Annotated in this window: 211 protein-coding genes, 2 tRNA genes, 1 pseudogene and 2 riboswitches (1 of these 216 cut by a window edge); of the genes and pseudogenes, 77 read left to right on the forward strand and 137 right to left on the reverse strand. The window is 70.2% G+C overall.

Annotation, left to right across the window (positions count from 1 at the left end; genetic code table 11):
* Nucleotides 1-370, forward strand: partial view of an alpha/beta fold hydrolase gene (locus AC3EO4_RS06765; RefSeq protein WP_431894318.1) — the 3' portion only. 155 nt of this gene lie to the left of the window's left edge; only the last 370 of its 525 coding nucleotides appear in the window; its start codon lies off the left edge, out of view; its stop codon occupies nt 368-370.
* Nucleotides 371-373: 3 nt separating this feature from the next.
* Here the strand turns inward: AC3EO4_RS06765 and AC3EO4_RS06770 are convergent, their stop codons facing one another.
* The 4 genes from AC3EO4_RS06770 to AC3EO4_RS06785 are packed head-to-tail and all read right to left on the reverse strand — an operon-like array spanning nt 374 to nt 3,248.
* Nucleotides 374-1,783, reverse strand: coding sequence for a hypothetical protein (locus tag AC3EO4_RS06770; protein WP_431894320.1), 1,410 nt, complete (start codon nt 1,781-1,783; stop codon nt 374-376).
* Between the two features lie 39 nt (nt 1,784-1,822).
* Nucleotides 1,823-2,686, reverse strand: a complete 864-nt coding sequence (locus AC3EO4_RS06775) for a haloalkane dehalogenase (protein WP_431894322.1) — start codon at nt 2,684-2,686, stop codon at nt 1,823-1,825.
* A gap of 11 nt (nt 2,687-2,697) precedes the next feature.
* Nucleotides 2,698-3,087, reverse strand: a complete 390-nt coding sequence (locus AC3EO4_RS06780; protein ID WP_431894324.1) for a pyridoxamine 5'-phosphate oxidase family protein — start codon at nt 3,085-3,087, stop codon at nt 2,698-2,700.
* Nucleotides 3,084-3,248 (reverse strand): hypothetical protein, encoded by a 165-nt coding sequence (locus AC3EO4_RS06785; RefSeq protein WP_431894325.1) that lies wholly within the window; start codon nt 3,246-3,248, stop codon nt 3,084-3,086. Before AC3EO4_RS06785 ends, AC3EO4_RS06780 begins: the two co-directional genes overlap by 4 nt.
* 180 nt (nt 3,249-3,428) lie before the next feature.
* On the opposite strand from AC3EO4_RS06785, the gene AC3EO4_RS06790 reads away from it, so the two are divergent.
* The 3 genes from AC3EO4_RS06790 to AC3EO4_RS06800 all read left to right on the forward strand — a co-directional run bounded on the left by AC3EO4_RS06790 (nt 3,429) and on the right by AC3EO4_RS06800 (nt 5,726).
* On the forward strand, nt 3,429-4,127 hold the full coding sequence (locus tag AC3EO4_RS06790) for a YqjF family protein (RefSeq protein ID WP_431894327.1): 699 nt from the start codon (nt 3,429-3,431) through the stop codon (nt 4,125-4,127).
* 151 nt (nt 4,128-4,278) lie between these two features.
* Complete coding sequence (locus AC3EO4_RS06795; protein WP_379573217.1) at nt 4,279-4,830, forward strand: RNA polymerase sigma factor; 552 nt, start codon at nt 4,279-4,281, stop codon at nt 4,828-4,830.
* A gap of 14 nt (nt 4,831-4,844) precedes the next feature.
* Nucleotides 4,845-5,726, forward strand: a complete 882-nt coding sequence (locus AC3EO4_RS06800) for a hypothetical protein (protein ID WP_431894329.1) — start codon at nt 4,845-4,847, stop codon at nt 5,724-5,726.
* Nucleotides 5,727-5,803: 77 nt separating this feature from the next.
* On the opposite strand, the gene AC3EO4_RS06805 is transcribed toward AC3EO4_RS06800, so the two are convergent.
* Together AC3EO4_RS06805 and AC3EO4_RS06810 are read right to left on the reverse strand one after the other, a co-directional pair.
* Nucleotides 5,804-6,535: a DUF427 domain-containing protein gene (locus tag AC3EO4_RS06805; protein ID WP_431894331.1), complete on the reverse strand. Its 732-nt coding sequence runs from the start codon at nt 6,533-6,535 to the stop codon at nt 5,804-5,806.
* A 36-nt stretch (nt 6,536-6,571) separates the two neighbouring features.
* A complete protein-coding gene (locus tag AC3EO4_RS06810) occupies nt 6,572-7,063 on the reverse strand; it encodes a DinB family protein (RefSeq protein ID WP_431894333.1) in 492 nt (163 codons plus the stop codon).
* A gap of 239 nt (nt 7,064-7,302) precedes the next feature.
* Here AC3EO4_RS06810 and AC3EO4_RS06815 point away from each other — a divergent pair, with 239 nt between their 5' ends.
* Both AC3EO4_RS06815 and AC3EO4_RS06820 read left to right on the forward strand, forming a co-directional pair.
* On the forward strand, nt 7,303-8,142 hold the full coding sequence (locus AC3EO4_RS06815) for a sulfurtransferase (RefSeq protein WP_431894335.1): 840 nt from the start codon (nt 7,303-7,305) through the stop codon (nt 8,140-8,142).
* Between the two features lie 213 nt (nt 8,143-8,355).
* Nucleotides 8,356-10,323, forward strand: a complete 1,968-nt coding sequence (locus AC3EO4_RS06820) for a glycosyl hydrolase family 18 protein (RefSeq protein ID WP_431894337.1) — start codon at nt 8,356-8,358, stop codon at nt 10,321-10,323.
* Nucleotides 10,324-10,489: 166 nt separating this feature from the next.
* On the opposite strand, the gene AC3EO4_RS06825 is transcribed toward AC3EO4_RS06820, so the two are convergent.
* The 7 genes from AC3EO4_RS06825 to AC3EO4_RS06855 form a co-directional block, all read right to left on the reverse strand.
* Nucleotides 10,490-11,506, reverse strand: coding sequence for a methyltransferase (locus AC3EO4_RS06825; protein WP_431894339.1), 1,017 nt, complete (start codon nt 11,504-11,506; stop codon nt 10,490-10,492).
* A 186-nt stretch (nt 11,507-11,692) separates the two neighbouring features.
* Nucleotides 11,693-13,021: an MFS transporter gene (locus AC3EO4_RS06830; protein ID WP_431894340.1), complete on the reverse strand. Its 1,329-nt coding sequence runs from the start codon at nt 13,019-13,021 to the stop codon at nt 11,693-11,695.
* Entirely contained in the window at nt 13,018-14,508 is a 1,491-nt protein-coding gene (locus AC3EO4_RS06835; protein ID WP_379574623.1) for a condensation domain-containing protein, read from the reverse strand. The genes AC3EO4_RS06830 and AC3EO4_RS06835 overlap by 4 nt, the downstream gene beginning before the upstream one ends.
* Nucleotides 14,505-15,191, reverse strand: a complete 687-nt coding sequence (locus tag AC3EO4_RS06840; protein ID WP_431894343.1) for a DUF6875 domain-containing protein — start codon at nt 15,189-15,191, stop codon at nt 14,505-14,507. Before AC3EO4_RS06840 ends, AC3EO4_RS06835 begins: the two co-directional genes overlap by 4 nt.
* A 2-nt stretch (nt 15,192-15,193) precedes the next feature.
* The gene (locus AC3EO4_RS06845; protein ID WP_431894345.1) at nt 15,194-16,513 is read right to left on the reverse strand and encodes an FAD-dependent oxidoreductase; all 1,320 of its coding nucleotides are present in this window, start codon (nt 16,511-16,513) and stop codon (nt 15,194-15,196) included.
* A complete protein-coding gene (locus tag AC3EO4_RS06850) occupies nt 16,510-16,632 on the reverse strand; it encodes a hypothetical protein (protein ID WP_379574626.1) in 123 nt (40 codons plus the stop codon). The genes AC3EO4_RS06845 and AC3EO4_RS06850 overlap by 4 nt, the downstream gene beginning before the upstream one ends.
* Nucleotides 16,625-20,899: a non-ribosomal peptide synthetase gene (locus AC3EO4_RS06855; protein ID WP_431894347.1), complete on the reverse strand. Its 4,275-nt coding sequence runs from the start codon at nt 20,897-20,899 to the stop codon at nt 16,625-16,627. The genes AC3EO4_RS06850 and AC3EO4_RS06855 overlap by 8 nt, the downstream gene beginning before the upstream one ends.
* Nucleotides 20,900-21,068: 169 nt before the next feature.
* On the opposite strand from AC3EO4_RS06855, the gene AC3EO4_RS06860 reads away from it, so the two are divergent.
* Nucleotides 21,069-22,898, forward strand: coding sequence for a glycoside hydrolase family 3 protein (locus AC3EO4_RS06860; RefSeq protein ID WP_431894349.1), 1,830 nt, complete (start codon nt 21,069-21,071; stop codon nt 22,896-22,898).
* A gap of 166 nt (nt 22,899-23,064) precedes the next feature.
* Entirely contained in the window at nt 23,065-24,747 is a 1,683-nt protein-coding gene (locus tag AC3EO4_RS06865) for a condensation domain-containing protein (protein WP_431894351.1), read from the forward strand.
* A gap of 182 nt (nt 24,748-24,929) precedes the next feature.
* On the opposite strand, the gene AC3EO4_RS06870 is transcribed toward AC3EO4_RS06865, so the two are convergent.
* The 10 genes from AC3EO4_RS06870 to AC3EO4_RS06915 all read right to left on the reverse strand — a co-directional run bounded on the left by AC3EO4_RS06870 (nt 24,930) and on the right by AC3EO4_RS06915 (nt 35,918).
* Nucleotides 24,930-25,325 (reverse strand): RidA family protein, encoded by a 396-nt coding sequence (locus AC3EO4_RS06870; protein ID WP_431894353.1) that lies wholly within the window; start codon nt 25,323-25,325, stop codon nt 24,930-24,932.
* Nucleotides 25,326-25,336: 11 nt separating this feature from the next.
* A complete protein-coding gene (locus AC3EO4_RS06875) occupies nt 25,337-26,506 on the reverse strand; it encodes an MFS transporter (protein ID WP_431894355.1) in 1,170 nt (389 codons plus the stop codon).
* Between the two features lie 106 nt (nt 26,507-26,612).
* Nucleotides 26,613-27,350, reverse strand: a complete 738-nt coding sequence (locus tag AC3EO4_RS06880) for a class I SAM-dependent methyltransferase (RefSeq protein ID WP_431894357.1) — start codon at nt 27,348-27,350, stop codon at nt 26,613-26,615.
* A gap of 93 nt (nt 27,351-27,443) precedes the next feature.
* On the reverse strand, nt 27,444-28,118 hold the full coding sequence (locus AC3EO4_RS06885) for a response regulator (RefSeq protein ID WP_379574634.1): 675 nt from the start codon (nt 28,116-28,118) through the stop codon (nt 27,444-27,446).
* On the reverse strand, nt 28,115-30,661 hold the full coding sequence (locus tag AC3EO4_RS06890; protein WP_431894360.1) for a DUF4118 domain-containing protein: 2,547 nt from the start codon (nt 30,659-30,661) through the stop codon (nt 28,115-28,117). The genes AC3EO4_RS06885 and AC3EO4_RS06890 overlap by 4 nt, the downstream gene beginning before the upstream one ends.
* A gap of 4 nt (nt 30,662-30,665) precedes the next feature.
* The gene (locus AC3EO4_RS06895; protein WP_431894362.1) at nt 30,666-31,541 is read right to left on the reverse strand and encodes a potassium-transporting ATPase subunit C; all 876 of its coding nucleotides are present in this window, start codon (nt 31,539-31,541) and stop codon (nt 30,666-30,668) included.
* Entirely contained in the window at nt 31,542-33,665 is a 2,124-nt protein-coding gene (gene kdpB, locus AC3EO4_RS06900; protein ID WP_431894364.1) for a potassium-transporting ATPase subunit KdpB, read from the reverse strand. It lies immediately after the preceding gene.
* Nucleotides 33,662-35,311 carry a potassium-transporting ATPase subunit KdpA gene (kdpA, locus tag AC3EO4_RS06905; protein WP_379574639.1) on the reverse strand — a complete coding sequence of 550 codons (1,650 nt, stop codon included), beginning with the start codon at nt 35,309-35,311 and terminating at the stop codon, nt 33,662-33,664. The genes kdpB and kdpA overlap by 4 nt, the downstream gene beginning before the upstream one ends.
* On the reverse strand, nt 35,311-35,400 hold the full coding sequence (gene kdpF, locus AC3EO4_RS06910; protein WP_379574640.1) for a K(+)-transporting ATPase subunit F: 90 nt from the start codon (nt 35,398-35,400) through the stop codon (nt 35,311-35,313). Before kdpF ends, kdpA begins: the two co-directional genes overlap by 1 nt.
* Before the next feature lie 311 nt (nt 35,401-35,711).
* Complete coding sequence (locus tag AC3EO4_RS06915) at nt 35,712-35,918, reverse strand: cold-shock protein (RefSeq protein WP_379574641.1); 207 nt, start codon at nt 35,916-35,918, stop codon at nt 35,712-35,714.
* A gap of 383 nt (nt 35,919-36,301) precedes the next feature.
* On the opposite strand from AC3EO4_RS06915, the gene AC3EO4_RS06920 reads away from it, so the two are divergent.
* Complete coding sequence (locus AC3EO4_RS06920; RefSeq protein WP_431894367.1) at nt 36,302-37,633, forward strand: DUF5994 family protein; 1,332 nt, start codon at nt 36,302-36,304, stop codon at nt 37,631-37,633.
* 86 nt (nt 37,634-37,719) lie between these two features.
* Here the strand turns inward: AC3EO4_RS06920 and AC3EO4_RS06925 are convergent, their stop codons facing one another.
* Nucleotides 37,720-39,171, reverse strand: a complete 1,452-nt coding sequence (locus AC3EO4_RS06925) for a pyridoxal phosphate-dependent decarboxylase family protein (RefSeq protein ID WP_431894369.1) — start codon at nt 39,169-39,171, stop codon at nt 37,720-37,722.
* Nucleotides 39,172-39,242: 71 nt separating this feature from the next.
* On the opposite strand from AC3EO4_RS06925, the gene AC3EO4_RS06930 reads away from it, so the two are divergent.
* The gene (locus AC3EO4_RS06930; RefSeq protein WP_431894371.1) at nt 39,243-40,271 is read left to right on the forward strand and encodes a GlxA family transcriptional regulator; all 1,029 of its coding nucleotides are present in this window, start codon (nt 39,243-39,245) and stop codon (nt 40,269-40,271) included.
* On the opposite strand, the gene thrC is transcribed toward AC3EO4_RS06930, so the two are convergent.
* Nucleotides 40,205-41,269, reverse strand: coding sequence for a threonine synthase (gene thrC, locus AC3EO4_RS06935; protein ID WP_431894373.1), 1,065 nt, complete (start codon nt 41,267-41,269; stop codon nt 40,205-40,207). The genes AC3EO4_RS06930 and thrC overlap by 67 nt on opposite strands.
* Nucleotides 41,270-41,334: 65 nt before the next feature.
* Here thrC and AC3EO4_RS06940 point away from each other — a divergent pair, with 65 nt between their 5' ends.
* A complete protein-coding gene (locus AC3EO4_RS06940; protein WP_431894375.1) occupies nt 41,335-42,150 on the forward strand; it encodes a MurR/RpiR family transcriptional regulator in 816 nt (271 codons plus the stop codon).
* 150 nt (nt 42,151-42,300) lie between these two features.
* Here the strand turns inward: AC3EO4_RS06940 and AC3EO4_RS06945 are convergent, their stop codons facing one another.
* Nucleotides 42,301-42,807 (reverse strand): DUF1269 domain-containing protein, encoded by a 507-nt coding sequence (locus AC3EO4_RS06945; protein WP_379574647.1) that lies wholly within the window; start codon nt 42,805-42,807, stop codon nt 42,301-42,303.
* A 135-nt stretch (nt 42,808-42,942) separates the two neighbouring features.
* Entirely contained in the window at nt 42,943-43,350 is a 408-nt protein-coding gene (locus AC3EO4_RS06950; RefSeq protein ID WP_379574648.1) for a DUF7144 family membrane protein, read from the reverse strand.
* Nucleotides 43,351-43,452: 102 nt separating this feature from the next.
* Here AC3EO4_RS06950 and AC3EO4_RS06955 point away from each other — a divergent pair, with 102 nt between their 5' ends.
* The 7 genes from AC3EO4_RS06955 to AC3EO4_RS06985 all read left to right on the forward strand — a co-directional run bounded on the left by AC3EO4_RS06955 (nt 43,453) and on the right by AC3EO4_RS06985 (nt 57,565).
* Nucleotides 43,453-44,328, forward strand: coding sequence for an SseB family protein (locus AC3EO4_RS06955; protein WP_488186334.1), 876 nt, complete (start codon nt 43,453-43,455; stop codon nt 44,326-44,328).
* The gene (locus tag AC3EO4_RS06960) at nt 44,325-44,714 is read left to right on the forward strand and encodes a hypothetical protein (RefSeq protein WP_379574650.1); all 390 of its coding nucleotides are present in this window, start codon (nt 44,325-44,327) and stop codon (nt 44,712-44,714) included. The genes AC3EO4_RS06955 and AC3EO4_RS06960 overlap by 4 nt, the downstream gene beginning before the upstream one ends.
* Nucleotides 44,715-44,830: 116 nt before the next feature.
* Nucleotides 44,831-45,235: a YbaB/EbfC family nucleoid-associated protein gene (locus AC3EO4_RS06965; RefSeq protein ID WP_379574651.1), complete on the forward strand. Its 405-nt coding sequence runs from the start codon at nt 44,831-44,833 to the stop codon at nt 45,233-45,235.
* Nucleotides 45,232-45,579: a hypothetical protein gene (locus AC3EO4_RS06970; RefSeq protein ID WP_431894380.1), complete on the forward strand. Its 348-nt coding sequence runs from the start codon at nt 45,232-45,234 to the stop codon at nt 45,577-45,579. The genes AC3EO4_RS06965 and AC3EO4_RS06970 overlap by 4 nt, the downstream gene beginning before the upstream one ends.
* Nucleotides 45,580-45,634: 55 nt before the next feature.
* Nucleotides 45,635-56,428, forward strand: a complete 10,794-nt coding sequence (locus AC3EO4_RS06975; RefSeq protein ID WP_431894382.1) for a WXG100-like domain-containing protein — start codon at nt 45,635-45,637, stop codon at nt 56,426-56,428.
* Nucleotides 56,429-56,454: 26 nt separating this feature from the next.
* On the forward strand, nt 56,455-56,982 hold the full coding sequence (locus tag AC3EO4_RS06980) for a hypothetical protein (protein ID WP_379574654.1): 528 nt from the start codon (nt 56,455-56,457) through the stop codon (nt 56,980-56,982).
* Nucleotides 56,975-57,565: a hypothetical protein gene (locus AC3EO4_RS06985; protein ID WP_431894384.1), complete on the forward strand. Its 591-nt coding sequence runs from the start codon at nt 56,975-56,977 to the stop codon at nt 57,563-57,565. The genes AC3EO4_RS06980 and AC3EO4_RS06985 overlap by 8 nt, the downstream gene beginning before the upstream one ends.
* 3 nt (nt 57,566-57,568) lie before the next feature.
* Here the strand turns inward: AC3EO4_RS06985 and AC3EO4_RS06990 are convergent, their stop codons facing one another.
* The 3 genes from AC3EO4_RS06990 to AC3EO4_RS07000 all read right to left on the reverse strand — a co-directional run bounded on the left by AC3EO4_RS06990 (nt 57,569) and on the right by AC3EO4_RS07000 (nt 59,543).
* A complete protein-coding gene (locus AC3EO4_RS06990; RefSeq protein ID WP_379574656.1) occupies nt 57,569-58,396 on the reverse strand; it encodes an LLM class flavin-dependent oxidoreductase in 828 nt (275 codons plus the stop codon).
* A gap of 107 nt (nt 58,397-58,503) precedes the next feature.
* Entirely contained in the window at nt 58,504-59,064 is a 561-nt protein-coding gene (locus AC3EO4_RS06995; protein ID WP_379574657.1) for an MFS transporter, read from the reverse strand.
* 47 nt (nt 59,065-59,111) lie between these two features.
* The gene (locus tag AC3EO4_RS07000; protein WP_379574658.1) at nt 59,112-59,543 is read right to left on the reverse strand and encodes an Lrp/AsnC family transcriptional regulator; all 432 of its coding nucleotides are present in this window, start codon (nt 59,541-59,543) and stop codon (nt 59,112-59,114) included.
* 112 nt (nt 59,544-59,655) lie between these two features.
* Here AC3EO4_RS07000 and AC3EO4_RS07005 point away from each other — a divergent pair, with 112 nt between their 5' ends.
* Complete coding sequence (locus AC3EO4_RS07005) at nt 59,656-60,480, forward strand: tryptophan 2,3-dioxygenase (protein WP_379574659.1); 825 nt, start codon at nt 59,656-59,658, stop codon at nt 60,478-60,480.
* Between the two features lie 80 nt (nt 60,481-60,560).
* On the opposite strand, the gene AC3EO4_RS07010 is transcribed toward AC3EO4_RS07005, so the two are convergent.
* Nucleotides 60,561-61,223 carry a hypothetical protein gene (locus AC3EO4_RS07010; protein WP_379574660.1) on the reverse strand — a complete coding sequence of 221 codons (663 nt, stop codon included), beginning with the start codon at nt 61,221-61,223 and terminating at the stop codon, nt 60,561-60,563.
* Between the two features lie 753 nt (nt 61,224-61,976).
* Between AC3EO4_RS07010 and AC3EO4_RS07015 the strand changes: the two genes are divergently transcribed.
* Complete coding sequence (locus AC3EO4_RS07015) at nt 61,977-62,216, forward strand: hypothetical protein (protein ID WP_379574661.1); 240 nt, start codon at nt 61,977-61,979, stop codon at nt 62,214-62,216.
* Nucleotides 62,217-62,501: 285 nt separating this feature from the next.
* On the opposite strand, the gene AC3EO4_RS07020 is transcribed toward AC3EO4_RS07015, so the two are convergent.
* Together AC3EO4_RS07020 and AC3EO4_RS07025 are read right to left on the reverse strand one after the other, a co-directional pair.
* Nucleotides 62,502-62,921 carry a C40 family peptidase gene (locus tag AC3EO4_RS07020; RefSeq protein ID WP_431894386.1) on the reverse strand — a complete coding sequence of 140 codons (420 nt, stop codon included), beginning with the start codon at nt 62,919-62,921 and terminating at the stop codon, nt 62,502-62,504.
* 433 nt (nt 62,922-63,354) lie between these two features.
* Nucleotides 63,355-63,870 carry a MarR family winged helix-turn-helix transcriptional regulator gene (locus AC3EO4_RS07025; protein WP_379574664.1) on the reverse strand — a complete coding sequence of 172 codons (516 nt, stop codon included), beginning with the start codon at nt 63,868-63,870 and terminating at the stop codon, nt 63,355-63,357.
* A gap of 91 nt (nt 63,871-63,961) precedes the next feature.
* Here AC3EO4_RS07025 and AC3EO4_RS07030 point away from each other — a divergent pair, with 91 nt between their 5' ends.
* The 3 genes from AC3EO4_RS07030 to AC3EO4_RS07040 all read left to right on the forward strand — a co-directional run bounded on the left by AC3EO4_RS07030 (nt 63,962) and on the right by AC3EO4_RS07040 (nt 66,382).
* Complete coding sequence (locus AC3EO4_RS07030) at nt 63,962-64,849, forward strand: EamA family transporter (RefSeq protein WP_379574665.1); 888 nt, start codon at nt 63,962-63,964, stop codon at nt 64,847-64,849.
* A complete protein-coding gene (locus tag AC3EO4_RS07035) occupies nt 64,846-66,018 on the forward strand; it encodes an MFS transporter (protein ID WP_379574666.1) in 1,173 nt (390 codons plus the stop codon). Before AC3EO4_RS07030 ends, AC3EO4_RS07035 begins: the two co-directional genes overlap by 4 nt.
* A 94-nt stretch (nt 66,019-66,112) precedes the next feature.
* Nucleotides 66,113-66,382: a hypothetical protein gene (locus tag AC3EO4_RS07040; RefSeq protein WP_431894388.1), complete on the forward strand. Its 270-nt coding sequence runs from the start codon at nt 66,113-66,115 to the stop codon at nt 66,380-66,382.
* A gap of 100 nt (nt 66,383-66,482) precedes the next feature.
* On the opposite strand, the gene AC3EO4_RS07045 is transcribed toward AC3EO4_RS07040, so the two are convergent.
* Nucleotides 66,483-67,565 (reverse strand): epoxide hydrolase family protein, encoded by a 1,083-nt coding sequence (locus AC3EO4_RS07045; RefSeq protein WP_379574668.1) that lies wholly within the window; start codon nt 67,563-67,565, stop codon nt 66,483-66,485.
* 160 nt (nt 67,566-67,725) lie between these two features.
* Here AC3EO4_RS07045 and AC3EO4_RS07050 point away from each other — a divergent pair, with 160 nt between their 5' ends.
* Nucleotides 67,726-68,262, forward strand: a complete 537-nt coding sequence (locus AC3EO4_RS07050) for an NUDIX hydrolase family protein (RefSeq protein ID WP_379574669.1) — start codon at nt 67,726-67,728, stop codon at nt 68,260-68,262.
* Between the two features lie 25 nt (nt 68,263-68,287).
* Here the strand turns inward: AC3EO4_RS07050 and AC3EO4_RS07055 are convergent, their stop codons facing one another.
* A complete protein-coding gene (locus tag AC3EO4_RS07055) occupies nt 68,288-68,857 on the reverse strand; it encodes a helix-turn-helix domain-containing protein (protein ID WP_379574670.1) in 570 nt (189 codons plus the stop codon).
* A gap of 278 nt (nt 68,858-69,135) precedes the next feature.
* Here AC3EO4_RS07055 and AC3EO4_RS07060 point away from each other — a divergent pair.
* Both AC3EO4_RS07060 and AC3EO4_RS07065 read left to right on the forward strand, forming a co-directional pair.
* Nucleotides 69,136-70,101: pseudogene (locus AC3EO4_RS07060) on the forward strand (flavin monoamine oxidase family protein); the annotation flags it as partial.
* Nucleotides 70,102-70,166: 65 nt separating this feature from the next.
* Nucleotides 70,167-70,460, forward strand: coding sequence for a flavin monoamine oxidase family protein (locus AC3EO4_RS07065; protein ID WP_431894692.1), 294 nt, complete (start codon nt 70,167-70,169; stop codon nt 70,458-70,460).
* 243 nt (nt 70,461-70,703) lie between these two features.
* Here AC3EO4_RS07065 and AC3EO4_RS07070 read toward each other — a convergent pair whose 3' ends face one another.
* Genes AC3EO4_RS07070 through AC3EO4_RS07080 form a run of 3 tightly spaced genes read right to left on the reverse strand, consistent with a single transcriptional unit; the run spans nt 70,704 to nt 75,783 of the window.
* Nucleotides 70,704-73,028 carry a hypothetical protein gene (locus AC3EO4_RS07070; protein ID WP_431894391.1) on the reverse strand — a complete coding sequence of 775 codons (2,325 nt, stop codon included), beginning with the start codon at nt 73,026-73,028 and terminating at the stop codon, nt 70,704-70,706.
* Complete coding sequence (locus tag AC3EO4_RS07075; RefSeq protein WP_431894392.1) at nt 73,025-74,593, reverse strand: peroxidase family protein; 1,569 nt, start codon at nt 74,591-74,593, stop codon at nt 73,025-73,027. Before AC3EO4_RS07075 ends, AC3EO4_RS07070 begins: the two co-directional genes overlap by 4 nt.
* On the reverse strand, nt 74,593-75,783 hold the full coding sequence (locus tag AC3EO4_RS07080; protein WP_379574675.1) for a cytochrome P450: 1,191 nt from the start codon (nt 75,781-75,783) through the stop codon (nt 74,593-74,595). Before AC3EO4_RS07080 ends, AC3EO4_RS07075 begins: the two co-directional genes overlap by 1 nt.
* 132 nt (nt 75,784-75,915) lie before the next feature.
* On the opposite strand from AC3EO4_RS07080, the gene AC3EO4_RS07085 reads away from it, so the two are divergent.
* The gene (locus AC3EO4_RS07085) at nt 75,916-76,824 is read left to right on the forward strand and encodes an acyl-CoA desaturase (RefSeq protein ID WP_431894394.1); all 909 of its coding nucleotides are present in this window, start codon (nt 75,916-75,918) and stop codon (nt 76,822-76,824) included.
* A gap of 79 nt (nt 76,825-76,903) precedes the next feature.
* On the opposite strand, the gene AC3EO4_RS07090 is transcribed toward AC3EO4_RS07085, so the two are convergent.
* Nucleotides 76,904-78,397: an MFS transporter gene (locus AC3EO4_RS07090; protein ID WP_431894396.1), complete on the reverse strand. Its 1,494-nt coding sequence runs from the start codon at nt 78,395-78,397 to the stop codon at nt 76,904-76,906.
* Between the two features lie 254 nt (nt 78,398-78,651).
* Between AC3EO4_RS07090 and AC3EO4_RS07095 the strand changes: the two genes are divergently transcribed.
* Both AC3EO4_RS07095 and AC3EO4_RS07100 read left to right on the forward strand, forming a co-directional pair.
* The gene (locus AC3EO4_RS07095) at nt 78,652-79,023 is read left to right on the forward strand and encodes a YciI family protein (RefSeq protein ID WP_379574678.1); all 372 of its coding nucleotides are present in this window, start codon (nt 78,652-78,654) and stop codon (nt 79,021-79,023) included.
* The gene (locus AC3EO4_RS07100; protein WP_431894398.1) at nt 79,020-80,231 is read left to right on the forward strand and encodes an RNA polymerase sigma factor; all 1,212 of its coding nucleotides are present in this window, start codon (nt 79,020-79,022) and stop codon (nt 80,229-80,231) included. Before AC3EO4_RS07095 ends, AC3EO4_RS07100 begins: the two co-directional genes overlap by 4 nt.
* Before the next feature lie 22 nt (nt 80,232-80,253).
* On the opposite strand, the gene AC3EO4_RS07105 is transcribed toward AC3EO4_RS07100, so the two are convergent.
* Complete coding sequence (locus AC3EO4_RS07105; RefSeq protein WP_431894400.1) at nt 80,254-80,766, reverse strand: PadR family transcriptional regulator; 513 nt, start codon at nt 80,764-80,766, stop codon at nt 80,254-80,256.
* 55 nt (nt 80,767-80,821) lie between these two features.
* Here AC3EO4_RS07105 and AC3EO4_RS07110 point away from each other — a divergent pair, with 55 nt between their 5' ends.
* Nucleotides 80,822-82,237: an MDR family MFS transporter gene (locus AC3EO4_RS07110; protein WP_431894401.1), complete on the forward strand. Its 1,416-nt coding sequence runs from the start codon at nt 80,822-80,824 to the stop codon at nt 82,235-82,237.
* On the opposite strand, the gene AC3EO4_RS07115 is transcribed toward AC3EO4_RS07110, so the two are convergent.
* Both AC3EO4_RS07115 and AC3EO4_RS07120 read right to left on the reverse strand, forming a co-directional pair.
* Nucleotides 82,234-82,677: a MarR family winged helix-turn-helix transcriptional regulator gene (locus tag AC3EO4_RS07115; RefSeq protein ID WP_431894403.1), complete on the reverse strand. Its 444-nt coding sequence runs from the start codon at nt 82,675-82,677 to the stop codon at nt 82,234-82,236. The two genes, AC3EO4_RS07110 and AC3EO4_RS07115, sit on opposite strands and share 4 nt — an antisense overlap.
* Nucleotides 82,674-83,264: a DJ-1/PfpI family protein gene (locus AC3EO4_RS07120; RefSeq protein WP_431894405.1), complete on the reverse strand. Its 591-nt coding sequence runs from the start codon at nt 83,262-83,264 to the stop codon at nt 82,674-82,676. The genes AC3EO4_RS07115 and AC3EO4_RS07120 overlap by 4 nt, the downstream gene beginning before the upstream one ends.
* Before the next feature lie 60 nt (nt 83,265-83,324).
* On the opposite strand from AC3EO4_RS07120, the gene mads6 reads away from it, so the two are divergent.
* Nucleotides 83,325-84,674, forward strand: a complete 1,350-nt coding sequence (mads6, locus tag AC3EO4_RS07125; protein WP_379574684.1) for a methylation-associated defense system protein kinase MAD6 — start codon at nt 83,325-83,327, stop codon at nt 84,672-84,674.
* Here mads6 and AC3EO4_RS07130 read toward each other — a convergent pair.
* Nucleotides 84,643-87,360: an AfsR/SARP family transcriptional regulator gene (locus AC3EO4_RS07130; RefSeq protein ID WP_431894408.1), complete on the reverse strand. Its 2,718-nt coding sequence runs from the start codon at nt 87,358-87,360 to the stop codon at nt 84,643-84,645. The genes mads6 and AC3EO4_RS07130 overlap by 32 nt on opposite strands.
* An 81-nt stretch (nt 87,361-87,441) precedes the next feature.
* Between AC3EO4_RS07130 and AC3EO4_RS07135 the strand changes: the two genes are divergently transcribed.
* The gene (locus AC3EO4_RS07135) at nt 87,442-88,356 is read left to right on the forward strand and encodes a M23 family metallopeptidase (RefSeq protein WP_379574687.1); all 915 of its coding nucleotides are present in this window, start codon (nt 87,442-87,444) and stop codon (nt 88,354-88,356) included.
* 118 nt (nt 88,357-88,474) lie between these two features.
* Here AC3EO4_RS07135 and AC3EO4_RS07140 read toward each other — a convergent pair whose 3' ends face one another.
* On the reverse strand, nt 88,475-89,293 hold the full coding sequence (locus tag AC3EO4_RS07140) for an FKBP-type peptidyl-prolyl cis-trans isomerase (RefSeq protein WP_431894410.1): 819 nt from the start codon (nt 89,291-89,293) through the stop codon (nt 88,475-88,477).
* A 350-nt stretch (nt 89,294-89,643) separates the two neighbouring features.
* The gene (locus tag AC3EO4_RS07145) at nt 89,644-90,066 is read right to left on the reverse strand and encodes a helix-turn-helix domain-containing protein (RefSeq protein ID WP_431894411.1); all 423 of its coding nucleotides are present in this window, start codon (nt 90,064-90,066) and stop codon (nt 89,644-89,646) included.
* Between the two features lie 14 nt (nt 90,067-90,080).
* On the opposite strand from AC3EO4_RS07145, the gene AC3EO4_RS07150 reads away from it, so the two are divergent.
* Together AC3EO4_RS07150 and AC3EO4_RS07155 are read left to right on the forward strand one after the other, a co-directional pair.
* Nucleotides 90,081-91,130, forward strand: a complete 1,050-nt coding sequence (locus AC3EO4_RS07150) for a DUF2293 domain-containing protein (RefSeq protein WP_379574690.1) — start codon at nt 90,081-90,083, stop codon at nt 91,128-91,130.
* On the forward strand, nt 91,127-91,519 hold the full coding sequence (locus AC3EO4_RS07155; RefSeq protein ID WP_379574691.1) for an MmcQ/YjbR family DNA-binding protein: 393 nt from the start codon (nt 91,127-91,129) through the stop codon (nt 91,517-91,519). The genes AC3EO4_RS07150 and AC3EO4_RS07155 overlap by 4 nt, the downstream gene beginning before the upstream one ends.
* On the opposite strand, the gene AC3EO4_RS07160 is transcribed toward AC3EO4_RS07155, so the two are convergent.
* The 11 genes from AC3EO4_RS07160 to AC3EO4_RS07210 all read right to left on the reverse strand — a co-directional run bounded on the left by AC3EO4_RS07160 (nt 91,481) and on the right by AC3EO4_RS07210 (nt 102,200).
* Nucleotides 91,481-92,050 carry a LysE family translocator gene (locus AC3EO4_RS07160; protein ID WP_379574692.1) on the reverse strand — a complete coding sequence of 190 codons (570 nt, stop codon included), beginning with the start codon at nt 92,048-92,050 and terminating at the stop codon, nt 91,481-91,483. The genes AC3EO4_RS07155 and AC3EO4_RS07160 overlap by 39 nt on opposite strands.
* Nucleotides 92,051-92,153: 103 nt before the next feature.
* Complete coding sequence (locus AC3EO4_RS07165; protein WP_379574693.1) at nt 92,154-93,836, reverse strand: LVIVD repeat-containing protein; 1,683 nt, start codon at nt 93,834-93,836, stop codon at nt 92,154-92,156.
* Between the two features lie 426 nt (nt 93,837-94,262).
* A complete protein-coding gene (locus AC3EO4_RS07170; RefSeq protein WP_431894415.1) occupies nt 94,263-95,441 on the reverse strand; it encodes a kynureninase in 1,179 nt (392 codons plus the stop codon).
* Entirely contained in the window at nt 95,438-96,406 is a 969-nt protein-coding gene (locus AC3EO4_RS07175) for an amidohydrolase family protein (RefSeq protein WP_431894417.1), read from the reverse strand. The genes AC3EO4_RS07170 and AC3EO4_RS07175 overlap by 4 nt, the downstream gene beginning before the upstream one ends.
* A gap of 4 nt (nt 96,407-96,410) precedes the next feature.
* Nucleotides 96,411-96,923 carry a 3-hydroxyanthranilate 3,4-dioxygenase gene (locus AC3EO4_RS07180; protein ID WP_431894419.1) on the reverse strand — a complete coding sequence of 171 codons (513 nt, stop codon included), beginning with the start codon at nt 96,921-96,923 and terminating at the stop codon, nt 96,411-96,413.
* Nucleotides 96,920-97,330 carry a RidA family protein gene (locus AC3EO4_RS07185; RefSeq protein ID WP_379574697.1) on the reverse strand — a complete coding sequence of 137 codons (411 nt, stop codon included), beginning with the start codon at nt 97,328-97,330 and terminating at the stop codon, nt 96,920-96,922. Before AC3EO4_RS07185 ends, AC3EO4_RS07180 begins: the two co-directional genes overlap by 4 nt.
* Complete coding sequence (locus AC3EO4_RS07190) at nt 97,330-98,040, reverse strand: 2-keto-4-pentenoate hydratase (RefSeq protein ID WP_379574699.1); 711 nt, start codon at nt 98,038-98,040, stop codon at nt 97,330-97,332. Before AC3EO4_RS07190 ends, AC3EO4_RS07185 begins: the two co-directional genes overlap by 1 nt.
* Complete coding sequence (gene dmpG, locus AC3EO4_RS07195; protein ID WP_379574700.1) at nt 98,037-99,041, reverse strand: 4-hydroxy-2-oxovalerate aldolase; 1,005 nt, start codon at nt 99,039-99,041, stop codon at nt 98,037-98,039. Before dmpG ends, AC3EO4_RS07190 begins: the two co-directional genes overlap by 4 nt.
* Nucleotides 99,038-100,009, reverse strand: a complete 972-nt coding sequence (locus tag AC3EO4_RS07200) for an acetaldehyde dehydrogenase (acetylating) (protein WP_431894422.1) — start codon at nt 100,007-100,009, stop codon at nt 99,038-99,040. The genes dmpG and AC3EO4_RS07200 overlap by 4 nt, the downstream gene beginning before the upstream one ends.
* Nucleotides 100,006-100,800, reverse strand: coding sequence for a 2-keto-4-pentenoate hydratase (locus AC3EO4_RS07205; protein ID WP_431894424.1), 795 nt, complete (start codon nt 100,798-100,800; stop codon nt 100,006-100,008). The genes AC3EO4_RS07200 and AC3EO4_RS07205 overlap by 4 nt, the downstream gene beginning before the upstream one ends.
* Nucleotides 100,797-102,200 carry an aldehyde dehydrogenase family protein gene (locus tag AC3EO4_RS07210; RefSeq protein ID WP_431894426.1) on the reverse strand — a complete coding sequence of 468 codons (1,404 nt, stop codon included), beginning with the start codon at nt 102,198-102,200 and terminating at the stop codon, nt 100,797-100,799. Before AC3EO4_RS07210 ends, AC3EO4_RS07205 begins: the two co-directional genes overlap by 4 nt.
* Nucleotides 102,201-102,248: 48 nt before the next feature.
* On the opposite strand from AC3EO4_RS07210, the gene AC3EO4_RS07215 reads away from it, so the two are divergent.
* The 4 genes from AC3EO4_RS07215 to AC3EO4_RS07230 all read left to right on the forward strand — a co-directional run bounded on the left by AC3EO4_RS07215 (nt 102,249) and on the right by AC3EO4_RS07230 (nt 104,920).
* Nucleotides 102,249-103,007, forward strand: coding sequence for an IclR family transcriptional regulator (locus AC3EO4_RS07215; RefSeq protein ID WP_379574704.1), 759 nt, complete (start codon nt 102,249-102,251; stop codon nt 103,005-103,007).
* Between the two features lie 210 nt (nt 103,008-103,217).
* Nucleotides 103,218-103,658: a VanZ family protein gene (locus tag AC3EO4_RS07220; RefSeq protein ID WP_379574705.1), complete on the forward strand. Its 441-nt coding sequence runs from the start codon at nt 103,218-103,220 to the stop codon at nt 103,656-103,658.
* A gap of 173 nt (nt 103,659-103,831) precedes the next feature.
* Nucleotides 103,832-104,584 (forward strand): GntR family transcriptional regulator, encoded by a 753-nt coding sequence (locus AC3EO4_RS07225; RefSeq protein ID WP_379574706.1) that lies wholly within the window; start codon nt 103,832-103,834, stop codon nt 104,582-104,584.
* Between the two features lie 120 nt (nt 104,585-104,704).
* Nucleotides 104,705-104,920, forward strand: a complete 216-nt coding sequence (locus tag AC3EO4_RS07230) for a hypothetical protein (protein WP_354909456.1) — start codon at nt 104,705-104,707, stop codon at nt 104,918-104,920.
* Nucleotides 104,921-105,097: 177 nt separating this feature from the next.
* Here the strand turns inward: AC3EO4_RS07230 and AC3EO4_RS07235 are convergent, their stop codons facing one another.
* Nucleotides 105,098-106,114, reverse strand: coding sequence for a DivIVA domain-containing protein (locus AC3EO4_RS07235; RefSeq protein ID WP_431894428.1), 1,017 nt, complete (start codon nt 106,112-106,114; stop codon nt 105,098-105,100).
* Nucleotides 106,115-106,326: 212 nt separating this feature from the next.
* On the opposite strand from AC3EO4_RS07235, the gene AC3EO4_RS07240 reads away from it, so the two are divergent.
* Nucleotides 106,327-106,848, forward strand: coding sequence for a gamma carbonic anhydrase family protein (locus tag AC3EO4_RS07240; protein ID WP_379574708.1), 522 nt, complete (start codon nt 106,327-106,329; stop codon nt 106,846-106,848).
* On the opposite strand, the gene AC3EO4_RS07245 is transcribed toward AC3EO4_RS07240, so the two are convergent.
* Entirely contained in the window at nt 106,820-107,710 is an 891-nt protein-coding gene (locus AC3EO4_RS07245) for a DUF1349 domain-containing protein (RefSeq protein ID WP_379574709.1), read from the reverse strand. The two genes, AC3EO4_RS07240 and AC3EO4_RS07245, sit on opposite strands and share 29 nt — an antisense overlap.
* Before the next feature lie 45 nt (nt 107,711-107,755).
* Between AC3EO4_RS07245 and AC3EO4_RS07250 the strand changes: the two genes are divergently transcribed.
* Both AC3EO4_RS07250 and AC3EO4_RS07255 read left to right on the forward strand, forming a co-directional pair.
* A complete protein-coding gene (locus AC3EO4_RS07250; protein ID WP_431894430.1) occupies nt 107,756-109,837 on the forward strand; it encodes a hypothetical protein in 2,082 nt (693 codons plus the stop codon).
* 195 nt (nt 109,838-110,032) lie between these two features.
* Nucleotides 110,033-110,194 carry a hypothetical protein gene (locus tag AC3EO4_RS07255; RefSeq protein ID WP_175589978.1) on the forward strand — a complete coding sequence of 54 codons (162 nt, stop codon included), beginning with the start codon at nt 110,033-110,035 and terminating at the stop codon, nt 110,192-110,194.
* Between the two features lie 86 nt (nt 110,195-110,280).
* Here AC3EO4_RS07255 and AC3EO4_RS07260 read toward each other — a convergent pair whose 3' ends face one another.
* The 7 genes from AC3EO4_RS07260 to AC3EO4_RS07290 all read right to left on the reverse strand — a co-directional run bounded on the left by AC3EO4_RS07260 (nt 110,281) and on the right by AC3EO4_RS07290 (nt 117,010).
* On the reverse strand, nt 110,281-110,562 hold the full coding sequence (locus AC3EO4_RS07260) for a metal-sensitive transcriptional regulator (RefSeq protein ID WP_379574711.1): 282 nt from the start codon (nt 110,560-110,562) through the stop codon (nt 110,281-110,283).
* 17 nt (nt 110,563-110,579) lie between these two features.
* Nucleotides 110,580-111,641, reverse strand: a complete 1,062-nt coding sequence (locus tag AC3EO4_RS07265; protein ID WP_379574712.1) for a glycosyltransferase — start codon at nt 111,639-111,641, stop codon at nt 110,580-110,582.
* Entirely contained in the window at nt 111,638-112,477 is an 840-nt protein-coding gene (locus AC3EO4_RS07270; protein ID WP_379574713.1) for a hypothetical protein, read from the reverse strand. Before AC3EO4_RS07270 ends, AC3EO4_RS07265 begins: the two co-directional genes overlap by 4 nt.
* Nucleotides 112,478-112,617: 140 nt before the next feature.
* Nucleotides 112,618-114,711, reverse strand: a complete 2,094-nt coding sequence (locus tag AC3EO4_RS07275; RefSeq protein ID WP_431894433.1) for a (Fe-S)-binding protein — start codon at nt 114,709-114,711, stop codon at nt 112,618-112,620.
* Nucleotides 114,712-114,805: 94 nt separating this feature from the next.
* Complete coding sequence (locus AC3EO4_RS07280; protein ID WP_431894435.1) at nt 114,806-115,387, reverse strand: TetR/AcrR family transcriptional regulator; 582 nt, start codon at nt 115,385-115,387, stop codon at nt 114,806-114,808.
* Nucleotides 115,384-116,175 carry a class I SAM-dependent methyltransferase gene (locus AC3EO4_RS07285; RefSeq protein ID WP_431894436.1) on the reverse strand — a complete coding sequence of 264 codons (792 nt, stop codon included), beginning with the start codon at nt 116,173-116,175 and terminating at the stop codon, nt 115,384-115,386. The genes AC3EO4_RS07280 and AC3EO4_RS07285 overlap by 4 nt, the downstream gene beginning before the upstream one ends.
* 25 nt (nt 116,176-116,200) lie before the next feature.
* Nucleotides 116,201-117,010 carry a sugar phosphate isomerase/epimerase family protein gene (locus tag AC3EO4_RS07290; protein ID WP_379574717.1) on the reverse strand — a complete coding sequence of 270 codons (810 nt, stop codon included), beginning with the start codon at nt 117,008-117,010 and terminating at the stop codon, nt 116,201-116,203.
* Between the two features lie 36 nt (nt 117,011-117,046).
* On the opposite strand from AC3EO4_RS07290, the gene AC3EO4_RS07295 reads away from it, so the two are divergent.
* The 6 genes from AC3EO4_RS07295 to disA all read left to right on the forward strand — a co-directional run bounded on the left by AC3EO4_RS07295 (nt 117,047) and on the right by disA (nt 123,096).
* Nucleotides 117,047-117,745: a class I SAM-dependent methyltransferase gene (locus AC3EO4_RS07295; RefSeq protein WP_379574718.1), complete on the forward strand. Its 699-nt coding sequence runs from the start codon at nt 117,047-117,049 to the stop codon at nt 117,743-117,745.
* Between the two features lie 199 nt (nt 117,746-117,944).
* Nucleotides 117,945-118,334, forward strand: coding sequence for a MerR family transcriptional regulator (locus tag AC3EO4_RS07300; protein WP_379574719.1), 390 nt, complete (start codon nt 117,945-117,947; stop codon nt 118,332-118,334).
* A complete protein-coding gene (gene trxA, locus AC3EO4_RS07305) occupies nt 118,315-118,620 on the forward strand; it encodes a thioredoxin (protein ID WP_379574720.1) in 306 nt (101 codons plus the stop codon). The genes AC3EO4_RS07300 and trxA overlap by 20 nt, the downstream gene beginning before the upstream one ends.
* Nucleotides 118,621-118,872: 252 nt before the next feature.
* Entirely contained in the window at nt 118,873-119,700 is an 828-nt protein-coding gene (locus AC3EO4_RS07310) for a hypothetical protein (protein ID WP_379574721.1), read from the forward strand.
* Nucleotides 119,701-119,990: 290 nt separating this feature from the next.
* On the forward strand, nt 119,991-121,403 hold the full coding sequence (gene radA, locus AC3EO4_RS07315; RefSeq protein WP_379574722.1) for a DNA repair protein RadA: 1,413 nt from the start codon (nt 119,991-119,993) through the stop codon (nt 121,401-121,403).
* 607 nt (nt 121,404-122,010) lie between these two features.
* Complete coding sequence (gene disA / locus AC3EO4_RS07320) at nt 122,011-123,096, forward strand: DNA integrity scanning diadenylate cyclase DisA (protein WP_379574723.1); 1,086 nt, start codon at nt 122,011-122,013, stop codon at nt 123,094-123,096.
* 88 nt (nt 123,097-123,184) lie between these two features.
* On the opposite strand, the gene AC3EO4_RS07325 is transcribed toward disA, so the two are convergent.
* The gene (locus AC3EO4_RS07325) at nt 123,185-123,547 is read right to left on the reverse strand and encodes a hypothetical protein (protein ID WP_379574724.1); all 363 of its coding nucleotides are present in this window, start codon (nt 123,545-123,547) and stop codon (nt 123,185-123,187) included.
* Between AC3EO4_RS07325 and AC3EO4_RS07330 the strand changes: the two genes are divergently transcribed.
* Nucleotides 123,540-123,836 (forward strand): hypothetical protein, encoded by a 297-nt coding sequence (locus AC3EO4_RS07330; protein WP_379574725.1) that lies wholly within the window; start codon nt 123,540-123,542, stop codon nt 123,834-123,836. The two genes, AC3EO4_RS07325 and AC3EO4_RS07330, sit on opposite strands and share 8 nt — an antisense overlap.
* Before the next feature lie 105 nt (nt 123,837-123,941).
* Nucleotides 123,942-124,808 carry an HhH-GPD family protein gene (locus tag AC3EO4_RS07335; protein WP_379574726.1) on the forward strand — a complete coding sequence of 289 codons (867 nt, stop codon included), beginning with the start codon at nt 123,942-123,944 and terminating at the stop codon, nt 124,806-124,808.
* Nucleotides 124,809-124,866: 58 nt separating this feature from the next.
* On the opposite strand, the gene AC3EO4_RS07340 is transcribed toward AC3EO4_RS07335, so the two are convergent.
* Nucleotides 124,867-125,760, reverse strand: a complete 894-nt coding sequence (locus tag AC3EO4_RS07340; RefSeq protein WP_379574727.1) for a TIM barrel protein — start codon at nt 125,758-125,760, stop codon at nt 124,867-124,869.
* 437 nt (nt 125,761-126,197) lie between these two features.
* Entirely contained in the window at nt 126,198-127,112 is a 915-nt protein-coding gene (locus AC3EO4_RS07345) for a LysR family transcriptional regulator (protein WP_431894440.1), read from the reverse strand.
* A gap of 124 nt (nt 127,113-127,236) precedes the next feature.
* Between AC3EO4_RS07345 and AC3EO4_RS07350 the strand changes: the two genes are divergently transcribed.
* Complete coding sequence (locus tag AC3EO4_RS07350; protein WP_431894442.1) at nt 127,237-127,587, forward strand: DoxX family protein; 351 nt, start codon at nt 127,237-127,239, stop codon at nt 127,585-127,587.
* Between the two features lie 317 nt (nt 127,588-127,904).
* Here the strand turns inward: AC3EO4_RS07350 and AC3EO4_RS07355 are convergent, their stop codons facing one another.
* The 5 genes from AC3EO4_RS07355 to AC3EO4_RS07375 form a co-directional block, all read right to left on the reverse strand.
* Entirely contained in the window at nt 127,905-130,406 is a 2,502-nt protein-coding gene (locus tag AC3EO4_RS07355) for an ATP-dependent Clp protease ATP-binding subunit (protein WP_379574730.1), read from the reverse strand.
* 312 nt (nt 130,407-130,718) lie between these two features.
* Nucleotides 130,719-131,051 (reverse strand): histone-like nucleoid-structuring protein Lsr2, encoded by a 333-nt coding sequence (locus tag AC3EO4_RS07360; protein WP_358137658.1) that lies wholly within the window; start codon nt 131,049-131,051, stop codon nt 130,719-130,721.
* Nucleotides 131,052-131,441: 390 nt separating this feature from the next.
* Nucleotides 131,442-131,939, reverse strand: a complete 498-nt coding sequence (locus AC3EO4_RS07365) for an RDD family protein (protein WP_431894444.1) — start codon at nt 131,937-131,939, stop codon at nt 131,442-131,444.
* Between the two features lie 96 nt (nt 131,940-132,035).
* Nucleotides 132,036-133,382, reverse strand: coding sequence for an RDD family protein (locus AC3EO4_RS07370; protein WP_379574733.1), 1,347 nt, complete (start codon nt 133,380-133,382; stop codon nt 132,036-132,038).
* 86 nt (nt 133,383-133,468) lie between these two features.
* A complete protein-coding gene (locus AC3EO4_RS07375; RefSeq protein ID WP_379574734.1) occupies nt 133,469-134,038 on the reverse strand; it encodes an amino-acid N-acetyltransferase in 570 nt (189 codons plus the stop codon).
* Between the two features lie 275 nt (nt 134,039-134,313).
* A riboswitch (cyclic di-AMP (ydaO/yuaA leader) is annotated at nt 134,314-134,462 on the forward strand.
* 5 nt (nt 134,463-134,467) lie between these two features.
* Between AC3EO4_RS07375 and AC3EO4_RS07380 the strand changes: the two genes are divergently transcribed.
* The gene (locus tag AC3EO4_RS07380) at nt 134,468-135,511 is read left to right on the forward strand and encodes a C40 family peptidase (protein WP_431894446.1); all 1,044 of its coding nucleotides are present in this window, start codon (nt 134,468-134,470) and stop codon (nt 135,509-135,511) included.
* Between the two features lie 62 nt (nt 135,512-135,573).
* Here the strand turns inward: AC3EO4_RS07380 and AC3EO4_RS07385 are convergent, their stop codons facing one another.
* Together AC3EO4_RS07385 and AC3EO4_RS07390 are read right to left on the reverse strand one after the other, a co-directional pair.
* Complete coding sequence (locus AC3EO4_RS07385) at nt 135,574-135,789, reverse strand: LuxR C-terminal-related transcriptional regulator (protein WP_358137671.1); 216 nt, start codon at nt 135,787-135,789, stop codon at nt 135,574-135,576.
* A 211-nt stretch (nt 135,790-136,000) separates the two neighbouring features.
* Nucleotides 136,001-136,420, reverse strand: coding sequence for a winged helix-turn-helix transcriptional regulator (locus AC3EO4_RS07390; protein WP_431894694.1), 420 nt, complete (start codon nt 136,418-136,420; stop codon nt 136,001-136,003).
* 87 nt (nt 136,421-136,507) lie between these two features.
* Between AC3EO4_RS07390 and AC3EO4_RS07395 the strand changes: the two genes are divergently transcribed.
* Nucleotides 136,508-137,437 carry an NADP-dependent oxidoreductase gene (locus tag AC3EO4_RS07395; protein WP_379574736.1) on the forward strand — a complete coding sequence of 310 codons (930 nt, stop codon included), beginning with the start codon at nt 136,508-136,510 and terminating at the stop codon, nt 137,435-137,437.
* A gap of 95 nt (nt 137,438-137,532) precedes the next feature.
* Here the strand turns inward: AC3EO4_RS07395 and lysX are convergent, their stop codons facing one another.
* Nucleotides 137,533-139,014, reverse strand: coding sequence for a bifunctional lysylphosphatidylglycerol synthetase/lysine--tRNA ligase LysX (gene lysX, locus AC3EO4_RS07400; protein WP_431894448.1), 1,482 nt, complete (start codon nt 139,012-139,014; stop codon nt 137,533-137,535).
* A gap of 145 nt (nt 139,015-139,159) precedes the next feature.
* On the opposite strand from lysX, the gene AC3EO4_RS07405 reads away from it, so the two are divergent.
* Nucleotides 139,160-139,651, forward strand: a complete 492-nt coding sequence (locus AC3EO4_RS07405; protein WP_431894450.1) for a hypothetical protein — start codon at nt 139,160-139,162, stop codon at nt 139,649-139,651.
* A gap of 42 nt (nt 139,652-139,693) precedes the next feature.
* Here AC3EO4_RS07405 and AC3EO4_RS07410 read toward each other — a convergent pair whose 3' ends face one another.
* The 6 genes from AC3EO4_RS07410 to AC3EO4_RS07435 form a co-directional block, all read right to left on the reverse strand.
* A complete protein-coding gene (locus AC3EO4_RS07410; RefSeq protein ID WP_379574739.1) occupies nt 139,694-140,476 on the reverse strand; it encodes a type III pantothenate kinase in 783 nt (260 codons plus the stop codon).
* Entirely contained in the window at nt 140,477-142,957 is a 2,481-nt protein-coding gene (locus AC3EO4_RS07415; RefSeq protein ID WP_431894452.1) for an L-aspartate oxidase, read from the reverse strand.
* A 77-nt stretch (nt 142,958-143,034) separates the two neighbouring features.
* The gene (panD, locus tag AC3EO4_RS07420; RefSeq protein WP_379574741.1) at nt 143,035-143,442 is read right to left on the reverse strand and encodes an aspartate 1-decarboxylase; all 408 of its coding nucleotides are present in this window, start codon (nt 143,440-143,442) and stop codon (nt 143,035-143,037) included.
* 10 nt (nt 143,443-143,452) lie between these two features.
* Complete coding sequence (gene panC / locus AC3EO4_RS07425; protein WP_379574742.1) at nt 143,453-144,274, reverse strand: pantoate--beta-alanine ligase; 822 nt, start codon at nt 144,272-144,274, stop codon at nt 143,453-143,455.
* A gap of 47 nt (nt 144,275-144,321) precedes the next feature.
* A complete protein-coding gene (locus tag AC3EO4_RS07430) occupies nt 144,322-145,212 on the reverse strand; it encodes a Rossmann-like and DUF2520 domain-containing protein (protein ID WP_379574743.1) in 891 nt (296 codons plus the stop codon).
* A 287-nt stretch (nt 145,213-145,499) separates the two neighbouring features.
* A complete protein-coding gene (locus AC3EO4_RS07435; protein ID WP_379574744.1) occupies nt 145,500-145,727 on the reverse strand; it encodes a chaplin family protein in 228 nt (75 codons plus the stop codon).
* 191 nt (nt 145,728-145,918) lie between these two features.
* Between AC3EO4_RS07435 and AC3EO4_RS07440 the strand changes: the two genes are divergently transcribed.
* From AC3EO4_RS07440 to AC3EO4_RS07450, 3 genes are read left to right on the forward strand one after another with little or no spacing between them, the layout of a single operon-like run.
* Nucleotides 145,919-146,881, forward strand: coding sequence for an SAM-dependent methyltransferase (locus AC3EO4_RS07440; RefSeq protein WP_431894454.1), 963 nt, complete (start codon nt 145,919-145,921; stop codon nt 146,879-146,881).
* 4 nt (nt 146,882-146,885) lie between these two features.
* A complete protein-coding gene (locus AC3EO4_RS07445) occupies nt 146,886-147,368 on the forward strand; it encodes a cation:proton antiporter regulatory subunit (protein WP_431894456.1) in 483 nt (160 codons plus the stop codon).
* Nucleotides 147,369-147,405: 37 nt separating this feature from the next.
* The gene (locus AC3EO4_RS07450; RefSeq protein ID WP_379574748.1) at nt 147,406-148,590 is read left to right on the forward strand and encodes a cation:proton antiporter; all 1,185 of its coding nucleotides are present in this window, start codon (nt 147,406-147,408) and stop codon (nt 148,588-148,590) included.
* Nucleotides 148,591-148,626: 36 nt separating this feature from the next.
* Here AC3EO4_RS07450 and AC3EO4_RS07455 read toward each other — a convergent pair whose 3' ends face one another.
* Together AC3EO4_RS07455 and AC3EO4_RS07460 are read right to left on the reverse strand one after the other, a co-directional pair.
* Nucleotides 148,627-149,817: a cytochrome P450 gene (locus AC3EO4_RS07455; RefSeq protein ID WP_431894458.1), complete on the reverse strand. Its 1,191-nt coding sequence runs from the start codon at nt 149,815-149,817 to the stop codon at nt 148,627-148,629.
* Nucleotides 149,817-150,551, reverse strand: a complete 735-nt coding sequence (locus tag AC3EO4_RS07460; protein WP_417629460.1) for a TerC family protein — start codon at nt 150,549-150,551, stop codon at nt 149,817-149,819. The genes AC3EO4_RS07455 and AC3EO4_RS07460 overlap by 1 nt, the downstream gene beginning before the upstream one ends.
* Before the next feature lie 100 nt (nt 150,552-150,651).
* A riboswitch (SAM riboswitch) is annotated at nt 150,652-150,767 on the forward strand.
* Nucleotides 150,768-150,814: 47 nt separating this feature from the next.
* Here AC3EO4_RS07460 and AC3EO4_RS07465 point away from each other — a divergent pair.
* On the forward strand, nt 150,815-152,071 hold the full coding sequence (locus AC3EO4_RS07465; RefSeq protein WP_431894460.1) for an aminotransferase class V-fold PLP-dependent enzyme: 1,257 nt from the start codon (nt 150,815-150,817) through the stop codon (nt 152,069-152,071).
* On the opposite strand, the gene AC3EO4_RS07470 is transcribed toward AC3EO4_RS07465, so the two are convergent.
* Nucleotides 152,068-152,604: a DoxX family protein gene (locus tag AC3EO4_RS07470; protein WP_379574753.1), complete on the reverse strand. Its 537-nt coding sequence runs from the start codon at nt 152,602-152,604 to the stop codon at nt 152,068-152,070. The genes AC3EO4_RS07465 and AC3EO4_RS07470 overlap by 4 nt on opposite strands.
* Before the next feature lie 91 nt (nt 152,605-152,695).
* Between AC3EO4_RS07470 and AC3EO4_RS07475 the strand changes: the two genes are divergently transcribed.
* Together AC3EO4_RS07475 and AC3EO4_RS07480 are read left to right on the forward strand one after the other, a co-directional pair.
* Nucleotides 152,696-153,841, forward strand: a complete 1,146-nt coding sequence (locus tag AC3EO4_RS07475; protein WP_379574754.1) for an NADH-quinone oxidoreductase subunit D — start codon at nt 152,696-152,698, stop codon at nt 153,839-153,841.
* Nucleotides 153,838-154,920: an acyltransferase family protein gene (locus AC3EO4_RS07480; protein WP_379574755.1), complete on the forward strand. Its 1,083-nt coding sequence runs from the start codon at nt 153,838-153,840 to the stop codon at nt 154,918-154,920. The genes AC3EO4_RS07475 and AC3EO4_RS07480 overlap by 4 nt, the downstream gene beginning before the upstream one ends.
* Nucleotides 154,921-154,926: 6 nt before the next feature.
* On the opposite strand, the gene AC3EO4_RS07485 is transcribed toward AC3EO4_RS07480, so the two are convergent.
* The 11 genes from AC3EO4_RS07485 to dacB all read right to left on the reverse strand — a co-directional run bounded on the left by AC3EO4_RS07485 (nt 154,927) and on the right by dacB (nt 165,379).
* Nucleotides 154,927-155,388 carry a DUF3180 domain-containing protein gene (locus AC3EO4_RS07485; RefSeq protein WP_431894463.1) on the reverse strand — a complete coding sequence of 154 codons (462 nt, stop codon included), beginning with the start codon at nt 155,386-155,388 and terminating at the stop codon, nt 154,927-154,929.
* Nucleotides 155,385-155,888 (reverse strand): 2-amino-4-hydroxy-6-hydroxymethyldihydropteridine diphosphokinase, encoded by a 504-nt coding sequence (gene folK / locus AC3EO4_RS07490; RefSeq protein ID WP_379574757.1) that lies wholly within the window; start codon nt 155,886-155,888, stop codon nt 155,385-155,387. The genes AC3EO4_RS07485 and folK overlap by 4 nt, the downstream gene beginning before the upstream one ends.
* Nucleotides 155,885-156,250 carry a dihydroneopterin aldolase gene (folB, locus tag AC3EO4_RS07495; RefSeq protein WP_379574758.1) on the reverse strand — a complete coding sequence of 122 codons (366 nt, stop codon included), beginning with the start codon at nt 156,248-156,250 and terminating at the stop codon, nt 155,885-155,887. The genes folK and folB overlap by 4 nt, the downstream gene beginning before the upstream one ends.
* Nucleotides 156,240-156,689 (reverse strand): nuclear transport factor 2 family protein, encoded by a 450-nt coding sequence (locus AC3EO4_RS07500; RefSeq protein ID WP_379574759.1) that lies wholly within the window; start codon nt 156,687-156,689, stop codon nt 156,240-156,242. Before AC3EO4_RS07500 ends, folB begins: the two co-directional genes overlap by 11 nt.
* Nucleotides 156,686-157,522 (reverse strand): dihydropteroate synthase, encoded by an 837-nt coding sequence (gene folP, locus AC3EO4_RS07505; RefSeq protein ID WP_431894466.1) that lies wholly within the window; start codon nt 157,520-157,522, stop codon nt 156,686-156,688. Before folP ends, AC3EO4_RS07500 begins: the two co-directional genes overlap by 4 nt.
* 205 nt (nt 157,523-157,727) lie before the next feature.
* Complete coding sequence (folE, locus tag AC3EO4_RS07510; RefSeq protein ID WP_379574761.1) at nt 157,728-158,306, reverse strand: GTP cyclohydrolase I FolE; 579 nt, start codon at nt 158,304-158,306, stop codon at nt 157,728-157,730.
* The gene (gene ftsH, locus AC3EO4_RS07515; protein ID WP_379574763.1) at nt 158,303-160,297 is read right to left on the reverse strand and encodes an ATP-dependent zinc metalloprotease FtsH; all 1,995 of its coding nucleotides are present in this window, start codon (nt 160,295-160,297) and stop codon (nt 158,303-158,305) included. The genes folE and ftsH overlap by 4 nt, the downstream gene beginning before the upstream one ends.
* A 234-nt stretch (nt 160,298-160,531) precedes the next feature.
* On the reverse strand, nt 160,532-161,086 hold the full coding sequence (gene hpt, locus AC3EO4_RS07520) for a hypoxanthine phosphoribosyltransferase (RefSeq protein ID WP_379574764.1): 555 nt from the start codon (nt 161,084-161,086) through the stop codon (nt 160,532-160,534).
* 10 nt (nt 161,087-161,096) lie between these two features.
* A complete protein-coding gene (gene tilS, locus AC3EO4_RS07525) occupies nt 161,097-162,095 on the reverse strand; it encodes a tRNA lysidine(34) synthetase TilS (protein ID WP_379574765.1) in 999 nt (332 codons plus the stop codon).
* Nucleotides 162,096-162,381: 286 nt separating this feature from the next.
* Nucleotides 162,382-163,488, reverse strand: coding sequence for a zinc-dependent metalloprotease (locus AC3EO4_RS07530; RefSeq protein ID WP_379574766.1), 1,107 nt, complete (start codon nt 163,486-163,488; stop codon nt 162,382-162,384).
* 502 nt (nt 163,489-163,990) lie between these two features.
* On the reverse strand, nt 163,991-165,379 hold the full coding sequence (gene dacB / locus AC3EO4_RS07535; RefSeq protein WP_379574767.1) for a D-alanyl-D-alanine carboxypeptidase/D-alanyl-D-alanine endopeptidase: 1,389 nt from the start codon (nt 165,377-165,379) through the stop codon (nt 163,991-163,993).
* Between the two features lie 82 nt (nt 165,380-165,461).
* Between dacB and AC3EO4_RS07540 the strand changes: the two genes are divergently transcribed.
* Nucleotides 165,462-165,959, forward strand: coding sequence for an inorganic diphosphatase (locus AC3EO4_RS07540; protein WP_358137755.1), 498 nt, complete (start codon nt 165,462-165,464; stop codon nt 165,957-165,959).
* Between the two features lie 294 nt (nt 165,960-166,253).
* Here the strand turns inward: AC3EO4_RS07540 and AC3EO4_RS07545 are convergent, their stop codons facing one another.
* The 11 genes from AC3EO4_RS07545 to AC3EO4_RS07595 form a co-directional block, all read right to left on the reverse strand.
* A complete protein-coding gene (locus tag AC3EO4_RS07545) occupies nt 166,254-167,402 on the reverse strand; it encodes a C40 family peptidase (protein WP_379574768.1) in 1,149 nt (382 codons plus the stop codon).
* An 87-nt stretch (nt 167,403-167,489) separates the two neighbouring features.
* A complete protein-coding gene (locus AC3EO4_RS07550) occupies nt 167,490-168,131 on the reverse strand; it encodes a hypothetical protein (RefSeq protein ID WP_431894470.1) in 642 nt (213 codons plus the stop codon).
* A gap of 5 nt (nt 168,132-168,136) precedes the next feature.
* Nucleotides 168,137-169,960: a sigma factor gene (locus AC3EO4_RS07555; protein ID WP_431894472.1), complete on the reverse strand. Its 1,824-nt coding sequence runs from the start codon at nt 169,958-169,960 to the stop codon at nt 168,137-168,139.
* Nucleotides 169,961-170,351: 391 nt separating this feature from the next.
* Nucleotides 170,352-171,065 (reverse strand): hypothetical protein, encoded by a 714-nt coding sequence (locus AC3EO4_RS07560; protein WP_431894474.1) that lies wholly within the window; start codon nt 171,063-171,065, stop codon nt 170,352-170,354.
* Nucleotides 171,066-171,242: 177 nt separating this feature from the next.
* Nucleotides 171,243-172,853 carry an ABC-F family ATP-binding cassette domain-containing protein gene (locus AC3EO4_RS07565; RefSeq protein WP_379574772.1) on the reverse strand — a complete coding sequence of 537 codons (1,611 nt, stop codon included), beginning with the start codon at nt 172,851-172,853 and terminating at the stop codon, nt 171,243-171,245.
* A 244-nt stretch (nt 172,854-173,097) separates the two neighbouring features.
* Complete coding sequence (locus tag AC3EO4_RS07570; protein ID WP_431894476.1) at nt 173,098-174,300, reverse strand: ABC transporter permease; 1,203 nt, start codon at nt 174,298-174,300, stop codon at nt 173,098-173,100.
* Nucleotides 174,301-174,960, reverse strand: a complete 660-nt coding sequence (locus AC3EO4_RS07575; protein WP_431894478.1) for an ABC transporter ATP-binding protein — start codon at nt 174,958-174,960, stop codon at nt 174,301-174,303.
* Nucleotides 174,957-176,051: an efflux RND transporter periplasmic adaptor subunit gene (locus tag AC3EO4_RS07580; protein WP_431894479.1), complete on the reverse strand. Its 1,095-nt coding sequence runs from the start codon at nt 176,049-176,051 to the stop codon at nt 174,957-174,959. The genes AC3EO4_RS07575 and AC3EO4_RS07580 overlap by 4 nt, the downstream gene beginning before the upstream one ends.
* On the reverse strand, nt 176,048-176,596 hold the full coding sequence (locus AC3EO4_RS07585; RefSeq protein WP_431894481.1) for a hypothetical protein: 549 nt from the start codon (nt 176,594-176,596) through the stop codon (nt 176,048-176,050). Before AC3EO4_RS07585 ends, AC3EO4_RS07580 begins: the two co-directional genes overlap by 4 nt.
* 19 nt (nt 176,597-176,615) lie before the next feature.
* Nucleotides 176,616-176,768, reverse strand: coding sequence for a hypothetical protein (locus AC3EO4_RS07590; RefSeq protein ID WP_379574775.1), 153 nt, complete (start codon nt 176,766-176,768; stop codon nt 176,616-176,618).
* Nucleotides 176,769-176,786: 18 nt separating this feature from the next.
* The gene (locus tag AC3EO4_RS07595) at nt 176,787-178,109 is read right to left on the reverse strand and encodes an alpha/beta hydrolase family protein (RefSeq protein ID WP_431894484.1); all 1,323 of its coding nucleotides are present in this window, start codon (nt 178,107-178,109) and stop codon (nt 176,787-176,789) included.
* A gap of 141 nt (nt 178,110-178,250) precedes the next feature.
* Between AC3EO4_RS07595 and AC3EO4_RS07600 the strand changes: the two genes are divergently transcribed.
* From AC3EO4_RS07600 to AC3EO4_RS07625, 6 genes are all read left to right on the forward strand, one after another.
* The gene (locus AC3EO4_RS07600; protein WP_379574777.1) at nt 178,251-178,913 is read left to right on the forward strand and encodes a response regulator transcription factor; all 663 of its coding nucleotides are present in this window, start codon (nt 178,251-178,253) and stop codon (nt 178,911-178,913) included.
* Nucleotides 178,913-180,115 carry a sensor histidine kinase gene (locus tag AC3EO4_RS07605; protein WP_379574778.1) on the forward strand — a complete coding sequence of 401 codons (1,203 nt, stop codon included), beginning with the start codon at nt 178,913-178,915 and terminating at the stop codon, nt 180,113-180,115. The genes AC3EO4_RS07600 and AC3EO4_RS07605 overlap by 1 nt, the downstream gene beginning before the upstream one ends.
* Nucleotides 180,116-180,354: 239 nt before the next feature.
* On the forward strand, nt 180,355-180,894 hold the full coding sequence (locus AC3EO4_RS07610) for a dihydrofolate reductase family protein (RefSeq protein ID WP_431894487.1): 540 nt from the start codon (nt 180,355-180,357) through the stop codon (nt 180,892-180,894).
* 181 nt (nt 180,895-181,075) lie between these two features.
* Nucleotides 181,076-182,179, forward strand: coding sequence for a DUF5005 domain-containing protein (locus tag AC3EO4_RS07615; RefSeq protein ID WP_431894490.1), 1,104 nt, complete (start codon nt 181,076-181,078; stop codon nt 182,177-182,179).
* Entirely contained in the window at nt 182,176-183,126 is a 951-nt protein-coding gene (locus AC3EO4_RS07620; protein WP_431894492.1) for a DUF4432 family protein, read from the forward strand. The genes AC3EO4_RS07615 and AC3EO4_RS07620 overlap by 4 nt, the downstream gene beginning before the upstream one ends.
* On the forward strand, nt 183,123-183,887 hold the full coding sequence (locus AC3EO4_RS07625; RefSeq protein WP_379574782.1) for an SDR family NAD(P)-dependent oxidoreductase: 765 nt from the start codon (nt 183,123-183,125) through the stop codon (nt 183,885-183,887). Before AC3EO4_RS07620 ends, AC3EO4_RS07625 begins: the two co-directional genes overlap by 4 nt.
* A 42-nt stretch (nt 183,888-183,929) precedes the next feature.
* Here AC3EO4_RS07625 and AC3EO4_RS07630 read toward each other — a convergent pair whose 3' ends face one another.
* A complete protein-coding gene (locus AC3EO4_RS07630) occupies nt 183,930-184,379 on the reverse strand; it encodes a MarR family winged helix-turn-helix transcriptional regulator (protein WP_379574783.1) in 450 nt (149 codons plus the stop codon).
* Nucleotides 184,380-184,435: 56 nt separating this feature from the next.
* Between AC3EO4_RS07630 and AC3EO4_RS07635 the strand changes: the two genes are divergently transcribed.
* Nucleotides 184,436-185,248: an alpha/beta fold hydrolase gene (locus AC3EO4_RS07635; RefSeq protein ID WP_431894495.1), complete on the forward strand. Its 813-nt coding sequence runs from the start codon at nt 184,436-184,438 to the stop codon at nt 185,246-185,248.
* Nucleotides 185,249-185,250: 2 nt separating this feature from the next.
* Here the strand turns inward: AC3EO4_RS07635 and AC3EO4_RS07640 are convergent, their stop codons facing one another.
* From AC3EO4_RS07640 to AC3EO4_RS07665, 6 genes are read right to left on the reverse strand one after another with little or no spacing between them, the layout of a single operon-like run.
* A complete protein-coding gene (locus AC3EO4_RS07640; RefSeq protein WP_379574786.1) occupies nt 185,251-186,471 on the reverse strand; it encodes an enolase C-terminal domain-like protein in 1,221 nt (406 codons plus the stop codon).
* Nucleotides 186,468-189,413, reverse strand: a complete 2,946-nt coding sequence (locus AC3EO4_RS07645) for a glycoside hydrolase family 38 N-terminal domain-containing protein (protein ID WP_431894497.1) — start codon at nt 189,411-189,413, stop codon at nt 186,468-186,470. The genes AC3EO4_RS07640 and AC3EO4_RS07645 overlap by 4 nt, the downstream gene beginning before the upstream one ends.
* On the reverse strand, nt 189,410-190,222 hold the full coding sequence (locus AC3EO4_RS07650) for a carbohydrate ABC transporter permease (RefSeq protein ID WP_379574789.1): 813 nt from the start codon (nt 190,220-190,222) through the stop codon (nt 189,410-189,412). Before AC3EO4_RS07650 ends, AC3EO4_RS07645 begins: the two co-directional genes overlap by 4 nt.
* Nucleotides 190,219-191,064, reverse strand: a complete 846-nt coding sequence (locus AC3EO4_RS07655) for a carbohydrate ABC transporter permease (protein ID WP_379574790.1) — start codon at nt 191,062-191,064, stop codon at nt 190,219-190,221. Before AC3EO4_RS07655 ends, AC3EO4_RS07650 begins: the two co-directional genes overlap by 4 nt.
* Nucleotides 191,061-192,290 (reverse strand): ABC transporter substrate-binding protein, encoded by a 1,230-nt coding sequence (locus AC3EO4_RS07660; RefSeq protein WP_379574791.1) that lies wholly within the window; start codon nt 192,288-192,290, stop codon nt 191,061-191,063. The genes AC3EO4_RS07655 and AC3EO4_RS07660 overlap by 4 nt, the downstream gene beginning before the upstream one ends.
* A gap of 15 nt (nt 192,291-192,305) precedes the next feature.
* Nucleotides 192,306-192,983, reverse strand: a complete 678-nt coding sequence (locus AC3EO4_RS07665; protein WP_379574792.1) for a FadR/GntR family transcriptional regulator — start codon at nt 192,981-192,983, stop codon at nt 192,306-192,308.
* Between the two features lie 38 nt (nt 192,984-193,021).
* On the opposite strand from AC3EO4_RS07665, the gene AC3EO4_RS07670 reads away from it, so the two are divergent.
* The gene (locus AC3EO4_RS07670) at nt 193,022-194,122 is read left to right on the forward strand and encodes an alpha/beta hydrolase (RefSeq protein ID WP_431894500.1); all 1,101 of its coding nucleotides are present in this window, start codon (nt 193,022-193,024) and stop codon (nt 194,120-194,122) included.
* A 16-nt stretch (nt 194,123-194,138) separates the two neighbouring features.
* On the opposite strand, the gene AC3EO4_RS07675 is transcribed toward AC3EO4_RS07670, so the two are convergent.
* The 3 genes from AC3EO4_RS07675 to AC3EO4_RS07685 form a co-directional block, all read right to left on the reverse strand.
* Nucleotides 194,139-194,666: a DUF305 domain-containing protein gene (locus tag AC3EO4_RS07675; protein ID WP_379574794.1), complete on the reverse strand. Its 528-nt coding sequence runs from the start codon at nt 194,664-194,666 to the stop codon at nt 194,139-194,141.
* Entirely contained in the window at nt 194,651-195,523 is an 873-nt protein-coding gene (locus AC3EO4_RS07680; protein ID WP_431894502.1) for a lytic polysaccharide monooxygenase, read from the reverse strand. Before AC3EO4_RS07680 ends, AC3EO4_RS07675 begins: the two co-directional genes overlap by 16 nt.
* Before the next feature lie 200 nt (nt 195,524-195,723).
* Nucleotides 195,724-195,906, reverse strand: a complete 183-nt coding sequence (locus tag AC3EO4_RS07685) for a hypothetical protein (protein ID WP_431894504.1) — start codon at nt 195,904-195,906, stop codon at nt 195,724-195,726.
* On the opposite strand from AC3EO4_RS07685, the gene AC3EO4_RS07690 reads away from it, so the two are divergent.
* Nucleotides 195,905-197,161, forward strand: a complete 1,257-nt coding sequence (locus tag AC3EO4_RS07690) for a sensor histidine kinase (protein ID WP_431894506.1) — start codon at nt 195,905-195,907, stop codon at nt 197,159-197,161. The two genes, AC3EO4_RS07685 and AC3EO4_RS07690, sit on opposite strands and share 2 nt — an antisense overlap.
* On the forward strand, nt 197,158-197,829 hold the full coding sequence (locus AC3EO4_RS07695; RefSeq protein ID WP_431894508.1) for a response regulator: 672 nt from the start codon (nt 197,158-197,160) through the stop codon (nt 197,827-197,829). Before AC3EO4_RS07690 ends, AC3EO4_RS07695 begins: the two co-directional genes overlap by 4 nt.
* A 28-nt stretch (nt 197,830-197,857) precedes the next feature.
* Here AC3EO4_RS07695 and AC3EO4_RS07700 read toward each other — a convergent pair whose 3' ends face one another.
* Together AC3EO4_RS07700 and AC3EO4_RS07705 are read right to left on the reverse strand one after the other, a co-directional pair.
* Nucleotides 197,858-199,171 carry a serine hydrolase domain-containing protein gene (locus tag AC3EO4_RS07700; protein WP_431894509.1) on the reverse strand — a complete coding sequence of 438 codons (1,314 nt, stop codon included), beginning with the start codon at nt 199,169-199,171 and terminating at the stop codon, nt 197,858-197,860.
* Nucleotides 199,172-199,463: 292 nt separating this feature from the next.
* A complete protein-coding gene (locus AC3EO4_RS07705) occupies nt 199,464-199,952 on the reverse strand; it encodes a GNAT family N-acetyltransferase (protein ID WP_431894511.1) in 489 nt (162 codons plus the stop codon).
* 172 nt (nt 199,953-200,124) lie between these two features.
* Between AC3EO4_RS07705 and AC3EO4_RS07710 the strand changes: the two genes are divergently transcribed.
* A complete protein-coding gene (locus AC3EO4_RS07710) occupies nt 200,125-201,846 on the forward strand; it encodes a CocE/NonD family hydrolase (RefSeq protein WP_431894513.1) in 1,722 nt (573 codons plus the stop codon).
* Nucleotides 201,843-202,403 carry a TetR/AcrR family transcriptional regulator gene (locus AC3EO4_RS07715; RefSeq protein ID WP_431894515.1) on the forward strand — a complete coding sequence of 187 codons (561 nt, stop codon included), beginning with the start codon at nt 201,843-201,845 and terminating at the stop codon, nt 202,401-202,403. The genes AC3EO4_RS07710 and AC3EO4_RS07715 overlap by 4 nt, the downstream gene beginning before the upstream one ends.
* Nucleotides 202,404-202,516: 113 nt before the next feature.
* On the opposite strand, the gene AC3EO4_RS07720 is transcribed toward AC3EO4_RS07715, so the two are convergent.
* Nucleotides 202,517-202,852, reverse strand: coding sequence for a DUF6193 family natural product biosynthesis protein (locus AC3EO4_RS07720; RefSeq protein WP_431894696.1), 336 nt, complete (start codon nt 202,850-202,852; stop codon nt 202,517-202,519).
* Nucleotides 202,853-203,239: 387 nt separating this feature from the next.
* Between AC3EO4_RS07720 and AC3EO4_RS07725 the strand changes: the two genes are divergently transcribed.
* Nucleotides 203,240-204,268 carry a hypothetical protein gene (locus AC3EO4_RS07725; protein ID WP_431894517.1) on the forward strand — a complete coding sequence of 343 codons (1,029 nt, stop codon included), beginning with the start codon at nt 203,240-203,242 and terminating at the stop codon, nt 204,266-204,268.
* Between the two features lie 151 nt (nt 204,269-204,419).
* On the opposite strand, the gene AC3EO4_RS07730 is transcribed toward AC3EO4_RS07725, so the two are convergent.
* Nucleotides 204,420-204,824 carry a hypothetical protein gene (locus AC3EO4_RS07730; protein WP_431894519.1) on the reverse strand — a complete coding sequence of 135 codons (405 nt, stop codon included), beginning with the start codon at nt 204,822-204,824 and terminating at the stop codon, nt 204,420-204,422.
* A gap of 299 nt (nt 204,825-205,123) precedes the next feature.
* Here AC3EO4_RS07730 and AC3EO4_RS07735 point away from each other — a divergent pair, with 299 nt between their 5' ends.
* A complete protein-coding gene (locus tag AC3EO4_RS07735; RefSeq protein WP_379574806.1) occupies nt 205,124-205,405 on the forward strand; it encodes a tyrosine-type recombinase/integrase in 282 nt (93 codons plus the stop codon).
* A gap of 54 nt (nt 205,406-205,459) precedes the next feature.
* On the opposite strand, the gene AC3EO4_RS07740 is transcribed toward AC3EO4_RS07735, so the two are convergent.
* The 8 genes from AC3EO4_RS07740 to topA form a co-directional block, all read right to left on the reverse strand.
* Nucleotides 205,460-205,536: transfer RNA gene (locus AC3EO4_RS07740), tRNA-Thr, on the reverse strand.
* A gap of 55 nt (nt 205,537-205,591) precedes the next feature.
* Complete coding sequence (locus AC3EO4_RS07745) at nt 205,592-207,061, reverse strand: alpha/beta hydrolase (protein WP_431894521.1); 1,470 nt, start codon at nt 207,059-207,061, stop codon at nt 205,592-205,594.
* A 120-nt stretch (nt 207,062-207,181) separates the two neighbouring features.
* On the reverse strand, nt 207,182-208,006 hold the full coding sequence (locus AC3EO4_RS07750; RefSeq protein ID WP_379573044.1) for a PSP1 domain-containing protein: 825 nt from the start codon (nt 208,004-208,006) through the stop codon (nt 207,182-207,184).
* A gap of 83 nt (nt 208,007-208,089) precedes the next feature.
* The gene (locus AC3EO4_RS07755; RefSeq protein ID WP_431894523.1) at nt 208,090-208,623 is read right to left on the reverse strand and encodes a permease-like cell division protein FtsX; all 534 of its coding nucleotides are present in this window, start codon (nt 208,621-208,623) and stop codon (nt 208,090-208,092) included.
* A 116-nt stretch (nt 208,624-208,739) separates the two neighbouring features.
* The gene (locus AC3EO4_RS07760; protein WP_431894525.1) at nt 208,740-209,213 is read right to left on the reverse strand and encodes a SigE family RNA polymerase sigma factor; all 474 of its coding nucleotides are present in this window, start codon (nt 209,211-209,213) and stop codon (nt 208,740-208,742) included.
* A gap of 130 nt (nt 209,214-209,343) precedes the next feature.
* A complete protein-coding gene (locus tag AC3EO4_RS07765; RefSeq protein WP_379573016.1) occupies nt 209,344-210,519 on the reverse strand; it encodes a DNA polymerase III subunit delta' in 1,176 nt (391 codons plus the stop codon).
* A gap of 10 nt (nt 210,520-210,529) precedes the next feature.
* Nucleotides 210,530-212,413: a dTMP kinase gene (tmk, locus tag AC3EO4_RS07770; protein ID WP_379573015.1), complete on the reverse strand. Its 1,884-nt coding sequence runs from the start codon at nt 212,411-212,413 to the stop codon at nt 210,530-210,532.
* Nucleotides 212,414-212,927: 514 nt separating this feature from the next.
* On the reverse strand, nt 212,928-215,609 hold the full coding sequence (topA, locus tag AC3EO4_RS07775) for a type I DNA topoisomerase (RefSeq protein WP_379573014.1): 2,682 nt from the start codon (nt 215,607-215,609) through the stop codon (nt 212,928-212,930).
* A 177-nt stretch (nt 215,610-215,786) separates the two neighbouring features.
* On the opposite strand from topA, the gene AC3EO4_RS07780 reads away from it, so the two are divergent.
* On the forward strand, nt 215,787-215,972 hold the full coding sequence (locus tag AC3EO4_RS07780; RefSeq protein WP_354909235.1) for a DUF5703 family protein: 186 nt from the start codon (nt 215,787-215,789) through the stop codon (nt 215,970-215,972).
* A gap of 201 nt (nt 215,973-216,173) precedes the next feature.
* Here AC3EO4_RS07780 and AC3EO4_RS07785 read toward each other — a convergent pair whose 3' ends face one another.
* From AC3EO4_RS07785 to AC3EO4_RS07795, 3 genes are all read right to left on the reverse strand, one after another.
* On the reverse strand, nt 216,174-218,132 hold the full coding sequence (locus AC3EO4_RS07785; protein ID WP_379573013.1) for a chaplin family protein: 1,959 nt from the start codon (nt 218,130-218,132) through the stop codon (nt 216,174-216,176).
* 186 nt (nt 218,133-218,318) lie between these two features.
* Nucleotides 218,319-218,843 (reverse strand): hypothetical protein, encoded by a 525-nt coding sequence (locus AC3EO4_RS07790; protein ID WP_379573012.1) that lies wholly within the window; start codon nt 218,841-218,843, stop codon nt 218,319-218,321.
* Between the two features lie 167 nt (nt 218,844-219,010).
* Nucleotides 219,011-220,288 (reverse strand): M20/M25/M40 family metallo-hydrolase, encoded by a 1,278-nt coding sequence (locus AC3EO4_RS07795; RefSeq protein WP_431894529.1) that lies wholly within the window; start codon nt 220,286-220,288, stop codon nt 219,011-219,013.
* 108 nt (nt 220,289-220,396) lie between these two features.
* On the opposite strand from AC3EO4_RS07795, the gene AC3EO4_RS07800 reads away from it, so the two are divergent.
* A tRNA-Leu gene (locus tag AC3EO4_RS07800) sits at nt 220,397-220,482 on the forward strand.
* Here AC3EO4_RS07800 and AC3EO4_RS07805 read toward each other — a convergent pair.
* The 5 genes from AC3EO4_RS07805 to AC3EO4_RS07825 form a co-directional block, all read right to left on the reverse strand.
* The gene (locus AC3EO4_RS07805; protein WP_379573010.1) at nt 220,464-220,622 is read right to left on the reverse strand and encodes a hypothetical protein; all 159 of its coding nucleotides are present in this window, start codon (nt 220,620-220,622) and stop codon (nt 220,464-220,466) included. The genes AC3EO4_RS07800 and AC3EO4_RS07805 overlap by 19 nt on opposite strands.
* A gap of 5 nt (nt 220,623-220,627) precedes the next feature.
* Complete coding sequence (locus tag AC3EO4_RS07810; protein WP_431894531.1) at nt 220,628-221,239, reverse strand: hypothetical protein; 612 nt, start codon at nt 221,237-221,239, stop codon at nt 220,628-220,630.
* A 255-nt stretch (nt 221,240-221,494) separates the two neighbouring features.
* Nucleotides 221,495-221,794: a helix-turn-helix domain-containing protein gene (locus AC3EO4_RS07815; RefSeq protein WP_379573006.1), complete on the reverse strand. Its 300-nt coding sequence runs from the start codon at nt 221,792-221,794 to the stop codon at nt 221,495-221,497.
* A gap of 5 nt (nt 221,795-221,799) precedes the next feature.
* Nucleotides 221,800-222,144: a type II toxin-antitoxin system RelE/ParE family toxin gene (locus AC3EO4_RS07820; protein WP_431894533.1), complete on the reverse strand. Its 345-nt coding sequence runs from the start codon at nt 222,142-222,144 to the stop codon at nt 221,800-221,802.
* A gap of 49 nt (nt 222,145-222,193) precedes the next feature.
* Nucleotides 222,194-222,802 (reverse strand): DUF2637 domain-containing protein, encoded by a 609-nt coding sequence (locus AC3EO4_RS07825; protein ID WP_431894535.1) that lies wholly within the window; start codon nt 222,800-222,802, stop codon nt 222,194-222,196.
* Nucleotides 222,803-223,239: 437 nt separating this feature from the next.
* Here AC3EO4_RS07825 and AC3EO4_RS07830 point away from each other — a divergent pair, with 437 nt between their 5' ends.
* A complete protein-coding gene (locus AC3EO4_RS07830) occupies nt 223,240-223,587 on the forward strand; it encodes a hypothetical protein (protein ID WP_431894537.1) in 348 nt (115 codons plus the stop codon).
* Nucleotides 223,588-223,792: the final 205 nt, after the last annotated feature.

Below are 223,792 nucleotides of genomic sequence, written 5' to 3' on the forward strand. Positions count from 1 at the left end.
CGTCCACCTGCACCGCGCGCTCGTGCGCGAGTATGTGAGCTCGGCGAGCAGCCCTGGCCTGCACCCTGCGGTCCTCGACCGCCTGGTCGATCCGTGGCTCGACGAGGCGGGCCAGCCCGCCTTCTACCGCCAGATCGCCCAGGCCGACCAGCGGTTCACCGACGAGCTGGAGGACCACCTCGGCGCGATCGGGATCCCCGTGCTGGTGTGCTGGGGAGAGGACGACGCGTGGATCCCGGTCGGCAAGGGCCACGAGCTGGCCACACGCATCCCCAGCGCCCGGCTGCGCGTGCTGCCGGGGGCAGGCCATCTGGTGCAGGAGGACACGCCTGCCGAGCTCACCGCCGCCCTGCTGGACTTCCTCGCCTGACGGCTACCTGAGGACCTCGGTCCCCCGGGACGAACCCGGGAAGATCATCACAAGGAACTGCTGGCGGGCGTCGCCGTCGTCCTTCATCGCCGCGCCGGCGCCGCGCATGTGCACGCGGACCCGGTAGCGTCCCGGGCCCTTCACCAGCGGGTTCGGAAGGTCGGCGGCGGCCTCGGCCCAGTAGGTCAGCTCGCCCTTGGGGCTGGTGTAGCCGATCTCGACGACCTTCTCCCAGCCCTTGCGCTCCACGGGCGGGCGCCTGCCGTACCCCTCGACCGTGACGCAGACGTGCATCGCCTCGTCGGCGGTGAGGATGGCGAGCTCGCCCTTGGCCGCGCCGACGAGGTCGTTGCCGAACGCCTTGTCCAGCGCTGCCGTTCCCTCCGGCTCCTCGTCCTCGATGGCGGTCACCGCGCCGTAGTCCGACCACATCGACGTCGCTCCCCTCACCGCCGCCCTGATCCGCGGCCGGTGCGGCGGGAGGCCCGCGCACCGCTTCTTCGCGGTGGCGGTGAACTCGTCGTTCTCCGCCTGCCGCCGCTTCTCCTCGGCCTGCTCGCGGGCGTCCACCTCGGGGCAGAGCAGCGCCAGCGCCTGTGTCGTCTCGACGGTATCGACGCTCACGCCGGTCTCGCCGTGAAGGCGTCCCAGTTCCTTCGGGTCGGCGCGCATGCTCGCCCCGCACAGGTTCCTGCCGAAGGCGACCAGCTCGGCGTCGGGAAGGTCGCGCAACTTCGGCGGGAGCACGTACTCCTGGCCCCGCGCCACGCAGACGAAGGCGGTCTCCCTGTCGCCACGGCCGACCGGCCTGGGGCCGTAGCGGAGGTCCCATGAGCCGCACTTCTCCCCGGCCGCCTCCGTCACCTTCCCCCTGGCCCTGTCGCCGGTCTGCAGGCCCAGCAGGAGGAGCACGGCGAAGGCGGCGGCCGCCGTTCGGGCGATCCCGCCTCGCGGGGTCGTGCGGGGCACCCTCACGGCGACGAGGATCAGGAGGGCGGGCAGCACCTCGCCCACGTGCCCCAGGATGGACGGGCCCTCCCCGAGGAACGGTGCCCACGTCTGCGCGCATCCGTCCCCCGTCAGCAGATCCGGCACGGCGAACCCGAGCTCCAGGAGCGTGGGCCACGTGATGCCCAGGACGGACAGCCATCCGGCCGCGCGGCCCCACCGCGGCATGCCCTTCCACGCCAGGAGCGCCCAGAGACCGAATCCGACGAGGACGATCACCGGCTCGGGCACCGCGTACAGCGGCAGGAGGGCCATGCTGACGTCCGCGTACCGCATGAACCCCCAGCACGACCCCATCGTCAGTGCCGCGTACGAGCCGCTCCATCCCCCCAGGAACGGGACATAGGGAAGCGCGGTCAGCGCCAGCGCCAGTGCCCACAGCACGAGTGATGATCGCCGTAACATGGGCCGTCACCCTACAACGCGGGACCGACATCGGGGCGGTCAGCGAAGTCCGTGCCGGTCCGCCCACGTGGCGACGGCGGAGGCGATCGCGAGCGGCTGGTCCTCGGGCGTGTGGTGTCCTGCGACCCCGTCGTGCCGGTCGATCTCCAGGCCCGCGATGTTCTCCGCGCACCAGTCGATCAGCTCGGGCCCCATCATCGTGCCGGGGCCCGGCTGGAAGGTGATGAGCAGTTTGGGGACGTCCGCGCTGGTCGCCAGCCACTCGTCGTAGGCCTCGATCCTGGCCACGACGTCCGCGGGCTCGCCGTCCAGCGGCATCGACCGCGGCCACCGCAGCAGCGGCAGCCTGCTCTCCCTCGTCGGGTACGGCTTGCGGTAGACGTCGAGGTCGCCCTGCCTCATCGGGACGGCGACGGTGGCGGGCAGGCCCTGCTCGAGGAAGGCGTTGTCGTCGAGGATCATGGCCTCGCCGACACCCTCCGTCTTGATCGCCTGGAACAGCGGCCGACCGCCCTCGGGGAACTCCTGCCACGTCATCGGCTTGACGATGGTCTCGGTGAACGCGATGCCGCGTACCCGCCCCGGATGGCGGGCCGCGAAGTCGAAGGCGAGCGCGCCGCCCCAGTCGTGGCCGACGAGCACCACGTCGTCCAGGGCGAGCGCGTCGAACCAGGCGGCCAGGTAGCGGGCGTGGTCGGCGAAGGTGTACTCGATGGGCGGCTTGCCTGACTCGCCCATCCCGATCAGGTCGGGAGCCAGGCGGCGGCCGGGGTCGCCGACGGCGGGCAGGACGTGCCGCCACAGGTACGACGAGGTCGGGTTGCCGTGCAGGAAGACCATGGGCGTGCCGTCGCCGAGGTCGCGGTAGGAGATCGTCGAGTCGATCACGTTCTGGATGGGCATGGAGAGTCCTTTCAGAGGTTGAGGTTCATCACGCGGTCCACCGCGATCTCGACGACCACCCGGCCGGGCGGGTCGGGCGGCGGCGACCAGTAGCGTTCGGCGTAGCGGCGCGCTCCCTCGGCCACGCGCGGCGCGTCGGTCCGGACGTGCGCGCGCCCTTCGAGCGTGACCCAGCGGAAGCCGTCGACCTGGCAGAGGGCGGCGCGGCCGCCGGGGTCGGCGAGCAGGTTCCCGACCTTGCGCGAGGAGGCCACCGTCATGACCCTGGCCAGGCCCGCGGCGCCGTCCCATGTGAAGCGCACGGCCACCACGTGGGGCGAGCCGTCGGGCCTGAGGGTGGTCAGGGTGGCCAGGTGCGGCTCGGCCAGGAAGGCCTCGACGGGCTTCGGCAGCGCGCTCATCGGAAGGCGGCGACGTTGCGCGCGGCCCAGTCGGCGAAGGACCGCGGCGGCCGGCCGAGGAGCGGCTCGACGGCGGGGCTCACCTGCCGCTCTGCGTCAGGCGGCGTGCCGAGGATGGCCAGCGTGCCTACGTTTCCCGTCGCACCGGTCACCACGATCATGATGAACTCCTTCTGAGTTAGTTGACTGACTTACTTCGGACCATAGCCGACCGACGGAACGGGTGTCCATAGTTAGTCAGGTAACTGACTCAAAGAGTGGCCGCGGTTCGGAGACGGTCCGCGAGACGCGCGTGACAGGCTCCGGGGCGTCGCGGCCGCGCCCGGGGGTAGCGGGCGGTGATGAAAGCTCCGCATGTCACCAGGCCGGTGATGTACCACCACTGGTCGACCGTGACCTTCCTGCACTGGCGGTATCCGCCTGCCGTGGTCCAGCCGCTGCTGCCCGCGTCCCTGACGGTCGAGACCTTCGACGGGAGCGCGTGGGTCGGGCTGACGCCGTTCCTGATGGAGGGGGTGCGGTCACCGGGACTGCCCGTGCTGCCCTGGCTGTCCCGCTTTCCCGAGACGAACCTGCGGACCTATGCCCGCGACGAGCGAGGCCGCGAAGGGGTCTGGTTCCTGTCCCTGGACGCGGGGCGGCTGCCCGCCGTGCTCGGCGGGCGGGCCGGCTACGGCCTGCCGTACTTCTGGTCGGACATGTCCGTAGGAGCCGGCGACGAGCTCGTGCGGTATCGGTGCCGCAGGAAGTGGCCGGAGCCGAGCGGCGTGCGGTGCGACGTCGACGTCGAGCCGGGCGCGCAGGCGGTCGAGGACGAGCTCGCGAGGTTCCTGACCGCCCGATTCCGCCTGTTCACCGTGATCGCCGACCATGTGGCCGTGGCCGAGGTCGAGCACCCGCCGTGGCCGTTGCGCCGGGCCGAGCTGGCGCGCCTCGACCAGGACCTGGTCGAGGCGGGAGGGCTTCCCGCACCCGGCCACGAACCTGTCCTGCACGCCTCTCCCGGGGTGCCGGTGCGGGTGGGCATGTGGCACTGGTGACCCGGACGCCACGTTGATCGTCCGTGACCCGGATCCGCATGATGGTCGCTCGCCCGGACAACCATCACCGGAAATAGCCCCACGTGGGTGAAACAACCCGCCCTGGCCGTACATCTCCTCTGGTGTGTCCACCAACCGGAAGGAACACCACATGGGGCCACCGGATCCCGAACAGCGCTTCGAGGAGCTGTACACGGCGCACTACCCGGCCGTCTCGGCCTATGTCAGGCGGCGCGCCGACTCGCCCGACGACATGGCCGACGTGATCGCGGAGACGTTCACGACCGCCTGGCGCAAGCTGCCCGAGGTTCCCGAAGGCGACGAGGCCAGGCTCTGGCTGTACGGCGTCGCCAGGCGCACCCTCGCCAACCACTTCCGCTCAGAGGGGCGCAGGACCGCGCTGGCCATACGGCTGCGAGAGGAACTCACGGCCTGGGCGAGCTCCGTCGTGGACGGGGACCACGACGAGGCGCGCCGGGCCTTCCTGCAGCTCTCGCCCGACGACAGGGAAGTGCTCGCGCTGGTCGGCTGGGAGGGCCTGAGCATCGGCGAGGTGGCCAAGGTGCTCGGCTGCTCCAGGGGCGCCGCGCGCCTGCGCCTGCACCGCGCCCGCAAACGGCTCGCCAGGGCGCTGGCCGCCGCCGATCTCGATCTCAGCAGGTACGGCTCACGGGCCGTCTCACTCGCGGAAGGTCACTCATGAACGGAGGGTCACTCATGAACGCCGATGTCGACCGCGTCGTCGCCCACCTCGCACCCGACCAGGGACCCGGCATGAGCGAAGGGGCGCGGCAGCTCATGCGCGAGATCATGGAGGGCGACCCGGCGCCGCTCGCCAGACCCGCCGCCAGGCGCGGAGCCTTGGGCCGGTGGCCGAAGCTCGCGGTCATCGGCGTGCTGGCCGCCACCGCCGTGGGGGTGAGCTGGGTGGGGCCGTCCGGCCTCGGCCTCGGGCCCGCCCCTGTCGCGGCGCTCGACATCAAGCAGGAGGACGGCTACTACGTCATCACGGTGAAGGACCTCTACGCCGACCCCGACAGGTACGCGGCACAGCTGGAGGCTGTCGGCCTCGACGTCTCGATCAGGGTGGAGCCGGTTACCGCCGCCTTCGAAGGGCAGGTCTTCCCCACATCCGGCGAAAGGTACGTGACGGAGTTCAAGTCCATCGAGGCGCCCGGTACCTGCGACAAGACCGGCGGCTGCCCGGTCGGGCTGAAGATCCCCATCGACTTCGAGGGTTCGGCCGACGTCCGCCTCGGCCGCCCGGCCCAGCCCGGCGAGAAGTACCGGTCGATCACGTCGTGGGACGCACGCGGCGAGCCGATGCACTGCGCCCCCTACATGAACAAGCCGGTCTCCGAGGTGCGGGAGCTACTGCGGCAACGCGGGATCTCCATCGAGGAGTTCACGGTCTCCGACCCCAACGACGAGAAGGTGACAGGAGACCACGAGATGAAAGACTCCGTGCCGGACTCCTACCTCGTCCACGGCGGCACGCTGACCGAGCCGGGCAAGGCGATGGTCGACGTGTGGACGGCGCCCATGAAGGAAGAGTACGTGAAGAACGTGGCGGAGGCCAACGGCTGCCCTGTCTCCTGACGGCCGGCTCGGGGTGGGCGACCACGCGCCCCGGGTCGCGGGTCGCCCCGTCGAGTGCCGCGCCGGAGACGGCGGATCTAGCTGAACTTGGTCGTGGGGCGCTCCTCCAGCACCTCGTCGACGTAGATGTCGAGCTTCTCGTTGTAGAAGGCGATCAACCCGGCGATCCGCTCGCTCTCGCGCAGCGGCGTGCGGTAGGACCAGGCCAGGTCCTGGTGGCCGTTGACCGACCAGTACTCCGCCGTCCCCTTGTAGGGGCACTGGGAGGAGGTGTCGGTCGGCGCCAACAGGTGCATGCGGACGTCCGTCTTCGGCAGGTAGTAGCGCGCCGGCAGACCGGTCTCGAACAGGATCACCGGGCGGGTGGAGTCGGCCACCGTGACGCCGTCGACCTCGACCCTGACCCTGCGTGAGCTGGGCAGGACGTCGACGCGGGTGTAGGGGCTTCGGGGATGGACGTAGACCTCCTCGTCCTCCTCGAACCAGGAGTCCATCGCCGCCCATTCGAAGCGGACGTGCTCCCTCAACTCCTCGATCGGGGAGTCGGGATAGATCAGAGCGGCGTCGTCCGCCTCCTTGCCGCCCGCTGTGACGGTGTGGACGACGCCCTCCCCTCGGCTGGGCGAGTGCGCGGTCGCGCCGGTCGGCTTGAGCGCCGCCTGGTCGACGTCGGCGAGGGGCAGATAATAGGTCGGATAGTAGGGGCTCTCCCAGACCAGGAGCGCCTTCGTCGTGTCGGCGATCTGGTGGCCACCGAAATAGGTGCGCACGCGCTTGGCCGTCGGTTCGACCTTCAAACGGCTCTTCATGGGGGCGGAAACCGTCCGCGTGGCCGGGGTATTCCGTCAACCCGGCGGGTGATCCCCTGTCGCTCCGTCGATGAGCTCGCGCAGGATGTCCATGTGACCCGCGTGCCGTACGGTGTCCTCGATCATGTGGATCAGCACCCAGCGCATCGACACGGTGGTGCCGTTCCACGAGGTGCCGAGGTCGTCGAGCCCGATCTCCTCGATCGCCCTGTCGGCCGTGGCCCTCGCCCGGCCGTAGAAGGCCACGATGTCGGCGGTGCTCTCGTCAGGCGTCGTCGACATGTCCTCGGTGACATCGAACCAGAGCGGCTCGATCGCGCGCCCGAACGTCGTGCAGAACCACCCGTACTCGACTGTCGCCAGGTGTTTCACCAGGCCGAGCAGGTTCGTCCCCGACGGGGTCATGGGGCGGCGCAGTGCCTCGTCGTCGAGGCCGTGGAGCTTCCACAGCACCGCGTCGCGGTGCCGGTCGAGGCTGACGTGGAGGCTTTCCTTCTCACCACCGGTGTACGGCACGCGTCGCATCATGCGCCGACCCTACAGACCCGCCTCCGGCCGGACCTCCGGAGGTCGTGCGGAGTGGACACGATCCGAAGGCCGCGCTCGATCCGGCGTGTCCGAGCCGGCCGCCGCGTCCCCGCCGCCGCTCGCCGGACAGCGCGACGACACGATCACCCGGCGCTACCGCTACGACGGCGGTCGGCGTGCGAGCCTGTCAGTGGGCGGGCCATCGGCTCGTCCGCCAACTCTGACCAGGAGGTTCACCGATGAGTCGTTCCGCCGCCCTGGTGGACGCCGACTGGGTCGAGGCCAACCTCGACTCCCCGGGTGTCGTGCTCGTCGAGGTCGACGAGGACACCAGCGCCTACACCAGAAGCCATATCCGTAACGCTGTCAGGATCGACTGGCAGGCCGATCTGCAGGACCCCGTCCGTCGTGACTTCGTCGACAAGGCGGGTTTCGAGGCGCTGCTGTCGGAGCGCGGTATCGCCAACGACGACCTCGTGGTGCTCTACGGGGGTAACAACAACTGGTTCGCGGCCTACGCGTACTGGTACTTCAAGCTCTACGGTCACTCCAACGTCAAGCTGCTGGACGGCGGTCGCAAGAAGTGGGAGCTGGACTCGCGTGAGCTGGTGACCGAGGTTCCCGAGCGTCCGGCGACCACGTACGCGGCGCAGGAGCAGGACACCGCCATCCGGGCCTTCCGTGACGACGTCCTCTCCTCGATCGGCCAGCTCAACCTCGTCGACGTCCGCTCGCCCGACGAGTTCACCGGCAGGTTGAAGGCCCCCGCGCATCTTCCGCAGGAGCAGGCGCAGCGGGCGGGACACATCCCGACGGCTCGCAACATCCCGTGGTCGAAGGCGGCCAACGACGACGGCACGTTCAGGTCCGACACGGAGCTGAAGGACCTGTATTCGGGTGCGGGCGTCGACTTCGGCAAGGACACGATCGCCTACTGCAGGATCGGGGAGCGCTCGGCGCACACGTGGTTCGTGCTGCACGAGATCCTCGACCAGGCCAACGTGAAGAACTACGACGGTTCGTGGACCGAGTACGGCTCGATGGTGGGCGTGCCGATCGAACTCGGCGAGGCCCGCTGACCGGCCAGGTGCCGCTGCTCCCCCTGCCCGGATGACCGGCCGAGCGGGGGGATCGCCGTACACGCTTGGGTGAGTGCGCAGAAGTGTATTGACGCTGCCGCAGGTAGAGGTTAACGTCATCTCAAAATTAAAAGGAAACCTTACTAATAGTTTCCTTGAAACGCCTCCCATCCCACACCCCAACTCACCCCCCAACCGGATGTCGGAGCATCGATGAAACACACCCTGAGCAAGGTCCTCGCAGTCCTCGCGGCGTTACTGATGCCGCTCACCGCGGCAGTCGTCGCCCCCTCCAGCGCGTACGGCGCGGCCACGTCCAGCACCTCGGCGGCCGTCTTCGCCGCGTGGGCCCCGTGGACCGCCTACACGGCGGGCACCCGCGTCACCTACAACGGCGTCGAGTACGAGTGCGTCCAGAGCCACACCTCGCAGCCGGGCTGGGAACCGCCCAACGTGCCCGCACTGTGGAAGACCACAGGCGGCGGGGGCGGCGACACCAGCGCGCCGTCCGTACCCGGCAACCTCCGCTCGACCGGCGTCACCGCCAACAGCGTCTCCCTCGCCTGGAACGCCTCCACCGACAACGTCGGCGTCACCGGCTACGAGATCTACCGCGGCGGCACCCTCATCACCACCGTCACCGGCACCACCCACACCGACACCGGCCTGACCGCCAACACCGCCTACACCTACACCGTCCGCGCCCGCGACGCCGCCGGCAACCAGTCCGCCCACAGCACCGGCGTCACCGCCACCACCACAGGCGGCGGCGGAGGCGACACCAGCCCGCCGTCCGTACCCGGCAACCTCCGCTCGACCGGCGTCACCGCCAACAGCGTCTCCCTCGCCTGGAACGCCTCCACCGACAACGTCGGCGTCACCGGCTACGAGATCTACCGCGGCGGCACCCTCATCACCACCGTCACCGGCACCACCCACACCGACACCGGCCTGACCGCCAACACCGCCTACACCTACACCGTCCGCGCCCGCGACGCCGCCGGCAACCAGTCCGCCCACAGCACCGGCGTCACCGCCACCACCACAGGCGGCGGCGGAGGCGGCGGCAACAAGGTCCTCGGCTACTTCGTCCAGTGGGGCGTCTACCAGCGCGCCTACCACGTCAAGAACATCGACACCAGCGGCTCGGCAGCCAAGCTGACCCACATCAACTACGCCTTCGGCAACGTGCAGAACGGCCAGTGCACGATCGGCGACAGCTACGCAGACTACGACCGCTTCTACCAGGCGGGCGAGAGCGTCGACGGCGTCGCCGACACGTGGGACGCGGGCGCGCTGCGCGGCAACTTCAACCAGCTGCGCAAGCTCAAGAAGAAGTACCCCAACATCAAGGTGCTGTTCTCCTTCGGCGGCTGGACCTGGTCCGGCGGCTTCGGCCAGGCCGCGCAGAACCCGACCGCCTTCGCCGAGTCCTGCTACCGCCTGGTGGAGGACCCGCGCTGGGCGGACGTCTTCGACGGCATCGACATCGACTGGGAGTACCCGAACGCCTGCGGCCTCACCTGCGACACCAGCGGGCCCGCCGCGTTCAAGAACCTGATGTCGGCCCTGCGCACCCGCTTCGGCTCGAGCAACCTCGTCACCGCGGCCATCACCGCCGACGGCAACAACGGCGGCAAGATCGACGCGGCCGACTACGGCGGCGCCGCGCAGTACGTCGACTGGTACAACGTCATGACGTACGACTTCTTCGGCGCATGGGCGGCCCAGGGCCCGACCGCCCCGCACTCGCCGCTCACCAACTACAGCGGCATCCCGACTCCCGGCTTCTACTCCGACAACGCCATCCAGAAGCTCAAGAGCAAGGGCGTCCCCGCGAGCAAGCTCCTGCTCGGCATCGGCTTCTACGGCCGCGGCTGGACCGGCGTCACCCAGTCCGCGCCGGGCGGTACGGCCACAGGGCCCGCGCCCGGAACCTACGAGCAGGGCATCGAGGACTACAAGGTCCTCAAGACCCGCTGCCCCGCCACGGGCACCATCGCGGGAACGGCCTACGCCTACTGCGGCAACCAGTGGTGGAGCTACGACACGCCGAGCACGATCGGCGGCAAGATGAGCTACTCGAAGAACCAGGGCCTGGGTGGCGCGTTCTTCTGGGAGCTCAGCGGTGACACCACGAACGGTGAGCTGATCACCGCCATGAAGAGCGGCCTGGGGTGATCCCCGGCTAACCCGTCAGGGCCGGTCCCCTCACACAGGGGACCGGCCCCTCGACTCTCCGCGAGAGCGCGGCTGATTTCCGGGAGCGCGGGACTGGTTTGTGGCAGCGCGGGGGCTGGTTTTCCGGGCGCCCCGGGAGGTGGCCTGGGTGGTCGGGCGGCGGGGTTCAGCGGGTGCCGACGAACAGCGAGTGGGTGGCCGAGCGGCTCAGGTCGTGGCGCTTGATCTGGCCGAGCCCGGCGTCCGCCAGCCAGCCATCCACGGTGCGGGTGCTCGGCACGCCACCGCCCTGGGTGTGCCACAGGTTGAGGCCGAACCCCGCGGTGAAGGCTCCCTCCGCCACGCCCGCCCGGTGCTCGGCGATCGTCTCCAGGACCAGCACCTGTCCACCGGGCCTGGTGGCGTCCGCCGCCTTGGCGACGATCTCCGCGGCCTGAGCGGCGGGAAAGCCGTGCAGGACGTTGCACAGCAGCACCATGTCGTGCTTCCCCTCGATCGGGTCGCGGGTGAGGTCGGCCGCCACCCATCGGATGCGCTCGTGGTCGCCGTCGCCGAGCGCGCCTGGCAGGTCCACGACCGTGGCCGACAGCTGCGGATGCGTCCGGCAGAACGCCGCGCTGTAGGTGCCGTGCCCGCCGCCCAGGTCGAGCAGCCGGACCTCACCGTCGGGCGGCGGGGCGAGCGCGACCACCTCTTCGGCGAGCCATCCGGCAAGGCCGCGTTGGAGATCCTGGAACCTGGCCGACAGCTCAGGGCGTTCGGCGAGCCAGAGGTAGAAGTCGCCGCGGGGCCGTCCGGTCTGTACGGCGGTGGGCAGGTCCGCCCACAGGTCGCCGAGGATGGACTGCCAGACCAGCAGGACCTGGCCGTAGGACGACGGCGAGGCCGAGCACAGCCAGGCCGTGGCGGTCGGGCTGTTGGCGTAGCGCCCGTCGTGGAGCTCCACGTAGCCGGTGGCACGGAGCAGGTCGAGGAGCCTGGCCAGGCCTTCGGTGCCCGCACCGAGCCTGGCGGCCAGGTCGGCCGGGGTGCACGGTCCCTCGGCCAGCGCGTCGAACACGCCCGTCCGCAACCCGGCGGCGACCGCGTGCGTGGCCATCGCGCCGACCAGGTCGAGCAGGGGCGCGGGCGCCTGGCCTGTGGCGAAGGCGCGCACCTCGTCGGGCGGCAGGTCGAGCGGCATGCGGGATCCCTTCTACGATGATCGTCGGCTGCGGAAATCGCTGCGGAGGCGCGGGCGGGTGCCGCCCCCGGAGACGGGTCGGATGTCAGCGGGCGGGGACGGGGTCGGATGTCGGCCCCGGAGACGGGTCGGATGTCGGCGGGTGGAGGCGCGGGTAGGTGCGGGCGCGCGGAGACGGGTCGGACGTCAGGGCGCGGGGACGGGGGCAGGCGCGTCGTCGGGCACGGCGTCGGGGAGGGTGGTCTCCAGCCTGCGCAGGCCGGGCGTGAACGCGGTGATGGCGGCCAGCGCCGCGAGCAGTACCGCGTCCAGGAGCAGCACGAACGCGATGCCGCGCCCCTCCCCCACCCCGATGAGCGGGCCGAAGCTGCCGGCGAGTCCGCCGCCCGGCATCAGCAGCGGTCCTGTGACGAACTCGGCGACCGGCGCGGCCAGCAGGTACGCCACGGGCGTCGCCGCGGTGCCGAGCGAGTGGGCGGTGCCGAGCACCCTGCCGAGGACCTCCCGTTCGATCTTGGTCTGCATCACGGCCTGCGCGCAGCCGCCCACGACGGGCAGCGTGAACAGGAAGGCCGCGGCGGCCACGCCGACGAGCAGCGGCGAGGGCCGCAGGGTGTGCAGGAACAGGGCCACGCCACCGGCGGCCATGAGCACCGCCATCCCGCGCACTCGCCCCTTCGGCCCGCCCCAGACCCCCATGAGCAGGCTCCCGCAGAACATGCCTGCGCCTCCGGCCAGCATGAGCACGCCGAGGACGTCCGCCGTGGCGAACGACAGGATCAACGGTTGCACCAGGACGCCCGCCGTGGCGAACACGAAGTTGAACCCCGTCTGCACGAACACCAGACCCAGCAGTTGCGGCCGCCGGCGCAGGTAGCGCCACCCGACGACCAGGTCGGTCCGCAGGTCGGGCGCCCCGGCCGTTCCGGCGGGCCGCAGGACGGCCGCGGGCAGCCGTACGAGCAGGAGGGTCAGCACCGCGACGGCGAACGTCGCGAGGTCGACGACCAGCACCCCCGTCGTCCCCACCGCGACCAGCAGGGTGCCGGCCAGCACGGGGGCGGCGATCTGCGTGGCCCAGGTGATCTGCATGAGCCCGTTGGCCCTGCCCAGGTGCCGCTTCGGGATCAGCAGCGGGGTCATCGCCTGGTAGGTGGTGGCGTGGAAGGTCCCGCAGGCCGCGGTGATCGCCGACGCCAGGTACAGGTGCCAGACCGCGAGCCGGTCGCCCTGGATCAGGAACACGATGGCGAGGGTGGGCAGCGCGGCCAGGCAGTCGGTGACGATCAGTACCCGGCGACGGTCGAAGCGGTCCACCACGATCCCGGCGAACGGGCCGATCAGGATGCCGGGCAGCAACCCGCAGAGCATGACCAGCGCGAACTGGGTGGGCGAGCCCGTCACCTGGTACACCCAGACGCCGAGGACGAACCCGGTGAGGCTGGAGCCGACGCCCGACAGCAGCGAGGCGATCCAGACGGCGGCGAAACGCAGGATGTCCGCCCTGGCCCTCACCGCCGGATCACCGCCACGACGCCCGCGATGGTCGGGTTGTCGAAGAAGTCGTCCAGCGGGACCTCTACGCCGAGCCGCTTGCGCATGCGGGCGATGATCTGTGTGATCGTCAGGGAGTGACCGCCGAGGTCGAAGATGTCGTCGTCCTGCTCGATGGGGGAGATCTGCAGCACTTCCTCCCAGATCTCCCGGATCTGTACGGCCAGCGCGTCCCCCGTTCCCCCGTCGTGCTGGTCCGAATGAGCCGAAGGCGTGGACGCCCCGGACACCGCGATGGACACGGAAGGCGTGGCGGGAGCATCGGTGAGAGCGGGCGCGATCAGCCGGCTCAACGGCCGACCAGGATCGTCGGCCACGGCGTCGAGGACGGCCCGCAGGTCGGCGGCGAAGCCGGGCGCGTCGACCGGCTCCTCCGGGTCGTACCGGAGGCTGGCCTCGACCCCCGACGGCCCGTCGGCGAGCTGGAGCTGAAGGGCGCCCCGCACGCCGTGGTTGAACGCCAGCCACTCCACCTCGCCCAGCCGCGGCTTCTCGCCCACGCGGCGGTAGCTGATGGAGACGGGCGCGAGCGCGGCGTGCGGTTTGATCCCCGGCACCGCTCTGGCCAGCGGAACCTCGCGGAACCGGTAGAGCCGCCTGAGCTCGGCCCGCACCTCCGCGGCGAAGTCGGCGAACAGCGCGTCAGGCGAGGGGCCGGTGAACAGCGGCAGCTCGTTGACGTGGCATCCGACGCGGTCCTCCTCGGCGGGTGTCCTGGTGGACAGGTCGAGCGCGGTGACGACGCCGGCGTTGCCGTACGACCGCAGCAGCGCGTGGACCGCGGCGACCAGCACCTCGAACCTGGTGAGGCCGGGCAGGTCGGGCACCTCGCAGGGGAACTCGACGACAGCGCCCGCCGAGGCGCGGCGAGAGCGCAGCCCGCCGCCGCGCACGACGATCTCGCCTGGCTCCCGCCACCGGGGCGTCCAGAACGCGCCGGCCTCCTCCAGCAGGCTCTCGACGCGCTCCCGCTGCTCGGCGGCGACATCCGTATGGCGTGCTGCGGCGTCGACGCCGGGCACGGGCAGGGACTCACCCTCGAGCAGGGCGGTGAGGTCGGCGACGAGCACGTCCTTGGACCGCCCGTCGAAGACCACGTGGTGGGCGACGACCAGCAGCGTGTCGCCGAGCAGGGAGAAGCGGATCAGCGGTCCCCGTTCCAGGTCGAACGGCCGGACGACCTCCGCCCTGACCGCCTCCTCCCCTCCTTCCCCGACGCGGAGCGCGGGCGGGCAGGCGGCGGGGACCAGGTGGAGCACGCCGTCCCTGTCCTCCAGCGCGCACCCCAGCAGCGGGTGCCGGTCCACCACGCCCCTGCACGCCTTGGCCAGCGCGTCACGGTCGGCTCCGCCGTTCAGCCTGATCGGGATCGGCAGGTGGTAGACGGTGCCCGCGCCCGTCAGCTCGGTGATCCACATGCCGTGCTGGGTGAAGGAGACCTGGCTCATGTGAGCACCTCTCGGGTGGGTGGCTCGTCGGGGATCCGCCGGGCGGCGGCGATCGCCTCGCGCAGCGGGGCGGGCGGCCGGTCGCCGAATCGTTCGAGGTAGGCCCGCACGTGGCTGGGCACCTCCTGCAGGAAGGGGAAGTCGCTGGCGACCATCTGCCGGATCGCGAGCAACGGCACGGGGCTGTTCAGCGGCAGGAAGTCGGGGTTCCATAGACCGGACTTGGGCGGGGGGCCTGGATGGAACTCGCCGATCATGAGTCCGGCCTCCACGTACGCCGACTTGAGCTCGAGCTGGGCCGCGTCGACGACGGCGGCGGCCCGCGCGTCCGGCAGGTCGGGGAACAGCACGAGGATGGTGCGGAACTGCGGCGAGACACCCGGCGGCGCCGCCAGCCGCTGGAACCAGTCGCGATAGCCGGCGAGCACCCTGGAGATGTCCAGGACCGTCGGCTCGCCCTGGCAGACGGCCAGGTAGAACGTGCCCCTGTCGAGCGCGGTCTGGGCGTAGGGGCAGACGGCGCCCTTCCTGCCGAGGTCGGGGTGGGGGTTGCACAGGTACTCCCGTGCCCAGGTCACGATGCGGCGCAGCGGCTCGCCGTACCGCTTGACCAGCTCGTCTTCTCCGTCGAGGTCGCTCAGCTCGATCAGCGTGCGGGAGGGGTCGGCGGGATCGATGAGCATGGTCAGTGTCCCTTCCTGACGATCTTTCTCATCGCGGCCAGCGCGGTGGCGCCCGCGGCTGTCACGGCGGCCCAGCGCAGGATCGCGTCCTGGCGGCGGGCCTTGGCGAGTGCGTCCGCGTACGGCATCGTGGTGTGGGAGATCATCGTGTAGAGCGGGACCCAGCGGCCTGGGAACGTCCTGGCCAGCAGCAGGTCGGCCTGCCTGCGCAGATGGTGGAACGGCGAGCGGACGCGGTCGCGCAGCTCGACGAAGTTCTGCCTGGACAGCTCGTCCAGGACGTCGGTGTGCGGCCTGCGCGCCTGCTCGAACGCGGCGAACGCGCGCTCGGGATCGCCGGGATGCTCGCCCAGGCACCGGTCGAGGACGAGGCAGTCCTCCAGAGCCGAGTTCATGCCCTGGCCGTAGAAGGGGTAGACGGCGTGGCAGGCGTCTCCCACGAGCACGACCCCGCCCCGGTGGTGCCACGGCGCGGTGCGGATCGAGACCAGATGCCCGACGGGGTTGCCGGCGTACTCCTTGGCCAGGTCGGGCATGAGCGGGAGCGCGTCGGGGAAGCGCTCGGCGAAGAAGGCCTCCGGATCGGTGATCTCGGCGAACCCGCCGGGCCCCTCATGAGGAAGGAACAGGGTGGCGGTGAGCGAGTTGTCCATGTTGGGGTGTGCCACGATGAGCCCGTCGCCGCCGGGCCACACGTGCAGCGCCTCCAGCCGCACGCGGGCGGAGCCGTCGTCCGCGGCGGGGATCGTCAGCTCCTTGTAACCCCAGTCGAGGACCTCCTGATGGAGGTCGGCGCGCAGCCCGCGGTGAAGCTGCGTCCTGATGGCGGAGAACGCGCCGTCCGCGCCCACGATCACATCGGCCGTGACCCTGCTGCTCTCGCCGCTCTCCTCCTCCACCACCTGGACGGCGGGCGCCTCCCTGTCCAGCTCGACCACCCTGTGTCCGAAGTGGAAGCTCACCTCCGGCCGGGCGTCGGCGTGGTCGATCAAGAGGGACACCAGGTCCCTGCGCAGCACCGAGTGAAGGATCTCGTCGTCGCGGGCGCCGTACGGATGGAAGGTCGTCTGGCCGCCAGGCACGTGCACGGCCCTGCCGCGCATCGGCACCGTGAGCGGCCACACCCGGTCCATCAGCCCGATGCCGCCCAGCGCGCGCACGCCGCGGGCGGAGAGGCCAAGGTTGATCGACCTCCCTTCGGCATCGGCCTTGCCACGCGGATCGGGGCGCCGCTCGTAGACGGCGACCTGATGCCCGCGTCCGGCCAGGTAGCACGCCAGCAACGTGCCCGCGGGCCCGGCGCCCGCGATCAGGAACCTCATCCGCGCTCCTGTGCGGTCCACGCGGCCGGCAGGATCACGCGTCCTCGCGCGATCTCGTGTTCCGCCTCCAGCGCTTCGTCGTCCTGCAGTGGTTCGGGTGACAGAAGGGGTTCACTCATGGCTCTCCTTGGAAGCGGCGGCCCCGACCAGGACGCCGGCTGCGATGAGGTGATCGAGATGACCGTCGAGCAGCGCCGACGCCGGCGGGCAGGTAAGCCCGGCCGTGGCCAGCGTGCGTTCTGTCGCCGCGCAGTCGAAGACGGGGCCCTTGGCGTCGCCGTACTCGGCGAAGAAGCGCGGGAAGGCGGCGACGGGGAGCGGCTCGCCCGCCGCCAGGCGCCTGCGTACCTCCGCCCGCCACCGCGAGCCCTGGACGAGGCGCACGGGAAAGCCCTTCGCGCGCAGCCCCTCGACGAGCTCGGCCGAGCTCAGCGTGCGGGGGTTGTGGTAGTGGAAGTCACCGGTCGTCCGCGTGCGCGCCAGGTGCCCGATGGCGGCCGCCACGTGGTCGACGGGGGCCAGGTCCAGGTTCTCGCCGTCGGGGACGCCGCCCATGGCGACGCAGGTGGCGAAGAATCTGCCGAGGAAGTCGTCGGGCGGGCACGCGCCGGTGCGGCTGTCGCCCGCGATCCTGGCGGGCCGGTGGATCGCGACCGGCACTCCCGCCTCGCGCGCCGACGCCGCCAGCCGGTCGGCGACCCATTTGCTCTGGTCGTAGCCGGGATGCAGCAGTTCGGGGTCGGGCAGCGGGTCGCACTCGCGCACGATGCGCTCGCCCGGCGTCAGGTGCACGCCGAGAGTCGAGACGACGTGCACGGGCGTGGTGAGCGCGCCGCGGCCGGCCAGGCGCAGGATCTCCAGGGTGCCGCCGACGTTCGCGGGCCGCAGCCTGCCGTACGGCCTGGCGAAGTCGACCAGGCCACCGCTGTGCACGATCAGGTCGAGGGTGTCGGCCAGGTCGTCGAGCCGCCCGGCCGGAAGGCCGAGCCCCCGCGCGGCCAGGTCGCCCTGCTCGGGGACGATCCTGGCCAGGTAGGCGTCGCTCCAGAGCCCGTACCGCTCCAGGTTGCGCCGCACGCGCTTGACCGGGGACTCGCCCCTGACCAGGCAGTGCACGACCGTGTCCGGGTCGCCGAGCAGGTCGGCGAGCAGGTAGGCGCCGAGGAAGCCCGTGGCCCCTGTCATCAGCACCCGCCGAGGTGGGGCGGCGGGCACGGGTCCGGCCGGCGGCGGGAAGTCGGCGGGAAGCGTGGCGTCGGCCATGAGGTCGGGCTTCTCCGCTGCGACGTCGTGCCCGTCGATGCGGGCGGCCAGCTCCGCCAGGTCCGCGGCGGCGAAGAAAGCGCCCAGTTCGACGGCGACGCCGGTGCGCGCGGCGATGCGGTTGACGGTCTTGGGCGTGAGCAGCGAGTGGCCGCCGAGGTCGAAGAAGTTGTCGCGCCGCCCCGCGCGTACGCCGAGCGTCTCCTCCCAGGCGGCGGCGACGGCGCGCTCGGTCGGGGTGCGCGGGCTCTCGTACGGCACGGCCTCCGCGTCGGGTGCGGGAAGCGCGCGGTGGTCGACCTTCCCGTGCGGGGTCAGCGGCAGCCCGTCGAGCATGACGACGGCCTGCGGCACCATGGCGGCGGGCAGCCGTTCCGCCAGGAATCCGCGCAGCTCGGCCCTGGAGACGGGCGCGCCGGCCAGGTAGGCGACCAGCCGCCCTTCGACGGCGGTGACCACGGCCTCGCGCACGGCGGGGTGGGCCAGGCAGGCGGCCTCCACCTCGGCGGGCTCGATGCGCACGCCGTTGATCTTGAGTTGCCTGTCGACCCTGCCGAGGAACTCCAGCCGGCCGTCGAGGCGACGCCTGGCCAGGTCGCCCGTGGCGTACATCCTGGCTCCCGGGGCGAACGGGTCGGGCGGGAACCTCTCGGCGGTCAGCTCGGTGCGGCCCAGGTAGCCGCGTGCCAGGCAGGGCCCGCCCAGGTGGAGCTGACCGGGGACGCCTATCGGGGCGAGCCCGCCGACGTCGTCGAGCACGTAGGCCCGCACGTGCGGCAGCGGCGAGCCGATCGGCAGGTGCGTTCGCTCGCCGAGCTCGGAGCCGTCGACCGTGCGGTAGACGGTCGCGCAGACGGTGGCCTCGGTGGGGCCGTAGTGGTTGAAGAAGGCGAGGCGTCCGCCGGTGAGGCGGGCCCAGGTGCGCAGCCGGTCCACCGGGACGCTCTCGCCGCCGACCATGACCGTGGCCAGTGGGCCGGGGTCGACCGCGTCGAGGCCGGACAGGTCGTCGACCCACTGCTGCCAGAGCGCGGAGGGGGCGTCCACCATGGTGATCGCGTGGTCGGCGCAGAGCCGTAACAGCTCGTGGCCGGTGAGCGCGACAGGATCAGGGTGCAGCACGATCGCCGCGCCGCTGACGAGGGCGGGGTAGAGGTCGCCCGCCGAGGCGTCGAAGCTCAGCGGCGGGACCATCAGGACCCGCTGGCCGGGCCCGAACCCGTGCAGGTCGACGAAGGCCCGCGCGAGCCGCGCCACTGTGTCGTGCCCGACCACCACCCCTTTGGGCGCCCCTGTCGAGCCGGAGGTGTAGATCACGTACGCGGGGGCGTCGCCTTCCGCTCTCAGGCTCGGGGCGTCGGCGGGGGCGAGGAGTTCGTCGACGCGAGCGGTGGGCGTGCCTGCCACGCGGAGTCCTTCAGCCACGATGGCCAGGGCCGCTTCGCAGTCGGTCAGCAGCGCGGCCAGCCGTTCGGCCGGCTGCGACGGGTCGAGCGGAACGTAGGTCGCCCCCGCCTTGAGCGTGCCGAGCACCGCGACGATCGCCTCGGGGCCGGCCGTGGCGCAGACGGCCACCCGCTGTCCCGGCCGCACTCCGCGAGCGGCCAGCCCTCTCGCCAGCGCCTCCGCCTGGGTGTCGAGCTCCAGGTAGGTCATGGTCCGTTCGGGCGTGACGACGGCGGGCGCTCCAGGTTCGCGGTGCGCCTGCTCGGCGAACAACTCCTCGAGGCGTACGGACGGGGCGGCGGCGGGCGGCGGGCCGTCAGGCAGCAGCACCGCGATCTCCTCGGGCGGCAGCATCGCCAGCTCGCTCAGTCGCGCCTCGGGCCGTGCCGGCATCTCCCGCAGCAGCCGCTCCAGATGACCCGCCATGCGCCGCACCGTGGCGGCCTCGAACACCTCGGTGCTGTAGGTGAACAGGAACTGCAGGGCGTCCGGGTACACCACGACATCGAGCGCCAGGTCGAACCGGGCGGAGGCGAGACCGGAAAGGACGGGCTCGCCCTCCATCCCGCCCAGCCTGAGCGGTTCCCCGTCGGGGTTGCCGAGCATGAGCATCGTCTGGAAGACCGGCGGGATCGCCGGGTCCCTTCCCGTCCCCAGCTCGCCGACGACCCGCTCGAACGGCACCGCGGCCCTGCCGAACCCGCGCAGCAGGCGCCTGCGCACGCGCTTGAACAGCTCCCTGACAGACGGGTCACCGGTCAGGTCCGCGCGCACGGCCAGCGTGTTGACGAAGAGCCCGAAGACCGCCTCGAGGTCCTCCTCGTCCCTGCCCGCGACCGGGGTGCCGACGCAGAAGTCGTCCTGGCCGCTGTGCCGCCGGAGCAGCACCTGGTAGGCGGCCATCAACACCATGAACGGCGTGCAGCGCTCGGCCCTCGCCAGCTCCGTGACGCGCTCCCACACCTCGATGGGCATCCGGTGGATGGCCATGGCGCCGTTCCCGCTCCTCACGGCGGGCCTCGGCCGGTCGATCGGCAGCTCGAGCGGCGGCACCCCGGCCAGTTCCTCCCGCCAGAAGGCCAGCTCTCCCGCGTGGTCCACGGCGCGCTGCGCCACCGCGTGGCTCCGGTACGGCGTGGCAGGCCGCGAAGGCGCGACGCCGCCCGAGGCGAAAGCCGTGTAGAGCTCGTCGAGCTGGGGGAACATGATCCGCTCGACCGACCAGGCGTCGCCGATGATGTGGTGCATCACCATGACGAGCACGTGATGGTCGACGCCGAGACGCACCAGGGTGACCTTGAGGAGCGGGCCCTCGGCGAGGTCGAAGGAGGTGTTGGTGCGCGCGGCCACGAGCGCCGCCAGCCGTTCCTCCGTCTCGTCCTGGGCCTCGACCAGCTCGACGACGACGGGGGCGGCCGGCCGTACGGACGCGACGGGGGTGCCGTCGATCTCCGGGAACACCGTTCGCAGCGACTCGTGGCGGGCGACGAACTCGGTCAGCGCCCTGGCCAGCGCGGACTGGTCGAGCAGGCCCCGCAACCGCACGCTGACGACCATGTTGTAGCTGGAGTCCCCGCCTGCCAGACGGTCCAGGAACCACATGCGCTCCTGGCCGTGGGACAGCACGGTGGTGAACTGATCTCTCGGGTTCTGACCTCGCGCCACAGGCAAGGACATCCTGACCGTCTCCCTCAGTGGGTGAGCCTGGTTTCTGACCTGAGACTTGACAAAATAATTCTTAGGAAAGTTTCCTATTAATTAACCGACCTGATGCTACACACTGGGACCGGAGGCGGACAAGCGCCTGCGGCCCATCGGCCATTCCACCTGCGCGATGGAGGAAACAATGGCGAGCCAGGGTGCCAGGAGAGGCGAGAGCCCCGTCCTGGCCGCACTTGCCGACGCCGTGCTTCAGCCGGGATTCGTCGGCACCACGCTGCCCGAATGGGTGCGACGGCGACTTTCCAGCGGCCTCGGCGGAATAGCCCTCTATTCACGAAATATCGTGACAAACGAGCAGGTCATGGACCTTACTGCGGCCATCAGGGCCGAGAATCCGCACGTCGTCATCGCCACCGACGAGGAGGGCGGTGACGTGACCCGCCTGGAGGCCAGGACGGGCAGCTCCCGTCCGGGCAACCTCGCCCTCGGCGCGGCCGACGATCCCCGGCTCACCGGACGCGTGGCCAGAGGACTGGGCCTGGAACTCGCGCGAGCCGGCGTGAACCTCACCTACGCCCCTGTCGTGGACATCGAAGGCGACCTGGACAACCCGGTGGTGGGCACCCGCGCGTTCGGCTCCGATCCCGCGCTGGCGGCCCGCCACGCCGCCGCGTGGGTCACCGGCGTCCAGTCGGCGGGGGTCGCGGCGTGCGCCAAGCACTTCCCCGGGCACGGGGCCACGTCCGCCGACTCCCACGACGAGCTGCCCACCATCACCTATTCCGCGGAGGACCTGGCCCGCCTCGCCCTGCCACCGTTCAGGGCGGCCATCGACGCGGGGGTCAGGGCGGTCATGACAGGACACCTCCTCGTGCCCGCCTACGACCGGGACTCCCCCGCCACGATGAGCAGCCGCCTGCTGGTCGAACTGCTTCGAGGGGAGCTCGGCTTCGACGGGCTGATCGTGACCGACGGGATCGAGATGGCACCCGTGTCAGGGCGGTACGGCCTCGGCGGCGCGGCCGTCAAGGCGCTCGCGGCGGGCGCCGACGCCATCTGCGTCGGCGGCGAGAACGCCTCCGCCGGAGTGGTGGGCCTGATCCGCAACACCATCATGGCCGCGGTGATGGACGGCACCCTGCCGGAGGAACGCCTGGCCGACGCCGCCGCCAGGGTCCGCCTGCTGGCCGACTGGGCCCACGAACACCGCCGAACCACCACCCCTGACTCCGGCACCGCTACCGACACATGGACCGCCACCGGAATCGGGACCGAGGCCAGGACCGGGACCGGGGCCGGGGTTGGAACGGGGGCAGAGTCGGAGGCGGCCCGGCGGGCGTTGCGCGTCACCGTGAACCGGCGACCCAGACCCGGCGCCCCGCCGCACGTCATCGAGCTGGCCTCCCCCACGAACCTCGCCGTCGACCCGATCACCCCGTGGGGCATGGCCGACGCGCTGACCTCACGCCTCCCCGCCACCACGGTGACGCGGCTCGCCGAACCGGACGGCCACGAACTCCTGAGAGCCGTGGAGGCGGCCGGAGCACGGCTGCTCGTCGTGACCGTCCGCACCGCACACCGGCACGCCTGGGTGCCTGCCGCGCTGGACCAGATTCTGGCCAGGCGCCCCGACGCCGTGGTGGTCGAGATGGGCACACCCAGCACGGCCACACCCGGCGCGATCCACATCGCGACGCACGGCGCGACCAGGGTCTGCGCGCGGGCCGCGGCGGAGGCCCTCGCCGACCTCGGCCTGCTCGACCCGGACAACCTGCTCGACCCACCCGCCGGGCTCGACCCGCCCCGCTCGCTGGATCCGCCCACCCCGCTCGGCCCGACCCCCACGCTCCACCCGCCCACCCCGCGCGAGCCGACCCAACCAGCCCAACCGATCCAGCCGCGCGAGCCGATCGAGCCGATCGGCACGGTCGATTCGGGCCGCACGGCAGATTCGGCCCGCCCTCTGGATCCGGCGGTCCCGGCGGTCGACCCGCCCCGCTCGTTCGGCTCGTGAAGGCCGAAGCGATTGCCGGCGCCGGGGCGTGGAGCTCGGCGGGGGATCTTGCGTCCCGCCGAGCCCTGTGATTCCGTGCAGAAATGTAAAGGTTCTTTCCAGTTTCCTCCGCGGCCCACACCGTCCGGAGGCGAGCCGAGGCGAGGACGTCATCACCACGCTCACCGTGTGCTTCGAGGGACAGACCGACCGCCGCGGCCCGCTGACCATGGGCCAGGCCAACATGGCACGTTGCGTGCGGAGGGACCCGCCTCCGCACATGAACTTCCTGGTGGTCAAACGGCTGCCGAAGCGGGCCACGCTGGACCGCGTCGAGGTGGCCACGCGCGCGCTGCTCTGCCGGCACGAGGGCCTGCGCACGACCTTCACCGACGATGGCCAGCACGCGCACGGCGCTGGCGAGCTGGCCGTCCCCGTCCATGACGCCGACGGCGAAGCCAGGCTCGCGGCGGAGGAGGTGGGCGCGGGCCTGCGGGCGGCGAGGTTCGATCTGGCGGCCGAGCTGCCGGTCCGCATGGCCGTGGTGCGAGAAGGGGGGACGCCGCGTTTCGTGGTCTTCGTCCTGCCGCACACCGCGGTCGACGCGATCAGCCTGGCCCAGGTCGTCAGCGAATGGGAGGGCCTGCTGCTCACCGCGCACCCCACGGACCCGCCACCCGCGCAACGGGCCGAACCGGCGGACCCGCCACCGGCACAGCAGGCCGAACCGGCGAGCCCGCCACCGACGCAGCGGGCCGACCCGGCGAGCGCGCCGCTGGTGCAGCCGATCGATCTGGCCGCCGCCGAGCGTACTCCGCAGGCGTCGCGCAGGGCCGCCTCCACGTTGCGCCACTGGCGTTCCGGCCTGGCCAGGGCGCCGCAGTCGATGTTCCCCGTGGCCTACGACGTCGAGCACGCTCTGCTCCCCCGGCTGCGCATCCGTTCGGCCGCCGTGGCCACTTCGCTGGAACGTGCTACCAGGCGGACGGGAGCGAGCCGTTCGGTCCTCGTGATGGCCGCGCTCGGCGTCCTGCTCGGCCGCCGCACCGCCCAGCCCACCTGCCTGCTGGCGTCGCTGTCGAGCAACAGGACCCATCCCCGGCTGCGTGGGCACGTCGGCCCGCTGGCCCAGGACGCGCTGATCGTGGCGGATCTCGACGCGGCCACGTTCGACGATCTGGTCGGCCGCTTCAGGGTCGCCGCGCTGAGCGGCTACCAGCACAGCAGGTTCGACGCGGCGGAGCTGTGGGAGACCATCCATGCCCTCGACGCCGAACGCGGCACCAGGTACGCCAGGGACTGCGTCTACAACGACATGAGCCTGCAGGCCGTACCGGCCGGGGAGCCGAGGCCCGCCTCGGACGTGGAGCTGAGCTGGTTGCCCGCGGCGTCGCTGCCGGCCAACCTGTCGCTCTGGGTGAACCGCCTGGACGACGAGCTCGACCTGGTGCTGTGGGCCAACCCGGAGGCCCTGCCCGCGCGGGAGGCGGAGCGGTTCGGGACCGGGCTGGTCCGGCTGCTGGTGGCGGCGGGTGAGGGCGCGGTGGACCTGGCCTCGCTGGAGGAGGTCACGGGTGTGGCGTCCGTGTCGTACGGGCCCGGGTGGGTGCGGAGCGGCGGGTCATGGGTGCGGCTCGAGTCCGTCGGCCGGCTGGTCGAGGCCGCCGCGCCCGGATTCCTGCCGCGGATCACCGCCCAGCCCGACGGCACCCTGACCTGCGACCTCGTCGCGCGCGACGCGTCGCGCAGAGCCGACGCGCCCACGCCCGAGCAGGTCCGCCGCGCCTGCATCGACCTCCTGCCCGGCCGCGCCGACGCGATAGCCCCGCATCACGTCGTCGTCCACGCGGGCGACCTTCTCCCCCAGTGAACGCCGGCCCCTCACCCCCGGTGCCTCCAACGCCGGGCCCCCCAGAGCTCCCCACTACCGGAGCCCTCCGCCGAACCACCGGGCCGCGGTGACATCCTCGCGGGAGGACGCGGCGGTGACCCCCGGGGCGCGGCACGGACCGCGGGCGCGGGCGGCCCGTGCCGCCCGCTCCGCGCGGGGCCTCAGGGGCGGACGGCCGTGGCGTCGATCTCGAACAGCATGCCCGGCAGGGCGAGGGAGGCCACGCCGATCAGCGTCTGGGTGGGCGGTCTGTCCCCCCAGATCTTCCCGATCGCCGCCGCGACGACGGCCAGCTTGTCGAGGTCGTGGTCCACCACGAACGTGCGGATCCCCGCGACGTCCTCGAAGGACAGACCGGCCGCCGCCAGGGCGGTGCCCAGGTTCGACAGGGACTGTTCGACCTGCTCGGCGAAGTCCGGAGAGGTGACGTGTCCTTCGAGGTCCGAGGCGTACTGCCCGGCGACCAGGACCAGTTCGCCGGAGACCGCGGCGACGTGGCTGTAGCCGAAGGAGACGGGGTCGTGCAGGGTGGCCGGGTTGATGATGGTGACCGACATGTCGCGTTTCCTTATCTGGTGCGGGTGGTGATGGCGAAGGCGGAAAGCAGGAGTGCGGCGGCGAGCCACAGGGCGCCGGCCGTGCCGAGCCCGTCGACGACCAGGCCGCCGAGCAACGCGCCGAGCGCGATGGACAGGTTGAAGGTGGCGACGAACAGCGACGTGGCGGCCTCGGTCGCCTGGGGCGCGGCCTTGAGCATCCAGGTCTGCAGGCTCACCGACACGCCGCCGTAGGCGAGGCCCCACACGACCAGCAGGACGATCCCCTTCGCGGGCGTCCCGCCGTACGCGGCCATCAGGGCGGTGGCGGCGGTCAGCGCGAGCGTGATGGTCAGGAGCGTGCCCCGCGGGTGGCGGGCGGCGCGCGCGCCCGCGAGGAAGTTGCCCGCGATGCCCGCCACGCCGTATCCGAGCAGGAGGAGGCTGATGAGGTCAGGATCGACGCCCGCGACCGTCTGCAGGATCGGGCGGACGAAGGTGTAAGCGGCGAAGTGCCCGGTGATCAGCAGGAGGGTCAGGATCACGCCGGTCCGTACGGCAGGCGCCCGCAGCACCCGCGGCAGCTCACCGAAGGTGATCGTCTGCCTGGACGGCAGCGCGGGCAGGAGGAGGACCAGGCCCGCCAGAGCGACCAGCCCCAGGACCCCCACGGCACCGAACGCGACCCGCCAGCCGCCGAGCTCCCCCGCGAGCGTCCCGGCGGGCACGCCGACGACGGAGGCGGTCGACACCCCGCCGAAGATCACCGCGGTCGCGCGGGCCACGTGGGCCTCGGGCACCAGGCGGAGGGCGAGCCCGCCTGCGATGGCCCAGAACCCGCCGACGCTCACACCGACCGCGATCCTGGCCGCGAGGACGACGGCGAAGCTGGATCCCACGGCTCCGGCCAGGTTCGCCGCGCTCATGAGGCCGATGAGCGCGATCAGCATGACGCGCCGGTCGATCCGTCCTCCGACGACGGTGAGCAGGGGCGCGGAGAGCGCGGCCACCAGTCCCGGCACGGTCATCATCAGCCCGGCGACCCCTTCGGAGACACCGAGGCCGGTGCCGATCGGGGTCAGCAACCCGACGGGGAGCAGTTCGGAGGTCATCAGAGAGAAGATTCCCAAGGTCACGGCCGCCACGGCCGCCCATCCCCTGGCGGCCGCTCGCCCCGGCGCCGCATTCAAGACATCAGACATCCAGAATCACCTCCGACAGAGCCCGGTCAGGGCATTCGAATATTCTGGATGTTAAACGTCTAGAATCTTCCAGGCAAACTCGGGGGTGGATGAGGCCGGCCGAGCGCTACGCCGTCCGGCGGGCGATCGTGATGATCTCAGGGCTCGCGTCGGTCAGCGGGCCCGAAGCCCAGTCGCCGAACTGCTCCTCGACCAGCAGGCCCGCCGCCGCCAGGAAGGAGGACAGACCCGCCACGTCGAGGAAGCGCAGCGTGCTGCGGCTCACCTCTGGCCGGTCCCACGCGGGACTGGTGAAGGTGTGCGTGAACGACACAAGGCCATCCTCGACCGGGGTCTCGACCTCGCGTTCCATGCGCACGACCGCGCCCGAGGCGCCGATGATCTCGACCGGGTGGCCCGTCGTCCACTGCTCCCACGCCCGGGCCGGCGGATTGCGGGTCTCGAACACGAAGCGGCCGTCCTCGGTCAGCGCCGAGCGGATCGCGGCCAGCGCGACCCTCAGCTCCTCGTCCCCGAGCAACACCTGGAACGCGTGACCCGTCATCACGACCAGGTCGAACCCCTCGTCCCAGGAGACGGACGACAGGTCACCGAGCACCCACTCGATGTCCGGCCGCGCCCGTGCCACGTCGAGCATCGCCTCGGCGGGGTCGAGCCCGCACAGCCGCCCCGTGTGGCCCGCCTCCCTGGCCAGGCGCAGCAGCTCGCCCGTGCCGCAACCGACATCGAGGACGGCCCGGGCCGACATCACCAGGGGCAGGTAGAACGCGAAGTCCTCCCTCCCCGCGGTCATCGGGTCGTACAGCTCGGCGAGGCTCGCTTCGGAGAACAGACGATCGACCATCGCGCCTGTCTACCAGCCACCCCTCCGCGACCGCCATCGCATGACCGCCCGCGATCGGCGGGCCGCCCGCCGCTGCCCCGTCGATGCCGCCTCTCATGCGAGCGGTACGAAGCGGTACCCCATGCCCGGTTCCGTGATCAGGTGGGCGGGCCGCGCGGGGTCGCGTTCCAGTTTGCGGCGCAGCTGGGCCATGTACTGGCGCAGGTAGTGCGACTCCTTGAGGTACTTCTCGCCCCAGACCTCGTTCAGCAGGTACCGCTGGCTGACCAGCTTGCCCGGGTTGCGCAGCAGGATCTCCAGGATGTGCCACTCGGTGGGCGTCAGCCGTACCCCGTCGGAGACCGTCTTGTCGGTCAGGTCGATCACCCGGTCCCCCACCTGGACGCGGGCGAGCTCGGCCTCCTGCATGCCGGTCCTGCGGGTGACGGCCCGCATGCGCGCCAGCAGTTCCTCGATGTTGAACGGTTTGGTGACGTAGTCGTCCGCGCCCGCGTCCAGCGCCTCGATCTTGTCGTGGTTGCCCGTCCTGCCGGACAGTACGAGGATGGGCGCCGACGTCCACCCGCGCAGGCCGTGGATGACGTCGACGCCGTCGAGGTCGGGCAGCCCGAGGTCGAGGAGGATGAGGTCGGGGTGCTGTTCGGCCGCCTCCCTGAGCGCGGAGCCTCCGTCGGCGGCCACCGCCACGTCGTAGTGGCGCGCGACCAGGTTGATGCGCAGCGCCCGCAGGATCTGCGGTTCGTCGTCGACGACGAGGACGCGGGTCATGCGACCACCGTCCGCGAGGTGATGGCGAACGTGAGGGTCATGGTGAGACCTCCCCCTGGTGTCTCGTCGGGGACGAGGGTGCCGCCCATGGCCTCGGCCAACCCTCTCGACAGCGCGAGTCCCAGGCCGACACCCGTGTGGTTGTCGCGGTCGCCCAGGCGCTGGAACGGCAGGAAGATGCGGTCGTGGGCGTCGGCGGGGACGCCGGGGCCTCTGTCGATCACGCGGATCTCGACGTGGTCGCCGTGCCGGCTCGCGGTGATGAGCACCTTCTGGTGCTGCGGGCTGTAGCGCACCGCGTTGGCCATCAGGTTGACCAGCACGCGTTCGAGCAGCGTGGGATCGGCGACGATCTCGGGCAGCTCGACGGAGATGTCGCCCTCGACCCTGTCGCGCAGCGGGCCGAGGTCGTCGATCGCGCGGGGCACGACCTCCTCCAGCGCCACCGGCTGGTGGTCCACTCCGAGGACGCCCGCCTGCAGGCGGCTCATGTCCAGCAGGTTCGCGACCAGGCGGTCCAGCTTGGCCAGCGACTCGTCGGCGGTGGCGAGCAACTCGCGGCGGTCCTCCTCGCTCCATTCGATCGCCGTGTTGCTGAGGCTCTCCACGGCGGCCTTGGCGGAGGCGAGCGGGGTGCGCAGGTCGTGGCTGACGGCGGCCAGCAGCGCGGTGCGCATCCTGTCCGCCTCGGCCAGCGGCTTGGCCCGCTCCGCCGCCTCCTCCAGCCGCTGCTGGCGGAGCGCGACGGCGGTCTCGGCGGCGAACGCCTCGAGCACCCTGCGGTCCGCCGCGTCGAGCAGCCGTCCACGGGCGGCGAGGACCAGGTTCTCGTCGATGACCACGTCGGTGTCGGCGGTGGAAGGGGAGGTGCACGGCGCGCCGCCGGTGGTGGCGATGATCCGCCAGGCGTCGGGGTCGGTGTGGTCGTCCGGCATGCCGCCGGTGTCGGGCCGCCGTTCCAGCAGCGTGACGGAGGTCAGCCCGAACGTCTCCCGCAGCCTGGCCAGCAGCGAGGGCAGCGCGGCTTCGCCGCGCAGCACGTGCCCCGCCAGCGTGGCGAGGATCTCGGCGTCCGCGCCCGCTCGGGCCGCCTCCCTGGTACGGCGGGCGGCCACGTCGACGATCGTGCTCACCATGGCGGCGACCACGACGAACACGACGAGCGCGAACAGGTTCTCCGGATCGGAGATCGTGAACTCGCCGACCGGCGGGGTGAAGAAGTAGTTGAGCAGCAGCGAGCCGCCGACCGCTGCGGTGATGGCCGGCCACATGCCGCCGATCAGGGCGACGCCGACCACCGTGACCAGGTAGAAGAGGATCTCGGTCGGCAGCGACAGGTCGTTCCTGAACGGGACCAGCGCCGCCGTCAGCGCGAGCATGCCGGCGATGGCGACCGCCCATCCGGCCAGCCGCCGCTTCGCGGTCAGCGCCGCGTGGGCGCGTTCGGGACGCCGCCGGCCCCTCTTCGCCTCGGCGTGCGTGATCATGTGCACGTCGATGCTGCCGGACAGCGCCGTGGTCTCCACGCCGACGCCGCGGGAGAAGACCTGGGCGAACCTGCCCCGCCTGGACGCGCCGAGCACGAGCTGGGTGGCGTTGACGCCGCGGGCGAAGTCGAGCAGCGCGCGAGGGATGTCGTCGCCGACCACCTGGTGGTAGGTGCCGCCCATGCTCTCCACCAGCGTGCGCTGCCTGGCCAGGTTGGCCGGGTCGCCGCCGGACAGGCCGTCGGCGCTGGTGACGTGGACGGCCAGCAGGTCGGCGCCTTTGGTCCTGGCCGCGACGCGGGCGGCCCGCCGTACCAGGGTGTCGCCCTCGGGCCCGCCGGTGAGGGCGACCACGACGCGTTCGCGCGCCTCCCACGTGGTGGCGATCCCGTGGTCGGCGCGGTAGCGGTCGAGCTGCTCGTCCACCTTGCCCGCGACCCAGAGCAGGGCGAGCTCGCGCAGGGCGGTCAGGTTGCCGACCCTGAAGTAGTGGGACAAGGCGGCGTTCACCTTCTCCGGTGCGTAGACGTTGCCGTGGGCCATCCGCCTCCTGAGCGCCTCGGGCGACATGTCGACCAGCTCGATCTGGTCGGCGCGCCGTACCACCTCGTCGGGGACGGTCTCACGCTGGGGGATGGTGGTGATCTGCTGGACGACGTCGTTGAGCGACTCCAGGTGCTGGATGTTGACCGTGGAGATGACGTCGATGCCGGCGTCGAGGATCTCCTCGATGTCCTGCCAGCGTTTCGCGTTCCTCGATCCCGGCACGTTCGAGTGCGCCAGCTCGTCGATCAGCGCGATCTTCGGTTCGCGTTCGATGACGGCGTCCACGTCAAGCTCGGTGAAGGTGGCGCCCCGGTAGCGGATCGTCCTGCGCGGGATGACCTCCATGCCGTCGAGGAGCTCGGTGGTGCGGGGACGGTTGTGGTTCTCGGCGAGACCCACGACGACGTCCCTGCCACGCTCCAGTCCCCTGCGGCCCTCGCAGAGCATCGCGAAGGTCTTCCCCACTCCGGGCGCCGCGCCCAGGTAGACCCTCAACCGCCCGCGTGCCATCCCGCTACCCCTTGTCGAGGGCCAGGTTGAGCTCGAGCACGTTGACCGCGGGCTCGCCCATGAACCCGAGCGGCCTGCCGGCGGTGTGCTCCTTGATGAGCTCGTTCACCTTCGCCACGTCGATGCCGCGCTCCTTGGCGACGCGGGGTGCCTGCAGCTCGGCGTAGGCGAGCGAGATGTGCGGGTCGAGCCCCGAGCCGCTGGCGGTGACCGCGTCCGCCGGCACCGCGGGCGGTCCCGCCGTGCCGCGCACGGGCACGGTACGGCCGGCCGCGTAGTCCTCGCCCGGCTTGCCGCACTCGACCGTGACGCCCTCGTAGGTGGCGACGAAGGGCCGCGCGGGGCAGGCCTGGTTGACGCTGACGGCCCTGGTCGGCGGGCCGACCGCGGGGAACACCTTCAGCACCGCGCCCACGCCGTCGGCCGTGCAGTACGGCCTGGCGCCGCTGACGCCGTCCAGCTCGCCGATCGCCTTGGACCGGGCGCAGACCTGGGTGAGCAGCGACTGCCGGCCCTCGTCGGGATCGCCCTGGTCGTCCTTGGCACCGGGCACGGGCAGGGTGTCGACGACGTCCTCGGGACCGAGGTTGCTCGCCGCCGTGGACAGCATGTCGTACCCGTCACCGGCCGCGGACGGCCGGCTCTGGAAGTACTTCCTGACGGGGTTGCCGTCCTTGTCGGTGAAGAGCTGGCCGACGATGGCGCTCCCCACGGTCTTGCCGCCGCTCTCCACGGGGGAGCCGTTGGCCTGGTCGTTGAACACGGCCTGGGCGACTCCGGTGACGGCGAGCGGGTAGATCCCGCCGAGGATCACGGTCAGAACGATGACCGCGCGCACGGCGGCGAGATGCTGGCGGATCCAGCTGGGCAGGCGTTCCATTTACGACATCCCCGGAAGGAACTGGATGAGAAGGTCGATCAGCTTGATGCCGATGAAGGGCGCGACGATGCCGCCCAGACCGTAGATGTAGAGGTTGCGGCTGAGCAGCTTCGAGGCGCTCGAAGGCCGGTAGCGGACGCCGCGGAGGGCGAGCGGGATCAGCGCGATGATCACCAGCGCGTTGAAGACGACCGCGGACAGGATGGCCGACTGCGGGCTGGCCAGGCGCATGATGTTGAGCGCGTCCAGGCCCGGGTACACCGCGGCGAACATCGCGGGAATGATCGCGAAGTACTTGGCGATGTCGTTGGCGATCGAGAACGTGGTCAGCGCGCCGCGCGTGATCAGCAACTGCTTGCCGATCTCGACGATCTCGATGAGCTTGGTCGGATTGGAGTCGAGGTCCACCATGTTGCCCGCCTCCTTGGCGGCGCTGGTGCCCGTGTTCATGGCCACGCCGACGTCCGACTGCGCGAGCGCGGGGGCGTCGTTGGTGCCGTCGCCCGTCATGGCGACCAGGCGGCCGCCCTCCTGCTCCTTCCTGATCAGGGCGAGCTTGTCCTCGGGTGTGGCCTCGGCGAGGAAGTCGTCCACGCCTGCCTCGTCGGCGATCGCCCTGGCGGTGAGCGGGTTGTCGCCGGTGATCATGACGGTGCGGATGCCCATGCGGCGCATCTCGTCGAACCGCTCGCGCATGCCCTGCTTGACGACGTCCTTGAGGTGGATGACGCCGAGCACGCGGCCCTTCTCCGCGACGACCAGCGGGGTGCCGCCCGAGCCCGAGATCCCGTCCACGATGTGGCCGATCTCGTCGGTCGGGTGGCCGCCCTGGTCGCGGACCCACTTCATGACGGCGGTGGCGGCGCCCTTGCGGACCTGCCTGCCGTCGAGGTCCACGCCCGACATGCGGGTCTGCGCGGTGAACGGCACCCAGTCGGCGTGGGCCAGCTCGCCGGGCTCGCGCTCCCGCAGGCCGTACGCCGTCTTGGCGTACACCACGATCGAGCGGCCCTCGGGCGTCTCGTCGGCCAGGCTGGACAGCTGCGCCGCCCGCGCCAGCTCCATCTCGGGCACGCCGTCGACCGGCACGAACTCCGACGCCTGCCGGTTGCCCAGCGTGATGGTGCCGGTCTTGTCCAGCAGCAGCGTGCTCACGTCGCCCGCCGCCTCGACCGCGCGGCCCGACATGGCCAGCACGTTGCGCTGGACCAGCCGGTCCATGCCCGCGATGCCGATCGCCGACAGCAGCGCGCCGATCGTGGTCGGGATGAGGCAGACCAGCAGCGAGACCAGCACCACGCCCGTCACGCCGTCACCGGTCAGCGCCAGCGAGTCGGGGATGCCGGGGTTCACGTTCTTGGAGTAGATCGCGAACGGCTGCATGGTGACGGTGGCGACCAGGAAGATGATGGTGAGCGCGGCCAGCAGGATGTTGAGCGCGATCTCGTTCGGCGTCTTCTGCCTGTTGGCGCCCTCGACCAGAGAGATCATCCGGTCGATGAAGCTCTCGCCGGGCTTCTGCGTGATCTGGACGATGATCTTGTCGGAGAGCACCTTGGTGCCACCGGTCACCGCGGACCTGTCACCGCCTGACTCCCTGATCACCGGCGCGGACTCGCCCGTGATCGCGGACTCGTCGACGCTCGCGATGCCCTCGACGACGTCGCCGTCACCGGGGATCGTCTCCCCTGCTTCGACGACCACGAAGTCGCCCTGCTTCAACTCGGCCGCGCCCACGGTGTCCCACTCCGTGGAGGCGCGACCCTTGAGACGGCGGGCCGTGGTGTCGCGTTTGGCCGCGCGCAGCGTCGCCGCCTGCGCCTTGCCCCTGCCCTCGGCGACCGCCTCGGCCAGGTTGGCGAAGACGACGGTCAGCCACAGCCAGACCACGATCGCCCACGCGAAGAACGAGGGTTCGAGGACCGCCAGGACGGTGGTGAACACCGCGCCGATCTCCACGATCAGCATCACGGGGTTGCGCCAGAGCGTGACGGGGTTCAGCTTCACGAGCGCGTCGGGCAGCGATCTGACGAGCTGTTTCGGGTCGAGTAGGCCGCCGCCGACCTTGCCGTTCCTCTTGGGCGAAGGAGCGTTCTCCGACGCCTCGACCAGGTGGGTCGTCATGAAAGGAGTCCTTCTGCGAGCGGTCCGAGCGCCAGGGCGGGGAGGAAGGTCAGCGCGACCAGGATGATGGTCACGCCGACGACCATGCCGACGAACTGCGGCCTGTGGGTCGGCAGCGTGCCCGCCGACGCCGGCACCGGCGTCTGCCTGGCCAGCGAGCCGGCGAGGCCCAGGACGAAGACGATCGGCAGGAACCTGCCGAGCACCATGCACAGGCCGAGCGCCACGTCGTACCACGGGGTGTTCACGGTGACGCCGGCGAAGGCCGAGCCGTTGTTGTTCGACGCGCTGGTGAAGGCGTAGAGGATCTCGGAGAATCCGTGGGGCCCGGTGTTGAGCATGGCCGCGAGCCCCGCCTCGTTGCCCATGGCGACGGCCGTGCCGACCAGCACCAGGACCGGGGTGACCAGGAAGTACATCGAGGCCAGCTTGATCTCGCGGGCACCGATCTTCTTGCCCAGGTACTCGGGGGTCCTGCCGACCATGAGGCCCGCGACGAACACGGTGATCATGGCCAGGACGAGCATGCCGTACAGGCCGGCTCCGACGCCACCGGGCGCCACCTCGCCCAGCATCATGTTGAACATCGTCATCATGCCGCCGAACGGCGTGTAGGAGTCGTGGAAGGAGTTCACGGCGCCGGTGCTGGTGAGCGTGGTCGAAGCGGCGAAGGTCGCGGAGTTGGCGACGCCGAAGCGCACGTCCTTGCCCTCCATGGCGGCGCCGATCGCCTGCGGGACGGTGGCCGCGCCCTGCAGCTCGAACACGTTGGTGAGCACGACGCTGACGAGGGCGATCGTGGCCATCACGGCGAGGATCGCGTAACCCTGGCGGACCTGGCCGACCATCCTGCCGAAGGTTCGGGTCAGGCTGAACGGGATGACGAGGATCAGGAAGATCTCGAACCAGTTGGTCCACGGGGTGGCGTTCTCGAACGGGTGGGCCGAGTTGGTGTTGTAGAAGCCGCCGCCGTTGGTGCCGAGTTCCTTGATGACCTCCTGGCTGGCCACGGGACCGCCGGTCATGTTCTGCGTGCCGCCGGCCAGTGTGGCGATCTCGTGCGGGCCCGTGAAGTTCTGCACCACTCCGCCGGCCACCAGCACCAGCGCGCCGATGAAAGCGATCGGCAGCAGGATCCGGACGGTGCCGCGCACCAGGTCCACCCAGAAGTTGCCGATGGTGTCGGCGCCCCTGCGGGCGAAGCCCCGGACCAGCGCGATCGCCACGGCCATGCCGACCGCCGCCGACACGAAGTTCTGTACGGCGAGCGCCGCCATCTGGACCAGGTGGCCCATGGTGCTCTCGCCCGAGTAGGCCTGCCAGTTCGTGTTGGTGACGAAGCTGATCGCGGTGTTCCACGCGATGTGGTCGGTCACGGGCGGGAAGCCGAGAGACAGCCACAGCTTGTCCTGCAGGCGCTGCAGGCCGTACACGACCAGGATCGAGACGACCGAGAAGGCCAGCACGCTACGGGCGTAGACGCCCCAGCGCTGCTCGGAGTCAGGACGCACGCCGAGCAGGCGGTAGATGCCGCGCTCGACGATGTTGTGCTTGACGCCGGTGTAGGCCCGGTACATGTGGTCGCCGAGCGGCTTGTACACCACGGCCAGCGCGACGACCAAGGAGGCGATGAAGATCCAGCCCATCAGAAACGCTCCGGGAAGAGCAGGGCTGCGATCATGAAGATCACCAGGCCGGCGGCCACTATCAGGCCGGTGGCGTTGACGGCGCTCACAGGCGCTCCACCGCCTTCACGACAAGCCCGAAGATCACGAAAATCGCGATCGTCAGGGCGACGAAGATGACGTCAGCCATCCCCACTCCTCAGGTCCGGATATTGCTTTCATGGCCAGCAAACCGGGTGATTTGGGGAGTTTTGCCGTTCTTGACGGGTTGTATACGGCGGAAAGCCGAGTATTGACACGATCCGTACGGGACCGCGCCCTCGGCGACGCCGCCGAGGGCGTCTATCCGCTCAAAAACGCGCGAGCCGGGACCCGGTCCCTTGACAGGACCGGACCCCGGCTCGTTTCGCCGCGAAAGACGTCAGACGACGGGAACGATGTTCTCCGCCTGCGGGCCCTTCTGGCCCTGCGTGACGTCGAAGCTGACCTTCTGCCCCTCGTGGAGCTCACGGTAGCCCTGGGAGGCGATGTTGGAGTAGTGGGCGAACACGTCGGCGCCGCCGCCGTCCTGCGCGATGAAGCCGAAGCCCTTTTCCGCGTTGAACCACTTCACGATGCCAGTCGCCATGTCGATCTCCTTCGATAGGCGCAGAAATGAAACCCGTACGTCACGAGCCCCACGTCGCCGCGCTGACCCATCCGGAAATGACCGGCCAAAACAGAAATGCGCCTGGGGGTTACATCCCGTCAGGCGCACACAACGTTCATGGGTACCAGAACTGCAACACCTCAAAGTTATCACGTACCACGGCTGCTGTAACCCGCGTGCGCGGGTCGGTTCCTCCTTCGGCAGGATCCGGCCAAGGGAGTCCCTGCCGACGAGCGAGGGATGATTCGCGCTGGGAGGCGTAAGCTGGGCTCACCTGGGACATCTCGAATGTCGGCAGCCGTGTCGGCGTCGTCGCCTCAGACACACTCGGCGCTGAGCGCCGGAGACGGGCGGCACGTCTCATGCCGAATCATGACCTGCACATCGTACGCACGCCGCTTCCGCCCCAGCGGACGCCCACCGCCCGGATCCATCTCGAGCCGACCCTCACGAGGGACGGCAGGCTCGACGGAGCGTGGTGGCCACGCTCGACGGATCCGCGCCTCGAGCTCCCCGCGCTCGTCAGCGCGCTCGACACTCTGCTCGGCCCCGTGCTGCGCGTCAGGCTCGACCTGGACGCCTGGGACGACGTTCCCGCCGACCTCCTGGTAGACGGCCGATTCCTGCGGGTCAGCGGCTTCCCAGGGACGACCGACACGGTCAGGCTGATCCGCGGCGACCAGGACGGCTTCGAGCTGCTGGTGGTACCGCCGGACACCGCGCCGCCGACGGCCGCGGCCGCCATGAAGACCGCCGCGCGCACCGGCAACACCCTGTCCGCGACGGAGATCCTCGCACACTGCCGTCCACCCCACGAGGGATCGACTCTCGACATCGCGTTGCGTCCCTACAGGCCCTCCGACCAGGCGGCCGTGCTGGCACTGGTCGAGGCGGACCACCTGCCGGGCCAGCCCATCTGCTCGCCCGAGGTTCTCGACGAGGCCATCGAGGGAACCTGCCGCCGCGATCCAGGCCCCTGGGCCCTGTTCCACACGCCCAGGACCGAGGTGATGGTGGACGAGGACGACCAGGTGCTCGGCGCCGTGTCCTACGCGGTTCGCCGGGACGACGGCGAAGGACTGATCCTGTGGCTGCACGGCCGTGAGATCCTCGTCGTCGTCGAGGCCCTCGTCTCCCACGCCCTTGAGGAACTGAGCGGCAGGCGGGCCGTCCACGCCTTCGCCTCCACGCTGGGCCTCGGCCCTTCTGCCCTTCCTTGCGGGCGCCGGCCCGTGACGCGCAAGGTGCTGGAGCATGCCGGGTTCTCCGGCCGGAACTCGTGGAGGTACCTGCGTCGCGCCACGCCGGGGCCCTGTCTCTCCGCGGCCCCCTGCCCGCTCGTCGAGGTGGTCCGCAGCATGGCCCCGCCCGGCTGGTGGCTGAGGAGCCGCGACGACGACCTCGCCGCCGAAGTGGTCGCCCAGACGCCGGCGGACCATGTCGGCGCCCTCTGGTGGTTCGGCGCGGACGCCCTCCACACGGACGAGACGTTCGAGCGCGCGATGCTGCGCGAGGCGATCACGCTCCTGCGCGGGCACGGCGCGTCGGAGACGGTGCTGTACGCCGACGACGAACAGGCCGAAGGACGCCCTACCTGGACGGTGTTCGCCGATGCCGGTTTCGTGGAGATCGACCGTCTCGTCTCGTACGCCAAGAGAGGCGGCGGCACGGTCACCATCGGCGGCGAGGCCTGAAGAGAGGCGAGGCCTGAGCGTCGTCCACCTGCCCGGCGTCATCGACATCTTCTCCAGCGACGCCCTGCGCCGCGCAGCAGCAGGCGTCACGGGCCCGCGCGATGGTTCCTCTTCCTGGCGTCGCCGAGGGCCCGCACCACGGTCTCGATGTCCTCGGCCCGCGTGCGGTGGCTGGTCACGCACAACCGGATGGCGGGCCGTCCCGCCAGGCTCACGGTGCTGACCCACGCCTGCCCGCCGCCGACCACGTCGCCGGCGACGGCGGCGTGCCACGCCGCGCTGCTCTCGGGGCCGTCCGCCTCCGCCTCAGGGGCGGCCACGCAGACGACCGGCAGCGGTGTGTCGTTGACCCGCCGCCAGCCCTCCTCCTCCAGGCGGCGCGCCAGCAGCTCTCCGAGCCGCACGTCCCGCTCGATCTGCGCGGCGTAGGCGGGCCTGCCCGCGATCGCCAGCGCGAGGAACACCTTGAGACCTGCGAAACGACGTGACCACTGCACGCTGGTGGCGTAGGGGTCGGGCGCGTCGTCGGTCTCGGCGGGCATGTAGGAGGTGGTCGCGCGGAAGCTCTCCGCCAGCGCCTCCGCGTGGGGGGTGAGGAGCATGCCCGCGCCCATGGGCGCCGACATCCACTTGTGCGCGTCCACCGTGACGCTGTCGGCCTGCTCCACTCCCTTCAGCAGCGGGCGCAGCGTGTCCGACAGCGCGACCGCGCCCGCCCACGCGGCGTCGACGTGGAAGTGCATGCCCCACTCCCGAGCCAGGGCGGCCAGCTCGGGCAGCGGATCCAGCGCGCCGCCCGCCGTGGTCCCCGCGGTCGCGGCCAGCATGAACGGCGCGAACCCTGCGGCGAGGTCGGCCTCGCGCAGCTCGCGCAGCCTGCCGGTGTCCATGCGGTGCGCGGCGTCGACGGGCACGAGACGGACGGCGTCGCGCCCGATGCCCGTCATGTGCGCGATCTTGAGCCAGGCCAGATGGCTCTCGGCGGAGGCGTAGAGCGCGGGCCGCCGCGGCAGGCCGTACGTGCCCGCGTCCGCGTAGGACGGGAACATCCTGGTCAGAGCTATGATCACCGCGGTGAGGTTCGCCTCGGCGCCGCCCACCGTGAAGCTGCCCACCGTGCCGGCGGGCAGCCCGAGACGGCCGGCCATGAAGCGCAGCACGTGGCGTTCCATCTCGACGGCGGCGGGGGCGTGGCTGTAGGCGGCGAGCTGCGGGTTGACCGCCGCCGCGAGGAGTTCGCCCACCACGCCCCACCAGGTCGGCGTGGGGTTGAACAGCCCGAAGTAGCGCGGGTGCGTCGTGTGCACGCCCCATCGGCGCAGGGCCGCCATGACCTCGGGCAGCGTGCGCTCCGGCTCCCCCGCCGCCTCGAAGTCCTGTCCTGCCAGCCAGTCGCGCAGCTGGGCGGTGCCGGGCCGCGCCGGTGCGACGGGCCCGTCGGCCACCTCCCTCGCGTGCCGTACGACCAGGTCCACGGCGGCGGTCAGCAGCCGGGCCCCTTCCTCCGCGCCGACGTCGAGCGGTCCTCTTTCGTCCATGGACACCACTGTCGCGGGGCGGGTGCCAGGCCACTAGTGGCATGAATGTCGTGTTCCACTAGATTTGCGCCATGGCCAGGATCAGCGTGGTCGTCCCCGTCCTGGACGACTGCCCGCTCTTCGAGCTCGCCGTACCGTGCGAGGTCTTCGGCAGGAACCGGCTCGACCTGACACCTGACTGGTACGACCTGACCCTCTGCGGGACCGCCGACCGCGAGCAGGAATCGCTCAGCGGGCTGTGGCTGCGCGCGCCCCACGGCCTGGAGGCGATGCGCTCGGCCGACCTGGTCGTGGTCCCCGCCTGCGCGGACGGCTCCTACCGGCCGCCGGAGGCGCTGCTGGCCGCTCTGGTCGAGGCGCACGAGAGGGGCGCGCGGATCGCCGCCCTGTGCTCGGGCACGTTCGTCCTGGCCGCGGCGGGGCTGCTCGACGGGCGTGAGGCCGCCACCCACTGGATGCACGCCGACGAGCTGCGCAGGCGCTATCCGCGGGTGAGCGTCAACCGGCGGGCCCTCTACGTCGACGACGGCGACATCCTCACCAGCGCGGGCACCGCGGCGGGCATCGACCTGTGCCTGCACATCGTCAGGGGCGACTTCGGCGCGGCCGTCGCCGCGGAGGTCGGCCGCCGGATGGTGATCGCGCCGCAGCGGGAGGGGGACCAGACGCAGTACGTGTCACCCGCCGTGCCGATCCCCGCGCCCGACAAGGGCCTCGCCCCGGTGCTGGCCTGGGCGCTCGAGCGGCTGCACGAGCCGCTCACCGTTCCCCTGCTGGCCGAGCGGGGAGCGATGAGCACCAGGACCTTCATCCGCCGCTTCCACCAGGAGACGGGCCTCACCCCCATCAGATGGCTCACCCAGCAGCGCCTCGGCAGGGCGCGCGAACTGCTGGAGACCACGCGCCTGCCCGTGGACGTGGTGGCCGAGCGCTCGGGTTTCAGCACCGGCAACGGCCTGCGGCAGCACTTCACCAAGGTCCTCGGCACCACGCCCTCCGCCTACCGGCGCACCTTCCAGGGATCGGGCGCGGCTCAGCCCACCGCCAGGAGCGCGCGGGCCACGTCGGCGGTGACAGAGGAGGTCTCGGTCGAGGCGTAGCCGTCGCGCAGCGAGGACTCCAGGTCCTTGAGCCCGTTGCCACTCAACGTGATCACGATCCTGCTTCCTGGCTCCAGCCTGCCCTTCGCGTGCAGGTCGAGCAGACCCGCGATCCCGGCCGCCGAGGCGGGCTCGGCGAAGACGCCGTCGCGCCGGGCGAGCTCCCGGTAGGCCTCGAAGATCTGCTCGTCGGTCACGGCGGCGATCAGTCCGCCTGACTCGTCGCGGGCGGCGACGGCGCCGTCCCACGTCGCGGGGTTGCCGACGCGGATCGCGCTCGCCTCGGTCTCCGGGGCCGCGACCGGCGCGCCGTGCACGAGCGGGGCGGCGCCCGCTGCCTGGAACCCCCACATGCGCGGGAGCCGGGTGGCGAGGCCCGCGGCCCTGTAGGTCTGGTAGCCGCGCCAGGTGGCGGTGATGTTGCCGCCGTTGCCCACCGGCAGGCAGTGGATGTCGGGCGCGTCCCCGAGCGCGTCGACGATCTCGTAGGCGACGGTCCGCTGCCCCGCGAGGCGCCACTCGTTGTCGACGGAGTTGACCAGGGCGACGGGGTGGTGCGCGGCCAGCTCACGGGCGACGCGGAGGCAGTCGTCGAAGCCTCCGTCGATCTCGATGATCCGCGCGCCATGCCGTACGGCCTGGCCGAGCTTGCCGAGCGCGATCCGCCCCTTGGGCACGAGCACGGCGGCCGTCATCCCCGCACGCGCGGCGTAGGCGGCCGCCGAGGCGCTGGTGTTGCCGGTGGAGGCGCAGATGACGAGCTCGGCGCCGGCTTCGGCGGCCCTGCTGATGGCCACGGTCATCCCCCGGTCCTTGAACGATCCCGTGGGGTTGGCGCCCTCGACCTTCAGCCAGACGTCGCTCTCCGTGACGGCCGACAGGTGCGCCGAGCGCAGCAGCGGGGTGTTGCCCTCGTTGAGGGAGACGGACGGGGTGTCGCCGGTGACCGGAAGCCAGCGCCGGTAGTCGCTGTCCAGCAGACCATGCCAGGTACTCATGGCCGTCACCGTAACATTCGTTTCACATCTCTTCCATATATGCCATTGGTGTAACATTCGTCAGCGTGGATGCCATCGTGAGCCGTCTGGGCGAGGTCTACGCCGAACTGCCGCGCGGCGAGCGGGCGATCGTCAGGGTGCTCCTCGACGACTACCCGTTCGCCGCCCTCGGTTCGCTGCGCGCGCTGGCCGACCGCGCGGGCGTCAGCCCGCCGACGGCCTCACGCCTGTTCGACCGGCTCGGCTACGACGGCTTCGCCGCCTTCCAGTCGGCCGTCAGGGCCGAGGCCCGCGAGCACGACAGGTCGCGACTCCACGAGTTCGTCACGCGTACCCCCGACACGCACAGGGCGGCGGAGGACCTCCGCTCCGGCCTCGACGGCGCCCTCGACGCCGTGACCGAGCCCCAGCTCACGGCGGTGGCCGAGCTCCTGGCCGAGGCGCGTGGCGTCTGGGCCGTCGGCGGGCCGCTCAGCGAGTTGGCCGCCGAATACCTGGTCCGCCAGCTCGCGAGCCTGCGCCCCGGCGCGCGGCGCGTGCCCGAGTCCGCCTCCGAACGCGCCCGCGCCCTGCTCGACCTGGGCGCTTCCGACGTCGTCGTCGCCTACGACTTCCGCCGCTACTCCACCCGTACCGCCACGTTCGTCGAGGCGGCCAGGGCCAGGAACGCCCGCCTGGTGCTCGTCACCGACGCGTGGGAGTCACCGCTGGCGGCCCACGCGGACGTGCTGATCCGCCTCCCGCGGGAGGCGGCGGGCCCGATCGCGCCGCTGACACACGAGATCGCGGTCACCGAGCTCGTCCTCGTGGCCACGGCCGCCCGCCTCTCCCCCGCCGCGCGGCTGGCGGAGCTCGAGCAGCTCACGCAGGTGCTGCGGTGAACCCTGGCAACAGCCGGGTGAACGTCCTGCGGCGTTTGACGAGCGGCTCGCGCACCACCGCGACCGACCCGAACCCGGCTTCCCTGGCGATCCGCTCGATCCGCAGGTCGGTCGTCTCCAGCAGTTCCTCAGGGCGGCCTTCGGGCGGTGTCAGGCGGGGACGCTGCCGCTCGTGGCGGCCTTGACGCTCTCGCGCAGCTGCTCCTCCTGCTCGTGGCTGAGCGAGGTCTGCAGGATGTGTCCGCCGTACTGGGCGATCTGGGGGATGACCTTGTCCGGCGTGCTCTCCACGACCAGCAGGAACAGGGCGGCCGTGCCGGGCTCCAGCTTGGCGCCGAGCTCGCGCATGAACTTGTCGTCGACGCCCACGTCGGTCATCGCGCCACCGGCCGCGCCGCCCGCCGCGCCGAGCGCCATGCCGAGCAACGGATTGAGGAACAGCAGCCCGATCAGGCCGCCCCACAGCGCGCCGCTGGCGGCCCCCATGCCGACCAGGCTGTGGGCCTGGTGCAGCTTGATCTTCCCGTCGGCCTTGCGCTCGACGACGGCCGCGTCCGCGAGCTTGATGAGGTTCTGCTTCTGCAGTTCGATCAGCTTGTCGCGGACCGTGGTGGCGGTTTGGACGTCCGGGTAGGAGATGGCGATGAGGTGACTCATGACGGTCCTGTCTTCCTGTCGTGCTCGGCGTTCCCGGCCCCGGCCATGCGGAGGTCGGCCATGAGTTCGTCTTTCCCGATGCCGGTTATACAGAAGTTCGCAAAACTCCCAAAACCCGCATACATCCGAGAGGTGTCACTCGGCGAGCGACTTCGCTTCGCGGCCGTGGACGATGAGCGCGTACAGGACCAGCACGTCGACGGCGATGACGGCCAGCGACCACCAGGGGTTGACGGCGATCCACGTGAGCTGCGTGATCGCGTTGATCATGAGGAGGACGACCGCGGCCACGCGCGCCCAGTCCTTGCCGACGCTCACGGCCACACCGGTGATGGTGAGCAGGATGCCCCAGACCAGGTGGATCCAGCCCCATCCGGTCAGGTCGAACAACAGCAGTCTCGTGAACGTCTGCACGTAGACCTCGTCGTTGATGATGGCGTTCAGTCCGGTGATGATGTTGAAGATCCCCGACATGATCATCAACATGCCGCCGAACCAGATCCAGCCGACCCATCCGGTCACGCGTTGGGTGTGGAGAGCCATAGGTCGAACCTCCCCCGAAGTTGCGAACCCTCTGTGGCGGGTGTTCCCAGGTCACACACCAGGCATGCGAATTCGGGACGACCTTTGATTAGGGTGATCAACGTGCAGAACCCGTCCAGTCCTTTCGAGGAACAGCTCTGGGCGGCGTTCGAGGCAGGCAGGACGGCCCTGTGCCTGAGCATGCTGAAGGACGCCGACTTCGCGCTGCCGATGTCAAGAGCCGCCGCCGAGGGGACCGAGCGGGTCGCGTGGCCCACCGTCTCGGACGGCGAGCGCACGTGGATGCCGGCCTACACCTCGGCCGAGGCGATGCTCTCCGCCGGCGCGGGATTCACCGAGCACCACAGGATCGTCTCGATGGTGGAGCTGGCCGCGGGCTGGCCCGACCCGCGCTGGGGACTGGCCGTCAACGCGGGACTACCTGTGAGCTTCCTACTCGAATCCGGCACGGTCGCCAGGCTCGCCGTCCCCACGCTGGCACAGGACCTCGCCCTCGACCCCGAGGCGGGCGTGCCGGTGGTGCAGAAGCTGCTGCGCCCCTCCGACCTCCACGATCTGTTCTCCGGCGGCGAGCCCAGGATCTCCGGCTACTGCCACCACGCCCTCGACGTCTCGCACATCGCCACGCCCTCCGTTCTGGCCGAGGCGCTCGGGCAGCCCGACTACCTCACCCCCGAAGGGGGGCTCAACCTGCTGCGCTGGCGTCCCGTCGGGCTCGACCTCTACCGCACGCCGTACGGGGGTCTCGACGACGAGCGGCGTGACGCGGTCGCCGGATGGGTGGTGGAGGAGCCGCCGTTCGTCGGGCTCGGCCTGGTGCCCAACGTCGACCAGGTCATCCGCGAGTACAAGGTGTACGGCGTCGGCCTCACCCATGGCGCGGAGATCTGGGAGCTGACCTATCAGGGCACCGAGCACAGGCGCGCCTTCTACCACGGCGACCTGCGGCGATGGCTCCTGGTGGGGCGGCGCTCGTGACCCGGTCCCCGTACCGCGCCCGATGGCGGGGCGCCGACTATCCCGCGAGCCCCGACGCGTCCGCGCTGGAGGTCTGGCTGCGGCTGCGCCGCGACGATCCCGCAGAGGGTTTCACCGAGGTCGAGGACGGTTGCCACGTCAGGACCGTCCCCGCCGCCGAGTGCGAGTCCGTGTGGTTCGTGACCACGGTGTGCACATGGCGCGGCATGGAGTTCCTGGTCCACGACGAGCGTGCGGGCGAGGTGCTGCTGGAGTACGCCGGCGGCTCGGCGCCCGAGGCGGTCGCACTCGGCCTGGAACGGATCGAGCGCGGAGTCTACCGCCTCTGGGTACCCCGATCGGACGTGGGTGAACTCCAGGAGCGTGCCATCTCACTGGACCTGTGAGGCCTTGCGATAGATAAGCAATTCGCGGGACTTTCTTGTCGAATGATGTTCATGTGCCGGAAACTAGCCAGTAACACATGCGATGCAGGAGCGCATGATGGGGCCAGGGAGGTGACATGGAGTCCTTCGGCGAAAGGGACACCGCGGGTCTGCAGGCCTATGCGGACGAGCTGCGCGCGACCTTCATGCGACTCCGGGAGGAAGGAGCCGAGCTTCACGCCAAGGCCAGGGCCGTACAGGTGACGGAGAAGTCGCGTGACGGCCTGGTGACGGTCACGGTCGGATCGCGCGGCGAGCTCGTACGGCTCGACCTCGACCCTCGCATCTACCGGCATCCCGACGCCAGAGGCCTGGCCGACACGATCGCCGAGACAGTCCAGCGGGCCGCCGCCAAGGCGCAGGAGCAGATCATCGATGTCTTCGCCCCGCTGGTCCCCGCCGAGCAGATGCAGGCGCACCTCGACGGCGACCTAGAAACCGTGATGAACCAGCTCGCCGACCAGATGGGTGGGAAGCGATGAACGGCGCCTTTCCCGGTGTGATGATCTCCAGGACCGAGCTCCATCGCGGGCTGTCCGAGTGGAACGTCAACGCCTCCGACATGGAAACCGCGTACGAGAAGCTGGCGGCGAGGATCAAGGAGCTCAACGCCGCGGCGCCGTGGGGCGGCGGCACGGAAGGCCGCTCGTTCCAGGCGTCCTACATGCAGAACGACGCCCCGAACACGCTGCTCACCAACGGCGACGACCTCGTCCACCAGATCGCCGACCTCGGGCCCACGGTGTTCAAGGGCTCGGAGAACGTGTTCGGCACGGACAAGGCCATCGAGGACGGCGTGCGACGGGGCGCCACGCAGGAGGTCTGAGCGCCGCCGGCGGCGTCCACACGGTAGGAACCAGGTCAGGTCAGAACGGGGCTGCGTGACCACGAACTCCATTGGCACGGACACGATAGGGCAGGGCGGTCAGGCCAGCCGCCAAGGCGCGGTCAAGATCGACAGGGACGTCACTCCCGCGTGGGAGACCGACGCCCTGCCCGACTGGGTGGTCTACGTGGTGATCCCGCTGCTGTCGGCGGGTCAGAAGTGGCCCGAGGCCAGCGAGAGCAAGCTGTCGGAGCTCGCCCAGGCGTGGGACGCGCTCGGCGACGGCATGCAGCCGTACACCGAACCGGCGGGCAAGGCGGTCCGTGCCATCGTCTCGGGCTACCAGGCGCCTTCCACCGCCACGTTCACGCAGTGGGCCAGGACCCTGTTCGGCTCGCAGTCCGGCGTGGCGGGCGTGCGCAGGAACTCGGCCGCGTACTCGGCCAAGACCAGCGACTTCGCCGTCGAGACGCAGTACTCCAAGCTGTCCATCAACGTGGCCTTCTGGGTCACGGTCGTCGCCATCGCCATCTGGCTGTTCACCGCCTTCTTCACCGCGGGCTCGACCGCCCCGCTGGTCGGCCCCTACGCCGCGGCGGCCCGTGCGGCCATCAGCCGTATCCTCGTCCGGCTCGCCACCCTGGCGGGCAGGGAGGTGGGCGCGGTCAACCTGGCCAGGGTCACCGCGCTGAGCGGCGCGACGGGCCGCGGTCTCATCACCCGCGTCCTGGGCTCGCCGGTCGGCAAGGAGCTCGTCGAGGAGATGGGCGAGGAGGGCTTCATCGACGGCTGGGCCCAGCACCAGCAGATCCAGATGGGCACCAGAGAGGAGTGGGACTGGCAGAAGTCGCGGGCCGCGCTGATCGGCGCGGGTACCGGCGCCGTCGTCGGCATGGGCGTCGCGGGGCCGGTCTCCCGCATCACCAGCGGCGTGCCCGGCTTCGCGGGACGGGCGCTGAACACGGGCCTCACCAACATGGTGGCCTCGCCCGCGGGCAGCTTCGTGGCGAACGGGGTGGTCTACGGCCAGTGGACCAACCCGTTCAGCGAGGAGGCGCTGCAGGGCGCGTTCTGGGGCGGCGTCGGACGTACCACGTCGATCAGCCCCTTCAACCCTGAGGTCTTCACCGCGCTGGCCCACCCCACCACCTCGCTCGCCACCGCCTACGATCTGGCCGCCGCGTCCGACGCGGCACGCGCGGGCATGACCGGACCGTACGGCGGGTCTCCGCCCCCCGGCTCGCCCATGCCCAACGGCCCGGACGGCGGCCCCAACGGACCCGGCCCGACCGCCGGGACCGCCCCCGTTCCCACCGCGCCCTCGCCGGTGAACACCACCTCCACGAGCACCAGGCCCAGCCAGCCGGTCGGCGCGGGGAGCCCGCACGCGGGGCAGGCGAGCCAGGACCCGGGGGACGCGGGCAGGCGGGCAACGCCTCAAGGCGACCTGGACCCTTCGGGTTCGCGGCGCACGACGGACCCCGACCGTGCGACGGACCCCGACCGCCAGACGGCTCCCGCTCCCGACGAGCGGGAGGAGCAGGACGAGCGGGACGAGCGGTCGCGGCCCACCGGCACCCCCTCGGCGGCGACCACCTCCGAACCTGCCGTCATGTCCGACCCGGCGTCCCCCGCGGCGGCCACCGGCGAGTCCGCCACCGACCCCGCGCCCCTCTCGCCGCAGGCGGGGGACGGCACCGGCGCGCAGCAGGCGGGCGAACCGGCGGCCGGCGAGACGACGGGCGACACCGGTGGCGACACCTCGGCGGACACCGACGTCAGCGCCGACACCGCACCCGAGACCGGATCCGACGGCGTGCCCGACACCGCGCCCGACGGCGTGCCCGACACCGATGCCCAGAACGCTCCGGACACCGCCACCGCACCCGCGGGGCAAGACACGTCTCCGTCCACCGACGGCAGGAACGGCACCCGGGATCAGGACACCCAGCTCGCCCAGGGCGGTGTGCTGCACGCCGCCAGAGCCAGGGACGCGGTGACCAGCACGCTCATCGACAACTACCCGAACACCGTCATGCTCCCGGACGGCAGCCTCATCGTCCCCATGGGCGACACCGACGTCGTCCTGCCCGCCGCCGCCGTCAACCGCCTCACCAACAGGCTCCAGGAACGCGCGCGGCAGGTCGGCGACACCCAGCTGCGCGCCGACGCCAAGATCATGCTGGACGCCCAGCTGGCCGACGCCGCGCAGGACGAGTTCTCCCCTCTCCTGGCCGCCGCGCAGCCCGCGGGACTGCGCGCCCACGGCGCCATGCGGTACGCCGTGAGCAGCCTCGCCCCCGCCGCCGTCGAACTGGCCGACGGCAGCCTGGTGGTGTCCGACGCCCGGGGCGACTACGTGATCAGCGGTGACCTGCTCGCCCGCCTCCGCTTCACCCTGGAAGCCTCGGCCCACGCCCACAGCTCTCCCGCCATGCTGCGGACCCAGGCACTGGCGGCGCTGACCGAGGTCATGGAGTTCAGCGCGGTCGCCTCCCCCGCCCCCGCGCCCGTCGCCAGCCGCCCCGGCACGGTCACCGCCCGTCCCGTCGCGGGCACGAGGTTCGTCACCAACGCCAGGCCCGACGGGTCACGGCTGTCCCTCGACAGGATCCACGCCGCCATCGACGAACTCCTGGCGTCCGACTTCCAGAACGAGGGCGTGCTGGGCTGGGAGTGGAACGGCCTGACGCTGATCGTCACCACCCAGTCGCACGGCAAGCAGCACTTCCGCCCCCGGCTGTTCAACATCGACCCCGGCCTCATGGCCGAGACGACGGTCAGTGCGGACTCCTCGACGACGCCGCACATGGTCACGTTCAACGAGACGGTCGCCGACGACCAGGTCGCCAGGATCTGGCTGCACGAGATCACCGACACCCTGCACAGGCTGGCCGCCCCCGCCTCGCAGAAGCAGGGCGTCGTCCGCAGGATGCTCCCCGGCGGCGGCAGGAAGGAGACCGTCGACGAGTGCGTGCCCGCGCGGCTCAACGAGCACGCCTTCCTGGCCCGCCAGTGGCTCGCCACCCCCCAGTCGCCGGAGCGCCAGAGGATCCGGCTCGACCTGGACGGCGTCGCCCGCGAATTACGCGCCCATGGACACGTGCCGCCCACTCCGCCGTGGACCCCCACCACCGTCGACCGGTCCGTCCACACGCCCAACACGTTGACGGGCGCCGCCACCGACGAGGCGTTACGAGAGGTGATCGACGCCCTTGTGAGGGCGGAGGCCGAGCTCGCCACGCAGATCAAGAGCAAGCAGGACAGCGCGGAGAAGGCAGGCGAGGACGCCAAAGCGGCCACGAAGGAGGCCGAGAAGCAGTCCAAGATGAAGGACAGGGCCAAGGACGCGCGGGCCCGCAAGGAGGAGAAGGAGAGCGAGAAGCACCTCGCCAAGCAGGAGCGGGACCTGCGGATCGCCCAGGCGTACGAGCAGGCGCTGGCCAAGGCGAAGCAGACGCGCGCGGCCTACGAGAAGGCGCTCGGCGCCACGGTCCTGTCCGAGCGGTCCTCCGGCCAGGAGAAGGTCCTGGCCGCGGCCACCGCACGTGACGCGCTTCGTACGGCGGGCGAGCTGCACACGCAGTACAAGGCGGCGGTGGACAAGGCGCTCCCGCTGGCGGTCACGCTGTCCTCGGCGCTTCCGACGGCCAGGCTGCCGCACCTGACCAAGCTGACCGACGAGCTCAACGAGCTGCTGAAGACGAAGGGCGTGAACCAGCGGTTCACGCCCAGCGAGCTCGAGCACATCATCCGCGCCGACTTCCGGGTCATCGTCTCGAACGACGGACTGGTCATGCGGGTGGGCGACGGCGAGCAGTCGGCCGAGATCAAGATCAAGCTCGACCTCGCCGACATGGTCGAGATCCTCAACCCCGAGGTCAAGGCATCCGAGATCATGCTCGGCACGCTGCCTCAGGGCGGCAGGACCATCAAAGCCACCGAAGCGGGCAGCACCGGCTTCAACGGGGGGATCAAGCTCGCCCAGTTCGCGCCCGAAGGCGGGTGGGCCAAGGCCCTCCTCGACATCACCGACCCGTCCGTCGGTGCCGCGGCCGGACGCGGATGGTCGCGCGGCCCCAGCTCGGCCGAGTACTTCCTGGGCGGAACGGTCGAGGACAACAGGGGCGAGTCGATGCTGTTCGACGCCGCCGCCACCTGGACCGTCCAGATCAGGTCCGCCAAGACCAACGGCTGGGAGGACGGCATCACGGTCGCCTCCGGTCATCCGGATGACGCGAACTCCATGCGGTTCTGGGTCGCGCACACCTACGCCGACCAGGCCCCTGGCAGCCCGGAATACATCGACCCCGCCAAGCGGGTGAACGTGCTGCCCGAGTCCGTCGTCAGCAACATGTCCGGGCTGAACAAGCTGGCCGACGACGTCCTGGCCGAGTTCGACGACGAGCACACGGCGTTCGGGAGCGTCGTCCGCGACCAGGTCCGCATCATGATGACCGAGGATCTGCCGAGCAATCTCGGCGAGGCGGTCAACAGCAAGCTGGGCATGATCCGCGACATCACCGACGACACCGGCAGACCCATCGCGACCGTGACGGTGAAGTCCCGGGTCGTCGTGGAATCGGCGGTCATGGTGGGCGGGCGAAGCCGCGACCACTGGATGGAGCGGCTGCGCGTCGGCTTCTCCGTCGCCGCCGGCGGCGGCGGTGTCAGCGGTTTCATGAACGCGTTCCTCTCGGGAGGGCTCGGGTTCTCCGAGCTGGAGAACGTCGACGGGCCGGGCGAGTACACCCCGACGATCGGACCGGGCTGGAAGGGCTCGCGGTCGGTCTCCAGGTCCCAGTCCGCCTTCGTGAACGACCAGGCCATCCACCCGAGCGTCCAGCGCATCACCGGCCACACCCAGGGCTACCAGGTGCGGGTCGTGCACGAGGTGTCGGTCCAGCACCTGACGGGGGCGCAGGCGAGACGCCCCGTCCGCGGCGACAGCCGGGCACTGATCAGGATGCCCGAGGCCGACGCCTACCGCTACGGCCTGCCGGTCAGCCGCGACGCGCTGATGAGGGACAAGGGCAAGCCCATCCTCGGCGACGACGGCGTTCCCGTGCTCGTCGACGACCCGAAGAAGGACCCGCCCAAGGGCAGGCTGGGCCAGCCCCCGTCATGGCTGGGAGATGGTCCTGGCCAGCTGAGAGGCGCGGGACCCGCCCTGGTGCAGAAGCTGGAGGGAGTGGACGAATTCGCGCTCGAGCTGCTGAAGAAGCTCAGCGTGCACGGCGTGGTCCCGAAGGTCAACGACGACGGCACCCTGGAGTACTCGGGCAACCGGCTCGAGCAGGCCAGTCAGCGGGCCAACCTGCGCGAGGTCCTCCGCCAGGTCAACCCGCAGCGGCTCGAGGCCGGCTACGACCAGGCGGCCCAGGACGGCATCCCGATCGACCTGGTCCACTACGGGTTCAACCGCGCGCCCGAGCACTACACGGTGAACGTCAAGCTCAAGCAGAAGTTCAAGGATCCGCGGACGCGGTACGTCGGCCGTACCGAGGGCCTGGCCGTGGTCAACCTCGACATCGGTTCCGACACCGCGGGCCGCGCCAGCGGCAGGGGATGGAACATGGGGGCCGAAGGCTCCCTGGGCTTCGGCGACGGTCCCGAGGAGGGCCAGGACGGGCTGACGCACAAGGTCGGCGGCTCCGCGAACGCCGCCTACTCCCGCAACATCGGCTCGAGCGCGGCGACCACGTACAACCGCGTGGGGCTCGGTGAGAGCGACGGCGAGGTGGCGCTCATCAACATGGAGCACGAGCTGTCCGCCGACATCTTCCGCAACGGCACGAAGGTGGACTCGGTCGATGCGGTGGACGGCAGGGCCCAGCTGGTCTTCGCCGCCGACCTGCTGCCATCCGCGAAGCCACGGCACACGCACACGATCAGCCAGGAGGCGCTCGCCGATCTGATGCCCCACGCGATGGTGGCGCACATGGACACGACGGGCATGGAGCAGGCCCTGAAGGAGGTGCTGTCGACCGGGATGCGGCCCGATTCGCCCGCCTTCCACTATCTCGCCGCGGCCGCCAACGTGCGCAGCCTCATCGCGCATCCCGAGTGGTACCTCGGCCAGTACGGCGCAGGCCTCGGCGTCAGACCCCAGGGGGCGCTGCCGACGCAGGCGGGCTTCACCATCTCGGGCGACATGACCGGCGGCACCGTCCTGGAGCCGATCGCGTTCGTGATGGGCGACATCGGCCTCTCGCTGGGCAGCGCGGGGATCTCGTGGGGCGGCAGCCTGGGCTACGGCACCGGCTCGTCGCTCAGCATGTCCGACCTCGACGACCACGGGGCTTCCAGGGACGGCGGCTCGGGCAACCACTCCCGCTCCGCCGGACGGTCGAGGGGCAAGTCCATTCTCGACATCTTCGGCGTCGAGGTGCTGACCATCCTGCTGGGCAACCACATCCCGATCATCGCCGAGGTCGACCTCGCGATCACCGGAACCGAGGGGAAGGCCAACCCGGCGGAGCTGGGCGGCAACATGCCGGGCACGCCCAAGTCCACGCACCGGCGCGCGAAGGTGCTCATGTTCGTTCCCGAGTACCACATGCTGCTCTCCTACGCCGACGGGAAGGACAGCATGTCCCTCCAGGACGTGGGCGACGCCGTGGAGAGGTTCATCAACGGCACACTGACGCTGGACAGGTCCCTGGCCACCTCACTCCTCCCGAGGTATCTCGCCGCCGTGCAGGAGGCACGCGCGAGGAACGAGGACGTCTCCTTCGCCGACGAGCACACGCCCGAGGCCCTGATGAAGGCGCTGGCCAAGGTCGATGGCCTGGCCCCCGCCATGGCCGACCCCGACGCCCAGGGCAAGACCCCGGAGGAGCTGCTGGACGGCGCGCTGAGCCGCGCGATCGCCCTGACGGAGGAGCTGAGCAACGTCCAGGTGGCGCCCCAGTACGCGGGGGTGATGGGCCTGAGCGGGGTGGAGTCCTTCACCATGACGAACCCCGACACGAAACAGCCCGTCGGCATGCTCGACGCGGTCACGGCGGCCGTCGACCAGGTCGCGCCGGGAGCGCTCGCGAACGACCCGACCTTCGCCCGCAGTCTCAGCGGCGACCTGGCGATCGACCGGTCCGAGGGCTACCTCGACGCCATGCTCAGCGATCGCGGGTTCGTCAAGGGCTACCCGACCGTGGTCAACACGACCTCGGGCCGATCCGAGCTGGTCACCGTACGGGCGAAGCTGGTGCCCAAGGGGGAGGCGGACAAGGGCAAGCTCATCGGGCACAACCCGCACGCCGGCCTCATCAGGCAGCTCTACGGATATCTGGAGACCGGCGTGTCCCGGGGCTACAACGCCTCCAACGGCTTCGGCCTGGAAGAGTCGAGCGGCGACAAGGTCGACGGCGACAGCCTCGGGCTGTCGACCGACAGGGGCCGGTCGTTCTCGGCCAACGTGAGCGAGCAGCGCACCAAGATGCAGCGGTTCGCCCAGTTCGGCGGCCTGGACCGGCTCATGCAGGAGTACACCCTCGAGATCACCGTGGAAGTCGCCCCGATGCGTCGGGGACCCTTCAGGACGAGAACGCGGAAGGCGGTCGACTGGGTCACGCGCAAGACCAGGAAAGCCGGCCCGATCAGGCTCGACGCCCAGCTCGTCCGCCTGCTGCCGAAGGGCATGACCAGGCCGGCGAGCACCTCAGAGAACACGAAGAGAGTGGTCGACACCCGACGCTTCCACATCCCTCCGAAGTTCATGGTGTCCTCGATCCAGGACGCTCCGAACAAGCCGACCCTGTTCGACGTGATCGTCGCCGAGCTGTCGAAGAGGGGCGAGCGGCTGTCGCAGAAGGACCTGATCGAGCTGGAGGCCAGGACCTCGCCCGTGTCGCTGGCCAGCCGGTTCGGTCAGCTGGCCGGCGAGGGCGGGTACCCGCTGATCCGCAACGTGCGCAAGGGCTTCCGCAACCAGGGCACCAACGTCCAGGTCGAGGGGCACCTGTCGGACCTGGAGGTGCTGACCGAGCCATTCGAGGCCGAGCTCGGCGAGGTCGACCGCGAGATGCGCACCTCCAACCTGGGAACCGGGCGCAGCCGCGTGCTGCCCGTCGCCGGCAGCATGGGCGACTCGAACGAAGGCAGCGGCACCTCGAGCGGCATCTCCGCAGGCGAGCAGGCCTCGGAAGGCGTCAGCGAGGTCAACGGGCGTCGTGTGGAGGCCAGCGAGTTCATGAAGGGCAAGGTGGTGCTCATCCGTGCCCGCGTGGACTGGGACCTGACCTTCCAGGACATGGCTCGCCTGCCGGACGGCGTCGAGAAGTCGCAGGGCAAGCCCAAGTTCATGCCGGGCGCCGCCACGAGCGTGGTGGACATGGCCATCTTCGAGGCTGACCTGAAGGAGATCAGGGCCATGCAGGCGCGGGGATACAGCGTCCGCTGGAACTTCGACGAGGACGGCAGGCCGACATACCGCTTCGTCCCCGAGCTCGCGGAGATGAGCCTGGTCCAGCAGCTCACGAACGCGAGGATCAAGGCCAGGGAGACCGGCGAGCTGTACTCCGTGGAGATCAGGAAGGACGGCAAGAAGCACACCTACGTGGTGGCTCCGAACGGCTCGATCCACAGCATGACGGCGGACGGCGGCTTCGCCGAGGCGATCGCCACGCTGCCGCCCGAGGTGCTCGACGCCCTGGAGGCCAACCCCGGCGTCGACCTGTACGAGATCTTCATGGATTCGACGGTTCTCGGCACGTTCACCGACCAGGTGATCGCCTACCTGAAGGTCAGGAACGTGAACGTCGAACCGGCCAAGCCCACCTGGCCGGTTCAGCAGGCGGAGAGCGCGGCACCCGACGGCGGCAGCGCCGGCCAGCTCGCCAGCGCGCAGAACGCCGGCGGCGCCGCCGCAGGCGGCATCAGCGCGCCCTCGCCGGCGATACCCGGCACCCTGTACGACGCCCACGCCAGGCCCGCCGACATGCCTACCCTGTCCATGCCGGAGCTCGTCGGCCAGGACGTCGCGGCCGGCGACATCGGCGTCGACGGGTTGACATGGACGAACGCGCAAGGCTTGCCGGTCACGCCGGGCACCGTGGGAGACCACGCGATCCTGGTCGTGTCGCATGGGGGCGTCGACCAGCACATGCGTGTGGCCGTGGGCGTCCCGGGCGACGGCCTGCTCGGCTCCACGGACCTGCGGTCGGGCACGGCCGAGGACCCGCATCTCACCTGGATCGCCCCGGGGACGCACCCCGCCGTGGTGTCGTCCGTCCTGGTGCACGAGATCACGCACGTCGCCCAGGAGCAGGCGGCCGCCGCCGCGGGCGCGCCGCAGGGGGCCGCGAGGACCTCCCTGTCGGAGAGCGAGCACGCGGAGGGCACCGATCACTGCCTGACGCCGCGTCTCAACGAGCACGCCCACATGTCGCGCAAGTGGGCGCAGGCCACCGACCCCGTCACGCAGAGCTCTATCGCCGACGCGATCGACACCATCGCGGCCGACATCACCAGGCGCGGGCACACACCGCCCCTGCCCCCCTGGGGATCGGGGCCGAGAGTCACGGAGACCGGACCATCGAAGATCACGATCGCGGACCTGCTCGGCGGGGGAGGTTCCCCCTCTGTGGGCGCGGCCGTCGGGGCGCTGCCGACCTCGCCCGACGCGCTGCGAACGCTCGCGACCCAGGCGGGTGTGGCGTCGATCACGCCCACGGATCGCCCCGGCGTGTTCACGGTGAACGCGGGCGCCTCCACGTTCACGCTGGCGCTCACGGAAACGGACACCGCCGCGTCCCTCCCGACCGGCACCGGGCTGACGGTCGGCGTCTCGTCGAACGCCGACGCGGCGAGTGCCGCGGCCGACGCCGCGGGCCGGATCGCGGGGCACGTCGCCCAGATGGCGGGACGTCCGGCCACCAGCCTGCTGGGCCGGGGCCCCGCACCCGCCGGCCTGCTGACGGGAACGCCCGCCTTCGGCGTTCCCGACGCGGTGACGTTCGCCAGGCTCCGTAGCCTCGCGGAGGCGCTGGCCGGCGCCTCACTCCTGACCCGAGGCGGTGTCTCCGCCGCGCTGCGGGCCGAGGCCGAGACCGCGGGACTCGTCCAGGGCACCCCTGGCGCGACGGCCAGGCTGGTGGCCGCCGCCAGAGCCGGAGAGCTGTCCCCCGCGCACATCGCGGCGATCCAGGGCACGTCGATCACCCTGCCCGAGATCGCCACCGCCCAGGCGGTGGAAAGGACGGCGACCGCCATGGGCGTCGCCGTCCGCGACCTCGGCAGGGGCATCTACGACATCCTGCTCCCCGGCAGTCCGCCGATGTCGGTCCACGTCACCCGGGGCGACCACCCTGGCATGGTGGCCGTCGAGGACGGCGTGCTCGTCTACCACGTCGCGAACCATTTCTCGATCGGCGCCAACGAGCGGGCGGTGGCCTCCCTGGTGGCCGGCGCCCTGGCGGAGGCGCTCGGCATGCCCACGTCCCCCACGGTCCTTTCCGGCGACCCGAACGCCACCGTGCTGACCGTGAACGACCTGCGCGCGCTCGCCGAACTGGGCGAGGCCGTACGGCAGGTGGCCACGGCCACGGCGCAGCAGCGAACGAGCAGGATGCGCGTCTTCGCCGAACTCGCCCACCAGATGGGGCTGATGAACGGGGGCGTGGAGAGGTTCAGGGCCACGGTCAACGGCGCGCTGCTCGACCAGGTCGCCGCGCTGATCGACGGCCCGCAGCCGCGCGGCGTGCGTGACTACCTCGAGCGCATGCGCCGCATCGCCAACGGGACCGGCTGGTACCCGCCCGAGCGCGAGTACACCTTCACCTGCCTGTGCCCTGTGGAAGCGCCATGCGTCTGCGGCAGGAGGGTGCAGGAGGATTCGCTCAGGGCATGATGGGGGCTTCGGAGGAGAGGAAGGCTATGACGTTCGCGGTCGCACGGACGAGGGACGAGGCGCATCTGTACCTCGACCTGCATCCGTGCAAGGAGTGCGGTTCGGTCGAGACCACCTGGGACAGGGGGGTGGTCAGCGTGGAAGGGGAGCTCGCCGACCGCTACGCGGGCACGTGCGAGGACTGCGGCGCCGCTCGCGAGTTCCTGTTCGGGCTGCCCGAGCGGCCCGTCATGCCGGCGGGCTATCCGACGTTCGGCGGCCAGGAGCCCTCCCAGCTTCTGGACGCGGGCGAGTGGATGTGGGTGGCCGACCTGACCGCGGGCAACGTGCCCGCCGACGACAGTCAGGAGGCGCACCGCACGCTGTCGGTGGCCACCGCGGCGGTCGAGGAGGTCGTCAAGTTCATCCCGCCGGGGCAGGAGGAGGTGCCGGACGACGGGTTCTGGTCCGAGCGCGGACGGCAGATGCGCCTGGCCGAGCCGGGCCGCTTCCGGCTCGAACGCCTGCTGATCGTCCGTGACACCTACCGTGACCTGGCGGCACGCCATGTCTGAGGTCCCCGGCGAGCCGTCATGGCTGGACGGCGTCTACGGCGAGGGCTACGCGCGCTCCCTCGTCGAGGGCTACGTCCACCTCGATCTGAGCGTGCTCGGCGAGGGGCCGGGCGCGGCGGAGCGTGCCGTACGGACCGAGGAGGAAGAGGGCTGGCGGATCAGGCTCGACGACGCCGAGGTGTTCGTCCCCTACCGGGCCGAGGCCGAGGCGCGGCGCGACGGCCTGACCTTCGGCACGGGCATCTCGGAGCTGATCGACCCGGGGCAGTGGGTGCTGCTGGGCGCCACCTACGGGCGCAGGGCGGTCGAGGCGGGCCTGTTCTTCGCCGTCGACCCCTCGTCGGACGAGAAGTACGCGGCCATCGTGGCGGACTGGCGCTTCGCCGCCGACGCCGCCGCCGAGGCGCTGAAGTTCGTGCCCGACGGCGCCGAGGAGCTGGGCGCGGACTCGTTCTGGACGGACATGGGCAGGGCCGCCTTCGCCCGCGAGCCCGAGCGTTTCACCCGGGCCAGGATGGAGAGCGACCTCGCCTACTACCGCGAGGGGCTCGACGGCTTCATGGACCTGCACGCCGAGCCCTAGCGGTCAGGCGAAGCGGCTGACGACCTTGTCGAAGACGGCGCGCTCCTCGGGCTTGGGCGCGTAGCAGACGATCTCGTCGAAGCCGATCGCCTCGTAACGCTCCACCATCCTGGCGAAGTCGTCGACCGAGGCCCACGGCGTGATCGAGCCGTACGCCAGCAGGATCCTGCGCACCTGCCTGCCGCGCTCGCCGCAGAGCGCGTCGAGGGTCCTGCCGCGCTCGACCGAGGCCTGGTAGAAGTCGTCCTCGGCGGCGGCTCCCGTGAACGTCACCCATGCGTCGGCGTGGTCGGCCACCACGGCGAGCCCCTTCGGCCCGTTGGCGGCGACGATGAGCGGGATGCGCGGCTGGACCGGCGCGGGCGACAGCGCCGCGCCCGCGTGGGGGTAGTGCGGGCCGGCCTGGTCGCCGGTGTCGCCCGACAGCAGCCGGTCGACCACGCCGACGAACTCGCGCAGGCGCTCCGCCCGCTCCCTGGGGTCCCAGAAGGGCACCCCGGCCATGGCGTGGTCGGCAGGCCACAGGCCGGAGCCGATGCCGAGTTCGAACCGCCCCGCCGAGACATGGTCGATGCTCACCGCCTGCTTGACCAGTACGGTCGGCCGCCGGTAGGCCATGTTGGCGATCAACAGGCCCACCCTGATCCGCGTCGTGATCGCGGCCCACGCGGTGATGATCGTGGGCCCGTCGTGCACCGGTGTGGCGGCATCACGCGAGTTGCGCAGGTTGTCGCCTGTCCACAACCCGTCGAAGCCCGCCTCCTCGGCGATCCGCGCCCATTGGGCCGCCTCCTGCCAGGTGCCGGGGTTGACCTTGAGGCCGAAACGCATGGGGGTCCCCTCTCGCCGAGATCTGCCGCGACCAGTGTCGCCCAACACCCGGCGATCGCGACGAAGGGGTCCTGTGGTGACGCCCGCAGACGTGACGGGCGGGTCCTTCAGGAGGCGGGTGCGCCGACCATCTCCTGTTGCGGCGCGCGCGGCACGAACGTCGCCGCCACCAGGGCGACGGGCACCACGTTGGCCAGGAAGATCCACCTGTAGGAGAACATCTCGGCGACGTAGGCGCCCCAGACGACTCCGCCGAGGTAACCCACGACGATCGCCGCGGCCACCGCCGCGACCAACGGCCACATCCTGCCCCCTTGGAAGGCGGCCACCAGGAGCGCGAGCCCGGCCCTGAGCGCCACCGCGGCGGCCAGTCCCTGTACGGCTCTCGCGCCGATCAGCAGGCCTGCCCCTTCGGTGAAGGCGATCACCAGCGAGGCGAGGCCGAAGAGCGCCACCGCCGAGACGAACACGCTCCTGCGCGCCTTCAGCGGGATCAGCACCCCCGCCAGGGCGATGAGATAGGCGTCCGCCGCCCAACCGACGGCGGACGGGGTGGTGTCATGGCCCATGGCGACCAGGTCCTCGATGGCGTTCATGGCGGCCGCGTTGACCGCGAAGAGGAGAGCCGCGAGAGCATAGGAGGTCAGAGATAACCAACGTCTGAACATGGGGCGGATCGTAGGAAGCGTCACTTGACGATCACTTACACCGCTGGTCAGGGCGAGGTGGGCCGCCAGGGAACGGGGCTGGACAGGACCATCGAGCTGGACGGCGTGCCGTACGCCGCGAGCCTGTCGATCAGTGACTCGAAGTCCTCCATCGTGGCGACCGCGACCCGCAGCACGCAGCACGCGCCGCCGGTCACCCTGTGCACCTCGAAGATGTCGGGTGAGTCGAGCATCTCCGGGTGGCGCAGCACGCAGCCAGGCCCGTAGCAGGACATCGTGACGAGCGCGACCACGCTGCGGCCGGTGTGCCGTGGGTCGACGTGCGCGCGGTAACCGCCGATGACGCCCGATTCCTCCAGCTTGCGCACCCGCTCGGCGACCGCAGGAGGCGACAGGTGCACCCTGCGCGACAGCTCGCTGAAGGACAGCCGAGCGTCGGCCTGCAGTTCACCCAGCAACAACCAGTCCAGATCGTCCACTTTCACTTCCAAAGGCCGCAAGGCGAAATCCGCCACGAACGTAGGGGTAAACAGCCTAAGGACCGTTCGATCGGCATTCCAACTGACGGGTCGCGAAGGCAGGATGAGCCGCATGGAAGTCATGCCGATCACCGCCGTCGAGAGGGACGAGAGAGCCGACGCCAACGGCGGTGCGCCGACGCTCGAGTTCGACCGTCACGTGCCGTACGACCGGTATGTTCGCGCGAGCACGCTGCACACGCTGCAGCGGACGCTGAGCGACGACCCCGGCGAGATGTCCTTCCTGATGATCAGCCAGATCATGGAGCTGTACTTCGGGCTGATCCGCTTCGAGCTGCGCCAGGCACAGGGCCTGCTGCGCGAGGACGACGTGTGGGGCGCGCTCGCCCCGCTGCGCAGGGCAGCGCTGCATCTGGACGGGCTCAACGCCGCCTGGCGCGGGCTGCGCTGGATGACGCCCGCCGAGTTCAACCGCTTCAGGGACCTGCTGGGTGAGGGTTCCGGCTTCCAGTCCGCGATGTACCGGCACCTGGAGTTCGCGCTCGGGCTCAAGACGGAGTCGCTGATCCGGCCGTTCAGGCGCCAGCCCGAGGTCTACGCGGAGCTGGTGGACAGCCTGGAGTCACCATCACTGTGGGACGAGGTGATCGCGCTGCTGGAGCGCCGCGGCCTGGTCGCCGGCGGCGAGGGAGTCGTCGACGCGTGGGTGTCGATCTACGGCGACACCGGGCCAGGCAACTACCTGCGCATGCTCGGCGAGGCGCTGGCGGACGTGGCCGAGGGCTTCGGCGACTGGCGATACCAGCATCTGCAGGCCGTACGGCGGGCGATGGGTGCCAAGGCCGGCAGCGGCGGGTCGGCGGGACTGGTCTGGCTGGAGCGCAGCATGGCGCGCACGGTCTTTCCCGAGCTGTGGACCGCCCGCACCTTCATCTGACACGCCACGGCCACCGCATGATCTCGGGTGATCATGCGGTGGCCGGCTCTCGTGCGCCCTGTGCGGGCGAGAGCGGGATGTTAGCTCGGCGGGGTCAGGTCCCAGAACGGCGAGCAGTTGGCGGGCCAGTCCTGGTTGTCGTCGTGGCCGGGCTTGGGGTACACCGTGCACGAGCTGTGCGCGATCTTGCCCTCGGCGTTGCGCACGACGACGTGCAGTTCGGGACCCGAGACCGCCAGGGCGACGGCGACGACGTTACCCGGGTAGTCCTCCACCGTCGACAGGTCCTCCCAGTAGCCGGTGCGCTGGTCGCGCACGAGGGTCCTGCCGTCGTTCGTCGCCGTCGCGACGTACTTCTTGTCCTTGAGGAACGCGGTGGCGACACTGCCACCAGGTCCCGCAGGTCCTCGTTCGCCCTTGGGGCCCTGAAGACCCTTGGGACCGGCAGGACCCTGGGGACCCCTGGCGCCCTGCGGACCCCTGGGGCCCTGCGGACCGCGGGGGCCCTGCTTGCACCGGCAGCGGTGCCCGTGGTTCCGGTGGCAGCAGCTGCGCCAGCCGAGCGGCGAGTTTACCGAGGAGAGGACCGCCGGCTGAGCCGCGGTCTGGACTCCGGCGAGAACAGCGCCTGACGCACCCCACGCCTGAGCGGAGGGCAGGAGGAGCGCACCCATGGCGAGGGTGGCCAGCGTCAGCTTGCGAACACTTCCGCGTCGTTGCGGAAGGCCGGTCTGTATCGTCATTTTTGTCCATTTCGTGTCATGCATGGCCTGCAGAAGTACGAACTTCGTGACAGACCTGGGTAGCGGCGATCTACCCAGCGCATGACCGTGTCAGCCGTGAACGCTCCCCATATGACGCCCAAGACTCGATACTCAAAGAGAAAGAGGGACATACCCGCGAAAGCGCGCCATTAGTACTCCAGTCGCATTTTGCCTCGCGGGCGCGGCGTCATTATGGCGCGATATGGCACATATAGGACATTTGCGGCATTGTGGCCGGACATACTCAGCCGGCATGCCCCAGGACGCCTCCTTTGCTAAAGGAGGTGTGGAGTGTCCGCCCTGAGACTATCGCCCGTTCCTGACAGGGATTCTGCCGTTTCCCCTTTCCTGTAGGGCTTTCGGGGTGACGGCCGAGATGTCCGGCTAGTCAACGCGACACCAGAACGGAGTCAGCGGGCCCGACCTCCCGCCGATTCGCCCGACCGGCCTGAGTTTTCCGCTGCCCAAGAGAGAACAAAAAAACGAGGACCGTTTCTCGACCGCAGGCAAGGAACGCCCCGCGTAATACATAGATTCTCGGGGGTCCAGGTTTAGAGGAAGAGCCCCAAGACTACCGAAAGAATACTGACCTTTGGTCCTGGCAGGATGGGATTGCACTTGAAAGCCAGCAAGCGATAATCCATTATGATTGCCGAGCGCTTTGGTGCTCTCGCCATAAAACAACTAACGGCAGCGGTTATCCGCGGGCCATCTCAACGGAGGACAACAAACATGCTTCGTCGCATTCTCGTTGGTGCAGCCATCGCCACCACCGTCTTCGCGGGTACCGCCGCCCACGCGGACAACTACACCAAGCCGGAGAAGGGTGACAACGAGTGCAACAACTCCAACGTCGCCGCCGGCGGTCTCATCGGTGGCGTGCTGAGCAACATTCTGACCTTCCAGAACAGCCCGCTCACCGTCAACCTGCTGGCCAACAACCAGCAGGAGTTCGAGTGGTGCGAGGACTAGTCCGTCGCTCGCTGGACGCGAGATAATTCTGACACCCATCCGTCCCGATGAAATGAATTGCAATCCCCCTCCTGGCGCAGTTCTTTCAGGTGTCAGCGGTGCGGTCCGCTTCTTTGGAGCGGACCGCCCATCGCGCCCAGCATGGCACGAGGCTGGTAACGCCGTTCGGAACGGCGCGCGCCTGGGCCGAGCCCAGGCATTTCAGGAGATGACGGCCACGCTCCAGAGCGGTTCACCGTCACCTGAAACGGTAGTAAGCGAGTCCGTCCCGCTGGAGATCTCCGGTTATCCGGTCGCGACCACAGACGTCGCCGGAGCCGTCTCGGCGGGGCGGACCGCACCCATGTATCCGCGCCTGATCAGCGGCGCGAAGGTCACGTACCCTCCTGTGGACGGCGCGTGCACGATCCTCTCCCCATCCACGGCGATGCCCACGTGCTCGGGCCCCGGCGACGCCGGATCGCTGTCGTAGAAGACGAGATCCCCCGGCCGCACCTGCCCCTCGGGGACGCGCCACCCTTTCTTCCCCTGCTCCCGCGCCGTGCGCCCGATGCGGACCCCGGCCTGGGCCCACGCGTACTGCGCGAGCCCCGAGCAGTCGAATCCGAATGTCAGCGCGCCGCGGCCCTTTCCAAAACTCGGGCCGTCCGCTCCGCCGCCGCCCCACGAATAGGGGACGCCGAGCATTTCCACTGCCGCGGTCACGGCGAGTTCCCCGGCAATAGGCGTGCCATACCCGCTTCCCAAGCAGCCGAAAAGTAGGATGGCCGACAGTCCTCGTCTGGTCCTGGTCATCGGTTCACCACGCGATCTTTCCCTGGAGAAAGTCCTTCTACCCAGCCGCCCCCTGCGACACGCGGGCCATTTGCCGTAGTCGCCGCACAGTTGGCAATAGAGTGCGCGTTGCGGCGCGAACTTGGTCTCGACGGGAGACCTTCGCGACGCTTTCGCGGGCACCGGAAAGCACGTGATTGACGTTTTCAGAATGCACGAGGCAGCGCCCCGAATAACCATCGAATCAGGCAGTGGATAGGTTATTTTTTTCATGTCCACCGAAGGGACGGCAGCCTTGCCCGTTCGATTCTCAACGGGCAAGGCTCCTGTCCTCTCGACAGCCGCGTGCCGACCCGCTCCGAGGTCAGTCGAGTGAGGTGTCTCCCATCGACTCGAGCAGCATGCGCAGCAGGCCGCTGAGCTGATCGCGTTCGGCGGGGCCGAGCGCGGAGAGCATCCTGATCTCGTTCTCGACGTGCAGCCCGACCAGCTCGTCGACGAGGCGCAACCCCTCCGGGGTCAGCCTGATCCGTACCGACCTGCGGTCCTCGCTGTCGCGGATGCGCTCGACGAGGCCCTTGGCCTCCATCCTGTCGATCCTGTTGGTGATGGCCCCTGAGGTCACCATCGCCGCCTTGAGCAGCGCCCCGGCCGTCAGCTCGTACGGCGAGCCCGAGCGCCGCAGCGTGGCCAGCACGTCGAACTCGAAGCTCTCGAGCCCGTGCTCGGCGAAGAACCGCTTGAGCGTCTGCTCCACGAGGCGGGACAGCCGCGAGAGCCTGCCGACGACGCCCATGGGCCAGACGTCGAGGTCAGGTCGTTCCTTGTTCCACTGTGCGATCACCGCGTCCACCGCGTCCGCCATAACCAGTCCTCTCAACGGAAATAATCTCAACGTTCACAGACTTGACGTTCACACACACATGGTGATGTTATCTCAACGTTGAGATTATCAATGAGAGGTGATCGATGTGACCACGATCGAGGCTCCGCCGATCGCGCGCACCCGCTACACGAGCGACCTGGCCATGGCCGCGCTCGCTCCCGTGAGCTGGGGAACCACCTATGTGGTCACGGCGACGCTGTTGCCGCCGGACAGGCCACTGCTGGCCGCGACCTTGAGAGCGTTGCCGGCGGGCCTGGTGTTGCTGGCCATGACGCGTCGCCTGCCTCGCGGTTCGTGGTGGTGGAAGGCCACGGTGCTCGGCATGCTCAACTTCGGCGCCTTCTTCCCCTTGCTGTTCTTCGCCGCCTACCGGTTGCCCGGTGGGGTCGCGTCCACGATCGGCTCGGTCCAGCCGCTGGTCGTGGCGCTGCTGTCGATGGTGATCCTGCGGTCGAGGCCGGCCCGCGCCGTGCTGTACGCCGCCGTGGCGGGCACCGGCGGCGTGGCCCTGCTGACCCTGACCGCGCAGGCCCGCCTCGACCCGCTCGGCATCGGCGCCATGCTGCTGGCCACCTCGCTCATGGGAGCGGCCATCGTCCTGACCAAGAAGTGGGGGCAGCCCGAGTCGCCTCTGGTCATGACCGGCTGGCAGCTCACCATCGGCGGGCTCGTCCTGGCGCCGCTCACGCTCGCGGCAGAGGGCCTGCCCTCCACCTTCACAGGACAGAACCTCCTCGGCTTCGCCTACCTGGGCATCATCGGCACCGCTCTGGCCTACGCCCTCTGGTTCCGCGGCATCGATGCCCTCGCGCCCACCTCCGTCTCCCTGCTCGGCCTCACCAACCCCCTGGTCGCCACGCTGGCCGGTCTGCTGGTGCTCGGGCAGACCCTCACCGGCTGGCAGATCGCCGGCTTCGCCATCGCGCTCGGCGCGCTCGTCGCCGGCCAAACCCTGAGCAGGAAGTCCTCATGACCACCACAGCCCATCCCGACGAACGGGTATCGCTGAAGACCTGGCTGGGCGTCGTGGCCGTCGCGGTGGGGACCTTCTCCGTCGTGACCGTCGAGCAGCTGCCCGTGGGCCTGCTCACCTCCATCGGCGGCGACCTCGGCGTGAGCGAAGGCACCGCCGGCCTCATGGTCACCGTGCCGGGCCTGGTCGCCTCGGCCGTCGCGCCCCTCCTGCCCGTGGCCATCCGCCGTCTGGACCGGCGGGTGGTGCTCATCGGCCTGCTCGGCCTCATGGTCCTGGCGAACGCGCTGTCGGCCTTCGCGCCCGGTTTCGCCGTCCTGCTCGCCTCACGCTTCCTCGTCGGGATCAGCATCGGCGGGTTCTGGGCGCTGGCGGCCGGCATCGCGGTACGGCTGGTGCCCGACAGGCACGTGCCCCGCGCGACCTCGCTGGCCTTCGGAGGGGCGACGGCGGCCAACGTGCTCGGCGTCCCCGCGGGCACGCTGATCGGCGGGCTCACCGACTGGCGCGTGGCCTTCGCCGCCGTCGGCGCGCTCGGCCTGCTCGTGGTCGCGGGCCTGTGGCTGCTGCTGCCGCGCCTGCCCGCCACCGAGCCCGTACGGCTGCGCGAGCTGCCCCTGCAGTTCCGCAACCCCGTCGTCAGGACCGCGGTGCTCTCGACGTTCCTCCTGGTGAGCGGCCACTTCGCCGCCTTCACCTTCGTGAGCCCCATCCTTCAGGACATCTCGGGCGTCAGCGAGAGCCTGATCAGCCCGCTGCTGCTCGCCTTCGGCGTCGCCGGCGTGGTCGGCACCTTCATCGCGGGGGCCGGAGCCTCACGCGACATCAGGAAGACCATCATCATGCTCGGCGTCGCGCTCGCGGCGATCCTGGCGCTGTTCCCGCTCCTCGGGGGGAGCCCGCTCACCGGGTCGGCGCTGCTGATCCTGTGGGGCCTCGTCTTCGGCGGGGTGCCCGTGGCCGTACAGACGTGGATCTTCAAGGGCGCGCCCGACGCGACGGAGGCCGCCACCGCGCTGAACACCTCGGTGTTCAACCTGGCCATCGCGCTGGGGGCGCTGCTGGGCGGCGTCGTCGCCGACGTGGTGGCCATCACCGGCGTCCTGTGGTTCGGGGCGCTGCTCACGCTCCTGACGTCACTGGCGGTGTGGCGGACCAGAAGCGAGTGATCCAACAAATCTGCGCAGAATCCGTTATCGCCGCCTCGCCGCCCGATCTCCCACACGCCGGACCGACCGGCGCACATGAGAGAGAGCGACTTGCATGCACCAGAACCACAGCGGGCGGGGCAGGCTCCTGGCGGCGGGAGCGGGCGCGACGGCGACGGTCGTCGCCGGGATCCTCCTCTTCGGCGGAGCGGGCAACGCGCCCGAGACGGTGAACGCCGCGGCGGGAGCACCCGTGAAGGCGACGACTGCCGCGGGCGCGTCGACCGCCGAGGCCCCGACGAGGACTCCGGGCACGAAGACCTCACCCCGGCCCGAGCCGGTCCCTTCGCTTGGAGACGGAGACGTGTCTGGATCGACGGGATAACAGGAATCTCGCCGCATGGAGGCATTTGTGGCGGTTTGACCGCAGGAATCCTACGGCGAAGGGGGCCGTGGCGTCCCACGACCCCCTTCCGCCTCCGAGGTCAGCTACGCCCGGCGAAGAAGGCGCGGACGTCACCGGCCAGCACCTCGGGCACCTCGTGCGCGGCGTAGTGGCCGCCGACGTCGTAGGTGTTCCACTGCGCGATGCTCTTGTGGTCGCGCTCGGCGAAGCGGCGGATCGACTGGAAGTCGTTGGCGAAGCCCGCCAGGCCGATCGGCACCGTGGTCGGCTCGGTCGGGTGCTCGGCCTTCGCGTCCTCGTAGTAGAACCGGATCGACGAGCCCGCGGTGCCGTAGAACCAGTGGATCGCGATGTTCGTCAGCGTGAAGTCCCGGTCGAGGTGTCCCCCGATGAGCTGCCCCATCCAGCCGAGCAGCCCCGAGGGCGAGTCGGCGATCGCGTGGGCCAGGGTCTGCGGAGACTGCGACTGGAGCTGGTTGAAGGCGCCCATGTTCTCCCAGAACCACTGCAGGTGCCGCATCGCCGCCTGCTCGTCCTCCGTCAGGTCCTGCAGTTCGGCGGGGTCGCCGGTGGGGAAGGAGAAGATCTGGGTGACGTGCACGGCGACCACGTGCTCGGGGTCGACCCTGCCGACCTCGGGCGAGACCAGCGAACCACCGTCGTTGCCGACCACGCCGTAGCGCTCGTAGCCCAGGCGGGCCATCAGCTCGGCCCATGCCTTGGCGGTCCTGTACCTGTTCCAGCCCTTCTCGGTCGTCGGCCCGGAGAAGCCGAAGCCGGGCAGTGAGGGGATGACGAGGTGGAAGTCGCGGGAGAGGTCCTCGATCACGTCGAGGTACTCCACCACCGTGCCGGGCCAGCCGTGCGTGAGGATCAGCGGCAGCGCGTCCTGCTTGGCCGAGCGGACGTGGACGAAGTGGATGTTCTGCCCGTCGATCTCGGTGGTGAACTGCGGGTGGGCGTTCAGCTTCGTCTCCCACGCGCGCCAGTCGTAGCCGCTGCGCCAGTAGTCGACCATCTCCTTGACCCACGCGACGCTCACGCCGTACTCCGAGTCGCTGCCGGGGATCTGGTCGGTGAAGCGGGTCAGCGCCAGCCGTGCCTGAAGGTCGTCCAGGTCGGCCTGCGGAACCTCGACGCGGAAGGGGCGGATCTCGGTCATGTGATGCTCCTCCTGAACGGAACGGCTTGTTCTGTTCCAACTCTATCAGAATAAAGCCTTCCGTTCCATAGGCTCGGGCGTGTCTTCGCCCATCGGGAGCTTCACTGACTCACGCCGCGTCCTTCCCTCCACGGCGACCAGGGGGAAGTACCATCAGCGAATGATCGAAAATACCGAAACCGTGCCTGGGTGGCTTGCTCCGGACGAGCTGGAGTCGATGCGCGGACGGATGCCGATCCTCTACGTCGACGCCGTCCCCGTACGGGTCGACGACACCGGAGTGGTCACCCATGTCGGCCTGTTGCTGCGCATCTCCGCCGACGGCGAGGTCAGCAGGGCGCTGGTCTCCGGGCGGGTCCTGCACCACGAGCGGATCCGTGACGCGCTGATGCGCCACCTGGAGAAGGACCTCGGGCCCGTGGCACTGCCGCACATCCCCGCCTCGCCCCAGCCGTTCACGGTGGCGGAGTACTTCCCGACGGCCGGCGTCACGCCGTACCACGACCCGCGCCAGCACGCGGTGTCGCTCGCCTACATCGTCCCCGTGATCGGTGACTGCAGGCCGCGGCAGGACGCGCTCGACCTGGTCTGGTTCACGCCCGAGGAGGCGGCGTCGCCGATGGTGCAGCAGGAGATGATCGGTGGGCAGGGCGTGCTGCTGAAGCAGGCGCTCGCCTCCGTCGGCCGCCTGCCCTGACCCCGGCGGCCGAAGGTCCGGGCGGTCAGCGCTCGGGCTTCGCTCTGACGTGCATGCGCTCGCCCTGGCTGCCGAACAGGCTGAGCACCTCGGCGGGCCCGTCTCCCGCGCTGCCGAACCAGTGCGGCAGGCGGGTGTCGAACTCGGCGACCTCCCCTGCGTGCAGGATCAGGTCGTGCTCGCCGACCAGGAGGCGCAGCCGTCCCGACAGGACGTAGAGCCACTCGTAGCCCTCGTGCGTGCGCGGCTCGGGTGTCGCCCGCCTGACCGGGATGACCAGCTTGAACGCCTGGATCGCGCCTGGCTGGCGGGTCAGCGGCAGGACGGTCATGCCGTGCGCCTGCCGCGGGGCGATGCGGACGCGGGGGTCTCCGACCTCGGGCGCGCCGACGAGCTCGTCCAGGGGCACCTGGTGCGCCTGGGCGATCGGGAGGAGGAGCTCCAGGGTCGGCCGGCGCAGGCCGGACTCCAGGCGCGACAGCGTGCTCTTGGAGATCCCCGTCGCCTCGGACAGCGCGGTCAGCGTGACGCCCCTGTCCGTGCGCAGCCGTCTGAGCCTCGGGCCGACCTCCGCCAGCACGGCATGAATGGACACATCCCGAACATAGCGAATCCGCCGCCCGACAAGTCGCCACTGCGGCGATATGCGCGATATTTCCGCAGGTCAGCGACGTTGTGCGAGCCGTCGGGGCGGGAAGCATCACAGTCATGTCGATCCCCCCGACCAACGCGTCCCCCGTCCCCGACGGCGCCTTCGCCAGACCCGAACCCGGCCACCGGCTCCGCGTGCCCGCCGAACTGGTCGCCACCGCCCGGCGCGGACTCGGCGGCGGCGGTACGGCACGCAAGCGCGTGCTCGTCATCGGCGCCGGCATGGCCGGCCTCGTCGCCGCCTACGAGCTGATGCGGCAGGGCCACGAGCCGATCGTCCTGGAGGCCCAGCAACGAGTCGGCGGCAGGGTGCTCACCCTGCGCGGCTTCGCGCCAGGCCTGTACGCCGAGGCGGGCGCGATGCGGATCCCGCGCGTGCACGACCTCACGCTGGCCTACTGCGAGCGGTTCGGCCTGCGGCTGCGGCCGTTCGTGATGGGCAATCCCCGGACCCTGGCCTACATCCAGGGCGTCAGGACCACCATGGCCCAGCTGAACGCCGACCCGGCGATCATCGACTTCGAGCTGGCCGACCACGAGCGCGGCAGGTCCTACGAGGATCTCTGGCGCACGGCCACGCAGGAGATCCACGACCTGTACGCGCAGGAGGGAGAGAACGCGCTCGACCGGATCTGCGCCGAGTACGACCGCTACTCCATCCGCGGCTTCCTGCGCGAACGCGGCTTCTCCGAGGGCGCCATCGAGCTCTACGGCGTCATGAGCTTCAGGGAGGCCAACCTCAACGCGGCCGTCATCGAGCAGTTCCGCGAGATCATCGGGCGGGCGTTCGAGGACATGCAGGAGATCGAGGGCGGCAGCGACCTGCTGCCGACCGCCTTCTACAGGGAGCTCAGGCACCACATCAGGTTCGGGCACGAGGTCACCGCCATCGAGCAGGACGGCTCGTCGGTCACCCTGCACGTCAGGACAGGCTCGGGCAGGACGGCGATCACCGGGGACCACGCCATCTGCACGATCCCGTTCTCGGTGCTGCGCGACATCGAGACCAACCCCGCTTTCTCCCGCCGCAAGCAGCGCGCCATCCGCGAGCTGAACTACAACGCCTCCACCAAGATCCTTTTCCAGGTGCGGCGGCCGTTCTGGGAGTCGAGCGACGGCATCGTCGGCGGCACCACGGTCACCGACCTGCCGATCAGGCGCATCTGCTACCCCTCCCACCAGACGCGGGAGGAGGAGCGTTCGGTGCTGCTGGCCAGCTACACCTGGGGCCAGGACGCTCTGCGGTGGGGGCGATGTCACCGCAGAAGCGGGTCGAGCAGGCGCTCGAGGACGTCGCCAAGATCCACCCGGAGATCCACGACCACTTCGAGTTCGGGCTCTCGCACGCCTGGTACGACGACCCCTACGCGGCGGGGGCGTTCGCGCTCTTCGAGCCCCACCAGCAGACCAGCCTGCACGAGGCGATCATCGCGCCAGAGGGCAGGGTCCACTTCGCGGGGGAACACTGCTCGCTCTGGCACGCCTGGATCGAGGGGGCTCTGGAATCGGGGCTCAGCGCGGCGCGTGCCGTGCATGAGGCTGCGTGACGGCCGCGTAGCGGCACAGCCAGGCCGCGGCCTCCGTCAGGTCCGCGGAGGCCGCGGCACAGGCGGCGAGGTGCGCGCGTACCGACTGGCGCAGCCAGGGCGGCGCCGCTCCCGCCTCCTCCAACTTGGCCTCGATCTCTCGCAGCCGCTCCGCGCACTCGGCCAGCGCGCGGGCGTCGCTCCGCAGGACCATCGCATGGGCCGCGATCACTTCGGGTACCGCCGGCATTCCGCTCCTTCGTGTCAGGTGATGAGAACGGGCACGGCCACGTCCGTGAGCGTCCGGCGGGCATGGGACGTCAGGCACAGCAGAGGGCGGGCCCCGTCGAGACCCAGCCGGCGGAACGCGTCGGCCAGCGGATGCGACCGCAGCGCGACGCCCAGTCGCACCCCCGGCGCCGGATGAGCCCTGCCCCTGCCGCGGGTGCGCACGCAGGAGCGCAGCACGGTGCCGCCGTCGCGCGCGTAGCCGACCAGGTCGCGGTCGCCGAGCGGCACCCAGGGGCCGAGGCGCCCGCGCACGCTGAGCAGGTCACCGACCGAGACGTTCACCGCGCCGCCCGTCAGCCCGACCCGCATGGGCAGCTCGTACGGCACGCCGCCCCACAGCCGCGCCACCATGGAGGCGACGTCGGCTCGGTCCACCGCCGACGCGACAGTGAACCATCCCGAGCGCCTGCGGTCCGCCGCCCGCAACAGGTCGGCCCAGCCGCGCCGCCACGGGTCGGGCAGCACGACCCCGAGGTGGAGCTCTCGGTAGGCGCCCACGCTGGTCCGCCGGTTCCACGCCACGTGCAGCGCCACGAGCGCCCGCCCGCCGAACCCGGCAGCCGGGCCGAGCCCGCTCCCCTGGAGCAGCTCGGCCGCCGCGACCGCGTCGGCGGCGAAGTACGCCGTGAACGCGCTGCCCTCCTGGCACCTGACGGGGAGCTCGGCCGTACCCTCGCCGCGGGTCGGCACCGTCAGGAACGGGAAGCCCTCGGGGTACGGCACGCGGTCGAACAGCAGGTAGGCCTGCGACCGCACCACCCTCCCCCGGTACGGCGCGAGCCGCTCGTCGATCGTCGCCCTCGCCTCAGGAAGGTCGTCGGCCAGGTTGGCCATGTAGTGCTCGATGCTGTGGCAGAGCGGGAACAGGTGAGTGGCGTCGAAGTAGTCGACCACGTACCAGTCGGGATGCAGGTCGAAGCAGCCGCCCGCGCCCTGGCCGTCGAGGGTCGGGATGATGTCGTGCTGGTTGGTGACGCTGGCGACCCACGTGCGCGGGTCCGCCGGCTTCTTGAAGTCGATCGGCGCGCCGACGGCGACGGCGTGGGTGACGGTGTGGCGGGCGCAGAAGCCGGGGTCCTGCGCGAGGTTCATGATCGCGGCGCCGCCCGCGCTGTGACCGATCAGCGCCATCTCGGCGCCCTCGGGCATGTCGTAGTCCTCGACGGCCCTGGCCAGGGCGCGGCTGTAGGGGCTGCTGTCGAGGACCGCGCTGCTGAACGCCCCCAGCAGGTCCTGGGGCGAGTCGTTGTCGGGCGTGCCCGCCCGCATGCCGGGCGCCTGGACGACGTGGCGCACCACCCCGTCGGGACCCTCGAGGCTCTGGATGAGCACTGTGCCCTTCGTACCGAGCGCGCTGATGTTGCCGAGGAAGGCGAGCAGCGACCCCTGGTCGTTCAGCGGCACGCCCGGCTCGACGCGGCGGGCGGCGCCCTCCCCCGTGTCGAGCACGGCGACGGCCCTGTTGCTCATGCCGGTGATCGGGTCGGCGGTGGCGAAGCCCCTGCCGGTCGCGATCAGCCAGGCGGTGGCGTCGTTGAGCGGGTTCTCGTCCAGGAGGGCGCGCAACGCGAGGACCTCGCCGAAGACGGGCGCGAGCGCGCTGAGCGTGCGCACCGCGCCCCTGTCCTTGAGCAGGGCGCGCAGCGAGCGGAGCGCTTCGAGGTCGCGGTCCTCGGCGGCGGCCTGGATGAGCCTGCCGAGCATGGGGTCGGCCGCCAGTTCGGGGTGGTCGAGGGTCACCGCGGTGATCCGCAGGCGCAGGGAGGTGGCCAGGACGCGGACGGCGAGGCTCTCGGCGCCCGCCATGGCGCCGGCCTTGGCGGCGAGGGCGGCCAGGCGGCTTCCTGTGATGGCGTAGCCGAGCCCTTCGGCATGGGTGACGGTCCTGAGCAGGGCGCGCTGGGTCAGGCAGCCTGTGGCGAGGGAGCGTGGAAGGGCGGCGAGAACGGCCCTGTCGGTGAGGGCCGCAGTGGCATGGGCCGCCGCCCCGTGGATGAGGATCCCGACGTCGACGAGGTCACGGGCGGCGGCCCTGAGCGCCGCCGATCCGGCGGCTGCCGCCGCACGGCCCTCTTCCCGCACGTGGGAGGAACCGCCCTCCGGAACGCCGGACGCTCCCGCCCCGGTGGCGGCCGAGCCCTCGGAGACCGCATGGTCCTCGGAGACGGCAGGGCCTTCGGAGACGGCGGGTCCATCGGAGACGGCATGCCCCTCGGAGACCGCATCGTCCTCGGAGACAGCATGCCCTTCGGAGACGGACGGCCCGGGGTGGTGGTCGGGAGGGGTGGGGTCGCTCACGGGCGGTCCAGGCGGGTCATGCTGATGTAGCGAGGGCGAGGATCCTCGGGGGTGTTCCTGCGCACGACGTCCGACAGGCTCCGGGTGCTGCCGATGATCCGCAGCCCCTGGGGTGAGAACGTGGCCGCGTTGAAGACCCGGGGCGCGAGCAGCGGGTTCGTCAGCGCCTGCGAGAAGGCGTCGATCGCGATGATCTTCGTCAGCAGCGGCGGCAGGATCGCGTCGGGCGATCCCGGCTCCTCGGCGAACAGCCCGACGTACAGGTCGAGGTCGTCCACTCCCCTGTAGAGCGACCGCAGCGCGTCGGCGACCTTCGCGTCCCCCGTCACCTGCTCGAATCCGCGCACGCGAGGAAAGCGGCAGTGCTCTCGATAGCTGTTGTACGGCGCCAGGTCGAGCGCGCGGGAGTCGGCGATGCTGGCCACGTCCACCTCCCGCAGGATCGGGTCGGTGTTGAACAGGCCGATCCTGCCCGCCCGCTGCCTGGAGGCCTCCTCGAGGAGCCTGCCGAGCCCCGCCGAGGGGATCAGCCGCCCGCCGAGCAGGGTCTCGGCCATCGGCAGGTCGCGCCCGCCGACCGCCAGGGTGGAGGGGATCAGGCTGTGCCACCGGTAGACCAGGTTGAACTCCACCGACGCCCAGTTCTCGCGCTGCCATGGCGCGTGGGCGAGGCGGGTCGACAGCCGGGGGTCGAGGGTGAACCTGAAGTGGTAGGGGGTGATGTGGTTGATGTACTCCTCGACCACCAGCTTGATCAGCAGAACGATGAGGATGTTGCGCGCGGTCTGGAACAGCCGCTCGTCGTCCCAGCCCGGGTAGTGCTCGGCGAGGACCGTGGCCACCCTGTTGTGCTCGCGCAGGAACAGCACGGTCAGCATGGTGAAGCCGATCTGGATGTTGCCCCGGTCGCTGCCGGTGGCGAACAGGGTGTCGCGCTGCGCGTCGGTGAGCTCGTCGAAGCGGATCACGCTCAGCGGGGCGAACTCCGGCTTGATCTTGCCGTTCTCGCAGAGCTGGGGCGGGAACTCGCCGCCGTCGATCAGCCGGCTCTTGAGCCGCCCGCCGTCGAACGTGCGCAGCGCGGCCGTCGCCGCCTCGTGCAGGCCGTACACCTGGTTGAGGTCGATGTGGTGGTTGGAGGAGTTCTTGCGGGGGTCGCGGGGCGTGGCGGTGTCGCCGCGCAGGAAGCCGTCGGTGAACCACTGGGCGAAGTAGGCGAACAGCACGGTGGAGCGGGGGCAGGGGATCATCCGCTCGCCCCTGGCGAACAGGTCGGCCGCGCGCTCGGGGGTGGGCCTGCCCTCGGTCCCGCCGGAGGGGGGCACGTGCCTGCCGCTGTAGGTGCGGTCGGTCAGCGAGGCCCACGACGTGTAGTCGGCCATCGTGCTGAGCGGCTCCGGCCTGGGCGGCATCTCGCGGACGGCGTGGTCGATCAGTGTGGCGTTGAGGCGCCGTCGTAGGGGCTGGATGGTCTGCGCCAGGTCCCAGAACGGCCGCGCGCTGGTCAGGGCGAGGAACCTGAGCCGGTTGGCGGCTCCGTCTGTGGCGATGCTCCGCGCCGTCATCAGGCTTCCAGCCCGAGGACGAACCGATCGGGGAAGATCCCGTTGGAGCGGGCCACGCCCTCGATCACGTGGACGCCGGGGCGCCGCAGCAGCCGCCGTACGGCCTCGCAGATCACCACCCTGGCCGGATGCACGCCCACGCACGCGTGATGGCCGTGGCCGAAGAACAGCTGGTGGTGACGGGGGCGGTCGAGGCGGAACGACTCGGGCTCGGCCAGCACGTCGGCGTCGAACATCGCGGAGGCGGCGGCCGCGAGGACGAAGGTGCCGGCCGGGATCAGCGTGCCCGACAGCTCGTGGTCGCGCTCGCAGATCCTGGGGAGCAGTTTGAAGAACGGGTTGAAGCGCAGCGCCTCCCACACGTAGCGGTCGAAGTCGTCGTCGTGGACGGCCTGGGACAGCACCTCGGGCCGCAGCAGCAGTTGCTCCGTCGCCTCGACCATCGCGCCCGGGGCGCTCTCCACGAACCCGAGCGGCAGCCCCGCCATGTTGATCAGAATTCGTTCGTCGTCGCAGCCGGTGGCAGCCAGCCTGGAGAACACGTCGCCCGACCGCGCCTCCCCCGATCGTCGCAGGGCGAGCTGCTCGCGCAGGTGGGCGATCATCTGGGTGCCCGCCTCGACCGAGGCGGCCTGGATGGCGGGGTCGCCGAGGTAGTTGGCGAAGCAGTCGGCGATGATGGTCCTCGACCACCGCGACAGGGTCGCGGCGTCGGGCCCTGGAAAGCCGAAGTACTCCGCGCACACCCCGAGGGCCACCGGCCTGAACAGCTCGTGGACCACCTCGATCTTCCCGTTCGGCGCGGCCGCGTCGAGCGCCTCGTCGGCCAGGCGGCCCGCCATGGCCCGCACCTCGGCCGCGTCGTCGGGGTCGAGCAGGTACTGCATGAGCCCCTTCTCCCGCCAATTCATCGCGGTGCCGTCCCTGGCGAGCATGAACGCGCCGCCGAGCGCGGCGTCGAGCCGCGGCCCGAAGGCGCGGACGCTGAACACCTCCTCCAGGGAGAGCACCTCGGTGACGTCCGCGAAGCGGGTCACGACCGTGAAGACGGGGGTGACGAAGACGGGGCGTCGCTCGCGCAGCTCGGCGAACAGCTCCCGCCATTCGGTCCGCATCCACTCGCGGACCAGGCCGAACGCGGCCATCGGGTCGCGAGCCAGCACGTCGTCGTACTTCTCCAGATGGCCCATGACGCTATGTAGCCACAGGGTGACAACCGATCCCGATGGCTACTCCGTGGAGTGTTTTGACTCCCATGAGTGACTGATCCGTCACTGGAAAGCAACTGCCGTGACCAGCGAGCACGACTCTTGAATGAGGGCGTGAACCCGGAGACCGTCGCGGTCGGCACCGGCCGCCGCACCGCCTATCTGGTCGTCCTCGTGGTCCTTCCGCTGCTGCTCGTGGCGCTCGCCGTGCCCGCCGCGTGGGGGTGGGGAATCGGCGTCCGCGACGTGGTGATCGCGGTGGCGATGTATCTGGTCAGCATCTTCGGGATCGCGATCGGCTACCACCGGCTCTTCACCCACAGGGCGTTCAGGTGCCGCAGGCCGTTGCGGATCGCACTCATGCTCGCCGGAGGGATGGCGGTCGAGGGCCCGGTCACGCTGTGGTCGGCCGAGCACCGCCGCCACCACAAGTACGCCGACAGGGAGGGGGACCCGCACTCCCCGTGGCGGTACGGCGAGAGCGGCCTGGCGCTGCTGCGCGGGATGGCGCACGCGCACGTCGGCTGGTTCTTCACCGCGCGAAGGCGCTCGAACCGCCGGCACTGGGTGCCCGACCTGCTGGCCGATCCCGACGTGCGCCGGTTCGACGCCTGGTATCCCGCGGTCGCCGCGCTGTCGTTCGCGCTGCCCGCGGTGGCGGGCGGGCTGTGGTCGATGTCGTGGACGGGCGCGTGGACCGCGCTGTTCTGGGGCGGTCTGGTGCGTTACGCGGTCGTGCACCACGTCACCTGGTCGGTCAACTCGATCGCCCACACCTTCGGCGACAGGCCGTTCGCGACGCGGGACCGTTCGTCGAACGTGCGGTGGGTGGCGATGCTCACGCTCGGCGAGGGCTGGCACAACTGGCACCACGTGGAGCCGACCTGCGCCAGGCACGGAGTGCTGAGAGGACAGCTCGACCCGAGTGCCAGGCTGATCCGCTGGTTCGAGCTGGCCGGATGGGCGTACGGCGTGCGCTGGCCCGACCCCGCCAGGCTGGAGCGCGTTTCGCGAATCCCCTAGGTCAGCTCGTCATGCGTGGAGGTGACCATGGAGTGCCGCGTTCGGATATGACGACCACGACGTCGGCCTCGGCAGGGTTCTATGAGCGGGTCGCCTCGCGGTCAGGGAGTGCGACCGGGCCGGTCCTGGTCGCCGGGCGCATGGTCAGGACCAGTACGGCCAGCCCGGCGAAGATGACCGCGGCGACGACGCCGGTGACGTGCAGGCCGGCGGTGAACGCCTCCCGCGCGGCGTCCAGCAGTTGCGCGCCCTGGTCCGCGGGAAGGTGCCGGCTGGCGGCGACCGCGCCGGACAGCGAGTCGGACGTGCCGTCCATCCGGCTGCGGTAGACCACTGCGGCCACCACACCGATCAGCGCGAAGCCGAGCGAACCGCCGAAGTAGTTGCCGGTCTCCGACATCGACGCCGCCGAACCGGCGCGCTCCGGCGGTACGGACCCGACGACCAGCCCGGTGCCCAGCGCGAACAGCGGGCCGGTGCCCAGCGCCAGCACGGCGATGCCGATCATCACCAGCGGCAGGGCGCCCGCACCGCCGACGCCGACCAGCAGCAGGCTGCCCAGCGCCGACCCCACCAGCCCGCCGGCGATCGCGGTCGTCTGCTTCATCCGCCGAGCCAGCGCCGGCGCGGCCATGGTGCCGACCGCCACGCCCAGTCCCATGGGCGCGAACAGCATCGCCGACACGATGGGCGAGAAGCCCAGGACGCTCTGCAGGTACTGGGTCACCAGCAGGCCCGTACCGGCCATGGCGATGCCGGCGAAGACCAGCGCGACGAGGACGGCCGTGAACGGGCGGTTGCGGAGCAGCCGCAGGTCCAGCAGCGGCGTCTCCAGCCGCAGTTGCCGGCGCACGAACAGCGCTCCGACGGCCGCGCCTGCGACGAGGGCCACCGCAGGCACGACCGGCACGCTCTCGACGGTCAGCTGCTTGACGCCGTACACCATCGACAGCACCGACACGAGCGACAGCCCGACGCTGGCCGGATCCAGCCGGCCGGCCCGGTCGCTGCGGAACTCCGGCAGCAGGACCGGCCCTGCGAGCAGCAGCAACCCCATCGCCGGCACGGCGACCAGGAACACCGATCCCCACCAGAAGTGCTGGAGCAGGAATCCGGCGAGTACGGGGCCGAGCGCGCCGCCGGTGAACTGGCAGGTCGCCCAGATCGCGATGGCCTGCCCGCGCTGCCGTCCGTCGCGGAACATGTTCGTGATCAAGGCGAGGGTGGACGGCGCCAGGGTCGCGCCGGCGACGCCCAGCAGCGCACGCGCGACGATCAGCATCAGTGGGTCGGTCGCGAAGGCGGCCACGACCGACAGCAGCGCGAACGCCGCCGCGCCGATCATCAGCAGCCGTCGGCGGCCGATCCGGTCACCGAGCGTCCCCATCGTGATGACCATGCCGGCCACCATGAATCCGTAGCTGTCACTGATCCACAGCTGCTCGACGTTGGTGGCGCCCATGTCGGCGCTCAGCTGTGGGAGCGCGAGGAGCAACGCCGTCGTGTCTATCGCGACGAGCAATGTCGGCAGCGCCAGGACGACCAGTCCCAGCCATGCCCGGTTGACTCGCATATCCGAAACTCCCTGTTCTCTCGACGTTTCGCCGGTTGGTCGGAGCGGCCGGGAGGTTCTTGACATCGGTACGGGGAAATCTCGCGCGTCTGCCACGGTGGGGCGTCGCCGGGTATGACGACCTCGCGGGCCGGGCGAGGCGATGGCGGAAAACTCATGCGAATTCTCCGGCGGAGGATGTCAAGACGACGGCGGCGGCTCCGACCACCACTCGAAGGGCCCGGCCGGGGCTCGCGAACCACGAGGAGTACAGGATGAAGTTCCTGATCAGCATGCACATCAACCCGGCGGTGCTGGACGCGCTGACCGACGAGGAGAAGGCGGGGATCGGCCACGGCCACGGCGCGTTCATCGAGGCGCTGAAGAGGTCCGGCGAGCTGATCACCACGCAGGCGCTGGTCGACCCGTCACAGGCCGCCGTGGTGTCCGTACGCAACGGCCAGCCGGTGGTGACCGACGGGCCTTTCCTGGAGTCCAAGGAGTATCTGGGCGGCTTCTACCTGATCGACTGCGAGAACAAGGAGCGGGCGATCGAGCTGGCAGCGCAGATCCCGGACGCCGCGATCGAGGGGCTGGGGATCGAGGTGCGGCAGGTGATGTTCGCTGACGGACAATTGGAGGCATGACAGCACCAGCCATCGAGGACCTGCTGCGTGAGCTCACGCCGCAGGTCCTCGGCACGTTGGTACGTCGGCACGAGCAGTTCGAAGGGTGTGAGGACGCCGTGCAGGAGGCCGTCCTCGCCGCCACCGTGCAGTGGCCGGCCGAGGGAGTGCCGGACAATCCGCGCGGCTGGCTGGTTACTGTCGCCTCCCGGCGGCTCATCGACCAGATGCGCAGTGACCACGCGCGCCGCGAGCGGGAGTCGGCGACGGCAACCGAAGTGGTGCCCGAGGACGTACCGGACACCGACGACACGCTCGTCCTGCTGTTCCTGTGCTGCCATCCGACCCTGACCGCGGCCTCCCAGACCGCCCTGACGCTGCGGGCGGTCGGCGGCCTGACCACGGCCGAGATCGCCCGCGCGTTCCTGGTGCCGGAGGCCACGATGGCGGCCAGGATCAGCCGGGCCAAGCAGCGCATCAAGGCCGCCGGCAGCTCGTTCAGCCTGCCGGGCGGCGCGGAGCGCGAGGAGCGGCTGGGGGTCGTCCTGCACGTGCTCTACCTGATCTTCAACGAGGGCTACACCGCCTCCTCTGGCAGCGAGCTGCACCGCGCCGACCTCGCGCACGAGGCCATCCGGCTGGCCAGGATGGTGCACGCGCAGCTGCCCGAGGACGGCGAGGTGACCGGGCTGCTCGCGCTGATGCTGCTGACCCACGCCCGCCGGGAGGCACGGACGACGGCGGACGGCGACCTGGTGCCGCTGGACGAGCAGGACCGCACGAAGTGGGATCGCGGGCTGGTCGACGAGGGCACCGAGCTGGTCAAGGCGTCGCTGGCCGGCCCGTCGCTGGGGCCGTACCAGCTGCAGGCCGCCATCGCCGCCACGCACGCCGACGCGGCCACGGCCGAGGAGACCAACTGGCCGCAGGTGCATGCCCTTTACCTGGTCCTGGAACGGATCGCGCCCAACCCGATGGTCACCCTCAACCGGGCGATCGCGCTCGCCGAGACCGAGGGCCCGCAGGCCGGGCTGGCCCTGCTGTCCACCTTGGACAGTGACGAGCGGATGGCCGGGCATCACCGGCTGCTGTCCGTACGGGCGCATCTGCTGGAGAAGACCGGCGACACGGCAGGGGCGTACGAGCACTACCGGCGCGCCGCGAAGTCAACCGCCAGCATCGCCGAGCAACGCTATCTGGAGTCCCGGGCCGGCCGGCTGAGAACGTGATCCGGCCCTGAGGCCGCCGGTCTCACCCCCGGGCGCGAAGGTCGGCGATGGTGTCGTCGGCCCACGCCACGGTCGCCCTTACGTGCCTGATCCCGTGGTCGAGCGCGTAACGTCCGAACCTCTCGCCCGCCGACGAGTCGGCGCACAGCGCCTCCAGCGTCTCCAGCTTCTTGACGTACCGCTCCCGCAGGCGCTCGAGCACCGCCACCGCGTCCTGCGGGGCGAGCACCGGCAGCAGGAACGCCTGTAGCGCGCTCTCGCTCCTGACCGTGAGGCTCGGCGCCTGCTCCCTGAGCCATGCCCGCAGCTGGTCGGCGCCTTCGGGAGTGATCGTGTAGGTCTTGCGGCCCCTCGCTCCCTCGGCGTCGGCGGTGACGAGCCCGTCGGAGGCCATCTTCACCAGTTCCGGATAGATCTGGCTGTGGCTGGCCTGCCAGACGTAGTTGAGCGACGACTCGAACGATTTGGCCAGGTCGTAGCCACTGGAGGGGCCGGCCGCCGTCAGCAGGCCGAGGAGCGCGATCCGTAGGGACATGGCTCCATGATAGCTAAGCTTTGACATGTAAGTTCTTACATGTCACTCTCGACGCATGTTGCTGATCCTGGCCGTCCTTGGCGGCATGTTCCTGGCGATGCTCGACCAGACGATCGTGGGCACCGCGCTTCCGCAGATCACCGCCGAACTCGGCGGCACCGACCTGTACACCTGGGTCGTCACCGCCTACCTGTTGACCTCCACCGTGACCGTTCCCCTGTACGGCAGGCTGTCTGACCAGCACGGCCGCAAGCCCTTGCTCCTGATCGGCGTGGTGCTCTTCCTCGTCGGCTCCGCGCTGTGCGGCCTGGCGCAGGACATGCCGCAGCTGATCGCCTTCAGGGCGTTGCAGGGCCTCGGCGCCGGCGCGTTGCTCCCACTGTCGCTCGCTTTGATCATCGACCTGTTCCCTCCCGAGCGGAGCGCCCGGGTGCAGGGCAGCGTCGGCGGTGTGATGGCGCTGAGCTATCTGGCCGGGCCGTTCCTCGGCGGCCTCTTCACCGACCACGCGAGCTGGCGCTGGGCCTTCTACGTGAACGTGCCGATCGGCATCGCGCTGATCGCGATCATCGCCTGGCGGCTGCCGTACCTGAAGGGCACGGGCGGAGGCAAGCCCGACTACCTCGGCATCGCGGTCTTCACGGTCGCGATCAGCGCCCTGCTCATCGGCCTGACAGAGAAGGGCGTCGACGGCAACACGTGGACGGCCCCCGCCGTCGCGGGCCCGATCCTCGGGGCGCTGGTGGCGCTGGTGGCGTTCGTCCTGGTGGAGCGGCGGGCCGAGCACCCGATCATGCCGCTCCACCTGTTCGCCGACCGCACCTACACCCTGGTCAACCTCACCTCGTTCTTCACGGCCTTCTGCATGTACGCGGGCGTGGTCTTCCTGCCGCGCTACTTCCAGGAGGCGCTCGGCGCCAGCGCCACGGACTCGGGCCTGCGGATCTACCCGCTGATGCTCGCGATGGTGATCGGCAGCGCCGCGATGGGCGCGCTCATCTCCAGGAGCGGCAGGTACAAGCCCTACCTCGTCGGCGCGCCGTTCCTGCTGGTCCTCGGCTCGCTCCTGTGCGCGAACCTCGGTCTCGGCACCTCCAGCCTCGCGCTGGCGGCGTGGATGGCGCTCATCGGCCTCGGCATGGGCCCGATGCTCTCGGGTCTCACCGTCGCCGTGCAGACCTCGGTGGCGCCGCAGCACATCGGCACCGCCTCGGCCAACCTCACCTTCTTCCGCCAGATCGGCGGCTCGGTGGCGCTCGCGATCGCGGGCACCGCCTACGGCTCGGTCGTGGCCACGGACGCGCCCCTGCACGGACCGCGGGCCGCGCACGCCTCCGCGGCCGCCACCGTGATCCCGTGGCTGGGCGTGTCGGGCGCGCTGATCGCTCTCGTCGCCCTGCTCGCCCTGCCCAACCGCGCGGTGCTGCGGAACGGGCCGCGCCCCGGCGCCGAGGCCATGGCGGCCGCCTAGACCTTCTCGATCGCGTCGAGTGCGGCCGACAGCCTGCCCAGCGCCTGGAGGGCCGCGGTCCACTCGGCCTCGCCCAGCTCGGCGGCCAGCCGCTCGGCCAGTTCCCGGTGCCCGGGGTTGATCCGCCTGACCGCGGTCATGCCGTCGGGAGTCGGCCGCAGCAGCTTGGCCCTGCGGTGGGCCGGGTTGGGCAGGTACTCCGCCAGCCCCTTCTCCACCAGCAGGTCCGCGATGCGCTGCACCCCCTGGCGGGTCATCCCCATCACCCTGGCGATGCCCGCCACCGGCAGCGGTTCCTTCAGCACCGCGCCCAGCACCTGCCACCAGCTGGCGGTGAGGCCGGCCGGTCTGGCCAGCCCCTCCGCCACCTCCATGAACTGCCCGTTGAGCCGGAAAGCCGTCAGCGCGGTAGCGGACAACAGCTCTCCCGGGTCACTCATGGCGCCATCAGCACCTCGGCCGCCGACGCGTCGCTGTACTTGAACAGCCTGAACCACGCGTCGAGCTTCTCCGGGCCGAGGATCTCGAGCTTGGCCATGACCTCCCTGGCGAAGGCCACGGGCTCGGTCGGCCCCGCGGTGATGAGGTCGCGGTCGGTCACCGCGTCGGCGTCGACGTAGTGCTCGGCGCCGTTGTAGCCGTCGCCCTGCACGTAACCGGGGAAGGCGCTGGTGTGGTCGCGGTCGTCGAGCAGCCCCTCTCTGGCCAGGCCGGGGACGGCGCCGCAGATCGCCGCGACGGGCACGCCCGCGTCGAGGAACTCGCCTGCCTTCTTCGCGAAGGCGCCGTTGCCGCCCTCGTCCCAGAGGGACGCGCCCGGAAGGATCAGCATCGCACTGTCGGCCGCGGAGAGCTGGTCGAGCGTGATGTCGGGCAGGATGCGCGAGCCGCCCATGGTGGTGATCGGCTCGGGGCTCTCGCCGACGGTGACGATGTCGTAGTGCTCGCCGCGCACGTGCGCGGTGGCGTATCCGGTCTCCCAGTCGGCGAGGGTGTCGTAAACGGCGAGGTGAACGATTCGCTTCATGGCAATATCTTGTCATATCGACAACATGTTGTCAATCGAAAATCTGCAAGGATGGACTCCATGGCAGAGATCGTCGGCGGCGGACGTCCAGTCAACGACGCCGAGCGGCGGGTGATCGCCCACCTCCGCGACCACGCGCCCCACGACTGGCTCCTGCTGCACAACATCGAGATCCCGCGCCGCGGCGATCTGTTCGAGGTGGACCTCATCGTCCTGACCGGGCACTCGCTCGTGGTCATCGACGTCAAGGGCACCAGGGGCCGCATCGAGGTGTCGGGACAGCGCTGGTTCCCTCCGCGCAGGGAGGCGTTCGGCTCGCCCGTGGTCAAGCTGCGCGGCACCGCGAGGGCGCTGAAGGGCCTGCTCGTCGACAAGCACCGCGAGCTGGAGCGCGTCTACGTCGACAGCCTGGTCGTGCTGTCCTCCCCTGACGCCGAGCTGGTCGACCCCGGGGGTCGCGAGGCCGTCAACGTCACCTACCTGCCCTCCCTCGTCGCCGCCCTGGCCGACCCCGGCAGGGTACGGCGGGGCGGCACCCGCGACACCAAGCCGTACCTGCCGAAGATCCTCGACGCGCTCAACGCCACCGTGCGACGCAGCACCGCCCCGCCCAGGTTCGGCAACTGGGAGGTGGCCGAACGGCTCGGCGGCGACAGCAAGGTGACCGAATACCGCGCGTTCAACGCCACCGTGCCGGGCAGCGAGACCGTACGGCTCCGCGTCTACCAGGCCGACCCCCTCGCCGACCAGGAGCAGCGGGCGGCCGAGCGGCAGCGCATCGCCAACGCCTACCAGTCGCTGACGAGGATCCCCGCCCACCCCGCCGTCGTCAGGTCGCGCGACTTCTTCGCCATCGACGACGAGAGCAGGTTCGTGCTCGTGCTGGACGACGTCCGCGGCAGGGCGCTCCACCTGCAGCTCCAGGAGCGCAGGACCGAGCTGATCAAGGGGGCGCTGCAGGGCATGCTGTCCGGCCTCGCGCACGTGCACGCCCACGGCGTGGTCCACCGGGCGCTGACCCCCGCCTCCGTGCTGGTCACGGAGGCGGGCCAGGCGATCCTCACCGGCTTCGACTACGCCAAGGGCGCGCCCAGGGCCTACACCGTGGCCAACGAGCCCAGGGCCTACACCGTGGCCAACGAGCTGAACAACGTCCTCGACGCCCAGTACGTCGCCCCCGAGTGCCACGACAGGCCCGACCTGATGACCGAGGCGTCCGACGTCTACGCCGCCGGCGTGATCGCCCACCAGCTGCTGCCCGACGCCGCGCCCGGCCTCTTCGCCGAGATGGTGCACCCGGACCCGGACAAGCGGCCGAGCGCGGCCGAGGCGCTCGCCGCCCTCGACGGAACCCCGCCCCCCGCGCGAGATGGACGGCTCAGACGCCTTCTGCGGCGAGTGATCCCCTGAGCGCGACCGCCTCGCTCAGATAGCCGCTGGCCAGCTCCGCCCTGCCCGCCGAGCGGTACAGCTCCCCGAGGAGCTCGGCCGAGGACGCCTGCCCGCTGCGGTCGCCGAGCCGCCTGAAGACGGCCAGCGAGCGTTCGAGCGCGGTCGATGCGGGGACGAGGTCGCCGCGCGCGGCCTGCAGCCCCGCCAGCCGCTGCAGGGCGTAGGCGCCGCAGTGCAGGTCGCCGAGGCTTTCGAAGATCTCCAGCGCGCGCTCGACGTGGTGTCCGCCGAGCTGGACCGACACGCAGCCCTCGCGGTGGACGTCACCGAGCTCCCTGGCCAGCCGCAGCGCCTGGCCCAGCCAGTGCGCGGCCTGGACGGGGTCGCCCGACTTCAGCCAGACCCTCCCTATCGCCTGCCGGGTATAGGCCTCGCCGTTGAGGTCGCTCATCGAGTCGAACATCGCCAGGGCCCGGCGGAAATGGGACAGCGCCGTGGGATGCCGGCCGCGGAACTGCGCGACGGCGCCGAGACCGCAGACGGAGGTGGCCTCCGCCCTGGTGTCGCCGAGCTCGCGGAAGGCCCTGCGGGCGCGGGCGAACATCTCCTCCGACTCGGCGTAGCGGTCCTGGTAGAGGCAGACCTGCGCGAGACCGCGGAGCATGGCGGCCTCGCCGTACATGTCGCCCGCGACTCTGGCGGCCGCCAGGGCGGTGCGGTGGGTGCGCTGCCAGGTGTCGAAGTGGCAGCGAAGGTCGAGGTAGGGAACCATCGCGGCGGCCAGCCCCCACGCCTGCTCCGCCATGCCGGCCGCCGCGGCCAGCCCCACTGCCTCCTCCAGCGCCCCGTGCTCGACCTCGAACCAGGCCAGCGGGTCAGCGGTGAGCATGTCGAGGGTGCCGCGCGGCAGCCACCAGCGCTCCGCGGCGGCCGAGCTGAGCGTGAACACCGTGGTGGGCAGCTTGGCCGTGGCCAGCTCGGTGGTGGCCGTCCATCCCGCGACCACCCTGGCGAGCGCGGCGGGATCGGGCCGCTGTTCGAGCGCGTGGCATCGGACCAGGTCGGGCAGCTGGTAGCGCGGCTGGCCGAGCCTGTCGGTGCCGACCAGCCGTAACAGGTCGGCGTCCACCAGGGCGTCGGTGACGTCGTCCGCGCGGTGCCTGTCGAGCACGGCGTCGACCACCCAGCCGGGTATCGCGGCGCCGCCCAGCCTGCCAAGGGTGTGCAGGGTGCGCGCGGCCTCCTCCGGCAGGCCCCGGTAGCTGTGGTCGAGGCCCGTGCGCACGTCGAGGTCGCCGATGCGCAGCTCCCCGATCCTGCGGTTCTCGTCCATGAGCCGGCTCTGGAACACCGCGAGCGACCAGCCCGGCCGCGCCGCCAGCCTGGCCCCCGCGATCCGCACGGCCAGCGGCACGAAGCCGCACGCCCGCGCGATCGCCGTGGTCGCCTCCGGCTCCCGTGCCGTCCTGGCCTCGCCGACGATCCTGCGCAGCAGGTCCTCGGCCTCGAACCTCGACAGCGCCTCCAGGTGGATCTGCAGCGCGCCGGGCAGCGAGGTGAGCTTCGCCCTGCTGGTCACGATCACCGCCGAGCCGGGGCCCGGCAGCAGCGGCCGCACCTGCGAGGCGTCCATCGCGTCGTCGAGCACCACCAGCATCGGACGGTCGGCGAGGATCGAGCGGTAGAGGGCCGAGCGTTCGGCGGCCGAGGAGGGGATCGAGGTCGCGCCCATCGCCCTGAGCGCCTGGGCGAGCAGATCGGCGGGGTCGGCGGCGGCCAGGCCGAGGAACAGCTGTCCCGCGGGGAACCTGCCCGCCAGAGCGTGTGCCATGTGGACGGCCAGCGCGCTCTTGCCCGACCCCGGCGCCCCCGAGACCACCGCCAGGGAGAACGGGCCCGCGAGGGCGACCGACTCGCTGACGCGGCCCACGAAGTCGGGAACGTCAGGGGGAAGCTGGCGCGGGACGGGAGCGACGGCCTCGGCCACCCTGACCGCGACCGCGCCGGGCGGCGGGCCGCCCTCCAGCACCCTGGCCTGCACCTCGCGCAGCCCCGCTCCGGGTTCCACGCCGAGCTCGGCGACCAGCTGCCTCCTGATCGCGGTGTAGCAGGCCAGCGCCTCCGCCTGCCGCCCGCTCCAGTGCAGGGCGAGCATGAGCTGCCCCCACAGGTCCTCGCGGAAGGGATGCTCGGCGCACAGCGGGCGCAGCAGAGCGACCGCCTCGCCGTACTCGCCTCGTTCGAGGCGGGCGTCGATCAGCTCGCGGGCGGCGGCCAGCCGTACCTCGTGCAGGGGGGAGAGCCTGCGCGTCCACAGCGGGTGGTCGGGCAGGTCGGCCAGCGGCGCGCCGCGCCACAGCGCGAGCGCGGCGGCCAGCGAGTCGGGGTCGCGGCGCGCCACCAGGCGCTCGAACTGCAGCAAATCGAGATCCTGGGGAGCGACCTCGATCAGGTATCCGGACCCCTCGGCGCGGATGCGCGCGCCGAGGGACGAGCGCAGGGAGCTGGCGTAGGTGCGCAGGTTCGCCTGTGCCGAGCGGGGCGGGCGTTCCCACAGCACCTCTGCCAGCAGGTCCGCGCTGACGAGGTGGTTGGCGTCGAGAAGCAGTGTGGCCAGCAGCATGCGCGGCTTCCTGCCGGAGATGCGCAGTGGCCGCACTCCGGCCCACGCCTCCAGCGGGCCGAGCACATGGAAGGACACCATGGCAGCCCTCTGTACGTTTTTTATACGGATTATCCCCACCCTGGGCCCTGGCAAGACATATCCGGTGCGGAAGGGGTCCCAGTGAAACTCCGAGCAGTCGCCATCGCGGGCTTAGCCCTGTTCCTGAGCGTCGCCGCCGCCGACCCGGGCGAGGAGGGCGGCGATCCGCCCAACCAGGTGACGTCCGACGTGGGCGTCATGGCCACCAACTTCCAGATGCCCTTCCCCTGCGGGCAGTCGTGGAACGGCAACTCCAGCGCGAGCAGCGCCCACCAGTCGTGGGAGATCGACTTCAACAGGGGCAGCACGGCCGACGCCGATCTCGGCGACACCGTGGTCGCCGCCGCGGCGGGCACGGTGGTCATCTCCGCCCACCAGGGCTCGGCCAACGGCTACGGCAACCTCGTCAAGATCGACCACGGTGGCGGCTGGGCCACCTACTACGCGCACCTGAACGTGCGCTCGGTCAGCGCGGGCCAGGCCGTCTCCCAGGGCCAGAAGATCGGCACCGTCGGCAACACCAGCAAGCCCGGCAACTACATCTCGCCCCACCTCCATTACGAGGTGCGGCTCGGCAGCAGCTACCCGTCCAACATCCAGAAGGCCGTCTTCAACGGCGTGACCTTCGGTTACCCGGTACAGACGCTGACCTCCAGGAACTGCGGCAGCAGCAACCCGCACACCCCCCAGGAAGTCTGCGGCACCGGCTACGACGTGATCGACTCGGCGGCGCTCGGCTCCTCCGGCACCGTCTACCTGCTTTACAACAGCGGCAACGGCTACAACTGCGTCGCCACGATGAAGAGCACCTCCCTCGGCACCCCCACGGCGACGACCGCCTACCTGGAAGTGCAAGGGAGTACCCGGATCACCGACTCGGGCAACTACTCCTACTACGCCGGGCCCGTGCGCGCGTCAGCGGCCGACAAGTGCGTGAAGTGGGGCGGCAAGGCCGGCTCCTCCACCTACGACAGCCCCTTCGAGCACTGCGGCTGATCGTCGAACGTCGGCAGGGCCTCCACGGCGCGGTGGAGGCCCTGTTCTCGTCAGACCCCGTCCCGCGTCACACATCACGACCTCGTCGCGCCACGCCCTCATCGGACCCCGTCCCTCGTCACAGCACGTCGATGATGTCGACCACGTAGACGAGCCCGGTTCCCGCGGGGACCGTCATCCCCCCCGTGGTCAGGCCCGCCGTGGCGACGGCGGGCGTGGTGATCGCCACCCTGCTGCCCACCCGCCTGCCGGCCAGCCCCTCCACCCAGCCGGGCGGGACCGCGCCCTCCTTCAGCACGACGGCGCTCGGGCCGCCTCTGGCCGTCGAGGAGTCGAAGACCGTCCTGCTGGGCCAGCGGGCGCCGACGTACTGCACGACCACCCTGGCGCCGCGCGTCACCGGAGGGCCCGAGCCGTCGATCAGGACCCCAGGGCGGAGGGTGTCCGGCAGGCCGGGCAGCCGCCGGCCGACCAGCCTGGCGTCCGGCGGGTAGGCGGCGAGGATGTCGAAGACGACCACCAGCGTCTCGCCGCCGCCCGCGCCCGCAGGTGTGCCGCGCGGGCCGTACCCGAGGTGGGCGGGGCTGACCAGCATCACCCTGCTGCCCACGGGCCGGTCGGCCAGCGCCCGCTCCCACGCCTGCGAGACGTGCCTGCCGTCGAGGACGACCGTGACGGGCTGGTCGGTGTCGTAGGTCGAGAGGTACGGCTTGGTGCCGTCCCATCGGCGGGTCTCGACCTCGGCCAGCACCACGTCGCCCCTCGTGGTGCGCGGGCCCGAGCCCTCCGACAGCACCGTCACCGCCGGGGTGGGCTCGGGGCGGTGTGCGGGCACCTGGATGACGGGCCGCTCGCCGAAGGCGCCGGTCACCGTGGGAGTCGCGGCGGGCGCGCAGGAGACGACGGACAGCAGGCAGAGCAGGACGATCACACGCACGGTGATGACCTAGCCGCGATCGTCTCAAGCGATTCCTGACCGCCCCCCATCTCCGCGCAAACCCGACCACCGGCCGCGTCCGCCCCCCAACGCCGGCCGGTGGGCGCGCGCCTTCTCGGGCCCCTCCGGACCCCGCAAGACCCGAGCCGCCGCCCATCCGAGGGCGCCGATCCGAAGGATGACGGCGGGCGCTCCGGGAACCTCCGTGGCGCAAAATGTGTGGGCGACGAAATCCCGCCGCCCTCCGAGTGATTCGCGGACGGGCGTGCGCGCCCCCGAGACACCACCCGCGGCACACTGGTGTGCTTTGACATCCTCCCCCGCCTGAAAGCGGGGGATTCCAACAGCAACTACCCCACGAGGAGGAAGTCACGTTGAGGTTCACGGTTCGCAGGTCCGCCCAACGGCGGACCTCCCCGTGCGGACACGGCATGCCCTGCCGCGTGTTTGATGTTTCTGGCCGCGTTCACGTCGGCGTTGCAGAAGTATCCGCAGGACCGGCACCGGAAGGCGGCTTGGCTCTCACGCGCCTTTCGATCCACGATCCCGCACGCCGAGCAACGCTGACTCGTGTACGCCGGCTCGACAGCGAGATTCCACACATACCGGGCGTGCCCGCAGTGCTTGGCCAGCGCCGCCCCTTGGGCGGGCGTCGGCTGGAGCCGGTAGCGGGACACGCCGATCAACGTACCGACCGCCACCGACAAAACCAGGAGACCACAGTGACGTGCCGCGCCGTGTTTCCTCCCCACCCTGAAGGACGGGGCCTCCACGCTGTAGGTATTCGGTGAGCCGACCGAACCTGGCGCGCAGGGTCGCGGACGCGGCCGAGATCGCGCTCACCACCCGCAAGTACGTCACCTTCCTCGACGTCGTCACCGGCCTGCGCTGGCTGCACAGCAGGCACGTCGACACCTGGCGCCAGGGCAGGGCCGCCACGCTCGCCGAGCTGGCCGCCGTCGACGACGCGCGTCTGCTGGACGCCGCCGCGGCGCTGGGCGCGTGGGCGCGTTCCAAGGGTCTGCGCCCGGTGGAGACGCCCTACCTGTCAGGCGGCAGGGACCGCCGCGAACTGCGCTTCACCACCTCGGGCGAGCAGGGCCCCTTCAGGGTGCACTGGATCTCCCCCGATCTCAGCGACGCGCGCGTCAAGCAGCTCACCGAACGGCAGAGCAAGGCGCCCGACCTGGTCGTGGTCTCCCCGTTGGAGCCGTGGACGTGCGCGTCGTGCGGCGACACCGGGCCCTACCTGATCATGGAGGAGGACCGCCCGCTCTGCCTGACCTGTGGCGACCTCGACCACCTCGTCCTGCTCCCCTCGGGCAACGCCGCGCTGAGCCGGCGGGCGAAGAAGGAGAGCGTGCTGTCGGCGGTGGTCGTGCGGTACAACCGGCGGCGCAAGGTCTACCAGCGCCAGGGCGTGCTGGTGGAGGAGGCCGCGCTGGCCCGCGCGGAGGAGCAGTGTCTGGGCGACGAGGAGGCACGCGAGGCCCGCCGGGTGCGCGACCGCGAGCGCAGGGCCGAGCAGGACGTCGACTACCAGGCCAGGATGGCGGCGGAGATCGTGCGGCTGTTCCCGCGCTGCCCGCCCGAGCGCGCCGAGTCGATCGCCGCCCACGCCGCCCAGCGCGGCAGCGGCAGAGTCGGCCGTTCGGCCGCCGCCAAGGCCATGGACGAGAACGCGATCACCCTCGCGGTCGTGGCCTCGGTACGCCACCTCGACACCGACTACGACAGGATGCTGATGGAAGGGGTCGCCCGCATGGAGGCCCGTGACCGCATCCGGCCGGTGATCGAGGCCAAACTGTCGGAGCTCAGGGGTAGAAGTGAGCCATGAGCGACTGGCACGCCGTCCGACAGGCCATCCACGACTTCGCGCTGAGCCTGCCCGAGACCCACGAGGACTTCCCGTGGGGTGAGAGCGTCATCAAGGTCAACAAGAAGGTGTTCGTCTTCCTCGGCATCGAGGAGCCGACGGAGAAGTGGAACCCGGCGTTCGGCGTGAAGCTGCTGTCGGAGTCGCACGGCCACGCGCTGACCGTCGAGGGCGCCGAGCCCAGCGGTTACGGGCTGGGCAAGGCGGGCTGGGTGACGGTCCCGTTCGAGAGCGAGCTGCCCGAGACCGACGTGCTGCTCGACTGGGTGGAGGAGAGCTACCGGGCGATCGCCCCGAAGCGGGCGATCAAGCTACTGGACGGCCAGGCGCAGCGCGAAGCCGACCAGTAGCACGCCGGTGATCCGCTCGACGCGCCGCCGTACGCGGGGCGTGCTCAGCAGCGCGCCCATCCTGTCGATCACGAGCACGTAGACGAGGAACCACAGGAAGTAGAGCCCGGCGAAGACGGCCGACAGCAGCAGCGCGTCGTCGGGCCCCTTCATGAACTGGGGCAGGAAGGTGACCTGGAACAGCAGCACCTTCGGGTTGAGCAGGTTGGAGAAGAAGCCGCTGCGGATGTGCCGCCGCCCCGCGGCGGGCGCCTCCTGCCGCTTGGCGCGGAACGACTGGACGCCCAGCCAGAGCAGATAGGCGATGCCGAGCCATCTGAGCACCGTGAACGCGGTCGGCGAGGCGGCCAGCAGCGCCGACAGGCCGAGCGAGGCCGCTGTGGCGTGGACCGTGAGGCCCAGCAGGCCTCCTGCCATCGTGAGCAGTCCGGCGACGCGGCCGTGTGTGAGGGAGCTGCGCATGATCAGGGCCGCGTCGGGCCCCGGAATCATGATCATGACAAGGGCGGTGACCGCGAAGGTCAGCAGCATGGCGGGGGTCTCCCGGAAGCCGGGCGCGCTCCGGGAGACCCGCGGGTGTGCAGGCCGCACGGAACCGCGGACGTACAGGGGTGCCTTGTGGGCGCCTCCGATACTACTTGTCCGAATTCCGGTACGGCGCCGCAGGCCTGCCGAGCGTGGGCGCGCCCAGCAGCCTGGCCGACGAGACGGCGTAGACGCCGTCGTTGGTGAACACCCAGACGATCTTGCGATCCCATTCGACGTAGACGGCGTGGGTCTGGTTGCCGAGAGCGTAGTCGGGGACGTTCTTGCTGAACCCGCTGGGCACGAACTGCGCGACCCGCTTCGGCCGCCTGACGTCGGTGGTGTCGAAGAACTGCACGCCCGCGTTGTAGAAGGCGTAGGTCAGCAGGCCCTGCTTCGGATCCCCCGGCGAGGTGTAGGAGCCCGACCGCTTGGGTCCGAAGCTGCCGCCCCGCTGGCAGTAGTCGGCGAACCTCGCCCCCGCCGCCGGCTCGGGCCTGGGCAGCGTGCCGACGATGCGCGGGCGGCGCGGGTCGCGGGCGTCGACCTGGAAGACGTCCTTGTACGGCTCGTGGCAGTCCTCACCGAGCGGGTAGCCGGAGACGTAGACCATGCCGGTCCTGGCGTACTGGGAGACGTCCACGTTGTCGGCCTCGGTGCCGCCGACCGACATCGGCAGGTCGAGGTGGCCGATCTCCTTCATCGCGGCGGGGTCGGAGATGTCGAGGATCGACAGCCCGTAGCCGCCCATCGCGGCGAAGCCGTACGTGCCCGAGACGAAGAACGGCATCCGCGCACCCATCCACGACGTCTGGTTGCCGCAGCGCGGGTTCTTCGCGTACGCCGCCTCCTCGCCCGCAACCTGGCCCTTGCGGTGCCATTCGCCGACCTTCTTCGGGCGCTTCAGGTCCGACATGTCCCACGCCTGGTAGCCGGGCGAGTAGAGGTAGGTGGGCACCTCGGTGTTGCGCCAGGTGTCGAGCGGGGCGACGGCGATGAACATGTACCTGCCGCCGGTCCAGTACGGCACGTCCAGCGATCCCGATCCCTGCTGCACGCCCGGCTTCGGGTCCGTCAGCGTGGGGTCGGTGGTGACGGTGGACAGCAGCTTCCAGTCCTTCCTCCGCGGGCCGTCGAGGCGGTAGACCTTGAAGCCCTTGAAGGTGGTCTCCTGCCGCAGCTGCTTCACGCCCGAGGGGTTGTGGAACTTGGTGCGCTCGACCGCGTCGCCCAGCTGGTCGACCTGGCGCTTCTGCTCGAAGGACTGGATCATCACGTAGTGGCCGTCGCGCCACTGGATGGTGGAGGCGCCCCAGTAGTCGGCGCTCTTCCAGTCCTTGCCTGTCAGCTTCTCGACGATCTTCACCTTGCGCACGTCGGTGACGTCGTACACGCGCGCCTCGGTGCGGTCGTACTGGAACAGGTAGCGGCGGCCGTCGAAGTCGACGATGTTCTGCCAGGTGTGGAAGTAGTCCGGGGTGAAGTCCGCTCCCCTGTAGGCGGCCTCGACCTTGATCGGGCCTTCGACGTAGCTCTTCGGGTCGTAGCCCTTGGTCTTGGGGAAGAGGTCCTGCGCGCCGCCGGGGAAGCGGAAGCGCTCCTCGCCGGCCGGTGTGAGTGCTGGATGGCGGAACGAGCCGTCGAGCTGCATGCCGTACTCGCCGGGCGCGGGGTCGCTCGGCCGGCGGTCACCGCAGACGGTGGGGAAGGCGTCGTCGGGTTCGGCCTGCGCGGGAGCGGCCACCAGCAGGCTTGCCAGGCAGGCGGTGGTGGCCAGAGTCGCTCTGAACATCTTGTGACCTTTCGGGGGATGCGCACCAGAGTGGAGGGTGCGCATCCCGTTCCCCAATGCCTCGTTCCGCGTTACGGAACCATGGCGGCCAGTGCCACGCCCAGCCCGCGCCGGTTCTGGCCCGAGGCCTTCGCGTCGGTGGAGTTGATGGAGTAGACGACTACTGTCACGCATGCAGCGGGCGCAGGATGCGGGCGGTGACGCTGCTCGCGCGGAAGCGGACGTCGTCCCTGGCCGGCCGCTGGGAGCCAGGTCGGCGACCCCCGTGACGCCCTTCCACGAGCCCTTGGTGCCGCCCATGCGGACGATCGCGGCGGTGGCGTCGGGCGCGGGCAGCTTCTCGATCGTGTCGAGAACGACGCTTCCCCGGATCGCCGGTGCCGGTGAACTCCGGCCTCCCTCCCGCGAGGGAGGCCGATGGGTCACTCAGGTGACCGCGAGCCGCTGGGCGTACTTCTCGTCGCGCCACAGCTCCTTGTCGAGCACCTCCAGCAGGGTCTGGGCCGCGTCGTAGACGTCGACGTGCCTGATGTACAGCGGCGCGAACCCGAAGCGGAGGATGTCGGGCGCCCTGAAGTCGCCGTGCACGCCCCTGTCGATCAGCGCCCGCATCACCGGGTAGCCGTCGGGGTGGTGGAAGCTGACCTGGCTGCCCCTGCGCTCGGCCTCGCGGGGAGAGGCGAGCTCCAGCGCGTCGCCGACGAGCTCGACGAACGTCTCGGTGAGCTGGACGCTCTTGGCCCTGACCTGGGCCATGTCCACCCGCTCCCAGATGTCGAGCGCGGCCTCCAGCGCGGCGAACGACAGCACGTGCGGGGTGCTGACGGTGAAGCGCCTGATGCCGTCGGCGGGGCGGAAACGCGGCTCGAAGGCGAACGGCTCGGCGTGGCCGTACCAGCCGGACAGCACGTTCTCGGCGGACTCGTGGTGGCGCGGGTTCACGTAGAGGAACGCCGGCGCGCCCGGCCCGCCGTTGAGGTACTTGTAGGTGCAGCCCAACGCGAAGTCGGCCGCCGAGACGTCCACGTGCAGCGCGCCCACGCTGTGGCAGACGTCCCAGATCATCAGCGCGCCCGCGGCCTGCACGCGCGCGGTCACCTCGGCCACGTCGTACCGTTCACCCGTGCGGTAGTTGACCTCCGACAGCAGGACCGCGGCCACGTCGTCGCCCACGCCCTCGGAGAAGTCGCGGATCTGGCAGCCGAGCCCCTCCAGGATGTAGTTGTCTGTGGGGAAGTTGGTCACGTCGGCGACCACCACGGGCCGCGAAGGACGCAGGCGCATGGCCGCGGCCACCGCCTGGTGCACCGCGATCGACGTGGTGTTGCCCACCACCACCGTCCCGGGGGCGGCGCCGATCAACGGGGCGAGCCGGTCGCCCGTGGTGAGCGGCTGGGCGTACCAGCCCGCGCTGTTCCACCCGCCGACCAGCTCACGACCCCACTCCTCCTCGACCGCCTTCCGCACCCTCTCCGACGTACGGCGGGGCAGCGCGCCAAGGGAGTTGCCGACGAGGTAGACGACACCCTCGGGCAGCACGAACTCGTCCCTGAACTCCTTCAGCGGGTCGGCCGCGTCAAGAGCCAGGCAGTCTTCACGATTCACGGTGTTTCTCCAAGAAAGGTCTCGGCATTGCCTCCCAGGATCCTGGCGCGAGCCCGGTCGGAGAGGAAACCCGCGCCGCTGACCAGTTTCCCCACGGGAGACTCGCCAAGCGGGTAGGGGTAGTCGGAGCCGAGCATCACACGGTCCTCCCCCATGGTGTCCACCAGCAGCCGCAGCGCCCGCTCGTCGAAGACGACGGAGTCGACGCTGAATCGGTCGAGGTAGTGCGACGGGGGATGCTCCGAGGTGCCGATGACGTCGCTCCTGCGATGCCATGCGTTCTCGAAGCGGCCCAGCCAGAAGGCGAACGAGCCGCCTCCGTGGGCGAAGCAGATCCTCAGCGTCTCCGGCACCCGGTCGAAGACGCCGCCCAGGATCATGGCGAGGATCGACAGGTGCGTCTCGGCCGGCATGCCGACCAGCCACTGCGCCATCCACCTGTCGAGCCTTGGTCCCGTGGGCATGTCCCACGGGTGGACGAACACGGGGGCGCCCCTGTCCGCGCAGTGCTGGAGGAACTGCACGACGCCCTCGTCGTCGAGGTCCCTGTCGCCGACGTGGTTGCCGATCTCGACGCCCCTGTGGCCGGCCGCCAGGCACCTGTCGAGCTCCTCGCAGGCCAGGTCGGGGTCCTGCAGCGGCACCTGGCAGAACGGGATCAGCCGATCGCCGTCGCAGATCTCCAGCGCGAGGTCGTTGAAGACGCGCGCGACGTTCGCGGCCTGCTTCGCCGGGCGCTCGTAGCCGAAGAACACCGGGGTCGGGGAGACGACCTGCCGGTCCACGCCCATCGTCGCCAGGCGGACCTCGGGATCCCAGCAGTCCGCCTGGATCCTGCGGAAGTCGCGGTCGTTGACGACGATCATCGCCTCGCGCTCGGACTCGATCCGCAGCCGGGGCGCGCCGGGCCAGCCCAGATCGGGCCAGCCCTTGGCGACGTAGTGCGTGTGGACGTCGACGATCACGCGGTCAGCCCTTGCCGGGGTGCAGGGCCCCGCAGCTGTCGCAGGTGCGCGCCTTCTCGTCGGAGTAGAACGCCTCGAAGACCGGCGGCAGGTCCTTGACGATGTCGCGGACCTGCAGTTCCACCTCGTGGACCATGGCGTCGCACTGCTGGCAGTACCACCGGAACTTCTCCAGCGTGCCCTCCGGCCTGATCCGCTCGATCACCAGGCCGACGGAGTCGGCCTCGCGCTGCGGCGAGTGGGGCAGGTTGCCGGGCAGCAGCCACATCTGGCCCTCGCGGATGTGCACGGTCTCGGGCCCCTCAGGGGTCATGACGTTGAGCCGCATGTTCCCCTTGATCTGGAAGAACAGCTCCTCGAAGGGGTCGATGTGGAAGTCGGTGCGCTGGTTGGGTCCGCCGACGACCATGACGATGAAGTCGTCCGCCTGCTCGAAGACCACCTTGTTGCCGACCGGCGGCTTGAGCAGGTGGGCGTGCTCGTCGATCCACTGGTTGAAGTCGATGGGCGGGATCATGCGGGTTCCTCCGGTCGGTAGGCGACGGCCTGCATCTCGATGAGCAGGTGGGGGTGCGGCAGTTGGTGGACGGCCACCGTGGTGCGCGTGGGTCCGGTCTCGTCGAAGAACTCGGCGTAGACCTCGTTGTAGCCCTTGAAGTCGTTCATGTTGACCAGGTAGGTGGTGATCTGGACCAGGTCGGCGAGGCTTGCCCCCGCGGCCCGCAGGATGTCGCCGATGTTCTCGATCACCGCTCTGGTCTGCAGGCGGATGTCCAGGTCCGTGGTGCCCAGTTCGTCGGCGGACGCTCCCGCGAAGGTGTTGTCCGGCCGCCTGGAGCTCGTGCCGGACACGTAGAGGAAGTCCCCTGCCCGCCTGACGTGCGGGAACCGTCCCCTCGGCGTCGCCTTTCCCCCGACCAGCATCAGAGCGTCACCTTCCCCAGCCGCTGGATCTCCACCTGGACGTGCGCGCCGGGCCGGTACGGCTCGGCCGGAGTGGCGGCGCCCGCCAGCAGGATCGCCCCCTCCTCGATCACCAGCCCCACCTGTACGGCCAGCCGCGCCGCCTCGACGATCGCCCTGCGCGGGTCGCCGAGGATGGCCGCGGTGGATCCGACGTGCACGGGCCGCCCGTCGATCTCGAAGACGACTCCGAGGTTCCAGTCGTCGACGTCGTAGGCCCGCCACGGCCCGATCGCGTAGCCCGCCGCCGAGGTGTTGTCGGCGATGACGCTCTCCAGCGAGAACCTGAAGTTCTCGTACCGGGAGTCGATCACCTCGATGCCGGCGGCGACGGCGGCGACGGCTCCGGGCCGCGTGGCGTCCCCGACGCTCTCGATCCTGCGCCCGACCAGGTAGGCCACCTCGGGTTCAACCCTCGGGTGGATGTACTTGTCGTGGTCGACGACCGCCATCGACGGCGTCAGCCGCCCCAGGATGAGGTCGTCGACGCCCATCTGGCGGCGCTTGCCCTCGCTGGTGAAGCCCAGCTTGACCCCCGACAGGGGCTCGCCGCGCAGGCCTACGACCTCCTCCTGGACCTGGTAGGCGGTGGCGACGTCGAGTCCGTCCACAGGCTGTGGAATCGGCATCCTGGTGAGCGCCGCCTCGTGCAGCGCCTGGGCCAGCTTCATTTCGTCAGGTCCAATGCGATGTCGACGATCATGTCCTCCTGGCCGCCGACCATCCGGCGGCGGCCCGCCTCGGCCAGGATCTCCCGGGTGTCGACGCCGTAGCGTTCCGAGGCCGCCTCGGCGTGGCGAAGGAAGCTGGAGTAGACGCCCGCGTAACCGAGCGTCAGCGTCTCCCTGTCGACCCGGACGGGACGGTCCTGCAGCGGTCTGACCAGGTCGTCGGCCGCGTCCATCAGCGCGTAGAGGTCGCAGCCGTGTTCCCAGCCCATGCGGTCGGCCACGGCGACGAACACCTCCAGCGGCGCGTTACCCGCGCCCGCGCCCATCCCGGCGAGCGAGGCGTCCACGCGGGTGCAGCCGTTCTCGACCGCGACGACGGAGTTGGCCACGCCGAGGCTGAGGTTGTGGTGGGCATGGATGCCGATCTCGGTCTCGGGTCTGAGCGCGTCGCGGTAGGCCCTGATCCGTTCCCTCGCGCCGTCCATGGTGAGGCCGCCGCCGGAGTCGGTGACGTAGACGCAGTGCGCGCCGTACGACTCCATGAGCCTGGCCTGCTCCGCCAGGACCTCGGGCGGGGCCATGTGCGCCATCATCAGGAACCCCGCGACGTCCATGCCCAGCTCGCGGGCGGTGGAGATGTGCTGGGCGGAGATGTCGGCCTCGGTGCAGTGCGTGGCGATCCTGACCGAGGTGACACCCAGCGCGTGGGCCTTCCTCAGGTCCTCGATGGTGCCGATGCCGGGCAGCAGCAGGGTGGTGAGCCTGGCGTTCCGCACGGCTCCCGCGACGGCCTCGATCCACTCCTCGTCGGTGTGGGCGCCGGGGCCGTAGTTGAAGCTCCCGCCCGCCAGGCCGTCGCCGTGCGCGACCTCGATCGCGGCCACGCCCGCCGCGTCGAGCGCCCTGGCGATGGCGGTGGCCTGGTCGATCGTGTAGCGGTGGCGGATGGCGTGCATGCCGTCCCGCAACGTCACGTCCTGCACGTAGATGCGCGCGCTCATGCCCGGCCTCCCTCCCCGGACTGCGGGGCGGCGCCCGCGGACACGGTCGCGGTGCCGAGGGGGACGGTCTCGGCGAGACGTTCGGCGGTGCGCAGAGCCGCGGAGGTCATGATGTCGAGGTTGCCCGCGTAGGCGGGCAGGTAGTGGGCCGCCCCCTCCACCTCCAGGAAGACGCTCACCTTCACCCCGCCCTTCGCCCCGTGCGCCAGCGTCCACACCGGCTCGTCGTCCGCCACGGGCGTGAACTGCACCTCCTGCTTGAGCCGGTAGCCGGGCACGTACTCCTGCACCGAGGCCACCATCGCCGCCACCGAGGCGGCCACCTCGTCCTCCTGACAGCTGTCCACCAGGCAGTACACGGTATCCCGCATGATCAGCGGCGGCTCCGCCGGGTTCAGCACGATGATCGCCTTTCCCCGCGCCGCGCCGCCGACCTGCTCCAGCGCTCTGGCGGTCGTCACCGTGAACTCGTCGATGTTCGCCCGCGTGCCGGGACCCGCCGACTTCGACGCGATGGAGGCCACGATCTCGGCGTACGACACCCTGGCCACCTTCGACACCGCCGCCACGATCGGGATGGTCGCCTGCCCTCCGCACGTCACCATGTTGAGGTCGGGCGCCGACAGGTGGGCGTCCAGATTCACCGAGGGCACCACGTAGGGGCCGAGCGCGGCGGGGGTGAGGTCGATGATGCGCTTGCCACGCGAGAGGACGACGGCGGCGTTGTGCGCGTGGGCACCCGCCGAGGTGGCGTCGAGCACCACGTCGACCGAGTCGAAGGACGGCAGCGACACCAGCCCCTCGACCCCCGAGGAGGTCGTCTCGAGGCCTCTGCGCCGCGCCCTGGCAAGGCCGTCGGAGGCGGGGTCGATGCCCGCCATCGCCACGACCTCGACCTTCTTCGACAGCAGGGCCTTGAACATCAGGTCGGTCCCGATGTTGCCCGAGCCGATGATCGCCAGCTTCACTCGAACACCGCCCGCACCGAGCCGAGACCGTCGATGACCGCCTCGAACACGTCGCCTTCCTCCACCGGCACCACGGGGCCGAGCGCGCCGGTCAGCACGACGTCTCCGGCCCGCAGGGGGTAGTCGGTGCGGCCGAGCGTGTCGGCCAGCCAGACGGCCGCGTTGAGCGGGTGACCCATGCAGGCCGCGCCCGCGCCCGTGGACACCTCCTGCCCGCGCCTGGTCATCGTCATCCCGGCCAGGCGCAGGTCGAGCCCGCGCAGCCCGACCGGCGTGTTGCCCAGAACGAAGGCGCCGCTGGAGGCGTTGTCGGCGATCGTGTCGGCCAGCGTGATGTCCCAGTCGGCGACACGGGAGTCGACGATCTCGATCGCGGGCAGCACGAAGTCGACAGCCCTGATCACCTCGGCGACCGTGAAGGGCCCGCCGGCCAGGTCGCCGCCCAGCACCAGCGCGATCTCCGCCTCGGCCCTCGGCTGCAGGAACCTCTCGTACGGCACCGGCAGCCCGTCAAGGTAGGCCATGTCGGCGAACAGCATGCCGAAGTCGGGCCGGTCCACCCCGAGCTGCTTCTGCACGGCGAAGTTGGTCAGGCCGATCTTGCGCCCGACCAGCCTGCGTCCCTCGTCGAGCGCCCTGCGGGTGTTGATCTCCTGTACGGCGTAGCCCTCGCCCGCCGTGCTCACCAGGTCCCTGACGGGAGCGCACGGCTTGCCCGAGCGCTGGGCCTCCAGCAACCGGTCGGCCGCCTGGGTGCGGGCGTCCACGGCCCCGGACCACTCGTCGTTCATGCGCCACCTTCCAGCTTGATCGTGATCGTGGTCGGCTCGGAGTAGAAGTCGAGCGACTGGGTGCCGCCCTCCCGGCCGATGCCCGACAGCTTGACGCCGCCGAACGGGGTGCGCAGGTCGCGCAGGTACCAGGTGTTGACCCAGACGAGCCCGGCCTCCAGCCGCTGGGCGACCCGGTGCGCCCTGTCGAGGCTGCTCGTCCACAGGGTGGCGGCCAGCCCGTAGTCGGAGTCGTTGGCCAGCTCGACAGCCTCCGCCTCGGTGTCGAACGGGGCCACGTGACAGACGGGACCGAAGATCTCCTCCCTGTTGAAGCGGGAGGACTCCGGCAGCCCGGTCACCACGGTCGGCTCCACGAAGTAGCCGGGCCCGTCGGGAGCGCCGCCGCCGGTGAGGAACTTCGCGCCCTCGTCGCGGGCGAGCGCGTAGTACGACAGCACCTTCTCCCTGTGCTGCGCGGAGATCATCGGCTGGGGGACGACCGACGCGGCCCGCTCGGCCAGCAGGGCGCAGAACTCCTCGAAGACGGGCCGCTCGACGTAGAGCCGCTCGGTGCACAGGCACACCTGGCCGCCGTTGGTGAACACCGACCGCACGCTGCCCTCGATCGCCCTGTCGAGGTCGGCGTCGGCGAAGACCACTCCAGCGTTCTTCCCGCCCAGCTCGAAGGAGATCGGCTTCACCCGGTCGGCGACCGACTTCATGATCGTCGCTCCGGTGCGGGTGGAACCGGTGAACGTCACCCCGTCGACCCCTTCGTGGGAGACCAGGAGCCTGCCCGTCTCGCCGTACCCGTGGATCACGTTGACCACACCGGGGGGCAGGCCGACCGAGGCGCAGATCTCGGCGAAGAGCGCGGCGGAGCCGGGAGTGTTCTCCGACGGCTTGACCACGACGGTGTTGCCCGCGACCAGCGCGGGCCCGAGCTTCCACGTCATCAGCAGGAACGGCAGGTTCCACGGCACGACGACCGCGACCACGCCGAGCGGCCTGCGCACGGTGTAGCTGAGCACGTCCGGCAGGTGGAAGGCCTCCGCAGGGCGCTGCGCGGCGATCTCGGCGAAGGCGCGGAAGTTGGCGGCGCCGCGCGGGATGTCGAGGGTGCGGGTCTGCTCCAGCGGCTTGCCCGTGTCGGCGATCTCGGCGGCCACCAGGTCGTCGAACCGCGCCTCGATCCCCTCGGCCAGGCGGCGCATCCACGCGGCCCGCTCCGCCACGGGGAGCGCGGCCCAGCCCGGCGCGGCCTCGCGCGCGGCGCGCACCGCCCTGTCGACCACGGCCTGGTCCGCCTCATGGACCTGCCTGTTCACCTGTCCGGTCATGGGATCGTAGGATGCGAACGGCTCGCCCTCGGCCACCCACGAGCCCTCGATGAAGTGGGCTACCTGCTCAAATGACATCGTTCCTCCACCAAGGGGTATAGAACTTCCCGGCGGTTTCCGGCAACAATGCGTTCCGTGACACGGAACACCGATCGCCTGTCGATGCTGGAGAAGTCATGGTTGGTCCTGGACGCGTTCCGGCCGACCGGTGGCCCGCTCCGGCTGATAGACGTCGCCCAGCACTGCCACCTGCCCAAGACCACCGCCTTCCGGCTGCTCACCGAGCTGACCGAGATCGGCGCCGTCACGCGCAGGGAGAACGGCTACTACCTCGGCCGCCGGCTGTTCGAACTCGGTAGCATCGTCCCTCTCGAACGCGACCTGCGCCACGCCGCCCTGCCGTTCATGCACGACCTCTACGAGGCCACCCGCGAGACGATCCACCTGGGAGTCCGCGACGGGCTCGACGTGGTCTACGTCGAGAAGATCCGCGGTCACGAGTCGTTCTCGCTGCCCTCACGGGTGGGCGGACGGCTGCCGCTCAACTGCACGGGGGTGGGCAAGGCGCTGCTGGCCTACTCGGGGCCCGAGTTCATCGACGAGGTGCTCTCGCGGCCGCTGCGCAGGCTCACCCCGCACTCGATCGTGGACCCCAAGCGGCTGGAGGAGGCCATCGGGCAGGTCCAGGCCGCGGGCCTCGCCTACGAGCGGGAGGAGGCACAGCTCGGCGGTGCGTGCATCGCGGCGCCCGTCTTCAGTGGAGGCGCCGTCGTCGCGGCGCTGTCGGTGTCGGTGCCGCTGGCCCGCTTCCATCCGACCCGGCTGGCGCCCGCGGTGAAGACGGCCGCGCTGGGGGTCTCACGGGCGCTGACGCGATCGATCTAGACCGGGCGTCCGGTCACCGACCGTGGCGAGCCGGTGCGGGCGCCGTGAGGCCGCGCGGGCCCGAACTTGTTCCACACCTGCCGAGATTTGGCTGTCCTTTCGGACACTTTTCCGTACCTGCATTATTGCGTGGTGGGCCAAACATGGGATTTGTGGGGACATGTCATCATCGCGGGATTCCTGGGGGTTCCGCTGGCCGTACTGGCGGCTGTGGCGCTGGCCCGCGCGCGCCGCGGGCGCGGGCATCCCGCGCCCGCCCGCACCGCCGTCGCCGACGTGGGCATCGTCGCAGGCACGGCCCCGTGGATCTGGATGATTCTCACGCCGGCAAGCGGTCAGAGCGGTGTCAATCTCGTCCCGTTCAGAGACCTCACGTGGATCTTCTCCGCGCCGCCGGCGACCGTGTTCGTGCAGGTGGGAGGCAACCTCCTGGTCTTCGCCTGCCTGGGGGCCCTGCTTCCCGTCCGATCCGCGCGCTTCGCGAGCCTCGCCCGAGTGGCGGGCGTGGCCGCAGGTGCCTCCGTGACCGTCGAGCTGCTGCAGTACAGCCTGCGCCTCGGACGCTTCTCCTCGATCGACGACGTCTTGATCAACACCACGGGGGCGATCGTTGCCGCTTTGATTACTCGCCGCTGGTGGGGCTCCAATTAGCGGCCAGGACCGTTCCACGGTAACGGCCCGCGAAAACTCGCGCGGGTCACCACACGGGCACGATCCACTCAAAAGAAGCTCGGGACCAACCTGCGTATCTGTGCGATCGTGGACAAGGCGGGGCAAGTTCTCTGGAGACGCCAAACCTGGTTGGTGACAGAGGGTGATCAAACGTGTCTGAATCCCCGGTACCTCAGGAGCCCCCGATCTATCGGCGCATCGCCGACGGCCTGCGCGTCAGGATCCTGTCCGGCGAACTGCGCGACGGGGACCGACTACCGGGCGAGAACGCACTCATGGCCGAACACGGAATCGCCCGCGCCACCGCGCGCCAGGCGCTGGCCGTGCTGATCAATGAAGGGCTGGCGGTGCCGAAGAGAGGTTCGGGGGTTTATGTGCGACAGTTCAAGCCGATCCGCAGGCACGGATCACGACGTCTGTCCCGCGAGCAGTGGGGACAGGGACGGGCCATCTGGGACGCCGACACGCGCGGCCGTCCTTTCACCGTGGACGCGGTGGAGGTGGCCCGCACGCGGGCCGGCGAGGCGACCGCCGGAGTCCTCGACAGCACGGAGGTGTGGATCAGGCGCCGCCGCTACTCGGTCGACGCCCGGCCCGTCCAACTGGCCACGTCCTACTTTCCCGCCCACCTGGTGGAAGGCAGCGCGATCACGCTGCCGGACACGGGCCCAGGCGGCGTCTACGCCCGGCTGAGAGATCTCGGCCTGCCGCCCGCCCATTTCACCGAGGAGGTGCGCGCCCGCATGCCCCAACCCAGGGAGGCGGGCCTGCTGGAGCTGCCCGCGGGCACTCCGGTGATCGTGATCTCCAGGACCGCCTACACCTCAGGCGGTCTGCCCGTGGAATACAACGAGATGGTCCTCGACTCCGCGTCCTACGTACTCCAGTACGACTTCGACGCTTAGGTCAAGCCGTTTTGTCAAGCGATAGGTTGACCTGTCCCCTGCGATCATTGATTTCTCTAGAGATGTGCCGCACCTTCTAAGAGAGGGAAGCGTAAGTGGGGACCCGGGAAGGGTGACCAGATGTCCTTTGACCGGCATCTCGCCGAGATCGCCCTGGAGTACCCCCACTGGACCATCTGGCGGAGCGACGCGGGCCGCTGGTGGGCCACGCGGCACCACCCGCTGAGCGCTGAGCAGCGCGACGCGGGCTGCGCCATGACCATCGACGCCGACGACCCGGAGGGCCTCCGCGAGCAGCTGAGGGATCAGGAGAGGCGGGCGGGACCCGCCCCGTAGCGCGCGTGCTGTGGATCGTTCTAGGCGGGGGATCCACGGCACGCGCCCCGGCCTCGTACCGAGGCCACGAGCAGCCCGGTGCCGGGTTCAGCGTCTCGGCGGCTCCGGCACCGGGCCCCCAGGCGCGGAAGTCTCCGACCCTATCGGGGGCGGGGGCTTCCGCCCTAGCTTGTCCGCCTACTTGTGCGCGAGTGTGCCCAGGTTGACGTCGGTGTCCTCGGAGACCTCACGCTGCTCCTCCGCCACGTCGGCCCGCTCGGCCCGCTCGGCCGGCTCGTCGTCCTCGACGATCACGCGCACCTCGTCGACCTCCTCGACCGCGGGCTCCACCACGGGCTCGACGACAGGGATCAGCGGCCCCGCCGTGTTCTCCCTGCGCATCAGATCGCCGAGCACCGAGCTGATCTCGTTGAGGCGCCTGACCACCTCGCCGTGGGTGTCGGTGAGGTAGGTGACCCGCCGGCCCGCGTGCTCGTCGAGGGCGTTGACCCGCTGCTCGGCCGCCGCGAGCGACGACTGCGCCTGGGCCTGCGCGGTGCTCACCATCATCTCCGACTCGGCACGCGCGGCCGCCAGCGTCGACTCGGCCTCCTCGCGGGCGCTCTCGACGGTCTTCTCGGACTCCAGCCTGGCCGAGGTGAGCACCCTGTCGGCCTCACCCCTGGCCACGCGCAACGTCTCTTCGGCCTCGGCCCTCGCGGTGGTCAGCGTCTCCTCCGCGTCGGCGCCCGCCTGCGCCAGCATGCGCTCGGCGGCGCCCGTCGCCTCGCCCACGCGGCGCTCGGCCTCGGCCTGGGCACTGGTGAGGATGTTGTCGGCGGTCTCGCGCGCCGAGGAGACCATCCGCTCGGCCTCCATGCTGGCCGACTCGCGCAACCTGTTGGCCTCGGTCTCGGCGTCCTCCCGCTTGGCGGCCGCCTCCTCCTCGCCCAGCCTGAGAATCTGCGCGAGCCTCGGGCTGAGGTCCTCGTAGCTCTGTGGCGCTTCGACCATCCTGCGTCTGGCCTCTGCGAGCTCGATTCGGCCCTGCTCCGCCTGGTCGATCGCTCGTGCCAGCCGCTCCTCCAGATCCCTGATCTGGTTGCGGGAGCGGATCATGTAGTCGTGTACCTGACGACGGCTGTAGCCGCGCATGACGACTTCGAAGGAGTCTTCCTGCATCAGGTCGGGAAAGCTCTCGTGCTGGTTTGTCATGAGGAGTACCTAGGTGGGGAGCTTGCGGTTTGTGAGGGTCCGACAACGACGTGTCAGGAGACGACTTTCCTGCCATCTGCCCAAGTCCGCAACCCGAACGCCATACCTGCCCGGGAAATCCTAATGACAATCGCGGCCTGCGCGCCCGCTCAGACGCCGCTGAGCTGGCCAGGCACGATTCTCACCAAGCGGGGACTACTACGATGTCCAAGGTGTACATCGCAGCCCTGGACGACAGTGCAATTCCTGACATTCACCCAGACGCCTATATCGCGCCGGGCGCGGTGGTTGTCGGGAACGTCAGAGTGAGCCGTGGGGCCTCGATCTGGTACGGCTCGGTCCTGCGCGGCGACGACGAGCGCATCGAGATCGGCGAGGAGTGCAACGTCCAGGACCTGTGCTGCCTGCACGCGGATCCGGGCGAGCCTGCCGTACTCGAACCGCGGGTGAGCCTCGGCCACAAGGCCATGGTCCACGGCGCGCACGTCGAGACCGGCGCGCTGATCGGCATCGGCGCGATCGTGCTCGGCGGTGCGCGGATCGGGGCGGGCACCCTGGTCGCCGCGGGCGCGCTGGTCGGTCCCGGCAAGCAGATCCCCTCAGGCGTGCTGGTGGCGGGAATGCCCGGCAGGGTGGTCCGCGAGCTCACCGACGACGACAGGGCGAGCTTCGCGCAGACCCCCGACCGGTACATGGCCAAGGCCCTCAGGCACCGGCAGGCGTCAGCAGTTTGACCAGCACGGCGTCGGGAGCCGTCATCAGATCGCCTGCGGGCGTGGCCGGCCGCAGGAAGCGCACGTAGTCGACGGTCATCTTGAGATCGGGCCTGCCCTTGATCGTCTTGGCGGCGTTGGCCTTGGCGGCGTCCTTCTTCAGCGCGCCGTAGCCGTCCCAGTCGCTGTAGCCGGTCACGCCCCATTCCAGCACCTTCGGCAGGTCGGGGCGCAGCCACCGCTGCCCGACCTTCCAGACGCCGCCGTCCTCCTTGTAGAGGGCGGAGACCACCGTTCCCGTCCTGGCCAGGACCAGCTCGATCCAGCCACCCTCGACCGGCACCTCCTTCGGCTTGGAACTGCCGTCGGCGGTCTCCTTCAGCTCGACCCGCTCGGCCTTGTCGCCCGTACCGGTGGTGATCGAGAGCCAGTTCGGCCTGTCGTTGGACTGCGGCACGCGCAACATCGCCCCACCGAGCGAGAACTTGCGCAGGGGCGGCCCGCTCTTCTTCCCCTCGACCTTGACCCTGGTGTGCAGGACGATGTCGCCCGCCAGCTCCTGGTAGACGAAGGGGCCGCGAAAGGCGTCGAACCAGGTGGACGTCGTGGGCTCCAGGTAGAGCGCACCCTTCGCGGTGGCGTCGACGTCGATCTTGGCGAGCCTGCTCGGGTCGCCCTGGGTGTCGCTCAGCCTGCTCCACACGGTCAGGTCGGCGGCGCTGGAGAACTCGCTGGAGGCGGAGCCGACCTCGCCGCCCGGATCGGGGGCTCTGACATCGGCCACGGTGAGCGCCTTGGGCTTCGGCGGCGTGCTCGGCGCGGCCGTGCCACACCCCGCGAGGGCACAGGCAGCGAGCAACGACACCGCGATCTTGGCTCTCATATCGGGTCATTCTGCCGGGTCTCGGCGGCGGGCTACGATGCCGCCATGCGGTTCACGGCCATCGAGGCGGACGTCCGCGCAATGGTCACGGACCCGCGCTGGGCGACCCTCCCTCTCCAGACCAGGGCCAACGCCATCGCCTCCAGGGCGCTGGCCACCCCGGACGGTGGCAGGTGGGTGTTCGGCGCGCACGCCCGCTGGTACCTCCAGGACCCCGGCGACGGCCGCTGGCACCTGTCCGCGCCGCCGCGCAACTGCCCCGCCCGCGCCGAGCACTACAGAGGCGTGCTGCTGCCGCATCTGGTGCCGACCGGCCCTGACTTCGCCGCCGAACGCTGGTCCAGCCAGGCGTTCGTCGGGCCCGACGTGCCGGCCGCCCTCACCGCGGAGATCCGCGCGCTCGTCAGGGCCAACGGCAGGCGCTCCGTCGAGGAGTACCCGCTGACCTCCTTCCGCGAGGTCTTCGCGGGCGACGTGCCGAGCACAGTGGCGGCGATCTGGGCGACGATCATGTGGTGCGCCTACGCGCCCGCCTTCGACGGCAACGAGCAGCTCCTGTCGGTGTTCGGCGAGTACCTGGGCCGTCCGCTGCCCGGCGACGAGTGGGTGCGCTGGCTGCCGTCCCCGCCGCTGAGGTCCCTCGTCACCCTGTACGGCGAGCGCGTCCGCTCCGGCGCTCCCCGCGCGGCGTTGCGCCTTGCCGCCCTCATGGCCGACACGGCGGGGATCGTGGCGGCCGACGCGCGCTTCCGCCCGAGGGCCGAGGCGCTCATCGCGATGCTGGAGCCCACGCTCCACAACCCCTCCCTCGACAACCGGACCGCCACGGGTCCGCTGCCACGCCTCGCCACGGGTCCTGTCGTGCCACTGGGGCCCGCGACCGGCCCGTTCCCCCCGCCGCCCCCTTTCCCCTCCGGCCCCCAGCACACGACCGGCGGTCCCCTGCACACAGGCAGGCCCCAGCACACGACCGGCGCGCACCCGCACACGACCGGCGGGCACCCGCACACGACCGGCGGGCACCCGCACACGGACGGCGGGCACCCGCACACGACCGGCGGGCCCCAGAGCACGACTGGGCACGTCCAGCACACGGCGGATCACGGACCCACCGGGCAGCCGCGGCAGACGTCATGGCAGGGCCGCACCGGACCTCACACCGGAGGGGCCGCCACGGGCGACCCGCGTGACACAGGGGCGTGGTCGCCCACCGGCCAGTGGAACGGGGCCTCGACGGGGACGTCGGGACCGGCCTCCACCGGCACCTCGGGCAGGACGCCGACCGGCGCTCCGGGATGGCCCGGCTCCTTTGGCGATTCGGCGCCGCCCACCACCGGCTCTTCGTGGCGGCCCGGCACCGGCACCGCGGGCCCGCCCGGCTCTCGGACTTCGGGACAGCCCGGCACAGGCACCTCAGGACAGCCCGCCACAGGCACCGCGGGCCCGCCCGGCACCGGCACTTCAGGGCAGCCCGGCACAGGCACCGCGGGCCGGCCCGGCACCGACACCGGCACTTCACGACAGCCCGGCACCGGCACCGCGGGTCGGTCCGGCTCCGGTTCCTCGGGGCGGCCCGGCACCGGCTCTTCGGGGGAGGCGGGCGCGGGGGAAGGCGACAGAGCCGCCAGAGACGCCGACAAGGCGCTGCGGGGAGCCTGGCTGTCCAGGGTGCCCGAACGCCTCGCGCGGGCCGTCCTCGCCGAGACCGACCCTGGAGAGCACTTCCGCCACACCGTCGGCGACCTCCTGGAGGCCGTGGCCTTCTCCAGCGACCCGCACAGGACGGCGGCCGCCCTCCTCGCCGCCGACCACGCCGACGCGCCCGAGGGGCTGCCGACGGTCGCGGCATGGCTGGATCACCGGCTTCGTCACGCGCTCCATGTCCAGCTCTCCGCGCCGAGGGGCGAGCACACCGAGCCCGACGGGTTCGAGGTGGGCCCGCGCTGGCTGGACGCCGTACCGCCCACCAGAGACGGCGCGGCGGCGGTGCTGGGCGCCGCCTACGCGGCGGGGCTGGCCTGGTGCCGTCTCACCCGCACGCCCGCGCCCGAGCGTGGTTTCCCTGGGGCGGCCGCGATCGTGCACAGGCTCATCCATGAGCGCGACGATCCCCATCTAAACCACTAATCCCGTTATTTCACCCTTACTCGGTAAATATCGTTCTAGGACGAGAATTCTCCGAATTGTGATCTCGGAATCGGGAAATGATCCTTGGGGGGGCAGGATGGCGCCGCAAGGAATGACCCCGATGGGCCATGTCGCCGGAAGGGCCTCCGCCGTAACCTCGAAGAGGGTGTGGGCTGCGGAAGGAAGGACGACGCGGTGGGGCACGACGACCTGGACTCTCGGGTCCACGACCGTGTCGCGTTGGACGAGATTGCACTCTACGCCGAGGTGCTGACCGCCGTAGCCATCAGTGAACGGCGGCTGACCTTGGACGAACTCGACGACGCGCTCGGATTGCGGACTTCGGCGAGCCGCTGAAGACCATCACATTGACCTAGTCCCGGACTCCCGCGGGGTCCGGGACACGGTTATTCGGATGGTTCACCGAAGCCCGAGATGACTAGTCACGAGCGAACGAGCCGGGCGATCGCCGCGGACGCCTCCTTGACCTTCGCCTCCGCCTCGGGCCCGCCGGAGCTGATCGCGTCGGTCACGCAGTGGGAGATGTGCTCCTCCAGCAGCCCGAGCGCCACCGCCTGTAGCGCCCTCGTCGCCGCCGAGACCTGGGTGAGGATGTCGATGCAGTACGCGTCGTCCTCCACCATGCGCTGCAGGCCCCTGATCTGACCCTCGATCCGTCGCAGACGGGTCAGATAGGCCTGCTTGTCTCCGCTGTACCCATGCATGCATCAAAGGTACCCATTCAGCGGAGGCCGCCGATCAATCCTTCCCACAGAGCCGAGACCTCGGCGGCCCCGTGCCTGGACGCCGTGTCGAGCGCGCCCGCGGCGAGCGATCTGCGCCTGCGGTCGTCGTCGATCAGCGTGAGCAGCGCCGCGGCGTACATCTCGATCTGCCCCTCGGGCACGAGCACGCCGTTGTAGCCGGTGATGATGTACTCGGCGGGGCCGCGGGCGCCGTCGAACCCGACGACGGGCACGCCGCACCCCATCGCCTCCAGGACGGCCATCCCCTGCGTCTCGGCGCGCGAGGTGGTCGCGACGATGGAGGCCTTGGCGAACTCTCCCGCGAGGTCGGGCGTGGTCCCCATGAAGTAGACGTGGTTGTGCAGGTTCAGGTCGCAGACCAGGTCACGCAGCCTGCGCTCCTCCGGGCCGCCGCCGTACAGCCTGAGCCGCCAGTCGGGGCGCTTGTCGGCCACGATCGCGAACGCCCTGATCAGCCGGTCGTAGGCGCGGGTGGCGACCCAGCGCCCTCCGGTCGCCACGATCCTGTTGTCCATCCTGGAACGCGGCCACAACCCGCCGGGCAGCGCGTCGGGCACCATGTGGACGGAGGGCCCGCCCTCCAGCAGCCGCTCCCAGTCCTCCCGCCCGCTCTCCGTGGCCGTCACGACCGCGTCGAGCCGCGGGTAGAACCGCTGCACGGGACCCGGCACGGCAGGCCGCCCCCACTCCCGCGCGATCTTGAGCAGTTCCTTCGGCGCATACCTGGCCGCCTGGACACTGATCGCGGGCCTGGTGGTGACGAGAACGTCACTCTTGAGCGCGCGAAGCAGCCGCCACAGCGCCACCTCCGTGCGCATCTGCCCCCGCGGCAACAGATGCCGGGCTCCCGGCCTCGCGTCGATGAGCGAGCGCATCCGCACCTTGTCGCTGACGGCGAAGAACGGCTTCTCCTTCTGCCGCCTGACGCTGATCACCTCGACCTCGTGCCGCTCCGCCAGGTCCGAGGCCAGGTTGAGTATCGAGCGGACGTCGCCGCGCATGCCGTATGCGGAAGGGAGCACGAGGCTGACCTTCACGCGCCCACCTCGATCCGCAGTTCGTCGTCGGCGGTGTAGCAGGGGCGTACGGGCACGCCGTCCACGCTCATCGCCGGGTAGTTCAGGCGGCGCCGCTTGCCGTCCACGTCGTCGAGGCGGGAGGCCAGCCGTAGCGGTGTGGGCACGCCCTCCACCTCCAGCGACGGCTCCCACATCCCGACGCCCTCGGGGTCGGCGGCCACCACGTCGACCAGGGAGACGGCGGCGTGGAAGCGCACGCCCTGCACGGTCGCGGCGGCGGCCACGGTGGTGGGCGCCGGCGCCGTCCTGACCCCCTCGCGGGCGTCCCTGACCAGCGAAGGCTGCCTGCGCCGCAGCGACAGCCTGGCCTCGTGCCTGGAGTCGTCGTCATCGAGCCCGGTGTAGGCGAGCAGCCCCGTGACCTCGAACCTGCCCTCTCTGAACCAGACCGCGCGCACCTCGGCCGCAGGCTCGGCGTCGGAGACCTTCAGCGCGAGGTAGCCGTTCCTGGTGCGGTAGGCGCGGTAGGCGACGGTGCGTTTCGACAGCGCGTAGGTGTCGAGGTGGTCGAGGGAGAAGCCAGGGTCGACGCTCCTGATGCGCGTCCTGCCGTCCTCCTGGCGCAGATAGGTGTCCCAGCGACCCGCCGCCAGCGTCAACGGTGCCAGCGATACCGCGAGAGTGGCGTCGCGCGCCTTCGCCCTCGACGCGCCGAGCGCGACCTCCCGCTCCACGCCCGTCGCACGATGGCGCAGCACCAGTTTCGTCCCGGGTTTCAGCGGTCCTTCGATGGCGAGTCGCAGGGAGAGCACGTCAGCCAGGGTGACTTCCGCGTCCGTCACGACGACGCGCATCCGCAGCCCCCTCCCCGTCGAATGAAGCCATGCGACGTTGAGGTTACCGTGATTTTCCCGTTATGTGGAGAAAGCTTTTCGGCTTCGTCGCGTGTCTGACATGCGAAAGTCCGCAACACCCGGTGTTGCGGACTTCCGACTCAACCCTTGACAGACTTGATCAACAGTTGCGCGACGTCGACCACTTCGAGGGTTTCCTTGGCCTCGCCGTTGTTCTTCTTCTCGTTGATCGCGTCACCGAGCATCACCATGCAGAAGGGACATGCGGTGGAGACGGTGTCCGGATTCGTGGTCAGCGCCTCGTCCACCCGCTCGGTGTTGATGCGCTTGCCGATGCGCTCCTCCATCCACATGCGGGCGCCGCCGGCGCCGCAGCAGAAGCCCCTGTCCTTGTGCCTGTGCATCTCCTGCGTCTGCACGCCCGGCACCTTCGACATGATGTCGCGCGGCTGGCTGTAGACCTTGTTGTGGCGGCCGAGGAAGCACGGGTCGTGGTAGGTGATCTTCTCCTCGATCGGGGTGACCGGGGTGAGCAGGCCCTCGTCGACGAGCTTGGCCAGTAGCTGCGTGTGGTGCACGACCTCGTAGGTGCCGCCGAGCTGCGGATACTCGTTGGCGAGGGTGTTGAAACAGTGCGGGCAGGTGGCGACGATCTTCTTGACGCCTGCCTCGTTCAGCGTCTCGATGTTCTGCTGGGCGAGCATGTTGAACAGGAACTCCATGCCCAGGCGCCTGGCCGGGTCACCGGTGCACGCCTCGGCGGGGCCGAGCACCGCGAACTTCACGCCGGCGATGTGGAGCAGCTCGGCGACGGCCTTCGTGGTCTTCTTCGCCCGGTCCTCAAGCGCGCCCGCGCAGCCGACCCAGAACAGGTACTCGGTGTCCTCGGGCATCTTCTCGTCGATGAGCGTGACCTCGAAGTCCAGCTCCTCGATCCAGTCAGCCCGCTTCATCTCGGACATGCCCCACGGGTTGCCCTTGTTCTCCAGGTTCTTCACCATCACTCCCGCCTCGGACGGGAACGACGACTCGACCATCACCTGGTAGCGGCGCATGTCGAGGATGTGGTCGATGTGCTCGATGTCGACAGGGCACTGCTCGACGCAGGCGCCGCAGTTGGTGCACGACCACAGCACGTCCGGGTGGATGACGCCTTCCTCGCCGACCAGCGGCTTCTCCAGCAGCGCGAGCACGTCGGTGTCGGCGTGGCTGGTGTCGCCCTGCAGCAGGTACGGCGCGACCTTGAAGGCGTGGTCGCGCTGGTCGAGGATGAGCATCTTCGGCGACAGCGGCTTGTCGGTGTTCCACGCAGGGCACTGCGACTGACAGCGGCCGCACTCGGTGCAGGAGTAGAAGTCGAGGAAGCCCTTCCACGTCGTGTCACCGATCTTGCCGCGGCCGAGCCTTTCGGGGTCGAGGTCCTCGTCCTCGAAGTCGACGGGCTTGCCGTCGATGCGCAGCTCGGGGGCGCCGCCGAGGCCGTCGGGACGGCGGGAGAACAGCACGTTCAGCGGCGCGGTGAAGATGTGCAGGTGCTTGGAGTTCACCACGATGACGAGGAACACCAGCATGAAGCCGATGTGCAGCAGCAGCGCGATCTGCTCGAGCAGGTGACTGGCGGGCAGCACCTGGCCCAGGGCCAGCGACACGAACGCGCCGCCGTCGTACGGGAAGTTGCCGTTGGCCGCCGCCGCGCCGCGGGCCAGGAACAGCGTCCAGATGATGTTGAAGATCATGAACAGGACGAGCCAGGCGCCGCCGAGATGCGAGCCGGAGAAGCGCGACCTGCGACCCAGGGTCTTCGGGGAGTTCTTGATCCTGATCGCGGCGAACACGATCAGGCCGAGCACGCACGCCACCGCGATGAAGTCCTGCAGGAAGCCCAGCACCGACCACTGCCCGATGAGCGGGATGTGGAAGTCCGGCCTTCCGGTGATCGCGCCCTGGATGATCGCGCCGTAGGCCTCGATGTAGACCGTCAGGAGGATGAAGAACGCCCACATGACGAAGAAGTGCGCGATGCCCGACGGGGTCCACTTCAGCAGCTTCTTCTGCCCGAAGACCTCGACGAGCTGCGCCTTGATCTCGTCGCCGGCGTGCTCCTTGGCGTACTCGATCCGTTCGGGCGCGGGCGGGCCCACCGTGGCGAGCTTGAACAGGAACAGCGCCCGGCGGCCCGCGAGCGCGACCGCAGCCGCGGTCATCGCGAGCCCGATGATGGCTACCCAGAGCACGTGTCCTCCCACAGACGGCGTTGGCTGCGCACTATCCTACCGACGGGTAACTTTTGGTCGGTACAGCACGCCGCGACCATAGTAGAACGATGCTCTACGGGGCCAGGTAGCGCTGTACCGTCGGACCGAGCAGTTCCACCAGCTCCTCGAGATCGGCCGAGGCCAGCGGTTCGAGCTTGAGCACGTACCGGGCCAGTACCACCCCGATGAGCTGGGCGAACGCCGCCTCGATCCGCAGGTGCGCGATGCCGAGACCGTCGGCCACCCGGTACAGCAGCGCGTTGGTGATGAACTCCCTCATCATGTGCACGGCCTGCTCGTTGGTCATCGCCGAACGCATCAGCGCGAGCACGGGCGTCCTGGCCTCCTCGTCGGCCGTGACCGTGAGGATGAGCCTCACGAGCCGCTCGCCGATCTCCTCTCGCGGCCCCTCCAGCAGCCGGCCTATCACCTCGACCGGGTCGATGGGCAGGCGCATCGCCGCGACGAACAGGCCCTCCTTCGTCTCGAAATAGTGGTGCACGAGCGCGGGATCGACGGCCGCCTCGCGGGCGATGCCGCGAACCGACGCCTTGTCGAACCCCTTCTCCGCGAACACCTGCCTGGCCGCGGCCAGGATCTCGCCCCGGGTGTCGGAGGCGCCCGGCCTGCGTCCCGTGCGGCGCTTGACGGTCATCGGCCGACCGCCAGGTAGACGCGCATGGGGACGGTCAGCACACCCTCGGGGAAGACCCTGAGGAGCTCGGCCCGCTGCATGGCGACCAGCTCGTCGGCCGCCTCCTGCGGCATCGTCACCATGTAGGAGTGGGAGCGCAGGTCCAGCAGGAAGTCGTCGACGGCGACCAGGCGGGTCCAGCGCAGCCAGCGCTCCTCGACAGGCAGCGCGGCGGCGATCTGCGGCACGTTCCACTCGGGCAGCGCGGGGCCCCAGTACGTGGGGCACGACTCGGCCAGACGCACCTCGTAGGCGGCCAGCCAGTCGGCGCGGCCCGCGTCGGTCGTGTTCCACCAGGCGGCGATCGCCCCGCCGACGCGCAGCACGCGCCGCGCCTCCGTCACGGACGCCGCGGGGTCGAGCCAGTGCCACGACTGGGCATAAGTCACCAGGTCGGCACCGCCGTCCCTGATCGGGAGCGCGTCGCCGTCCCCCTGCACGGCGACCACGACGCCCTGCCCCCGGGGCTCCGCCGTACTCGAGGAGAGGTTGCGCGCCACCAGCCGCGCGAGCATCTCGCGGCCCGGGTCGAGGGCGACCACGCGCGCCCCCCGCTCCCGCAGGGCCCGCGCGGAGATGCCGGTGCCCGCGCCGACGTCCACCACCGTCGCGCCCGCCAGCTCCACCCCCGACATCTCGCCGAGAGCGCGGAACAGCTCGTCGGGGTAGCCGGGGCGGGCCGCGTCGTAGGCGTCGGCGACCCGGTCGAACACCCTGCCAAGCGCGCGAGAGGGGCCAGTGACACTCATGAGAACACTTTGCCCCACGCCGAGCTCATCTAGACGCCGCAAGGTGCAGCCTGGCGAAGGCGAGACCCTCGGCCAGATCGTCGATCCTCTCGGTACGGCTGGCCGCCCTGCGCGTGTTGATCTCCAGCACCACCAGCCCGCCGAACCCGGTCGTCGCCAGCCGTTCGAGGATCGGCGCGCACGGCTGGTTGCCCCTGCCCGGCACCAGGTGCTCGTCCTTGTTCGACACCCCGAGACCGTCGGCCAGGTGAAGGTGCGCGAGCCTGTCGCCGAGCTTGACCGCCATCTCCATCGCGTCGGAGCCCGAGACCGCCGTGTGCGACAGGTCGAGGGTGACCTGCGGGAAGGCGTAGTCGATCGGGTTCCAGTCCGGTGAGTACGGCACGACGTCGTTGCCCCGCGCCTTGAGCGGGAACATGTTCTCCACCGCGAAGATCACGTCAGTCTCGTCGCGCATCCTCGCCAGGCCGTTCTCGAAGTCGCGCGCGTAGTCGCGCTGCCAGCGGAAGGGCGGATGGACCACGACCGTCTGCGCGCCCAGCCGCTCGGCGGCCTTCTGCGCCTTGAGCAGCTTGGCCCACGGGTCGCGCCCCCACACGCGCTGGGTCACCAGCAGGCAGGGCGCGTGAATCGCCAGGACCGGCACCTGGTAGTGGTCCGACAGCCGCTCGATGACATCGATGTCCTGGCTGACGGGGTCGGCCCCCACCATGATCTCCACGCCGTCGTAGCCGAGGCGCGCGGCCAGCTCGAAGGCATCAGGGGTACGTTCCGGATATACCGAAGCCGTGGACAATGCGATCTTCGCATTGGGCACGCGGATGACATCTGCCACGCTGCCAGCCTACGCGCGAGGCCGTACCGTGGGGCCATGCCGCGCATCGCCAAGGGAGCCATCCCCAGCCCGAACATCTGGAACACCCCCGCGATCTACGAGCTGGAGAACCGCGCGGTCGACCCCGAGGGCGTGGCCAACGCGGCGATGAGCGCGATCCGCCCGTGGGACGGCGCGACCGTGCTCGACATCGGCTGCGGCACCGGCTACCACCTGCCCCTCCTCGCCGCCTCCGCCGCCCAGGTGATCGGCGTCGAACCCCATGGCGACCTGGTCGGCCTGGCCCGCCGCCGCTGCTCGGGTCTGGCCAACGTCTCCGTCCACGCGGCCACCGCGCAGGCGCTCCCGCTGCCCGACGCGAGCGTCGACGTGGTCGTCGCCAGGTGGGCGTACTTCTTCGGCCCCGGGTGCGAGCCGGGGCTGCGCGAGCTGTCCCGCGTGGTAAGGCGAGGCGGCGCGGCGTTCGTGATCGACCTGGACGCCTCCCGGGGTTCGTTCGGCGGCTGGTTCCAGCGGACGGTGCCCACGTATTCAGCGAAGGACGTGGAGGCCTTCTGGTCGCGGCAGGGCTGGAAGCGGGACGAGCTCGATCTGCGGATGGTCTTCGAGCGAAGGGCCGATCTCGAGGCGGTGCTGCGCATCGAGTTCACGCCGGAGGTGGCGGAGGAGGCGATCAGGGAGACGAGCGGGGTGGAGCTCGCCTACCCGAACGTCCTGCGCTGGCGCTACTTCTGAGCCCTCGCCACCGCCCCACGCCACGGCCGGACCCGGACCGCGCCGTCCGACCCGGCCGGACCGTCACCGCTCCCCTCGCGTGCCGCCCATCCCGGAGCGCCACACCACCGGCATGCCCGGTCCATCCGGTTTGGCGCCTTGTCGGCATTTCTCGGCCCGGCTTGACCTTGACACTGGCGTCAAGGTTTAGCGTGGGGGCATGCGGATCGGAGAGCTGGCCGAGCGGACAGGCGCGAGCACCCGTTCCCTGCGCTACTACGAGCAGCACGGACTGCTCAGCGCGCGCAGGGGATCGAACGGCTACCGCGAGTACTCCCTCGAGGACGTGAGGCTGGTCAGCGAGATCCGCGCCCTGCTCACCGTCGGGTTCACGCTCGAGGACGCCCGCCCGTTCGTCGACTGCCTGCGAGCGGGGCACGCGACGGGCGCCGCGTGCGCGGAGTCCGTCGCCGTCTACCGGCGCAAGCTGGCCGAGATCGACGAGGAGATCCGCGTCCTGCTCGACAGGAGGGCCGAGGTGGCGGGCCAGCTCACCGCCGCATGCCCGGGATGTTTCGCGAAGGAGAAACGTGATCAAGCTGACGACTGAGAACTTCGAGGAGCTCGTGCTGAAGAGCTCCGAGCCGATCCTGGTGGACTTCTGGGCGGAATGGTGCGGGCCCTGCAGAATGGTGGCGCCGGTCCTCGACCAGATCCAGGCGGAGCACGGGCTGACCATCGGCAAGCTCAACACCGACGAGAACCCCGAGATCATGACCAGGTACGGCGTGATGGGCATCCCCACTCTGCTGCTCTTCGAGAACGGCGAGCCGGTGAAGCAGGTCGTCGGCGCCAAGCCCAAGCGCATGCTGGAAGCCGAACTCGGCCTCGTCTGAACCCTTCGGTCCTTGCGCGTCCCGCGGCCGGCGGCCTGAGGACGCCCCCTCCCGCCGGCCTCAGCCGCTCGCGCGACGGAAGAGGCGCGCCCCGCCGAGCAGGAGCTCGTGACCGGCGATCTCGGCCTCGCCTCCGGTGGGCGGTTCACAGTCGACTCCAAATTTGCAATCGACTTAACTTTTGCAGTTTGCGCACCGCCACATGGAAGGCAACCACGAACCACCGCTCCGGCGGACGCGTACAACAGCGTCATGAACCGCTTTCAGAAGGCATTCGCGCTGTCCGTGGCATCACTGGTCTCGACCGGGACGCTGATCGCCCCGCCCGCCCACGCCGCCGCGCGGGCCGGCTGTCCGGTCCCGAGCAGGGCGGAGGTCAAGCGCTCCGACGAGTCGACCCCCGACCAGCCGCCCAAGGGAGGTCGCGCCATCGAGGGCGTCCGCGTCACCCACCTCCCGTCGGGCTTCGTGGTGGGTCAGGTCATCACCAGCGAGCTCGACGACGTTTCGGAGTACGGCTACCAGTGGACCGACGCGCGCAGCGACGCCAGCCCGAGGCAGAGGTTCCTGGGGGTGCGGGTGATCTGCGCACCGGACGTCCAGACGCTCTCCCAGCTGAAGAGGAGCCCGTTCGACATCGGAGGGTTCTCCGGGCACCTGAGGACCGCGACGCTCGGCGGTCGCAAGGTGCTCGTCCAGGACAGCTTCGGCGCGGTCGGCCGCGGGAAGTACATCGGCTGGCTCCACCGCGAAGGCGTCGTGGTCACCGTCATGGCCAGCGAGTCGCTGGTTCATGAGCTGGGCAGGATCGTCAGGGGCATCGAGCTGGAGGGAGAGTCCCGCCGGCCCTTCCTGCGCGACGAGGAGCGCGAAAGCGACCGCGGACGTGGCCTGACGAGAGTTCGTCCTGGCCTGCGGGACGACGCGAGCCACGACCGCGCTGACCGCTCGGCCGAGGGTGGCCGAGCGTTCGGGATGACGCGCGCCGACCGTGAGCGCGCGGCCGAGGCAGCCCGCTCCTTCGGGATGAGGCGAGCCGACCGTGAGCGCGATGGCGGGGCCCAGCCGGGCCGTCGATGACGCGGGACACCCCGCTCCGACCACTCGGCCGGACTTGGTCCGCGGCTTCGGAACGACACGGGCCTGCCCCACTCTGACACCCGGCCGGGCCGGCCCGTGCCTGTCCAGGACGCGGCCCGCGCTTCCCCGCCGTGACCGCCCGGCCCGTACGCTTCGACAGGACACGGTCGACTGCTCCGCCGCCATGGCCGCGGCCGGGCAGGCCGGCGCCGTGGTCGACGGCCCCAGCTCCTCGGGCGACGCGACCAGGACGCGGCGGATTGTCGGCGGCTCAGGCTAGCCTGCTCGGCATGGCACCGAAGACCGCGCAGAAGCCCGGATACCGCTGCGCCGAGTGCGGCTGGCGCACCACCAAGTGGGTCGGCAGATGCGGCGAGTGTCAGGCGTGGGGCACGGTCGACGAGGAGGGCGCGAGAGCGGGCGTCCACGTGGTCCAGCCAGGCGCCACCAGCGGCCCCGCCGTACCGATCGGCGACGTCAAGGCGGAGATCGCGGCCGCCCGCACCACCGGTGTGAGCGAGCTCGACAGGGTGCTCGGCGGCGGCCTGGTGCCGGGAGCGGTCCTGCTGCTGGCGGGCGAGCCCGGCATCGGCAAGTCCACCCTCCTCCTGGAGGCCGCGGCCCGCATCGCCGAGCGGACCACCGTCCTCTACCTGACGGGCGAGGAGTCGGCCGCCCAGGTCCGCCTGCGCGCCGACCGCATCGGCGCGATCCGCGACAATCTCTTCCTCGCCGCCGAGACCGAGCTGTCGGCGCTGATGACCCACGTGGAGAAGGTCCAGCCCCAGCTCCTGATCGTCGACTCGGTGCAGACCGTCGGCTCGGCCCAGGCCACCGGCGTCCCCGGCGGCGTCACGCAGGTGCGCGAGGTGGCCGCCAATCTCGTACGGCTGGCCAAGGAGCGCAACATGGCCACCATCCTGGTCGGCCACGTCACCAAGGAGGGCTCGATCGCGGGCCCCCGCACCCTCGAGCACCTCGTCGACGTCGTGCTCAGCTTCGAAGGCGACCGCCACTCCAGGCTGCGCATGGTTCGCGCGATCAAGAACAGGTTCGGCCCGACGGACGAGGTCGGCTGCTTCGACCTTCACGAACGCGGCATCGAGGGCATCACCGACCCGAGCGGCTTGTTCGTCTCCCGCCGCAGCGAGCCCGTGCCCGGCACCTGCGTCACCGTCACCGTCGAGGGCACCAGACCGCTGCCCGCCGAGGTCCAGGCGCTGGTCGCGCGCACCGAGGCGCAGCAGCCGCGCCGCACCTCCTCCGGCCTCGACCCCTTCAGGGTGCAGATGATCCTGGCCGTCCTCGAACGCAGGCTCAACGCCAGGCTCGGCGGCTGCGACGTCTTCACGGCCACCGTCGGGGGCATCAAGCTGGCCGATCCCGCCGTGGACCTGTCGGTCATGCTCGCGGTGGCCAGCGCGGCGGGCGACAAGCCGCTCCCCCAGGGGCTCATCGCCCTGGGCGAGGTGGGGCTGGCGGGCGAGCTCAGGCCCGTGCGCGACGTCCGTCGCCGGTTGTCAGAGGCGGCGCGGCTGGGGTTCAAGCGGGCGCTCGTGCCACGGGGCTCGCTGGAGGACGGCGGCCGTCGCCGTCCGGGTGAGCAACGCGCGCTCGTCCCAGTCGGGCCGGTCGCGTTCGCGCCCGGCTTCGAGGTGATGGAGGCGGAGAACGTCTGGGACGCCCTCACCCACGTGACCTGACGCGTCAGCCCCGCCACCCTCTTCTGGTCGCCTGCCCCCGTCATTCGCCGCCCACGGCCCTGGTTCCGGCCGCCCAGCCCGACCGCTTCGACGCCTGCCCGTGCCCGGTCGCTCGGACCGGTCGATCGGGCCGGTCGATCGGGCCGGTCGCTTGACCTGGTCGCTTGGCCTGGTCGCTCGGTCCGGCGGGTTCGGCGCCTGGCTGTGCCCGGTCGTCAGGGCAACGGTTGGATAACGACTGCGCGGATCCGGCAACGGGCATCCCGGTCTCCATCATCAGTAAAGGAGATGAAATCGCGCGGGACGGGCAGGGGGACAGCGGTCCTGAGATCTGACGTAACGGCGCCCGGCCCCGTGGGCCCGCAGTAGCGTGATGGACAGCGCGGGACCGGCGGACCACGGTGGCCTATCGTCGGCGTGCCGTACAGACAGGAGCGGGTTCGTCCCCCTGACCGCGGCTCGCCGGGAGACGGAGGCGAGGTTGTCCTGCGACAACAGCCTGCCCAGCCGAGAGGGGTCTCTCGGGTGAGGATGGGGTTGATGAGACTGCGGGTACGGCACACAGGTTGGCCGGTAAGCTGGGATTTGACTAGGACACGGGGGTCAGGTGGCAAACGACAGGAGTCTTGACGACCGTCGTCGTACAGCCCTCGCCTCGGTCGCTCCGGGCACTCCGCTCAGAGACGGACTGGAGCGCATCCTGCGCGGCCAGACGGGCGGCCTCATCGTGCTCGGCTACGACGGCGTCGTCGAGGAGCTGTGCAGCGGCGGATTCGAGCTCGACGTGGAGTTCTCCGCGACGCGGCTGCGCGAGCTGGCCAAGATGGACGGTGCGATCGTGCTGAGCTCCGGCGATCACAAGATCGTGCGGGCCGCGGTGCACCTCGTCCCCGATCCGTCCATCTCCACCGACGAGTCAGGCACCAGGCACCGTACGGCGCAGCGCGTCGCCCGGCAGACCGGCTTCCCCATCATCGCGATCAGCAAGTCGATGCGGATCATCGCCCTCTACCTCGACGGCATCCGCTACGTCCTGGAGGAGTCGGCGGCCATCCTGTCCAAGGCCAACCAGGCCCTGGCCACGCTCGAACGTTACAAGCACCGCCTCGACGAGGTCTCCGGCACGCTGTCGGCGCTGGAGATCGAGGACCTGGTGACGGTCCGCGACGTGGCCGCCGTCGCCCAGCGCCTCGAGATGGTGCGCAGGATCTCCGAGGAGATCCGGGGTTACGTCGTCGAGCTCGGCACCGACGGCCGCCTGCTGTCCCTGCAGCTCGACGAGCTGGTCGCGGGCGTCGACTCCGACCGCGAGCTGATCGTGCGCGACTACCTTCCCGCGTCGTCGGCGCGGACGAAGCGCAGGGTGGCCGACATCCTCAACGACTTCGACGGGCTGTCGGCGAGCGAGCTGCTCGACCTTTCAGCGGTGGCGCAGGTGCTGGGGCGCGCGGCGAACGAGACGCTCGACAGCCCGGCGAGCCCGCGCGGATTCCGGCTGCTGGCGAAGGTCCCCCGGCTGCCGGCGACGGTGGTCGACCGGCTGGTGGACCATTTCGGCGGGTTGCAGAAGCTGCTGGCCGCGAGCGTCGACGATCTCCAGGCGGTGGGCGGGGTCGGCGAGTCGAGGGCCAGGAGCGTGCGCGAGGGGCTGTCCCGGCTGGCCGAGTCCAGCATCCTCGAACGCTACGTGTGACCCTTCCCTTTCTGAACCCCCGGTGCCGGTGACATCGGCCACGGGAGACGAGCCGTCACCATCCGAGAGGGTCTGTTGCGCGACGAGATCAGCGCAGGTGGAAGACCGCCTTCGGGCTGCGCATGCCGCCCGTCCGCACCACCGCGACATACGTGCCCGGCAGCGCGTCCGCCCCCCTGCCCGCGCAGTCGGCGCCTGAGCGGCGACGGTTCCAGTCGAGGCTGCGGACGTAGGGGATGCCGCGTTCCAGCTTGTGGATCTCGACGCCCGCGCCGCTCACGCAGTCGGACGTCGACCACACCCGGTCGGTGCCCGAGGTGATCCGTACCTCCATCGAGCGCGGCCCCACATCAGCCGTGCACATCACGGGACCGGTGTTGACCAGGGTGAGCATGAAGGTCGGCTGGGCCTGCGCCGTGTAGACCTCCTGCCGCTGCTCCAGATTGAGCACCAGGTCCTTCTCCTCGCACGGCATCCCCGCCCTGCGCACCGGCTGCGACGGCGACGGCGACGGAGGCGGCGCGGGAGAGGACGAGGGCGTGGCACGGGTCTTCGACGGCTTCGGCGTCGGCGTCATCGTCACGGAGGGCAATCCTGCGAGGACCGGCTCCGCTGACGGCGAAGACGCCCTCCCGGCGTTCGAAGCGTCCTGCGGTCCGCTCGTGGCCGAACACGCCCACGCCACGAAGGCCACCACGACCAGCACCCCGACGAGTACGGTCATACGCCTTCGCCAGTAGACATCCCCAGTGCCGCCACGCAGGGTATCCGGATCCATAGTCACAGGATGCTGATGGCTCGCGCACGGAGGGTGACGACACGCCGTAACCCACTAGTCTGAGCGGGTGGCCGACCCGAACCTCCTACGAGAGCCGATTCTCGACTGGTACGCCGACAATGCCCGTGATCTCCCCTGGCGCCGCCACGACGCCACCCCGTGGGGCATCCTGGTCAGCGAGATCATGCTCCAGCAGACCCCCGTCGTCCGCGTCCTGCCGGTGTGGGAGCAGTGGATGGAACGCTGGCCCGCCCCCGCCGATCTGGCGGCCGAACCACCCGGCGAGGCCGTACGCCACTGGGGGCGGCTCGGCTACCCGCGCAGGGCGCTGCGCCTGCACGCCTGCGCCAAGGCGATCACCACCGAGCACGGCGGCCAGGTGCCCGCCGACCACGCGACGCTGCTGGCGCTCCCCGGAATCGGCGAGTACACCGCAGCGGCCGTCGCCAGTTTCGCCTTCGGCGGCAGCCACCCGGTGCTCGACACCAACGTGCGCCGCGTGCTCGGCAGGACGGTCCGCGCGGAGGAGTACCCGCCGACCGCCACCACGGCCGCCGAACGCCGCCTCGCTCACGACCTGCTGCCCCTCGTCGGAGCGCCCGTGTGGGGCGTGGCGGTCATGGAGCTCGGCGCCCTGATCTGTACGGCACGCAGCCCCCAGTGCGAGCGGTGCCCCGTTCAGGCGCAGTGCGCCTGGCGTCTCGCCGGCAAGCCACCTGGCCAGGCACGCAAGGGCCAGACCTACGACGGCACCGACCGGCAGTGCAGGGGGCGCCTGCTCGCGGTGTTGCGCGCGGCGCACGGCCCGGTCCCGAAGACGGCGCTCGACGCGGTCTGGGACGAGCCCGTCCAGCGGGAGCGCGCCCTCGACGGGCTGATCGCCGACGGCCTGGCCGAGGTCCTGGACGACGGCACCTACCGGCTTCCCACCTGACACGCCGCTCCAGTGATTCGGCGCGGGTGCCTGCCGACTCGAGGCCGTGCGAAGGGGGTCAGGCGGCGAGTTGGAGGCCCAGGGAGGTGAGGTTGGTGCGGGCCCAGTCGAGCTCCTCGGCCAGCAGCGACACCAGCGCCCCCGGCCCCTTGGCGCGTCCCGGCACCATCAGGTTGTGGGTCTCGACCTCGATGTGGGCGGTGCCGTTCACCGCGCCCGACAGGATGGCGGTCAGCGTGTCGTGCAGGACCGCGCCGGTGTCGGTGTGGTTGTGGACGTGCCCCAGCTTGACCACCGGCGCGCCGACCTCGGCGAGCCCGCGCAGCGCGGCGCCAGGCTCCTCGCCGCCGCCGCAGGCGAGGTTGCAGGCGTCGAGGCAGACGCCGAGGTGCTCGGAGTCGATGCCGCCCACCCGCTCGAGGGCCTGTTCGGTCGTCTCGAGGACGCACCCGGGCCACGGCTCGAAGCCGACCCGGATCGTCTTCCCCGTGACGCTGTAGATGCCGCGCAGCTCGCGGGCCAGGCGCTCCAGCCTGCGGGTGGCGATGGTGTGCAGGTCGGCGGGCCAGTCGCGGCGCCAGCCGATCGGGATCGTGGAGATGCTGCCGAACCGCACGTCCTCCGGCAGCAGGAAGGCGAGGATCTTGGCGAGGGACATCGTGTAGCGGTAGCGCTCGGGCTTGGCCCAGTCGGGGCCGGGCACCTCCTGGTTGCGCCCGCCGGTGCCGTTCAGGCTGACCACTTCGAGGCCGCGCTCCTCGAGGGAACGGCGCAGCCGTACGAGCTCGATGCGGTCGGCGATCAGGTGGTCCGCCACGGCGGGCGAGAGCCACAGGCCGATGCCCATCCGCTCGACGGCCAGGCGCTTGCGCACGGGCACGGCGTAGCGGGTCAGGTGGGCGATCAGGTTTTCGAGGTCCTCAGCGGGGTGCACGCCGGCGTTGTAGGCCAAGTGAACGAGCGTTCCGTCATCGTGACGCAGGCGCATCGGCTTCCTCCACGGCTTGCACTGGGTGTTGTGTCCATTGCCCGGACGTATACCGAGCTTGCCCGCCCGGCGGTGGCCTCCGCGTCCGCCCTGAGTTGACTCCTGACTACGCCTCAGGGATTAGCCCCACCCTAAGGACGCCTTCTTGTGGGTCACTTGTGCGGGACTGGCAGGCCTTGCTCTACAGATTGTAGTACTACTTCCGGTGGCGGTATAGCCGATCTCAACCTGGAGTCACCAATCTGACATCAAACCGATGCGCCGCGTCCGCCATCCCGCTCGCCGCCCGTCGGCCGGCGCCCGCGTGAGCCACCGAGCCGGCCCGTCGTGCGGCTCGACGTGCGCCGTGACGGCGGGAAGCGAAGTCCTGCTGGGCGGCGCGCCTTCCGCGATGGCGCGGATCAGGCGGGAGGTCCGTCGTCCTGGGCGGGGCAGCTGTCCACGCAGCAGCGAACGAAGTCGCGGATCACGGGGTCGCTGCCGGCGGCGGCGGGCCAGGCGACGCCGACCCGGCTGGGACTGATGCCGGTCACCGGCCGATAGGTGACGCCGGGGCGGCGGTAGAAGCGGGCCGAGGCCGCCGGTGTGAGACTGATGCCGTATCCGTTGGCGATCGCGGTCAGCCATTCATCGGTGTTGCGGGCGACGGCGCCGACCCGTGCGGTGCTGCCCTCGCGTGCGTCGTTGCCCATCCAGTAGTCCCGCCACGAGCCCGTTTCACGTGGGGCGGCCACGAAGGGCTCATCCCACAGGTCCTGGAACGGGATCTGCTCCTGCGCGGCCAGGGGATGCGTGTCGCGGAGCGCGACCCAGCGGGGCTCGGTGAACAGCTCCTCCACGCAGAAGGCGTCCTGACCGGGGAACGGCAGACGCACCAACGCGGCGTCCACCTCGCGGTCGGCGAGACCGGCGGTGGGATCAGTCCAGTCGGAATGTCGCATGGCGACCTGCCAGCCGGGGCGGTGCCGCGCGAACGCGGCGACGATGCGCTGCGTGAACTCGTTGGCGGCACTGGCGACGAATCCGACCCGCAGTACCCGGGTCTCCCTGCGGGCCTCGGCGCGGGTCTCCCGCAGCGCCCGGTCCCAGCCGGACAGGAGGGTGGGCGCCTGGTCCGCCAGGACCCGGCCCGCTTCGGTGAGGAGCATCCCGGCCCTGGACCGCGTGAACAACTCCACACCCAGCTGGTTCTCCAGCTGCCTGATCTGCTTGGTCAGGGTCGGCTGCGCCACGAAGAGCCGCTGTGCAGCGCGGGTCAGGTTCCCCTCTTCCGCTACCGCGACGAAGTAGCGCAACAGCCGAGTGTCGACGTCCATGCCGCCAGGCTATGGAAGCAACTATTGGACGAGGACGCGGGGCTCTCGCGAGAGTTGACCGTGAAGGGGAACACCAGTTCGCAGGCTTCCCCCGTAGCGCGACCTCTATCCCACGGAAGTGCCCATGTTCACGGCCTATGTCGTCGTCACCGTGCTGGCCGCAGCGGCCAGCGCCTACTCAGCACTCAACCACTTCATCCGCCCCAGGTGGATTCTCGACAACATGACCAGGTACGGCGTGCCGCATTCGTGGCTGCCCCCGCTGGGCGCCCTCAAGGCGGCCGGCGTGGTGGGACTGCTCGTGGGCATCGGCGTGCCCGCGATCGCGGTCGCGGCGTCAGCCGGGCTCATCCTGTACTACCTCGGCGCCGTCGTGACCATCCTGCGCGCCCGTGTCTATACGCATCTCATCGCCCCGCTGCCGTTCCTCCTGCTGGTCGTGGGCTCGCTGGTGCTGCGCCTGACCGCGTCCTGAGCGAGCCCACCGGCGCTCCCTCGGGTACGCCGCCTGGCGCGGGCGCGCACCGGCCGACGAACCGACCCGCGCGCGGCACCCGGCCACACGAGCGAGGGGAACGAACGAACCGCGACGGCGGCCGGTCATGCGGGACCCTTGGCGCGGCCGGACGCGAGGGCGTCATGCGGGACCCTCGGCGCGGCCGGACGCGGGGGAACGGGGGGCCCGGCGGGGTGAGGTGGGGTGCGCGATGGGGCTCGGGGGCGCGTCTTCGGGCGGAGCACGACGCAGGGCCCGCGCGGGAAGTCCCGCGCGGGCCCTGGGAGAACCTTGCGCTAGTTCTGGATCGGCTCCGCGATGGCGGCGGCCGAGTCGGGAACGCGCGAGGCGGTCTCGCCGGTGAAGGTGAACTTGGCGTTGTCACCCTCGCCTTCGATGTCGACCTTGACCACCTGGCCGGGACGCAGCTCGCCGTACAGGATCTTCTCCGACAGAGAGTCCTCCAGCTCGCGCTGGATCGTACGGCGGAGCGGACGGGCGCCCATCACCGGGTCGTAGCCGCGGTCGGCCAGCAGCTGCTTGGCGGCGGGCGAGACGTCGAGCCCCATGTCGCGGTCCTTCAGGCGCTCGTCCACCTGGGTGAGCATCAGATCGACGATCTTGATGATCTCCTTCGGGGTGAGCTGGTGGAAGACCACGATGTCGTCGACACGGTTGAGGAACTCCGGCCTGAAGTGCTGCTTGAGCTCTTCCTGGACCTTCGACTTCATCCGGTCGTAGTTGGACTCCGCGTCGTTGGACTTCGCGAACCCGACCCCGATGCCCTTGGAGATGTCCCTGGTGCCGAGGTTGGTGGTCATGATGATGACCGTGTTCTTGAAGTCGACCACCCGGCCCTGGGCGTCGGTCAGGCGACCGTCCTCCAGGATCTGCAGCAGCGAGTTGAAGATGTCGGGGTGGGCCTTCTCGATCTCGTCGAACAGGACCACGGAGAACGGCTTGCGCCGCACCTTCTCGGTCAGCTGGCCGCCCTCTTCGTACCCGACGTAGCCGGGCGGGGAGCCGAACAGCCTGGAGACGGTGTGCTTCTCCATGAACTCCGACATGTCCAGCATGATCAGAGCGTCTTCGTCGCCGAAGAGGAACTCCGCCAGAGCCTTGGACAGCTCGGTCTTACCGACGCCCGAGGGGCCGGCGAAGATGAATGAGCCGCCGGGACGGCGCGGGTCCTTCAGACCGGCGCGGGTACGCCGGATGGACCGCGACAGGCCCTTGATGGCGTCGTCCTGGCCGATGATCCGCTTGTGGAGCTCGTCCTCCATGCGGAGCAGGCGCTGGGACTCCTCCTCGGTCAGCTTGAAGACAGGGATGCCGGTGGCGGTGGCCAGGACCTCGGCGATGAGCTCCTGGGTGACCTCGGCCACGACGTCCATGTCGCCGGCCTTCCACTCCTTCTCGCGGCGCTCGCGCTTGAGCTGGAGCTGCTTCTCCTGGTCGCGGAGGGCAGCCGCCTTCTCGAAGTCCTGCGCGTCGATCGCGGACTCCTTGTCGCGGCGGACGTTGGCGATCTTCTCGTCGTACTCGCGCAGGTCCGGCGGCGCGGTCATCCTGCGGATGCGCATCCGGGAACCGGCCTCGTCGATGAGGTCGATCGCCTTGTCGGGAAGGTAGCGGTCGCTGATGTAGCGGTCGGCCAGCTGCGCGGCGGCCACCAGCGCGTCGTCGGTGATGGACACGCGGTGGTGCGCCTCGTAGCGGTCGCGCAGACCCTTGAGGATCTCGATCGTGTGGCTGAGCGAGGGCTCGGCCACCTGGATCGGCTGGAAGCGGCGCTCCAGCGCGGCGTCCTTCTCGAGGTACTTGCGGTACTCGTCAAGAGTGGTGGCACCGATGGTCTGCAGCTCGCCGCGGGCCAGCATCGGCTTGAGAATGCTGGCGGCGTCGATCGCGCCCTCCGCGGCGCCCGCGCCGACGAGCGTGTGGAGCTCGTCGATGAACAGGATGATGTCGCCGCGGGTGCGGATCTCCTTGAGCACCTTCTTGAGGCGCTCTTCGAAGTCACCGCGGTAACGGGAGCCGGCCACCAGCGCGCCGAGGTCAAGCGTGTAGAGCTGCTTGTCCTTCAGCGTCTCGGGGACCTCGCCCTTGACGATCTTCTGCGACAGGCCCTCGACGACGGCGGTCTTGCCGACGCCGGGCTCGCCGATGAGAACGGGGTTGTTCTTGGTCCTCCTGGAGAGGACCTGCATGACCCGCTCGATCTCCTTCTCACGGCCGATGACCGGATCCAGCTTGCCCTCACGGGCCGCCTGGGTCAGGTTGCGGCCGAACTGGTCGAGCACCAGGGAGGTGGAAGGCGCGGACTCCTGCGGGCCACCCGCGGCGGCCGGCTCCTTGCCCTGGTAGCCGTGGAGCAGCTGGATGACCTGCTGCCGCACACGGTTGAGATCGGCTCCAAGCTTGACCAGCACCTGAGCCGCCACACCCTCACCCTCACGGATGAGCCCGAGCAGGATGTGCTCGGTGCCGATGTAGTTGTGACCCAGCTGCAAAGCCTCACGGAGCGACAGCTCAAGAACCTTCTTGGCCCGCGGGGTGAACGGAATGTGCCCCGACGGAGCCGATTGGCCCTGGCCGATGATCTCCTCGACCTGCTGACGCACACCCTCAAGGCTGATGCCGAGGCTCTCCAGAGCCTTGGCGGCTACGCCCTCACCTTCATGGATCAAACCAAGAAGAATGTGCTCAGTGCCGATGTAGTTGTGGTTGAGCATCCTGGCCTCTTCTTGGGCCAAGACGACAACCCGCCTTGCTCGGTCGGTGAACCTCTCGAACATCTCGTCGCTCCTCACAGAGCGGTCAGTCAGGCCGGTAAATCCGGTCCCGTCCTCCCGCATGCTAGCCCTGGCTCGGCGAACCATGCCTCTTGCCGCTGACACGCTCTATAGCAGAGACGTTCCCCGAGAGCAGGGCGTTCACCCTCCATCCAACTACCTACTGGGGGTGCTGTGTTCCCGATACGCCGCAAGCGAACGACGTTTAGCGCGCCGGCCACTGGCAGCGCGACAGACCCGGTTTTCACGGGCAAACACGATCATGCGCTTATGGCGATCTCCGGGGTTCTAGGCGATCGGCATAAGCGCATGATGTCAGTGGGCTGCTTCGTACTTCTCCACGATCGCGGAGGAGATGCGGCCCCGCTCGCTGACCTGGAGGCCGTGGGCCTTGGCCCACTGCCGAATCTCGGAGCTCTTCTCACGGCTCATCGAACGCGCGCCTCCGCGTACCCGGCGACGGGCCGCAACGGCGCCCGACTTGCGGGCCGACGACACGAAAGGCGTCAGCGCGTCCCTCAGCTTCTTGGCGTTAACATCGCTGAGATCAATCTCATAGGACGCTCCGTCAATGGCGAAGCTGACCGTCTCATTGGCCTCGCCCCCATCGAGGTCATCGATGAGAATCTCCTGGATCTGCTTGGCCATCTACGGAATCCTTTCCCGGAGCATTGTTTCATTCGCCTGCCAAACATATACCCGGAAAGGCGACGAGACAATTCAGCGCTTCGCGGATTCCCTGACTACTGGGTCAGATCCGGTTCCCGGCGGACCCGTCCTGTTTGGACGGCGCCCGGCGGCTCATTCCGCTCCACTCCGCCTCATGGGGTTTGTGGGAGACGCGCCCTTTATGCACAAGCCGCTCGGCGACGGGCGCGGCGCGGCTGTTGTCGACTCTCCGACCCGACGATAGCGCCCCCAAAGAGGGCGACCACCAGGCGGGGGTGTGCCACCTAGCCTAATGCCAGTCTCTCCAGAGTTCTTACCCGATCGCCCGGAAAATCCTGAAAAATCGGCGTCTGGGGGTAGATGCACACTTCAGTGAGGGTCTTTGATCACCAAGGAACCCGCCCATCTGTCGTGCAACCCCCGTTGCAAGGGCTTGTCGATCAAGATAGACAGCCCGACGGCGAACACCAGGATTCCCACTACGACATTGACTCCCGGAATCTCCGCCAGGGCGATGGGCCCGGGATAGAGGATCGCGCGTTTCGCAAGGTCCCCCGGCGACAGCCGGCGGCCCGGCGCGCGCTCCAGCCTAATCTTCATGATCGCCTTCCCGAAGGTACGGCGGCGCCGGTAATGAGCCAGGCAGTCATAGCCCGCATAAGCCAACCCGACGACGAGCCAGGCGAACAAGCCGGGCAACCAGTCGCCGTACACCTCAAGAAGCCCTACAGTTCGCAACAAACCCCAGGCCGCGATGAACAGAATGTAATAGAAGACCCCGATGACGAGGGCCTCAATGCTTCGCGCGACGAGCCGTTCCCACCAATCAGCCGGTACGGCCCGCACTCCCGGCGGCGGCGCGACCATAAGGCCCATTCTGTACGCCCGCCGACGGCGATTACAGGGCCAAGACGCGAAAACGGGGGCCGGCGTCCAGCCGGCCCCCGTTTTTTAAGTGTCCGCTTACTTGATCTTCACGACCACGGTTCCGCCGACCTTGTCGGCGAAGGTCTGCTGCAGCGGCTTGTCCCAGAGCTGGGAAGCGGCGTTGACACCGATCGCGGCGAACGAGAGAAGACCGCCCACCACCGGCACCACCTGAAGAATGACGCCGCCCCAGGTGACACCCGCCCGCTTGAGCGCGGCATCGCCGGACAGTCCGCCCGGAGTCAGAGCACCGCCAACCGGGACGATCTTGATGCCCATGACCATCTTGCCCAGCGTCTGCCCCTTGGCCTTGGTCATCAGGTACTCGTAGCCAACGTAGAACAGCGTCGCCAGGACCGCCGCAATCGCCGACGCCGCGAACCCGCTCAGCCCGCTCGTCGCACCGGTGCTGAGGTTGTAGCTGGCCACGAAGAAGATGGCGAGGATGAGACCCAGCACGAACCAGAAGATCCCGAAGATCACACCGTCGACGATGCGGGCGACCAGGCGCTGCCACCACTCGGCGAGCGGGGCGGGCGCGCCGGGCGGCTGCACCCCTGCCGGCGCCCCGTAGGGCTGGCCGTAGCCGGGCTGCCCGTACGCGGGCTGCTGCTGGCCGTAGCCGGGCTGGGCGTAGGGCTGCTGCTGGCCGTACGGGGACTGCTGGCCGTAGCCGGGCTGCGACTGGCCCTGCTGGCCGTAGTCGGGCTGACCGTAGGAAGGCTGCTGGCCCGAGGACGGCTGCTGCTGCCCGTAGCCGGGCTGCTGGCCGTAACCAGGCTGCTGCTGCCCATAGCCGGGCTGCTGCTGGCCGTGGCCGGGCTGGCCGTACTCGGGCGGCTGGCCCGAGGATGCCTGCTGACCGTAGCCCTGCTGCTGCCCGTAGTCGGGCTGACCGTAGGAAGGCTGCTGGCCCGAGGACGGCTGCTGCTGCCCATAGCCGGGCTGCTGACCGTAGGAGGGCTGCTGCTGCCCATAGCCGGGCTGCTGCTGGCCGTAGTCAGGCTGGCCGTAGGGCTGCTGCCCCGAGGAAGGGGCCTGCTGCCCGTAGCCGGGCTGCTGGCCGTAGGAGGGCTGCTGCTGGCCGTAGCCGGGCTGCTGACCCGAGGACGCGGCCTGCTGGCCGTAGCCCTGCTGCTGGCCGTAGCCGGGCTGGCTGTAGCCCTGCTGACCATAGCCCTGCTGCTGCTGGCCGTAGCCCTGCTGCTGGCCGTAGTCGGGCTGGCCCTGGGACGGCTGACCGTAGCCGCCGCCTTCATGGCGGTAGCCCACGATCGTCACGTCAGGATCGGGCTGCTCGCCCGGGCGTCCTGCGTTCTGCTGACCGTATCCGGAATTGTCATCAGGTTGATCCTGCGGATACGGCGGCTGTCCGGTGCTCACCGTGTCACCTCGCTTCGATGGCGCATGTGGCACATGTCAGGACACATGCTTGCTGTTGCCCAACGTATCGACATGAGTATCAACAATCACCTTTCCTCTTGGTCAACGCCATAGTCAACTGCTTCCAGATGGAGCAGCATCCTGGTGTTGCCAAGGGTGTTGGGCTTGACATGCTCCAGATCCAGAAACTCGGCCACACCCTCGTCGTAGGAGGCCAGCAACTCGGCGTAGACCTCGGGTGACACCGGTGTTCCCTGGATCGGGACGAAGCCGTGCCGGGCGAAGAAGTCGACCTCGAACGTCAGGCAGAAGACCCTGCGGAGCCCCAGGTCACGGGCCGTTCCCACCAGCGCGGTAACAATACGGTGACCGATGCCTGAACCTTTGACGGCGGGGTCGACCGCGACCGTGCGAATTTCGGCGAGGTCCTCCCAGAGCACATGGAGCGCGCCGCAGCCGACGACCTGGCCGCCGCGCTCGGCGACCCAGAACTCCTGGACGTCCTCGTACAGCGTGACCGTGGCCTTTTCCAGCAGCTTGCGGCCCGCGCCCGCGTAGATGTCGACCAGGCGCCTGATCGACCTGACGTCCGGCGTGCGGGCTCGCCGTACGACGATCTCGGTGTCCTGCATTGTGCGCTCGACGACCTGCTCCATGGCCCTTCAGCGTACCTAGCTCGTTTCGGCCCACCCTTAACTACCGTCACATGACGCACTGTAGCGAGGCGGGCACGCTATGCATCTCTGCACGACAAACCCGACAAACCTTCGCGAAACTCAGTAAAGGCTTTGCAATCCCCTGGTCGATCGGGCTTTTGCGTGATCTACCCGTGATCCTTTGGATGCGCATCCTCTACTGGATTGGCAGTTCTGGTTGAGCACGAACCTTGCTTGCACTAGTGTCCACCGACGATGTCCCCCACGCGGCCAGGCGTGGAGACACGCCTAATCCCCCACAAGGGGAGCCGGGGACCCGCCGGCGGCCGCCCAGCCGTCAAGGGGTGAATCCGAGCTCGGGCTCGGTAGGGCTGCTCCGGCCCGAACCCGTCAGCTAACCCGGTCGGCGACTACGAGAGGAGCTGGTTGGTGAAGCGCAGGCGCATCCGCGAAGGGGAGTCGGCGGGCGAGCACGCCCGCCCCCACGAACCCGGTTCCCGCCAGAAGCGGTTCGCGATCCTGGGCGCCGCGATGGCCGTTCTGGTCCTCACCACGCCTCTCGGCTCGGCCATGGCCGACCCCAAGCCGTCGCTCAGGGAGCTCTCCAAGCAGGTCGAGAAGCTCCACAACGACATCGAGACGCTCACCGAGCAGTACAACGGGCAGCGCGAGAAGCTCAAGAGCGTCAAGAAGTCCGCGGACAACGCCAAGAAGATCCTGGCCACCAGCGAAGCCGATCTGGCAGCCAAGCGCGCCAGGGCCACCCTCCTGGCCGAGAGCACCTACATGTCCGGCGGTTTCACCGACGGCCTCGCCTTCGCCAACGCGACCGATCCCGGCGCCTTCCTCGACGCCGCCGCCACCTCCTTCGCCATCAACCAGCAGCAGGGCCAGGAGGTCAAGGAACTCGCCGAGTCCATCGCCGCCGCGGAGAAGGCCAGGGCGACGGCCAAGACGCGCCTGGCGGAGGTCCAGAAGCTCGTCGACGACCTCGGCGGCAAGCGGGACAAGATCACCTCGATGGTGGCCAAGGTCGAGAGCAGCCTGTTCAGGCGGGCGATCGGCGAGGCGGGACGGCCCGGCACCCGCGCCACCAAGGTCAACCTGCCGATCATCGGCAGCGGCAAGGCGGCGGAGGCCGCGCGCTGGGCGCTGACGCAGCAGCTCAAGCCGTACGTGTGGGGGGCCGAAGGTCCCGGCTCCTACGACTGCTCGGGGCTGGTCATGGCCGCCTACCAGCGCGTCGGCATCAGCCTGCCGCACTACACCGGCGACCAGTGGACCGCGGGCACGCACATCACGCGCGAGGAGCTGCGCCCGGGTGACCTGGTCTTCTTCTACAGCGACCTGCACCACGTGGGCATCTACATCGGCGGCGGGATGATGGTGCACGCGCCCCAGACCGGCGACGTCGTCCGGATCGCCACGATCGGCAACAGGCCCTTCGCGGGAGCCGTCCGCATCGCCGACTAGTAGCCGGGAGCCGCTCGCGCCGGAACCGGATGGAGGCCGTACGCGAGACGCAACCGCGCCGGCTAGATGAGTCTTCGGCGCGCCGCCCAGGCCACCGCCTCGATCGCCGTGGCGACGCCGATCCTGTCGCAGATGACCCGCAGGCGGCGGCGGACCGTGCGACCGCTGATCTCCAGCGTCCTGCCCACGCGGTCGACCGTGACGCCCTTGGCCAACTCCGCCAGGAGTTCCAGGTCGTCCTGGCTCAGCACGACTCCGTCGTCGGTGAGCACATCCATCGGGAGCCCTCCCCCCAACAGCACAACTCGGCGACGTCTCGGCCCGAGCAAGCTGCTCGTCTCGCAGACGGTAAACGCATACGGGAAAGGTCGTCAAGGTCGATTCGTGCGGCGCTTGACGGCGGCTATTGACTTGATCGTTTCTATATGAAGAACTCGCATGGCGTGTGGTGCGTAGAACGGTCCACAACCGCCTAACAGGAAACTGTCCTTATCCGGAATTTCGCCCCGATTGTTCGCCGTCCCGTTGGGCGTCATAGTGTTCGCGGGGGAGCTCGACATCCTCGATGTGACTCTCGGCCCATTCCTTGATCGCCGCCATGAGTGGCAGCAGGCTCGTTCCGAGTGGCGTCAGCCGATAATCGACCCGCACCGGCACCGAGGCGGTCACCGTTCTGGAGGCCAGGCCGTCCCTTTCCAGTCCGCGAAGCGTCTGGGTCAGCATCTTCTGACTCACACCCGCCACCGTCCTGGCGAGATCGCTGTAACGCAGCGGCCCATTGGCGAGAGCCGTGAGCACCAGACTGACCCATTTGTCACTAAGCGCGTCGAGCAGCTTCCTTGAAGGGCACTGCGCGATATAGGCGTCATAAGCCTGCTTGGCCTCGGCGCGGCGCTCGGCCGCCGTCATGGTCGCCAACGGGGCTCCTTCGGGTGGGTTACGCACTTCCAGGTGCCTTCTTACCAGAAGAGAGCAGCTCTCCCTAGGGTCGGCGGCATGACGACAATGCGTGCGCTCATCGGCGGTTCAGGCTCGCCCGAGCTCATCGAGGCTCCGATCCCTCAGGCGGGCAGCGGCCAGGTGCGAATCAAGGTGGCGGCGGCGGGGGTGAACCTGTTCGACCTCGCGGTCGCGGCGGGAACCCTCGTCGACTACGGCGTCGCCCGCAGGCTCGCCTCCTACGGGCTCGGCTTCGACGCGGCAGGCGTGATCGACCAGGTCGGCGAGGACGTGGCCTTCACGCCCGGCCAGGAGGTGATCGCCCTCGTCGGCCGGCTGGAGCTGCCGACCAAGGCGCAGGCGGAGTACGTGGTGGTCGACGCCCACGCGGTCGCGCCCGCGCCGCAGGGGATCTCCGCCGTCGAGGCGGCCACGCTGCCGCTCAACACGCTGACCGCGTGGCAGGCGCTCGACAGGGCGCGGCTGGACCAGGGCAGGACCGTGCTCGTCACAGGCGCCGCCGGCGCGGTCGGCGGGTTCGCGGTGGAGCTCGCGACCGCCCGCGGCCTGCGGGTGGTGGGCGCGGCCGGGAGGGACGACGAGGAACTGGTGCGGGGCTTCGGTGCGGAATGGTTCGTCCCGCGCGAGGAGGACCTCGGGGAGGGCGTCAGGCGGCGGGTGCCCCACGGGGTGGACGCCGTGATCGACGCCGCGGTGACCGGCCTCGCGGGGCTGAACGCTCTACGCGACGGCGGCACCTTCATCACGCTGACGGCCGGAGTGGCACCCGTCGCGCTGCGCGGGACCGACGTGGCGACCGTGTTCTTCAGGGAGGAGCCGCGCCAGCTCGCCGAGATCGCCCGGCTCGCCGGGCTCGGCAGGCTCACCGCCAGGGTCGCCGGCACCTACCCGCTGGAGAAGGCCGCCGACGCGCACGCCCGCCTGGCCGCGGGAGGCCTGCGCGGCCGCCTGGTCCTCACACCTTGACGCGTCACGACGCGTGTCCGGTACGGCGCGAGCCGCTCGCCTGCCGTACCCGGTCCCTCGCGGGAAGCCCGTGCGGGACCGGGGCAGAGGCAGGGTCAGTGGGAGGGCTTGACCAGCGGGAACAGGATCGTCTCCCTGATGTTCTTGCCGGTGAAGGCCATGATCATCCGGTCGATGCCCGCGCCCATGCCACCCGTCGGCGGCATCGCGTACTCCAGCGCCTGGAGGAAGTCCTCGTCGAGCTGCATCGCCTCGAGGTCGCCCCCGGCGGCCAGCACCGACTGCTCGGTGAGCCGGCGGCGCTGCTCGATCGGGTCGACCAGCTCGGAGTAGGCCGTGCCGAGCTCGGTGCCGAATCCGATCAGGTCCCACTTCTCGGTGAGCAGCGGATCGTCGCGGTGCTGCCTGGTGAGCGGCGAGGTCTCCAGCGGGTAGTCCATGACGAACGTCGGCTGGATCAGCGTGTGCTCGACGAGCTCCTCGAAGAGCTCCTGGACGAGCTTGCCCTGGCCCCACTTCGGGTCCCAGTGGATGTCGCGCTTGTCGGCGTACTTCCTGACCTGGTCGAGCGGGGTCTCGGTGGTGATCTCCTCACCGAGCGCCGCGGAGACCGACCCGTACAGCGTGATCCGCGGCCACTGCACCAGACCCAGGTCGATCTCGACGCCGTCGTGGACGACCACGGTGGTGTCCAGAGCGGCGACGACCGCCTTCTGGTACATCCGCTGCGTGAGGTCGGCCATGTCGTTGTAGTCGAGATAGGTGCCGTAGGCCTCGAGCATCGTGAACTCGGGGTTGTGCGTGGAGTCCGCGCCCTCGTTGCGGAAGTTGCGATTGATCTCGAAGACCTTCTCGATGCCGCCGACCACGAGCCGCTTCAGGTAGAGCTCGATCGCGATGCGGAGGTAGAGCTCCATGTCGTAGGCGTTGATGTGCGTCTTGAAGGGACGCGCCGCCGCGCCGCCGTGGATCGGCTGCAGCATCGGCGTCTCGACCTCGAGGTAGCCCTCCTCGTGCCAGAAGTCGCGCACCGCGCGGACCGTGGCGCTGCGGACGTGGGCCATCCTGCGCGCCTCGTCGTTGACGATGAGGTCGACGTAGCGCTGCCGTACCCGGGCCTCGGGGTCGGTGAGGCCGACGTGCTTCTCCGGCAGCGGGCGCAGGCACTTGGAGGTGATCTGCCAGCTGTCGGCGAGGATGGACAGCTCCCCGCGGCGGGAGGTGATGACCTCGCCCTCGATGCCCACGTGGTCGCCGAGGTCGACGTCACGCTTCCATGCGGCCATCGACTCCTCCCCGACCTTGTCGAGGGAGATCATGACCTGCAGGTCGCCGCTGCCGTCACGCAGGGTGGCGAAGCAGAGCTTCCCGCCGATGCGGTTGAGCATGACGCGCCCCGCGACGCCGACCTTGTCGCCGGTCGCGGTGTCAGGGTCGAGGCCCTGGTATTTCTCCCTGATCTCGGCGTTGGTCGCCGTACGGGGAAAGGTCACCGGATAAGGGTCGACGCCCTCGGCGCGAAGGCGGTCGAGCTTCTCCCTCCGGATGCGCATCTGCTCGGGAAGTTCGTCGCTCACAACACCAAAGGGTACCGATATGGCGCAATGCAAGAGTTCGTCAGCTCTTTGCAAAGGGAGTGCAAGCAGAGGGGCTTAGAACTGACGCATAGAGCCCAGGGGGGATCCGGCAGGGAGCCGGAACCGTGGGGCTCAAGGAGAGATCATGATGAAGAAGCTCGCGACAGGCTTCCTCGCAGTGGCCGCCACCGGCGCACTCGCTCTGTCGCTCCCCGCCACCGCCAACGCCTCCACTTCCTCCTCCTCCACCACCTCCGCCTCGGACTACGACGACTACTGGGGCCCCTACTACTCCAAGTACGGCCTCGCCAGGGCGAACGGCTGGATCGGCGTCGAGGGCGACTACGAGGACGGCAACTCGGTTCACGTCAAGGGCCGGCTGTACGACCTGGACAACAGGAAGTACAGCGAGGGCGGCAAGTGCGCCTACGTGAAGTTCCAGGCGGCCGACGACGAGTACGACTGGTACCAGGTCTACTCCCGCTACTACTGCGGCTACCCCGGCTACAAGACCTTCTCCTTCCACGAGGACGACGTCTACGCGGTCCGCGTCAAGGTCTGCCAGTACGACCCCTACACCCACAAGGTCAGCAAGTGCGGCAAGTGGTGGGACATCTACGACGCCGAGGAAGTGTGATCGTCACTGCGCCGAAGGGCCCCTTCCCGCGGGGGCCCTTCGTCATGTCGTGTTGCGGTTGTAGATGAGCCTGAGCCCGATGAGCGTCAGCCACGGCTCGTGCACGTCGATCGAGCGCGACTCCCTGACCACGAGCGAGGCGTGGCCGCCGGTCGCCACCACCGTGACGTCGTCGGGGTCGTCGGCGAGCTCGGCCGCCATCCGCTCGACGATGCCGTCGACCTGGCCGGCGAAGCCGTAGATGATGCCGGACTGCAGCGCCTCGACGGTGTTCTTCGCGATGACGGACCGCGGCCTGATCAACTCGACCTTGTGCAGCTGCGCTCCCGCGGCCGCCAGGGCGTCCACGGAGATCTCGATGCCGGGCGCGGTGACCGCGCCGACGTACTCGCCCTTGGCCGACACCGCGTCGAAGGAGGTCGCGGTGCCGAAGTCGACGATGATGCAGGGCCCGCCGTACTGGTCGATGGCGGCCAGGGAGTTGACGATCCTGTCGCTGCCGACCTCCTTGGGGTTGTCCATCCTGACCGGCACGCCGGTGCGGATGCCCGGCTCCACGATGACCGCGGTGACGTCGCCGTAGTAGCGGCGGCACATCTCGCGCATCTCGTTGAGGACAGAGGGGACCGTCGAGCAGATCGCGATGCCGCTCACGTCCGCGCCCTTCAGCAGGGGCGACTGGGCCAGCAGCCCCTGCACGACGACCGCGATCTCGTCGGCGGTACGGCGGGCATCGGTGGCGATCCGCCAGTGTTCGATGACCTCCTCGCCCTCGAAGAGGCCGAGAACCGTGTGCGTGTTGCCGACGTCGATCGCTAGCAGCATTTAGTTCCCCCGTAGATCCAGGGCTATGTCAAGCGCAGGTGCCGAGTGCGTGAGCGCTCCCACAGCAACGTAGTCCACGCCAGTTTCGGCTACATCACGGGCCGATTCCAAGGTCAGCCCTCCGCTCGACTCGAGTCGCGCCCTCCCGTCGACGAGTTTCACGGCCCGGGCCAGCTCCTCCACCGTGAAGTTGTCCAGAAGGATCTCTTCGGCGCCTTCGGCGAGGACGGGCGCGATCTGGTCGATCCTGTCCACCTCCACCTCGATCGGGAGGTCCGGATACAGATCTCTCACCTTGCGGAAAGCCTCGGCGACGCCTCCCGCGGCGACCACGTGGTTGTCCTTGATGAGGGCGGCGTCCGAGAGCGACATGCGGTGGTTGACCCCGCCGCCCGCCCTGACCGCGTACTTCTCCAGCGCCCTCAGCCCCGGCAGCGTCTTGCGGCTGTCGCGCACCCTGGTGCCCGTCCCCTCGACCGCGGCGACCCAGCGGGCGGTGAGCGTCGCGACGCCGGACAGGTGGGTGAGCAGGTTCAGCGCGGTGCGCTCGGCGGTGAGCAGGTGGCGCGTCTCGCCCTGGACGGTCATGAGCACGTCGCCGCGGCGCACCCGCTCGCCGTCCTTGACGGTGCGCTCGACGGAGGTGACGCCGAGCCTGCGGAAGACCATCTCGGCGACGGCGAGGCCCGCGACCACGCCGTCGGCCCTCGCGACGACGTCCGCGGTCGCGAGCTGGCCCGGCGGGATCGTGGCCAGGGAGGTGACGTCACCCGCCTCCTGGAGGTCCTCGGCGAGCGCGCGCGAGACGACCTCGTCGACGACGGCGGCGTCGAGGCCCGCGGACTCCAGTTCGTCCGCCAGGCGCGGCCCCGTCCCGTGCGGGGTGTAGGTCATGGTCAGTCCTTCCGGTGTCAGCGTGATGTCCAGGTGCCCGAGCCAGTTCTCGTCGTCGCGGTCGGGGAAGTCCTCCCGCCAGTGCGAGCCCCTCGTCTCCAGGCGGGCGTGGGCGGCGGCCACGAGGACCGAGGCCACGGTGAGCAGGTTCGTGCTCTCCCACGACTCCACGCATGGCTGGACGGCCACCGGGGTCCATCTGGCATCCCGCAGCGCGGTCCCCGTCCTGACCACCGAGGACCTGCTGCGCAGCACGCCCGCGCCGCTGCTCATGTGGGCCTGGACGCGCGTGCGGGCCCGGGGGTCGACGAGGCCCTCCTCGGCGGTGGACACCACGGGCTCGCCGGGGGCCGGCCGTACCTGGTGGATGTCCTCGGCGATCCGCTCGGCGAAGACGAGCCCCTCGAGCAGCGAGTTGGAGGCCAGCCTGTTCGCGCCGTGCACGCCCGTGCAGGCGACCTCGCCGCAGGCGTAGAGGCCCTCGATCGAGGTGCGCCCCCGCAGGTCCGTCCTGACGCCGCCGCTGGCGTAGTGGGCGGCGGGCATGACGGGGATCGGCTCGGTGGTCGGGTCGATCCCGTGGTCGAGGCAGATCGCGTAGATCGTCGGGAAGCGGTTCTTCCACTTGTCGAGGCCGAAGTGGCGGCCGTCGAGGTAGACCTGCCCGGGCTCGCTCGTGATCGCCTTGGCCACGACGTCCCGCGGCGCGAGCTCGTCGGTGAACCTTTCGCCCCGGGCATTGACGAGGTGGGCGCCCTCGCCGCGCACGGCCTCGGAGATCAGCGGCTGCTGGCCCGTCGACTCCTCCCCCAGCCACAGCACGGTGGGGTGGAACTGGACGAACTCCAGGTCCCTGACGACGGCCCCCGCGCGCAGCGCGAGCGCCACGCCGTCGCCCGTGGAGACGACGGGGTTGGTGGTGGAGGCGTAGACCTGGCCCATGCCGCCGGTGGCCAGCACCACGGCCCTGGCCCGCGCCTCGCCCACGCCGTCGCGCGCGCCCTCGCCCATCACGTGCAGCGTCACGCCCCTGGCCCGGCCCTCGGCGTCCTTGACCAGGTCGAGCACGAGCGCGTGCTCGATCACCTCGATCGTGGCGTGCGCGAGCACCGCCTCGATGAGCGTCCGCTGCACCTCGGCGCCTGTCGCGTCGCCGCCCGCGTGCACGATGCGGTTGCGGTGGTGGCCGCCCTCGCGGGTGAGTTGCAGCTCGCCCCGCTCGTCGGTGTCGAACCTGGCGCCCCTCGCGATCAGGTTCCGCAGCGCGCCGGGCCCCTCGGTCACCAGCGTCCTGACGGCCTGCTCGTCGCACAGCCCGACGCCCGCGACCAACGTGTCGTCCAGGTGCTCGGTGGGCGAGTCCGCGGGGTCGAGCACGGCGGCGATGCCGCCCTGCGCCCACCTCGTGGAGCCGGACGACAGCACGTCCTTGGTGACGACCAGGATCTTCGCGGCGGGTTCGAGCTCGGCGTAGCGCAGGGCCACGGTCAGCCCTGCGACACCCGAGCCCACCACGACGACGTCGGCCTCGACCGTCCACCCGGGGGCGGGCGCGGTGAGCTTCATGGGGATCGCCGGTGCACTCATGGGGGACCTCCTCAGATTTCGTCAATATGACGATAACGCCCGGCGGCCCGTGCTCCCTTCCCGCCCCCCATGTTTCATCAGTGGACCACGTCGCCCCGCATGGCTCCTTCTACGGCCGCCGCCAGGTCGGAGCCCAGTTCGACGATGCGGTTGTCGCGGTCGACGTGGACCACCCGAGGCGTGAAGGAGCGCGCCTCGGCGTCGTCGAGCTGGCCGTACGCGATGATGATCACCAGGTCGCCTGGAGAGATCAGCCGGGCGGCGGCGCCGTTGACGCCGATGATCCCCGACCCTCGCGGACCGGTGATCGCGTAGGTCACCAGGCGGGCGCCGTTGTCGATGTCGACGACGTGGACCTGTTCGCCCTCCAGCAGGCCGGCCGCCTCCATCAGGTCCTCGTCGATGGTGAGGGAGCCCACGTAGTGCAGGTCGGCCTGGGTGACCGTGGCTCGATGGATCTTGGACGACATCATGGTCCTTAACACAAGTGCCTCCTCAGAACGTCACAAGGACGTTGTCGATCAAGCGGGTGGTGCCGACTCTAGCCGCCACCGCCAGGACCGCCTGGCCGCTGAAGGAGTCGGGAACCTCCGCGAACGTCGCGGGGTCGACGAGGACGAGGTAGTCGACCGCGAGCCCCGACGCGGCCAGTTCCGCGGTGGCGGCGGCGCGCACGGAGGCGGGCGCGCTCTCGGCTGCTCCCGCGAGCAGGGCGCGGGACAGGGCGAGGGCGGTCCGCCTGTCGTCGGTGGTGAGGTACCGGTTACGGCTGGACAGGGCGAGCCCGTCGGGCTCGCGCACGGTGGGCGCGCCGACGATCTCCACGGGCAGGTCGAGGTCGGCGACCATGCGCCTGATGAGCGCGAGCTGCTGGGCGTCCTTCTGGCCGAAGACGGCCACGTCGGGCCGGACCAGGTTGAACAGCTTGAGCACGACGGTGAGCACGCCGTCGAAGTGCCCGGGGCGGACCGCGCCCTCGACGATCGCGCCCATCTCGCCCGCCGAGACGCCTACCTGCCGGTCGGGGCGGTACATGTCGTCGGCCGAGGGGGCGAAGACCACGTCCACCCCCTCTTCCGCGCAGACGTCGAGGTCGGTGTCGAAGGTGCGGGGGTAGCGGGAGAAGTCCTCGCCGGGGCCGAACTGCAGCGGGTTGACGAAGACGCTGACCACGACCTGCTCGGCCAGTGCGCGGGCCTGCCGCATCAGCGAGCGGTGCCCCTCGTGCAGGGCGCCCATGGTGGGGACGAGCGCCACGCTCCCCGAGGAGCGGGCTTTCTCGAGGTCGGCGCGGTCGTGCGCGACGATCAGTTCCATCGATTCCTCCTAGACTGATCAGGTCCAGGCGGAACGTCCCGGCCCGATCAGGTCCAAATGTTCCCCCCGAGCGCGTCGAGCAGTCGCTCGGCCGCCTCGGGCTTCAGCAACCCGGCGGCGAGCGCCCGGTCCGCCGTGAGCCTAGCGAGTGCCACGTATGCGTCGGCCGCTTCGGGTGCCGCCAGGATGAGCGCGTCGACGTGTTTGCGCACGGTGCCGGCGTCACCGCGCACCACGGGCCCCGTCAGCCCCGAGATGCCGAGCCTCAGGACGTTGTCCAGCGCGGCCCCGAGCAGCGGTCCCAGCATCCTGCCGGGGTGCTCGACGCCGATCCTTTGCAGGAGCTCGGACGACTCGGCGATCAGCGTCACCATGTGGTTGGCCGCCCCCGCGATGGCCGCGTGGTAGAGGGCACGGTCGGTGTCGGCGATCCAGACCGGCTCGCCGCCCATCTCGATGACCAGCGCCTCGGCGATCGGGCGCAGCGGGTCGGGCGAGGTGACGCCGAAGGAGATGCCGGTGATCCTGTTGAGGTCGTCGTCCCTGCCGGTGAAGGTCATCACGGGATGCAGGGCCAGCGGCAGCGCGCCTTCCTGCGTGGCGGGATCGAGTACGGCCAGCCCGTACGCGCCGCTGGTGTGGACGAGCAGCTTGCCGCGAAGGTCGGCGCCGGTGGCCGCGAGACCCGCGACCAGCTCGGGCAGCGCGTCGTCGGGGACGGTGAGCAGGATCAGCTCGGCCCTGGCGACGACCTCTTCCGGGCTGAACGTGCGCACGCCGAGCCGCTCGGCCGCCCAGCGCTGCGAGGTGTCGGAGACGCCGCCGGCGGCCACGATCCTGTGGCCTGCCTGGGCCAGCGCGGCGCCGAGCACCGAGCCCACCTTGCCCGCGCCCAGTACGCCGACGGCCAGCCGGCCCGGGCGATCACCTGCGTCCATGACGTCGCGCTCCCCTGTCATCCGACACTGCTGACCAGGGTATCCGGCGCTCTACAGCAGCCACGGTCATGGCTCTTTTGCCGCATGTTGGGCTGAGTCAAAGCCTGACAAGGGCATACATATGGGACACCCCCGCCAGAGGGCGGGCGCCGAGCCATGGTGACTCGGCGCCCGTTCCCGCACCAGAGGGCCGACCCACCGCCGACGGGCCGGCCCCTGGTGTGAAAGCGCGGGTGTGAAAGCGCGCCCGCCCTGCTTCGTCGCAGGACGGGCGCGCGGTCTTCAGGTCACCACCGGTTGACGACCGAGGCACCGCCCTTGCAGCCGGCGACAGCCACGCCGAAGAGGGCCACGGCGTTGCCGCACACGTTCACCGGGATCGAGATCGGCGCGATGATCTGGTTGCCTGACAGCACGCCGTTGTCACCGCTGGTGACGTTGTCCGCGTGGGCGGCGGGCGCGCCGAACGCCATCATGGCCAGCACGCCGGCGGCGACGACAGTCTTCTTGAGCATGGGGGTGTCCTCTCATTGCGCGGCGCGCGGCCGCGGTACCGATGCCTGCATCGACGATCGGCCGGGCCCACTGGGGGTAAGGTCGGGGCGACCGTCCGATGACACCGGGTAACCGTAGCGCAAAGCGGCGACAGGGAGTAGTCATTACATCACTGGGCGTGTCATCGGGTGACCATGAGATAGTCCGTGACATGTGGCTCACCTGGCGAGCGGCGATGGAGCGGGCACTTTACGGGGAGAGCGGCTTCTACCTGCGCGAACGCCCCTCAGGGCACTTCCGCACCTCGGTCGGCGCCTCGTCCGTCTTCGCGGGGGCCGTGCTGACGCTGCTGCGGCGCCTCGACACCGATCTCGGCCGGCCCGACCGGCTGGACCTGGTCGACATCGGCGCCGGCGACGGAGCGTTGTCCGCCGCCGTGCTCGCGGCCGCTCCGCCGTCGCTGCGCGACCGGTTGAGCGTCACGGCCGTCGACCTGTCCTCCCGCCCCGCCGGGCTGCCCGACGAGATCGCGTGGAGCCACGCGATCCCGCAGGGGATCACCGGCATGGCGATCGCCAACGAATGGCTGGACAACATCCCCTTCGACGTGGTGGAGCAGACCGCCGAGGGCCCTCGGGTGGTGCTCGTCCACATCGAGACGGGCGAGGAGCGGCTCGGCCCGCCGCCCTGCGAGGACGACCTGCTCTGGCTGGAACGCTGGTGGCCGCTGCGCCGCGTGGGCCAGCGGGCCGAGGTCGGCAGGTCGCGGTGCGCGGCGTGGGCGGCCGTGATCGGACGGCTGGCCGGCGGTCAGGCGATCGCCGTCGATTATGCACACCCTGTGGATAACCGACCTCCCCGCGGCACGCTCACCGGGTACAGGGACGGTGCGGTCGTCGCGCCGATACCCGACGGGACCTGCGACATCACCGCTCACGTCGCGCTCGACGCGTGCGCGGACGCGGGCCGGCGAGCCGGTGCGATATCCACAACCTTGTCCACACAGCGCGACATTCTGCGCACTCTCGGAGTGACCGGCGTCCGCCCCCCGCTCGACCTCGCGCGGACCGATCCACCCGGATACCTGCGGGCGCTGGCCCGCGCCTCACGGGAGGCCGAACTGATCGACCCGGCAGGCTGGGGCGGCTTTGGATGGCTTAGCCAGATACGTTAACCATGTGGAGATCGAACAGACCCCGCTTCCAGGCATCGGACTCAAACACGAGTTCGGTACCCAGTCAGGCCGCCGCGTCGCCGTCGTCTCACACCGTTCGGGGCGGCGTGACCTCATCATCTACGACCGGGACGATCCCGACCGGGCGTGCGAGGCCATACAGCTCAACGACGAGGAAGCCGACGCGCTGGTCGAGCTGCTCGGCGCGCCGCGCATCGTCCAGCGGCTCAACGCGCTGCACCGGGAGATCGAAGGGCTGGTCAGCCTTCAGGTAACGGTCCTTCCCGGCTCGCCGTACGACGGCAGGACGCTGGGCGAGGCGCGCATCCGCACCCGCACCGGCGCCTCCGTGGTCGCCGTGGTGCGCGGGTCCCAGGTCCACGCGAGCCCCACGCCCGACTTCAGGTTCGCGGCCGCAGACGTCGTGGTCGTCGTCGGCGACGCCGAGAACACCGCCGCCGCCGCCGACATCCTCGCGGACGGCTGATGCGAAGTCTGCTCGTCAGCTCGTCAGAGGCCATCTGATGGGAGTTCTCGCAGGAGAAGTCCACAACACGGCCATAGTCTTCCTCGAACTCGGCGGCATCATCCTCGGCCTCGGCGTGCTCGGCGCGCTGGCGTTGAGGGTGGGGATCTCCGCCATCCCCCTCTACCTGATCGCCGGCCTCGCCTTCGGACAGGGCGGCATCCTCCCTCTCGCGACCAGCGAGGAGTTCATCGCCATCGGCGCCGAGATCGGCGTCGTGCTGCTCCTGCTGACGCTCGGCCTGGAGTACAACGCGGGCGAACTCGTCTCCAGCCTGCGCGGCAACGCCCGGGCGGGCCTGGTCGACATCGTCCTCAACGCCACCCCTGGCGCGGTCGCGGCGCTGCTGCTCGGCTGGGGTCCCGTGGCGGCCGTCGCGATGGCCGGCGTCACCTACGCCACGTCTTCGGGCATCACCGCGAAAGTGCTGTCGGACCTCGGATGGATCGGCAACCGCGAAACACCCGTCGTGCTGTCGCTGCTGGTCTTCGAGGATCTGGCGATGGCCGTCTACCTGCCGCTGCTCACCGCGATGCTGGCCGGCGTCTCCCTGGTGACAGGAGCGATCTCGCTGAGCATCGCCCTCGGTACGGTCACCGTCGTCCTGGTGATCGCGCTGCGCTTCGGCAGGTTCATCGAGGCGTTCGTCTCCAGCCCCAACAACGAGGTGCTCCTGCTCAAGGTGCTCGGCCTGGCCCTGCTGGTGGCGGGTTTGGCCCAGGAGCTGCAGGTGTCGGCGGCCGTCGGCGCCTTCCTCGTCGGCATCGCGCTGTCGGGCGAGCTCGCGCACGAGGCGAGAGCGCTGCTGATGCCGCTGCGCGACCTGTTCGCCGCGGTGTTCTTCGTCTTCTTCGGTCTGCAGACCGACCCGACGAAGATCCCGCCCGTGGCGCTGCTCGCGCTCCTGCTCGCCTTCGTCAGCATCGTCACCAAGCTGCTGACCGGCGCCTACGCCGCCCGCAGGGCGGGCATCGCCAAGGCGGGCCGGATGCGCGCGGGCATCGCGCTGGTCCCGCGCGGCGAGTTCAACATCGTCATCGCGGGACTGGCGGTGGCGGCGGGAGCCCATCCCGATCTCGGCCCCCTCGCCGCCACCTACGTGCTGATCCTGGCGGCCTTCGGCCCCCTGGCGGCCAAGCTGGTCGAACCGCTTCTCACCCGGCCTCCTGCGTCGGCCCCGTGAGAAGACCCGCTGTGCCCGCCGGCTCGCTCGCTTCGCTCAGTCGCAGGAGACCTCCAGCGACCGGAGCCCGCGAATGATGTAGCCGGGGTTCCAGACGGGCTCGCTCGTCAGCTCCATCGCCGGCGCCCTCCTCAGGAGGGCGCCGAAGGACTCCACCAGCTCGATCCTGGCCAGCGGCGCGCCCAGGCAGAAGTGGATGCCGGCGCCGAACGAGATGTGCGGGTTGTCCGCTCGGCCGACGTCGAGCGTGTCGGGCTCGTCGAAGACCTCGGGATCGCGGTTGGCCGAGCCGAACAGCAGGGCCACCTCCACGCCCTTCGGGATGGCCACGCCGCCGACCTCGATGTCCTCCAGCACCCAGCGCTCGAACATCTGCAGCGGGGTGTCGTAGCGCATCAGCTCCTCGATCGCCGTGGGAAGCAGCGAGAGGTCCTCGCGCAGCCGTACCAGCTCGGAGGGGTTGCGGAACAGCGACCACCAGCCGTTGCCGGTCACGTTCACGGTCGCCTCGTGGCCCGCGTTGAGCAGCAGCACGCAGGTGCCGACCAGCTCGTCCTCGGTCAGCTCCTCGATCTGCGCGAGGGCGCTGATCAGGTCCTCGCCGGGAGCGGCCTTGCGGGCGCGGGCGAGGTCCTTCAGGTAGTCGGAGAACTCCGACGCGGCCCTGACCGCGGTGTGCTGCGCCTCCTGCGAGGGGTTCAGCTCGTACATGCCGCAGATGTCGGCCGACCATGGGCGCAGCAGGTGCCTGTCGGCGTCCGGGACGCCGAGCATCTCGGCGATGACGGTGACCGGCAGCGGCTCGGCGACCTCGGCGATCAGGTCGCCGCCGCCCTTCTCCACGAAGTCGTCGACCAGGCGCTCGACGATCGCGCGGACCCTGGGCCGCATCGACTCGACCATCCTCGGCGTGAACGCCTTGGAGACCAGCCGGCGCAGGCGGGTGTGCACCGGCGGCTCGACGTCGAGCATGCCGGCGTTGACCACCCGCCAGAACGGCTCCTGGAACTCCGGCTCCGGCTCGCGCCCGAACTCCTCGTGCGTGGCGAGGTGCAGGTAGGACCTGCCCAGACGGCGATCCCTGAGCAGCGCGTTGACGTCCGCGTGCCTGGCGATCAGCCACTGTCCCGTGGGCTCGAAGAAGCTGACCGGCGCGTCGCGCCGCAGCTCGTCGTAGACCGCGTAGGGCGAAGCTACAAAATCCGGATTCCAAGGATCAAAGCGCACTACTGCATATTAGATTCGGCCTTCGCGTGCCTGCTCCTCATCCTGATGTTGAGCAGCTCGACGATCACCGAGAACGCCATCGCGAAGTAGATGTAGCCCTTCGGGATGTGCTGGTCGAAGCCCTCGGCCAGGAGCACCACCCCGATCAGCACCAGGAACGACAGCGCCAGCATCTTGATGCTCGGGTGCCTGTCCACGAACCTGCTGATCGGCCCCGACGCGAACAGCATCACCAGCACCGCGACGATGACGGCCGCGACCATCACGCCCAGCTCGTCCACCATGCCCACCGCGGTGATGACCGAGTCGAGCGAGAACACGATGTCGAGCACCATGATCTGGAGGATGACCGACGTGAAGGAGGTCACCTTGCGGTCCTTGCCGTCCTTGTCCTTCAGCTCCATGCTCTCGCCGATCTCCAGCACGCTCTTGGCCAGCAGGAACAGGCCACCGAGGATGAGGATCAGATCGCGGCCCGAGATCCCGTGCCCGAAGACCTCGAAGAGCGGCTCCGTCAGCTTCACCACCCAGGAGAGCCCGAGGAGCAGCAGCAGACGCGAGACGAGGGCGGCGGCGAGTCCGAGGACCCTCGCCCTGTCGCGCTGCTCGGGCGGCAGCTTCCCTGCCAGGATCGAGATGAAGATGATGTTGTCTATTCCCAGGACGATCTCCAGGGCGACCAGGGTGAAGAACCCGATCCAGATCTGTGGGTCTGCCACCCAGTCCATCATCATGTGCCTCCTTGGTTCGCTGTCCCCAACCCCAACGAGCCGATCGCCCCAGAAGTTCGCGGCTTGCGAAGTGGCACCCCGTGTCGGTTATAGTTCGGGCGTAGGTCATGAGTGCCAGCGCTTAGCCCCGGCTTGCTGGCCGGCAACCCTCGCGTCCGCGGCGGGGTGCCCCGGGTGAAGACCTGGTCCGCCACGAGGTGTGGCGGGCAAGCGCGGGCTCCGATGCGCCACGGCCGGGGGTCCGATGACCCCAGAAGGGCTGTGCCGTGTCCGTTGCGACGATCTTCAACCCCGTTCAGGTCAAGGTGCTGGGCGAGGACCTCGAGGTGCCGGTCAAGGGTGGCCGCCTGGTCTCCTACGCCAACCTCGACTACGCCGCCAGCGCGCCCTGTCTGGAGCCGGTCAGCGCCGCCGTCACCGCCGCGCTCCCGGCCTACTCAAGCGTCCACCGCGGCGCGGGCTACGCCTCGCAGCTGACCACCGCCCGCTACGAGCAGGCGCGCCACACCGTCCGCGCCTTCGTCGGCGCCCGCACCGACGACGCGGTCATCTTCACCCGCAACACGACCGACGCCACCAACCTGCTGGCCCGGTGCCTTCCCGAGGGCACCACGACCGTCGTCTTCGACACCGAGCACCACGCGTCCCTGCTCCCGTGGCAGCGCGTCGTGCGCCTCGCTCCCCCCGCCTTCCCCGGCGAGGCCGTACGGCAGGCCGACGAGGCGCTCGCCGCCATCGAGGGCCCCAAGCTGCTCGTCGTCACCGCCGCCTCCAACGTGACGGGCGAGCTGTGGCCGATCGCCGCCCTCGCGCACATCGCCCACAGGCACGGCGCCCGCGTCCTCGTCGACGCCGCCCAGCTCGTCCCGCACCGCAAGCTCAACCTGACGGCGCTCGACCTAGACTACGTCGCCTTCTCCGGCCACAAGCTCTACGCGCCCTTCGGCGCGGGAGTGCTGGTCGGGCGGCGTGACTGGCTGTCGGACGGCGAGCCGTACCTCAAGGGAGGCGGGGCGGTGAGGTCGGTGGGCGCCCTCGACGAGGGGACCACCGAGTGGCACGAGGACGCCGAGCCCAGGCACGAGGCGGGCACCCCGAACGTGCTGGGAGCGATCGCGCTGGCCGCCGCGTGTGACGCGCTCACCGCGACGGGGTGGACGCCGCTGGTCAGCGAGGAGGAGCGGCTGATCGCCAGGCTGCGCGAGGGACTGGGCGCCATCGAGGGGGTGCGCGAGCTGTCGCTCTGGGGGCCCGACCACCCGCGGGTCGGCATCGTGTCGTTCGTCGTCGACGGGTACACCGCCAGGCAGGTCGCCGAGGCGCTGTCCACCGAGTACGGCATCGGCGTGCGGGACGGGAAGTTCTGCGCACACCCGTTCCTGCGCCACCTGCTCGACATAGCGGACGGCGGTTGCGAGGACGACGCCGCGTCGGCCGTCAGGGCCTCGATCGGGATCGGCACGACCGAGGAGCACGTCGACCGGCTGATCGGCGCGCTGCAGGATCTGGTCGCCCGCCGCTAGGGGCGGGTGGGCGGCGCGTCGGGCGGCAGGTCGTCGTCCCTCCGGGGCTCGTCGAAGATGTCCATGGGGGGACGTCCGTCCGCCCGCTCGCGCTCCTGCTGGTCGGTATCCCGCTGCTCGGCCCGCTTCCTGGTGTAGCGCATGAACAGCCCGTCGATGCCGAAGTGTCCCCCGCCGACCGCCATCAGCAGGACGCAGCCCGCCGCCAGCGCGCCGACCAGCTCCCAGCCGCCGCTCGTCACGAAGACGCCCTTGCTGCCGTGCACGAACACGAACGCGCCCACCATGTCGACGGCCAGCGCGAGCGCCGCCAGGCGCACCAGCAGGCCCAGGATCAGGCAGACACCACCCAGCAGCTCGGCCGCGGCGGCGAAGGTCGCCGACAGCCCCGGCATCGGGATCCCCATCTGGGTGAACATCTGCGTGACCGCGCCGAGCCCACCCTGGAACTTCTGCCAGCCGTGGGCGACGAAGATCACGCCGATCACCACCCGGCCCACCAGCACGGCCAGGTCGAAAACCGCTCGCTTCATGGGCCCTATGTCCCCGCCACCACCTGGCGAAATGCGCAAATAGACCATTCCTTGACTGGATCACTATCAGCGCCAGTGGCAGCATGACGGTATGGAAGAACGCGTGGTCGGCATCGGAGCTGGCGCCAAGGAGCTGGCCACGGAGGACATGATCCTCAACATCGGCCCCCAACACCCCTCGACGCACGGTGTTCTCCGGCTCCGCCTCACCCTCGACGGCGAGCGCATCGCCACGGCCGAGCCGATCATCGGGTACATGCACAGGGGCGCGGAGAAGCTGTTCGAGGTCCGCGACTATCGCCAGATCATCATGCTGGCCAACAGGCACGACTGGCTGTCCGGCTTCGCCAACGAGCTCGGCGTGGTGATCGCCACCGAGCGCATGCTCGGCATGGAGATCCCCGCCCGCGCGGTCTGGACCCGCACCCTGCTGGCCGAGCTGAACAGGGTGCTCTCCCACCTGATGTTCCTCGGCTCCTACCCCCTCGAACTCGGCGCCATCACGCCGATCTTCTACGCCTTCAACGAGCGCGAACGCATCCAGGGCGTCATGGAGGAGATCTCGGGCGGGCGGATGCACTACATGTTCAACCGCGTCGGCGGGCTCAAGGAGGAACTGCCCGCGGGCTGGCTCGACCGGGTCACCGCCGCCGTCGCCGCCACCCGCGCCAAGGTGCCCGACATCGAGGACCTCATCCTCGACAACGAGATCTTCCTGGCCCGCACCAGGGGCGTCGGCGTCCTCGACCGCGAAACGATCATGCAGTACGGCGTGAGCGGCCCCATAGCCAGAGCCTCGGGGGTCGACTTCGACCTGCGGCGCGACCAGCCGTACCTCGCCTACGACGAGCTGCCCGTCAAGGTCGTCACCCGTACGGCGGGCGACTGCCACGCCCGCTTCGAGGTCCTGCTCGACCAGCTCAAGGTCTCTCTCGACCTCGCCGACGCCTGCGTCGAACGGCTGCGCTCGCTACCCCCTGGCCCGATCAACCAGCGCCTGCCCAAGGTGCTGAAGGTGCCGGAGGGGCACACCTACGCCTGGACGGAGAACCCGCTCGGCATCAACGGCTACTACCTGGTCTCCAAGGGCGACAAGACACCGTGGCGGATGAAGCTCCGCTCGGCCTCCTACAACAACATCCAGGTACTGCGCGAGATGCTGCCGGGGCACCTGGTCGCCGACATGGTCGCGATCCTCGGCTCGATGTTCTTCGTGGTGGGTGACATCGACAAGTGAGGGACAAGTACGTCGACTGGCTCCGGGCGGTCAGTCTCATCACCGTGGTCGTCTGGCACTGGGCCTTCACCATCCTCGTCTGGACCCCGGAGGGGCCCTCGCCGACCAGCCCCCTCGGCTTCACCTCCGGCCTGTGGATCCTCACCTGGCTGTTCCAGGTGCTGCCGCTGTTCTTCTACGTCGGCGGGCACGTCCACCTCCTGTCCTGGCACCGGGCCTGCGAGCGGGGGACGGGCATCGGCTCCTTCGTCTGGCGGCGCATCAAGGCCCTGGCCGTCCCCGGCCTGACCCTGGCGGGCATCTGGCTCGCCATCGGCCTGGTCGTGACCCTGCTGTTCGACGTGCCGTGGATGTGGCGGGTGGTGCTGCTCGTGCTCAGCCCGCTGTGGTTCCTCATCGTCTACGTGATGCTGGTCGCGCTGCTGCCCGTCGCGCTGTGGCTGCACCGCCGCTACGACGTGCTCGCCCTCATCTGGCTCGGCGGCGCGACTCTCGTCGTCGACGTCATACGGCTGCGCTACCACGTCGAGTGGGTCGGCTGGCTCAACATGATCCTGGTGTGGGGCCTGGCCCACCAGGCGGGCTTCTTCTACGAGCGGGTCGTGATCCTGCCCCGCCGCTACGACTTCGCCATCCTGTGGACCGGCCTGTTCGGCCTGTTCGGCCTGGTCTACTCCGGCCTGTACCCGGGATCGATGGTCGGCGTGCCCGGCGACAAGCTGTCCAACATGGCCCCGCCCACGTTCGTCATCGTGGCCCTGCTCATCTTCCAGATCGGGTTGGTGGAGGTGCTCAGGCCGACGATGGAGCGGGTGCTGGAGCGGCCCAGATGGAAGCGCGTCAACGAGACCATCAACCGGTTCGCGCTGCCGCTGTTCCTGTTCCACACCACGGGAATGGCGCTCGCGCTGGGCGCGTGGTGGGGACTGTTCGGCTTCCCCTCGGCCGACCCGCGACCGAACCTGATGTGGTGGCTGGAGCGGCCCTTCGCCGTCGTCGGGCCGCTGCTCTTCACCCTCCCCGTCATCTACCTGTTCTCCAGGGGAAGACGAGCGGACCGCACGCCCACCCCCACCTGAGCCGGCTCAGAGAGGGCGCTTGAGCTCGTCCTCGGGCTCCTTCGGGACGCGGCAGGAGTTCTCCAGGTAGAGGGCCGCGACGATCAGCACCACGAACGACAGGAACGACCCCGTGGCGACGAAGAACTCCGCGCGCGGCGTCTCCCTGGTCAGCAGCTGGACCGTCGTCAGCGAGAACCCGGCGAAGATCCCCGCGAACACCGCGCCGGCGTACGCCGAGGCCTTCGCCAGGGCGGCGAGCCTGGCCACCGCCAGCGGCTCCACCGGCTTGGTGTCGGGCTTGCGGGCGATGCGCGCACGCGTCATCCAGCCGCTGTAGAGCTCGCCGACGGCCAGCAGCAGCACGGTCGGAATCGCCGTCCACGGGACCAGCGGCAGGCTGGCGTAGAACTGCCTGACGATCAGCCAGGACACCAGGGCGACGACGACCAGCACGCCTACCAGGACGGCGGGGCGGGTGGGCTTCAATCCGGCCCCTGCAACTTGAGGTCCTGGCGCAGCCGTACGCCCGACTGGTCCAGAGCCGCCAGCAGGTCGGCGACCGCGCCGCGACCCGGCACCACCGCCGTGGGGTCGGCGTTCGACCACGGCACCAGCACGAACGCGCGCTCGTGGCAGCGGGGATGCGGCAGCGTCAGGTCAGGGTCGTCGGAGACGACGTCGCCCGCCGCGATGACGTCGACGTCGAGCGTGCGCGGCCCCCAGCGCTCGGTGCGGACCCGGCCGAAGGCGTTCTCGACGCTCTGGGCGCGGTCGAGAAGCGTCTCGGGGGTGAGCTTGGACTCGGCGATGACGACCGCGTTGAGGTACGGCTTCTGGTCCTCGGGACCGCCGACAGGGTCGGTCTCGTAGACCGGCGACACCGCGACGAAGCGCAGTCCTGGCGCGTCGAACAGCGAGTCGATCGCGCCCTGAAGGGTCTGGAACCGGCGTCCGAGGTTGCTGCCAAGAGCGAGAACCACTTTCATGCTCGGCTCCGCAGGATCGTGACGGCCACGTCGTCGAAGGGCAGCGGAATCGGGGCAGACGGCTTGTGCACCGTGATCTCGGCCGCCTGCACGACCTCGCTGGCGAGGCAGAGCTCGGCCAGCCGTTCGGCGAGGGTCTCGATCAGGTTGACCGGCTCGCCCTCGACCACCTTCGTCAGGTCCTGGGCAAGCTCCCCGTAGTGGACGGTCCTGGTGACGTCGTCGGTGTCGGCGGCGGGCCTGGTGTCGAGGAAGAGCGTCGCGTCGATCACGAATTCCTGGCCGAGCTCGCGTTCGGCGGGCAGCACCCCGTGCCGGCCCCGCGCGCGCAGCCCCTTGAGAGTGATCCGGTCAGCGGTCACGTTCGGCTTCCTCCTCCTCGTCCTCGTCCTCGCTCTGCAGCACGGGCGAACCATGGTGCATCCACAGCCGCCACCCCCTGCCCGACCTGACATAGACGTTGCTGGCCACGACCTTGCCCGCGGCGAAGCTGGACTCGCCCTCCTCGCCCGCGGTCAGGATGTTCTCCACACAGGTGAGCACCGCCAGGTCGCCCAGCACGGTCGTCTGGACGTCGGTGAGCACGAACTGGATGTAGGTCGTGTTGGCCATGATGAGCGCCCACGAGCGCAGCACCTCGGCCCTGCCCGCCAGCATCGACCAGCCGGGATGCACGCACGAGACCTTGCCTTCGAGGGTGTCCTCGGCCCAGATCTCGGTCATCTTGTCGAGGTCGGCGTCCTCGATCGCGGTATAGAAAGCCTGGTTGACCGTCTCGATCGCAGCGACGTCCACGCTCATCGGCCGCCTCCTCGCTTCCAGGCGGCCGCCACGCGGACGGCGTCGGCGTTGGGACCCACCTCGTGCACCCGCACACACCACGCACCCGCCTGCGCGGCCAGCGCCGTCACCGCGCTCGTGGCGTGGTCGCTGCGGTCGAAGGGGCGGGGAGCGCCGTCGGCATCGGCCAGCAGCCTGCCGAGGAACCTCTTGCGCGAAGCCCCGATCAGCAGCGGGAAGCCCAGTTCGGCCAGCTTGTCGATCCCGGCCAGCAGCGCCCAGTTGTGCTCGGCGTTCTTCGCGAACCCCAGCCCGGGATCCAGCACGATCTGGCTCTCGGCGACACCCTCCGCCATCACCAGCGCCACCCGCTTGGCCAGCTCCTCGCGCACCTCGGCGACGACATCGGTGTAGACGGCCCTGCTCTCCATGTCATGGCTGTGGCCCCGCCAGTGCATCACGACGTACGGCACGCCCGTCGCGGCCACCACCCTCGACATGTCGGGGTCGGCCAGGCCGCCGCTGACGTCGTTGACGAGCGCGGCGCCCGCCTCGACCGCCGCCCGCGCCACCTCGGCCCGCATCGTGTCGACGCTCACCGTGACGCCCTCGGCCGTCAGAGCGCGGATCACGGGGACGACCCTGGCGAGCTCCTCCTCCTGCGACACCCGCGCCGCGCCGGGCCTGGTGGACTCCCCGCCGACGTCGACCAGGTCGGCGCCCTCCTGGACCAGCTCGAGACCGTGCTGGACGGCGGCGCGCTCGTCGAACCACAGGCCGCCGTCGGAGAAGGAGTCAGGCGTCACGTTGACCACGCCCATGACGAGACAGCGCTCCTCAACTGGCAGCCCCATCCTCATATCCCCAAGCCTAGGTGCATCACTCGTGCCGTCTCCCCGCCGGGTCGCCCCTTTGTGGATAACGATCTGGTCCGTCGCCCACCCCGGCCACGCGCGCTCGGTGACGCGTATCCCTGGACAGACGCCGGCCACGTGCGGTGGGTGGCGCCTGCCCGGGCTTGCCGTACAGAGGAGGGGGCGGGCGGAGGGAGGAACAGGGTCAGCGACCCAGAATGAGCGCCATCGCCTCGGCGCGGGTCTTCTCACTGGTGCGGAAGTCGCCCCGCACCGCGGACGTCAGCGTCTTCGCGCCGGGCTTGCGGACCCCGCGCATGGTCATGCACAGGTGCTCGCACTCCAGCACCACGATCACGCCGCGCGGCTCCAGCACCCGCATGAGCGCGTCGGCGATCTGCGAGGTCATCCGCTCCTGCACCTGCGGCCTTCTGGCGAAGACGTCGACCAGGCGGGCCAGCTTCGACAGCCCCGTGACCTGTCCCTTGTCGTTGGGGATGTAGCCGACGTGGGCCATCCCGAAGAAGGGGACGAGGTGGTGCTCGCACGTCGAGTAGACCTCGATGTCGCGGACGAGCACCATTTCGTCGTGGTCGACGTCGAACACCTTGTTCAGCACGTCCTCGGGGCGCTGGTTCAGCCCCGAGAACTGCTCGGCGTACGCGCGGGCCACACGGGAGGGCGTGTCGAGCAGGCCGTCACGGTCCGGATCCTCGCCGATGGCGTAGAGGATCTCCCGGACGGCCTTCTCGATCCGAGCGTGGTCGACGTCGCGCGGGTTCACGCACCCTCGCCAGCGGGGAGGGCGTTGTCCGCGTGACCGCCGGTCAGAGCGCCGTTGCCGGACTGCTCCTTCGGGGTCAGCACCGGCGGGCGGTCCGACGGGAGCCGCTTGCCGTAGCCCGCGTAGGACGGGCGGTGCTCCTTGACGACGACGGGGGCGAAGATCTGGAGCACCATCTCGCGGGAGAGGGTCTCCTTCTCCATGAGCTCGAGCACCAGGTTGTCGAGGACGTCGCGGTACTCCACGAGGATGTCCCACGCCTGGTCGTGCGCCGTCTCGATCATCCGGCGCACCTCCTCGTCGATCGTGGAGGCGATCTTCTCGGAGTAGTCGCGCTCGTGGCCCATCTCGCGGCCCAGGAAGACCTCGGCCTGCCCGGTGCCGAACTTGCGGGCGCCGAGCTGCTCGCTCATGCCGTACTCGGTGACCATGCGGCGGGCGACGGCGGTGGCCTTCTCGATGTCGTTCGAGGCGCCGGTGGTGGGCTCGTGGAAGACGAGCTCCTCCGCCGCGCGACCGCCGAGCAGCATCGCGAGCTGGTCCATCATCTCCGACCGCGTGGCGAGGAACTTGTCCTCCATCGGCAGGGTCATCGTGTAGCCGAGCGCGCGACCACGGGAGAGGATCGTGATCTTGTGCACGGGGTCGCTGTTCGGCAGCGCGTGCGCCACGAGCGCGTGACCGCCCTCGTGGTAGGCGATCATCTTCTTCTCCTTGTCCGACATGACCCGGGTCTTGCGCTCGGGACCTGCCATGACACGGTCGATCGACTCCTCGAGGGTGTCCATCGAGATCAGCTTCTGGTCGGCGCGCGCGGTGAGCAGCGCCGCCTCGTTGATCACGTTCGCCAGGTCGGCGCCGGTGAAGCCCGGCGTACGGCGGGCGATGACGTCGAGGTCGACCTCGGGCGCGAACGGCTTGCCGCGGCCGTGGACCTTGAGGATGCCCTTGCGGCCCTCCAGGTCGGGACGGTCGACGGTGACCTGCCGGTCGAACCGGCCCGGACGCAGCAGCGCGGGGTCGAGGATGTCGGGCCGGTTCGTCGCGGCGATGAGGATCACGCCGCCCTTGACGTCGAAGCCGTCCATCTCGACGAGCAGCTGGTTCAGCGTCTGCTCGCGCTCGTCGTGCCCGCCGCCGAGACCCGCGCCGCGGTGACGGCCGACGGCGTCGATCTCGTCGATGAAGATGATCGCGGGGGCGTTCGCCTTGGCCTGCTCGAACAGGTCGCGGACGCGGCTGGCGCCGACACCCACGAACATCTCGACGAAGTCGGAGCCGGAGATGGAGTAGAACGGCACGCCCGCCTCACCCGCGACCGCGCGGGCGAGCAGGGTCTTGCCGGTACCGGGCGGGCCGTACAGCAGCACGCCCTTGGGAATCTTGGCGCCGATCGCCTGGAACTTGGCCGGAGCCTGCAGGAACTCCTTGATCTCCTGCAGTTCCTCGATGGCCTCGTCCGCACCGGCGACGTCGGCGAACGTCGTCTTGGGAGTGTCCTTGGTGATCAGCTTCGCCTTGGACTTGCCGAAGTTCATCACCCGGCTGCCGCCGCCCTGCATCTGGTTCATGATGAACAGGAAGATCAGCACGATGATGACGATCGGCAGGAAGCTGACGAGGAGACCGATCAGGAAGTTCTCCTGCGGCACCTCGACGTTGAAGCCGTTCTTGAGCTTGCCGGCCTGATCCTGCTTCTCCAGCTCGCCGACGAGCTGGACGCCCTGCCCCGCCACCCAGCTCGACTGGATGCGGTTGGTGGAGACGTCCCCGACGTTGATCGGGCTGTTGAGAGTGAGCTCGATGCGCTGGTCCTTGTCGACGACCTTCGCATTGGCAACATTGCCGTCGCGGATCTGCTTGAGCACCGTGGACGTGTCGGCAGTCTTGAAGTTGCCGTCACCGCTCCACATAGTGGTGACAAGCAGGAGCAGCACGACGATGCCCAGGATCCACAGCAGTGGCCCACGTGTAAATCGCTTGAGATCCATCCGATGCGGAACCCCTGCGGGCCCGTCCCTTCCTGACCATGGCCTGGAACCCCGGAACCATCCGGGGCTGCGGCATCCGACACCGCTCCTACTGACTACCCGGAGGCGACACGCGGTCACCCCCTCGGTGTCAGAAGGTACACCGGGGGAGGCGCAGGGTCACTGCCCGCTCCTCCGGCCTTGCCCTACCAACGTACGTCAGGTCGCTCGATGTTCCCGGCTATTCGTCGTCGGTCAACCGCTGTAGACGTGAGGGGCCAGCGTCCCGATGAACGGAAGGTTGCGGTAACGCTCGGCGTAGTCGAGGCCGTAGCCGATGACGAACTCGTTGGGAATGTCGAACCCGACGTACTTCACCGAGATCGGCACCTTGATGGCGTCCGGCTTGCGCAGCGCCGTGCAGATCTCCAGCGAGGCGGGGTTGCGCGACTTCAGGTTGTCGAGCAGCCAGCTCAGCGTCAGGCCGGAGTCGATGATGTCCTCGACGATCAGCACGTGACGGTTGGTGATGTCGGTGTCGAGGTCCTTCAGGATCCGCACGACCCCGGACGACTTGGTGCCCGCGCCGTAGGAGGACACCGCCATCCAGTCGGTCTGCACGGGCAGGTGCAGGGACCTCGCCAGGTCGGCCACCACCATCACGGCGCCCTTGAGCACGCCGACGAGCAGCAGGTCCTTGCCTGAGTAGTCTGCGTCGATCTGAGCCGCCAACTCCTTGATCTTGGCCTGGAGCTCGTCTTCGGAGATGAGGACCTTCTCGAGGTCCTTGCCCATGTCGGCTGCGTCCACCTGGGTGTCCTTACGCTTGGTTCTCGGGCGCGGGGGCGAACACAAGGGTGCCATACCGCCGAACCACGCCAACTCCCCCGGGTAGGTCCGCCCTTCCCTGCCCTCTCCACGCCGTGATCAGCCGTTCCGCGGCCATCACGTGGCCCGCCGACAGCGCCCCTGAGGGCGCGCCCGCGGCGATCGCCGCCCGCCGCAGCACCCGCCGCCTGACGGCGGAGGGAAGGCCTTCGAGCGCCGGGACGGCAAGCGTCACGACTGCCCCGATATCGCTAAGAGCGCAATCGTCGAAGACCTTCGAAGCCCATTCGTCAAGAGCGTCGGAGTCGTCCCTCGCCAGTTCGGCCGTCCGGGCGAGGGCCTGGGCGACGCCTGGGCCGAGCTCCTTCTCCAGCACCGGCAGGACCCGCCTGCGCACCTTCACCCTCGTGTAGCGGGTGTCGGCGTTGTGCGGGTCGTCCCAGACGTCGAGGCCGAGCGCCTCGCACGCACTCTCGGTGCTGTCCCTGCCCAGGTGCAGGAACGGCCTGCGGTAGCGGCCCGCCCGCCGCGCCATCCCCGACAGCGACCGCGGCCCGCTGCCCCTCGCCAGGCCCAGCAGGACGGTTTCGGCCTGGTCGTCACGCGTGTGGGCGAGCAGGACCGCCGCGGCTCCCCAACGATCGGCCGCCTCGGCGAGGGCCTGGTAGCGGGCGTCGCGGGCGGCGGCCTCAGGGCCGCCGGCCGTACCGACGCGGACGGTGAGGACCTCGACAGGGTCCAGACCCCACGCCTTCGCCGTCTCGGCGACCTTGACGGCCCTGTCCTTCGAACCTTCCTGCAACTGGTGGTCGACGGTGAGCAGACCGGCGCGGATGTTCGCCCTCGGCGCAACGAACGCCAGGGCGGCGGCCAGCGCGAGCGAGTCCGCGCCGCCGCTGCACGCCGCCAGCACGAGGTCGCCGGGGCTCAGGTCGGCCAGCGCGTCGCGCACGGCTCGCCGGACGTCCGCGACGGCGGGGTGTGGACCCATGCCCACCATTGTCCCGCCCCGGCCACCACTCGCCACCGGACGCCCGGATCCTCACGAGGTCCGTCAGCGCGCGGCGCGGAGACCTCCCGCTCTCCTCGCGACCCGCACCGCCGGAGCTGGGTGCGGGCGGAAAGCGTCACAACAGCCCCCGGATTCCCTCGCGACCCGCACCGCCGGAGACGGTCGGTGCGGGCGGAAAGCGTCACAACAGCCCCCGGATCCCTTCGCGACCCGCACCGCCGGAGAGGGTCGGTGCGGCGCGAGGGCACGGATCCGGAGGGAGGGGTCAGGCCTCCGGATCGGACGGCTGGGCCGGGATGGCGGTCGGTTCCCGCGGGACGACGCGCGCGATCCACCGGTCGGGCTCCGCGATCTCGTCCGACATCGGCAGGGTCTCAGGCGAGGTCCAGATGCGGTTGAACCCGTCCATCCCCACCTTGCCGACCACGTGACGCACGAACGCCGACCCCTCGGCGTACTGCTTCATCTTCATCTCGAGACCCAGCAGCTTGCGGACCGTGCGGTCCAGCCGCGAGGTCCCCTCCCGGCGCTGGCTGAACTTCGCCCTGATGTCGGCCACGGACGGCACCACGGTCGGTCCGACGGCGTCCATCACGAAGTCGCCGTGGCCCTCCAGCAGCGTCATCACCGCGGTGAGCCGGTCGAGGATCTCCTTCTGCTCCGGCGTCTGGATCACGTCGATGAGGTTGCCGTCGCCGGTGCCGCGCACCACGTCGGCCACGGTGTCGGCGGCGGCGCGCAGCCGTTCGAGCAGGGTGGTCAGATCGAGGTCGGAGGCGAGCAGGAAGTCGGTCATCTGCGACCTGACGTACTCGCGCAGCCACGGCACCCCGGTGAACTGCACCCGGTGGGTCTCCTCGTGCAGGCACACCCAGAGACGGAAGTCACGCGGGTGCACGCCCATCTCGCGCTCGGCGTTGACGATGTTCGGCGCGACGAGCGTGAGGCGGCCGATCGGCTCGACCCCCGTCGGGTCCGGCGGGAGGAACAGCTCGTACTGCCCGAGCACGCGCGAGGCGAGGAAGGCGAGCACGGCGCCCACCTCGACGCCGGTGATGCGGGAGCCCACGGCGCTGACGATGGCGGGCGGCGGGTTGTCACGGTTGGCCATCCGCTCCGTGAGCGGTTCGAGCACGACGCGGAAGCCTTCGACGTTCGCCCTGATCCAGCCGGGCCTGTCGACGATGGTGGCGGGTTGCGGCGGAGTGGCCGCATCTATCTTGGTGAACTCGCGGACGTGGCCCTCCGCCTCTCGCGAGAGCGTGCGCAGTTCGGCGACGGCGTGGCGGGCCTCCTCACGACTCACCTGTGGTCCGGGGCGCACCAGGCGCGTTCCGGTGGAGACGGCCAGATCCCAGTCGATCACCTGCATACCGTCCACCGTACGTGGTCAGCTCGTCGGCTGCGAAGAACTGGTTCGCCGTCCCTGCTGGAGCGCGGCCGTGGCCGGGGTTCTCGGGGTCCAGGGGCGCCATCCCGGACGGCGTGGCACCGTTCGCCCTCGCGGGGCGGAGACGCCTCGGCCCGGGCCGCTGGTCTCTCCCGAAGCGCCCGGACCTGCGCTTGGACCCACCGGCCTGCCTCTTTGGGAGACGAGCCGCGCCGGATGCGTCGGCCTGCCTTTCGAGAGAACGAGCCGCGCGCCCGGATGCGCAGGGGCGGCACGAAGGGTGGGTGCGGGCCGCCGTTCTGGAGCGGGTCCCACGGGAGCCGGGAGACGGCGGGCCAGGAACGGCCCCGCAAGGGCGATGGGTCAGGAGTGGCTGGGCCCCCGCGGGCGCGGTGGGCACGCGGGGGCGGTGGGCCAGGAGCGGACCGGGCCCCGCGGGGGCGGTGGGCAAGGAGTGGGCCGGACCCCGCGGAGGGCGGGGCGGTCAGGAGCGGGCGACGATGGCGGCGAGGCGGTCGAGGACCGATTCGGCGGTGTAGGGGACCTTGTCGGCCATGAACGCGAACGTGACCAGCCGTCCCGTGCGCGTGGTCGCGAACCCGGCGAGGGTGTTGACGTTGTTGAGGGTGCCGGTCTTGGCGCGGACCAGACCCACCTCCGCCTTGCTGTCGTCGCGGGTGAAGCGGTGGCCGAGCGTGCCGGTGAACCCGGCGATCGGCATCCCGGACAGGAGCGGCCGCAGCGCGGGGTCCTTGGTCGCGATGGCCAGCACGCGGGCCATCGCGTCCGCGCTGATCCTGTTCCTGATGGACAGCCCCGACCCGTCGGAGACCATGACGCCCCTGTCGCCACCCAGCCGCTTGAGCACCGACAGGACCGCGCGGGAGGCCCCCTCGAAGGAGGCGGGCTGGCCCTCCTTGATGGCCACGTGCCTGACCAGCGCCTCGGCGAGGTCGTTGTCGCTCTTCGTCAGCGTGCGTTCGACGAGCGCGTAGAGGGGGGCGGACTCGACGGCGGCCAGGGTGTCCGCCCCGGGAGTGGCCTTCGCCGGCTTGATCGACCTGCTGACGCCGATGCCGTACTTGCCGAGGGTTCTGGCGAACGCGGAGGCCGCGTAGGCGGCCGGGTCGGCGACGCGCGGGGCGGAGGAGGCGGGGTTCTGGCGGCCCTCGTCGATCGCCAGCGCGTGGACGGGAGCGACCTCGCCCTCGGGGATGTAGTTGGGCTTCCATCCGGGCGCCGAGGTGGCGCCGGTGAAGAGGGAGGCGTCGTAGGAGAGCGTGACCTTGGTGACGCCGGAGGCCTTCAGCGCCGCTGCGGTGCGGGAGGCGAGCTGGACCAGCGACGCCTGTTTGGGGTAGGCGCCCGGCTTGGCCGACGGGCCGGCGAGTGTCGGGTCGCCGCCGCCGACGAGGATGATCGTGCCGCGCTTCGGGCCCTGGACGACGGAGGTCGTCAGGCGCGCGTCGGGGCCGAGGGAGGCGAGCGCCGCGACGCAGGTCACCACCTTGGTGGTGGACGCGGGGGTGATGCCGGTGGCCGCGTTGGCGGCGAAGATCTGCTGGCCGGTCGCGGCGTCGATGACGACCGCGCCGACCCTGCCGCCGAGCGCATCGTCACCCAGGGCGTCGGTGAGCCGTGCGGCCAAAGTACCCTTGGTGGGGAGAGGTCCGTCTCCACCCGTGGCCAGTACCGGCCCCGCGGTGACCACAGGGACGGGCGAAGGCTCAGCACGCTCGGTCGGAAGTGGCTCAGGCCTCGTCAGCGCGCCCAGGCTGAAGTCGTTCGTCATCGCGTAAGCGCCGATGGCGATCGTCACCGCCTGGAGCATGGCGAGTGTGGTCAACGCCACCCATCGCTCGCGCCGCACCACGTCGCCGACCTCTCTCTCAGTTCGCCTACGAGACATTAACGCCCAACCGGGGTTGCCCGGGGGCTCGAGCGGAGGAACCGCGGTGGAGTTCGACGTTGTCGTTGAAATTCCGAAGGGACAACGGAACAAGTACGAAGTGGACCACGAGACCGGCAAGATCAGGCTTGACCGGCTCCTGTTCACCTCCACGCAGTACCCCGCCGACTACGGCTTCATCGAGCACACCCTCGGTGAGGACGGGGACCCGCTCGACGCCCTGGTGCTGTTGCAGGAGCCGACCTTCCCCGGCTGCTACATCACCTGTCGCGCGGTCGGCATGTTCCGCATGACCGACGAGAAGGGTGGCGACGACAAGGTCCTTTGCGTCCCCGCCACCGACCCCCGGATGGAGCACATCCGCGACATCCACCACGTGGCCGAGTTCGACCGGCTGGAGATCCAGCACTTCTTCGAGGTGTACAAGGACCTCGAGCCCGGCAAGTCGGTCGAGGGCGCCAACTGGGTGGGCCGCGTCGAGGCCGAGGCCGAGATCGTGCGCTCGTTCCAGCGGGCGAAGGACCAGGGCTACACCGCTCACTGATCGCCTTCCGCGGGACGCGGGGTTTCGTGGTGGCCGGCGCCTCACGGAACCTCCGTCTCGCCGCGACCGCGACCGCGGCCTGACCGGAACCGCCGTCGGCCGGAACCACGGTGTGACCGCCGCGGCCTGACCGGAACCGCCGTCGGCCGGAACCACGGTGTGACCGCCGCGGCCTGACCAAGAAACCGCGGCCGACCGGAACCGCGGTATGACCACCGCGGCCTGACCGGAACGGCCGCGCGCCTGCCGCACGGGCGTCTCCGCGTCCTCCGGCGTACGGTCCATGCGTGCGGCCTAGCGGGGACGGGTCGCGCCGACCAGGTCCCTGCGCCACATGGAGGCGACGCGGACCACGTCTCCCGTCTGCGGGGCGTGCACCATCATCCCGCGCCCGACGAACAGGCCCACGTGATGGATGTCGCCGGGATCGCTCGTTTCCCTGCCGTAGAAGAGCAGGTCGCCTCTCTTCAGCCGGTTCAGCGGGATGTGCGGGCCAGAGGTCCACTGGGTGCCGGTCCAGTGGTCGATCCGCACCCCGACCTTCTCCCACGCCCGCATCGTGAGCCCGGAGCAGTCGTAGCTCGACGGGCCGTCGGCCGCCCACACGTAGGGTTTGCCGAGTTGCGAGAGCGCCCAGTTGGCCGCGACATCCCCGGCCGAGTCGCCTGAGGCCATCCACCGGGCCGCCGATCCGGCGCCGCCCATGCGGTTCAGCCTGTCCTGCTCCAGCGCCGCGGCCCGCTCCCTGGCCAGCCGTTCGGCTCTGGTACGCGCCGCGTCGGCGCGCTGCTCCATCTCGGCTTTCTCGGCCTCGAGCAGCTTGGCCTCTCGCTGCTGTCCGGCCACCGCGGCCTCGGCGACCGCCTTGAACTGTTCGGCCTGTTTCGCGGCCTGTTGTTGTTCGTTGTAGGCGTCGGCGGCCTGAGCTCGCAGCACGGCCGCCACCTGTTGGGTGTCGCGCACCTGTTTCAGCTTCTCGCTCTGCTCCTTGCCGATGGATTCGAGCATGGCCGCCCTGTGCAGGTAGCCCTCGAATCCGCCACCGCCGCTGAACAGGCTGACCATGGGGTCGCTGAGGTCCATGCCAGCGTAGGACTGGGCCGCCAGCATGGAGACGGCCGCCTTGGTCTCGTTCACCTTGGCTTCGGCCGCCTGCAGGCGTTCCATGGCGATGGCGTGATGCTGCTGCGTCGCCGCCAGCCGTACGAGCTGGCCGTTGTAGGCCTCCACCAGCCGGCCCGCCTCGGCGGCCAGGTCGTCCAGGCGGGTGTTGGCGCTGGCCAGCCGGGCGGTGGCCGCGCCGAGAGCCTTGGCTCTCGCCTGCACGGCGGCACGAGCCCTGGCCACGTCTCCCGCTGATGGCGCGGGTTCGGCGGTGGCCGGTGGGCACATCGTCACCACCAAGCAGCAGGCGATCGTCAGCCGTGCCTTGACGGTGTGCATAAGGGTCTCCCTTGCGCATGCGTCGTCACTCTATGCACACAATTCCCAGTGGTAACACTCCGCACACATGAAACTCACGTAACGTAATCATCGCAGGCGAAACAGGCGTTCCATCCACGGCCGAAGTCCTGTTGAGGCGGGTATCGCCCCTCTCGGATAGGCGAAGACCGGAGCCTCACTCCCATACGCAGCGTGAAGTTCGGCGGCCTTGCACCAGTCGGCGGTGACGCGTGAGGCCGCCCACGCCGCGGCGATCGCGGGACGCGCGTCGGGGTGGCGGTCGTAGGTCTGGTAAAGGGTCATCGTGGCGTGGGCCGCCTGGTGGCCGACCCGGGGGTAGGCGGCTCCTGCGAGGTACGGGGCGGTGACCCTGCCGCCGTAGGCGGTGCCGAGCACCCACGTCCAGTCGGCCACGACGAGCGCGAGGACGGGGTCGGGGACGGCGGCGGCCGCGCCGTACATGCGCTCCTGGCGGGGGCCGGTCAGCCGGCGCCTGGTCCACAGCCAGTCGAGGTTGGCGGGCTGGTCGCCGAGGGCCAGCCACGACAGGGCGGCCAGCGAGCGGGCGGTGAGCAGGCGGGACAGGTCGAGCACGTCCCTCAGCATGCGGGGGCCGGGGTCGAGCCAGGTCGGCCAGTCGACCTCATGAATGCGGGGCACCAGGTCGGCCAGCTCCCCTGGGACGGGGAGAGGGCAGACCCGGTGCCCCTTGACGGTGAAGCGCTCCACCGGGCTTACGTGTTCTCCTGCGTGGACGCCTCGTTGAGGACCCGCGGGGGCGCGTCGGCGGACGTGACGACCGGCGCGCCATCGCTTCCGGACCCGGACCCTCCCGACCCGGATCCCCCTGAGCCCGCTCCTCCTGACCCGGTTCCTCCCGAGCCTGCTCCTTCCGACCCGGATCCGCCGGAGCCGCCCTGGCCGCCCGAGCCTCCGGTGCCGGGCCCGCCCGAACCTCCGGCGGCCCCCGATCCTGGGCCTGCCCCGCCCGATCCCCCTGCGCCGCCGGAGTCGGCGCCGCCCGCGGCCGTACCGGAGCCGCCCGTGCTCTGCTGCGGGTCCTTCGTGGGCGGCGGGTCGGCCGGCGTGGACGTTGGGGTGGGGTCGGGCTTGGGCGGCTCCGTCGGGACCCTGGGGGCCGTGGGTCCGGTCGTGGGTGTCACGGTCGGCTTGGGCGGCGTCGGGGTCGGGGTCGGGGTCGGCGGCTTCACCGTCGACGTCGGCGTGGACGGAGCCGTCGGCCTGGGGGTCGGCGTTCTCGTGGGGCACGGCGTCTTCGTCGGCCTGCCCTGGTGGTCACGCGGCGGCTCGGTCCACGGCGGCTCCCCCGGCGACAGCGTCCGCGGCGGCTCCTGCGGCCCGGTCGGCGCGGGGCCTGTCGGCGCGGGCCCGGGCCCTGTGCGGGTCGGCCACGGCACAGGGATGTTCGGGGGCGGCGCGGGTACGGTGTCCGGCGTCGTCACGGTGATCGGCGCCGTCGATCGGTGCGCCCCGATCGGGTAGGTCGCCGAGCTGTCGAGGATGGGCTCGACCTCGATCGGCGTCTCCTGCGGCTCGGGCAGCCACGGCAACCTGATCCCCGGGGGCTCACCGGTCGCGGGAAACGCCCCCGAGGCGATGCCCGTGACCCCGTCGCCCTCCTTGCCGAAGTAGCTGAAGATCATGCCGATGGCGGCGACCGCCGCCACCGCCGCGAGCGCACCCGCCAGCGCCTGCGACCAGCGGCGCCCCCTCCCCTCTCCGGTATGGGGAAATCCGGCCGCGTCCAGCGCCGCCGACCTGCGCGCCACATACCTCCTGTACGGCAGCAGCTCGGGGTCGACGAAGCAGCTCATCACCCTGACCCTGAGCGTCTCCGGCAGCACCACGGTCGGCAGCAGGTCGAAGACCTTCGCGATCGCCACCTGCCTCGACCTGTGCGGCGCGCAGGTCTCGCACCTGCCCAGGTGGACGATCACCTCCTCGCGCATCTCCGCGGCCAGCTCGCCGGAGAAGCCGGTCAGGATGGCGGCCCGCTGAGCGCAGTCGTAGGGCCCCTTCCTGGCGAGCACCTCGGCGGTGATCGCGTCGCCGAGCCGTTCGCGCGCGTTCTCGTGGGCGACCTCGATCTGGCGCGGCGTGACCCCGAGAACCGCCGCGACATCGAAGGTGGTAAGCCCGTGCCTGGTGGCCAGTTCGAGCAACTCGACCTCGGCCGCCGTCAGGCCGCGGACGGCGTTCCACGCCATGACCCGCATGTCCGCGTCGGCCGGGTCGGCGATGGGAGGGACCGCGACGAGCGTCTCGGTCACGTCCTCGACCGCGGCGGTGCGCCGCCGCAGGCATTCCTGCCTGGCCAGCGCGTAGAGCCAGGCGCGCAGCCTGCCGGGGTCGGCCAGCTCGCCGACGTGGGCGTCGGCGGCGATGAGCGTGTCGCGCAGGGCGACCTGGGCGCTGTCGGGACTGTTGAGGAGGGTCCAGCAATATCGGTAGATGCTCTGGGCATGCGAGTCGTAGAGCGCTGCGAGGGCACCGGGGTCGCGGACGCGGAGAGCCTCGACCAGAACGCGGTCGTTCATCTGTTGTGTGGCGCGGAACCCATGACGTCAGGACAGGGGGAAGGCGCCACCCTCCTTTCGACGCTCTTGCGGCAGGTGTGGGGTCCCGGCGGGCCGCCGTGCCTGCCCTGGTGTGGAGCCGCGGGGCACGCACACGGTGACCGGCCTCCCTTCGACCAGGCGGGACCGAGAAGGCGAATTGCCGACGTCACCGAAGGTAATGGATTGGTAACTTGCAGTTCTACCCTTTCATTCGGGTCCGTAAAGAAAACCCCACCCCCATGCCCGATTTATCGCCCTATTGGCGAGCGGACCACAGAAGAAAACCAATCCGGAAATTTCATGACTGAGGCGGCAAAAATATGGCCCGCGGAATCCGCGGGCCATGGTTCTGGGTCGGTCAGCTAGGCGCTCACGGCTTGGACTCGCCCGGCAGCACCTGCCGGCCCCTGTCCTTCGCGAACGGCGCGGTGGTCGGCTTGACCGTGTGCACGGGCACCGCCCCGCCCAGCGCCAGTTCCTCGTACGGCCGCCCGGTCGCGCCCCATGTCCTGGCCACCACGTCCGTCTTCGCCACCTGCGCCGACGGGGGCAGCCCCTCGACGGTCAGGATGAAGCGCGGAGCCTTGCCCGCCTGGACGTCGTCGACGAACGTGCTCGCGCCGGCGAGCAGCTTGCCCGCCTTGTCACGCAGCAGCGCGCTGATGACCAGGCTGCTCGCGGGCAGCACGTACGGGTTGCCGACCTCGCCGGTGATCAGGTAGGCGCCGCCCTTCTGCTTGAAGGTCTGCACCTTGCTCACGGGGAACTTCCGCAGCGACGAGGGGACGCGCGCCGCCTGCCGCCACTGCGTCGAGCGGTACTCGATCGTCACCTTCACCGGCTTGGCCGAGGCCATCGCCTGCCCGGTGAACGCCAGCGTCCCCGCCGGCGGCACCGCGTCGAGCGGCTGGTCCATGTGGACCACCTCGGCCCCCTTGGCGTCGCGCCCGACGACCGTGGCGACGACGTGCTCGCCGAAGTGCCACGGGTTGCTGTTGACCAGCACGCCCGCCCAGTTCACGACGTACCCGTCGGCGCTCTTGGCGACCGTCGAAGCCTGCTCCTTGAGCACGAGCGGCTTCATCTGGACAGGCGGCTTCTCCGCCGCGGAGCAACCCGTCACGAGGATCAGGGCTAGGGCGGCGATGGTACGGATACGCGGAATCACTGTGCCGTGATAACCGGTTTCCGTGGTACGGCAAGCACGGACACGCGCCTGCCGTACCAACTCTTTAATGTGTCACGACAGTTGCCTATAACGTCAGCGCTGCCGGACCACGCGAGTTTCGTCCCACACCGGTTCGGGCGATTCATACACATTGCCATCGGAGCCGAACACCAGGAACCTGTCGAAGTCATCGGCGAACCATCGGTCGTGCGTGACCGCGAGCACGGTGCCGTCGAAGGCGTTCAGCCCGTCCTGGAGCGCCTCGGCGCTGGCCAGGTCGAGGTTGTCGGTCGGCTCGTCGAGCAGCAGCAGCGTCGCGCCCGACAGTTCGAGCAGCAGGATCTGCAGCCGCGCCTGCTGCCCTCCCGACAGCGTCTCGAAGCGCTGGTCGGCGATGAGCCCGGCAAGCTCGTAGCGGGCCAGGATCTTCATGGCCTCGTTCTTGAGCCTGGCGTGCTCGGTCATGACGATCTCGCACGGCGTGCGGCCGTGCAGCTCCGGGCGGGCGTGCGTCTGCGCGAAGTGGCCGGGGACGACGCGCGCGCCGAGCCTGGCCACGCCCGTGTGCCTGACCTGGTCCTCGGCGAGCAGGCGCAGGAAGTGGGACTTTCCCGACCCGTTCGAGCCGAGGACGGCGACGCGCTCGCCGTACCAGACCTCCAGGTCGAACGGCTTCATCAGCCCGGTCAGCTCCAGGCTCTCGCAGATCACCGCGCGCTTGCCCGTGCGCCCCCCGCGCAGCCTCATGTTGATCTTCTGATCGCTCGGCGCCGACTCCGGCGGTCCCGCCTCCTCGAACCTGCGCAGCCGTGTCTGGGCCGCGTGGTAGGCGGGTGCCATGCCGTCGTTGTACCTGGCCTTGTTCTTGAGCATGTTGACCAGGGCCTTGAGCTTGGCGTGCTCCTCGTCCCACCGCTTGCGCAGCTCGTCGAGGCGCTCGTTGCGCGCCCTGCGGGCCTCGGCGTAGGTGCCGAAACCGCCGCCATGGATCCAGATGTTGCCCGACTCGACGGTGACGATGCGGTCGGCGGAGTTCGCCAGCAACCGCCGGTCGTGGCTGACCAGCACGACGGTCTTCGGCGTCTCCTTGAGCTGCTGCTCCAGCCAGATCTTGCCCGGCACGTCGAGGTAGTTGTCCGGCTCGTCCAGCAGCAGTGTCTGGTCGGGGCCGCGCAGCAACGCCTCCAGGACCAACCGCTTCTGCTCACCACCCGACAGCGTCGACGTCTCCCGATATTTCACCCTGTCGTACGGCACGCCGAGCGCCGCGATCGTGCAGGTGTCCCAGAGCACCTCGATCTCGTAGCCCCCGGCGTCGGTGTAGTCCGTGATCGCCTGGGCGTAGCGCATCTGGGTCTTCTCGTCGTCGCGCTCCATCATCGCCAGCTCGGCCCTGTCGAGCGCCGCCGCCGCCTGCCGTACGGCGGGAGGGGCCACGCTGAGCAGCAGGTCGTGCACAGTACTGCCGTCGCGGATGCTGCCGATGAACTGGCGCATCACGCCCAGCCCGCCCGAGCTGGCCACGCTGCCCTCGACCGGCTGCAGGTCGCCGGCGATCAGGCGCATCAGCGTGGTCTTGCCTGCGCCGTTCGGCCCGACGAGGGCGGCCTTGACGCCCTCGCCGATGCGGAAGGACACGTCGTTGAGCAGCGGCCGCCCGTCCGGCAGGACGTAGGTGAGGTGTCCTACCTCGACGTGTGCCACAGCGATTCCCTTCTTAGGTCCTCGCGCAGGCTACAGGGGCGTTTCGCGGGTGGGCATCCGATTTTCAGCTCGTGCGGTCGACCACACCTCGGAGAAGCTCGGTCTTCACGACTCCCTCGACCGCGTGGCAGAGCCTGGCATCGATCGTGAGCAACGGGCGAGCCCCGGAAGGGTCTCATCGTCGCGCACGCGATGGGCGAGCTTCTGGTCGCCGGCCCAGGGCCGGCATCCGGTTCGACGAAGCTCACGTGCCGGCAAGCGCTTCCGTGGGAGGCAGGCGGGCGGCGCGGATCGCCGGGTACAGGCCCGCGATCACGCCGATGAGCAGGGTGGCCGCGAGCCCGCCGCCACTCGCCCACCCGGGTACCACGGCAGGCCACGTCTGTGTGGCCGCGTACCCGGCCGTCACAGCGACGCCGACCAGCACGCCGCCCAGACCGCCGACGGCGGACAGCAGCAGTGACTCCGCCAGGAACTGCAGCCTGACCTGCCCGCGGGTCGCGCCGAGGGAGCGGCGCAGACCGATCTCGGCGCGACGTTCGAGCACCGAGATGACCATCGTGTTGGCCACGCCGACGCCGCCGACCAGCAGGGCCACGGCGCCCAGGCCGAGCAGCAGGCCGGTGAAGGCGCGATCGGTGGCCTGGCGGGCCGCCAGCGCATCCGACGGCCTGGACACCTTCACCTCGTTGGGCGCCTGCGGGTTGGCGGTGGCCGCGAGCACCGCCCGTACCGCCTCGACGGCCGCGTCGGCGGTGCGGGTGTAGACGGTCGTCGGGTGTCCGTCGAAGCCCAGGTAGGAGCGTGCGGCGGGCCAGCCGACCAGCGCCGCCGAGTCCAGTTCGGCGGCCAGCGGGACGGGCTCGAGGATCCCGACGACGGTGAACCACCTGCGGCCGAGGTAGACCTGGACGTCGGCGCCCGCGGCTGCGATGCCCAGCCGTCCGGCTGCGGTCGCGCCCAGCACCACGGCCGGGTAGCGGGCCGTCGCGGCGTTGAGCCAGGTGCCGCTGGCGACGGTGGCGGCCACGGTGGTGGGCAGGCCGAGGTGTGCGGACTGCACCGAGATGCCGCCGCTGCGGGTGGCGGGGATCCTGTCGTTGCGGTAGACGTGCGTCTCGGCCAGCTTCCCTGTGGCGGCGACCTGCTCCACAGGCCCGATCCTGGAGATCATGGCGACGGACTCGGCGGGAAGCGTGGCGTCCTTACCGAACAGGGTGTTACCGGGAGCGACGGTGAGCAGGTTGGTGCCGAGCGCGGCCAGCGTGCGGTCCAGTTCGGCGCGGCCGGATGACGAGATGCCCACCACGGCGGTCATCGCGGCGATGCCGATCGCGATGCCGAGCGCCGACAGGAAGGCTCGCAGCGGCCGGGTGCGCAGGCCGGTGCCACCGACGCGCAGCACGTCGCCGGGGCGCAGCCGCGTGGGAACGAGCGCTGCCGCCATTCAGACCACCGCCCCGTCGCGCATGGCGATCTGGCGCGGCAGCCCGGCCGCGACGTCCTTGTCGTGGGTGATGACCACGACCGTGGTTCCGGCGGCGTGCAGGTCGCCCAGCAGCGTCATCACGCCCGCGCCCGAGGCCGAGTCGAGGTTGCCGGTGGGCTCGTCGGCGAGCAGCAGGGCGGGCTCGCCGACCACGGCCCTGGCCACGGCCACGCGCTGCCGTTCGCCGCCGGACAGCGCGCTCGGCCGGTGGCCGAGCCGGTGACCGAGTCCCACGCGGACCAGCGCGGCCTCGGCCCTGCGCCGGCGCTCCTTGATCGGCACACCGGCGTACAGCAGGCCGTCGGCGACGTTGTCCAGGACCGGCTGCCCCGGGGCGAGATGGAACTGCTGGAAGACGAACCCGATCCGGCGTGCGCGCAGCGCCGACAGCTGCCGGTCCGACAACGTGGCCACGTCGTGGCCGTCGATGCGGACGGTGCCCGCCGACGGCCGGTCCAGGGTGCCGATCAGGTGGAGCATGGTGGACTTGCCGGATCCCGAGGGGCCCACGATCGCGACCAGCTCGCCGTACCCGATGGACAGGGTCACGCCGCGCAGCGCCGCGACACCGCCCGGGTACACCCTGGTCACGTCGGCGAGTTCGACCACGCCGCTCATGCCGGCATCCCCACCGTCACGCCCTCGCCGATGCCGTCGCCGGTCACCTCGACCCGGCCGGCGGCGAACAGACCGGTCCTCACCGGCACCGTCCGCGTGGCCCCACCGTCCACCACCTGCACGCCGTACCCGCCTTCGGCCAGGGCCAGCAGCGCGGCCACGGGGACGGTCAGCACGCTCTCGCGCTTCGCGGCGGAGAAGGCGACGTCCACGGACGCCCGGTCAAGGTTCGACAGCTTCTTCCTGTTCTGGATCGTGACGGTGACTTCGATGCCGGTCGTGGGCTCGTCGGACCCGTTGCCTCCGGTGTCGATCACCGTCTCGGTCCTGGCGATCCTCCCGCGGGCCTTCGAGCCGTCCGGCAGCGTGACGGTCACGGTGGCGCCATTGTCGGCCAGCCGCTGCTCGGACACGTCCAGCTCGACGGTGATGACGCGCGACGTTCCCGTGTAGGCGAGCACCCCGGCTCCGGGCTGGACGGCGTCGCCCGAGGCGGCCTTGTGGGCGTCGACGCGGACCGGCCCGCGCGCGTAGACGACGCGGCCCAGCTCCACCGTTCCGGTCTGTGGCAGGCCGAGGTCGTCCTGCCACTCCTTCACCGCTTCGGCGGTGGCGGCGGAGTAGGTGCCGTCCACGGTGAATCCGCGATAGCCCAGCGCGTACAGGTTCTGCTCGAACCGCTTGACGTCCACGCCGTCGACTCCTGCGGCGAGCGCGCGGTAGGCGGGCAGCGTGCCGTACAGGAGGACGACGGGGGTGTCGTCGAGGCGGTAGATCGCCTGGCCGCGCCTGACTCTCGTGCCGGTGGCGGGCAGGCTGGTCAGGGTGCCGGGCAGCCTGCTGTTCACGGTCGTCGCGGCGCCGTAGCCCAGCTCGCCGGTCTCGGTCTGGCTGTCGACGAGCGTCTGCCTGGTCACCTTCGCGGTCACCGGTGGCAGGCCGCCGGTGACCCGGCTACCCCGGTCACCGCCTGGAGCCGAGCCCTCCGGCACGAAATCGGTGACCGCCGGTACGGCGACGGCCAGCACCGCCGCCGTCACGGCCACCGCGCCGACGGCCCGCCAGAGCCGGGGACCACGGGCCTTGGTCACCCGTCGCTCCCGATGGTGGGAGCGTCGGAGGGGCCTCCGGACGGTGGTGCGGGCCGCAGTTCGGCGCACTCCTGCTGGGCCGCCTGCACCTTGGGGTCGTTCGGGTCCACCCCGCCCTCAGGGCCGATCTGGAAGCCGCCGCTCGCGTCCGGGTCGGGGAACCTCTCGACGCCGTTGTCGCGCATGCACTGCGCGAACGCGCGCTGCTGCTCCACCGCCTGCGGGTCGGCCTTGGCCGCCTCGCCGCCGTTGGGCAGGTGCCGCTTGCACTGCTCGGTCGCCGCCTGCGCCTTCTGCGGGTCGACGCCCTGCGGGAGTCTGATCTCGACCCGCCCGTTGTCCTGCGGGTCCGGGATGTCGACGCCGTGCTCTCTCATGCACTGGGCGAACGCCAGACCGCCGGTGTCCGACCGGGCCGCCGTGGCGGAGGCGGTGGCGGCCGCTGTGCCGGCGGTCGCCACCTGGGCGCCGCTGTCGCTCTGCCCGCATCCGGCCATGCTCAGGGTCAGCAGCAGGCCGAGCACGAATCCTGTCCTGATACGCATCGTTCGTCCTTCGTTCGGGTCAGCGGTCGAGCAGGTCCAGGGCCTTGGCCAGACCCGGATCCCTGCCGGCAGTCGCGGTCATGGCTCCCGCGCCGGGCGTCAGGGTCGTGGCTCCCGCGACCGCCAGCGCGACGGCGACGAGTCGCCGCCGGGTCGGTGCGAAGCGCTTCATCGTGGCGATGCTCCTTGGTCACGTCGAGGGGAAGAAGACGATCTCGGGGTATTTCGCGGACGGACCGTCCAGGAGACGGGCGTCGTGCTCGCGCAGGCAGCGGTCGAAGAACGCGGCGATGTAGGCGCGTTGCGCGGCGGTGCACCGGCCGGGCGCGATGGTGCCGACCGGCTCGGTCAGCGCGGCAGGGATGACCTTGGCCGCGGCCAGCTGGTGGATCAGCTGCTTGTCGTCGGTGTAGCTGGCGTGGGTCGAGCCCTTCAGCGACACGAACCTCCGCCAGCCGCGCAGGTGGGACCAGAATCCCGCCATGAGCGCGCCGAGCTCGTCGGGCCCCTTGCCCGCGCTGCTCATGATCATGAAGGGTCGCTCGCCGATCCGGGTGGCGACCTGCCCGACCAGCTCGGCGGCCTTCTCCGGCGGCATGGGCGGAGCGATCGAGACAGTCGGGATGACATGACCGTCCAGGTCGAGGCCCGCCCGAATCCTGGTGTCATGGGCCATGCTCTGGCCGGTGGTCGCGCCGCCCAGGGAATGCCCGAACATGCCGATCCTGTCCAGGTCCAGGCAGCCGGCCAGGCCTGCGGGCAGCGAGCGCCTCGCGGCGTCGGGGTTGCGCCCGGCGGCCAGCGCGGCGAGCGCGTCGAGGACGGAACGGGTGTCGGCCACGCGTACCTTCACCGCGGTCTGCGCGCCGTCCTTGTCCAGGGGCGGCAGGTCACGCTCGACCCTCCCGCCGGGGAACTCCACGGCCCAGGCGTCGTGGGGGTGGTCGATCGTGACCACCACGAAGCCGCGGCTGGCCAGGTCCTCGACCAGCGTGGTTCCCACCGCGCGAGGCTCGCCGGCGCCCGGCGAGTAAAGCACGACGGGACAGCGCAGGCCGGCCCGGACCGGGACACCCTCGCGCGCGTGGGTGAGAGGGAAGCCGACGCCGTCCAGCGAGATGTCGACCTCGCCCAGGTCGAGCCGCGCGGCGGTCTGCCGCAGACCCTCGGTCGTCATCGTGCGGTAGCGGGCCAGCGCCCGCGTGGTCATCCACGGAGCCGGCCGATATCGGCCGCCGAGGCCGCGGGCCGCCGGATACCAGATGCTGATCATCAGCTCGCGGGCGCCGGCGGCCTTCCACGGGTCGCGGCGCCTGCGGTCCACCAGGTGCAGCGAGACCGTGCCCACGTCGTGCGGTCCGGTCGGGGCGGGAAGTTTCAGTCGCGGCCCGCCGGCCGCCAGCGCGGTGGCCGTCGGCGTCGGGAGCGCCAGGGCCGCGGCGAGCGCCGCGGCCCCGCCCAGAAGGCCCCGCCGGCCGACGACGTCGGCCTTGTGCCACAGGTGATCTGACATGGGCACAAGATGTACGGCGGAGCCTGTCACACGGAGATCACAGCGGCGGGGAACGGCCCGGCGGCTGCGGTAGAAACCCTGCTGTGACCCTGGTCGAGCGACGCTTGACCGGCTGCCATGGCTCATCGAAGGGAATGACCCGTGCGGGTGCTGGTGATCGAGGACGACGTGGAGATGGCCGAGGCGGTGGCCGACGGCCTGCGCCGGGCGCGGATGGCGGTCGACGTCGCCTATGACGGCAGGGGCGGGCTCGAGCGGGCCGAGGAGAACGACTACGACGCGATCGTGCTCGACCGCGATCTGCCGGGCGTGCACGGCGACGAGGTCTGCGCCGCCCTGGTGGCCGCGGGCAACCGGGCCCGAGTCCTGATGCTGACCGCGGCGGGCACGAGCCAGGACCTGGTGGAAGGGCTCGGCATCGGCGCCGACGACTACCTGCCCAAGCCGTTCGACTTCCCCGTGCTCGTCGCCCGCATCGGGGCGCTGGTACGGCGCGCCCAGCCCGTCATCCCGCCGGTCCTGCGGCACAGCGGCCTCGTGGTCGATCTCGCGCGGCGCCGCGCCTACGAACGCGAGCGGCCGCTGGAGCTCACGCCCAAGGAGTTCGGCGTCCTGGAGCTGCTGCTGGCCTCCCACGGACGGACGGTTTCCGCGGAGGAGCTCCTGGAACGTGTGTGGGACGAGTTCGCGGACCCGTTCACGCGGACCGTCACGGTCACGGTCAGCAGGCTGCGCGCCAAGCTCGCCGACCCCTCGATCATCGAGACGGTGGCCGGGGCCGGCTATCGGTTGCGGAGCGCCTGATGCGCACCCGGCTGCCGCGCAGGACCGTCCGCATGCGGCTGACGATGCTGTACGGCGGGCTCTTCCTGCTGTCCGGCGCGGCGCTGCTGGCCATCACCTACGCCCTGGTCGTTCACGCCACCAGCGGCGTCGTCTTCAGCGGCCAGGGCGGCAGCCTCGTCACCGGCACGCCCGCGGACTCCTTCGATCCGGAACCACAGGTGATCGGCGGCGTCGAGGGACTGACCGTCGGACAGATCCAGGCGCAGGCCGAGGCGATGCGCACACAGGCGTTGCGGCAGCATGACGCCGAACTCGACCAGCTCCTCACCCAGTCGGGCATCGCGCTCGCCGCGATGACGGTCGTCTCGATCGCGCTCGGCTGGATCGTCGCCGGCCGGGTGCTGCACCCGCTGCGCACCATCACCCGCGCCGCCCAGCAGATCTCCGCCACCAACCTGCACGAACGCCTCGCCCTTTCCGGGCCCGGCGACGAGCTCAAGGAACTCGGCGACACCTTCGACGGACTGCTGGCCAGGTTGGAAACTGCCTTCACGGCCCAGCGCCGGTTCATCGCCAACGCCTCACACGAACTGCGGACGCCCCTGGCCAGGCAGCGAACCCTGGTGCAGCTCGCCCTGTCGGATCCCGAGGCGTCCACCACGTCGCTGCGGGCCGCCCACGAGCGGGTGCTGACGGCCAACCAGCAGCAGGAGCGCCTGATCGAGGCGCTGCTCACCCTCGCCCGCGGCGAGGCGGGGCTCGACCGGCGGGAGCCGTTCGACCTGGCCGAGATCAGCGAGGACGTGCTCGTTGCCCGCGAGTCCGAGGCGGTACGGCGCGGGCTCCGCCTGACCACGGCGCTCGGACCGGCCCCGGCCGCCGGCGACCCCCGCCTCGTCGAACGCCTGCTGATCAACCTCGTCGACAACGCCCTGCGCCACAACGTCGACGCGGGTCACGTTCACGTCGTCACCGGGACCTCGGCAGGGCGGGCCGTCCTGACGGTCACGAACACCGGGCCGGTCGTCGCGGCCGCGGAGGTCGACCGGCTGCTGCAGCCGTTCCAGCGCGCGGGGGCGAGCCGTACCGGCCACGACGGGGGGCTCGGGCTGGGCCTGTCCATCGTGCAGGCCATCGCCACCGCCCATGACGCGACGCTCACCGTGCGCCCGTCGCCGGACGGCGGCCTGCGGGTCACCGTCGGCTTCGACCCCCAGTAGCCCGGCGCCCGGCGCCGCCTGGGTCGTCGCCGGGGTTCAAGCGGCGATCGTGATCAGGCAGGGCAGCGTCCGGCGATGGTGGCGTGTGGAGAGGGCAGCGTGGCGAGGGCAGACCGCGATGGGACCGGGTGGCCTTACGGGTCCTTACGAAGGGGGCCAAGCCGACGGTAGGCAGACGGTAACCGCCCTTCGCCAGAGTGATCTCAACGCAGTCAACCGGGTCTGAAGGGACAGGAACAATGAGGAAGCTCATCGAGTCGACGTTCATCACGCTGGACGGCGTCATCGGGTCGCCCGAGAGGTGGGGCGCGCCGTACTGGGACGAGGAGTACGCCGCGCACGCTCGTGATCTCCTGTTCGCCGCCGACGCGCTGCTTCTGGGGCGGGAGACCTACGAGGGGTTCGCCGCGGTGTGGCCGTGCATGGAAAAGGCCGAGGGCGAGTACGCGGTCAGGATGAACAGCCTGCCGAAGCACGTCGCCTCCCGGACGCTGAAGGACGCCGACTGGAACGCCACCGTCATCCAGGGGGACGTCGCCGAGGAGGTCGCCAGGCTGAAGCGGTTGCCCGGCCGGGACATCCTGAAGTTCGGCACCGGCGAGCTCGACCGCACGCTGCTGGAGCACAGGCTCGTCGACGAGTACCACTTCTGGATGTTCCCCGTGGTCGCCGGGGGCGGCGAGCGCCTGCTCGACGGGATCGACACGGCGCACCTGAAGCTGGTGAAGTCCACGCCGTTCGCCTCCGGTGTGATCGTGCTGACCTACGCTCCCAGGTGACGCCGGTCGACACCAGTGGGTCCTCGGCCCGGCGTGAGGGCCCCATTCGAAGGGCCGAGGGCGAACGTGCCTGGCGACTCAAGAAGAAGCGGGGACGTAAGCCGTTTACCCGAACTCCTGGACAATAAGTGATCTGATGACTAGAACTATGAGCACATCCCCCAGCCGATAGGGGCCTGCGATGCGGCGACTCCTGCTCTCCCTCGTCCTCGTCCTCAGCACTCTGACCAGCATCCCCGCGGCGGCACTCGCGACGACCTGCGATCTGCCCACCTTCCAGGGCGCGGGCACCGACGCCAGGTTGACCTCCCTCTTCACCGCCTACGGCAACGACAACGGCCGGCTCGACGACTGGACGGGCGCCGACGGCACCTATTCCGTCAGGCTCCCCGACGGGAGGGAGCTGTGGGTGTTCTCCGACACCTTCCTCGGCCAGGTCAACCCTGACGGTTCCCGTCCGCCGGTCAAGGAGGAAGGCGGCACGACCGTCTTCCTCAACAACACCTTCGCCGTGGAGAAGAGGGGGAAGCTGTCCACGATCTACGGCGGCACCCCCGAAGACCCCAAGGCCGTGATGCCGCCCCGCGACAAGGACCACTGGTACTGGGCGGGCGACGCCACTCTGGCCGGCGGGGTCGTCGAGGTGACCTACCAGGAGTACGAGCGGTTCGGCACCGGGCCGTGGGACTGGCGCTGGCACCGCAACGTCGTCGCCCGCTTCTCCCCCGGACGCCTCGACCGGCCGATCAGCGTGCACGACCTGCCCTCGGACCACAAGGTGGCCTGGGCGTCCGGCATCCACAGGGACGCCCGCTTCACCTACGTCTACGGAGTGGAGGACCTGGGCTCGACCAAGTACATGCACCTGGCGAGGGTCAGGGGCAGCAGCCTGCTCGGCACGTGGGAGTACCTCAAGGCCGACGGCACCTGGTCGAGGAACCAGGCCGACTCCGCCCGGGTGATGGACGGCGTGGCCAACGAGTACTCGGTCAGCCGTGTCGGGGGCGGGTACGTCCTGATCACGCACGACACGACTGAGGTCCTGAGTTCCAAGATCGTCGCCTACACCGGTTGCACGCCGTACGGGCCGTTCGGGAACAAGACCACCGTCTACACCACCCCCGAGACCGGCGGGAACATCTTCACCTACAACGCCCACGCGCACCCCGAGGTCGCCGGGCCGGGGCTCGTGGTCTCCTACAACGTCAACAGTTTCGTCAACACCGACCACTACCGCGACGTGACGATCTACCGGCCGAGATTCCTGGACCTGGCGTTCGGGTGACGCGCAACTGGGCCGCCAGGCTGCGGGAGATCACGATCGAGGGCATGCGCGCGCTCGTTCTGGAGAACGAGCGGCTGCGGGTGACCGTACTGGCCGACAAGGGCGGCGACGTCGTGGAGTTCCTGCACAAGCCGAGCGACACCGACCTGGTGTGGCTCTCGCCGCAGGGGCTGCGCAGGCCGCTCCCGCAGCAGGCGGCCGATGACGTGGGCGCGTTCCTGGACCACTATGAGGGCGGCTGGCAGGAGGTCTTCCCGAACGGCGGCGCGCCGAGCGTCTACCGGGGCGCGCGGCTCGCGCAGCACGGGGAGGTCGCCGGGCTGCCGTGGTCGGTCGAGGTGCTGTCCGACTCGCCCCAGGAGGTGGCGGTACGGCTGGCGGTGCGCACGCGGCGCCTGCCGTACCGGGTGGAGAAGGTCTTCAGGATCGCCTCTGGGACGGCCGCGCTGGAGCTCGAGGGGCGGGTCACGAACGAGGCGGGGGTGGCACTGCACGCGATGTGGGGCCACCATCTCGTCTACGGCAGGCCCTTCCTGCGGCCCGGCGCGCGGATCAGGGTACCCGAAGGGGTGACGGTGATCCCGCACGCCTCGTCCATCGACCCGCTCGGGCGGCGGGCGGAGGAACTGTTCGTGGCGCCGCCGGAAGGGGCGCCGAGCGAGATCGTCTATCTGACAGGCTTCGACCATGGCTGGTACGAGGTCCTCGCCGACATCGGGGTGCGGGTGGAGTGGGACGCGGACGTCATGCCGTACCTGTGGCTGTGGCAGGAGGTCGGCGCGTCGAAGGACTGGCCGTGGTGGGGCAGGGCGTACGTGGTCGGGCTGGAGCCGTTCTCCAGCATGCCGACCGACGGCCTGTCCGCCGCTGTGGACAACGGGACCGCGATGCTCCTCGGGCCCGGCGAGTCGAGGACCGCGCGGCTGCGCGCGGAGGTGATCACATGAGCGAGTTCGACGGCAAGGTGGCCCTGGTGACGGGCGGGTCGCTGGGCATCGGGAAGGCGGTCGTCGAACGGCTGGCCGCGGCGGGCGCGTCGGTCGTCTACTGCGGGATGGAGGCGCCCTTCGAGGGCGAGCGCGTCACGGGCGTCGTGGCGGACGTGCGCGACGCCGGGCAGATGCGCGACCTCGTGGACCTGGCCGAGACCAGGTACGGCGGGCTGGACATGGTGGCGACCTGCGCGGGAGTGCAGCGCTACGGGACCGTGGAGGACACGCCCGTCGAGGTGTGGGACGAGGTGCTCGACATCAACCTCAAGGGCGTGTTCCTGACGTGCAAGGCGGCGGTGCCCGCGCTGCGCAGGCGCGGCGGCGGGTCGATCGTCGTCATGTCGTCCGTGCAGGCCTTCGCCTCCCAGACGCAGGTGGCCGCCTACACCGCGAGCAAGGCCGCGCTGAACGGCCTGACCAGGGCGATGGCGCTCGACCACGCGCCCGACGGGATCAGGGTGAACGTCGTCTGCCCCGGTTCGGTGGACACGCCGATGCTGCGCTGGGCCGCCGACCTGTGGCGCGGTCCGATGTCGCAGGAGGAGCAGGTCGCGCAGTGGGGGCGCGCCCATCCGCTGGGCAGGGTGGCGAGGCCCGAGGAGGTGGCCGAACTGGTCGCCTTCCTCGCGGGACCGCGCTCGTCGTTCATCACCGGGGCCGAGCACCGTGTCGACGGCGGCCTGCTCGCCCGTAACCCCGCCGCCCTCCCCGACTGACCCGTCTGCCCCTCCTGGCTCGCCTGGCCTGACCGGTGGAGCTCACCGCAGCCTGGTCACCGAGCCGGGCGTCAGCCGGTGGGCGAGCTTCTCCAGGAGCGCGATCACCTCGCCGACCTCGTCGGGGTCCGTGGTGCCGAGCGCCGTGGCGAGCGGGCCGTCGATCGGCGTCGACCGTACCTCCGCCACCCTGGCGGACGGCTCAGGCGCGGGCTTGATCACCTGGCGCCGCCGGTCGGCGGGATCCGGCGCCGTCACGATGGAGCCCGCCTCCTTCAGCCTGGCGACGGCCGCCGACACCGCGCTCTGCGGCAGCCCGGTACGCGCCGCGACCTCGCCGACCGTGGTCTCGGGGTGCGCGCGCAGGTCGCTGACCACGATCAGCACCGTGCGCACGCTCGTGGTCTGGGGGCCGATCCCCTCGGTCGGCATGGTCTCCTCGCCGATCTTCATCAGCGTGCGCCCCAGCAGGAACAGCTCTACTCCGTCCATGAACCCATATTACATCAGACTTGATGCATCAGATTTGATGCTTTATGGTGAAGTGCATGACGAACCACACGATGCGGGTGCCCGGCGCGGAGATCTACTACGAGGTCAGAGGTGAAGGGCCGGTGCTGCTGCTCTCGCAGAGCGGCGAGGGTGACGCCGACCGGGGCAAGGACCTGGTCGACCGGCTGGTGGCCGACTTCACCGTCGTCACCTACGACCGCAGGGGGCTCTCGCGCAGCACGCTCGACGACCCCGCGGTCACCATGGCCGTCCACGCCGACGACGTCCACCGGCTCCTCGCGGAGGTGACCGACGCGCCCGCCGCCATGCTCGGCTGCAGCTTCGGCGCCGCGCTCGGGCTCCACGTGGCCGCCCGGCATCCGGAGCAGCTTCACACGCTCATCGCCCACGAACCCGTCGCGCCGTGGCTGCTGCCCGGCAACGCGAGGGAACGCCACGTGCGGGAGCTGGCCGAGGTGCAGGAGGTCTTCGAGCGCGAGGGGCTCGCGCCCGCGATCAAGCTGGTGGCCGAGGTCCTCGGCATCGACCCCCACAGCGACGACAGGGAGCCGGACCTCACCGCCTTCCCCATGACGCCGCAGCGGGTGGCCAACTTCGGGTTCTTCCTGCGCCACGACCTCACCGCGATCAGGCACGACGTGCTCGACCCCGACGCCGTGCGGCGGTCGCCGACACGGATCGTGGCGGCGGCCGGCCGTACGACGCCTCGGGGGGTGTTCGACTACCTGTGCGCCGTGGAGCTGGCCGCCCTGACCGGCGCCGAGCCGCAGGAGCTGCCCGGCGGCCACAACGGCAACCTGACCCATCCGCGGGCGTACGCGGACGGGATCAGGCGGCTACTCGGCTGAGGTCAGGGCCCCGCCTCCGGGTCGGCGAAGCGCTCGTTCGGCACCTGGGCGTACCACCCGGGCCTGCCGGGATCGCGATCGTACGGGTATCCGCCCAGCTCCCTGTAGAGCTCGGCGTAGCGGTCCAACCGCTCCCTGTCCAGGCGCACCCCGAGACCTGGCCCGTCAGGTACGGCGATGCGCCCGTCCCTGTAGGCCAGCTTCCCTCCCGTGATGACGTCGTCGACGAGATGGTGGTAGTGGGCGTCGGCCGCGTAGGTGAGGTTGGGCAGCACCGCGCCCAGGTGCAGCATGGTCGCCAGCTGGACGCCCAGCTCGCCCGAGGAGTGCACGGCCACGCCGAGCTGGAACGTCTCGCACACCGCCGCCGCCTTCACGCACGGCCTGATGCCGCCCCAGAAGGTGGTGTCGAGCAGCACCACGTCGGCGCCCCTCCGCAGCACGTTGGCGGCCAGCTGCTCGAAGTTCACCACGACGGTGTTCGTCGCGAGGGGCACGTTGACCCGCTCGCGGATCAGCCGCAGCCCTTCCAGCCCGAGGACCGGGTCCTCCAGGTAGTCGTTGTCGAGGTCCTCGATCGCCCTGCCGAAGCGCAGCCCCTCGGCCATGGACAGCACCGCGTTCGGGTCGTAGCGCAGCCGGTCGCCGGGGAAGGCGGCGGCCAGCGCCCTGTAGCACTCCAGCTCGTAGTCGGGGGGAAACACCCCGCCCTTGAGCTTGTGGACGGTGAAGCCGTGTGCCCGTTTCAGCGCCCTGGCGTGCTCGACGAGCTGGTCGGGCGTGCGCACCTCGGGCGCCTCTTCGCCCTGGTAGCGGAAGAAGAGGTAGGAGGCGAACGGGACCGACTCCCTGATCTTCCCGCCGAGCAGGTCGTGGACGGGCACGCCGAGGTGCTGCCCGATCAGGTCGAGGCAGGCGAACTCCAGCGCGGCCAGCAACTGGGTGCGGTTGTTGTACAGCGACGCCGTCGGGTTGGCGATCTTGAAGCGGAGCGCTTCGAGCTGGAAGGGGTCGTGGCCCGCCAGGTAGTCGAGCAGCCCGCGGAACGCGGCGGCGGCGCCCTCTCCCCCACCGCCCATCTCACCGAGTCCGACCAGTCCGTTGTCCGCCTCGACCTCGACGATGGTCCTGACGAACCTGCCCCAGTGGGCGCCGTTGCTGTGCCGCAACGGCGCTTCCAGCGGGACGGCCACCGTGGTGGCCCTGATGTCGACGATCTTCACAGAACCCCCCGAACGGCGGCCACCCCGCAGGCGGGCAGCCGTACCTTGACCTGTTCGTCGTGGACGTCCAGCGGCGTCCCCCCGACCGCGGCGGACCGCAGCCCGCGCAGGCCGACCGTGACCTCCACCTCGGTCGCGGCCAGCGACTGGAGTCGTACGACGACCTCCTCGCCCGCGCGCCCGAGTGAAGTGATGTGGACCTCGGGATGGTCCACGGACGCGAACACGCCCTCCTTGCCGGGCTCGGCGGACCCCGTCGCGAGAATGCCGAGGAAGGGGTCGGTGAGCCCCGCGGCCGCCAGCGGGCCGAGCACCCTGCTCCCCATGGTCGAGGAGGAGGTGACCGCGTAGCGGAAGGTCGTCTCCCCCTGCTGCTGGGTGGGGAAGTTGGTGTCCCAGATGTTGTTGAGCGCCCAGGAGTAGATCGTCCCCGGTTCCTCGTCGAGCGTGGCGGGGAAGGGTGCGTAGGGCATGTGGATGGTGCCGAGCTGCACCAGCGGCGCCTCGAGCGTCGCCCACGCCACCGACAGCTCGGGGTCGTCGAAGGCGATCCAGTGCCTGATCGGCAGCATGTAGGCGGCCGAGCCTGGGACGCTGGGGCCGCCGCCGACGCCGCCGGTGAGCTCCCACGCCGTAGGCGGCCCCTGGGCGGCGAACGGAAAGGCGAGGAAGACCGCCTCCTTGGCGGGAGTGCCCTGCTTGGCCAGCCGGTAGGTCAGGTCGACCCGCGGCACCCCGTCGTAGAGCTCGATCGTCGTGCGCACCCAGTCGACGCCCTTGGCCTGCAGCTCCACGACCAGCTTCTCGCCGATCGCGGTGCGTTCGGCCTTGACGACCGCGGCGTGGCGGCCGATCGCCCGGTCGCCGAGCAGGGTCCTGTCGTGCGCGCCGACGTGCCCCGACATGTGGTTGAAGTGCGGCGCCGTGGCGTAGCGGTCGTAGACGTACTGCCCGAACCCCGCGGCGGCGTCGGCGTTGACCAGGTCCCTGCCCGCCGCCTTGTCGAAGATCGAGCGGATGTAGCCCTCCTTGACGTCGTAGGCGACCCGGTAGAACTCGTTCTCGATCGTCTCCTCGATGCCCCTGGTCGTGACGGCCTCGCCGGGCCTGATCGACACGAACGCGTAGCCGTACCCGGGCAGGTCGCGGACGACGGCGCTGACGTGGCGGCCGATCGGGCGCGTGGGCCAGTCGACGGGGTGCACGACCTCCTCGTGGTGGGGGATCCGCTCGCCCGTCCGCTCGTCGACCAGCGAGATCGGCTCGTCCAGCGGCACCACGTCACGCGGGAGGAAGGCCCGCACCACGTCCGTGCGCCGCTGCGTGCCGGGGTTGACGACGACGAAGCCCGTGCCGCCGAAGCGCCGGCCGAACCTGCGCATGCCCGCCTGCAGCAGGTCGGCCGAGTCGTCCTGCGCGTCGTAGGCGCCCGCCGACTTGCGCGTCCACTGCAGCCCGCCCGAGTCGCCCCCGTCCTCGGCGTCCTCCCACGGGTTGGCCGCGCCCCAGGTGTGCTCGTTGAACAGCGCCACCTTGTCGTAGGCCAGGTCGATCTGCTCGGTCGCGTCCGCGCCCGCCAGCGTGTGCAGCGTCTCGGCGGCGCGCAGCGCGCTCTGCGCCCTGCGCACGTAGCCGAGCGGGCGGGCGCCCGAGCCGAGCCCGTCGGCCCACCAGTCGGTCCAGTCCCCCTCGTGGACGGCCAGGCGGTCGTGGTAGCGCTCCTCGACGTGTGCGAAGAAGTCGCTGTTGATCGCCGAGCGCAGGTGTGGATAGGCCCATGTGGCGTTCCACTCGCGCACGATCGAGGCGGGCACGATCGAGGGCCCCGCGTTGTCCGCGTGCGCCCCCTGCACCCGCAGGTGCAGCGCGTCCAGCGCGTACGGCTCCCGCTGCGCGTCGGGCCCCTGCCAGCCGAACGTGCCGGGGCCGTACGGGTAGCCCCTGCCCGCCAGCGCGCACAGGTAGCGCGGTAGCAGGTCGTCGGCCAGCTCGAAGGAGTCGGCGAGGCCGACCGTGTTGCCCTCCATGTAGGCCATGCCGTGCGGGGTGTCGGTGAACCAGACCAGCAGTTCGTTCCCGCTGGGTGCCCTCCACCTGAACGGCCTGGTCAGCTTGTCGCCGCCGTGCAGGTACGGCACCGACCTGCCCGCCCAGTTGTGCGCCGCCGCGAGGTAGCGCACCCCCACCGAGTTCAGCGCGTCGACCAGCCCGACGACCGCGCCGGGCACGTCGGTGTGCATCGCCGAACGGGCGGGCAGCTCCTCGGTGAAGCGCAGCTGCCGGTAGAGCTCCTCGGTCGAGCACGCCTCGGTGTGCAGCTGGAACGGCAGCGCGGTCACCTCGATCAGCCCCTCGCGCACCCGCTCCTTGAACGCCTCCACCAGGTCGCGAGGCCGCAGCTCGAGCCACCGCAACGCGGGCATCGACGACTCCACGGTCCACCGGAACTTCGCGTCGTCGGGCCAGTCCGCGCTCTCCTCGGTCAGCCGCAGCGCCGCGTCCAGATAGTCGAGGTGGTGGCGCAGCACGGTGCCCTGCGGATCGGTGTAGCCGATGTCGAGATGCGAGTGGTGGACGACGAAGACGTCCCAGTGACGCTGTGGCGTGACGGTGATCACCGCCTCGCCGATCAATCCTTCACCGTCGCGCAGTTCCAGCGTGAAGTCCTGCGGCTGTGACACCTCGGGCACCAGGAGCGTCACATCGGCGCCCTCGGCCCTGTCCACGCCGACCAGGACGTGTTCGAGATGGGCGGGCACCAAGCCGGTCACCGACACCCTGACCGCCTGACGGCCGTCGTGGGTGATCAAGGGCAGCACCGAGACCCTGGCCTCCAGGCCCCTGACGGAGATCACCGGGGTCGAGGTGTCCTCGCGCAGCGCCTGCCGTATGCCGTCGTAGTCGGGGGAACCAAGGCTCGGCTGCAGCAGCCGACTCGTCATGACAGACCTCCTAGGGCGAGTCCACGGGCGAACATCCGCTGGGTGGCCACGAACAGCACCACCGTGGGCAGCGACACGACCAGCCCCGCCGCCAGGCCGACGGGCACGGGGGTGCCCGCGTAGACGTCGGTCAGCAGCCCGGCCAGCGCGGTCATCACCGGCCGCACCTCGGCGGTCTGCGACAGCGTCAGCCCGAAGAGCAGGTCGTTCCAGATGAAGGTGAAGTTGAGGATGAAGACGGCGGCCAGCGCGCTGAGGGCCAGCGGCAGGTAGACGCGGAAGAAGATGCGCAGGGTGGAGGCGCCGTCCATCCTGGCCGCCTCGAAGATCGAGAAGGCCACGCCGGTGAAGAAGTTGCGCAGCACGAACGCCGACAGCGGCACGCTGATCGTCGTGTACACGAGGATCATCCCCAGCCGCGTGTCGTACAGCCCGGCGTCGCTGTAGCCGACGAAGAGCGGCACGAGCAGCATCTGGGAGGGGAAGACCGTGCCACCGAAGATGACCATGAACCAGAGGAAGCCGTGGCGCAGCCGCAGCACCACGATCGTGTACCCGGCCATCGCGCCGATCAGCACGCCGATCGCCGGAGAGACGACACTGTAGAGGGCGGTGCTGGCCAGGCTCTGCGACAGGTCGGCCCTGTCCCACGCATGGAAGAAGTTCTCGATCAGCGCGAAGTCGGGCGAGGGTACCCACGCCTGCGAGGGGTCGTAGGTGTCGGCCGGGCGCGCGGCGTTGACGAGCAGCAGGTAGGTGGGGCCGAGCCAGATCAGCCCCAGCACGACGAGGACGAACCGCCTGATCATGCGCGCCTCCGCAGATACAGGTAGGACGCGAGACCCGTGATCACCGTCAGCACGACGGCGACGGCTGAGCCGTACCCGTATTCGCTGGCCACGAACGTGTCGCGGTACATGGTGACCGCCAGCGTCTCCGAGTTGCGCCCTGGACCGCCCTGCGTCATCACCCACACGATGTCGAAGCTCTTCAGGCTCGCCACCAGCGCCAGGCCCACGACGACGGCCGTGAGCGGCGCCAACAGCGGCCAGATGACGTGCCGGAACAGCCGCCACCCCGACGCCCCGTCGAGTCGCGCGGCCTCGATCGGCTCCTTGGGTATCGACTGCAGCCCGACGGCGAACAGCAGCGTGTTGACGCCGAGCTGCTGCCACGTCCAGACCAGCAGCATGGCGATCGTGTTCTGCGGCGCGTCCTGCAGGAAGGCGGTGTCCACCCCGAGCAGGTTGTTGGCGATGCCGTCATGGGACAGGATCGGGCTCCACACCAGGCCGAGCCCCGCCCCGCTCAGCGCGTAGGGCAGCATGAACGGCACGCGGAACCACGCGCCGCCCCTGATGTCGTACGACAGCACCGCCACCAGCAGGCCGAGGCCGACAGGGAGCACCATCGTCCCCGCCACCCAGATCAGCGTGTTGCGGATCGCGGTGAGCAGCGCGGGGTCGTCGAGCAGCTTGACGAAGTTCGCGAAACCCACCCACTCCGGCGGAGCCAGGCCGTCGTAGCGGGTGAGGCTGAGATAGGCCGTCCAGACGAAGGGCGCGTACAGCAGGGCCGCCACCAGCAGGACCGCGGGGGAGACGTATCCCGCGCGGAACCTGCCGAGCAGCGGCGCCGTTCTTCCTCTCACTGGTGCGTGCTCCAGTACTCGTCGGCCTTCTTCTGGATGTCCTCCAGCACCTGCCGATAGGTCTCGGGCTTGGCGACGAACAGCCCGAAGCCGTCGAGTGCGGCGGTCAGGATCGGCGGCGGCGTCGCCTCGAAGTAGCGGTTGACCAGGCGGTACTTCCCGCCGCCCGCGTCCTTGGTGACCTGCCCGAGCACCTCGCTCTTGATGGTCACCTTGGGGTTGGCGCTGACGTCGCCGCGGGCGCTCGCCCACTTCTCCTGCGCCTGGGTGCCCGTCCACCACTTGAGGTACTTCATGCTCGCCTCGGGGTCGGGGGCCTTGGCCAGCGCGCAGAGCGGACCGCTCTCGAAGATCATCGAGGTCTTGGGCAGTGAGGGGTTGACGTTGGGGATGACGAAGAACCCGGCGTCCAGGTTGCGCTGGGTCATGCTCGTGTTGAACCAGGTGCCGAACGACACCATGGCGACCTTCTCGTTCTTCAGCGCGTCGGCGGGATCGGTCTTGTCACCCGGGTGGCTGAAGTACCCCGCGTCGATGAGCGACTTCCACTTCTCCATCACCTGGACCACTCCAGGGTCGGTGTACTTCGCCTTCCCCGTCGACAGCCGGTCGTAGAGGTCGGGGTCGGTCCCTGCCAGGAGCTGCTCGAACCAGACGAAGGAGAACAGGACCGAGGTGTGGTAGAAGGCCTTGATGTTGGCCTTCTTGAGGGTTTCGGCCACCGTGACGAGCTCGTCCCAGGTGGTGGGCGGCTTCAGGCCGTGCTCGTCGAAGATCTTCTTGTTGTAGAACATCCCCCAGTAGGCGACGTTCAGCGGCACGCAGTACTGCTTGCCGTCGACGGTGTAGTAGGTGGCGACGTCCTGGGACAGGTCCCCGTTCTTGATCGCCTCCTGCCAGATGGCGCTGGTGTCGGCCACCTGCTTCTGGCCCACGATCTCCTTCAGCAGCCCCCCGGTCTGCCAGGTGAACAGGTCGGGCTTGACGTTGGTGCGGAACGAGGCCTTGATGAACGCCTGGTAGGTCGGTTCGTCGGTGTAGCCGACCGGCTTCATGTTCAGGCCGATCTGCTGCTTGGACAGGGCGCCCATCTCGGTGAAGTACGAGCTCCACGCGCCCTTGTCGTTGTAGAGGGTCAGCTCCGTCTTGGCCTGGCGGGCGGGAGTGCTCCCGCACGCGGCCAGAAGGAGGAAGGCGGTCATCAGGATGGGGGTTCGCCGGATCATGGCCGGCCTCCTGTTCTACACGAGCCTGTGCTGGATCACCGTTTTCACGTCAATCAGGTGGGCGCGCATGAGCTCCTCCGCCGACCCGGCGTCGCCTGCCTCGATGGCCTCGAGGATCGCCAGGTGCTCGTCGTAGTCACGGCGCCGGTCGTCGAAGAGCCGCAGGATCTCCCGCTGCTCCGAGGCGTGCACGCGCAGCAGCGAGTCGACGACCTCGCCGAGCACGCTGTTGCCCGCCAGCCTGGCCGCCACCCTGTGGAAGGTCATGTTCGCCTCGTGCAGCTCGGCGTCGTCGCCGCGCAGGTGCATGGCCGCCTGGCCGAGCACCTCACGCAGTTCCTGCGCGCCTGGCCGCCCCGCCGCCATCCCTGCCAGCGGCGGTTCGATGAGGATGCGCGCGTCGAGCAGGTCGAGCAGCTGCCCGCCCGGCATCGTGCGCATGTTGGGGTTGGGAAGCACGACTCGCTCGATGTCCGCGCCGACATAGAGGCCTGAGCCGTGCCGCATCTCGATCGCGCCCGTCGCCTCCAGGCGGCGGAGCGCTTCGCGCAACGTGGGCGTGGTCACGGCGAACCGCTGCGCCAGCTCACGCGTGGTGGGGAGCCGGTCGCCCGGCTGCAGCCCGCTCTCAGTGATCAGGCCGAGCACCTGCTCGGTGAGTACGCCGGAGAGGGAAGGCCGGACAACCATCATCTAATGATTAGATCACTTATCTGCTGTATTTTCACGTCATGAAGAGAATCGCCTGGGTGGCCGGCGTCTTAGCGCTCCTCTCCCTGGCCGGCGTCGGGGGCGCGGGCTGGTACTACTCCGGCATGGTCATCGACCCCTCCCACGGCGATTCGTATCCGCTGGAGGTGGTCTCCTACGACGGCTCCCAGGTGACCCTCCGAGGGGGCGGCGACACCGACGCGACCGGCACCTTCGGGCTGACCTGGGCCTCGGGCAACGCGCTGCTCGGCGACGTGGTCGCGCGCGGACCCGGCACCGTCACCCGCAAGGTCGACGCCGTACGGCGGGGCACGCTCGAGCCCGGCGTCCGCGCCTACCTGGACAGGTGGATGTGGGGCCACGAGGATCCGCGGTCGGCGGTCGGCGTGCCGTACAGGGCGGTTCGGATCCGGTCCGAACTGGGCGACTTCCCCGCGTGGCGGACCGAAGGGGACGGCAGCACCTGGGTGATCGCCGTCCACGGGCGCAACGCGAACCCCGCCGAGGCGCTGCGCGTGCTCCCGGTCTTCCACAGGCTGGGGATGCCGGTGCTGAGCATCACCTACCGCAACGACGAGGGGGCGCCGGCCGGCCCGGACGGCAGGTTCCACCTGGGCGCGACGGAGTGGAAGGAGGTGGCGGCCGCGATCGCGTACGCGCGCGCCTCGGGCGCGACCGGGGTCTACCTGTACGGGTGGTCGATGGGAGGGGCGATCGTGCCGATGGCGGCGCGGATGCTTCCCGACGAGCCGATCAAGGGGCTGATCCTCGACAGTCCCGTCCTGGATTGGCGGGCGCCGATCGAGCTGGGGGCCAGGCAGAAGGGGGTGCCGGCGTGGCTGGCCTCGGTGGGGATGTTCGTGGTCGAACGGCGGACCGGGCTGTCGTTCGCCGAGCTGGACCACGTGGCGCATGCCAAGGAATTCACGGCGCCCGTGCTGATGTTCGTCGACGCCGGTGATCAGACGGTGCCGGTGGGCCCCGCGGTGGAGTTCGCCCGGCTTCGCCCCGACATCACCCGACTTTTCAGGACATCGGGTGCGGGGCACACAGGCTCCTGGAACGCCTCCCCCACCGCCTACGAGAAGGCCTTGACCGACTTCGTCACCAGGCTCCCCTAGCCTCCCGTTCCTTCTTTCAGGGCTTGGGGGCGGGGCCGAGGAAGGTGAGCATCTGGTCGATCTGGGCCTTGCGCGACCGCTCGACCTGCCTGGCCCATTCCTTCACCTTCGGGTTCATCCCGTTGTAGACCTCGACCCTGGCCATCTGGATCGCGTCATCCTGGTGCGCGATCAACAGGTTCACCAGGTCGTTCTCGTTCTTGACCGCCGCGATCCGCTCCCTGTCGGTCTCCGGCAGCCCGCCGTGCCCCGCGTGGGCGTCCGAGGGGGCGGTCAGCGGCTGGTCCCAGTCGGTCAGCCACTTGGTCATCGTGTTGACCTCGGCCGTCTGCGTGTGCTCGATCGCCGCCGCGAGCGTCTTCATCTCGGCGGTGGTGGCCCTGCTGCCGGCTAACCGTACGATCTCGATGCCCTGCTTGTGGTGCGGGATCATCATCTGCAGGAACATCACGTCGTCGGCGTTGACCTGCTCCCGCGGCTGCTCGCCGCAGCCCGCCCCGAGGAGCAGGGCCGCGGCGAGGGCTGCGATCAGACGCGCTTCCACAGCGCCGGGACGTTGGGCGGCTCCCAGCCGGCGATGGCCGTGTGGGGCTGCAGGCACTCGTAGGACAGACCGGCGTAGGTCACACGGTCACCTCCCTTGTAGGCCTTGCCAGCCTGCCAGGTCCCCGCGGGCACTGTCGAGGTCGAGGTCGGCGTCGGCGTCGGCGTCGGCGTCGGCGTCGGGGTGGGGGTGGGGGTGGGCGTCGGGGTCGGCGTGGGAGTGGGCGTCGGCGTGCCGCCGCCTCCGCCGAAGTCGACGTCCGAGCAGGTGTAGAAGGCCTCGTTGCTGCCGACGACGCGCTGCCAGATCGAGTAGAGGATGTGCCGCCCCGAACGCTGCGGCAGGTTGATCGTCCAGTTGGTGAACGTCGTGGGGTTCTGGTTGTTGAACGTCTTGATGTGCACGAGGTCCGACCACTTCAGGGGCATGGTCGGGTTCCACCCGTCACGGGTGATGTAGAACTCGAAGTTGCTGTTGGCGTGCGGTGCCGTGGCGTGGTAGGTGAGCGTGAAGCTGCCCGGCCGAACCGAGGTGGCGGGCCAGTCGGCGCGCTGCAGGTCGAGCCCCCTGTACTTGTCGCGGCCCGCGCTGCACAGCTTCCCGTCGGGGATGATCTCGCGGTGCCGGCCTCCCGCTTCGAGGAGGGAGACCTCGTTCCAGTCGTAGAACGCCTGGGTCCCGGCGGCGGCGACGGCGGCCTTGCAGGCGGCCGACTTGGGCGACTCCGGGCCTTCGTTCTTACAGACGTAGACGCGGCTCGGCGGGTTGGACATCGTGCCGTGGGCGTTGGCGGCGCCGGCGGGGAGGAGGACGAGAGCGGCTGTTCCTGCGGCTAAGGCGGCGGTTCTCTTGTTCACGGGAGCTCCCGGGGGTGTTAACTAACAGGAAACCTTCCTAAGGATTAACTGTGCGACGGCCCCCGCGCAAGGGCCCCTGTCAGCGACATTTCAGATGAAGGAGAGGGCCTGGCCGGCGTTGTACCGCACGATGTCCGCCATCAGACCGTAGAGAGCACCTGAGGCCCCCACGATCCTCGTGAGGGCCTCAGGAAGGGAGGTCACCGCAGGGCGTAGGCGCGGATCATCTCCTGCGAGAGCGTGTTGCCCGCCTCGTCGGCGGCCTTGACGCGCAGCGACACGAAACCCGACGACGGCTGGTCCAGCCTGGCCCCTGCAGCCCCTGACAGCCGCGGGTGCCCGCCCTCTGAGCAGCGCGGCAGGCGTTCTACCGTGAGACTCATGAGCTACGTCGACTCGATCGCACGGCGGCGGGTGCCACCGGCCGCCGTCGACGTGGCGCTGGCCCTGCTCGTCGTCGCCGGGGGACTCGCCGTCCCCGGCGACGGCCCGGACACCGCCGGCCTGCGCGAGCCCGACCTCTGGCGGATCCTGCTCGTCCTGCTGTCCGGCATGCCGCTCGCGGTGCACCGCCGGTGGCCCCTGCCTGTCCTGCTGGTCGTCTCCATCGCCGTCGGCGCGTTGCAGGCGTGGCACTACCTGCCACCGCCTGCCGGCCCCCAGGGAACCTACATCGGCGTGCCGTACCTGGCCATGGCCGTCGCCGTCTTCCTCACCGCCGTACGAACGCCGCGCCGACCCGCCCACATCACGGCTCTGGTCGTGATCCCTTCCGTGGCCGTCGCCGAGGCGCTCATGGTGCCGGGTCACCGCATGGCCGCCGCCGTCACGATGACCATCCTGCTCGTCGCGGCCTGGGCCCTCGGCAGGCTCTCCAGAGCGCGCAAGGCCATGGCGCGCGAGGCGCTCGATCGAGCGGCCGCCCTGGAACGGGAACAGGCGGCCAACGCCCGCGCGGCCGTCACGCGGGAACGCACGCGCATCGCGCGCGAACTTCACGACATCGTCGCCCACAACGTCAGCCTCATGGTCGTCCAGACCATTGCCGCCGACCGGGTCCAGGACCGCGACGGGGCCAAGGCACACGAGCTGCACCGGACGATCGAACAGACCGGCCGGGCAGCCGTCACCGAGCTGCGACGCCTGCTGGATCTCCTGCGGACCGACGACCAGGAGGAGGAGGACCCGACGCGGGAGCCGCCCCAGCCCACCCTGCGGGAGATCCCACGCCTGGTGGAGACCGTACGAGCGGCCGGACTGGACGTCGAGTTCTCCGTGACCGGCGACGCCGCGACCCTGCCCGAAGGCACGGAACTCGCCGCCTACCGCGTCGTCCAGGAAGCCTTCACCAACACGCTCAAGCACGCCGGGCACACGCGCGCCAGGCTCAGCATCACCTGGGAGCCGGACCTGCAGCTGACGGTGAAGATCTGCGACGACGGACGGCAACCTGGGCACGACCCGCCCAGCGGGCCGCCGGCCGCCGCGGGAACCGGCCACGGCCTGATCGGCATGCGGGAGCGCATCGCGGCCGTGGGCGGCACACTCCACGCCGGTGAGCGGCCGGGCGGCGGGTACTGCGTCCACGCCACCATCCCCGTGTCCGGCCCGCACGACCGAAGGAAGCGAGCCACATGACGGCGATCCGCGTGCTGCTGGTCGACGACCAGCCCATGATCCGCACCGGCTTCCGGCTCATCCTCGAAGCCGAGCCCGACATCACCGTCGTCGGAGAGGCAGGCGACGGCCAGAGCGGCGTCGACGACACCCGGGCACTGCAACCCGACGTCGTGCTGATGGACGTGCGCATGCCCCGCATGGACGGCGTCGAAGCGACACGGCGCATCGTCGAATCAGGCTCGGCGAGCCGCGTCATCATCCTGACCACCTTCGACCTCGACGAACACGTCCACGACGCCCTGCGGGCCGGCGCCAGCGGCTTCCTCGTCAAGGACGGGCCTGCCGACTCCCTGGTGGCGGCCATCCGTACGGTGGCCGAGGGCGACGCGGTGATCTCGCCACGAGTCACGCGCAGACTCCTCGAGCGCTTCGCGCGCCTCGCCGAGCAGCCCCCCGCCCCGGTGCCCCGCGGCCTCGACGCCCTGACAGCGCGGGAACTGGACGTCCTGCGCGCGCTGACCCGCGGCCTGTCCAACGTGGAGATCGCACAGGAACTGCACGTGAGCGAGGCGACCGTCAAAACGCACGTCGCGAACATCCTCGGCAAGTACCAGCTCAGGGACAGGGTGCAGGCCGTCATCCTCGCCTACGACACCGGGCTCGCCAGGCCCGCCGCCGGCCGCTGACCTGCCGCCGGTCGCGGACCCACCGACCTCAAGCCGCCGCCGGGCTCGCCAGGCCCGCCGCCGGGCGCTGACCTGCCCGACGCGGCAGGCCCTTCGCGAACGCGGCGACGCCCGCAGGTCCGCGAAGCCGCCGCTCATCGCGAAAACCGGCGCGGACGACCTGCATGTCCATGCTGAGCAGCGCCTTCAGCGCCTTGCCCCCGGCGATGTGCTCCTTCTCGGTGTCCGCCATGGAGTTGATGGACACCGTGACCTGGCGGCTGCCGTCGGCGAGCGTGAAAGCGTGCGTCGTGAAGCCGGGAGTGCCGCCGGTGTGGCCGTAGGCCGTCCCGAACAAGGGGTTCTCGAGCCGGGCGATGCCCAGCCCGTAAGGCTCGCCGACCCCGAGTGTTCTGGCTTCCTTCATCTCCCGCATCAGGCGCCCCGGCAGGAGATACTCGCCGATGAGCGCCTTGAAGAAGGTGTTCAGGTCATGCGTGGTCGAGATCATCGCGCCTGCCGTCCAGGCCCACGACATGCCGGACTCGGTGACGTCGACGTACGGGGAATCGGGGCCGTGAAGGCGCATGTAGGCATGGGCGTGCGGGCCCGGGATGCCGGTCGAGGTCACAGGGAAGGACGTCCGTCGCAACCGGAGCGGCTTCACGATGCGCTCCATGATCTCTCTCCTGGCGGTGTTCCCCGTGCTCTTCTCGATCAGCATGCCGAGCACCACATAGTTGGTGTTCGAGTAGCCGCCGGCGGTACCGGGAGCGAAGGCGGGCTCGTGCCGGTTGGCCTCGGCGACCAGCTCCCGCGGCGTGTAGCGCTTGAACCGCGTGTCGTACATCCCCTGCAAGCCTCCGGGCCAGAGGCTGTCGGTGTAGTTGAACAGTCCGCTGCGATGGCTCAGCAGGTGCCGCACGGTGATCTTCTCCCCGTTGGGAACAAGGCCAGGAAGGTGCCGCTCGACCGGATCGTCGAGATTCAGCCTGCCCTCCGCGACGAGCTGGAGCACCGTGGTGGCCACGAACGTCTTGGTCACGCTTCCCACCCGGAACATGCCATCGGCCCGCGGTGGCTCGTCGCGGCCCAGCCGGCCCTTGCCGCTCCGCCCGGTCCAGACGCCGTCGGCGTCCCGGACCTCCGCGATGACCCCCGGCGCGCCCGACGCCACGATGTCATCCAGCACCTTCTGGAACTGGGCGCCGTTCCGGACGTGATCCTCGCGGAACGCGGGATGGCGCGCCTCGACAGAGGCGGCGGCGGGACCGGCGGGAGCGGCCGAGGCGGCCGAGGGCGCGGCCGCCGAAACGAACAGGGCCGCTGCCGTGAGTACGCCGGCGAGCGTGGACAGGCACATGGTTCTTCCTTCGAGCCGAAGTGGTGGTGGTGTCCTCTTCAGCCTGGTCGCCGAAACCCCGTTCCTCCTCGACCACGCGGACCACTTCCGGCCTCGGCCGAACCGGCGAGAACCTCGCGGCCTCCCCCGAAAGACGGACAACCCGAACGGATGAGAAACCTCGCCCCAGGCACCTGGTCGACCACCGCAGCACGCCGTGACCCGACCTGGTGTACCGCAAGCAGCCCTGGCGCTGTCGCCATGGATCGGATCTTCAGGACGTGAGCCGATCGCCCATGGACGCCAAGGTCGCCTACAACCTCTGCTCCAGCCGATGCTGTATCCGACCAAGTCCCTGGTTTTCGAAGAAGGTCAGGGCCTTGGTGTTGAAATCCCACACGTCCGTGAGCAGGCTGGTGCAGCCGGCTTCCAGAGCCGCCGCGCGAACCGACTCGACCAGGGCCGAACCTACGCCCGTGCGAGCCGCCTGTGGATCTACGGCGATGTGGTTGACGTAGACGAACCTTTGCGGATGCATGAGGGCATCGGCAGAGCGGTTCTGGATGGTCGCCGTGATGTACCCGACTGGGCCGGTCTCCGATGACTCCGCGATGTAAGCCATGGCCCCTTCCCGCGCCAGGAACGCGGCAAAGTGCGGTGCCAGCACGCTGGCGGCGTGGGCCAGAAGGAAGATGTCCGGTCTTGCGTCGACATGGAGATCATGCACGAAGCGATTCAACTGCGCCAAGATCACGACGTCGTCGGGGGTAGCCCGCCGTATCCGGACCGAAGGTGTCGTCATGGAGGGACATGGTGTCCCATGACCAACCCGAAAGGCCAAGGAGTTTCAGCCCGACCGGGACCCGTAGTCACTCACTTGGACACGCAGAACGCCGCGCGTATACCGGCCCACTGCGCCGAGATATAGAACGGTTTCGTTTCGTAGCGCTACGGAAGCGTTCTATAGTGCCGTCATGCGTCCTCCCCGATCGACTCTCGACGGCCCCCAGTTCGCGGGCTGGACATCGGACGCGGCGGTGCGGCCGCGCTATCGGGTCCGCACCGAGCCCGACGTGAAGATCCCCCTGACCGACGGCACGGTCCTGGTGGGGGACCTGCACCGTCCTGTCACCGACCAGCCGCAACCGGCCCTGCTGGGCTGGAGTCCGTACAACAAGGACCTCATGCCCACCGGGGTCCCCGCACCGTTCAACGAGCCGGGCGACGTCACCCACCTGGCCAGGTGCGGATACCCGGTCGCGGTGGTCAACGCCCGCGGGACGGGGCGCTCCGGGGGCACGCTGCCGCCGGAGATGTTCGGGCCGACCGAGATGGACGATCTGCGGGCGACCATCGCGTGGCTCGCGTCCCGCCCGTGGTGTGACGGCCGCGTCGCGATGACGGGGATGTCGTACTTCGCCATCAGCCAGCTGATGGCCGCGGGACACCGGATCCCGCATCTGGCGGCGATCGCCCCCTTCGGGGCCGCGACCGACCTCTACCGGATGCTGGCCTACCACAACGGCACCCAGACCTCCGGGTTCCTCGGCCGCTACATCGCGATCAACGGCGCGGCACAGCGGGCGCGGCTACACCCGGTGCTGCGGCACGCGCTCGGACATCTCGTCGGCACCCGTCCCGCCCAGGCCGCGATCCGGGCGGCGATGGCACGGGCGCTCCCCCAGCTGACGCGACGGCTCCCTGTACCAGGACCATGGCTGCGCCGGTGGTCCGCCTATGCGCTGGACGCACCCCTGGACGGCCCCCTCTACCGGGATTCCTCGGCCTGGCCCCGGCTGCCCGACATCGACGTTCCCGTGCTGATCGGGTCCGAGTGGAGCATGGTCGGCCTGCACCTGCCCGGCGCGTTCGACGCCTGGCACGCGGTGACGGCCCCGAAGAAGATGTTCATCGGGCCACGCTGGACCCGCTGGCCGTTCCTCCGCTACCAGAAGGAGATCGTCGCCTTCTACGATCACGTCCTGCGGGGCGCCGACAACGGCTACGCGGCGCTGCCCGCCGTCCGGTACTGGCTGCACGGCGCCGAGCGCTGGGAGAGCGCCGAGGACTGGCCGGTGCCCGACGCCCGCCCATGGCGGCTCCACCTGACCGGCGACCCGCAGGCCGGGCTGGCCTCCGAAGCCGGCGAGCAGACGATCGAACGCAGCTGGGCGGCCGTCCCACCGGGTATGGAGTACCCGGGCGCCTTCAAGGACGGTCACGTGGCCCGGTACCGCACCGCGCCGCTGCCGGTCGACACCCATCTCGTCGGGCCCGCCCATCTCACGCTGCGGATGACGAGCACGGCCATGGACACCCACGTACAGGTCAGGCTGAGCGATGTCGCACCGGACGGCCGGCCCACCGTCATCAGCGTCGGATGGCTGGCGGCCTCCCACCGCACCGAGGACGAGGATCGCACCACCTCCAGCGAGATCGTGCACGACCACACCCGACCGGTGCCGCTGGTACCCGGCGAACCCGCCGTCCTCCGGCTGAGCCTCGCGCCGTTCGCCCAACTGGTCCGGGCCGGGCACCGGCTGCTGCTGGAGATCGGCAGCGACCCGCGAAGACTCGCCCCACCCGCGTCCGACTACGTCTACTTCGGCATGGCGGGCCCGCCGTATGCCGCCCGCAACACCGTCCTCCACGGCAGCAGCCTGGAACTCAGCGTTCGTGGGGAGACGCCGCGATGACCGAACCCGACCCCCGCATCGCCCACACGCGCGACCGCGTCCTCCGCGCCGCCCTCGGCCTGCTGGCCGAACGCGGCGCCGGCGGCCTCACCATCGAAGCCGTGGCCCAGCGGTCGGGCGTGGCCAAGAGCACCATCTACCGACACTGGCCCGGCCTCCCCCCACTGATCCTGGACGCCTTCAAATCAGTCGACCCGGTCTTCCCGAGCCGTCCGGTCACTGGGAGCGTCCGCGAGGAGACCAGGCTCTTCCTCACCGCGCTGGGCGACACCATCACCCACGCCCCCTGGGCGACGCTCATGGCCACGCTCGTCGACGCCGCCGAACGCGACGCCGACCTGCGCACCCTGCTCGCCGACTTCATCGAGCAGCGGCGGGCACCGCTACGCGCGATCATCTCCGACGCCACAGAACGCGGACAGCTCCCGAAGGACACCGACCCCGGCTTCCTCGCCGGCCTCCTCGGCGGCGCCCTGTTCTACCGTCGCCTCGTCAGCCACGAACCGATCGACGACGCCTTCATCGATCAGCTTCTCGACCAGTGCCTCCCGGACTAGCCCCCGCGCCAGGACAATGTCGGCGATCTTCGCGGACGAGGTTCAGTCCAGGGGCGTGCGGCAGCCGCCCTACCACTCTTCGGGCACCTGCTCAGATTCCGCTCACGGCCGCGTTACGGTGCAGAGAGGAAATCGTGGGCGGTCCCTTCGACCGCTGGTCCGCATCCGGCTGGAAGGCCGGCCACCACCAAAGCGATGGCCTCGTCAGCGCTGTCGACTTCACCTATGTCGACACCACGGGCAGGCCCAGAGACTCGGTAGCGCCCGTTGCTCAACGGCTCAACGAACGGAATGTTCCATACGTATGGGTAGCCCGTACACATGCTGAAGTGGAGGGACCAGTGGCTCAAGACCGGCAAGAGCTGCCGGAGCTGCGGTCTTGCGTGAGCGGCCTCCACCAGAGCATGCGCTCCCTCAACAGGACCGTCCCGAGCATCCTGACGGATCAGGCACTGCCGAGATCCACCCCAAGTTCGGCAGCGACCGCCTCCAACGCCGCAGCCAGACTTCCCGCAGACTCCACGTCCGGATGCAGCTCAGAGTCGCCAATCACACGACAAGTCTGACGGAAAGCGGACAGCACGTCATGACGGCCAAGGGTGCGGATGCACGGCCGACAGGATCCGACGCCGGAAAGGGCGGAGACCTCGGCAGCGGCTTCCCGCCCTGGTGACGCGGTGGGCACGGGTCGATGCCATGTGATCGCGTGAGGCCGCGGAGCTGTACGAGCGATGCCGGCGATCGGCTGACGCCGTCGCCAGAAAGCGGCCCCGCTCAGCCGACGGTCATTCGCTACCCTGACCCCGGATTGATCATTTCCGGGAGAGGGTGCCGTGATGCGGGAACCCGCGGCAGAAGCGTTATCCCCCGTGGCGGCAGCGCTGCGCTTCGGTGCGGTTCTGGCCGCGGCCGGACCGGTGATCCTGACGGTCTTCGGGGTCGGTAGGCAGGGCGTCGGCTGGTTCTGTTCCGGGATGGGTTCCGCTCCCCCTTCGGGTGAAGGCCCCTACGCGCTGGAGTACGTGCCGGGAGAGTTGCTGTTCTGGGGCGTTCTCCTGCTGCCGGTCGTCGTGGTCGGCCTTCTCCTGCGCGGGTCGCGTCGGGCCGCGCTCGCCGCCGTCGCCGCGGTCAGCGCCGTGCTCGCGTTCGCGCTGGTCACGGCGTTCTACCTACCGGGTCCCGACCCATGCACCGGGCAGGAACGTGCGGTCATGCTGCCCTGGCCTCTGATCGTCTGCTATCCGGTGGCCGCAGGGGCGCTGCTCCTGACGGCCAGGTCACCCCTGCCTCGGAGACCATACGGGATCATCCTGTGGGCGGGTGCCGTCGGCGCGGCGGCATGGGCGGCGATGTTCCACCGATGGACGGTCACATACGACAGGGTTTTGGTTGGCGTCTTCTATCTGAAGACCCCGGAGTCCTCCTGGGACGGCCTCGCCTGGTGGTCCAGCGAGGCCGACACGATCGGCTTGCCGGTCGTACTCGTCGCATTGGCGGCGGCCGCGAGAGTCACCGCGCCCACCCGATGGGGACGGCTGGCGGGCACCGCGGCCACGGCCGCCCTTCTCCTCTTTCCGCTGCTCGACATCGCGACGTGCGCCAGCCAGTACAGCGGCGACTTCGAGATATCTTTCGCCGATTCGGTACGGTGGCCGCTGCTTCTCGCGGCTGTCCTCGTCGCGTCGGCCGCTTGGAGCCCCGAGGTGCGGATCTCCTGGGCCGGGACCGTCCGTCTGGCGCGGAGCCTGATTCGCGGACAGTCGAAGGACGTGCTTCCCGGCCGGGTGAAAGAACTCGCCGTCGCCGCTGTGATCGCGGTTGCCGGCATCTGGCTGATCGTCTCGTCCTTCACGCCGACGCGGTAGGAGCACAACGACCGGTCCCGCGGTCCGGAGCGGTATCCGCGCCGAGAGCACTTCATTACGAGAGACGGGAATCGCGAGGGCTCCGGTGGGCGGGTCTGCCCCCAGATCTCCGACCAGATCCGGGAGCGCAGCCGCGCAGGTCGGCATCCCATCAAGCGGCGTCGAGGGCTCCGGTGATCTTGCGGGCCATCTCGGCCATGGTGGGGCTGGGCACGCCCTGGTGGGTCTGGGCGCCTGCTTCGATGGCGACGATGAGGGCGCTGCGGAAGTTGTCGGCCTCTGCCGGATCCTGCTTCTTCAGCAGGCTCATGGCCGCCGTCAGGGCCGGCAGCACCTGGTCGGCGAGTTCGGCCACGGTCTTGCCGTACTTCACGCCCTTGGGCGCCTTGGTGATCACGTGCCCGACCAGGCCGGTCGCGGAGGTCAGGGCGATGGAGCCGTGGGTGGCGACCTTGTGGGCAGAGCCGGCGGCGCCGGCGGCGGACATCAGCGAGACGGCGCCCCACGCGGCGATCTGCAGGGTGAGCTTGTCCTGGTCGGTGAGGGTGACGGACATGGTGGCGTGCTCCTTCGAATCCGAAAGTCAAGGGAACGGACGGATGGTGGACTGCGGCCCTGTTGCTGCCAGGGGTATCGAGATTGCTCAGGTCGAGTCGCCCGAGGCGATCTCACCCGGCCTCGAGGCCGCAATCGCTGAACCGTTCATGGCATCCACGATCGCCGACCGCTCTGATATCGGGCCGTTGCCGTCCTGATGCGGCCGCTGACACGACACCGCATGGTCGACCGCGACCGGTCAGCTGGGTCGAGGACGTCCGCGAGGGGGTTCAGTGGCGGGCGGGAGGAGCGGCAGGGGTGGATGCCACGCCGCTCGACGCGTCCAACGTCCGGCGGGCGTTCCGACTGATCGTGAAAGGAGCGGGCCTCGACCCGTCCGAGTGGTCACCCCGGGAACTGCGGCACAGCTTCGTGTCACTGCTCTCCGACAACGGCATCCCGATCGACGAGATCTCCCGGCTGGTCGGTCACAGCAGCACAGCCGTGACCGAGCTGATCTACCGCAAGCAGATCCGCCCGGTGCTCCAGGGCGGCGCGGTGGTCATGAACCGCATCTTCAGTCATGATCCGGAACGGTAGTCACGCACTTAGTCACGCAGAAGGCCCCCACGATCACGTGAGGGCCTTCTGACCTGGAGCCGCCTTCGGGATTCGAACCCGAGACCCCTTCATTACGAGTGAAGTGCTCTGGCCGACTGAGCTAAGGCGGCGTGCCATACAACGCCATGAAGTCTACAGGAGACCAAGGAGTCCTCGCGCCTCCCGTCACTCGATCTCGGGGCACCGCGTGTCCTTCGCCGGCGCGCGGCCCGTCAGCAGGTAGGTGTCCACGAGCCCGTCCACACACGTCGATCCGCTCAGGTACGCCGTGTGACCGTCGCCGTCGAAGCTCACCAGCACGCCGGACTCCAGTTGCGCGGCCAGCGACCGGGCCCACGGGTACGGCGTGGCGGGGTCGCGGGTGGTGCCCACCACGAGGATCGGGGGCGCGCCCGACGCCTTCAACGGTCTGGGCGACGTGGTGACAGGGACGGGCCAGAAGGCGCAGGGCAGCGAGCTCCACATGATGAACGCGCCGAAGCCCGGCACCTCGCGCTCCGACTTCGCCGCCGCCTTCACGAAGGCGGCGGTCGTGCGCGGGTAGGGGCTGTCGACGCAGTTGATGGCCATGTTGGCCTCGGTCTGGTTGGTGTACGTGCCGTTCTCCGCACGTCCGACGAGTTGGTCGGCGCTGCGGAGCAGCAGCCCGCCGTCGCCGTTCGCCGCCTCGTGGAGCGCGTCGGACAGCAGCGGCCAGGTGCCCCGGTCGTACAGCGGGGTCAGCGCGCCCAGCGTGGCCAGCGCCTCCGTGACCTCGCGCCCGCCGACCCGCAAGGGCTTGCCGTCCGTACGGCGGAGCAGCCCGGCGAGCTCGGCCACGGCGCCGTCGACCGTACGGCTCTTCAGAAGGCAGTCAGGGGCGGCCACACAGTCGGCGGCGTAGGCCCTGAACGCGTCGGAGAACCCCTTGGCCTGCGCCTCGTTCAGCTGGACCCGGTTCAGGGTGGGGTCGATGCCGCCGTCGAGGACGAGCGCGCGCACGCGTTCGGGGAACAGGTCGGCGTAGTACGCCCCCAGGTACGTGCCGTAGGACTTCCCGAGGTAGGTCAGCCGGTCGTCGCCGAGCGCGGCCCGCAGCACGTCGAGGTCGCGGGCGGCGTTCGCGGTGCCGAGGTGCGGCAGGAGGCGGCCCGAGGCGGCCTGGCAGCCGCGGGCGAACTCGCGCGAGCCCGCTTCGAGCGCGGTCACCTCGGCCTTGGTGTCGGGGGTGGCGTCGAGCGCGAGGAAGGCGTCGAGCCCGGCGTCGCTCAGGCAGGTGACGGGTGACGACTCGCCGACACCGCGCGGGTCGAAGCCGACCACGTCGAACCTGGCACGTACCTCAGGGCTGACGATCAGGCGGGCGGCTCTGCCGTAGTCGATGCCCGACGCTCCGGGGCCGCCCGGGTTCACGACGATCGAGCCGAGGCGGTCGTCGGCCGCGGGCAGTCTGATCACGCTGATGGCCAGCCGGTCGGCACCCGGCTTGGCGTAGTCGAGCGGCACGGCGAGCTTGGCGCACTCGAACCCGTCACCGCAGTCGCGCCAGGCGAGCCGCTGCTTGTAGGGGTCAGGGGGAGGCGTGGTCTGGACGGCGCACGCGGCCACCACCAGGCTCAACCCGAGCCCGATGACGAACCCGCGTCCTCGGCCCATGCCACGCCGCCTTCCCCATCGTGTCCGCTCGGCCGTACCCCTCCGCCCGCCGCGACGAGGATGGCGGCCGCCCGCGAGGCGGGCGATGACCTCGAGGCGGCGATGACCGCGCGCAGGCCGTCAGCCGCCGTCTCCGTACGTCGAGTCGTACGCCTTGCGCGGACCGCACACGCTGGCCTTCGAGCACGAGCAGCGGCGTCCGCCGTCGTTCAGCCGCACCACCACCGAGTCGGACGGCACGTTGTGCCCCACGACGGTCCCCGGGCCCTCGGGCGTGTCCACGGCCGCCCCTGCCCGCGGTGCGGACGCCCGGAACTCCTGGTACAGAGGGTGTTCGTACTTCAGGCAGCACATCAACCGCCCGCAGGCCCCCGCGATGCGCAGCGGGTTGACCGGCAGGTCCTGGTCTTTGGCCATCCGCACCGAGACCGGCTCGAAGTCCTTCAGGAACGTCGCGCAGCACAGGTCCCGCCCGCAGGGCCCGATCCCGCCCTGCAGCCTGGCCTCGTCGCGCGGGCCGATCTGCCGCAGTTCGACCCTGGCGCGCAGGTTGCGCGCCAGGTCACGGACCAACGCCCTGAAGTCGACCCGGTGGGGGGCCGAGAAGTAGACCGTGTAGATGTTCTCCTTGTCTAGGTAGTCGACGCCCACCACCTTCATCGGCAGCACGTGGCGCTTGATGAGCCGTTTGGAGACGCTGCGGGCCTCGGCGCGCCGCCGCTTGTTGGTCTCGTCGCGCGACAGGTGCTCCTCGCCCGCGAGGCCTTCGCACACCGGCAGGCCGTCGATGTCCTCGCTGGAGTACTGCGGCGCCCACACGCATTCGGCGACCTCGGGTCCTGAGTCCGTGGGAACCAGCACCTTGTCCCCCACTTTGGGACTGTGTCCGCCCGGATCGAGGTAGTAGAGCCTTCCATAGCGGGTGAAGCTCACGGCCATGATCATTCCCATGGGCTCGCGCTCGCCTCCTGACGGCCTCGAGGATTCCTTACCGGCCTTCCTGCCCACCCTACGAGAGGCGTCAACGCTCAGGAGGCTCGGCAGATCTCCTCGTCGGAGCCGAACAGGGCCGACACCACTCGACCGAACCACGAGGACCGCGGTGAGTGGCACCCCCGAGCGACGACCGCCGAGACGCCCTCGATCTCAGCCGCCGCTTCGACCACCGCGTCCCCATCGGTACCCGGCCGCAATCGCAGCCGGAAGGATTCGGGCATGTCGTCGACGGCCACCACCTGGGCGAGAGTGGAATCCTGACGTTGCGTGCGTTGGAAGTTCGCGAAGGCCTCCTCCTGGCTCTCGTACCGGATCTCCAGCACTTGCGGCATCGCCTGGAGCGTTCGCTGGACGGCTGCGCGGTCGACGGGCGCGGCTCCCTTGCACACGGGGAACGGCGATTTGGGTTTACACAGGTACACCGACATGTCGGACACCCCGTCATCGAGCGCGGCCGACGAGACGCCCGTCGCCAGCACCACGGGTTGCTCCTGATGTTCGGCAGGCCAGAGCGCCACGGCCCCGACGATGCCGGCGAGCGTCACCGCGATGGCCAGGAAACGCACGTCGACGCGCCACCTCCTCCGCGTGGCCGATGTGCGCAGCGGCCTGATCGTCTCCGGCTCGACCGTGCCGCCCGCGGCGCTGAGAGCGTCACGCAGGCGATCCTCCATCGGGCTGTTCACGCGTCCTCCCCAAGGATCCGGGCCAGGGCGGCGAGCCCTCTGGCGATCGTGGACCTCGCGGTGCTGCCGCTGATCCCCATGGCGTCCGCCACCTCCTGGTCGGACAGATCGACGTAGTAACGCAGCGTCAGCGCCTCCCGCTGCCGCCGCGGCAGCGCGCGCAGCGCCACCAGAACCTCCTTGCGATCCTCGCCGACCAGGGCGGCGCTCTCCGCCGACCAGACCGGCGGCTCGTACGGCACGGCCCGCCGGAACACGGTCGCCCTGCGCCGCAACACCGACCTGCACCCGTTGAGCACGGCGGAGCGCACGTACGCCAGCGCCCGATCAGGGTCCCGCAGCCGATCCCTCCCCGCGTGGGTGCGCGCGAACGCCTCCTGCACGACGTCCTCGGCCGTCGCCTGATCACCGACCATGATCAGCGCGAGCCGTACGAGGCCCAGGTGGTGTTCGGCGAAGATGGTCGCCACATCCACGAGCTCCCTGCGAGGGAGCGTTTCGACTTTCACATCACAGAGACGTTCGGGGACGGCGTCTGCTGCTCGGATCACCCGCCGAGTTTCCCGCGATCCTGCCTGCCGAGCGGCAGCCCGTGCGGGGTCAGGGGCGGCGCAGGCCCAGCATCATCGCCTCGACGGCGATCTGCGGGTTCACGTTCGCCGCCAACCGCTCCCTGCACTGCATGATCGCGTCGATCCGCCGCAGAGTCTCCTCCGGCGTCGACGCCCTGGCCAGGGTGTCGAGGTGGAAACGCTGGTCCTCGTTGGCCAGCTCCACAGGGGCGCCGAGCTGCACCGCCAGCACGTCCCTGTAGTACGACACCAGCTCGAGCAGCGCGACGTCCAGCGAGTCGCGCTTCACCCTGGTGGCACGCGACTTCTGCCGGTCCTCCAGCTCCTTCAGCGCTCCCGCGCCGCCCCGCACGAGCCCCCTGTTGAGCCCCTTGCCCGACGAGCCCTCGCCGTAGAGCTTCCTGAGCTCCGCGGTCTCGGTCTCGTTGAGCGCCGCGGTCGCCGCGGCCGCCTCCTCTTCGGCGGTCTTCACCAGCCGCTCGGCGGCGGTGATGCAGTCGCCGACCCCGCTGAGCGACCGGGGGATCGCCAGGACGGCCTCGCGGCGCTGCCGTACCCCCTCGTCGAGGGCCAGCGCCCGCGCGCGGGACAGGTCGCCCTGCGACGCCCGCGCGGCGAAGTCGGCCATCTCCCACGGCACGCTCTCGCGCGTGGCCAGCACGTGGGCGACGGCGGCGCCCGAAGGCGTGACGAGGCCGACCACCCTGCACCTCGACCTGATCGTGATGATCATGTCGTCGGGGGCGGGCGCGCACAGCAGCCACACCGTCCGGGGCGGCGGCTCCTCGATGGCCTTGAGCAGCGCGTTGGCCGCCGACTCCGTGACCCTGTCGGCGTTCTCGAACAGGATCACCCGCCAGCGGCCCTGGGTCGGGGCGCCCGCGGCGCGCAGGATGAGCTCGCGGGTCTGCTTGACGCTGTAGGACAGCCCCTCCGGTCTGACCGCCTCCAGGTCGGGATGCGAGCCGATCATCACCTGGTGGCACTGGTCGCAGTGGCCGCACCCACCCGACGGGCACAGCAGCGCGGCGGCGAAGGCGCGGGCCGCGTCCTCGCGTCCGCAGCCGGGCGGGCCGGTGAACAGCCAGGCGTGCGTCATGCCCGCGCCCCGCCCGCCCTCGACCGCCTCCGCGGCGGCGCGAGCGGCTCGCGAGAGTACGGCAGCAGCCTGCTCCTGGCCCACCAGGTCGTCGAAGACGCTCACCGGGACAAGGTTAGTCGCGGATGGCGGGCATCGTGCCGGTGATGTCCTCGGACTCGCTCGGCACCGGGTCGGGCAGGATCTCCCGCACCCTGTCCTGCACCGTCCTGCTGATCTCGTCGAGCGGCAGCGTGCCGTCGACCACGAGATAGCGCTCGGGAGCCGCGCCCGCGAGCGAGCGGAACTCGTTGCGCACCCTCTCGTGGAACTCCAACGGCTCCGACTCGATGCGGTCGGCCGCGCCGCCGAGCCTGGTCAGCCCGACCGACGGCGGGGTGTCGATCAGCACGGTCAGGTGCGGCACCAGCTCGCTGGTCGCCCAGGCGTTGACCTCCGCCACATCGGCGGGGTCGAGCGCCCGGCCCGCACCCTGATAGGCGAGCGAGGAGTCGACGTAGCGATCGGTGATCACCAGCGCTCCCCTCTCCAGCGCCGGCCTGATCACCTTCTCCACGTGCTCGGCCCTGTCGGCGGCGTACATCAGCGCCTCCGCTCTGGGCGACAGCCCCTTCTCCGCCGCGTCGAGCAGGATCGCGCGCAGCCGCATACCGACCTTGGTCGAGCCGGGCTCCCTCGTCTGCACGACGTCGAACCCCTGGTCGCGCAGCCAGATCGCCAGCAGCCTCGACTGCGTGGTCTTGCCGGAACCCTCTCCGCCCTCGAAGGCGATGAACACCCCAGGCACTTTTTCCACATCCCCCGGTGTGTAGCGCTCGCCGCGCAGCGCGGCGAGCATGTCCTCCGAGAGTGACACACCCTTCCTGTCGTCGACCCGGCGCAACGCCAGCGCCCCGACCACCATCATCAGGCCGCCCATGGCGATCAGGGCCAGCAGGGCGCCACCTGCCAGGCCGGCCGCCGGAGCGACCACGGCGGCCGCGAGCAGCAGCGTGACCCTGGCGACCGGCTCCATGTGCGGGCCGTCGAGGACCTCGAGGCCGACCCGCCAGGCCACGCCCGCGCACAGGCCGAGCACCACGGTGAGCATGACCACCACGGACTGGTCCCGGACGAGCGCGATCACCACCAGCGCCGCGCCCACCGCGATGACCGAAACGCCGAACAGCCGCGAACGCGACAGTTGCGTCAGCACCCGCGGACCGAAGAACAGGCCCACCGCGACACCGACGAACAGCGCGCCGAACACCACCCCGTAGGCCACCGGCCCGCTCAGCACGCTGACGCCGATGAGCGCGCCGCCCGCGGCGACCGTGGCCAGCAGGCCCGCGCGGACCCCGCCGGCCACCCTGTCGCCCCCCGAGGCCCGCCAGCCTTCGAGCACCGAGGGTGTCGAGGCGGCGCCGCCACGCCTGGGCAGGCCCCGCAGCGTGAACACCCACACGGCCGACACCAGGTAGGCGAGCGCGCCTCCCGCGACCATCCACGGCCCCGCCGTGGTCAGGACGGTGAACAGCAGCGCGGCGACGGGCGCCGTGCCGTACGTCACGAGGACGCCGAGCCTGGTGGCCTCCTCCAGCCGCTCCTTGGGCACCAGCGCCGGCACGGTGGCGTCCCTGGCGGGCACCCAGAACAGGGTCGCGCACTCGATCAGGAAAGCCGCGGCCACCACCCACTGGTAGAGGCCGACCAGCGGTACCGAGGCCACCAGCGCCACCCTGACCAGATCGGCGACGAGCATGGTCAACCGCCGGTCGAGCCGCACGGTGAGCGGCCCCGCCAGCGGGCCGAGCACAAGCGCGGGCAGCAGCTTGGCCACGAACACCCCGCCGACGGCCGCGGCCTGTGCCTGGTAGCCGTGGGCGGCGGTGAGCTGCGCGGCCAGCGCGCTCAACGCGAGAAGGGTGAGCCAGTCGCCCAGGCTGCTCGCGGACATGGCCATCCACAGCCTGCGGAAAGGGGGGATGTCCAGCACATGGGCCGGTCTGCGGATGGTCATGATGTCAGCGTATCCAGGGGGGTTGAGGGCAGCGGTCTGATATGCCCGGCTGTTCGTGGCCTGAGGGTAATACCTGTGAACTTCTCACGGAGGCAAGTTGCACCAGGGAGATCTCACCGTACGGGCCCACCGGCACCAGCGGTATCCCGAGCCCCGTCCGCCCAGGAAAACGCCGACCCGACCCCACACATGATCACCGATGGGCGTCCCTCCGGAACAGCTCCCCGCGACACGGCCCCCGGAGCAGGCCCCCGCGACGCGGAGGGAAGGACGACGGCGCGCACGGCACCGCACACGGTCGGCGGCGGACGGCGCGCGGCCACACACGACACCGGCCGAAGGCAGCGCCCCACCCGAGGGGATCACCGGCGCGAGACCGTCGGCGGACGGGGGCGTGAACCGTCCTGACACCACGAACCGGGCACGGCGAGTGCCGTGCCCGGTTGGGCGCGTCCTGATGACCGGCTGCCAGATCACTCCGTCAGCTTACGGTCCGTGACCGACAATTCACCGGTCACGATTTGGCGGCGGGCTTCTTCCTCGTGGTCGTGCCCGTGGCCGCCTTCTTCGCGGGCGTCTTCTTCGCAGGCGTCTTCTTCGGGGCGGGAGCGCGCTCACGCCGCTCGGCCAGCAGCTCGGCGGCCCGCTCGATGGTGATGTCCTCGACCGTGTCGCCCTTGCGAAGCGAGGCGTTCGTCTCCCCGTCGGTGACGTAGGGCCCGAAACGCCCCTCCTTGACCACCACAGGCTTCTTGGAGTTGGGGTCCTCGCCCAGCTCACGCAGCGGCGCGGCGGCAGCCGTACGGCGGCCACGCTGCTTGGGCTGCGCGAACAGCTCCTTGGCCTGCTCGATCGTGATCGTGAACAGCTCCTCCTCCGACCCGATCGACCGCGAGTCGGTGCCCTTCTTGATGTAGGGCCCGAACTTGCCGTTCTGCGCGGTGACCTCCTCGCCGTCGATCGCGCCGACGACGCGTGGAATCGACAGCAGCTTGAGCGCGTCCTCCAGCGTGATCGTGTCCAGCGACATCGACTTGAACAGCGAGCCGGTGCGCGGCTTGGGCGCGTCGGCCTTCTTCGTGCGCTTCTTCGTGTCGTCCTGCGCGGCCTCGGGCAGGATCTCGGTCACGTACGGCCCGAAGCGGCCGTCCTTGGCGACGATCAGGTGGCCGGTCACCGGGTCACGGCCCAGCTCCCTGTCGCCCGTCGGCCTGGCGAACAGTTCCTCCGCCTTCTCCGCGGTCAGCTCGTCAGGCGTCATGTCCTCGGGGATGTTGACGCGGACGCCGTCGCGGTCGAGGTAGGGACCGTAGCGGCCCACCCTGATCACGATGTCGCTGCCCCTGATCGGGAAGGAGCTGATCTCCTTGGCGTCGATCTCGCCGAGGTCGGTGACCATCTCCTTCAGGCCCTCGTCGCCCTCGTGGCCGAAGTAGAAGCGCTGCAGCTCAGGAACGCGCTCGGCCCTGTCGTTGGCGATGTCGTCGAGGACCTTCTCCATCTCGGCGGTGAAGTCGTAGTCGACGAGGTTGCCGAAGTGCTGCTCGAGCAGGTTGACGACGGCGAAGGCCAGGAAGGAGGGCACCAGCGCGGTGCCCTTCTTGAACACGTAGCCCCTGTCGAGGATCGTTCCGATGATCGAGGCGTACGTCGAAGGACGGCCGATCTCCCGATCCTCCAGCTCCTTGACCAGCGACGCCTCGGTGTAGCGGGCGGGCGGCTTGGTCGAGTGGCCTGCGACGTCGAGCCTGGTCAGGCCGAGCGCGTCGCCCTCGTCGAGGTTCGGCAGGCGCTTCTCGGAGTCGTCGCGGTCGGTCGACGGGTCGTCCGAACTCTCGACGTAGGCCTTCAGGAAGCCGTAGAAGGTGATCGTCCGGCCGGTCGCGGTGAACTCCGCGCCCCCGCCCGCCACCTTGACGGTGACCGACTCGCCGACCGCGTCCTTCATCTGGGAGGCGACAGTCCGCTGCCAGATCAGCTCGTACAGGCGGAACATGTCGCCGCTCAGCCCGGTCTCGCCCGGCGTGCGGAACTCCTCGCCCGAAGGACGGATGGCCTCGTGCGCCTCCTGGGCGTTCTTCACCTTGCTGGCGTAGACGCGCGGCTTGTCGGGCACGTACGCCGAGCCGTACAGCTTGATGGCCTGCGACCTCGCGGCCGCGACGGCCGTCTCGGACAGCGTGATGCTGTCGGTACGCATATAGGTGATGAAGCCGTTCTCGTACAGCCGCTGCGCCACCTGCATCGTGTACTTCGCGGAGAAGCCCAGCTTCCTGCTGGCCTCCTGCTGCAGCGTGGTCGTCCTGAACGGCGCGTACGGCTTGCGGGTGTACGGCTTGCGCTCCACCGACTGGACGGCGAACGACGCGGTCCGCAGCCGCCCCGCCAGCTCGGCGGCGGCCTGCTCGGACAGGTGGAGCACGTTGGCGTTCTTCAGCCGCCCGTCGGGCCCGAAGTCGCGGCCCTGCGCGACGCGCTTGCCGTCGACGCCGGTCAGCGTGGCGGTGAAGTCGCGCGGCGTCTCCTCCGGCTTGTTGGAGTCGAACAGCGCGGACAGGTCCCAGTAGTGGGCGGCGGTGAACGCCATCCGGTCCCGCTCGCGCTCCACCACCAGGCGCGTCGCCACCGACTGCACGCGACCCGCGGAAAGACGCGGCTTGACCTTCTTCCACAGCACGGGACTGACCTCGTAGCCGTAGAGGCGGTCGAGGATGCGCCGCGTCTCCTGCGCGTCGACCAGCCGCAGGTTGAGGTCGCGCGGGTTGGACACCGCGTCGCGGATCGCCTGCGGGGTGATCTCGTGGAAGACCATGCGGTGCACGGGCACCTTCGGCTTGAGCACCTCGCGCAGATGCCACGCGATGGCCTCGCCCTCGCGGTCCTCGTCAGTGGCGAGGTAGAGCTCGTCGGCATCCTTCAGCAGCTGCTTCAGCTTGCTGACCTGTGCCTTCTTGTCAGGGTTGACGACGTACAGCGGTTCGAATTCGTGGTCGACGTTGACGCCGAGACGTGCCCAGGCCTCCCCCTTGAACTTCTCGGGGATGTCATCCGCCTTCTCCGGCAGGTCGCGGATATGGCCGATGCTCGATTCGACGATGTAACCGCGCCCAAGGTAGCCCGCGATCGTCTTCGCCTTGGCCGGCGACTCGACGATCACCAGGCGATTTCCGCCGGCGCTGCCGTTGTTGGCTGGCACGCTGCTTCCTACCTCGCTGTTCGCTTGCTTATCCCCCTGCCGGGAGCGGGCACAGATCTGAAAGGTAACCCGTGTCGGGGGATTTTCCTTCCCCGGGGGTCACTGTCTCACTCAAGGACGCAGAATAAGGCCGAGTGAGTGCCGTTGCTCCCTAACTCACCCTGGAGACTAATCGCTGTGCTGGCCTACTCCTACATGGATGTCTATATCCCCCGCGACACTTCACGCGAAGCCGCACGTCAACTGCTGACCGAACACGCCGAATACGGACAGTGGGAGCTCGCCAGAGTGCGGCTGCACCCCGATGGCAGCCGACACGTACGGCTCCGCCGCAAGGTTATCCGGGTCCGCAGCACGTTGTGACATGGCTTTGCCCGTCCCAGGGCCGCGCCCCCCAGAACGGGCAAAGCGTCTTTGCCTTTGCCCGTTCGCGTCTTGACGAGAGCGGACAAAGCGTCACGGGTCCCACCACCAGGGGCAACGGGCCGTGCCCGCCCCCCGGCTGGGAGCGGGCAGAGGTTCCTGTGCCGCGTGCTCACCCACCGGATGCGGGTGACAGGTTTGCTACTTCTTGCCGAAACGGATGCGGCGGGTGGTCGCGAACAGCGTGGCCGAGGCGGCGAACATGGCGCCCATGACCAGCGCGAGCAGCGAGTTGGAGTTCATCCCCGTGACACCGGACGGCTGAGCGGCGCTCATCAGGCCGAGGTCGCCGACGGGCAGAGCGCCCGTGGCGGACCCGACCGCCCCGCCGACGGGGGTGGAGGCCACCAGCGAGGTGGCAGGGCCGAGGGCGGAGGCGGGGCTGCCACCGGCGGGCGTGCCCTGGCCCTGGTGCTGGGCGGGCGTGGCGGGCTGGCCGGGCAGACCGGGCAGGCCCGGCAGCTCGGGCAGGCCGAGCGTGCCGGCCAGGTCGCCCACCAGCGGAAGGGCCGGCAGGCCCGAGCCGCCCATCTGGTGGGTGACATTGCCCACGTCCTTCAGGCCGGCCATCGCGGGCACGACGGGAAGGGCGGGGAGCAGACCGCTGGTCTTGGCGCCGGCGAACCTGCCGCCGGTGCGCGTCCAGTGGTCGAAGCCGCTGGGGTGCTCGTCGACCGGCTTACCGACCCTGGCGCCGCCGAGGCATCCGGCCGCGGCGTCGCCCAGGACGGCCACCGCGTTGCCGCAGACGTTGATGGGGGCGGTGATCGGCGCGATCACCTGGTTGCCCGCGAGGACGCCGGACCTGCCGGAGGTGGTGTTCCCGCCACCGCCCACGCCGTTCTTCGGAGAGACGGAGGCGCCGCCCCTGCAGTGGGCCTCGGCCAGGCCGAGCGCGGCCACCGCGTTGCCGCAGGCGTTGATCGGCGCGGTGATGGGGGCCACGACCTGGTTGCCGGACAGCACGCCCGACCGGCCCGAGGTGGTGTTGCCGCCCGCGCCCCTGCCGCCGTTCTTCACCGACACGCCGCCCTTGCAGCCGGCGAAGGCCTGGCCGAGGACGGCGACCGCGTTGCCGCAGACGTTGACCGGCGCCGTGATCGGGGCCACGACCTGGTTGCCGGACAGCACGCCCGACCGGCCCGAGGTGGTGTTGCCGCCCGCGCCGCTGCCGGCCGCGGTGTTCTCGACCGAGCTGCCGCCCTTGCAGCCGGCCGGAGCGTTGCCGACCGCGTTGCCGCAGGCGGTGATGGGCAGGCTGATCGGGGCGATCACCTGGTTGCCGCTGCCCGCGCTGAAGCGCCCGTCGGTGTCGTTGCCCGAGGAGCCAGGACGGCCGGGGACGCGGTGGTAGCCGTGGCCCGGCTTGCCGGGGCCGTTGGTGACGCTGGAGCCGCCCTTGCAGCCCGCGAACGCCTCGCCGAAGACGGCGATCGCGTTGCCGCAGATGTTGATCGGGCCGCTGATCGGCGCGATCACCTGGTTGCCGCCGAGCACGGAACTCCTGCCCGACGTGGTGTTGCCACCGGCGCCGACGCCGGAGTTGCGCACCGACGCGCCGCCCTTGCAGCCCGCGGTGGCGTCGCCGAAGATGGCCAGCGCGTTGCCGCAGGCGTTGATCGGGGCGCTGATCGGCGCGGTGATCTGGTTGCCGCCCAGGATGCTGCTGTCGCCGGAGGTCCTGTTGCCGCCCGCGCCGCCCTTGCCGGCGTTCTTCACCGACGCGCCGCCCTTGCAGCCGGCCTCGGAGCTGCCGAACAGCGACAGCGCGTTGCCACAGGCGTTGACCGGCGCGCTGATCGGCGCGTTGACCTGGTTGCCGCCCAGGATGCTGCTGTTACCCGACGTCCTGTTGGGAATGCTGGTGTTGCCGACGTTCTCGACGCTCGCGCCGCCCTCGGAGTTCGCGTTCGACTCGCCCGCCACACCGACCGAGTTGCCGCTGATGTCGACAGGAAGCGAGATCGGCAGGTTGACCTGGTTGCCGCCACCGATGGAGGAGTCTCCGGAGGTGTCGGCGACGGCGGTACCGCCGCCGAAGGACATGACCGCCACCGCGAGCAGAGCCGCGGGGGTCGAAGCCTTGGCCCACGTACGCATGATGAATGCTCCTTGTGGTTCTTGGGGGGATGTGCCTGACAGTTCGCGGGCAGCCGAGGCCGAGCGAGGTCGACGGGACGACCACGCACAGCGGGAACCTCGGAGAATTTCGCGAACCACATCTGACGGGTGAAATCACACGCTCAGCGGAGGGGACTCGGCCCACGCTCCTGCTCTTGAGCGGATTCAGTCAGGTGAGAAAGAAGGGTCGTCCGCCGCTGTGCGGAAGACCGGGGGCAGCACGCACGCCAGGGGGGCGCGCTGAGCCGTCTCGCGCGGGTCGAAGAAGGACCGCGCGATGTCCCCCATGCCCGGCCCGAACGGGCCGTTGCCACCGCTGTTGGGGGCCAAGCCGTTGGCGCCCATGCTCTTGCCCGCGGTGGAAGGTGTTGGGAAGCCGGGCTTCGACTGGCTGGTCAGCCCGTCGACTTCAGCTCCGGCCATCGCCTCGGTGTTGTCCATCACCAAGGTGGCGCCGCCCGCCGTGGGGAAACCGGCGGTGGCCTGAGAGGTGTCGGCTCCTGTCGCCGCGGTGGTCTCCGCGGCCGCCGGAGCTGCTGAGAGCAGCCCGAAGAGCATGGCGAGCAGCCAACCGGCGACCAGCAGGCCGCCTACCGTCAGCGCTCGTGCGATGACCGAGCGGGCGCCGGCCGCGAACCGCGCCATCCGGGCGGCCCGATCGGTGGTCGCGCGCTCTTCGGAAACAGTCACGGGCACGCGCCGAGCAGGGAGGGCGTGCGCCCCCCGCTGCTGCACCGGCGTGCGTGCCACGTGACCTCCCGAGCTCCAGAACCGACCTCACGTGTGAGGCCAGTCCGTGGACTCACCCCTCAACGGTCCGTAACCGTAGCAGCACCCAAGGTGGTCGCAAGAGCTTTTCAGCAGAGTCCAAGGAATCGGTCAAGCACCCTGACCCCAAACCGGAGCGAATCGACCGGCACCCGCTCGTCCACCCCATGGAACATTCCCGAGAAGTCCAGGTCGGCCGGCAGCTTCAGCGGCGCGAAGCCGTACCCGGTGATGCCCAGCCGGCTGAAGGCCTTCAGGTCCGTGCCCCCTGAGAGCGTGTACGGCACGGCCTTCGCGGCCGGGTCCTCCGCGAGGAGCGCTTCGGCCATGGCGGACACCAGCGGCCCCTCGAACGGGAACTCCAGCGCCACCTGGTGCTGCACGAACTCCCTCGTCACGTTCGGCCCGAGCAGCTCGTCGACGGTGGCGAAGAACTCCTCCTCGAACCCGGGCAGGAACCGCCCGTCCACCACGGCCTCCGCGCTCTGCGGGATCACGTTGGCCTTGTAGCCGCCCTGGAACATCGTCGGGTTGGCGGTGTTGCGGAGCACCGCGCCGATCATGCGCGCGAGCGGGCCCAACTTGTCGACGTCGTCGGGGCCGAGCTCCAGCTCCTCCAGCAGGCGCTTCACGGTCGGCGTCAGCCGTACCGGCCAGTCATGACGGCCGATGCGGGCGACGGCCTCCGCGAGCTCGGTGACGGCGTTTTCGGCGTTGAGCATCGAGCCGTGGCCCGCGCGGCCCTCGGCCTTCAGCCGCATCCACGCCATGCCCTTCTCCGCGGCCTCGATCAGGTACAGCCGCCGGTCGTCGCCGAGCGACACGCTGAACCCGCCGACCTCGCCGATCGCCTCCGTGACACCCTCGAACAGGCCAGGGTGGTTGTTCACCAGCCAGTTGGCCCCGTAGGCTCCGCCCGCCTCCTCGTCCGCGGTGAACATCAGCACCACGTCGCGCGGTGGCCTGCGCCCCTCCCGCACGCGCTGCCTGGCCACGGCCAGGATCATCGCGTCCATGTCCTTCATGTCGACGGCGCCCCTGCCCCAGACGCAGCCGTCCGCGATCTCACCCGACAGCGGATGGTGCCGCCAGTCACCCGCGTCGAACGGCACGACGTCCAGGTGCCCGTGCAGCATCAGCGCGCCCCTGCCCGGATCCTCACCCTCGATGCGGGCGATCACGTTGGCCCTGCGGTCGTCGCTCTCGAGGATCCGCGCCTCCAGACCCACCTCGGCGAGCTTCCCCGCCACGTACTCCGCGGCCTGCCTCTCGCCAGGGCCCGCGTTGTCTCCGGCGTTCCTCGAATCGATGCGGATCAGGTCGCGGCAGAGGTCGACGACCTCGTCTTCACCCGTGAGCGCGGTCATGCGGACTCCTTCGATCAGGTCTCGAGGAAACACGGTATGACGCACCCCGCAGAGTTTGCTAACCTTACTGAGCCGACGCGGGATGACGGTCCCGCGTGCAGGCACCAAGTCCGGGTGGCGGAATAGGCAGACGCGCTAGCTTGAGGTGCTAGTGCCCTTTGCGGGGCATGGGGGTTCAAGTCCCCCCTCGGACACTCTTGGTTCCCCAATGAGGTGCGAGCTCCACGTGAGCTCGCACCTTCTTGCTTTCCGAGTCGAAGGCGGCGCGCAGGCCCATGACCTGGTAGAGGTCGGCCTTGCGTTCGGCTGGGGCGTCGGTGAGGGCTTTCACCATGTCTCCTAGGTTCTCGATGGTTCTCTTGAGCTGGTCTCTGGTGATCGTGGGCTGCCTTCTGCCTGGCGGAGGACTTCATTGCGAGTACGACCCCGCCACCTTCCCAGCGCGGCGTCCACGGACAACCCGTCCCAACCTCCATCGGTCTTCCATATGATCGAGACGCCGAAGATCTCCTTGATAGCCCTGACGGCCCACAGGTCTTGTGGCTCCTTGGGGAGAACCAGGAAGAGGTCATCAATCTGCTGGCCATCGGACCACTCGGCTTCCAGCAGCTGACAGGCCAGCTCACGAAGCGTCCCCGCCACAGACGGAGACCCGGAGTTGACCTTCACCAGCACCTCGACGACCTTCCGCGCCCCGAACGCCCACGCCGGCAGCAAGAACCCCGACACCGTCACCGTCCCCGACGCGGTGATCGTCTTCAGGTCGATCTGGGTGCCGTCCGCCGTCAACAGCACGTCAAACGAGGTCGCGCTCGACAGAGTGACCACCACATCCACCGAGACGGTCGACCCCCAGCGCGGGAACGACGCCCAGGCGATCCGGGTGAGCGTGGTGGAACTGGTGGAGGTGAGCGTGGTCGCCATCGTGAGGGCGCGCACCTGCGCCTCCAACTCCAGCGCCTTCGTCCGCGCTTTCAGGTCGCGGAACCAGGCGGGCAGGTGCGCAACAGGGGAGCGGCCGGACCGGAGGACGGGCCACACCTCGGCCGGGACGCGCGAGCATCTGCCGGGAGCCGAGGTCGAACGACAGCGCGTAGCGAGGACAAGGACCCCCGGTCGCTGGGCACAGCCGCATGATGTGGTCGCGCGAGCCGGGCTCCGACCAGAAGTCCTCTACTCTGCGTGAGCTGCCTTTCCTGCGCTAGGTCAGCTTGCCCGGCGGAGTGGCTGGAATTGGACGTTGAGCCGAACCTCGAGCGCCTCGGCGAGGCGTTCCAGCATGGGGATGGTGGGCATAGTGCCTCCTGCCTCGAAGCGGGCAACCGCAGGCTGCTTCAGGCCGGCCCGCTCAGCCAGCTCTGCCTGTGTGAGCCCCAGTTCCTCGCGGCGCTGCCGTACCGCCTCCCCCAACTCGAATCGAAGACGAGCGGCCTCATAAGCGGCACCGGCGCCTGGACGGCTCATGATCTCGGCACGCTTGTCGGCCCACGCCTTGCGCTCCCCCATGGCCCTCACTCCTCATCTGCCGTGTGCGCCTCGGCGCTACACCGCTCCATGGCCCGCATCGCCCGCTCGATCTCACCGGCCTCGCGCATCCGCTGCTTCTTGAACACTGTGAGCAGGATGATCCTCCTACCCGAAGCGATCCAGTACGTGATGCGCACAGCCTCGCGAGAGAGATGGAAGCGGAGTTCCCGGAGCTTGCCATGCAACTGCCTGGTGTACGGCTCGCCGAGCAGCACGCCCCGCTCCGCCAGGAGGTCGACATAGAAGACGGCCGTCTCCTGATCGTCCTGGCTGAGCGAGTCGAACCACTTGTCGACCTCGGGCTCCAGTTCCAGCTCTCCCCAAGTCATAACATGGACGTTATACGGCAGGCAAGTGCGCCGTCCTGTGAATGGCGCATCAGCCCAGTTCACCCACCAGGCCCGCCTTCTTCACCAAGCGCCCCCAGCGTGCAGAACGCTCGAATGCTTCAGCGATCGCTTCACCACCGGGGAGTTCGCCACCCGGTAGGAGGTTGTCCTGGGCCCAGCGCCACGCATGCTGCTGAAGCGTGCGATCCGGCGCGCGACGGCGCAGCTGAACGGTTAGGGTTTCGGGCTCCGCATCATCACCGGAATTGTGCGGATTCGCGAAGCGACGGATCTGACTTATGAGCATCTCGTAGGCGCCGATCAGCGCGAAGGAGGGCCATGCCGCGATGACCCGACCGATCAGAGACGGTTCGGCGACAGCGACGTTGGCGCCCAAACTCGCCAAGCTCGCGATGATGAGCAGCGACCACGGCAGCACTCCACCGCGCGAGCCGTACCGACTGGCCAGAAGCAGGGAAATCGGGGCCGCGACGATCGTGCCGTCTACTGCGAGCGGGATGAGGGCGGCTGCCAGCGGATCCTCGCCGTGCAGCAGGGCGAGCTCGTGCATGTGCCGGAAGGAGACGACGGCGGCGATCAACGCGACGAGGAGGACGCTGGCGGTCGTCGTAAGCCGGATCCAGCAGTCGGGACGCATCTCACACCCCAACCGTTCCAACCAGGAACTCGGTACTCAGCGTCCATGGGGATTTGGTTGGTGTCGCCCCTCGGACACCCAGGAGACCCCGAGTTTGTGTAAATCACAGACTCGGGGCTTTTGTGTTTTCGCCACCATAACGAGGCTTGATCGGCCCTTGCCGCCCGTGATCGCGGCGAACCTCGCGACGGTTTCACGTCCACCGTACGGCGCGCGGCACCCGCCGGCGATCATCACGGTCTCAGCCTGACTCCTCCGGGGTTGGCCCGGTAAGGCCGGCGCCAGTGCCGCGGCCACGCCGCGCGCGAGCGCTCTGTTCACAACCTTGTGCATGGTCCAGAACGTATCCGGCACCGTCGAATGTCTCCCATGTCTGGCGGTCAAGGCTCCGTACCCCCGGGCTGGCATCGTCGCGGCGCCCCCGGCTACACTGCCGGATGATCTTGCTAGTCGATCATGGCTTTCGCGAAGGGAAGATCTTGACTTTTCGTCGTATCAGCATCATGACCGCCCCCCTGCTGGTCGCAGCGGCCATCGCACTGCCGGTCACGGCCGCCCATGCATCCGGGACGTCGCAGGCGGCGACGGCCCAGGTCGCCGCCGACTCCTGCAGCAGGGCATCTGCCGACGCGAGGGCCTGGCTGAAGCGGCTCAACAAGCCGACCACCGGTTCATGGTCGGTCCTCCGCAACAGGATCTACGATGTGGCGGGAGGCATGTGGAGCGGCTCCACCAAGCAAGCGGGCCTGAAGATCGCGACGCGGCTGACCAACCTGTGCCGCTGACCACGTCTCCCGCCCGGGATGGTCGCTGACCAGGTGACGACGGCGACGAGGGCGGACCACCCCGTCGCCTCTCGCCGGTGGCCCACGCCGCCCGGGCGGGGACAGTGCCCATCTTCGCGGCCGGTCGGGGATACGGTCTCGACACGATGAGGCGACGGGAGCCGGCTCGGCCCCTTCTGACCACTATCCAAAGATCGGCGAAGGG

The organism is Nonomuraea sp. bgisy101, from assembly GCF_057708945.1.

What these genes read in the sequence shown, in the direction of transcription:
- AC3EO4_RS07250 (WP_431894430.1), top strand. Translation starts at nt 107,756, where the DNA reads ATGCGGTTCACGGCCATCGAGGCGGACGTCCGCGCAATGGTCACGGAC.
- AC3EO4_RS07230 (WP_354909456.1), top strand. Translation starts at nt 104,705, where the DNA reads ATGTCCTTTGACCGGCATCTCGCCGAGATCGCCCTGGAGTACCCCCAC.
- AC3EO4_RS07460 (WP_417629460.1), bottom strand. Translation starts at nt 150,551, where the DNA reads ATGATGATGGACTGGGTGGCAGACCCACAGATCTGGATCGGGTTCTTC.
- AC3EO4_RS07280 (WP_431894435.1), bottom strand. Translation starts at nt 115,387, where the DNA reads ATGACCGTCAAGCGCCGCACGGGACGCAGGCCGGGCGCCTCCGACACC.
- AC3EO4_RS07115 (WP_431894403.1), bottom strand. Translation starts at nt 82,677, where the DNA reads ATGAGTGACCCGGGAGAGCTGTTGTCCGCTACCGCGCTGACGGCTTTC.
- panC (WP_379574742.1), bottom strand. Translation starts at nt 144,274, where the DNA reads ATGGAACTGATCGTCGCGCACGACCGCGCCGACCTCGAGAAAGCCCGC.
- AC3EO4_RS07040 (WP_431894388.1), top strand. Translation starts at nt 66,113, where the DNA reads ATGCACCAGAACCACAGCGGGCGGGGCAGGCTCCTGGCGGCGGGAGCG.
- AC3EO4_RS07685 (WP_431894504.1), bottom strand. Translation starts at nt 195,906, where the DNA reads ATGAGTCTCACGGTAGAACGCCTGCCGCGCTGCTCAGAGGGCGGGCAC.
- AC3EO4_RS07120 (WP_431894405.1), bottom strand. Translation starts at nt 83,264, where the DNA reads ATGAAGCGAATCGTTCACCTCGCCGTTTACGACACCCTCGCCGACTGG.
- AC3EO4_RS06855 (WP_431894347.1), bottom strand. Translation starts at nt 20,899, where the DNA reads ATGTCCTTGCCTGTGGCGCGAGGTCAGAACCCGAGAGATCAGTTCACC.
- AC3EO4_RS06800 (WP_431894329.1), top strand. Translation starts at nt 4,845, where the DNA reads ATGAACGCCGATGTCGACCGCGTCGTCGCCCACCTCGCACCCGACCAG.
- AC3EO4_RS07050 (WP_379574669.1), top strand. Translation starts at nt 67,726, where the DNA reads ATGATCGAAAATACCGAAACCGTGCCTGGGTGGCTTGCTCCGGACGAG.
- AC3EO4_RS07010 (WP_379574660.1), bottom strand. Translation starts at nt 61,223, where the DNA reads ATGACGATACAGACCGGCCTTCCGCAACGACGCGGAAGTGTTCGCAAG.
- AC3EO4_RS07350 (WP_431894442.1), top strand. Translation starts at nt 127,237, where the DNA reads ATGTTCACGGCCTATGTCGTCGTCACCGTGCTGGCCGCAGCGGCCAGC.
- ftsH (WP_379574763.1), bottom strand. Translation starts at nt 160,297, where the DNA reads ATGGATCTCAAGCGATTTACACGTGGGCCACTGCTGTGGATCCTGGGC.
- AC3EO4_RS06795 (WP_379573217.1), top strand. Translation starts at nt 4,279, where the DNA reads ATGGGGCCACCGGATCCCGAACAGCGCTTCGAGGAGCTGTACACGGCG.
- AC3EO4_RS07190 (WP_379574699.1), bottom strand. Translation starts at nt 98,040, where the DNA reads ATGAAGCTGGCCCAGGCGCTGCACGAGGCGGCGCTCACCAGGATGCCG.
- AC3EO4_RS07815 (WP_379573006.1), bottom strand. Translation starts at nt 221,794, where the DNA reads ATGGGGGAGCGCAAGGCGTGGGCCGACAAGCGTGCCGAGATCATGAGC.
- AC3EO4_RS07700 (WP_431894509.1), bottom strand. Translation starts at nt 199,171, where the DNA reads ATGTGCCTGTCCACGCTCGCCGGCGTACTCACGGCAGCGGCCCTGTTC.
- AC3EO4_RS07015 (WP_379574661.1), top strand. Translation starts at nt 61,977, where the DNA reads ATGCTTCGTCGCATTCTCGTTGGTGCAGCCATCGCCACCACCGTCTTC.
- AC3EO4_RS07825 (WP_431894535.1), bottom strand. Translation starts at nt 222,802, where the DNA reads ATGCGTCCCGACTGCTGGATCCGGCTTACGACGACCGCCAGCGTCCTC.
- AC3EO4_RS07630 (WP_379574783.1), bottom strand. Translation starts at nt 184,379, where the DNA reads ATGGACGGAGTAGAGCTGTTCCTGCTGGGGCGCACGCTGATGAAGATC.
- AC3EO4_RS07165 (WP_379574693.1), bottom strand. Translation starts at nt 93,836, where the DNA reads ATGTTCAGAGCGACTCTGGCCACCACCGCCTGCCTGGCAAGCCTGCTG.
- AC3EO4_RS07110 (WP_431894401.1), top strand. Translation starts at nt 80,822, where the DNA reads ATGTTGCTGATCCTGGCCGTCCTTGGCGGCATGTTCCTGGCGATGCTC.
- AC3EO4_RS07160 (WP_379574692.1), bottom strand. Translation starts at nt 92,050, where the DNA reads ATGCTGCTGACCTTCGCGGTCACCGCCCTTGTCATGATCATGATTCCG.
- AC3EO4_RS07670 (WP_431894500.1), top strand. Translation starts at nt 193,022, where the DNA reads ATGAAGAGAATCGCCTGGGTGGCCGGCGTCTTAGCGCTCCTCTCCCTG.
- AC3EO4_RS06970 (WP_431894380.1), top strand. Translation starts at nt 45,232, where the DNA reads ATGAACGGCGCCTTTCCCGGTGTGATGATCTCCAGGACCGAGCTCCAT.
- AC3EO4_RS07715 (WP_431894515.1), top strand. Translation starts at nt 201,843, where the DNA reads ATGACCGAACCCGACCCCCGCATCGCCCACACGCGCGACCGCGTCCTC.
- AC3EO4_RS07205 (WP_431894424.1), bottom strand. Translation starts at nt 100,800, where the DNA reads ATGAACGACGAGTGGTCCGGGGCCGTGGACGCCCGCACCCAGGCGGCC.
- AC3EO4_RS07215 (WP_379574704.1), top strand. Translation starts at nt 102,249, where the DNA reads ATGCGTTCCGTGACACGGAACACCGATCGCCTGTCGATGCTGGAGAAG.
- AC3EO4_RS06825 (WP_431894339.1), bottom strand. Translation starts at nt 11,506, where the DNA reads ATGCCGCTCGACCTGCCGCCCGACGAGGTGCGCGCCTTCGCCACAGGC.
- AC3EO4_RS06840 (WP_431894343.1), bottom strand. Translation starts at nt 15,191, where the DNA reads ATGCTCATCGATCCCGCCGACCCCTCCCGCACGCTGATCGAGCTGAGC.
- AC3EO4_RS07645 (WP_431894497.1), bottom strand. Translation starts at nt 189,413, where the DNA reads ATGACGAGTCGGCTGCTGCAGCCGAGCCTTGGTTCCCCCGACTACGAC.
- AC3EO4_RS07155 (WP_379574691.1), top strand. Translation starts at nt 91,127, where the DNA reads ATGAGCGACTGGCACGCCGTCCGACAGGCCATCCACGACTTCGCGCTG.
- AC3EO4_RS07560 (WP_431894474.1), bottom strand. Translation starts at nt 171,065, where the DNA reads ATGAAGCCGCTCGTGCTCAAGGAGCAGGCTTCGACGGTCGCCAAGAGC.
- AC3EO4_RS06920 (WP_431894367.1), top strand. Translation starts at nt 36,302, where the DNA reads ATGCCGAATCATGACCTGCACATCGTACGCACGCCGCTTCCGCCCCAG.
- AC3EO4_RS07635 (WP_431894495.1), top strand. Translation starts at nt 184,436, where the DNA reads ATGACGAACCACACGATGCGGGTGCCCGGCGCGGAGATCTACTACGAG.
- AC3EO4_RS07570 (WP_431894476.1), bottom strand. Translation starts at nt 174,300, where the DNA reads ATGGCGGCAGCGCTCGTTCCCACGCGGCTGCGCCCCGGCGACGTGCTG.
- AC3EO4_RS07095 (WP_379574678.1), top strand. Translation starts at nt 78,652, where the DNA reads ATGAAGTTCCTGATCAGCATGCACATCAACCCGGCGGTGCTGGACGCG.
- AC3EO4_RS07360 (WP_358137658.1), bottom strand. Translation starts at nt 131,051, where the DNA reads ATGGCCAAGCAGATCCAGGAGATTCTCATCGATGACCTCGATGGGGGC.
- AC3EO4_RS07080 (WP_379574675.1), bottom strand. Translation starts at nt 75,783, where the DNA reads ATGGGCCATCTGGAGAAGTACGACGACGTGCTGGCTCGCGACCCGATG.
- kdpB (WP_431894364.1), bottom strand. Translation starts at nt 33,665, where the DNA reads ATGACGACCCACCTGGTCGAGGCGTCGGAGAACGCTCCTTCGCCCAAG.
- AC3EO4_RS06820 (WP_431894337.1), top strand. Translation starts at nt 8,356, where the DNA reads ATGAAACACACCCTGAGCAAGGTCCTCGCAGTCCTCGCGGCGTTACTG.
- AC3EO4_RS06790 (WP_431894327.1), top strand. Translation starts at nt 3,429, where the DNA reads ATGAAAGCTCCGCATGTCACCAGGCCGGTGATGTACCACCACTGGTCG.
- AC3EO4_RS07705 (WP_431894511.1), bottom strand. Translation starts at nt 199,952, where the DNA reads ATGACGACACCTTCGGTCCGGATACGGCGGGCTACCCCCGACGACGTC.
- AC3EO4_RS07530 (WP_379574766.1), bottom strand. Translation starts at nt 163,488, where the DNA reads ATGCAGGTGATCGACTGGGATCTGGCCGTCTCCACCGGAACGCGCCTG.
- AC3EO4_RS07415 (WP_431894452.1), bottom strand. Translation starts at nt 142,957, where the DNA reads ATGAGTGCACCGGCGATCCCCATGAAGCTCACCGCGCCCGCCCCCGGG.
- AC3EO4_RS07105 (WP_431894400.1), bottom strand. Translation starts at nt 80,766, where the DNA reads ATGTCCCTACGGATCGCGCTCCTCGGCCTGCTGACGGCGGCCGGCCCC.
- AC3EO4_RS06810 (WP_431894333.1), bottom strand. Translation starts at nt 7,063, where the DNA reads ATGATGCGACGCGTGCCGTACACCGGTGGTGAGAAGGAAAGCCTCCAC.
- AC3EO4_RS07355 (WP_379574730.1), bottom strand. Translation starts at nt 130,406, where the DNA reads ATGTTCGAGAGGTTCACCGACCGAGCAAGGCGGGTTGTCGTCTTGGCC.
- AC3EO4_RS07295 (WP_379574718.1), top strand. Translation starts at nt 117,047, where the DNA reads ATGCCGCGCATCGCCAAGGGAGCCATCCCCAGCCCGAACATCTGGAAC.
- AC3EO4_RS07430 (WP_379574743.1), bottom strand. Translation starts at nt 145,212, where the DNA reads ATGGACGCAGGTGATCGCCCGGGCCGGCTGGCCGTCGGCGTACTGGGC.
- AC3EO4_RS07695 (WP_431894508.1), top strand. Translation starts at nt 197,158, where the DNA reads ATGACGGCGATCCGCGTGCTGCTGGTCGACGACCAGCCCATGATCCGC.
- AC3EO4_RS07475 (WP_379574754.1), top strand. Translation starts at nt 152,696, where the DNA reads ATGGAAGAACGCGTGGTCGGCATCGGAGCTGGCGCCAAGGAGCTGGCC.
- AC3EO4_RS07100 (WP_431894398.1), top strand. Translation starts at nt 79,020, where the DNA reads ATGACAGCACCAGCCATCGAGGACCTGCTGCGTGAGCTCACGCCGCAG.
- AC3EO4_RS07830 (WP_431894537.1), top strand. Translation starts at nt 223,240, where the DNA reads ATGATCTTGCTAGTCGATCATGGCTTTCGCGAAGGGAAGATCTTGACT.
- AC3EO4_RS06995 (WP_379574657.1), bottom strand. Translation starts at nt 59,064, where the DNA reads ATGTTCAGACGTTGGTTATCTCTGACCTCCTATGCTCTCGCGGCTCTC.
- kdpA (WP_379574639.1), bottom strand. Translation starts at nt 35,311, where the DNA reads ATGGGCTGGATCTTCATCGCCTCCTTGGTCGTCGCGCTGGCCGTGGTG.
- AC3EO4_RS07660 (WP_379574791.1), bottom strand. Translation starts at nt 192,290, where the DNA reads ATGATCCGGCGAACCCCCATCCTGATGACCGCCTTCCTCCTTCTGGCC.
- AC3EO4_RS07300 (WP_379574719.1), top strand. Translation starts at nt 117,945, where the DNA reads ATGCGGATCGGAGAGCTGGCCGAGCGGACAGGCGCGAGCACCCGTTCC.
- AC3EO4_RS07045 (WP_379574668.1), bottom strand. Translation starts at nt 67,565, where the DNA reads ATGACCGAGATCCGCCCCTTCCGCGTCGAGGTTCCGCAGGCCGACCTG.
- AC3EO4_RS07610 (WP_431894487.1), top strand. Translation starts at nt 180,355, where the DNA reads ATGAGGAAGCTCATCGAGTCGACGTTCATCACGCTGGACGGCGTCATC.
- AC3EO4_RS06860 (WP_431894349.1), top strand. Translation starts at nt 21,069, where the DNA reads ATGGCGAGCCAGGGTGCCAGGAGAGGCGAGAGCCCCGTCCTGGCCGCA.
- AC3EO4_RS07625 (WP_379574782.1), top strand. Translation starts at nt 183,123, where the DNA reads ATGAGCGAGTTCGACGGCAAGGTGGCCCTGGTGACGGGCGGGTCGCTG.
- AC3EO4_RS07595 (WP_431894484.1), bottom strand. Translation starts at nt 178,109, where the DNA reads ATGTCAGATCACCTGTGGCACAAGGCCGACGTCGTCGGCCGGCGGGGC.
- AC3EO4_RS07385 (WP_358137671.1), bottom strand. Translation starts at nt 135,789, where the DNA reads ATGGATGTGCTCACCGACGACGGAGTCGTGCTGAGCCAGGACGACCTG.
- AC3EO4_RS07310 (WP_379574721.1), top strand. Translation starts at nt 118,873, where the DNA reads ATGAACCGCTTTCAGAAGGCATTCGCGCTGTCCGTGGCATCACTGGTC.
- AC3EO4_RS07795 (WP_431894529.1), bottom strand. Translation starts at nt 220,288, where the DNA reads ATGACCGCGCTCACGGGTGAAGACGAGGTCGTCGACCTCTGCCGCGAC.
- dmpG (WP_379574700.1), bottom strand. Translation starts at nt 99,041, where the DNA reads ATGAGCGCGCGCATCTACGTGCAGGACGTGACGTTGCGGGACGGCATG.
- AC3EO4_RS06880 (WP_431894357.1), bottom strand. Translation starts at nt 27,350, where the DNA reads ATGGTCGATCGTCTGTTCTCCGAAGCGAGCCTCGCCGAGCTGTACGAC.
- AC3EO4_RS07285 (WP_431894436.1), bottom strand. Translation starts at nt 116,175, where the DNA reads ATGAGTGTCACTGGCCCCTCTCGCGCGCTTGGCAGGGTGTTCGACCGG.
- AC3EO4_RS07470 (WP_379574753.1), bottom strand. Translation starts at nt 152,604, where the DNA reads ATGAAGCGAGCGGTTTTCGACCTGGCCGTGCTGGTGGGCCGGGTGGTG.
- AC3EO4_RS06805 (WP_431894331.1), bottom strand. Translation starts at nt 6,535, where the DNA reads ATGAAGAGCCGTTTGAAGGTCGAACCGACGGCCAAGCGCGTGCGCACC.
- thrC (WP_431894373.1), bottom strand. Translation starts at nt 41,269, where the DNA reads ATGAGTACCTGGCATGGTCTGCTGGACAGCGACTACCGGCGCTGGCTT.
- AC3EO4_RS07130 (WP_431894408.1), bottom strand. Translation starts at nt 87,360, where the DNA reads ATGGTGTCCTTCCATGTGCTCGGCCCGCTGGAGGCGTGGGCCGGAGTG.
- AC3EO4_RS07690 (WP_431894506.1), top strand. Translation starts at nt 195,905, where the DNA reads ATGAGCTACGTCGACTCGATCGCACGGCGGCGGGTGCCACCGGCCGCC.
- AC3EO4_RS07555 (WP_431894472.1), bottom strand. Translation starts at nt 169,960, where the DNA reads ATGAACGACCGCGTTCTGGTCGAGGCTCTCCGCGTCCGCGACCCCGGT.
- AC3EO4_RS06850 (WP_379574626.1), bottom strand. Translation starts at nt 16,632, where the DNA reads ATGAGTGAACCCCTTCTGTCACCCGAACCACTGCAGGACGACGAAGCG.
- AC3EO4_RS06980 (WP_379574654.1), top strand. Translation starts at nt 56,455, where the DNA reads ATGACGTTCGCGGTCGCACGGACGAGGGACGAGGCGCATCTGTACCTC.
- AC3EO4_RS07180 (WP_431894419.1), bottom strand. Translation starts at nt 96,923, where the DNA reads ATGATCCCGCCCATCGACTTCAACCAGTGGATCGACGAGCACGCCCAC.
- AC3EO4_RS06785 (WP_431894325.1), bottom strand. Translation starts at nt 3,248, where the DNA reads ATGATCGTGGTGACCGGTGCGACGGGAAACGTAGGCACGCTGGCCATC.
- AC3EO4_RS06870 (WP_431894353.1), bottom strand. Translation starts at nt 25,325, where the DNA reads ATGTCGGTCACCATCATCAACCCGGCCACCCTGCACGACCCCGTCTCC.
- AC3EO4_RS07375 (WP_379574734.1), bottom strand. Translation starts at nt 134,038, where the DNA reads ATGGAGCAGGTCGTCGAGCGCACAATGCAGGACACCGAGATCGTCGTA.
- AC3EO4_RS07805 (WP_379573010.1), bottom strand. Translation starts at nt 220,622, where the DNA reads ATGGTGAAAGCCCTCACCGACGCCCCAGCCGAACGCAAGGCCGACCTC.
- AC3EO4_RS07390 (WP_431894694.1), bottom strand. Translation starts at nt 136,420, where the DNA reads ATGACGGCGGCCGAGCGCCGCGCCGAGGCCAAGCAGGCTTATGACGCC.
- AC3EO4_RS07005 (WP_379574659.1), top strand. Translation starts at nt 59,656, where the DNA reads ATGGAAGTCATGCCGATCACCGCCGTCGAGAGGGACGAGAGAGCCGAC.
- AC3EO4_RS07365 (WP_431894444.1), bottom strand. Translation starts at nt 131,939, where the DNA reads ATGGTCGCGCCGCCGCCGGGAGTGCGGGCCGTACCGGCTGATTGGTGG.
- AC3EO4_RS06915 (WP_379574641.1), bottom strand. Translation starts at nt 35,918, where the DNA reads ATGGCGACTGGCATCGTGAAGTGGTTCAACGCGGAAAAGGGCTTCGGC.
- AC3EO4_RS07500 (WP_379574759.1), bottom strand. Translation starts at nt 156,689, where the DNA reads ATGAGCGTGGACGTCGCTGCGATCGAGACGGTCAACCAGGCTTTCTAT.
- AC3EO4_RS07710 (WP_431894513.1), top strand. Translation starts at nt 200,125, where the DNA reads ATGCGTCCTCCCCGATCGACTCTCGACGGCCCCCAGTTCGCGGGCTGG.
- radA (WP_379574722.1), top strand. Translation starts at nt 119,991, where the DNA reads ATGGCACCGAAGACCGCGCAGAAGCCCGGATACCGCTGCGCCGAGTGC.
- AC3EO4_RS06775 (WP_431894322.1), bottom strand. Translation starts at nt 2,686, where the DNA reads ATGCCCATCCAGAACGTGATCGACTCGACGATCTCCTACCGCGACCTC.
- folP (WP_431894466.1), bottom strand. Translation starts at nt 157,522, where the DNA reads ATGGGGCTGCCAGTTGAGGAGCGCTGTCTCGTCATGGGCGTGGTCAAC.
- AC3EO4_RS06965 (WP_379574651.1), top strand. Translation starts at nt 44,831, where the DNA reads ATGGAGTCCTTCGGCGAAAGGGACACCGCGGGTCTGCAGGCCTATGCG.
- AC3EO4_RS06895 (WP_431894362.1), bottom strand. Translation starts at nt 31,541, where the DNA reads ATGGAACGCCTGCCCAGCTGGATCCGCCAGCATCTCGCCGCCGTGCGC.
- AC3EO4_RS07725 (WP_431894517.1), top strand. Translation starts at nt 203,240, where the DNA reads ATGCGGGAACCCGCGGCAGAAGCGTTATCCCCCGTGGCGGCAGCGCTG.
- AC3EO4_RS07435 (WP_379574744.1), bottom strand. Translation starts at nt 145,727, where the DNA reads ATGCTCAAGAAGACTGTCGTCGCCGCCGGCGTGCTGGCCATGATGGCG.
- AC3EO4_RS07260 (WP_379574711.1), bottom strand. Translation starts at nt 110,562, where the DNA reads ATGCATGGGTACAGCGGAGACAAGCAGGCCTATCTGACCCGTCTGCGA.
- AC3EO4_RS07785 (WP_379573013.1), bottom strand. Translation starts at nt 218,132, where the DNA reads ATGCGTACGTGGGCCAAGGCTTCGACCCCCGCGGCTCTGCTCGCGGTG.
- AC3EO4_RS06990 (WP_379574656.1), bottom strand. Translation starts at nt 58,396, where the DNA reads ATGCGTTTCGGCCTCAAGGTCAACCCCGGCACCTGGCAGGAGGCGGCC.
- AC3EO4_RS07345 (WP_431894440.1), bottom strand. Translation starts at nt 127,112, where the DNA reads ATGGACGTCGACACTCGGCTGTTGCGCTACTTCGTCGCGGTAGCGGAA.
- AC3EO4_RS06885 (WP_379574634.1), bottom strand. Translation starts at nt 28,118, where the DNA reads ATGACCCGCGTCCTCGTCGTCGACGACGAACCGCAGATCCTGCGGGCG.
- AC3EO4_RS06950 (WP_379574648.1), bottom strand. Translation starts at nt 43,350, where the DNA reads ATGGCTCTCCACACCCAACGCGTGACCGGATGGGTCGGCTGGATCTGG.
- AC3EO4_RS06985 (WP_431894384.1), top strand. Translation starts at nt 56,975, where the DNA reads ATGTCTGAGGTCCCCGGCGAGCCGTCATGGCTGGACGGCGTCTACGGC.
- AC3EO4_RS07440 (WP_431894454.1), top strand. Translation starts at nt 145,919, where the DNA reads ATGTGGCTCACCTGGCGAGCGGCGATGGAGCGGGCACTTTACGGGGAG.
- tmk (WP_379573015.1), bottom strand. Translation starts at nt 212,413, where the DNA reads ATGACCATCCGCAGACCGGCCCATGTGCTGGACATCCCCCCTTTCCGC.
- AC3EO4_RS07545 (WP_379574768.1), bottom strand. Translation starts at nt 167,402, where the DNA reads ATGCACACCGTCAAGGCACGGCTGACGATCGCCTGCTGCTTGGTGGTG.
- AC3EO4_RS07585 (WP_431894481.1), bottom strand. Translation starts at nt 176,596, where the DNA reads ATGCGTATCAGGACAGGATTCGTGCTCGGCCTGCTGCTGACCCTGAGC.
- AC3EO4_RS07615 (WP_431894490.1), top strand. Translation starts at nt 181,076, where the DNA reads ATGCGGCGACTCCTGCTCTCCCTCGTCCTCGTCCTCAGCACTCTGACC.
- tilS (WP_379574765.1), bottom strand. Translation starts at nt 162,095, where the DNA reads ATGGGTCCACACCCCGCCGTCGCGGACGTCCGGCGAGCCGTGCGCGAC.
- AC3EO4_RS07075 (WP_431894392.1), bottom strand. Translation starts at nt 74,593, where the DNA reads ATGACGGCGCGGAGCATCGCCACAGACGGAGCCGCCAACCGGCTCAGG.
- AC3EO4_RS07210 (WP_431894426.1), bottom strand. Translation starts at nt 102,200, where the DNA reads ATGTCATTTGAGCAGGTAGCCCACTTCATCGAGGGCTCGTGGGTGGCC.
- AC3EO4_RS07820 (WP_431894533.1), bottom strand. Translation starts at nt 222,144, where the DNA reads ATGACTTGGGGAGAGCTGGAACTGGAGCCCGAGGTCGACAAGTGGTTC.
- AC3EO4_RS07605 (WP_379574778.1), top strand. Translation starts at nt 178,913, where the DNA reads ATGCGCACCCGGCTGCCGCGCAGGACCGTCCGCATGCGGCTGACGATG.
- AC3EO4_RS06890 (WP_431894360.1), bottom strand. Translation starts at nt 30,661, where the DNA reads ATGGCACGCGGGCGGTTGAGGGTCTACCTGGGCGCGGCGCCCGGAGTG.
- AC3EO4_RS07235 (WP_431894428.1), bottom strand. Translation starts at nt 106,114, where the DNA reads ATGACAAACCAGCACGAGAGCTTTCCCGACCTGATGCAGGAAGACTCC.
- AC3EO4_RS06930 (WP_431894371.1), top strand. Translation starts at nt 39,243, where the DNA reads ATGGCCAGGATCAGCGTGGTCGTCCCCGTCCTGGACGACTGCCCGCTC.
- AC3EO4_RS07410 (WP_379574739.1), bottom strand. Translation starts at nt 140,476, where the DNA reads ATGCTGCTAGCGATCGACGTCGGCAACACGCACACGGTTCTCGGCCTC.
- AC3EO4_RS06875 (WP_431894355.1), bottom strand. Translation starts at nt 26,506, where the DNA reads ATGTCTGATGTCTTGAATGCGGCGCCGGGGCGAGCGGCCGCCAGGGGA.
- AC3EO4_RS07750 (WP_379573044.1), bottom strand. Translation starts at nt 208,006, where the DNA reads ATGATCATGGCCGTGAGCTTCACCCGCTATGGAAGGCTCTACTACCTC.
- AC3EO4_RS07270 (WP_379574713.1), bottom strand. Translation starts at nt 112,477, where the DNA reads ATGCGCGTCGTCGTGACGGACGCGGAAGTCACCCTGGCTGACGTGCTC.
- AC3EO4_RS07065 (WP_431894692.1), top strand. Translation starts at nt 70,167, where the DNA reads ATGTCACCGCAGAAGCGGGTCGAGCAGGCGCTCGAGGACGTCGCCAAG.
- AC3EO4_RS06780 (WP_431894324.1), bottom strand. Translation starts at nt 3,087, where the DNA reads ATGAGCGCGCTGCCGAAGCCCGTCGAGGCCTTCCTGGCCGAGCCGCAC.
- AC3EO4_RS07450 (WP_379574748.1), top strand. Translation starts at nt 147,406, where the DNA reads ATGGGAGTTCTCGCAGGAGAAGTCCACAACACGGCCATAGTCTTCCTC.
- AC3EO4_RS07090 (WP_431894396.1), bottom strand. Translation starts at nt 78,397, where the DNA reads ATGCGAGTCAACCGGGCATGGCTGGGACTGGTCGTCCTGGCGCTGCCG.
- AC3EO4_RS07650 (WP_379574789.1), bottom strand. Translation starts at nt 190,222, where the DNA reads ATGATCAGGCGGTTCGTCCTCGTCGTGCTGGGGCTGATCTGGCTCGGC.
- AC3EO4_RS06925 (WP_431894369.1), bottom strand. Translation starts at nt 39,171, where the DNA reads ATGGACGAAAGAGGACCGCTCGACGTCGGCGCGGAGGAAGGGGCCCGG.
- folK (WP_379574757.1), bottom strand. Translation starts at nt 155,888, where the DNA reads ATGAAAGTGGTTCTCGCTCTTGGCAGCAACCTCGGACGCCGGTTCCAG.
- AC3EO4_RS07035 (WP_379574666.1), top strand. Translation starts at nt 64,846, where the DNA reads ATGACCACCACAGCCCATCCCGACGAACGGGTATCGCTGAAGACCTGG.
- AC3EO4_RS06835 (WP_379574623.1), bottom strand. Translation starts at nt 14,508, where the DNA reads ATGAGCCAGGTCTCCTTCACCCAGCACGGCATGTGGATCACCGAGCTG.
- AC3EO4_RS07665 (WP_379574792.1), bottom strand. Translation starts at nt 192,983, where the DNA reads ATGATGGTTGTCCGGCCTTCCCTCTCCGGCGTACTCACCGAGCAGGTG.
- AC3EO4_RS06770 (WP_431894320.1), bottom strand. Translation starts at nt 1,783, where the DNA reads ATGTTACGGCGATCATCACTCGTGCTGTGGGCACTGGCGCTGGCGCTG.
- AC3EO4_RS06815 (WP_431894335.1), top strand. Translation starts at nt 7,303, where the DNA reads ATGAGTCGTTCCGCCGCCCTGGTGGACGCCGACTGGGTCGAGGCCAAC.
- AC3EO4_RS07245 (WP_379574709.1), bottom strand. Translation starts at nt 107,710, where the DNA reads ATGAGAGCCAAGATCGCGGTGTCGTTGCTCGCTGCCTGTGCCCTCGCG.
- AC3EO4_RS06845 (WP_431894345.1), bottom strand. Translation starts at nt 16,513, where the DNA reads ATGAGGTTCCTGATCGCGGGCGCCGGGCCCGCGGGCACGTTGCTGGCG.
- AC3EO4_RS07745 (WP_431894521.1), bottom strand. Translation starts at nt 207,061, where the DNA reads ATGGGCCGAGGACGCGGGTTCGTCATCGGGCTCGGGTTGAGCCTGGTG.
- AC3EO4_RS07405 (WP_431894450.1), top strand. Translation starts at nt 139,160, where the DNA reads ATGATGAAGAAGCTCGCGACAGGCTTCCTCGCAGTGGCCGCCACCGGC.
- AC3EO4_RS06945 (WP_379574647.1), bottom strand. Translation starts at nt 42,807, where the DNA reads ATGAGTCACCTCATCGCCATCTCCTACCCGGACGTCCAAACCGCCACC.
- AC3EO4_RS07395 (WP_379574736.1), top strand. Translation starts at nt 136,508, where the DNA reads ATGACGACAATGCGTGCGCTCATCGGCGGTTCAGGCTCGCCCGAGCTC.
- AC3EO4_RS07590 (WP_379574775.1), bottom strand. Translation starts at nt 176,768, where the DNA reads ATGAAGCGCTTCGCACCGACCCGGCGGCGACTCGTCGCCGTCGCGCTG.
- AC3EO4_RS07730 (WP_431894519.1), bottom strand. Translation starts at nt 204,824, where the DNA reads ATGTCCGTCACCCTCACCGACCAGGACAAGCTCACCCTGCAGATCGCC.
- mads6 (WP_379574684.1), top strand. Translation starts at nt 83,325, where the DNA reads ATGGCAGAGATCGTCGGCGGCGGACGTCCAGTCAACGACGCCGAGCGG.
- AC3EO4_RS07185 (WP_379574697.1), bottom strand. Translation starts at nt 97,330, where the DNA reads ATGCTGGTCGGGGGAAAGGCGACGCCGAGGGGACGGTTCCCGCACGTC.
- AC3EO4_RS07575 (WP_431894478.1), bottom strand. Translation starts at nt 174,960, where the DNA reads ATGAGCGGCGTGGTCGAACTCGCCGACGTGACCAGGGTGTACCCGGGC.